The organism is Acinetobacter sp. CAU_H_S170_2, assembly GCF_058890445.1.
On the sequence record NZ_JBZYAE010000001.1, the window covers coordinates 3048844 to 3279529 of the forward strand.

207 protein-coding genes, 15 tRNA genes, 3 rRNA genes, 2 pseudogenes and 1 riboswitch (2 of these 228 running past the window's edge) are annotated in these 230686 nt (G+C 43.1%); of the genes and pseudogenes, 70 read left to right on the forward strand and 157 right to left on the reverse strand.

The annotated features are described in order from the left end of the window. From AC5EUN_RS14940 to tpiA, 11 genes are all read right to left on the reverse strand, one after another. A protein-coding gene (locus AC5EUN_RS14940) for a ribosome-binding factor A (RefSeq protein WP_108675601.1) crosses the window boundary here: on the reverse strand, positions 1-26 show its beginning. The gene continues 379 nt to the left of window position 1, outside the view; 26 of the gene's 405 nt are visible here — the first part of the coding sequence; its start codon is at positions 24-26; its stop codon lies off the left edge, out of view. Then, positions 26-2725, reverse strand: coding sequence for a translation initiation factor IF-2 (gene infB, locus AC5EUN_RS14945; RefSeq protein WP_010325772.1), 2700 nt, complete (start codon positions 2723-2725; stop codon positions 26-28). Before infB ends, AC5EUN_RS14940 begins: the two co-directional genes overlap by 1 nt. 9 nt (positions 2726-2734) lie before the next feature. Then, positions 2735-4219, reverse strand: a complete 1485-nt coding sequence (nusA, locus tag AC5EUN_RS14950) for a transcription termination factor NusA (RefSeq protein WP_062035165.1) — start codon at positions 4217-4219, stop codon at positions 2735-2737. Positions 4220-4258: 39 nt separating this feature from the next. Beyond that, the gene (rimP, locus tag AC5EUN_RS14955) at positions 4259-4783 is read right to left on the reverse strand and encodes a ribosome maturation factor RimP (RefSeq protein ID WP_004692708.1); all 525 of its coding nucleotides are present in this window, start codon (positions 4781-4783) and stop codon (positions 4259-4261) included. A 228-nt stretch (positions 4784-5011) separates the two neighbouring features. Continuing rightward, positions 5012-5088: transfer RNA gene (locus tag AC5EUN_RS14960), tRNA-Met, on the reverse strand. 89 nt (positions 5089-5177) lie between these two features. Next, positions 5178-5254: transfer RNA gene (locus AC5EUN_RS14965), tRNA-Met, on the reverse strand. Between the two features lie 68 nt (positions 5255-5322). Next, a tRNA-Met gene (locus tag AC5EUN_RS14970) sits at positions 5323-5399 on the reverse strand. A 76-nt stretch (positions 5400-5475) separates the two neighbouring features. Continuing rightward, positions 5476-5552: transfer RNA gene (locus AC5EUN_RS14975), tRNA-Met, on the reverse strand. A 49-nt stretch (positions 5553-5601) separates the two neighbouring features. After that, positions 5602-5686, reverse strand: a tRNA-Leu gene (locus AC5EUN_RS14980). A gap of 53 nt (positions 5687-5739) precedes the next feature. Further along, the gene (gene secG / locus AC5EUN_RS14985; protein WP_004692710.1) at positions 5740-6069 is read right to left on the reverse strand and encodes a preprotein translocase subunit SecG; all 330 of its coding nucleotides are present in this window, start codon (positions 6067-6069) and stop codon (positions 5740-5742) included. Between the two features lie 13 nt (positions 6070-6082). Continuing rightward, a complete protein-coding gene (tpiA, locus tag AC5EUN_RS14990; RefSeq protein ID WP_159152948.1) occupies positions 6083-6874 on the reverse strand; it encodes a triose-phosphate isomerase in 792 nt (263 codons plus the stop codon). 279 nt (positions 6875-7153) lie between these two features. On the opposite strand from tpiA, the gene pilB reads away from it, so the two are divergent. The 4 genes from pilB to coaE are packed head-to-tail and all read left to right on the forward strand — an operon-like array spanning position 7154 to position 11592. After that, complete coding sequence (pilB, locus tag AC5EUN_RS14995; RefSeq protein WP_159152947.1) at positions 7154-8869, forward strand: type IV-A pilus assembly ATPase PilB; 1716 nt, start codon at positions 7154-7156, stop codon at positions 8867-8869. A 30-nt stretch (positions 8870-8899) separates the two neighbouring features. Beyond that, positions 8900-10126 (forward strand): type II secretion system F family protein, encoded by a 1227-nt coding sequence (locus AC5EUN_RS15000; protein ID WP_159152946.1) that lies wholly within the window; start codon positions 8900-8902, stop codon positions 10124-10126. Beyond that, positions 10126-10986 carry a prepilin peptidase gene (locus AC5EUN_RS15005; protein WP_159152945.1) on the forward strand — a complete coding sequence of 287 codons (861 nt, stop codon included), beginning with the start codon at positions 10126-10128 and terminating at the stop codon, positions 10984-10986. Before AC5EUN_RS15000 ends, AC5EUN_RS15005 begins: the two co-directional genes overlap by 1 nt. Positions 10987-10992: 6 nt before the next feature. Next, a complete protein-coding gene (gene coaE / locus AC5EUN_RS15010) occupies positions 10993-11592 on the forward strand; it encodes a dephospho-CoA kinase (protein ID WP_159152944.1) in 600 nt (199 codons plus the stop codon). A gap of 14 nt (positions 11593-11606) precedes the next feature. On the opposite strand, the gene AC5EUN_RS15015 is transcribed toward coaE, so the two are convergent. The 3 genes from AC5EUN_RS15015 to ppnP form a co-directional block, all read right to left on the reverse strand. Further along, positions 11607-12524 carry a DMT family transporter gene (locus AC5EUN_RS15015; protein ID WP_159152943.1) on the reverse strand — a complete coding sequence of 306 codons (918 nt, stop codon included), beginning with the start codon at positions 12522-12524 and terminating at the stop codon, positions 11607-11609. A 32-nt stretch (positions 12525-12556) separates the two neighbouring features. Further along, the gene (gene rlmB / locus AC5EUN_RS15020; protein ID WP_004692717.1) at positions 12557-13306 is read right to left on the reverse strand and encodes a 23S rRNA (guanosine(2251)-2'-O)-methyltransferase RlmB; all 750 of its coding nucleotides are present in this window, start codon (positions 13304-13306) and stop codon (positions 12557-12559) included. A 143-nt stretch (positions 13307-13449) separates the two neighbouring features. Further along, on the reverse strand, positions 13450-13773 hold the full coding sequence (gene ppnP, locus AC5EUN_RS15025; RefSeq protein ID WP_004692718.1) for a pyrimidine/purine nucleoside phosphorylase: 324 nt from the start codon (positions 13771-13773) through the stop codon (positions 13450-13452). 391 nt (positions 13774-14164) lie between these two features. Between ppnP and recN the strand changes: the two genes are divergently transcribed. The 3 genes from recN to ruvX all read left to right on the forward strand — a co-directional run bounded on the left by recN (position 14165) and on the right by ruvX (position 16929). Then, complete coding sequence (gene recN, locus AC5EUN_RS15030) at positions 14165-15826, forward strand: DNA repair protein RecN (protein WP_159152942.1); 1662 nt, start codon at positions 14165-14167, stop codon at positions 15824-15826. Positions 15827-15938: 112 nt separating this feature from the next. After that, positions 15939-16493: a YqgE/AlgH family protein gene (locus AC5EUN_RS15035; protein ID WP_004692720.1), complete on the forward strand. Its 555-nt coding sequence runs from the start codon at positions 15939-15941 to the stop codon at positions 16491-16493. Continuing rightward, positions 16486-16929 carry a Holliday junction resolvase RuvX gene (gene ruvX, locus AC5EUN_RS15040; protein ID WP_159152941.1) on the forward strand — a complete coding sequence of 148 codons (444 nt, stop codon included), beginning with the start codon at positions 16486-16488 and terminating at the stop codon, positions 16927-16929. The genes AC5EUN_RS15035 and ruvX overlap by 8 nt, the downstream gene beginning before the upstream one ends. Positions 16930-17051: 122 nt before the next feature. Here ruvX and AC5EUN_RS15045 read toward each other — a convergent pair whose 3' ends face one another. From AC5EUN_RS15045 to AC5EUN_RS15055, 3 genes are read right to left on the reverse strand one after another with little or no spacing between them, the layout of a single operon-like run. Beyond that, positions 17052-18059, reverse strand: a complete 1008-nt coding sequence (locus AC5EUN_RS15045; RefSeq protein WP_004692722.1) for an HlyD family secretion protein — start codon at positions 18057-18059, stop codon at positions 17052-17054. A gap of 35 nt (positions 18060-18094) precedes the next feature. Next, positions 18095-18301 (reverse strand): DUF1656 domain-containing protein, encoded by a 207-nt coding sequence (locus tag AC5EUN_RS15050; protein ID WP_159152940.1) that lies wholly within the window; start codon positions 18299-18301, stop codon positions 18095-18097. A 2-nt stretch (positions 18302-18303) separates the two neighbouring features. Continuing rightward, on the reverse strand, positions 18304-20385 hold the full coding sequence (locus AC5EUN_RS15055; protein WP_178895942.1) for an FUSC family protein: 2082 nt from the start codon (positions 20383-20385) through the stop codon (positions 18304-18306). A gap of 447 nt (positions 20386-20832) precedes the next feature. Here AC5EUN_RS15055 and AC5EUN_RS15060 point away from each other — a divergent pair, with 447 nt between their 5' ends. Next, entirely contained in the window at positions 20833-21603 is a 771-nt protein-coding gene (locus tag AC5EUN_RS15060; RefSeq protein ID WP_004692725.1) for an IclR family transcriptional regulator, read from the forward strand. A 6-nt stretch (positions 21604-21609) separates the two neighbouring features. Here AC5EUN_RS15060 and AC5EUN_RS15065 read toward each other — a convergent pair whose 3' ends face one another. After that, positions 21610-22242, reverse strand: coding sequence for an alpha-ketoglutarate-dependent dioxygenase AlkB family protein (locus AC5EUN_RS15065; protein WP_159152939.1), 633 nt, complete (start codon positions 22240-22242; stop codon positions 21610-21612). A 128-nt stretch (positions 22243-22370) separates the two neighbouring features. Between AC5EUN_RS15065 and AC5EUN_RS15070 the strand changes: the two genes are divergently transcribed. Beyond that, positions 22371-24173, forward strand: coding sequence for an ABC transporter ATP-binding protein (locus AC5EUN_RS15070; RefSeq protein WP_159152938.1), 1803 nt, complete (start codon positions 22371-22373; stop codon positions 24171-24173). 53 nt (positions 24174-24226) lie between these two features. Here the strand turns inward: AC5EUN_RS15070 and pgsA are convergent, their stop codons facing one another. The 6 genes from pgsA to lpxO form a co-directional block, all read right to left on the reverse strand. After that, the gene (gene pgsA / locus AC5EUN_RS15075; RefSeq protein ID WP_004692729.1) at positions 24227-24814 is read right to left on the reverse strand and encodes a CDP-diacylglycerol--glycerol-3-phosphate 3-phosphatidyltransferase; all 588 of its coding nucleotides are present in this window, start codon (positions 24812-24814) and stop codon (positions 24227-24229) included. A gap of 106 nt (positions 24815-24920) precedes the next feature. Then, positions 24921-25715, reverse strand: a complete 795-nt coding sequence (locus tag AC5EUN_RS15080) for a thioesterase family protein (RefSeq protein WP_159152937.1) — start codon at positions 25713-25715, stop codon at positions 24921-24923. Positions 25716-25828: 113 nt separating this feature from the next. Then, positions 25829-27628, reverse strand: a complete 1800-nt coding sequence (uvrC, locus tag AC5EUN_RS15085) for an excinuclease ABC subunit UvrC (RefSeq protein WP_159152936.1) — start codon at positions 27626-27628, stop codon at positions 25829-25831. Positions 27629-27788: 160 nt separating this feature from the next. Further along, a complete protein-coding gene (locus AC5EUN_RS15090; RefSeq protein WP_159152935.1) occupies positions 27789-28133 on the reverse strand; it encodes a DUF2185 domain-containing protein in 345 nt (114 codons plus the stop codon). Positions 28134-28289: 156 nt separating this feature from the next. Then, the gene (locus AC5EUN_RS15095) at positions 28290-28697 is read right to left on the reverse strand and encodes a PH domain-containing protein (protein ID WP_159152934.1); all 408 of its coding nucleotides are present in this window, start codon (positions 28695-28697) and stop codon (positions 28290-28292) included. 218 nt (positions 28698-28915) lie between these two features. Then, on the reverse strand, positions 28916-29830 hold the full coding sequence (gene lpxO / locus AC5EUN_RS15100; RefSeq protein ID WP_125273387.1) for a lipid A hydroxylase LpxO: 915 nt from the start codon (positions 29828-29830) through the stop codon (positions 28916-28918). 478 nt (positions 29831-30308) lie between these two features. Between lpxO and fadB the strand changes: the two genes are divergently transcribed. The 3 genes from fadB (at position 30309) to AC5EUN_RS15115 (ending at position 34732) form a co-directional block, all read left to right on the forward strand. Then, positions 30309-32462, forward strand: a complete 2154-nt coding sequence (fadB, locus tag AC5EUN_RS15105) for a fatty acid oxidation complex subunit alpha FadB (RefSeq protein ID WP_159152933.1) — start codon at positions 30309-30311, stop codon at positions 32460-32462. Positions 32463-32474: 12 nt separating this feature from the next. Next, positions 32475-33647, forward strand: coding sequence for an acetyl-CoA C-acyltransferase FadA (gene fadA, locus AC5EUN_RS15110; RefSeq protein WP_159152932.1), 1173 nt, complete (start codon positions 32475-32477; stop codon positions 33645-33647). A gap of 365 nt (positions 33648-34012) precedes the next feature. Continuing rightward, complete coding sequence (locus tag AC5EUN_RS15115; protein ID WP_178895937.1) at positions 34013-34732, forward strand: YidX family protein; 720 nt, start codon at positions 34013-34015, stop codon at positions 34730-34732. A 143-nt stretch (positions 34733-34875) separates the two neighbouring features. Here AC5EUN_RS15115 and tehB read toward each other — a convergent pair whose 3' ends face one another. Beyond that, positions 34876-35745 carry an SAM-dependent methyltransferase TehB gene (tehB, locus tag AC5EUN_RS15120; protein ID WP_159152930.1) on the reverse strand — a complete coding sequence of 290 codons (870 nt, stop codon included), beginning with the start codon at positions 35743-35745 and terminating at the stop codon, positions 34876-34878. Positions 35746-36026: 281 nt separating this feature from the next. On the opposite strand from tehB, the gene AC5EUN_RS15125 reads away from it, so the two are divergent. Continuing rightward, a complete protein-coding gene (locus AC5EUN_RS15125) occupies positions 36027-36725 on the forward strand; it encodes a YidX family protein (RefSeq protein WP_159152929.1) in 699 nt (232 codons plus the stop codon). 57 nt (positions 36726-36782) lie between these two features. Here AC5EUN_RS15125 and AC5EUN_RS15130 read toward each other — a convergent pair whose 3' ends face one another. The 3 genes from AC5EUN_RS15130 to AC5EUN_RS15140 form a co-directional block, all read right to left on the reverse strand. After that, a complete protein-coding gene (locus tag AC5EUN_RS15130) occupies positions 36783-37055 on the reverse strand; it encodes a hypothetical protein (protein WP_005400961.1) in 273 nt (90 codons plus the stop codon). 112 nt (positions 37056-37167) lie between these two features. Next, positions 37168-37917, reverse strand: a complete 750-nt coding sequence (locus AC5EUN_RS15135; RefSeq protein ID WP_159152928.1) for a hypothetical protein — start codon at positions 37915-37917, stop codon at positions 37168-37170. A 147-nt stretch (positions 37918-38064) separates the two neighbouring features. Then, complete coding sequence (locus tag AC5EUN_RS15140) at positions 38065-38580, reverse strand: hypothetical protein (RefSeq protein WP_159152927.1); 516 nt, start codon at positions 38578-38580, stop codon at positions 38065-38067. A 235-nt stretch (positions 38581-38815) separates the two neighbouring features. On the opposite strand from AC5EUN_RS15140, the gene AC5EUN_RS15145 reads away from it, so the two are divergent. After that, on the forward strand, positions 38816-39505 hold the full coding sequence (locus tag AC5EUN_RS15145) for a DsbA family oxidoreductase (RefSeq protein ID WP_010325744.1): 690 nt from the start codon (positions 38816-38818) through the stop codon (positions 39503-39505). A gap of 98 nt (positions 39506-39603) precedes the next feature. Here the strand turns inward: AC5EUN_RS15145 and AC5EUN_RS15150 are convergent, their stop codons facing one another. Next, a complete protein-coding gene (locus tag AC5EUN_RS15150) occupies positions 39604-39804 on the reverse strand; it encodes a dodecin family protein (RefSeq protein ID WP_004978694.1) in 201 nt (66 codons plus the stop codon). Positions 39805-40263: 459 nt separating this feature from the next. Between AC5EUN_RS15150 and AC5EUN_RS15155 the strand changes: the two genes are divergently transcribed. The 4 genes from AC5EUN_RS15155 to AC5EUN_RS15170 all read left to right on the forward strand — a co-directional run bounded on the left by AC5EUN_RS15155 (position 40264) and on the right by AC5EUN_RS15170 (position 44207). After that, complete coding sequence (locus AC5EUN_RS15155) at positions 40264-40425, forward strand: hypothetical protein (RefSeq protein WP_004692748.1); 162 nt, start codon at positions 40264-40266, stop codon at positions 40423-40425. A gap of 275 nt (positions 40426-40700) precedes the next feature. Continuing rightward, the gene (locus AC5EUN_RS15160; RefSeq protein ID WP_159152926.1) at positions 40701-40880 is read left to right on the forward strand and encodes a hypothetical protein; all 180 of its coding nucleotides are present in this window, start codon (positions 40701-40703) and stop codon (positions 40878-40880) included. A gap of 10 nt (positions 40881-40890) precedes the next feature. After that, complete coding sequence (locus tag AC5EUN_RS15165) at positions 40891-42978, forward strand: hypothetical protein (protein WP_493352411.1); 2088 nt, start codon at positions 40891-40893, stop codon at positions 42976-42978. A gap of 77 nt (positions 42979-43055) precedes the next feature. Next, the gene (locus AC5EUN_RS15170) at positions 43056-44207 is read left to right on the forward strand and encodes a hypothetical protein (protein WP_159152924.1); all 1152 of its coding nucleotides are present in this window, start codon (positions 43056-43058) and stop codon (positions 44205-44207) included. Positions 44208-44388: 181 nt separating this feature from the next. On the opposite strand, the gene htpG is transcribed toward AC5EUN_RS15170, so the two are convergent. The 5 genes from htpG to AC5EUN_RS15195 form a co-directional block, all read right to left on the reverse strand. Beyond that, the gene (gene htpG, locus AC5EUN_RS15175; protein WP_159152923.1) at positions 44389-46308 is read right to left on the reverse strand and encodes a molecular chaperone HtpG; all 1920 of its coding nucleotides are present in this window, start codon (positions 46306-46308) and stop codon (positions 44389-44391) included. 98 nt (positions 46309-46406) lie between these two features. Further along, complete coding sequence (locus AC5EUN_RS15180; RefSeq protein WP_159152922.1) at positions 46407-46751, reverse strand: lysozyme inhibitor LprI family protein; 345 nt, start codon at positions 46749-46751, stop codon at positions 46407-46409. 161 nt (positions 46752-46912) lie between these two features. Beyond that, positions 46913-47497 (reverse strand): OmpW/AlkL family protein, encoded by a 585-nt coding sequence (locus AC5EUN_RS15185; RefSeq protein ID WP_159152921.1) that lies wholly within the window; start codon positions 47495-47497, stop codon positions 46913-46915. 315 nt (positions 47498-47812) lie between these two features. Further along, entirely contained in the window at positions 47813-49183 is a 1371-nt protein-coding gene (locus AC5EUN_RS15190; RefSeq protein ID WP_004978663.1) for a Na+/H+ antiporter family protein, read from the reverse strand. 101 nt (positions 49184-49284) lie between these two features. Next, positions 49285-50169 carry an alpha/beta fold hydrolase gene (locus tag AC5EUN_RS15195; RefSeq protein ID WP_493352412.1) on the reverse strand — a complete coding sequence of 295 codons (885 nt, stop codon included), beginning with the start codon at positions 50167-50169 and terminating at the stop codon, positions 49285-49287. Positions 50170-50285: 116 nt separating this feature from the next. Here AC5EUN_RS15195 and AC5EUN_RS15200 point away from each other — a divergent pair, with 116 nt between their 5' ends. Next, a complete protein-coding gene (locus AC5EUN_RS15200) occupies positions 50286-50771 on the forward strand; it encodes a DUF4442 domain-containing protein (RefSeq protein WP_004978660.1) in 486 nt (161 codons plus the stop codon). 48 nt (positions 50772-50819) lie between these two features. Here AC5EUN_RS15200 and AC5EUN_RS15205 read toward each other — a convergent pair whose 3' ends face one another. The 30 genes from AC5EUN_RS15205 to AC5EUN_RS15350 all read right to left on the reverse strand — a co-directional run bounded on the left by AC5EUN_RS15205 (position 50820) and on the right by AC5EUN_RS15350 (position 80331). Continuing rightward, positions 50820-51176, reverse strand: coding sequence for a DNA transfer protein p32 (locus AC5EUN_RS15205; RefSeq protein WP_058868762.1), 357 nt, complete (start codon positions 51174-51176; stop codon positions 50820-50822). A 148-nt stretch (positions 51177-51324) separates the two neighbouring features. Continuing rightward, positions 51325-51864, reverse strand: a complete 540-nt coding sequence (locus AC5EUN_RS15210) for a hypothetical protein (protein ID WP_058868761.1) — start codon at positions 51862-51864, stop codon at positions 51325-51327. A gap of 168 nt (positions 51865-52032) precedes the next feature. Beyond that, a complete protein-coding gene (gene rpoC / locus AC5EUN_RS15215; RefSeq protein WP_493352413.1) occupies positions 52033-56232 on the reverse strand; it encodes a DNA-directed RNA polymerase subunit beta' in 4200 nt (1399 codons plus the stop codon). 154 nt (positions 56233-56386) lie between these two features. Next, positions 56387-60475 (reverse strand): DNA-directed RNA polymerase subunit beta, encoded by a 4089-nt coding sequence (gene rpoB / locus AC5EUN_RS15220; protein WP_010325733.1) that lies wholly within the window; start codon positions 60473-60475, stop codon positions 56387-56389. A 301-nt stretch (positions 60476-60776) separates the two neighbouring features. Further along, on the reverse strand, positions 60777-61142 hold the full coding sequence (rplL, locus tag AC5EUN_RS15225; RefSeq protein WP_004692767.1) for a 50S ribosomal protein L7/L12: 366 nt from the start codon (positions 61140-61142) through the stop codon (positions 60777-60779). A gap of 48 nt (positions 61143-61190) precedes the next feature. Next, a complete protein-coding gene (gene rplJ / locus AC5EUN_RS15230) occupies positions 61191-61697 on the reverse strand; it encodes a 50S ribosomal protein L10 (protein WP_010325732.1) in 507 nt (168 codons plus the stop codon). Between the two features lie 301 nt (positions 61698-61998). Then, positions 61999-62694 carry a 50S ribosomal protein L1 gene (gene rplA / locus AC5EUN_RS15235; protein WP_010325731.1) on the reverse strand — a complete coding sequence of 232 codons (696 nt, stop codon included), beginning with the start codon at positions 62692-62694 and terminating at the stop codon, positions 61999-62001. A gap of 3 nt (positions 62695-62697) precedes the next feature. Beyond that, positions 62698-63126 carry a 50S ribosomal protein L11 gene (rplK, locus tag AC5EUN_RS15240; RefSeq protein ID WP_004668262.1) on the reverse strand — a complete coding sequence of 143 codons (429 nt, stop codon included), beginning with the start codon at positions 63124-63126 and terminating at the stop codon, positions 62698-62700. A gap of 118 nt (positions 63127-63244) precedes the next feature. Beyond that, a complete protein-coding gene (nusG, locus tag AC5EUN_RS15245) occupies positions 63245-63778 on the reverse strand; it encodes a transcription termination/antitermination protein NusG (RefSeq protein WP_004692772.1) in 534 nt (177 codons plus the stop codon). A 7-nt stretch (positions 63779-63785) separates the two neighbouring features. Beyond that, a complete protein-coding gene (secE, locus tag AC5EUN_RS15250) occupies positions 63786-64226 on the reverse strand; it encodes a preprotein translocase subunit SecE (RefSeq protein WP_004692774.1) in 441 nt (146 codons plus the stop codon). 76 nt (positions 64227-64302) lie between these two features. Then, positions 64303-64378, reverse strand: a tRNA-Trp gene (locus AC5EUN_RS15255). 48 nt (positions 64379-64426) lie between these two features. Continuing rightward, entirely contained in the window at positions 64427-65617 is a 1191-nt protein-coding gene (gene tuf, locus AC5EUN_RS15260) for an elongation factor Tu (protein ID WP_010325730.1), read from the reverse strand. A 146-nt stretch (positions 65618-65763) separates the two neighbouring features. Then, positions 65764-65838 (reverse strand) — tRNA-Thr (locus AC5EUN_RS15265). Positions 65839-65855: 17 nt separating this feature from the next. Then, a tRNA-Gly gene (locus AC5EUN_RS15270) sits at positions 65856-65931 on the reverse strand. Between the two features lie 41 nt (positions 65932-65972). Continuing rightward, a tRNA-Tyr gene (locus AC5EUN_RS15275) sits at positions 65973-66056 on the reverse strand. A 54-nt stretch (positions 66057-66110) separates the two neighbouring features. Further along, positions 66111-66186, reverse strand: a tRNA-Thr gene (locus AC5EUN_RS15280). Between the two features lie 98 nt (positions 66187-66284). After that, entirely contained in the window at positions 66285-67778 is a 1494-nt protein-coding gene (gene trpE / locus AC5EUN_RS15285; protein ID WP_062033221.1) for an anthranilate synthase component I, read from the reverse strand. Positions 67779-67889: 111 nt separating this feature from the next. Continuing rightward, positions 67890-68558 (reverse strand): HAD-IA family hydrolase, encoded by a 669-nt coding sequence (locus tag AC5EUN_RS15290; protein ID WP_160361881.1) that lies wholly within the window; start codon positions 68556-68558, stop codon positions 67890-67892. A gap of 85 nt (positions 68559-68643) precedes the next feature. Continuing rightward, the gene (locus AC5EUN_RS15295; protein ID WP_160361882.1) at positions 68644-69387 is read right to left on the reverse strand and encodes an FHA domain-containing protein; all 744 of its coding nucleotides are present in this window, start codon (positions 69385-69387) and stop codon (positions 68644-68646) included. Positions 69388-69474: 87 nt separating this feature from the next. After that, positions 69475-71832, reverse strand: a complete 2358-nt coding sequence (gene gspD / locus AC5EUN_RS15300) for a type II secretion system secretin GspD (protein ID WP_160361883.1) — start codon at positions 71830-71832, stop codon at positions 69475-69477. A gap of 39 nt (positions 71833-71871) precedes the next feature. Beyond that, positions 71872-72696, reverse strand: a complete 825-nt coding sequence (locus tag AC5EUN_RS15305) for a type II secretion system protein N (RefSeq protein WP_159153591.1) — start codon at positions 72694-72696, stop codon at positions 71872-71874. After that, positions 72696-73406, reverse strand: a complete 711-nt coding sequence (gspN, locus tag AC5EUN_RS15310; protein WP_171518793.1) for a type II secretion system protein N — start codon at positions 73404-73406, stop codon at positions 72696-72698. The genes AC5EUN_RS15305 and gspN overlap by 1 nt, the downstream gene beginning before the upstream one ends. 197 nt (positions 73407-73603) lie before the next feature. After that, positions 73604-73927, reverse strand: coding sequence for an H-NS histone family protein (locus AC5EUN_RS15315; protein WP_004692786.1), 324 nt, complete (start codon positions 73925-73927; stop codon positions 73604-73606). Between the two features lie 151 nt (positions 73928-74078). Further along, positions 74079-74507, reverse strand: a complete 429-nt coding sequence (locus tag AC5EUN_RS15320) for an acyl-CoA thioesterase (RefSeq protein WP_159153593.1) — start codon at positions 74505-74507, stop codon at positions 74079-74081. A gap of 7 nt (positions 74508-74514) precedes the next feature. After that, complete coding sequence (locus AC5EUN_RS15325; RefSeq protein ID WP_159153594.1) at positions 74515-75708, reverse strand: heme biosynthesis protein HemY; 1194 nt, start codon at positions 75706-75708, stop codon at positions 74515-74517. Between the two features lie 4 nt (positions 75709-75712). Beyond that, the gene (locus AC5EUN_RS15330; RefSeq protein WP_148826894.1) at positions 75713-76555 is read right to left on the reverse strand and encodes a hypothetical protein; all 843 of its coding nucleotides are present in this window, start codon (positions 76553-76555) and stop codon (positions 75713-75715) included. Further along, a complete protein-coding gene (locus AC5EUN_RS15335; protein ID WP_159153595.1) occupies positions 76552-77331 on the reverse strand; it encodes a uroporphyrinogen-III synthase in 780 nt (259 codons plus the stop codon). Before AC5EUN_RS15335 ends, AC5EUN_RS15330 begins: the two co-directional genes overlap by 4 nt. Before the next feature lie 12 nt (positions 77332-77343). Then, complete coding sequence (hemC, locus tag AC5EUN_RS15340; RefSeq protein WP_062033245.1) at positions 77344-78264, reverse strand: hydroxymethylbilane synthase; 921 nt, start codon at positions 78262-78264, stop codon at positions 77344-77346. Between the two features lie 120 nt (positions 78265-78384). Further along, the gene (locus tag AC5EUN_RS15345; protein WP_114837602.1) at positions 78385-79125 is read right to left on the reverse strand and encodes a LytR/AlgR family response regulator transcription factor; all 741 of its coding nucleotides are present in this window, start codon (positions 79123-79125) and stop codon (positions 78385-78387) included. 51 nt (positions 79126-79176) lie between these two features. Beyond that, on the reverse strand, positions 79177-80331 hold the full coding sequence (locus AC5EUN_RS15350; protein ID WP_171518781.1) for a sensor histidine kinase: 1155 nt from the start codon (positions 80329-80331) through the stop codon (positions 79177-79179). Here AC5EUN_RS15350 and argH point away from each other — a divergent pair. Together argH and AC5EUN_RS15360 are read left to right on the forward strand one after the other, a co-directional pair. After that, the gene (argH, locus tag AC5EUN_RS15355; RefSeq protein WP_004692796.1) at positions 80322-81755 is read left to right on the forward strand and encodes an argininosuccinate lyase; all 1434 of its coding nucleotides are present in this window, start codon (positions 80322-80324) and stop codon (positions 81753-81755) included. The genes AC5EUN_RS15350 and argH overlap by 10 nt on opposite strands. Positions 81756-81767: 12 nt before the next feature. Further along, a complete protein-coding gene (locus tag AC5EUN_RS15360) occupies positions 81768-82040 on the forward strand; it encodes an oxidative damage protection protein (protein WP_131229861.1) in 273 nt (90 codons plus the stop codon). Positions 82041-82539: 499 nt separating this feature from the next. Here the strand turns inward: AC5EUN_RS15360 and phoU are convergent, their stop codons facing one another. Both phoU and abuO read right to left on the reverse strand, forming a co-directional pair. Next, positions 82540-83256, reverse strand: a complete 717-nt coding sequence (phoU, locus tag AC5EUN_RS15365) for a phosphate signaling complex protein PhoU (protein ID WP_004692799.1) — start codon at positions 83254-83256, stop codon at positions 82540-82542. An 89-nt stretch (positions 83257-83345) separates the two neighbouring features. Then, complete coding sequence (gene abuO / locus AC5EUN_RS15370) at positions 83346-84674, reverse strand: multidrug efflux outer membrane protein AbuO (protein WP_159153597.1); 1329 nt, start codon at positions 84672-84674, stop codon at positions 83346-83348. Between the two features lie 279 nt (positions 84675-84953). On the opposite strand from abuO, the gene AC5EUN_RS15375 reads away from it, so the two are divergent. From AC5EUN_RS15375 to gluQRS, 6 genes are all read left to right on the forward strand, one after another. Next, a complete protein-coding gene (locus tag AC5EUN_RS15375; RefSeq protein ID WP_201707069.1) occupies positions 84954-86006 on the forward strand; it encodes a hypothetical protein in 1053 nt (350 codons plus the stop codon). A gap of 68 nt (positions 86007-86074) precedes the next feature. Then, a riboswitch (TPP riboswitch) is annotated at positions 86075-86202 on the forward strand. 144 nt (positions 86203-86346) lie between these two features. After that, the gene (thiC, locus tag AC5EUN_RS15380; protein WP_159153598.1) at positions 86347-88239 is read left to right on the forward strand and encodes a phosphomethylpyrimidine synthase ThiC; all 1893 of its coding nucleotides are present in this window, start codon (positions 86347-86349) and stop codon (positions 88237-88239) included. Positions 88240-88314: 75 nt separating this feature from the next. Further along, on the forward strand, positions 88315-88935 hold the full coding sequence (locus tag AC5EUN_RS15385; protein ID WP_159153599.1) for an NUDIX domain-containing protein: 621 nt from the start codon (positions 88315-88317) through the stop codon (positions 88933-88935). 10 nt (positions 88936-88945) lie between these two features. Continuing rightward, positions 88946-89743 (forward strand): 3',5'-cyclic-AMP phosphodiesterase, encoded by a 798-nt coding sequence (gene cpdA / locus AC5EUN_RS15390; RefSeq protein ID WP_159153600.1) that lies wholly within the window; start codon positions 88946-88948, stop codon positions 89741-89743. Between the two features lie 209 nt (positions 89744-89952). Next, positions 89953-90480 (forward strand): RNA polymerase-binding protein DksA, encoded by a 528-nt coding sequence (gene dksA, locus AC5EUN_RS15395; protein WP_004692816.1) that lies wholly within the window; start codon positions 89953-89955, stop codon positions 90478-90480. A gap of 2 nt (positions 90481-90482) precedes the next feature. After that, positions 90483-91403, forward strand: coding sequence for a tRNA glutamyl-Q(34) synthetase GluQRS (gluQRS, locus tag AC5EUN_RS15400; RefSeq protein ID WP_228276924.1), 921 nt, complete (start codon positions 90483-90485; stop codon positions 91401-91403). 216 nt (positions 91404-91619) lie between these two features. Here the strand turns inward: gluQRS and ftsW are convergent, their stop codons facing one another. The 5 genes from ftsW to AC5EUN_RS15425 form a co-directional block, all read right to left on the reverse strand. Beyond that, positions 91620-92816, reverse strand: a complete 1197-nt coding sequence (ftsW, locus tag AC5EUN_RS15405; RefSeq protein WP_114837823.1) for a putative lipid II flippase FtsW — start codon at positions 92814-92816, stop codon at positions 91620-91622. A 19-nt stretch (positions 92817-92835) separates the two neighbouring features. After that, a complete protein-coding gene (gene murD, locus AC5EUN_RS15410) occupies positions 92836-94182 on the reverse strand; it encodes a UDP-N-acetylmuramoyl-L-alanine--D-glutamate ligase (RefSeq protein WP_010325706.1) in 1347 nt (448 codons plus the stop codon). A gap of 159 nt (positions 94183-94341) precedes the next feature. Then, complete coding sequence (locus AC5EUN_RS15415; protein ID WP_148826902.1) at positions 94342-94593, reverse strand: DUF6587 family protein; 252 nt, start codon at positions 94591-94593, stop codon at positions 94342-94344. 27 nt (positions 94594-94620) lie between these two features. After that, complete coding sequence (gene feoB, locus AC5EUN_RS15420) at positions 94621-96480, reverse strand: ferrous iron transporter B (RefSeq protein WP_159153603.1); 1860 nt, start codon at positions 96478-96480, stop codon at positions 94621-94623. Next, complete coding sequence (locus tag AC5EUN_RS15425) at positions 96477-96737, reverse strand: FeoA family protein (protein WP_010325703.1); 261 nt, start codon at positions 96735-96737, stop codon at positions 96477-96479. Before AC5EUN_RS15425 ends, feoB begins: the two co-directional genes overlap by 4 nt. Positions 96738-96917: 180 nt before the next feature. Between AC5EUN_RS15425 and xerD the strand changes: the two genes are divergently transcribed. From xerD to thrC, 4 genes are all read left to right on the forward strand, one after another. Then, entirely contained in the window at positions 96918-97835 is a 918-nt protein-coding gene (xerD, locus tag AC5EUN_RS15430; protein WP_159153604.1) for a site-specific tyrosine recombinase XerD, read from the forward strand. Between the two features lie 126 nt (positions 97836-97961). Beyond that, positions 97962-98771: a DsbC family protein gene (locus AC5EUN_RS15435; protein ID WP_159153605.1), complete on the forward strand. Its 810-nt coding sequence runs from the start codon at positions 97962-97964 to the stop codon at positions 98769-98771. Positions 98772-98900: 129 nt separating this feature from the next. Then, positions 98901-100205 (forward strand): homoserine dehydrogenase, encoded by a 1305-nt coding sequence (locus AC5EUN_RS15440; protein ID WP_010325700.1) that lies wholly within the window; start codon positions 98901-98903, stop codon positions 100203-100205. 65 nt (positions 100206-100270) lie between these two features. Beyond that, positions 100271-101410: a threonine synthase gene (gene thrC, locus AC5EUN_RS15445; RefSeq protein WP_125273422.1), complete on the forward strand. Its 1140-nt coding sequence runs from the start codon at positions 100271-100273 to the stop codon at positions 101408-101410. Positions 101411-101496: 86 nt separating this feature from the next. Here the strand turns inward: thrC and AC5EUN_RS15450 are convergent, their stop codons facing one another. Further along, positions 101497-102552 carry a serine hydrolase family protein gene (locus AC5EUN_RS15450; RefSeq protein WP_159153606.1) on the reverse strand — a complete coding sequence of 352 codons (1056 nt, stop codon included), beginning with the start codon at positions 102550-102552 and terminating at the stop codon, positions 101497-101499. 215 nt (positions 102553-102767) lie between these two features. Here AC5EUN_RS15450 and gacA point away from each other — a divergent pair, with 215 nt between their 5' ends. The 3 genes from gacA to AC5EUN_RS15465 are packed head-to-tail and all read left to right on the forward strand — an operon-like array spanning position 102768 to position 106430. Beyond that, positions 102768-103403: a response regulator transcription factor GacA gene (gacA, locus tag AC5EUN_RS15455; RefSeq protein WP_004692836.1), complete on the forward strand. Its 636-nt coding sequence runs from the start codon at positions 102768-102770 to the stop codon at positions 103401-103403. A 21-nt stretch (positions 103404-103424) separates the two neighbouring features. After that, on the forward strand, positions 103425-104993 hold the full coding sequence (locus tag AC5EUN_RS15460) for a sensor histidine kinase (protein ID WP_159153607.1): 1569 nt from the start codon (positions 103425-103427) through the stop codon (positions 104991-104993). 12 nt (positions 104994-105005) lie between these two features. Further along, positions 105006-106430, forward strand: a complete 1425-nt coding sequence (locus AC5EUN_RS15465) for a sigma-54-dependent transcriptional regulator (protein ID WP_372239162.1) — start codon at positions 105006-105008, stop codon at positions 106428-106430. Between the two features lie 4 nt (positions 106431-106434). Here the strand turns inward: AC5EUN_RS15465 and AC5EUN_RS15470 are convergent, their stop codons facing one another. The 4 genes from AC5EUN_RS15470 to lptF all read right to left on the reverse strand — a co-directional run bounded on the left by AC5EUN_RS15470 (position 106435) and on the right by lptF (position 111473). Next, entirely contained in the window at positions 106435-107610 is a 1176-nt protein-coding gene (locus AC5EUN_RS15470) for a S41 family peptidase (RefSeq protein WP_159153609.1), read from the reverse strand. A gap of 18 nt (positions 107611-107628) precedes the next feature. Beyond that, a complete protein-coding gene (gene gpmI, locus AC5EUN_RS15475; protein ID WP_159153610.1) occupies positions 107629-109176 on the reverse strand; it encodes a 2,3-bisphosphoglycerate-independent phosphoglycerate mutase in 1548 nt (515 codons plus the stop codon). A 123-nt stretch (positions 109177-109299) separates the two neighbouring features. Beyond that, positions 109300-110370, reverse strand: a complete 1071-nt coding sequence (lptG, locus tag AC5EUN_RS15480; RefSeq protein WP_159153611.1) for an LPS export ABC transporter permease LptG — start codon at positions 110368-110370, stop codon at positions 109300-109302. 2 nt (positions 110371-110372) lie between these two features. Continuing rightward, the gene (gene lptF, locus AC5EUN_RS15485; RefSeq protein WP_004978580.1) at positions 110373-111473 is read right to left on the reverse strand and encodes an LPS export ABC transporter permease LptF; all 1101 of its coding nucleotides are present in this window, start codon (positions 111471-111473) and stop codon (positions 110373-110375) included. Between the two features lie 158 nt (positions 111474-111631). Here lptF and AC5EUN_RS15490 point away from each other — a divergent pair, with 158 nt between their 5' ends. The 3 genes from AC5EUN_RS15490 to blhA are packed head-to-tail and all read left to right on the forward strand — an operon-like array spanning position 111632 to position 114147. Further along, on the forward strand, positions 111632-113080 hold the full coding sequence (locus tag AC5EUN_RS15490) for a leucyl aminopeptidase (protein ID WP_159153612.1): 1449 nt from the start codon (positions 111632-111634) through the stop codon (positions 113078-113080). Continuing rightward, positions 113073-113480 (forward strand): DNA polymerase III subunit chi, encoded by a 408-nt coding sequence (locus tag AC5EUN_RS15495; RefSeq protein WP_078425943.1) that lies wholly within the window; start codon positions 113073-113075, stop codon positions 113478-113480. The genes AC5EUN_RS15490 and AC5EUN_RS15495 overlap by 8 nt, the downstream gene beginning before the upstream one ends. A 31-nt stretch (positions 113481-113511) precedes the next feature. Further along, positions 113512-114147, forward strand: coding sequence for a cell division protein BlhA (blhA, locus tag AC5EUN_RS15500; RefSeq protein WP_159153614.1), 636 nt, complete (start codon positions 113512-113514; stop codon positions 114145-114147). An 85-nt stretch (positions 114148-114232) separates the two neighbouring features. Here the strand turns inward: blhA and AC5EUN_RS15505 are convergent, their stop codons facing one another. The 7 genes from AC5EUN_RS15505 to glnK form a co-directional block, all read right to left on the reverse strand. Next, positions 114233-114781, reverse strand: coding sequence for a VTT domain-containing protein (locus AC5EUN_RS15505; RefSeq protein ID WP_004692848.1), 549 nt, complete (start codon positions 114779-114781; stop codon positions 114233-114235). Positions 114782-114926: 145 nt separating this feature from the next. Continuing rightward, positions 114927-115586 (reverse strand): riboflavin synthase, encoded by a 660-nt coding sequence (locus tag AC5EUN_RS15510; RefSeq protein WP_004978564.1) that lies wholly within the window; start codon positions 115584-115586, stop codon positions 114927-114929. Between the two features lie 23 nt (positions 115587-115609). Beyond that, positions 115610-116908 (reverse strand): DNA adenine methylase, encoded by a 1299-nt coding sequence (locus tag AC5EUN_RS15515; protein ID WP_004692850.1) that lies wholly within the window; start codon positions 116906-116908, stop codon positions 115610-115612. Next, positions 116905-118008: a bifunctional diaminohydroxyphosphoribosylaminopyrimidine deaminase/5-amino-6-(5-phosphoribosylamino)uracil reductase RibD gene (gene ribD, locus AC5EUN_RS15520; protein ID WP_160361884.1), complete on the reverse strand. Its 1104-nt coding sequence runs from the start codon at positions 118006-118008 to the stop codon at positions 116905-116907. The genes AC5EUN_RS15515 and ribD overlap by 4 nt, the downstream gene beginning before the upstream one ends. 14 nt (positions 118009-118022) lie before the next feature. Next, positions 118023-118481 carry a transcriptional regulator NrdR gene (gene nrdR, locus AC5EUN_RS15525; RefSeq protein ID WP_004692852.1) on the reverse strand — a complete coding sequence of 153 codons (459 nt, stop codon included), beginning with the start codon at positions 118479-118481 and terminating at the stop codon, positions 118023-118025. Positions 118482-118632: 151 nt separating this feature from the next. Continuing rightward, positions 118633-120036, reverse strand: coding sequence for an ammonium transporter (locus AC5EUN_RS15530; RefSeq protein WP_087014496.1), 1404 nt, complete (start codon positions 120034-120036; stop codon positions 118633-118635). Between the two features lie 59 nt (positions 120037-120095). Beyond that, positions 120096-120434, reverse strand: a complete 339-nt coding sequence (gene glnK / locus AC5EUN_RS15535) for a P-II family nitrogen regulator (protein WP_004281042.1) — start codon at positions 120432-120434, stop codon at positions 120096-120098. A gap of 275 nt (positions 120435-120709) precedes the next feature. On the opposite strand from glnK, the gene AC5EUN_RS15540 reads away from it, so the two are divergent. Together AC5EUN_RS15540 and AC5EUN_RS15545 are read left to right on the forward strand one after the other, a co-directional pair. Next, entirely contained in the window at positions 120710-120937 is a 228-nt protein-coding gene (locus tag AC5EUN_RS15540) for an accessory factor UbiK family protein (RefSeq protein ID WP_004692854.1), read from the forward strand. Positions 120938-121002: 65 nt separating this feature from the next. Continuing rightward, on the forward strand, positions 121003-122490 hold the full coding sequence (locus AC5EUN_RS15545) for a YifB family Mg chelatase-like AAA ATPase (RefSeq protein WP_493352414.1): 1488 nt from the start codon (positions 121003-121005) through the stop codon (positions 122488-122490). A gap of 71 nt (positions 122491-122561) precedes the next feature. Here the strand turns inward: AC5EUN_RS15545 and AC5EUN_RS15550 are convergent, their stop codons facing one another. Both AC5EUN_RS15550 and AC5EUN_RS15555 read right to left on the reverse strand, forming a co-directional pair. After that, positions 122562-123332 carry a TorF family putative porin gene (locus AC5EUN_RS15550; RefSeq protein WP_159153616.1) on the reverse strand — a complete coding sequence of 257 codons (771 nt, stop codon included), beginning with the start codon at positions 123330-123332 and terminating at the stop codon, positions 122562-122564. Between the two features lie 346 nt (positions 123333-123678). Continuing rightward, entirely contained in the window at positions 123679-124449 is a 771-nt protein-coding gene (locus tag AC5EUN_RS15555; RefSeq protein ID WP_159153617.1) for a TorF family putative porin, read from the reverse strand. Between the two features lie 460 nt (positions 124450-124909). Here AC5EUN_RS15555 and AC5EUN_RS15560 point away from each other — a divergent pair, with 460 nt between their 5' ends. Then, positions 124910-126235 (forward strand): OprD family outer membrane porin, encoded by a 1326-nt coding sequence (locus AC5EUN_RS15560; RefSeq protein WP_493352415.1) that lies wholly within the window; start codon positions 124910-124912, stop codon positions 126233-126235. Positions 126236-126337: 102 nt separating this feature from the next. On the opposite strand, the gene ppa is transcribed toward AC5EUN_RS15560, so the two are convergent. Together ppa and AC5EUN_RS15570 are read right to left on the reverse strand one after the other, a co-directional pair. Then, on the reverse strand, positions 126338-126865 hold the full coding sequence (ppa, locus tag AC5EUN_RS15565) for an inorganic diphosphatase (protein ID WP_126038676.1): 528 nt from the start codon (positions 126863-126865) through the stop codon (positions 126338-126340). A 118-nt stretch (positions 126866-126983) separates the two neighbouring features. Further along, positions 126984-127388 carry an MAPEG family protein gene (locus AC5EUN_RS15570; RefSeq protein ID WP_005401007.1) on the reverse strand — a complete coding sequence of 135 codons (405 nt, stop codon included), beginning with the start codon at positions 127386-127388 and terminating at the stop codon, positions 126984-126986. Between the two features lie 107 nt (positions 127389-127495). Here AC5EUN_RS15570 and AC5EUN_RS15575 point away from each other — a divergent pair, with 107 nt between their 5' ends. Beyond that, complete coding sequence (locus AC5EUN_RS15575) at positions 127496-127876, forward strand: hypothetical protein (protein WP_005401008.1); 381 nt, start codon at positions 127496-127498, stop codon at positions 127874-127876. Positions 127877-127925: 49 nt separating this feature from the next. Here AC5EUN_RS15575 and AC5EUN_RS15580 read toward each other — a convergent pair whose 3' ends face one another. Continuing rightward, positions 127926-129605: an AMP-binding protein gene (locus tag AC5EUN_RS15580; protein ID WP_004692881.1), complete on the reverse strand. Its 1680-nt coding sequence runs from the start codon at positions 129603-129605 to the stop codon at positions 127926-127928. A gap of 148 nt (positions 129606-129753) precedes the next feature. Next, complete coding sequence (gene parC / locus AC5EUN_RS15585) at positions 129754-131973, reverse strand: DNA topoisomerase IV subunit A (protein ID WP_078425948.1); 2220 nt, start codon at positions 131971-131973, stop codon at positions 129754-129756. Between the two features lie 201 nt (positions 131974-132174). On the opposite strand from parC, the gene AC5EUN_RS15590 reads away from it, so the two are divergent. After that, on the forward strand, positions 132175-132483 hold the full coding sequence (locus tag AC5EUN_RS15590; RefSeq protein WP_493352416.1) for a hypothetical protein: 309 nt from the start codon (positions 132175-132177) through the stop codon (positions 132481-132483). Positions 132484-132508: 25 nt separating this feature from the next. On the opposite strand, the gene niaP is transcribed toward AC5EUN_RS15590, so the two are convergent. The 4 genes from niaP to AC5EUN_RS15610 all read right to left on the reverse strand — a co-directional run bounded on the left by niaP (position 132509) and on the right by AC5EUN_RS15610 (position 136754). After that, a complete protein-coding gene (niaP, locus tag AC5EUN_RS15595; RefSeq protein ID WP_159153620.1) occupies positions 132509-133828 on the reverse strand; it encodes a niacin transporter NiaP in 1320 nt (439 codons plus the stop codon). Positions 133829-133931: 103 nt separating this feature from the next. Next, positions 133932-134576 (reverse strand): trimeric intracellular cation channel family protein, encoded by a 645-nt coding sequence (locus AC5EUN_RS15600; RefSeq protein ID WP_004692884.1) that lies wholly within the window; start codon positions 134574-134576, stop codon positions 133932-133934. Between the two features lie 59 nt (positions 134577-134635). Further along, positions 134636-135103, reverse strand: coding sequence for a YchJ family protein (locus AC5EUN_RS15605; protein ID WP_005401011.1), 468 nt, complete (start codon positions 135101-135103; stop codon positions 134636-134638). Between the two features lie 70 nt (positions 135104-135173). Continuing rightward, positions 135174-136754: a TerC family protein gene (locus AC5EUN_RS15610; RefSeq protein ID WP_005401012.1), complete on the reverse strand. Its 1581-nt coding sequence runs from the start codon at positions 136752-136754 to the stop codon at positions 135174-135176. A 332-nt stretch (positions 136755-137086) separates the two neighbouring features. On the opposite strand from AC5EUN_RS15610, the gene AC5EUN_RS15615 reads away from it, so the two are divergent. Next, a complete protein-coding gene (locus tag AC5EUN_RS15615; RefSeq protein ID WP_159153621.1) occupies positions 137087-137707 on the forward strand; it encodes an LOG family protein in 621 nt (206 codons plus the stop codon). Between the two features lie 58 nt (positions 137708-137765). Here AC5EUN_RS15615 and AC5EUN_RS15620 read toward each other — a convergent pair whose 3' ends face one another. Together AC5EUN_RS15620 and AC5EUN_RS15625 are read right to left on the reverse strand one after the other, a co-directional pair. After that, positions 137766-138740, reverse strand: coding sequence for a hypothetical protein (locus AC5EUN_RS15620; RefSeq protein ID WP_004692891.1), 975 nt, complete (start codon positions 138738-138740; stop codon positions 137766-137768). Positions 138741-138906: 166 nt separating this feature from the next. Further along, positions 138907-140814: a choice-of-anchor I family protein gene (locus tag AC5EUN_RS15625; RefSeq protein ID WP_159153622.1), complete on the reverse strand. Its 1908-nt coding sequence runs from the start codon at positions 140812-140814 to the stop codon at positions 138907-138909. Between the two features lie 160 nt (positions 140815-140974). On the opposite strand from AC5EUN_RS15625, the gene mdtD reads away from it, so the two are divergent. The 4 genes from mdtD to AC5EUN_RS15645 all read left to right on the forward strand — a co-directional run bounded on the left by mdtD (position 140975) and on the right by AC5EUN_RS15645 (position 145347). After that, positions 140975-142369 carry a multidrug transporter subunit MdtD gene (gene mdtD / locus AC5EUN_RS15630; protein WP_062033339.1) on the forward strand — a complete coding sequence of 465 codons (1395 nt, stop codon included), beginning with the start codon at positions 140975-140977 and terminating at the stop codon, positions 142367-142369. Between the two features lie 98 nt (positions 142370-142467). Then, a complete protein-coding gene (locus tag AC5EUN_RS15635; protein WP_493352493.1) occupies positions 142468-143253 on the forward strand; it encodes a glycoside hydrolase family 25 protein in 786 nt (261 codons plus the stop codon). A 134-nt stretch (positions 143254-143387) separates the two neighbouring features. Then, complete coding sequence (gene dinB, locus AC5EUN_RS15640; RefSeq protein ID WP_159153623.1) at positions 143388-144449, forward strand: DNA polymerase IV; 1062 nt, start codon at positions 143388-143390, stop codon at positions 144447-144449. Between the two features lie 541 nt (positions 144450-144990). Next, the gene (locus AC5EUN_RS15645; RefSeq protein WP_125273446.1) at positions 144991-145347 is read left to right on the forward strand and encodes a RidA family protein; all 357 of its coding nucleotides are present in this window, start codon (positions 144991-144993) and stop codon (positions 145345-145347) included. A gap of 62 nt (positions 145348-145409) precedes the next feature. On the opposite strand, the gene AC5EUN_RS15650 is transcribed toward AC5EUN_RS15645, so the two are convergent. Both AC5EUN_RS15650 and AC5EUN_RS15655 read right to left on the reverse strand, forming a co-directional pair. Beyond that, positions 145410-145952, reverse strand: coding sequence for a DUF2726 domain-containing protein (locus AC5EUN_RS15650; RefSeq protein ID WP_159153624.1), 543 nt, complete (start codon positions 145950-145952; stop codon positions 145410-145412). Positions 145953-146333: 381 nt separating this feature from the next. After that, positions 146334-148739, reverse strand: a complete 2406-nt coding sequence (locus tag AC5EUN_RS15655; RefSeq protein ID WP_159153625.1) for a YgiQ family radical SAM protein — start codon at positions 148737-148739, stop codon at positions 146334-146336. Here AC5EUN_RS15655 and AC5EUN_RS15660 point away from each other — a divergent pair. Next, positions 148738-148959, forward strand: a complete 222-nt coding sequence (locus tag AC5EUN_RS15660; RefSeq protein WP_279742512.1) for a hypothetical protein — start codon at positions 148738-148740, stop codon at positions 148957-148959. The two genes, AC5EUN_RS15655 and AC5EUN_RS15660, sit on opposite strands and share 2 nt — an antisense overlap. 279 nt (positions 148960-149238) lie before the next feature. Here the strand turns inward: AC5EUN_RS15660 and AC5EUN_RS15665 are convergent, their stop codons facing one another. The 9 genes from AC5EUN_RS15665 to def form a co-directional block, all read right to left on the reverse strand. Continuing rightward, complete coding sequence (locus AC5EUN_RS15665; RefSeq protein ID WP_159153626.1) at positions 149239-150531, reverse strand: glutamate carboxypeptidase; 1293 nt, start codon at positions 150529-150531, stop codon at positions 149239-149241. 252 nt (positions 150532-150783) lie between these two features. Next, positions 150784-150898: ribosomal RNA gene (gene rrf, locus AC5EUN_RS15670) — 5S ribosomal RNA — on the reverse strand. 170 nt (positions 150899-151068) lie between these two features. Beyond that, positions 151069-153962 (reverse strand): 23S ribosomal RNA (locus AC5EUN_RS15675). 338 nt (positions 153963-154300) lie between these two features. Then, positions 154301-154376, reverse strand: a tRNA-Ala gene (locus AC5EUN_RS15680). 67 nt (positions 154377-154443) lie between these two features. Continuing rightward, positions 154444-154520, reverse strand: a tRNA-Ile gene (locus AC5EUN_RS15685). A gap of 61 nt (positions 154521-154581) precedes the next feature. Beyond that, positions 154582-156119 (reverse strand): 16S ribosomal RNA (locus AC5EUN_RS15690). The 16S, 23S and 5S rRNA genes sit together here with 2 tRNA genes alongside, the layout of an rRNA operon. Before the next feature lie 712 nt (positions 156120-156831). Further along, positions 156832-158853: a TonB-dependent copper receptor gene (locus AC5EUN_RS15695; RefSeq protein ID WP_159153406.1), complete on the reverse strand. Its 2022-nt coding sequence runs from the start codon at positions 158851-158853 to the stop codon at positions 156832-156834. Positions 158854-158925: 72 nt separating this feature from the next. Further along, entirely contained in the window at positions 158926-159363 is a 438-nt protein-coding gene (locus AC5EUN_RS15700) for a DUF2946 family protein (protein ID WP_159153407.1), read from the reverse strand. An 89-nt stretch (positions 159364-159452) separates the two neighbouring features. After that, complete coding sequence (gene def, locus AC5EUN_RS15705; protein WP_004684452.1) at positions 159453-159986, reverse strand: peptide deformylase; 534 nt, start codon at positions 159984-159986, stop codon at positions 159453-159455. Positions 159987-160106: 120 nt separating this feature from the next. Between def and AC5EUN_RS15710 the strand changes: the two genes are divergently transcribed. Genes AC5EUN_RS15710 through tsaC form a run of 3 tightly spaced genes read left to right on the forward strand, consistent with a single transcriptional unit; the run spans position 160107 to position 163032 of the window. Continuing rightward, positions 160107-161261, forward strand: coding sequence for a LysM peptidoglycan-binding domain-containing protein (locus AC5EUN_RS15710; RefSeq protein ID WP_201707057.1), 1155 nt, complete (start codon positions 160107-160109; stop codon positions 161259-161261). A 22-nt stretch (positions 161262-161283) separates the two neighbouring features. Continuing rightward, complete coding sequence (gene dprA / locus AC5EUN_RS15715; protein ID WP_159153409.1) at positions 161284-162417, forward strand: DNA-processing protein DprA; 1134 nt, start codon at positions 161284-161286, stop codon at positions 162415-162417. 45 nt (positions 162418-162462) lie between these two features. Then, the gene (tsaC, locus tag AC5EUN_RS15720) at positions 162463-163032 is read left to right on the forward strand and encodes an L-threonylcarbamoyladenylate synthase type 1 TsaC (protein WP_159153410.1); all 570 of its coding nucleotides are present in this window, start codon (positions 162463-162465) and stop codon (positions 163030-163032) included. Between the two features lie 399 nt (positions 163033-163431). Here tsaC and AC5EUN_RS15725 read toward each other — a convergent pair whose 3' ends face one another. Further along, positions 163432-164352 (reverse strand): DMT family transporter, encoded by a 921-nt coding sequence (locus AC5EUN_RS15725; RefSeq protein WP_004684446.1) that lies wholly within the window; start codon positions 164350-164352, stop codon positions 163432-163434. Positions 164353-164687: 335 nt separating this feature from the next. Between AC5EUN_RS15725 and AC5EUN_RS15730 the strand changes: the two genes are divergently transcribed. The 6 genes from AC5EUN_RS15730 to AC5EUN_RS15755 all read left to right on the forward strand — a co-directional run bounded on the left by AC5EUN_RS15730 (position 164688) and on the right by AC5EUN_RS15755 (position 168761). Beyond that, positions 164688-165242 (forward strand): PM1805 family lipoprotein, encoded by a 555-nt coding sequence (locus AC5EUN_RS15730; RefSeq protein WP_005401885.1) that lies wholly within the window; start codon positions 164688-164690, stop codon positions 165240-165242. Positions 165243-165365: 123 nt separating this feature from the next. Further along, positions 165366-165911, forward strand: a complete 546-nt coding sequence (locus AC5EUN_RS15735; RefSeq protein WP_058868685.1) for a glutathione peroxidase — start codon at positions 165366-165368, stop codon at positions 165909-165911. 198 nt (positions 165912-166109) lie between these two features. Further along, complete coding sequence (locus tag AC5EUN_RS15740; RefSeq protein WP_062031766.1) at positions 166110-166484, forward strand: RcnB family protein; 375 nt, start codon at positions 166110-166112, stop codon at positions 166482-166484. A gap of 135 nt (positions 166485-166619) precedes the next feature. After that, positions 166620-167210 (forward strand): PM1805 family lipoprotein, encoded by a 591-nt coding sequence (locus AC5EUN_RS15745; protein ID WP_017396937.1) that lies wholly within the window; start codon positions 166620-166622, stop codon positions 167208-167210. 90 nt (positions 167211-167300) lie between these two features. Continuing rightward, positions 167301-167744, forward strand: a complete 444-nt coding sequence (locus AC5EUN_RS15750) for an AAA family ATPase (RefSeq protein WP_159153411.1) — start codon at positions 167301-167303, stop codon at positions 167742-167744. 81 nt (positions 167745-167825) lie between these two features. Next, on the forward strand, positions 167826-168761 hold the full coding sequence (locus AC5EUN_RS15755) for a hypothetical protein (protein WP_159153412.1): 936 nt from the start codon (positions 167826-167828) through the stop codon (positions 168759-168761). A 43-nt stretch (positions 168762-168804) separates the two neighbouring features. Here AC5EUN_RS15755 and AC5EUN_RS15760 read toward each other — a convergent pair whose 3' ends face one another. The 11 genes from AC5EUN_RS15760 to AC5EUN_RS15810 form a co-directional block, all read right to left on the reverse strand. Next, positions 168805-169113 (reverse strand): hypothetical protein, encoded by a 309-nt coding sequence (locus tag AC5EUN_RS15760; protein WP_058868680.1) that lies wholly within the window; start codon positions 169111-169113, stop codon positions 168805-168807. A 357-nt stretch (positions 169114-169470) separates the two neighbouring features. After that, positions 169471-169890: a F0F1 ATP synthase subunit epsilon gene (locus AC5EUN_RS15765; protein WP_010325652.1), complete on the reverse strand. Its 420-nt coding sequence runs from the start codon at positions 169888-169890 to the stop codon at positions 169471-169473. A 26-nt stretch (positions 169891-169916) separates the two neighbouring features. After that, the gene (gene atpD, locus AC5EUN_RS15770; RefSeq protein WP_004684425.1) at positions 169917-171311 is read right to left on the reverse strand and encodes a F0F1 ATP synthase subunit beta; all 1395 of its coding nucleotides are present in this window, start codon (positions 171309-171311) and stop codon (positions 169917-169919) included. A 26-nt stretch (positions 171312-171337) separates the two neighbouring features. Beyond that, the gene (gene atpG / locus AC5EUN_RS15775) at positions 171338-172207 is read right to left on the reverse strand and encodes a F0F1 ATP synthase subunit gamma (RefSeq protein WP_004984038.1); all 870 of its coding nucleotides are present in this window, start codon (positions 172205-172207) and stop codon (positions 171338-171340) included. Positions 172208-172295: 88 nt separating this feature from the next. Continuing rightward, complete coding sequence (gene atpA / locus AC5EUN_RS15780; protein ID WP_004684423.1) at positions 172296-173840, reverse strand: F0F1 ATP synthase subunit alpha; 1545 nt, start codon at positions 173838-173840, stop codon at positions 172296-172298. Between the two features lie 44 nt (positions 173841-173884). Next, complete coding sequence (locus AC5EUN_RS15785; protein ID WP_004984037.1) at positions 173885-174421, reverse strand: F0F1 ATP synthase subunit delta; 537 nt, start codon at positions 174419-174421, stop codon at positions 173885-173887. 12 nt (positions 174422-174433) lie between these two features. Continuing rightward, a complete protein-coding gene (locus AC5EUN_RS15790; protein WP_004684420.1) occupies positions 174434-174904 on the reverse strand; it encodes a F0F1 ATP synthase subunit B in 471 nt (156 codons plus the stop codon). 38 nt (positions 174905-174942) lie between these two features. Next, positions 174943-175188, reverse strand: a complete 246-nt coding sequence (atpE, locus tag AC5EUN_RS15795; protein ID WP_000424060.1) for a F0F1 ATP synthase subunit C — start codon at positions 175186-175188, stop codon at positions 174943-174945. 84 nt (positions 175189-175272) lie between these two features. After that, on the reverse strand, positions 175273-176148 hold the full coding sequence (atpB, locus tag AC5EUN_RS15800; protein WP_004684418.1) for a F0F1 ATP synthase subunit A: 876 nt from the start codon (positions 176146-176148) through the stop codon (positions 175273-175275). A 107-nt stretch (positions 176149-176255) separates the two neighbouring features. Next, positions 176256-176654 (reverse strand): ATP synthase subunit I, encoded by a 399-nt coding sequence (locus tag AC5EUN_RS15805; protein WP_004684416.1) that lies wholly within the window; start codon positions 176652-176654, stop codon positions 176256-176258. A gap of 171 nt (positions 176655-176825) precedes the next feature. After that, entirely contained in the window at positions 176826-177665 is an 840-nt protein-coding gene (locus tag AC5EUN_RS15810) for a metal ABC transporter solute-binding protein, Zn/Mn family (RefSeq protein WP_058868678.1), read from the reverse strand. 141 nt (positions 177666-177806) lie between these two features. Between AC5EUN_RS15810 and AC5EUN_RS15815 the strand changes: the two genes are divergently transcribed. Genes AC5EUN_RS15815 through AC5EUN_RS15830 form a run of 4 tightly spaced genes read left to right on the forward strand, consistent with a single transcriptional unit; the run spans position 177807 to position 180374 of the window. After that, the gene (locus AC5EUN_RS15815) at positions 177807-178301 is read left to right on the forward strand and encodes a transcriptional repressor (RefSeq protein WP_058868677.1); all 495 of its coding nucleotides are present in this window, start codon (positions 177807-177809) and stop codon (positions 178299-178301) included. Next, on the forward strand, positions 178286-179068 hold the full coding sequence (gene znuC / locus AC5EUN_RS15820; protein ID WP_159153413.1) for a zinc ABC transporter ATP-binding protein ZnuC: 783 nt from the start codon (positions 178286-178288) through the stop codon (positions 179066-179068). The genes AC5EUN_RS15815 and znuC overlap by 16 nt, the downstream gene beginning before the upstream one ends. Positions 179069-179071: 3 nt before the next feature. Beyond that, positions 179072-179872 carry a zinc ABC transporter permease subunit ZnuB gene (gene znuB, locus AC5EUN_RS15825; RefSeq protein WP_159153414.1) on the forward strand — a complete coding sequence of 267 codons (801 nt, stop codon included), beginning with the start codon at positions 179072-179074 and terminating at the stop codon, positions 179870-179872. A 4-nt stretch (positions 179873-179876) separates the two neighbouring features. Next, on the forward strand, positions 179877-180374 hold the full coding sequence (locus AC5EUN_RS15830; RefSeq protein WP_159153415.1) for a 2-thiouracil desulfurase family protein: 498 nt from the start codon (positions 179877-179879) through the stop codon (positions 180372-180374). On the opposite strand, the gene AC5EUN_RS15835 is transcribed toward AC5EUN_RS15830, so the two are convergent. After that, positions 180355-180975 (reverse strand): LysE family transporter, encoded by a 621-nt coding sequence (locus tag AC5EUN_RS15835; RefSeq protein ID WP_159153416.1) that lies wholly within the window; start codon positions 180973-180975, stop codon positions 180355-180357. The two genes, AC5EUN_RS15830 and AC5EUN_RS15835, sit on opposite strands and share 20 nt — an antisense overlap. Positions 180976-181136: 161 nt before the next feature. On the opposite strand from AC5EUN_RS15835, the gene AC5EUN_RS15840 reads away from it, so the two are divergent. Next, entirely contained in the window at positions 181137-182057 is a 921-nt protein-coding gene (locus tag AC5EUN_RS15840) for a Dyp-type peroxidase (protein WP_493352417.1), read from the forward strand. Between the two features lie 97 nt (positions 182058-182154). On the opposite strand, the gene AC5EUN_RS15845 is transcribed toward AC5EUN_RS15840, so the two are convergent. The 5 genes from AC5EUN_RS15845 to AC5EUN_RS15865 form a co-directional block, all read right to left on the reverse strand. Then, positions 182155-182823, reverse strand: a complete 669-nt coding sequence (locus AC5EUN_RS15845) for a hypothetical protein (RefSeq protein WP_171519365.1) — start codon at positions 182821-182823, stop codon at positions 182155-182157. Positions 182824-182825: 2 nt separating this feature from the next. Continuing rightward, positions 182826-185180 carry a hypothetical protein gene (locus tag AC5EUN_RS15850; RefSeq protein WP_159153418.1) on the reverse strand — a complete coding sequence of 785 codons (2355 nt, stop codon included), beginning with the start codon at positions 185178-185180 and terminating at the stop codon, positions 182826-182828. After that, positions 185177-185740 (reverse strand): hypothetical protein, encoded by a 564-nt coding sequence (locus tag AC5EUN_RS15855; RefSeq protein WP_160362247.1) that lies wholly within the window; start codon positions 185738-185740, stop codon positions 185177-185179. Before AC5EUN_RS15855 ends, AC5EUN_RS15850 begins: the two co-directional genes overlap by 4 nt. Beyond that, positions 185740-189072, reverse strand: a complete 3333-nt coding sequence (locus tag AC5EUN_RS15860; protein ID WP_159153420.1) for a type VI secretion system Vgr family protein — start codon at positions 189070-189072, stop codon at positions 185740-185742. The genes AC5EUN_RS15855 and AC5EUN_RS15860 overlap by 1 nt, the downstream gene beginning before the upstream one ends. A 151-nt stretch (positions 189073-189223) precedes the next feature. Further along, positions 189224-190924, reverse strand: a complete 1701-nt coding sequence (locus AC5EUN_RS15865; protein ID WP_087013913.1) for an NAD-dependent malic enzyme — start codon at positions 190922-190924, stop codon at positions 189224-189226. A 304-nt stretch (positions 190925-191228) separates the two neighbouring features. On the opposite strand from AC5EUN_RS15865, the gene AC5EUN_RS15870 reads away from it, so the two are divergent. After that, entirely contained in the window at positions 191229-191774 is a 546-nt protein-coding gene (locus AC5EUN_RS15870) for a YfjT/YkfB family phage-associated protein (protein WP_493352418.1), read from the forward strand. Positions 191775-191782: 8 nt separating this feature from the next. Here AC5EUN_RS15870 and AC5EUN_RS15875 read toward each other — a convergent pair whose 3' ends face one another. Beyond that, complete coding sequence (locus AC5EUN_RS15875) at positions 191783-192067, reverse strand: DUF2798 domain-containing protein (RefSeq protein WP_159153422.1); 285 nt, start codon at positions 192065-192067, stop codon at positions 191783-191785. A gap of 177 nt (positions 192068-192244) precedes the next feature. Between AC5EUN_RS15875 and argS the strand changes: the two genes are divergently transcribed. Both argS and AC5EUN_RS15885 read left to right on the forward strand, forming a co-directional pair. Further along, positions 192245-194050 carry an arginine--tRNA ligase gene (gene argS, locus AC5EUN_RS15880; RefSeq protein ID WP_159153423.1) on the forward strand — a complete coding sequence of 602 codons (1806 nt, stop codon included), beginning with the start codon at positions 192245-192247 and terminating at the stop codon, positions 194048-194050. Positions 194051-194328: 278 nt separating this feature from the next. Then, a complete protein-coding gene (locus AC5EUN_RS15885; protein ID WP_004684390.1) occupies positions 194329-194931 on the forward strand; it encodes an SPOR domain-containing protein in 603 nt (200 codons plus the stop codon). A 29-nt stretch (positions 194932-194960) separates the two neighbouring features. On the opposite strand, the gene AC5EUN_RS15890 is transcribed toward AC5EUN_RS15885, so the two are convergent. The 8 genes and pseudogenes from AC5EUN_RS15890 to AC5EUN_RS15925 all read right to left on the reverse strand — a co-directional run bounded on the left by AC5EUN_RS15890 (position 194961) and on the right by AC5EUN_RS15925 (position 201649). Further along, a complete protein-coding gene (locus AC5EUN_RS15890) occupies positions 194961-195563 on the reverse strand; it encodes an alpha/beta fold hydrolase (protein ID WP_159153472.1) in 603 nt (200 codons plus the stop codon). A 14-nt stretch (positions 195564-195577) separates the two neighbouring features. Continuing rightward, on the reverse strand, positions 195578-196219 hold the full coding sequence (locus AC5EUN_RS15895; RefSeq protein ID WP_159153424.1) for a glutathione S-transferase family protein: 642 nt from the start codon (positions 196217-196219) through the stop codon (positions 195578-195580). A gap of 131 nt (positions 196220-196350) precedes the next feature. Beyond that, positions 196351-196749 (reverse strand): OsmC family protein, encoded by a 399-nt coding sequence (locus AC5EUN_RS15900; RefSeq protein WP_159153425.1) that lies wholly within the window; start codon positions 196747-196749, stop codon positions 196351-196353. Positions 196750-196851: 102 nt separating this feature from the next. Next, on the reverse strand, positions 196852-197799 hold the full coding sequence (locus tag AC5EUN_RS15905; RefSeq protein ID WP_159153426.1) for a pirin family protein: 948 nt from the start codon (positions 197797-197799) through the stop codon (positions 196852-196854). A 230-nt stretch (positions 197800-198029) separates the two neighbouring features. Further along, positions 198030-198950 carry a restriction endonuclease gene (locus tag AC5EUN_RS15910; RefSeq protein ID WP_062031713.1) on the reverse strand — a complete coding sequence of 307 codons (921 nt, stop codon included), beginning with the start codon at positions 198948-198950 and terminating at the stop codon, positions 198030-198032. A 92-nt stretch (positions 198951-199042) separates the two neighbouring features. After that, positions 199043-200611, reverse strand: a complete 1569-nt coding sequence (gene guaA / locus AC5EUN_RS15915) for a glutamine-hydrolyzing GMP synthase (RefSeq protein WP_493352419.1) — start codon at positions 200609-200611, stop codon at positions 199043-199045. 147 nt (positions 200612-200758) lie between these two features. After that, complete coding sequence (locus AC5EUN_RS15920) at positions 200759-201124, reverse strand: NirD/YgiW/YdeI family stress tolerance protein (RefSeq protein WP_087013891.1); 366 nt, start codon at positions 201122-201124, stop codon at positions 200759-200761. A 110-nt stretch (positions 201125-201234) separates the two neighbouring features. Next, positions 201235-201649 (reverse strand): annotated as a pseudogene (locus AC5EUN_RS15925) (DoxX family protein). A 194-nt stretch (positions 201650-201843) separates the two neighbouring features. Here AC5EUN_RS15925 and AC5EUN_RS15930 point away from each other — a divergent pair. Beyond that, entirely contained in the window at positions 201844-202488 is a 645-nt protein-coding gene (locus AC5EUN_RS15930; protein ID WP_004684377.1) for a DedA family protein, read from the forward strand. On the opposite strand, the gene AC5EUN_RS15935 is transcribed toward AC5EUN_RS15930, so the two are convergent. The 5 genes from AC5EUN_RS15935 to AC5EUN_RS15955 all read right to left on the reverse strand — a co-directional run bounded on the left by AC5EUN_RS15935 (position 202485) and on the right by AC5EUN_RS15955 (position 205334). Beyond that, positions 202485-203078 (reverse strand): LysE family translocator, encoded by a 594-nt coding sequence (locus tag AC5EUN_RS15935; RefSeq protein WP_062031706.1) that lies wholly within the window; start codon positions 203076-203078, stop codon positions 202485-202487. The two genes, AC5EUN_RS15930 and AC5EUN_RS15935, sit on opposite strands and share 4 nt — an antisense overlap. A 214-nt stretch (positions 203079-203292) precedes the next feature. Beyond that, positions 203293-203682 (reverse strand): hypothetical protein, encoded by a 390-nt coding sequence (locus AC5EUN_RS15940; RefSeq protein WP_159153427.1) that lies wholly within the window; start codon positions 203680-203682, stop codon positions 203293-203295. Beyond that, the gene (locus tag AC5EUN_RS15945) at positions 203679-204533 is read right to left on the reverse strand and encodes a ParA family protein (RefSeq protein WP_004684373.1); all 855 of its coding nucleotides are present in this window, start codon (positions 204531-204533) and stop codon (positions 203679-203681) included. The genes AC5EUN_RS15940 and AC5EUN_RS15945 overlap by 4 nt, the downstream gene beginning before the upstream one ends. Before the next feature lie 85 nt (positions 204534-204618). After that, on the reverse strand, positions 204619-205011 hold the full coding sequence (locus AC5EUN_RS15950; protein ID WP_005401912.1) for a SirB2 family protein: 393 nt from the start codon (positions 205009-205011) through the stop codon (positions 204619-204621). Between the two features lie 14 nt (positions 205012-205025). Continuing rightward, positions 205026-205334: a BolA family protein gene (locus AC5EUN_RS15955; protein ID WP_005401913.1), complete on the reverse strand. Its 309-nt coding sequence runs from the start codon at positions 205332-205334 to the stop codon at positions 205026-205028. Between the two features lie 220 nt (positions 205335-205554). On the opposite strand from AC5EUN_RS15955, the gene AC5EUN_RS15960 reads away from it, so the two are divergent. The 3 genes from AC5EUN_RS15960 to AC5EUN_RS15970 all read left to right on the forward strand — a co-directional run bounded on the left by AC5EUN_RS15960 (position 205555) and on the right by AC5EUN_RS15970 (position 205860). Then, positions 205555-205630, forward strand: a tRNA-Gly gene (locus AC5EUN_RS15960). 41 nt (positions 205631-205671) lie between these two features. Beyond that, a tRNA-Gly gene (locus AC5EUN_RS15965) sits at positions 205672-205747 on the forward strand. A gap of 37 nt (positions 205748-205784) precedes the next feature. Continuing rightward, positions 205785-205860 (forward strand) — tRNA-Gly (locus AC5EUN_RS15970). Positions 205861-206119: 259 nt separating this feature from the next. On the opposite strand, the gene AC5EUN_RS15975 is transcribed toward AC5EUN_RS15970, so the two are convergent. Next, positions 206120-209467 carry a DEAD/DEAH box helicase gene (locus AC5EUN_RS15975; protein ID WP_159153428.1) on the reverse strand — a complete coding sequence of 1116 codons (3348 nt, stop codon included), beginning with the start codon at positions 209465-209467 and terminating at the stop codon, positions 206120-206122. 247 nt (positions 209468-209714) lie between these two features. Here AC5EUN_RS15975 and AC5EUN_RS15980 point away from each other — a divergent pair. Then, positions 209715-209951, forward strand: a pseudogene (locus AC5EUN_RS15980) (hypothetical protein); the annotation flags it as partial. 25 nt (positions 209952-209976) lie between these two features. On the opposite strand, the gene AC5EUN_RS15985 reads toward AC5EUN_RS15980, so the two are convergent. The 18 genes from AC5EUN_RS15985 to AC5EUN_RS16070 form a co-directional block, all read right to left on the reverse strand. Beyond that, a complete protein-coding gene (locus tag AC5EUN_RS15985) occupies positions 209977-211659 on the reverse strand; it encodes a fructose-specific PTS transporter subunit EIIC (RefSeq protein WP_159153430.1) in 1683 nt (560 codons plus the stop codon). Positions 211660-211663: 4 nt separating this feature from the next. Continuing rightward, on the reverse strand, positions 211664-212596 hold the full coding sequence (gene pfkB, locus AC5EUN_RS15990) for a 1-phosphofructokinase (RefSeq protein WP_159153431.1): 933 nt from the start codon (positions 212594-212596) through the stop codon (positions 211664-211666). A 7-nt stretch (positions 212597-212603) separates the two neighbouring features. Continuing rightward, positions 212604-215468: a phosphoenolpyruvate--protein phosphotransferase gene (gene ptsP / locus AC5EUN_RS15995; protein WP_159153432.1), complete on the reverse strand. Its 2865-nt coding sequence runs from the start codon at positions 215466-215468 to the stop codon at positions 212604-212606. Between the two features lie 724 nt (positions 215469-216192). Then, a complete protein-coding gene (locus AC5EUN_RS16000; protein ID WP_159153433.1) occupies positions 216193-216627 on the reverse strand; it encodes an excinuclease in 435 nt (144 codons plus the stop codon). Between the two features lie 18 nt (positions 216628-216645). Beyond that, positions 216646-217866, reverse strand: a complete 1221-nt coding sequence (locus AC5EUN_RS16005; RefSeq protein WP_159153434.1) for a beta-ketoacyl-ACP synthase — start codon at positions 217864-217866, stop codon at positions 216646-216648. Further along, entirely contained in the window at positions 217866-218591 is a 726-nt protein-coding gene (locus tag AC5EUN_RS16010) for a 3-ketoacyl-ACP reductase FabG2 (protein WP_159153435.1), read from the reverse strand. The genes AC5EUN_RS16005 and AC5EUN_RS16010 overlap by 1 nt, the downstream gene beginning before the upstream one ends. Continuing rightward, positions 218588-219025 carry a hotdog family protein gene (locus AC5EUN_RS16015; protein WP_159153436.1) on the reverse strand — a complete coding sequence of 146 codons (438 nt, stop codon included), beginning with the start codon at positions 219023-219025 and terminating at the stop codon, positions 218588-218590. Before AC5EUN_RS16015 ends, AC5EUN_RS16010 begins: the two co-directional genes overlap by 4 nt. Further along, positions 219022-220218, reverse strand: coding sequence for a beta-ketoacyl-[acyl-carrier-protein] synthase family protein (locus tag AC5EUN_RS16020; protein WP_159153437.1), 1197 nt, complete (start codon positions 220216-220218; stop codon positions 219022-219024). The genes AC5EUN_RS16015 and AC5EUN_RS16020 overlap by 4 nt, the downstream gene beginning before the upstream one ends. Next, positions 220211-220768 (reverse strand): DUF3261 domain-containing protein, encoded by a 558-nt coding sequence (locus tag AC5EUN_RS16025; protein ID WP_159153438.1) that lies wholly within the window; start codon positions 220766-220768, stop codon positions 220211-220213. Before AC5EUN_RS16025 ends, AC5EUN_RS16020 begins: the two co-directional genes overlap by 8 nt. After that, complete coding sequence (locus AC5EUN_RS16030) at positions 220758-222059, reverse strand: NAD(P)/FAD-dependent oxidoreductase (RefSeq protein ID WP_159153439.1); 1302 nt, start codon at positions 222057-222059, stop codon at positions 220758-220760. The genes AC5EUN_RS16025 and AC5EUN_RS16030 overlap by 11 nt, the downstream gene beginning before the upstream one ends. Before the next feature lie 18 nt (positions 222060-222077). After that, positions 222078-224402, reverse strand: a complete 2325-nt coding sequence (locus tag AC5EUN_RS16035) for an MMPL family transporter (protein ID WP_159153440.1) — start codon at positions 224400-224402, stop codon at positions 222078-222080. Next, entirely contained in the window at positions 224377-224976 is a 600-nt protein-coding gene (locus AC5EUN_RS16040) for a LolA family protein (RefSeq protein WP_252716352.1), read from the reverse strand. Before AC5EUN_RS16040 ends, AC5EUN_RS16035 begins: the two co-directional genes overlap by 26 nt. 49 nt (positions 224977-225025) lie before the next feature. After that, the gene (locus AC5EUN_RS16045) at positions 225026-225445 is read right to left on the reverse strand and encodes an acyl-CoA thioesterase (RefSeq protein WP_131321894.1); all 420 of its coding nucleotides are present in this window, start codon (positions 225443-225445) and stop codon (positions 225026-225028) included. A 9-nt stretch (positions 225446-225454) separates the two neighbouring features. Then, on the reverse strand, positions 225455-226987 hold the full coding sequence (locus AC5EUN_RS16050) for an HAL/PAL/TAL family ammonia-lyase (RefSeq protein ID WP_159153442.1): 1533 nt from the start codon (positions 226985-226987) through the stop codon (positions 225455-225457). Positions 226988-226992: 5 nt separating this feature from the next. Further along, positions 226993-227907 carry a lysophospholipid acyltransferase family protein gene (locus AC5EUN_RS16055; protein WP_159153443.1) on the reverse strand — a complete coding sequence of 305 codons (915 nt, stop codon included), beginning with the start codon at positions 227905-227907 and terminating at the stop codon, positions 226993-226995. A gap of 17 nt (positions 227908-227924) precedes the next feature. After that, entirely contained in the window at positions 227925-228659 is a 735-nt protein-coding gene (locus tag AC5EUN_RS16060) for a glycosyltransferase family 2 protein (RefSeq protein WP_159153444.1), read from the reverse strand. 13 nt (positions 228660-228672) lie between these two features. Further along, positions 228673-230334, reverse strand: a complete 1662-nt coding sequence (locus AC5EUN_RS16065; protein ID WP_159153445.1) for an ApeI family dehydratase — start codon at positions 230332-230334, stop codon at positions 228673-228675. A gap of 77 nt (positions 230335-230411) precedes the next feature. Then, positions 230412-230686, reverse strand: partial view of a COG4648 family protein gene (locus AC5EUN_RS16070; protein WP_159153446.1) — the 3' portion only. Its footprint extends 280 nt past the window's final position; 275 of the gene's 555 nt are visible here — the last part of the coding sequence; its start codon lies beyond the right edge, outside the window — the gene reads right to left on this strand; its stop codon occupies positions 230412-230414.

Below are 230686 nucleotides of genomic sequence, written 5' to 3' on the forward strand. Positions count from 1 at the left end.
CGCTTAAGACGTTGACTACCCGCCATTAAAGACTCCGTTTGATCAATTGAACATCATAGACTTCGATCTTGTCTTTTTCTTTGATGTCTTTATAACCTTTCACCGCAAGACCACATTCCATACCTGCGCGAACTTCCTCAACCACTTCTTTATAGCGACGAAGTGACTCAAGCTCACCTTGGAACACCACCACATCATCACGAAGGACACGAATTGGTTTATTACGGTGTAACATACCCTCAAGCACCATACAGCCTGCTGCTGCACCAAACTTACTTGAGTGGAACACTTCACGTACTTCAGCCACACCCAGAATTGTTTCACGGTGTTCAGGCGCAAGCTTACCACTCATCGCTGCTTTCACATCATCAATCAATTGATAAATGATTGAGTAGTAACGAATGTCGATGCCATCAGCATCCGCTTTTTGACGCGCTGCATTATCCGCACGTACGTTAAAGCCAAGAAGTACCGCTTCAGAAGATTCAGCTAGTGTTACGTCAGATTCAGTGATCGCACCAACACCTGAGCCAATAACACGGACTTTAACTTCGTCTGTTGCAAGGTCAGCAAGAGCAACGTGTAATGCTTCCAATGTACCACGTACATCAGTTTTCAATACCACATTGACGATAGGCACATCTTTCTTGCCCATAGACGCCATGATATTTTCAAGACGCATTGCGCTTTGACGCTCAAGACGTTTTTGACGTTCACGATCCATACGCGCATCGGCAACTTCACGTGCTTTCTTCTCGTCATTCACAACAAGAACTTCATCACCCGCCATTGGCGCTTCAGGTAGACCTAAAATTTCAACCGGAATTGAAGGACCTGCAGATTGAATACGTTTACCGTTTTCATCTGTCATGGCACGTACGCGACCATAAGATGCACCCGCAAGAACAAGGTCACCTACTTTCAATGTACCGTTTTGAACCAGGATAGACGTTACCGCACCACGGCTGTTGTCTACACGTGCTTCAATCACGACACCTTGAGCAGCACCTTCTTCAGATGCTTTCAACTCAAGTAATTCAGCTTGGATTGAAATAATATCTAGAAGCTCATCAATACCTTGACCTGTATGTGCTGAAACCATTGCAACAGGAACGTCACCGCCCCATTGTTCAGGCACGATTTCTTTCACAGTCAATTCATTCAATACGCGATCTGGATCAGCAGATTCTTTATCCATCTTGTTGATTGCAACAATAATTGGCGTACCTGCAGCACGTGCGTGATCAATCGCTTCAGCTGTTTGTGGCATTACACCATCATCTGCTGCAACCACCAATACCACGATGTCTGTCGATTTCGCACCACGTGAACGCATTGCAGTAAATGCTGCGTGTCCCGGAGTATCTAAGAATGTGATAATGCCTTTATCCGTCGTAACATGGTACGCACCGATATGCTGAGTGATACCACCCGCTTCACCAGCTGCCACTTTTGAACGACGAATGCGGTCAAGTAACGATGTCTTACCATGGTCAACGTGGCCCATGATGGTCACAACAGGAGGACGAGTCGTTTGAGCGCCACGTGCTTCTTCTGCTGCTTCAAGTAAGTTATCTTCAGCTTGCGTATCCGATACAAGAACTGGGTTATGGCCCATCTCTTCTACGATTAATGCTGCAATTTCTTGGTCAATCGCTTGGTTCTGAGTCACAAGCTCACCCATTTTCATGAGTGACTTAATTACTTCACGTACCTTAACTGCCATTTTGGCAGCCAAGTCAGCAACCACAATGGTTGAACCAATTTCAACATCATAAACTTGTTTTTTAACCGGTTTTTCAAAGCCATGCTTGTTTGCAGAGCTTGTTTTCAAACCACGTTTATGCGAATTATCACGGAAAGATTGCTCTTCACCACGACGACCACCTTTCTTCGGTGCGCGTGTAGCTGGCGTATTGGTACCACGTTTGATTTCGCGGTCCTCTTTCGCAAATGAGTCTTCATATGCTTGACCAACCAGACCCGCAGCAAGTGGAGAATCATCCACTACACGAATGGTCGCAGTTGCATCTTCGTTTGAATACTTAGATGCCATTTGACGCATTTGTTCAAGTGTACGTTGCTGCGCTTCTTCAGCTGCCTTACGACGTGCTGCTTCTTCAGTCGCTTTTAATTGAGCAGCTTGAGCTTCACGTGCTTTTTTCTGTTCAGGTGTTTCAACAACTTTAACTTGTGCTTTAACCACAGGCTTATTGTTTGATTTACGCTTCACAACTACCGCAGCTTTTGCTACTTCTTGCTTCGTCGTTTCTTGCTTTGCAGCAGCACGCATCGCTTCAAAGTTTGCAGCCGCTTTATTTACTACTGGAGTTTCAGCTTTTGGTTCAACCATAGCTTGAACGTTCGCACGAGCCTGTTGCTCAGCTTGCGCTTTTGCCAAAGCTTCCGCTTTAATTTGTTCTGGATCTGGCTTGGTAAATGTATGTTTCTTGCGAACTTCTACATTAATCGTTTTTGCCTTACCTGAAGTACTCGCTACTTTAGCGGTACTGGTCGTTTTACGTTTCAACGTGATTTTTCCTGCCTGACCATCGTCTTGACCATGAATTTTCTTCAAATGGTGCACGAGGGCATCTTGTTGTTCAGTAGAGATTATATCGTCCGATTTACGCTGTGGTAAACCAGCATCACGAACCTGCTCTAGGAGCTTCTCAACAGGGCGGTTCACACTGAGAGCTAACTCTTGTATCGTCTTATCCGTCATGTAGATCTCCTAGTTAAACCATGATTCGCGCGCTTTCATAATAAGTTGACCCGCTTTCTCTGTACCCAGACCTTCAATATCAGCAATATCGTCAGTCGCTTGGTCAGCCAAGTCATCAATTGTGATGACACCACGTGCTGCAAGTGCATAAGCAATCTCTTGCGTCATCCCTTCCATTGCAACGAGTTCCGCGCTTGGATCTTGGATGTTTTCTTGCTGCTGTAATGCATCAGCCAATGTAACTTCTTTGGCACGACTTTGAAGTAATTCAACAACTTCAGCATCTAGCTCGATTTCGTCAAATGTTTCAGCTGGAACATAAGCAATCTCTTCTAAAGAAGTAAAGCCCATTTCAACCAATGCCATTGCCAAATCTTCTTCAATATCTAGACGCGATACAAATAGGTCTAAGTATTGTTGTGCTTCATTTTGCTGACGAGCATGATACTCATCTTCAAGCATCATGTTGAGTTTGTAGCCTGTCAGTTCAGAAGCTAAACGTACGTTTTGACCTTGTGAACCAATCGCACGCGCTAATTGATCGCTGGTTGCGAAAATAATATCCGCTGTACGTTCTTCTTCATCAATCACAATACCCGATACATCTGCTGGCTCTAAAGCACTTGCAATGTACTGTGCAGGATCATCAGACCATACAACAACATCAATACGCTCACCGTTCAATTCTTGCTGAACTGCTTGGATACGTGTACCACGCATACCAATACATGCACCCACTGGATCAATACGATGATCATTGGTTTTCACAGCAATTTTAGCACGAACACCGGGTTGACGTGCTGCCGCTTTAATCTCAATGATTTCTTCAGAAATTTCAGGAATTTCTTTCTTCATCAAAGCGATAAGCATTTCAGGCTTGGCACGTGACAATTGTAGTTGAGCACCACGGCCTTCACGGTTCACATTAAACAAAATCGCATTTACACGTTGCTTTGGACGCAAAATTTCTTTTGCAATCATTTCTTCACGTGCAAGATACGCTTCAGCATTGTCACCTAAGTCAATGATAAAGCCATCTTTGGTTTGCTTTTTCACTTCACCGTAGATCAACTCACCCACTTTAGACTCGTAGGCATCTGCAATCAGCGCACGTTCCGCTTCGCGAATCTTTTGAACAATCACTTGTTTTGCAATTTGCGCCGCAATACGACCGAAGTCAATTGAAGGCACTTCAAGCTCACGAATATCACCAATCGACCATTGTGCAGGATCAACATCTGAAATCGCATCTTGACATGCTGGCATCTCATGATCTTCATCCGCAACCACTTCCCATTGACGGAAAGTGCTGTATTCACCCGTTTTACGATCAATCTCTACACGAAGCTGAGCTTCTTCAGAGTTTGTTCCTTCGTAAAATTTCTTTTTAGTCGCAGCAACAAGCGCTTGTTCTAAGGCTTCGAAAATCGCTTCACGAGGTACACCTTTTTCATTACTAACCGTTTCAACTACGGTAAGAATTTCACGTGCCATAAGCCACCTATTCGTTCAGATTCTTATTTATTAAATGAATTAATCTTGATAGACCAAATTGGCTTTATCAATATTATTACTATCGATTTCAAGCACCTGTTGCTTTTCCACTTCGACTTGAATCATTTCAGCTTCAAGATCTACAGCAACCAATTTAGCTTGGAATTTACGACGGTTATCGACTGCACTGATCAAACGGAAAGCGATCTGTTGACCGATATATGCAGGTAATTGTTCAAGTTGGAAAAATGGACGATCCCAACCCGGAGATGACACTTCAAGTGCATATTCACCTGAAATTGGATCATGGACATCCATCATTGCGCCGACTTGCTGAGTCACGCGTACACAGTCTTGTACGCCGATGCCACGGCCCTGCTCTTCCTCACCATCTTCATTGATGATTGGTTCTGCATTTTCGTCGACAGCTTTGTCGATATAAATGCGCAATAAAGAACGTTTTCCTTGAGGAAGGAATTCAATTCCCCAAAGATCAACACCACAGGCTTGCACTGCAGGAGCAATTAAGTCTTGGAGTGCTTGAGTTTTATTTGATAGCTTCATTTACTCTCGTCATTTTTGTGCGATTCAATGGCCGAAACAGACCACTACAAGCCGATACAAACTATAGTAGTAGTGGAACATGACACTTTGACTTTCACCGTATCCGGCTCACATCGACACTACACGATAGCCAATAAAAAAGGGCGTAATCGCCCCAATTATTGCACAGAAAATTAATATCCACTGTGCAAAAAGGCCCACCTTGTTGTGAGCCTCTTTTTAGAAACTTGGTAGCGGGAGCTGGATTTGAACCAACGACCTTCGGGTTATGAGCCCGACGAGCTACCAGACTGCTCCATCCCGCATCAACGTGCAAAAATTATATACAAATATGAACTATTTTTCAATCTAAATACTTCGTACCTGCTCTGATTTAGTTGCACCTAAATCAAATTGGTAGCGGGAGCTGGATTTGAACCAACGACCTTCGGGTTATGAGCCCGACGAGCTACCAGACTGCTCCATCCCGCAACAAAACGCAAAAATTATTCAATTTAATCACTTAAATTGCTTATTTTAGTTTGCATCTAAAATAAGATTGGTAGCGGGAGCTGGATTTGAACCAACGACCTTCGGGTTATGAGCCCGACGAGCTACCAGACTGCTCCATCCCGCAACAAAACACAAAAAATATTCCTAACTTAATGATTATTAAGTTACTCACTTTAGTTTGCATCTAAAATAAGATTGATTGGTAGCGGGAGCTGGATTTGAACCAACGACCTTCGGGTTATGAGCCCGACGAGCTACCAGACTGCTCCATCCCGCATCAACAGAATTTGCTGCATACACCAACTTAATCTTCTGGATTCATAAGTTGGTGCGGAAGGGGGGACTTGAACCCCCACGCCCGAAAGCACTACCACCTCAAGGTAGCGTGTCTACCAATTCCACCACCACCGCAGCTGTGACGCATTCTAGTAGCATCGTCGCAAAAAAGAAAGGACTAATTCCAATTATTCGCTTGTTTTAGGTGCAGCTGGCGAAGTTTCAGTCGATTGTGCAGGTGCAGAACTTGTCGTTTGCACTGACTTTAAGCTATAAGCATCTGTGGTTTGCTTTTTGGCGAACACAGCCAACGACAAACTGGTGATAAAAAACAAGGCCGTCAAAACCGCAGTCAATCGGGTCAAGAAATTACCTGAACCTGATGCACCAAATACAGTTGCAGCACCGCCACCACCAAACGAAGCACCAGCATCTGCACCTTTACCATGCTGGACTAAAATCAGCACGATCATCAACACAGCTAAGATAATATGTACTACCAGCACAAAAGTTTGCATGCTGAACTCCTAATTATTTTGTATTTGCAAATGCTTCGACAATTTTATAAAACGACGTTGCATTTAAAGATGCCCCACCGACGAGTGCACCATTGATATCTGGACAGGCCGCTAACTCTACTGCATTTTCAGCTTTTACACTACCACCATATAAAATGGCCATGTTCGCGCCATGACTGGTAATTTGCGTGAGGCCTTCACGGATTTTAGCATGCATGGTTTGCGCGTCTTCTGGTGAAGCAGTTTTTCCTGTACCAATGGCCCAAATTGGCTCATAGGCAATCACAATATGAGGCCACTGCTCTGCCGTTACCACACTGGCCAAGTCGCAAATTTGTTGTAAAACCACTACTTCTGCCTGACCAGATTCGCGCTGTTCTAAGCTTTCACCGACACAGTAAATGACGTTTAAACCCGCATTTAAGGCATTTTGAGCTTTCGCATTTAAAATTGCTGCGCTTTCAGCAAAATATTCGCGACGTTCTGAGTGACCAATTAAAACATATTCAATTTGACTATCTTTAAGCAACTCTGCACTCACCTCACCAGTATATGCACCCATGTTACCAAAACGCGAAACATCCTGCGCCACAGTAAAAACTGCACGTGCAGCATTCGCCAATTCAGTCTGCATTGAAGTCAAAGCCAGCGTCACAGGCGCAAGCCCAATATTACATTTTTCTTCTGCTATTTCATTCTCTTGCAAGAGCTGTTTAAATTCTTGAAGCAATTGCTTGGCATCTGCCTGCATTGGGTTCATCTTCCAATTGCCGACCACCCATGGCTTAATCGTCGAACCCGACATACAGCACCCTATTCAAAACAGTTCATTAAAACGGCCTCATTCTACACGGTATTTATTTTTCAAAGATAGTTTTCTTCTAGAATTTCTTCGGCAATCAAAATAATACGAATGAAAATAAAGACATCTTTTTGTAAAAAAATCGCCTGCTATCACGACCAGTTCATGCTTTTAATCGATATTAAGGTGGTGACAACACTTTCAGATATGGTATTTTTGTGCAACAAAAGTATAATTTTACGATACCAATTATAAACAATTGAGAAGTTAAGGATCTGGGGAATGTCAGTATCAAATGGTTTGCCTAAGTTCACAGGCTTCATTCGACGCTTAGTCGAAGACGGACGCATGACTGCTGAAAATATGCAGCAGGCAATGCTCTCTGCAAAAAAGGCTCAGCAAGACATCGTTCCTTATCTGATTGAAAATCATAAACTCTCCCCACAAATGATCGCTGAGACGATTTCTTTGGAGTTTGGAGAGCCTGTTTTTGACTTAAGTGTCTATGATTCTGTACAAATTCTACGGGATCTGGTCGAAGACAAACTTATCACCAAGCATCGTGTGTTGCCGATTTACCGTCGTGGCAATATCCTCTATATCGCCACCAGCAATCCAACCAACATGGATGCGATGGACGCGATTCGTTTCAATTCTAAAATGAACATTGAAGCGATTATTGTTGAACATCCCCAGCTTGAAAAACTAATCGAACAAAATTTCGCGCAAGCCGATAGCTTTGAATTTTCTGATGAAGATATTGATTTAGACTTAGAGCAAGACCATCAGAACTCAAATGATAAAGAGGACGATGACTCACCTCAAGGCGATGAAGCACCGATCGTCAAATACATCAATAAATTACTGATCGATGCGATTCGTATGGGCGCATCAGACTTGCACTTTGAACCTTATGAAAAATCTTACCGTGTCCGTTATCGAGTAGATGGGGTTCTGCGTCATATTGCCAGTCCGCCATTACAACTGGCGACTCGCCTCGCCTCTCGTTTGAAAGTCATGTCACAAATGGACATTTCTGAAAAGCGCGTGCCACAAGATGGCCGGATTAAATTAAAGCTGTCGAAAAGTAAAGCCATTGACTTTCGTGTCAACTCACTTCCAACTTTGTTTGGTGAAAAACTGGTTCTGCGTATTCTCGATCCATCCAGTGCTATGCTGGGGATTGATGCTTTAGGTTATGAGCCAGACCAAAAAGACCTGTTTATGCAGGCTTTAGACAAACCTCAAGGCATGTTGCTAATTACTGGCCCGACAGGTTCAGGTAAAACGGTATCGCTATATACAGGTCTGAATATTCTAAATAAAGAAGACACCAATATCTCAACTGCGGAAGATCCTGTTGAGATTAACTTAGAAGGCATTAATCAGGTTAACGTGAACAATAAAGTCGGCCTTACCTTCTCTGCTGCGCTGAAGTCCTTCTTACGTCAGGATCCTGATATTGTGATGGTGGGTGAGATTCGTGACCTTGAAACAGCTGAAATCGCGATTAAAGCCGCGCAGACAGGCCACATGGTCATGTCGACACTCCACACCAATAGTGCACCTGAAACCCTGACACGCTTACGCAATATGGGGGTTCCCTCTTTTAACATTGCGACCTCGGTCAATTTGGTCATTGCACAACGTTTAGCACGCCGCTTATGTAGCCAATGCAAAGCTGCTGTCGATATTCCTGAACAAAGCTTGCTCGAAATGGGCTTTACTTCCACAGATATCAAAGATCCAGACTTCAAAGTTTATCAACCGGTGGGGTGTGCTGAGTGCCGTGAAGGCTATAAAGGACGTGTTGGTATTTATGAAGTCATGAAAGTCACACCAGAAATTTCAAAAATTATTATGGAAGATGGCAATGCCTTACAGATTGCGGAAGCATCTGCAAAATTAGGATTTAACAATTTACGTCGTTCAGGTTTACTCAAGGTTATGCAGGGGGTCACTTCCTTACAAGAAGTGAATCGTGTAACCAGCGAATAGTTGAAATATTGAAAGAATAAGGATAAATGCATGGCTGTCAAAAAAGCACAGATGATGCCAACCTTCAATTATGAAGGGATTGATCGTAAAGGGGCAAAAATTAAAGGGGAATTGCCTGCACGTAATCTTGCCCTCGCCAAAGTTACTTTGCGCAAACAAGGGATTACCATCAAGAGTATTCGAGAAAAGAAAAAGAATATTCTTGAAGGTATCATGAAGAAAAAAGTGACGACACTGGACATCACGATTTTCACTCGACAGCTCGCAACCATGATGAAAGCCGGTGTACCACTAGTACAAGGCTTTGAAATTGTAGCTGAAGGTTTAGAAAACCCGTCAATGCGTGAAGTCGTCCTTGGTATCAAAGGCGAAGTTGAAGGCGGTAATACGTTTGCGGGAGCACTCAGAAAATATCCGCAATATTTCGACAACTTATTCTGTTCATTGGTTGAATCAGGCGAACAATCGGGTGCACTTGAGACCATGCTGGATCGTGTGGCGGTCTATAAAGAAAAAAGTGAATTACTAAAACAAAAAATTAAAAAAGCCATGAAATACCCAGCAACCGTAGTTGTGGTTGCGGTGATTGTGACTATTATTTTGATGGTCAAAGTCGTCCCTGTTTTCCAAGATTTATTCAGTTCCTTTGGTGCGGATTTACCTGCATTCACCCAAATGGTGGTGAATATGTCTGAATGGATGCAGAAATACTGGTTCATTTTGATTATTGTTGTTGGTGTGGTGATTACCGCTTTACTCGAAACCAAGAAGCGGAGTAAAAAGTTTCGTGACATGCTGGATAAAGCCGCACTGAAAGCCCCGATTTTTGGTGATTTAGTCTATAAAGCGATTATCGCGCGCTATAGCCGCACCCTATCTACAACTTTTGCAGCAGGTGTACCCTTAATTGATGCCCTCGAGTCTACAGCAGGCGCAACCAACAATGTTGTGTACGAAGAAGCTGTGATGAAGATTCGTGAAGATGTCGCAACAGGCCAACAGCTTCAATTCGCGATGCGTGCTACCAATAAATTTCCATCGATGGCCGTACAGATGGTGGCAATTGGTGAGGAATCTGGTGCCCTCGATGCCATGCTGGATAAAGTTGCAACTCACTATGAAAACGAAGTCGATAATGCGGTGGATGGTTTAACTGCAATGATGGAGCCTCTCATCATGGCGGTCTTGGGTGTACTTGTCGGTGGCCTAGTAATTGCCATGTATCTACCAATCTTCCAAATGGGTTCTGTGGTTTAATGCAAGAAATAATTTCCTATCTTATCAATACTCCAATGGCGCTTTATTTCGCCGTTGGAGTTTTTAGTTTGTGCATCGGTAGTTTTCTGAATGTGGTGATCTATCGCACGCCAAAAATGATGGAACAAGAATGGCGCACAGACTGCCAATTTCTACTTCATCCTGAGCAGCCGATTATTGATGAAACGAAGCTCACGTTGAGTAAGCCTGCATCGACCTGCCCCAAATGCCAAAGTGCCATACATTGGTATCAAAATATCCCTGTGATGAGTTGGTTACTGCTACGAGGAAAGTGTGGCACTTGTCATAACCCAATCAGCATTCGCTACCCTGCGATTGAGCTTCTGACCGCCATTTGTGCTTTGGTCATGGTTGCTGTCTTTGGCCCAACAATCCAAATGTTGTTTGGTCTCGTACTCACTTATATTTTAATCGCCTTAACCTTTATTGATTTTGACACTCAACTTTTACCTGATCGCTATACCCTCACCCTTGCAGGTCTGGGTTTAGGGGTCAATAGTTATGCGATTTACACCACACCGACAGCGGCCATTTGGGGTTATATCATTGGCTTTTTATGCTTATGGATCGTGTACTATCTGTTTAAGCTCATCACAGGCAAGGAAGGTATGGGTTATGGTGACTTTAAGCTACTTGCAGCTTTAGGCGCATGGATGGGCCCTTTGCTACTGCCGCTGATTGTGCTACTTTCCTCTTTTGTAGGTGCCATTATCGGCATCATCCTGCTCAAAGTGCGCAAAGAAAATCAGCCTTTTGCTTTTGGTCCGTATATTGCCATCGCAGGATGGATTGCCTTTTTGTGGGGTGAGCAAATTATGAAAATATACTTAGGCAATTAAAATAATATGTCATTTATTTTAGGTCTGACAGGCGGGATTGGCAGTGGAAAATCTGCTGCAAGCCACTGGTTTGAACAACAAGGCATACAGGTAGTTGATGCTGACGTGGTTGCTCGAGAGATTGTTGCTGTAGGGCAACCCGCACTTCAGCAAATTCGAAGCAGCTTCGGCGAGTGGGTCTTACTGGACAATGGCGAACTGAATCGACGCGCTTTACGTGAACACATTTTTCAGGACCCGTCTGCCCGTAAGCAATTGGAAAAGATCACCCACCCTGCAATTCGTCAGTCCATCATGCAACAATTACAAGCTGCGACCAGCCCTTATGCGATTTTGGTTTCACCGCTACTTTTTGAAACTAATCAGCATGAACTGACGCAACATACGCTTTTGATCGATGCTTCAACTGATATCCAAATTCTCCGCGCTTCACAGCGCGACCATCAAACCATTGAGCAAATTCAAACCATCATTAAAGCGCAAATGTCCCGTGAACAAAAACAAGCGTTGGCCGATGATATTGTGGTAAATGATGGACACTTGGAACACTTATACGCACAGCTCAGACCGTTGCATTTAAAGTATTTGGCCCATTCAGAAGTCTAAAAAAAAGCAGTCAATTATGACTGCTTTTTTTGTTGTGCGAGTTGGGCTTTCAAACTGTCCTGCCGTATCCAACGCCATGGCTGCAAGGCCCCGATCCCCATTCCCAGAAGACCACATAAAATCGCAACACTCAAAGGCTCATTGAGCAAAGGAACCGCAATAATCGCAGCAATAAAAGGCGCCAAAGTCACAATACTGCCTGTTTTAAATGCCCCCAAACGCTTAATGGCTTCCACATAAGTGAGGGTCGCCACGATGACTACGAACACGCCATGAAATACAACCTGAGCAATCAATTGCACAGGTTGCACATGCGCTAGGGTTTTGGGTAGAAATAAAATATAAATCGGCACAAAAATAATCGCAGCCCAAATCGCAACACCTGCCATGGAGTGCCATGCCGACAGTTTCCATTGTCTTAATAAAACGGTAAATGTTCCCCACAGCACAGCACTGAGTAAAAACAAGCCATCACCTAAACTAAAAGCAACACCTGTTTCTTGATACATCAGCCCACTCATGGCCGTCAGTGCGAGCAACATAATACTGAGACTGAGCCAAGTATGCCGGTCAAATGGTTGTCGAAATAGCAGATACCCTGCAACAGCTGTACAAAGTGGAATGCAGCCATTCAGAAAGATCGCAGCATGTGCCGCAGGCACATAATGAAAAGCGCTATAAGCGGTGATGCAGTAACACACCCCACCAATCATCGCCAAAATAAAAGGCTCTTTCTTCCACAAAAAGGCGGTATCTTTTTTATAGATCAAGATTGGCATTAAGATGCAAAACGCCAAGAGAAAGCGTAAGGCGGTAATATCCCACGCACCAATACCCCAATTGGCACTGAGCCGCGCCGTTAAGGTAAATCCCCCCCAAATACACATGGTGATGGCAATAAATACATAGCCTTGTTTTTGAGGGGTCATCATTGTGCTTAAATTAAATTGGGAATTAAAAAATCTTAGACATTACGTTGACGGCATGCTTCATACAAAGCCATACCCGTTGCTACACTGACATTCAAACTTTGTAGATTTCCTGCCATCGGAATATAAACCGTTTGATCGCATTGAGACTGGGTAATTGGACGCAGACCAGTATCTTCAGCACCCATCACCACACATACAGCCGTTCCAGTAAAATCGAACTGTTGTAGCGGCAAGGCTTTTTCATCCAACATGGTACCGACCACACGCACATTAAACTCATCTTTAATTTGCGCTAAAGTCCGAGCCAAATTGGTCACTTGGATAAATTTAACTTTTTCAGCACCACCTGCCGCGACTTTGCGCGCGGTCGGGGTCAAACTTGCAGAACGATCACGAGGCACAATCACGGCCTCAACGCCCATTGCAGCCGCGGTACGGATACATGCGCCTAGGTTATGCGGATCGGTGACTTGATCTAAACCCAGCAATAAACAATTTGGCGATTGCTTCAGTAAGGCTTCTAAATCTTTTTCATTGAAAACTGGATTAGGACGGACCGCTGCCACAACGCCTTGGTGGAACGGTAAGCCCGCCATTTTTTCTAATCGATCACGACCGGTTTGTTGTACGCTAATACCAAACGGTTCAGCCAACTCAAGTACACGCTTTAAACGTTGGTCATCACGCCCTTTTAAAGTAAAAAGCGTTAGTACGCGTTCAGGTTCAAGTTCCAACAATGACTCCACCGAATGAACGCCATAGAAATATTCAGGTTTAGCCATGTAGGACCTCTAAAAAGATAAATGACCATCGACACGATGTGCCAAAAATAAAAATCCTGTAAAGCTGACTTTACAGGATTGCTGTGCAACGGATAGTTTAACCGATTTCGCTTGAAATTACTTGGCGAGTATCAGTTGAAAGCTTAGCCTTCTAAATGGCACACGTAGTCCAACACTTCGTCGGTTTCAATTTTAAAACGACTATTGCCAGGCACATAAAAAGACTGACCTGCGCGGAACAATTCGCTCTCTTCGCTGTCTGCAATTTGTACACGGCATTCGCCTGAAATAATTTCCATACGCTCTGCTACATGTGTTTCAAACGTCAAAGCTTGCTCTGTCGGAAGAATGACCCCTAACGTTTTTTTGGTACCATCTTCAAATTGCACAGTATGACTGATGCATAAACCGCCAAAATAAACATTGGATTTTTTAATGACAGAGACATGGTCGAACTGAGTTGACATGCGTACACTCCAGATAATGCGCATTTATATTCGTATTGATTCGCTAGTTTAAAGATGTGCGATTAACTAATCAATCGATGTTTTATTCCCCTCAATCAATATTTTGTTAAAGTCCGACCATCGTACAATTGCCTCAATTTCCAGCCCATTTTGGCGTGTTTTTTGCCAATGCGATCCGTTCACTGAGTCGTGCTCTTTCTGTATACACCGCATACCCACAAGTTTGTGCTGTGTTTGCTATAACAGTCGGATTTAAAAAATCTGCTAGGTCGACTTTCAGATTCACGCTAAAATAAGCCGACTTTGCACAAAACGAATAGCGTTGCCGTCTTGTCGGCTGAATAAAACTTCACTATCTTAAACTAAAACTTTTCGCAGCTCGGATGCGTTTATGCTGACACATTTAACTTTAATTAATTTTGCTTTAGCCGATCACTTAGCACTTGATATCGATCAAGGTTTTAATGTCCTGACTGGGGAAACAGGTGCAGGCAAATCATTATTGCTAGATGCACTGTCCGCCTGTCTGGGAGAACGTACCGACACCAACTATGTCCGTTTCGGTTCAGACAAAGCTGATGTCACGGCTATTTTCAGCTATCAAGAGCACAGCCCTGAAGCCATATGGCTAAAGGCACATGAGTTAGATGATGAGTCAGGAGAAATTCATCTAAGACGGGTTATTTTTGCCACTGGCCGCAGTAAAGCATGGATTAATGGTCGTCCGAGCAGCTTAGCTGAATTAAAAGAAATCGGGCGTTTGCTGGTACAACTGTATAGCCAACACAGTCAACAACAGCTATTAGAACCGCCTTATCCAAGACGCTGGTTAGACCTCTATCATAACTTCTACCCAGAAGCGCAAGCTGTGCGTGAAGCCTATAGCACATGGCAAAAAGACATTCGTCAGCACCAAGCCGCATTGGATGCTCAAGCCACGCGTAAACAACGTATGGATACTTTGAGTTTACAATTAGAAGAACTCGAAGATGTGGTGCAAATCGACTATAAAGAGATTGAACAAGAATTCGACCGCCTGTCTCATCATGAAAATATCATGCAGGACTGTAGTTATGCCGTTACGGCCTTAGATGATGCTGAACAAAATATTAATCAAGAAATTTCCAGTATTATTCGCCGCTTAGAGTCACATGCAGGACGCAGTGAACAATTAGCCGAGATTCATACGTCTTTGCTGAATGCACAAAGTGAGCTTGACGATGCCACGGCCAATCTACGTCAGTTTATTGACCGTCAAAGTTATGACCCTGAACGCATGGAAGAGTTGAACACCCAACTTGAGATGTTCCACCGTTTTGCGCGTAAGTACCGCACGCAGCCAGAACACTTAAAACAAGAACATGAACAATGGCAATCTGAACTGGCACAACTCCATTTATTAGAAGACCCAGAAACACTAGCTGAGCAAGTTGAAGTCTCGCATCAGGACCTGTTAAGTAAAGCCCAGCACCTCGACCAAATTCGTCGCGATGCAGCCGCACCATTGGCAAAATATTTAACCGAACAAGTCAAACAGTTGGCTCTGCCTGAAGCGCACTTTGAGTTTAAGTTTGAACCAATGGAGCAGGTTTCTAGTGAAGGCCTAAGTTTTATCCAATTACTGTTCACCGCCAACAAAGGTATCCCACCGCAACCTTTGGCCAAAGTTGCCTCAGGGGGTGAGTTGTCACGTATCGCGTTGGTAATGCAAGTGATGAATGCTGAAAAAACCGAAGCTGAAGTTTTAGTCTTCGATGAAATTGACGTCGGTATTAGTGGAGGCACAGCCGAAATTGTCGGTCGTCTCTTGGCCGACTTGGGTTCGCATGTGCAAATTCTGTGTATTACCCACCAAGCTCAAGTTGCAGCACAGTCTGACCAGCACTTGTTGGTGAAAAAACGTCAGACCGACCCTGCCAGCAGTACCATTCTAGACTTAGAAGAAAATGAGCGTATCGATGAGCTCGCACGCATGACAGGTGGCGTTGAAATCAATGACACCACGCTGCAACATGCCAAGCAATTACGTCAGTTGAAGTTTCAATCTGCCTAATTTATGTAGACTGGATCACAAAAAAAGATTTGGAGAAAGTGCATTAGTCTAGTAACGTGGTAGATAACAACATTTGACTAGAAGCATTTTAATTTCAAGGAGAAGCCTTTAGGTGAGCAAACAATATCTGACGCATCGATGTCTCATTGCCCCACCCGATATGGCAGATGAAGTCTTTGCCCATACCGTGATTTATTTGGCCCGACACGATGAGGAAGGTGCTCAAGGCATCATCATCAACCGCCCTTCAGGACTTTCAGTCAAAGAACTGCTCAATGATCTTGAAATTGAAGCCGATCACGTACGACCACACGATGTTCTCCAAGGCGGGCCTTTGCGTCCAGAAGCTGGCTTTGTCTTACATACGGGCCAGCCGACATGGCACTCTTCCATTGCGGTGGGCGAAAATATCTGTATCACCACATCTAAAGATATTTTAGATGCGATTGCACATAATGAAGGTGTAGGTCGCTATCAAATTGCTTTGGGCTATACCAGTTGGACCAAAAACCAATTGGAAGATGAGCTATCTCGTGGTGATTGGTTAGTCTGCGATGCTGATATGGATTTGATTTTTAATATTCCTTATGACGACCGTTGGGACGCAGCCTATAAAAAGCTCGGGCTGGACCGAACCTGGTTGTCTTCTGAGATTGGACATGCCTGATTTAAACACGCCCCAAATGATTATGGCATTTGACTTCGGTACACAAAAAATGGGCATGGCAGTCGGTCAAGCATTGATTGAAAGTGCAACACCTTTGGCTTTATTTCCAATGAAAGATGGCATCCCCAACTGGGATGAACTGCATAAAATTATTAACCAATATCAGCCCAATGTATTTTTAGTCGGTTTACCGCTGAATATGGATGATAGTGAGTCAGAATTATCTGCTCGAGCACGTAAGTTCGCACGTCGTTTACGTCATCAAACCAATATTGAAACATGGATGGTAGATGAACGCTTAAGTACTCGTGCAGCCCGTGATGAGCTGAGCCATTACCATGCGCAAGGCCGAGGTAAAAAACTTTCTGCTGATAGCCTTGCCGCAACATTGTTTATTGAAAGCTGGTATCGCGATCCTGAAGGTCTTACGCCTTAAGTAAGACTTTCTTAAAATAGATGACATGGGTTTTATGACTGGAGTCGTATCTCAACATTAAATAGCGTTCAAAAAAAAGCATCCTCATTGGATGCTTTTTTTTGAAATGAACAGAGGTCAATTTAGTGCTGTGACTCGGTAATATGTACTGTCACGGTTCGCCCCGCGACAAATGCCAATTCATTTTTCGGAATATCATCCAGTGCAATTTTCACAGGAACGCGCTGCGCTAAACGCACCCAACTAAAGGTTGGGTTTACATTGGCCAACAAACCTGTACTTGTAGTTCGTTCACGATCTTCAATGCCTGAAGCAATCCCCTGCACATGTCCTTTCAATATGTTTGAGTCCCCCATCAACTGTACAGTAGCGGGCGCACCCAAATATATTTTATTTAACTTGGTTTCTTCAAAATAACCGACCACATAAAGCTGTGAGCGATCTAATAATGCCGCTACCGCCTGCCCCACTTTGACATAATTTCCTGCTTTCATCTCAAAATTAGACAGTGTGCCATCGGCTGGTGCCACCACTTCGGAACGGTTCAAGTTTAATTCAGCCAAATGTAAATTACTGGTAGCTACATCGATTAACGCCTGTTGCTGCGCAATATTGGCTTTGGCCTGCTGAATCGCCGCTTGCATTTGTTCATGTTCGGCATGCGATTGATCTCGTACGGCAAACATCTGATCTTGTTCTTGCTTTGAAATAGCACCATCCATCAAATTTGCATAGCGTTCTGCATTTTTATCGGCCAAGTGACTATTGGCTTGTGATTTGGTCAAATTGGCTTTGCTTTGAAACAGCTCAGCTTCGGCAGCAGCCAAACTGGCTTTAGCTTTAGCCAAGTCTGATTTGGCTTGTTCCACATCAAGTGCCTGACGCGCCACATCAATTTTAAACAGCACCTGACCTTGTTTAACACTTTGATTATCATGCACTAAAACTTCTGTGACTAAGCCCGATACATCGGAAGACACTTGAATCACATCGCCACGAACCCGCCCATCACGTGTCCACGGTTCAGCATTATAATAATGCCAAAGATGCACGAGCACCGCGATCGCAATACCCGCAATCAGTACTAAAGTGATGGGACGGCTCAGTTTACGCCAATCAAAGGATGCCATTTCTTTTACCTCATTCATTTCAATCAGATGTGCGCTTAGGCAAAGCTCACGATAAAACCCCAATGGACCATGCCAAGCACTGTAATGTAGAGGCATAAATAAAAAATACTGGGTAAAAAAATCCAGCCTTTGTCGACCCAAGGATCGGTCACCCGCATGAGTAACTTTAATACGATGTAGGCCAATACCGCCTGAATGGCCAAAACTGGCACATACACACCATAGATATTAAGTTCACCCATCGTTATGCTCCCATCAAACTGACTTGAGACATTTCGTCCCATGTCGCATGACAGAGACTGCTTTGAATATTATTCAGTGAAACTTGTAAACGCCGAGCAATGCTTAGGTCTTGCAGCTGTATAAGCTCGGCCTGAATGATCTGAATTTTGTCCAAAATATGTTTTCTGACCTGTAGGTCGCTATGGTCTAATTCTTTCGCGTGAAAATAAGCATCCATTTGGCTTTGTAGTTCTTGTAGATGTAGCGTGATCAAGGCCTGCACAGGCATTTTTTCAATCAGTTCTTGCACCCGAGTTAAATCAATCACCGCACTGGATTCAATCAGGGCCAAATTAATTTTTTGCTTCAAACGATCGGACTGTACCAACTTGGTATTCAGTACGCCTATCCGATCCAACATACTGCGCAAATGCACTCTAAATTCCACCCCATAAGGTAGATAAAGCGCTTGTCGTATCGCTTTATAATGTAAAGACAGGATTCGCTTGGCTGTAATGTCCGGCGACATCGCACGCACCAAGTGAATCACATAGACAGAAATGATGGGGCCAAGCACCGTCCCAATCGATGCATCAAAAAACATCACTTGGTCAAGGTGATAACGGTTTTGCAGATTTAAGCCCATGACCACACCCATTATCAAAGGTAGCGCCAAACCTGTGAGCGGCGGATGTAAAAACAGCATCAGACAGTACATACAAAAAGGGGCCAACACCACAGCCAACATCCAAAAAGCGCTGATGTGTGGGAAGATGCCATAAGCATAAATAAAGACAATAATCGCCGCATACAGACTGGCACGGATAAAGATTTTTAAGGCAGGAACAGGATTGTCCATACTGGTCAGAATACAGGCACAAATAGCGGCCATCTCTGCCATCATAAAACCGGCTTTCCAACCACTGATAATCCAAAAACCAGTCGCCACAAGCACCACAATAAAAGCTGAAATGCCGCCACGCACGGCTACGCCATGATCTCGATGTAAGTTGGGATAGTTTGTACTAATTGGGGTCACTATTGCGGGTAAGCTGTCATCCCCCTGTTGGATACGCTGCCAAATCAACCTAATGGCGCGTATATTTTGGGTGAAATGACGCACATCCATTTTTAAACTGACCAACATGACTTGCTGCTGTGGCAAGGCACTGTCAAACACGGCTTGAAAACTCGACTCAAACTGCTCAGGTAGCTGGTTTAAGTCCTGCTCTAAAATGACCTGATCACTTTGTAAAAATTTTACAATCTGTACATGCGCCTTTTCTAAAGCTGGTCGGTAGCGTGAGTCAATGTGATCTAACTGCTGAATTCGCTCGGCCATGGCCACCAAGTTTGTCACCAACATACTGAGTTGATGCAGCATTTCTTGGAGCGGTTTGGTCATGCCCTGCAAGGTTGATTTTTCATAGCTCAAGTGCACGGCCATCACATGAATATCGGCAATATCCCGCGTGATATGACTAAGCGTAGTGCTGTAATTAATGGCCTTAACATCATCTGTCAGGATCTGATCAAAAACCGCTCGAGTGTCTTGAAAAGTCTGTGAAACACGGGTTTTGACTACGGGACCAATATGCATGGGAAACAGTACCGCATTCACCACTGCACTACACAGCACTCCCACCGTGATTTCAATGCAGCGACCAATCGCCATATCAAACATGGAAGTGGTTTCAATGTTATAGACAATGTTGTAGCAAATAATGACCGTGGTATAGCCCGCCAACATAAAAATATAGCTACGCGGCGTCCGATCCAACAATGAAAAATAGAGACAAAACCCGACCCATGTGGCTAAAAATAATGTGAACAATTCAGGCGTGTTGATAAGGTTTGGCGTGACTGCAATCGAAACAATCGCTCCCAGCAACGTTCCCAACACTCGATAAAGACTTTTTGAGGAAGTCATTCCTGCATATGGGTTTGCGATAACGAAGACCGTTCCAATCGCCCAAATGGGATAAGCCAAATCTAATGAAAATGCGACATAAAGTGAAAGCATGCCTGCCAAAAAGGTTTTCGTCGCAAAAATCCAGTCCAATTTATTTGGGCGGAATGCGAGTAACTGTTTGGTGAGGAACATAAATTCATCTCTAAATGCGCTGAATGACAACATTTAAACAACTCTTCAACACAGCATTGCTCAGACAAACAGCATCACTTCGTCCTCACCTCATGCGAAGACGGATGAAAAAATAATTCAATAAATGAAGTCTTTTACAGACATGGTCAAAGACAGCGCCATGTTGAAAGGAAAGAAAATAGCTCAATAAATAACAAAATCATTATTCATTAAAAGACATTTATAATGATAATTTTTCCAAAAATATGGATTTTTGTCAATTAAAATATCTTAATATGATAATTTACATGTTTTTAAGATCATATTTCACCCCTTTTATTGCGTTACAAATGCTGATAAAAGTCCACGAAAGCCATGCGCTCAGAACGAAAGCCATGTCGAGTCTAGGGTTTTTGTTATATAGTAACTGTCGTTCAAATGGCTTTTATTTTGACTAAGTAGGTTCTTATGGCACTTTCAAGTTTCGGTAAAATTCTCACTGTCTTAGACCTCTTTTCTGTGTCACGCCCGATTATCAATGTCGATATCATCAGTGCCGAACTGGGGCTATCACAGCCCACCAGTTATCGTTATTTAAAGGAATTGGTATCCGCAGGACTTTTACAGCGCTTAAGTGGAACCAGTGGTGACTATACTTTAGGCTCTCAAATTGCTGTTTTGGACTATATCTCTCGAACGACAGACCCACTCTTACAAATCAGCATTCCTTTTATGCAAGACATCGTTGAGCGAACGGAGTTTTGCTGTATCCTCACCCAGCTCAACGCAGAGCACTGTATTGACCTATATGGTGAAGTCTTTAAAGACCTTGAGTTATTTTCTTATGGGCGTGGTTGCCCACGTCCCGTATATTTAGGTTCATCGCCTAAAGTGGTGATTTCACAGCTCAGCAAAGCTAAAATTATTGAATATTATCAAAAATTTTCGGCTCAGCTGGCCGAAGTCAATTTTGCTGCGAGCCAAGATGAATTTTTACAGAAAATGAAAGCCATTAAGAAACAGGGCTATTATTTTTCCAATGGCGAGTTTGACCCCAACCTAGCCAGTCTGTCTGTACCAGTCAAATTTTCACCCAAAGATACACCGTTGGCACTGACCTTATTGGCTTCGAAAAACCGGTTTGAATTTGTGGATCTGAAAAAAATGGTTGAAATATTAAGACATAGCGCCTTACAGATCGAACAGAAATGCCATCTATTGCATAATATTGAAGCTTAATTTTACTTAGCGTTGAAGCATTGGATAGAAATAGCGAAAGGTTAAATTCAGACGCGGCTCAGTGATTTTGCTGGATTTCATCAAAGCATGTTTCCAGTAGCGCTGGGTCTGTCCACGCATCACGATCAATTGCCCGCTGTGCAACATCAGCCCGACTTTTTCCTGTTTAAACTTGTGCTTAAAGCAAAACTTACGGGTTGCGCCAAAACTGAGTGAGGCAATCACCACATTTTCTTGCTGCGGTGAACGTAGTGAAGGCTCATCATCACTATGCCAGCCGACGGCTTGGCTGCCATTTTCATATAAATTAGCTAGGCATGAGTTAAATGGATGTCCCACCAATTGCTCAATATGTTGTTTTAAACGAAACAAAGCTGGATTCCATAACCGTGCTTGCTTGGCACTGCCCGAATAGTGATATTCATACTCGGCATCGCCATACCACACCACTTTTCGCTCCGTGACATAACGTTTGCCATACAGTACGACCTCGTCAGGTTGCCATGCCAAATGTGCTAAAAAATAATCCAAATATTTCGCACTTTGCTCTGCCGTTAAAATCAAGCCCAAGTCCTGCACCTGCCCATCGAATGGGAGCAAGTTTGCTTGCGGTTCAGGACTAAACAGATCTAAGGTCATGACTTTTCCTCCTCTGCAAACAGTTTAACTGAATTTAGAACGACACAAATCAAAACAAAGTCACAGCTTGTCGCCTAGCTTCCTTATGCATACACTCATGTGAACTTTCACAATAAAAAGAAGCATGTATGAACCTTTGGCAGTTGTTTCAAAAGCTTCGCCCCTTTGTCCGCCCCTATCGGATATTGGTAGTTGCGACCTTGATCCTGACGCTGATAGGTTCCTTCACTGCTCAGGTCAATGCTCTGACTTTGCAATATGCCGTCGACAGTATCAACCGTCTGGTCGAACAAGGCCAAGGACTGACCGAAGGCCTACACATTTTGATCACCATTTCTGTGATTTTACTCAGTAAAGAAATCATCAGTGCCTTGGTGCAGTTTGGTCAAAAGTTTTATGGGGAAAAGCTCCGCATTCTAGTATCACAAGACTTGGCGCAAAGTATTATCGAAAAATTCCTCAACTACCGTTTGGCTTTTTTTAATGCCGATCAAAACCAAGCGGGTAAGCTACAAACGCGAATTGACCGTGGCATTGGTTCACTGACCCGTCTGGTACAAATCTTTTTTATCGATATTTTGCCACTTTTTAGCAGTGCCATTGTGGCACTGGGGCTGATGTACTATGCCAACTTCTACGTCGGTTTGGTGGCGACCAGTATTATCCCTATTTACTTTTGGCTGACATTCCAACAAGCTAAGAAACTCGGCGGATGGCGGCGCAACCTGCGTGATGGCCGTGAAAAAAAGAGCCAAGGCATTCTCAGTATTATCCAGTCGATTAGCGTGATTAAGTCCTTTAACCGAGAGTCTATTGAGTCGACCAAACAACTGAAACTGCAAAAAGCACTGACCGATAATCAGATGCAAACGCGCCAACTCAGCTTTTTATTTGATGGCTTAAAGACCTTTATTGAACAAATCGGGATTGTGCTGATTATCATCCTCACAGCGTACTTTGTACTCGATGGAGAAATGAGCATTGGCATGATCATGTTTCATATTTTGCTGTTCAATAATGTCTCCGCACCCATTCGTTCATTGCACCGTATTTATGATGAAGTGAATGATGCGATGATTTACGCGGAAAGTTTTTTTAAAATTTTAGAAGCAGATGATGAAATCGAGCAAAGTGGTGCACTCAAACCCCAAATTCAGGGAAAATTCAGCCTAAAGAGTGTCGATTTTTTATACCCCAATGGTCATCATGCGCTTAAGCAAGTCAACATGGAAATTCGACCCAACAAAATCACGGCCTTGGTCGGTTTATCCGGTGCAGGAAAATCCACTTTAATTAGCCTATTAGATAAATTTTATCAGCCAGATACAGGAAAAATTGAGCTTGATGGAATTGATTTACAAGACATCGACACCGCCTATTTACGCGAGCACATTGGCCTCGTCTTACAGAAAAATCACATTTTCCAAGGCAGTATTTTAGACAATATTCGCTATGGAAAAATCAATGCCACAGATGATGAAGTCTATGCTGCCGCAGAAAAAGCCTCTATTCATGAACAAATTTTGCAGCTCCCCGCAGCTTACCAATCCGATGCACTGATGCTCTCAGGCGGGCAACAACAGCGTATTGCACTGGCACGCATGTTCCTCAAAAATCCACCAATTATTTTTCTCGATGAACCAACCGCCAGCCTCGATGCCATTGCTAGCGAGCAAATTAAACAGAGCCTCGATGAGATCAAACAAGGGCGAACGGTGATTATTATTTCACATAGTTTGTCACAAATTATCGATGCCGATTATACCTATGTCATGAAGGAAGGCTGTATTGCTGAACATGGAGAACATGAAGCGCTGTACCGTCAGGATGGGGTCTATAAGGAAATTTTCGATGCCATGGCCAAGAGTCTAAATATTGAAAAAATTGCCAAGACTTTTGAAGATGATACTGAGGAAGAAACGCATAGCTAATGAATCTCAGGTACAAAAAAAGCTCCCGCAGGAGCTTCTTAAAAATCTAACAATCAAGGCTGTTTTAAGTATGGCCAAGCCGCTTTGAGGTAAATAAACATCGACCATAAAGTCAAAATTACTGCGGTATACAACAATGCATAAGCCAACATTTCAAGCGGCTGCCAATTCAGTAAGAACACGGTAATTGCAATCATTTGAAAAGCAGTTTTATATTTCCCGACCGTAGACACGGCTACATTAGTACGTGCACCCAATTCTGCCATCCATTCACGCAGTGCTGACACCGTAATTTCACGGGAAATAATCACAATCGCCGCAAATGCCATCGAAATTTCTGGTTTCCACTGCACCAACACGATCAGTGCTGCTGCCACCATCAATTTATCCGCAACAGGGTCTAAGAAACGCCCAAATGCAGAGGTCTGATTTAAAGTCCGCGCCAAATAACCATCGAACCAATCTGTCACCGCTGCAACGACAAAAATAGACGTCAACAAAATATGACGAGACATACTTACCGCTTGTTCAGCGATACCCATTACAGGGGGCCAATAGGCCACCAACAAAAAGACCGGAATTAAGGCAATACGCGCCAAGGTCAAGATATTAGGAATATTCAGGATGCGACCTGTAGTCATAAACACCGCCCGTTGTTTCCCTCATGTACGATGAAAATGCACACTTTTTTGAGGTTTAATCCATCGTTAATAGCGCCCACTTTATACGAATTGACCTAAGGTGTCACTAGGCAAACACGGTAACTGTTTGACGCGAAATTGCAATTAAACGATTCTGATCATCCCACAAATAGGCGGCTTCGGTGGAATATCCATCCGCAGCATATTGCGTTTCAACGTGGTATTTCATCCAATCGTGTAACTGATTTTTCAGCGGATGCACATAGGTCAAATGCCATGTTAGCGAACTGGCAGGTGCCATACTTTTAAACATCGGTAGCACCCCTGGTGGCCAAATGTCCATCGACACCATGAGGTCGGCTACGGTCATGTCTCGATTTTCATGTAAGTCTGGATTAAAGCGATACCAGCCAGAAAAGTCAGGCTTTGGGCTGGCTGTACATGGATACTGCCCTGTCACCCAAACCATATCCAGCTGCTTAAAACACTCAGGTGCAAGCGGGTGATGCGGCGCTGTTGTAAGACCATCAACCGATGGAAACGCGGGTGCTACAGGTTCTTGATGCACATGGATACTCGATTCACGCTGTGTCCCGAAGCTTGCCACCAAAATACTTTGAACTGCATCATCCTGCCATAAACGTACTTCCAAGGTGGTAACCGATTTGCCTTGACGGAGAATCTCGCTGGTTAAACGAACTTTGGCTTGTTGTACTGGGCCAACAAAAGTCACGCTACAACTGAGTAAATGCTTCGTGTCATCGGCAAGAGTCAACAATGCTTTTTGCATCATTAAACCTGCGACCAGTCCCCCATAAATCGTGCGTCCTTGTAACCAACCTGTAGGAATATCAATCCATTCTTGTTCTGATAAAGCCTGATAACTGTGTTGAAGTGACATGTGGCATCCTTGTTTTAAATTCCGTCCATATCTTTACAACACAATTCAACCAATGTGAATGATCAATGACCCATGCGTCAATGAGCACTTTTGCAATCGCAGTAGATGCGGTTCTACTCATGCAAAACTTTATAAATGGTGCGGGCCATCACTTCACCCAAACCGGGGACTAGGGTTAAGTCTTTTTCGGAGGCTTTCAACACCCCTTGAATCCCGCCAAAGTGCGTCAACAAATCGCGGCGGCGTTTCGGACCCAAACCTGGAATCACTTCCAAAATCGATGAACCACGTTTTTTATCACGTTTAGCTCGGTGTTTAGTAATCGCAAACCGGTGTGCCTCATCACGCACCTGTTGTATCAAATGCAACGCTTTATGATCTTCAGGCAACTGAATTTTAGTTCCATCGGTAAAGTGTAGGGTTTCAAGACCCGGTTTACGCCCCTCGCCTTTTGACACCCCAACCATAAAGGCCTCTAAACCCAGCTCTTGCATGACGTCCATCGCCATATGCAACTGCCCTTTGCCACCATCAATCAAGAGTAAATCAGGCAACATGGCTTTTTTATAACGACGAGTCAGGGCTTGGCGCATTGCGGCATAGTCATCACCCGCGGTAATGTCTTGAATTGAAAACTGACGATAATCGCGCTTACGAATGCCGCCACTGTCGAATACCACACACGAAGCCACGGTTTCTTCACCCATGGTATGTGAGATGTCAAAACATTCGATCCGATCAATCGGACGTCCCACCACTTGTTCAAGTTGATGGAAACGCTCATTCAGCTCAAAGTGATTAGCCAATTGCCCTTTGATCGCATGCTGCACATTCATCTGTGCCAGCTCTAACCATTCTGCACGTGTCTCACGCACGCTATGTTTAATCTGTACTTTCTTATCAAACTGTTGCTGTAGTGCTTGTTCCAGTTCTTTTTGATCGGGCAATTCGACATTTACAATCACCTCACTGGGTACTTCATCCGCCACTTGGAAATAAAAGTTCGCTATGAAGTCGGCCAGCATTTGCCCCAAACCCTCTCCGAGCATATCTGGAAAATAACTTTTTCCTCCGAGCATTTTCCCGTTACGCACATGCATAATCTGCACACAGGTCACCCCTGCCTGATAGGCAATCGCTAAAATATCGGCCTCACCTTTGAGCTTATAAATAGCTTGTTGAGACTGGACATCCCGTAACAGTGCCATACGGTCACGGTAAAACACCGCTTTTTCAAATTCTAGGGCTTCGGCCGCTTGCTCCATTTTCGCAATCAGTTCTTGATTCAGCTCTTTGGTGTCCCCTTGTAAAAAACGAATCGAGTTATCGACATCATTTTTATACTCTTCAGGGCTAATGAGTCCTACACACGGCGCTGAACAACGTTTGATTTGATACTGCAAACAAGGACGCTTACGCTGTGAAAAATAGCTATTTTCACACTGGCGAACATTAAACAGCTTTTGCAAAACCAACAAAGTATCCCGTGCATTATAAGCACTCGGATACGGTCCAAAAAACTTCCCAACTTGGTGTTTGCCTTTGCCCCGACCCGATGCAATCCGTGGATAAGGTTTGTCGGCAGAGACAAAGATATACACATAGGACTTATCGTCCCTGAGCATGATGTTATAGGGTGGACGGTGCAGCTTAATCAGGTTTTGTTCAAGCAGCAGCGCTTCAGTTTCGGAACGAACGACTAAGGTTTCGATGTCATAAATACGCGCCACCAAAGCCTGCGTCTTCGGGTGCTCAATAGTTTTGACAAAATAACTGGAAACACGATTTTTTAAATTTTTCGCTTTGCCCACATACAGCAGTTCACCGTCTTTGCCGAGCATGCGATAAACGCCTGGCAGTGTGGTCATATTGGCTAAAATTTTTTCGATATGTTCTCGTGCGTTTTCGTTCACAGGGTTCCCTAATTTTCTCGGCTCGCCGTCAACTGTTCTGCTTAGGCTTAGCCTTGGATCTGTCTTTTAGATTGGGCAGGTCTGACGCATTTCAAGCACATGAAAGTTCATTTCAAAACCAGTCTGGCTGGCAAAAGACATTGATACTGAGATTGAAGGCTTATTCCAGATCCATCGCTTCAAAATCGATCCGTTCAAACACACCTTGCTCATTGCGGGCAAAGTGACTTCCCGCAGGCGCATTTAAGTGAGCAATGATGTCCCTATCATAGTTGGCAATCACATTGACCTCATAAAGACCCAAGTTTTCAGGGTCTTCAATATAGTCATCTCCTTCTTCACCCGATAAAAAAACCCAGCCACTTTCATCGCTAGATTGTGCTTCTTCACGGTACATGTAGGCCACTTTTAGGCCATGCACCGTAATCATATCTGATGCGATACAACTTCCCATATGAGGCACTAAAGTTTGAATTTGTGTCGGACTCAATTGATACGACTTCATAAGCATATCCTTCAACGGCAAGTAGACGTTTTGCAAGTGGAGGTTTGTGAGAGTGAATAGGACTCAAGTTTATTTTACTTTAGTCCTCACGGCATATTTGAGCAAGGCTTTCACTCGCTTAGGCCCTTAAAGCATAGAACCTGCCTAAGACTATATTTATGACAATTTTAACGCAGCTTTAAACGCGACTTTGTCTTTCGGTGACACCAAAATGGTTTTGGTTTGGCCCTCTTTTAAGTATTCAATCTTTAGACGGTCTAGAGACAAAGCAGGTGAACTGATTGAATTATCTGTTTCAGAAACCGACTGTATCGCAGTCAAGGGAATGATCCATTTAAAACAGAGACTGCGAACTGTCAGTTGCCCCTGATCGACCACATAGCGAGTACTCCACAGCGGCCACCACAGCAAAACAATAGTCAAAGCATAGACCACAACGAACAAAAAATTTTGCATCAAAATGCCTTTGCCATAGGTGGTCAAAATCAATTGGGCTAACAGGCCTGACATCGCAATAATAAACCCCAAAAACCACCAGTCCATCTTAGAACGAAACTTTTGCACCTTGAAACCTCATGCTTTATCTAAGTTATAAGTTGCGATCTTAAAAATGACACAGATACGCGCTCATGTTGTTTTTAGTTTTAACTGGATAAAGCATAAAGCCATGCGTGGTTCAAATCCACTGTAAGCTTTGAAATAAATAGAAAAATCAAAAGGGCAGATAGGCTTCCCCTTTTCTGCCCAAATAAAAAAACGCCACTCAGGGCGTTTAATGTACTTTAAAACACATAAGGTCGAACAAAGATCAGGAAGAAAATTCCGAGCATTAAGAACCACTTTAAGAAGTAGTACAGTTGACGGTTGGTTTTCTTCAAGGCTTTAGCTTTGATCCGCACTTGATAGACATAACCAAAGACTTTATTCAGTCCACCCGTTTGATCCCCTGCTTCATTTGGAGAGCTGGCAGCGGTCATAACTTTTTTACCAAACCAGTGATTGAAACGTTCCATAAAGCGTGTCTTTAATGGACGCTCGACATCGGCAAAGAAAATAATGCGGTTTTGATCAGTGGTGTTTTCGGCATAATGAATATAAGTTTCATCAAAGACCACGCTTTCACCATCGCGCCATGAATAGCGCTCACCATCCACATCAATAAAGCAGCGATCATCATTCGGTGTGATCAACCCCAAGTGATAACGCAATGAACCCGCATAAGGGTCACGGTGACGAACCAAACGGCTGTCTGGTGCCAGTTCAGTAAACATCGCGGCTTTAATGGTCGGCAAGGTTTTCAGCAACGCAGTCGTTTTTGGACAAAGTTCAGCGGCTGATGGATGTGCAGAGTCATACCATTTCAGATAAAAACGCTTCCAGCCTGTTTTGAAAAAGGAGTTAAACCCCAAGTCATCATAACTGCTCGATGCTTTAATTCCGCCTTTTTCATATAAAGCTTTTGCTTCATCACGAATCATTTCCCAGTTTTCATCCAACACTTTTAAGTCTTGAAAATGCTGTGTATCGATATATGGCTGATTCGGTACCTTTGAAAACATGTACATGAGGTAGTTTATCGGCGCAAGAATCGTTGAATGATCGAAAAATTGACGATAAAACGAGTGACGAACCTTCCCACGTTGCTGAATATAAAGTGCAGAAAGAATAAAAATCGCCAGAATGATCCACTTAATCATATGAAAACCTGGAAACCAAAGAAAACGAAATAAAAGAAAAAGACCGGTATTCGGTCTAGACTGCGAATTGTAACATAGGCTGCAAAGTACGTCCTATTTCCAGCTTTTCATCACAAGTTTTCATTCTGTTTGGGTTTACCTGCAAGTGCAGCATTGACTAAATTGCCAAAATCGGCGCAAAGATTGACTTGAAATATAAGGACGCCGCCTAATCGTTTTTTGATCACTCATCCATAAAAAATCTTAAATGAAACAAAAACTTCACTCTATTTAGACCACATCACTCAAAAATTCATCACGCAAGCACACGAAATAATTGAATAAAAATAGATGACCCTTGCGTCACGGCTTGATACAACTTGTTATGTTCTTTTTCGATATAGTTATCGTAAGATTGGCGGAGCATAGATGTACGTAGGAATGACGTACTCGCTTCACAACATCAACTTAGAAGTCCTCCAAAATAAGGAGATCAGGCATGATCCACGCTGGCAATGCCATTACCGTCCAAATGCTTTCGGACGGAATTGCAGAATTCCGCTTTGACTTACAAGGTGAGTCGGTCAACAAATTTAACCGTGCAACGATTGAAGATTTTAAAGCTGCAATTGACGCTGTTAAAGCAAACGGTGACATCAAAGGCTTAATCGTTACTTCGGCTAAATCTACATTTATCGTTGGCGCAGATATTACTGAATTTGGTGCAAACTTCGCTCAAGGCGAACAAGCGATTGTGGATTGGGCATTGCCTGTTCACGACATCTTCAACGCGTTTGAAGATTTAGAGATTCCTAAAGTTGCAGCGATCAATGGTATGGCATTGGGCGGTGGCTTTGAAATGTGTCTCGTGTGTGACTATCGTGTGATGTCAGACGCGGCTCAAGTCGGTCTTCCTGAAATCAAACTGGGCATCTTCCCTGGTTTCGGTGGTACGGTTCGTTTAAGCCGTGTGATCGGTATCGACAATGCAGTTGAATGGATGGCCATGGCTAATCCTAAAAAACCAGCTGCTGCACTGAAAGACGGTGCGGTTGATGCAGTTGTTGCTGCAGACAAACTACAAGACGCTGCGATTGACTTGGTTAAACAAGCACTTGCTGGCCGTGTAGACTGGAAAGCAAAACGTCAGGAAAAACTTGACCCAGTTAAATTGAACCCAATCGAACAAATGATGGCGTTCAACTCGGCGAAAGGTGCAGTTCTTGCAAAAGCAAATCCTGCTCAATACCCTGCGCCTAAACTTCTTCTTGACTCATTACAAGCAGGTGCAAGCCTTCCACGTAATGAAGCACTTCAAGCTGAAGCGGCTGGTTTTGCAAAAGCAGCAATTACACCACAAGCAAATGCATTAATTGGTCTATTCATCAATGACCAAGTGGTGAAGAAAACTTCGAAGAAATATGAAAAAGGTGCACACCCTGTCAACCAAGCGGCTGTATTAGGCGCGGGTATCATGGGTGGCGGTATTGCTTACCAAGCGGCAAGCAAAGGCACACCAATCATCATGAAAGACATTGGTAACCCTCAACTTGCTTTGGGTATGAAAGAAGCCAATGGCTTACTGACCAAACAAGTTGAACGTAAGAAGATGAAACCTGCTCAAATGGGTGAAACTCTTGCGCGCATCCGTCCAACTTTAAGCTATGACGAGTTTAAAGAAGTGGACATCGTGATTGAAGCGGTGACTGAAAATCCAAAAGTAAAAGGCATTGTACTTGCTGAAACTGAGAAGAACGTTCGTGACAACACGATCATTGCTTCAAATACTTCAACCATTTCAATCACACGTTTGGCTGAAAACCTACAACGTCCTGAAAACTTTGTCGGTATGCACTTCTTTAACCCAGTACACATGATGCCATTGGTAGAAGTGATCCGTGGTGAGAAGACTTCGGCTGAAGCGATTGCGACCACTGTAGTTCTTGCTCAGAAAATGGGTAAAACACCAATCGTTGTAAACGACTGCCCAGGTTTCCTTGTCAACCGCGTATTGTTCCCTTACTTCGGTGCATTTGACCTGCTATTGAAAGACGGTGCTGACTTCCAACAAGTCGACAAAGTGATGGAAAAATTCGGTTGGCCTATGGGTCCTGCTTACCTAATCGACGTTGTTGGTATCGACACGGGCGTTCACGGTGCAGAAGTCATGGCGGAAGGTTTCCCTGACCGTATGAAGCCAGATTTCAAAGGCGCGACTTTAACCATGTACGAAAACAAACGTTTGGGGCAAAAGAACGACGTTGGTTTCTACAAATACGAACTTGACCGTAAAGGCAAAAAAGCCAAAGTGGTTGATCCAACTGCGTATGAGCTTGTTGCTACTGTGGCAACTGCGGAAAAACGTGAGTTTGATGCTCAAGAAATCATTGACCGTATGATGCTTGCTTTCTGTAACGAAACTGTTCGTTGCCTAGAAGACAACATCGTCGCGACTGCTTCTGAAGCAGACATGGCGATGATTATGGGTGTAGGTTTCCCTCCATTCCGTGGTGGTCCATGCCGTTACATCGACCAAACTGGTGTTGCTGAATACGTTGCACTTTGCGACAAATACGCACACTTAGGTAAGGCTTATGAAGCGCCACAAATGTTGCGTGACATGGCTGCTAACAACAAAAAATTCTACGGTTAAGGAGCAACGTGAATGGCTACTTTAAATCCACGTGACGTTGTCATCGTTGATGGCGTACGTTCAGCAATGGGTAAAACCAAAAACGGTATGTTCCGCAATGTACGTGCTGACAGCTTATCGGCTGAATTGGTTCGTGCTTTAGTTGCTCGTAACCAGTTTGACACCAATGAAGTTGAAGACCTGATCTGGGGCTGTGTAAACCAGACTCTAGAGCAAGGGATGAACATTGGCCGTAACATTGGTTTATTGGCTGACCTTCCAAAAACTGTGGCAGGCCAAACAGTTAACCGTCTTTGTGGTTCTTCTATGCAAGCGCTTCACACGGCCGCTGCACAGATTGCAACCAACCAAGGTGATATCTTCATCATCGGTGGTGTAGAGCACATGGGTCACGTCGGGATGATGCACGGCATCGACCTGAACCCAGAAGCGTCTAAGCACTATGCAAAAGCATCGAACATGATGGGCTTAACGGCTGAAATGTTAGGTCGTATGAACGGCATTACGCGTGAAGAACAAGATGCGTTCGGTGTTGAATCTCACCGCCGCGCTTGGGCTGCAACGCAAGAAGGTCGTTTCAAAAACGAAATCGTAGGTGTTGAAGGTCATGATGCCAATGGCTTCAAAATCCTTTGCGATATCGACGAAGTGATTCGTCCAGATGCAAACCTTGAAGCATTCAAAGGTTTACGTCCTGTATTTGACCCGAAAGGCGGTACAGTAACAGCTGCGACTTCTTCAGCTTTGTCTGATGGTGCATCTGCAATGCTACTGATGTCTGCTGAACGTGCTCAAGCTTTAGGTCTTAAGCCACGTGCTGTGATTCGCTCTATGGCGGTTGCAGGCTGTGATGCTGCGATCATGGGTTATGGTCCTGTACCTGCAACTCAAAAAGCACTTAAACGTGCTGGCTTAAGCATGGCAGATATCCAAACCATCGAGTTAAATGAAGCATTTGCTGCTCAAGGCTTATCAGTAATGAAAGGCTTAGGCGTATATGACAAGCAAGACATCATTAACTTAAATGGTGGTGCGATTGCATTGGGTCACCCATTGGGTTGTTCTGGTGCACGTATCACAACCACATTATTGAATGTGATGGAACAACAAGATACGCAAATTGGTCTTGCGACGATGTGTATCGGTTTGGGCCAAGGTATCGCGACAATTATCGAACGTGTTTAATATTTAGTTAAATACTGAGATAAAAGAAACCCCGCTTATTGCGGGGTTTCTTTATTAAGCAAAGAGTAAATACTATTTACTTAAACTTAAAGCGGTTAACTAAAATAAACTAACAGATAGAAAGTTCAAGTTTCAAAACTGAATCATAAGTTGAATAAACATCTTATTTACTATTTTACAAAGCCAAAACATTCATTAAACCTCTTACTCCTATTCGACCTTTTCTCATAAAATTTGATCTTTATACAGTCTTAGGACCATTCCTAACGAAGCGTATCAATTCAATAATGGGGACTAAAACCCTAGAGTTTCAGAAGTTTTTGCTTTATGGTATGACCTAAAATATAACAGTCTTTTACATAACAATGAAAATTAAACCATTTTATTCCCTTTTGACGATCGGCTACCTATGTACATCACTTTTCCTCACAGGTTGCATTGCTAATAAAGAAATTGGGCATCATTCCCGTAGCTTATTTCAAAAATACGAGGCTAAATACGGATGGGTAACCTTACTTGAAGACGATGTGATTGCATTTGGAAAATTGTCTAAAGCACTTCCGAACGAGCCAACTGATAGCATTGTAGTTGCAGGAAATAAATACAGTTACCTCATCAATAAAGGCGGTGCTGATTTTATTCAACTCATTAGCCAACTCAATCCGCAATATATCCGTATCAATCGTGAACTTGATTTCTATTCTTCTGGGCTCAACAGCAATAAATTTAGCGGTACTTTTAAATTTTCTTATGTACCACCCAATGGAACATTAAGTCCAGAAGAACGTTCATTATTCAAAAAATATGGTGTTGCGCCATGTGATTGCTCTAAGGCAGAGCAGCAAGATCATCTATTTAGTTTAGAAATTTCAGGTACGGTTTACCCCAAAATTGAGAATGCCACGGATCTAAAGCCATTAAGTCATCCTTATAAAGTACGTATCATGTATTACGACAATCAAAGTGGCTATATTAAAATGTCTCGTCGTGAAAAACTATCTGCAATACCGCTATTGCCTTTAACAATCGCCATCGACATTATTCAATTGCCTCTGAAAGCTTTAGACATTACTTATCAACCTTAATTACTCACATCATCACATTAAATAGACTGTCTTTTTCTGAATATAAGAACAGTCCATCTAACTTAAGGAAGTGACCGAAGACTTTCGAGTATTTAATTAATGAGTTGAATACAAAACCTATTCAACTCAAACCATTAAAAAGCTCATACTTCAATTTTCTGCGCTAACAACGTCGCAAAATGCTGTTTAATCCGTTTTCCCTCTGCATCCACCCGATGTAACTCACCGACATTTTCATTGTATTTCACAATGTTCCAGCCATCGTATAGCGCACTTAGCTCTCCTGCTTTAAAGGCAAAAGGAAAGTCAGGCTGTGCAGGAATATCATCGGTATCCATCGCACACACGATCAAGTTAAACCCGTTCACTTTGGTAGCTTGCTGCATCTGCGCAATCAATGGTTTCACCGTTGGCGCTTGCAAGAACATCATCACCACCGTACAGCAAATAAAGTCGTATGTACCTGTAATGCTTGGGTCAGCATTTAAATCACGCTGTTGCAGATGAATCTTTTGAATACCTTCGGCATCTATTATTTGCTGTAATTTTTGCAAACTTTGCGGATTCACATCCCAAGCATCCACCTCAAAGCCCTGCCGATTTAAATACAGACTGTTACGCCCTTGTCCACAGCCGACATCCAAAGCCTGACCACCGTGTAAATACGGCGTAGCCGCCAAAATTTCTGAGTGGGTAGGTGAAAGCTGATATTTCTTATAAAAATAATCTTGCGGAGTGCAGTAAAACTGTAGTTGACACTCTATGTCATCACTCGCCGAAACAATCTTGTGCCATGCTTGAGGCTGAATAAATGGTGGCTGTTGCTCAGCTGTAAACAGATGTTCAGATTGCACTTGACCTGCCTCATCTAGAAAAGCAAAACTCAGCTCTCCTTGATAAATCTTTAGCTTTGCCCACGTACCCGCTTTGGTATTGTGTTGATTTTTAAACCCTTGCGGAATGGACTGCGCAGTCCACACAGGAAGTTTTTTATAACAAATCAAGTCTTGCATCAGCCTAGTCTCCACCTTGTTATGACGTATTCGCCAGTCCATCGTTTTTATCAAGCGCCTGCATGATCATAGCCAGTTCAGGCCCAAATTAACATTCATTCAGTATCTAAAACCAGTAGATGGATAAGAAATAAAATCTGTTGCCACGGCATTGAGCAACTCATCGAACTTTCATGACTTTAAACTTTTGAGCTTTGACGACTTTTTGAACATTTTAATGATAGGCTTAAAGACAATAAAAATTCAGCTTAACTATATTTCAAATGAGTCGGAGTCTATCGATGTTTGCATCACCTTTAAAAACCATCATTTGCTTAGGCGTCATGGCAACATTATTCACAGGCTGTGCCACCAAAACCCTGATGACCAAAGACAATAAAACCTATACCCGTACCAACAAAGTGACCTTGATTGAAGACCAAGTGGTGGCTTTTGGCAAACCCGCTCAGCCTCTGCCAAATGTACCTGCGCATAGTTTAGTGATTGCAGGCCAACAAAAAAGTTATGTATTGACCCAAGGTGGGCCTCAATTTGTCAGCTTGATTGGGAAACTGGACCCGAAAAATATTCAAGTGACCCGAGAACTAAGTTTCTATTCAGAAGAGAATGATGGTCATTTCACAGGGACACTACCACTGTCTTATGTGAAACTCAAAGAAGACATCAGTAAGAAAGATCTGGAGTTTTTTATTGAAAATGGCGCGAAGGAATGTTCAAGTTCCAGTGATGAACGCATGTTTGCACAACGTTTCTGTTTCGAGATCAAACTGGCAGGTGTGGTTTACCCTGCGGCGAACAATTTAGCGTCCTTAAAAGCCTTGAGTAAACCTTATCAGGTGAGCATTTATACCCATCAAGAGGAAAGTTATAAATCGAAGTCGGGCATGAATCCTTTTGAAAAATTAGTGTTACTGCCTTTTGCCGTCGCAATTGATGTGGTCAGTCTACCCTTCCAAGCGGCCGATAAAATTTTTGATTAATTCAATACAAGCACAGCGCCTAGAACGAATCAGGCGCTGTGCTGTTTTGTAAAGGATTTAAATTAAGAGCTCGCCCATCAACCAAGCCATATACTTTTCTTTGTCCATAAAGTCAGGCGCACTGCCCGTATCTAGACTGAAGTACTGTTGGTTAAACTGAATCACGATTTGTTCGGTGTGGTGCCAGTCTTCGATCATTTTGAAATATTGGTTGAAGAAAAATCGATTCTTCCCCCAGTTGCTTAAACGTTCTAATTTTGGATAGTTTTTATTTTCTACAAACTCACTATACACATGCTGAATATCATCAAAAACGTGTATGGTTCTCATGACTCACCTGCCTGCACTGAAAAGTCGTCATCGTTGTGATGCTTTTACTCTAGCAGCCAATTTTGAACAACAGATGACAGTCCGCTTACACAACTGTCATCTTTGCACGGTGTTATAACTTCTGTTCCACCTCTTTTTGGGTCTGTTTTTCGACCTGCTGCATTTGGCTATTCAATGCCAAAATCTCTTTATACAGCGCATTAAACTGCTGTAGTGGGGCATCTTCATAAAACATAAAGGTGTTATTTTTCTTTTCCCATTGGTTATTTTTCAGCACCAAGAAAATTTGATCCGCTTTGGCTAAATTCTGTTGTTCAAGACTAAACAGGCGGGTAGCTTCATGGCTTTTTTCACTGGCTTTCATACTGTCGGTCAGTTGATGGCGGAACCGCGAAGATATTGCTAAATCTTTGGCCTGAGCGATGGCCTCTTTTTGACGTTGTTCAACCTGCTGTGCATAGCTCTCGACAACAGTATGTACGTCTTTCAGCATTTGCTCCGTTTCAGCATAATTGTTCTTTTTGTCTTTGCTTAATCGGTCAATATTTAAAAATTGATCCCAATTTAAGGCTTTTAAATCTCGCAGATATTGATTACGCGCTTCGGCATTTTGCAGCATATGACTAAGCACAAACTCCGCCATAATTTGATAGTCACCTGTCAGACGTGGGTCTTTCACATCGACTTGAATCGGTGTGGTCCAATCTTGAGCTTGTTTGTAAATTTGTTCGGTCTTTTCATACAGCACCGTTTCATAGCGTTGTAGCTGCTGCTGCTCTTTTTGTTGTTGAGAATACTGATAAAACATCCAACCAAAAACGGCACTGGTCGCAAGAACTAAAATCAACACGATACGTCGCATGTTCAGCTTCCTCTTCATTTCTTTTCATCATAGCAAATAAAGGCACATGATCAATATTTCAACATGTTATCGATATTTTAAGACCCTAAGGCCGTACCTTCTCCAAGTGGATGAGGAATGTACTGGTGATAAACGAATAAGGACGTGTTACTTCGCTGGAGCTGTTCTCGGTTGTTGACTATTCTGTTGAATCCCTTGCATAAAATTCCGATCAATCTGCCCAATCGAAATTTGTTCACGGGCAATTTGTACATTGGTCGCATTACGGTCAATGCCAAACGGCTGCAACATGATATACAAACCTTCAGTTGGATTAGACGACTGTAAACCAGCGGCGATGTTTAAGACATGTTCACGTAACAAAGGCGGCACAGAATTTAGATCTGCGGTGACCGCAGGTGGCAAAATATCGATATTTTGAGTGATAGTCGGATCGACCACAAAAGACTGTGCATCATCCTGTAACTGAACGATACGGTGCTGCAAGGCTTTACGAATGTTTTCATCCTGTTGATAAGGAATCACGCCCGTTTCAGCACGTAGCTCTGATTCCGCCATGGTTTTAAAAGTCGGTAGACTCACGATCTCACCATTGGCTTGCAGCAAAGTCGGCATAATAAGAAGAACACAATAAAAAACTGGAAGAGAATTTAAAAATTTCATAAAACAATCCCAAACGCTAAGAGATATAAAAAGGCGTGTTCAAACTGAGCGCCTTAACCCTATTGTATATTTTTCGATCTTTGTGTTGCGTAGTTGTCAGATAAGCGGTCAAGCCCAGAGGGTTCAACTGATTGAATCCATAGCGAAACAGCTTTTTTTAATGGACCTGCTTTAAATTTTATAACTCATCCCCATCATTTCCTTAATTGCTCTTTTTACTATTTTGAGAAATCCCATGCGTGTAGATATTTGGTCAGATGTTGTTTGTCCTTTTTGTTATATTGGCAAAAAACGTTTAGAAGCGGCGGCTGAACAAGCTGGTGTGGAATTGGAAGTGCATTGGCACAGTTTTGAACTGGATCCAGATGCACCAGTACGCCAAGAAATTTCGAACTCAGAACGTCTCGCACTAAAATATGGTCGCACAGTGGCTGAAGTTGAAGAGATGCAACGTAATATTGCCAAAATGGCTGCGGAAGAAGGCATTGAATTTAACTGGGAAAATGCCAACTCAGGCAACAGTTTCAATGCACACCGTGTTATCCACCTTGCTCAAAGCCACGGTTTAGGCAATGAAGCCGAAGAAGCCTTTTTCTTTAGCTATATGACGCAAGGCTTACCGATTGGTGAACGTGAAACCATTGAAGATGTGGCCTCTCGTATTGGCTTAAACCCAGTTGAAGTAGATGATGTGCTGGATTCTGACGAATATGCAGATTTCGTGAAGTTTGACCAAGAAGTAGCGCGTGAACAACTGAAAGTAACAGGTGTGCCGTTCTTTGTTTTCGATCAACGTGTGGCTTTAGCGGGTGCGCAGCCGCGTGAAGTCTTTTTACAAGTCATTGAAAAAGCACAAATGCCAGCAGAAGAAAATAATGCGGCACAGTGTTCAGATGAGTCTTGTGAAACACCAAAACAATCATAAGGATACTGGATTCAGAGCTTAACTGAGCCCTATCCATAGATAAGAAAATCCCCGATCTGCGGGGATTTTTTATAGGTTATAAAAAAATGGACTTGTGTTTAATCGACCAAGAAACTAATTTTAAGATTGACCCGATATTCTACAATTTGGTTGTCCTTAATCACCACTTTTTGTTCATTGATCCAAGCACCTTGAACATTCTTCACCGTCTCGGTGACTTTTGCGATCCCTGTCTGAATCGCATCTTCAAAACTTTTCGCACTGCTTGAATTGACTTCTACCACTTTTGCAATGGCCATCTGTTTGTCCTCAGCTATTGTTGTTTTTGCCTGTTCATCTTAGGTGAATTTTTAATCAAAAATAGATAACTTAAACATTCCACAGCAAAAACTTACACAGTGTGCACAATCAAAAGACTTCAAAATGGTGAATATTTAAACAACTAATCATTTAACTCTACGTCCTTTTTCAGGTCTCATTTCAGACAAAAAGTCCTACTTTCAAGCTTCATTTCAAACTTGAAAAATCTAAATTTTCACTTTAAATTCAAATAGCTTAGCACTGGAGTAAAAACTCTATACCAAACTAGAGTATTTATTCTAATCTATTGTTTTTTAACAATAAATGAACTCATCATTCATCTTTTAATGGCCTAAACCAGCGCTTAAATCGATCATTTTTTGATATTATTCATGCGAAATTTATCTTTTTAAAACTCCCAGTCTCCTAAGTGAGACCTCTTTTTTAGAGGAAAAATCATGAACGCTGTTAAATATGCTTTGGCTGTCGCTGTAATGGCTCTTTCTGCAACTGTTTCTGCACAAGTTGTTTTTGTTCCAGATTTTCCTGTAAAAAAACCAGCAGACACTCAAACGGCAACGGCTGATGCTCCTGCGGCTGCACCACATCAAGAAGCGTAATTTGCGCTGACTTGGTCAAAAATAGGCAATGTTGATTGCCTATTTTTTTGCCCAAAATTGCAAAGAACTGACAAAAAATTTCAGCTATGAACCCTCTAGGGCAAAAATATTTAATTCAATCTGTGCTGAAATCGAAATTATCTACATTTTTCACTACCCTTTTCTCGTATCACGTGCAGAATAATTTTTGCCTATTTATTCTTTTCTAATTATGATCAAACAAGAAGACCCAATTCCAAAACCAATAAATTAAATGCACTCAATAGCACATACCTATGCAAAATTTACAAGCCCTCATTCAAGGCCGCATTCCCCCCCAAGCCATTGACCTTGATCAATTGATAGCTTTTGCACAACAATATACGCAGCCGACTTCAGCCGAATATAAATTACTTGAACTGGCCATCAATATGGTTTTGGCAAGCTACTTGGAACAAGCACAAAAACAACTTTAGAGTTCAGCGTATGAAAGCAATCGAAAAAGCACTGCTGATCAAAGAACTACATCAATTGATTGATGGTTTGGAGCATCAACCTCTGTCTTTTTTTGAAATTGCGCGCTCGAAAAAACGCATCCGTGAAATTTTTGCACTCTGTGATGAACCCATTTTTCAAAAACAACTCGAAGCGTATAAGGCGCTGACTCAGCCTCAAGCTGCAGCTGAACGCTGGATAAAGCAAAGCCCCTACCAGCATGCCTACATTGGACTGTTTCAATATGAATCTTCTTTAACCGATGCCTTAAAACAGCAGGCGGCTTTCGCATGGGGTTTTTTATATAAATCAGGTTTAGGTTGGCAAATTGTTTTTCAAAACACCCCAGCTACAGTGCATAGCAGCCCATGGCACATAAAGTTTGAGCATGCTTACCAATGGTTTTTGAGCCATGCACAAAGTGCTCAACAACCCGAGAACGTACCTTTTATTACGACACCAGAAATATCCGAAGAAGTTGCAGAAGTTGCAGAAGTTGCAGAAGTTGCAGAAGTTGCAGAAGTTGCAGAAGTTGCAGAAGTTGCAGAAGTTGCAGAAGTTGCAGAAGTTGCAGAAGTTGCAGAAGTTGCAGAAGTTGCAGAAGTTGCAGAAGTTGCACGAGACCAGTTTATCGTCCCTGTTGCAATAACATTCGAGGAAAAAACTGACATAGGGCAGGCACAGGACAATGTGGTTACTGACGCTTTTGTTTTCACGGGTATTGAGCTTTTAAGCATTGCTACAAATGATGATACATTGGCTGAACGAACCCAAGAGTCTGAGTCAGACTTCCCCGAAGTCAGCCCAGATTCTGGTCTGGTTTTATCTAAGGCTGAAGCAATGCTTTATTTCAATACGGAAATTCAACCTCCATTTAACAGCAACCCAAATGCAACTCAAATTGAAGAATCCGAACTCAGGTCTTTTAACCAAAACACTGTAGAAGATATCGTCTCAATCAATACTATTGAGCTAAGTATCAAACAAGATAAGGAACCTGAAAATCAGGTCGATATCGTACAAACAGATTTAGATCTTCAATCTGAGGTATTAGCAGAAAATCATTTGATTCTCAGCAATCTGTCACTTTTAAGTGATGGGCTATGTCCGCCTCAGGAAGAATTTATCATTGAGACCGCTGCAGCCATTCGATTTGACCTTAAGCCAAGTGCATCTATTTCAACGCTCACCATTCAGGACTTTATCCAAAGGCGATCGATCTTGGCTGAACCACCAGATACAGACATTTCATCTGTATCTCATCAGCATAATCTACTTGAAAGCGAAGTGGCAACACCACACCCTGTTGTGCAGGATAGCCATACAGACAATTCAAAAACAACAGCCCCTGCTGCGCAACTCATACTGCCCACACAGATCAATCTGGGGCAATATCAAGCGCAATTGCGCACGCTGCATCAACCAAACTTAGATCCTAAGCTGTATGGTATCGACATTTCAGGGCACATCGAGATCAGTCAAAATATCGATTTTCTGATCCACAGCGACCAACTCGATCACTGCTTGGATTATCCCATCTATTTGGCAGAACAGACCCATCAGCACGGAGGGTTTATTAAGTATTTGGCTCTATTCGGTGCTGACAGTCCCACGGAAGCCATTCGCCTGAGCCAACAATTTGCCCAGAGTTGTCAACATCAAGTCGCAGCCATCCGTGAAATTGAATGGGATCAGCTACAGACTCACATACATGATGTGTTTTCGATTTTTCAGCTGTATACCCAACAGGCCAAACTGGTATGGCATATTGAAGGCTATCATCCATTTATTCTGGCCGATCTCCTCAATAGCCGTAAATTTATTCATTTTGAAGAAAGCCCCGCGGACGTAAATACACCCATTTTAGTGTTAAAAGAACGACAAAAAATTCGAGTAATTCATGGTCAAAAGCGGGTTGAACTCTCACGTACTGAGATCGCGTATCCGTGCTTAGTCTTAGACCGACAGCACGGCATCAGTTGGCAACTGATTCAAAATACGATTTCTACTTTGCCTGAACCTATCACTGTGTTTCAATTATTTGATTCTATTCAAAAACAACTGGGCAGCGAGTTGTAGAGTTTTGTATTTTCTACTTGTGTTCTTATGTGAAATTTACAACACTAAAACATCGAAGAACAATAAAGTACGAAAGCATGCTAAGAACTCAACATGTGGGATCCATCTCTTTATTTTTCTGCCTAAGTTTAGGTACATACGTCAACGTGGCTTGGGCGGAAAGCAATACCAACAGCACACAACATTTTGTGCCACCTCACGACGTGGCTGAAATTGACAAAATCGCATCGCCCCCCAAAGGTAGTGGACTTTTATATCAAATTCCACAGTGGATTGACTCACTTCCAACCGTTCTACCTGAAGAATCGGACGAGCTGATTGTGCCCACGACAGACCTCACTGAAGAACGCACGTGGGTCGACCGCCAGCAAAAAGAAGTTCGAAACTGGGCAGATCGAACCGCCATGAAAATGGACAACTGGTTTGGTGAAACCGATCCTAAAAAACCGGCCACAGCCACCTTACGGGTCTTGGTCGATAACCGTTGGAATAAACATGATGAATACGATGTAAAACCGCGGATTCGGGGCCGGGTTAAGCTTCCAACCTTAGAACATAAACTCAGTGTGGTGTTTGGTGATGACTCTTTAGATAACGAGCTGCAAAACAATGTTGCAATTAGCAATGAAAATCCACCCAGTGTGAATAACGATAAATCATTTGACCGTCGTCAAACCCGTGATGCCAATAGCTCACTGGCCTTAAGATGGTCACAACTGTCAGATCGCCTGCCATTTGAAACAGATTTCGACTTGGGGGTACGTTCAGGAGATGATATCTATGCACGTATCGAGTTATCGAAAGAATGGAAACTCGACAATGATTTCCGCGCTTATGCTGAACAGATTTATCGTTATGGTATCGACAGTGAAAATTATTTACGTACCAACCTAGAGCTGACTCATGCACGACTCAATCAACCATTTTTATCCAATCAGTTCAGTCTGACCTATGCAGACGATCAGGATGATGATCTGCTCTGGGATAACTATAGTTTTAGACAACACCAATTCTTTCATGGCAATCGTTTTAACTACGGCATTTATACCGGCGGTTTCTACAACAACGACGACCTGCGTTTGAACCGTTGGGGACCTTTTGTCTCGTGGCGTCAACCGTTCTTAAGGGAGTGGTTTTATATCCAAGGTGACTTAAATTATTTTAACGATCACCGTGAAGACCGCAGCCATTACGTCAGTGCTTTGGTGCGTTTTGAAGCTTTATTTTAATGGCATGGTGAATCTTTAGGCTGAACTGTGGATAAGTTCTCACTTATCCACGAATATCCACATCAGCTTCTTTTCCGCCAATTTAATCGATGCGTTCAACAGATATTAAGGTGCTTGATCCAACTCATTGACATAAAAAAAGCCTATCTTAACGATAGGCTTTCTTTAAACATATAATGGTTTATTGAAGCAATAAGCTGTTAATCCGTTTGATATATTCGGCAGGATCATCAGGTAAGCCGCCTTCAGCAATCACCGCTTGGTCAAAAATTACATTAGCCAAGTCATCAAACTGTGCCGAATTTTCTAATTTTCTCACCAATGGATGCTCTGGGTTAATTTCCAAAATTGGCTTGCTTTCAGGTACGGCCTGACCCGCTTGTTGCAGCATACGAATCAGTTGTGGAGAAAGCTCTCCCTCACCTGTCACCAAGCATGCAGGTGAATCCACCAAACGTGTGGTCACACGCACTTCTTTGGTCTTGGCTTTCAATGAGTCAGATAGTTTTTCAACCACAGGTTTAAACTGCTTTGCAGCTGCCTCAAGTGCCTTCTTCTCTTCGGCATCTTGTAAATCACCTAAATCGACTGCACCTTTCGCCACGTTTTGCATTGGTGTGCCATCAAACTCATGCACAAATTCCATTGCCCATTCATCGACACGGTCTGCCATGAGTAAGACTTCAATGCCTTTTTTCTTAAACAGCTCAAGTTGTGGCGAGTTCTTCGCAGCATTGAGACTGTCTGCAGTCACATAGTAAATCGCTTTTTGCCCCTCAGGCATACGCGCTTTATAGTCCTGCAAAGAAGTGCTCACCGCATCATTGTTTGAAGTTGAGAAGCGTAAAAGTTTTAAAATACGCTCACGGTTACCCAAGTCTTCGCCCAAACCTTCTTTCAATACTGAACCAAATTCACGGTAGAAGGTTTTGAACTTCTCTTGATCTTTTTTATCTTCCGATTTGGCTAAAGCATCCAGCATGGTCAATACACGGCGTGCATTCCCTTCACGAATGGTTTTCACATCACGGCTTTCTTGTAACAACTCGCGACTAACGTTCAATGGTAAATCGGCACTGTCGACCACCCCTTGAACAAAGCGTAAATAGTTTGGAATCAAGTTATCCGCGTCATCCATAATGAAGACCCGTTTTACATAGAGCTTAATCCCCGCTTTGGCTTCACGGGTAAAGATATTCGCTGCAGCTTTGCTCGGTACATACAACAGCTGTGTATATTCGGTACTGCCTTCGACGCGGTTATGCGCCCATGCCAGTGGCGCTTCAAAATCATGGCTGAGATTCTTATAAAACTCGACGTACTGCTCTTCAGTCACTTCATTTTTATTACGTGTCCACAGGGCGCTGGCTGAGTTAATCGCTTCCCACTCACCCGTTTTCACATACTGACCCGGTTTTGGTTCTTCACCTTCGACCGCTTCTTCTTGCTGCCAAACCTCTTTTTGCATCTCAATCGGCAGGCTAATGTGATCCGAGTATTTATTGATAATTTGCTTCACTTTATGCGACTGTAAATAATCCAACGCATCTTCACGCAAATGTAAAATAATATCGGTACCACGGCTGTCTTTGTGGATCTGTTCGACTTCGAACTCACCTGTGCCCGCACTGGTCCAACGTACCGCCTGATCGGCATGCACACCTGCACGGCGTGATTCTACGGCAATTTTGTCAGCCACAATAAAACCTGAGTAGAAACCGACACCAAACTGACCAATCAGTTGTGCATCTGATTTCTGGTCACCGGTGAGCTTAGACATAAAGTCCTTGGTTCCAGACTTAGCAATCGTACCTAAGTGGTCAATCGCTTCTTGTTCAGTTAAACCAATCCCATTATCTGAAATGGTCAGTGTTTGATTGGCTTCATCAAAGCTGACGCGCACATGTAAGTCCGGGTCATTTTCATAATATTCAGGATGATTAATGCCTTCAAAACGCAATTTATCGCAGGCATCGGATGCATTTGAGATCAATTCACGTAGGAAAATGTCAGGATTTGAATACAGTGAATGCGTCACTAAATGTAATAGCTGAGCCACTTCAGCTTGGAAACTATGTTTATGTACGTTTTGCTCGCTCATCAATCGCTCCTTAATGTATTAAGTCTTATAGAGAATGCTTAATGAATTGGAGTGAGCGATACGTTTTTCAATAGCAATCGCAAGTTTTTTTGCTTTTTTTAAAATGGGCCCTGACGGTAAATACGATCTAGCTGTAGTTCTAACTGCTGCTGGCGCATTTTATACACATCCATGAGGCAACGTTGTGAAGCACCACAGCGGTCACGGAGACTCAACCACTTCACTTGCTCATCCTGAATCAAGCCACGTGTCCCCATCGGAACAAGACGTTTTAAGATGGTATAGGTGGTGGTCATTTTCACATCGGCGTCATTGATTTGGCGATGTTCACAGATTGCGTGCTCTGTCGTGGTTTTCGCTTTCTCACAATTAAAACTGGCCGCTTGAGCATGCATGCTCCACGCCAAACCACAGACTAAACCAATTCCGAGCATAGATTTCATTTTTATCACTCTCTTATTCTGTTTCTATCCATTCTATAGACGATTTTCTTTTAATACTGAATCATCGTGATTTATTTCAACGTTGACCACTATTCAACTTTAGTCTTTGCATAAAAAAAACCCCATCATTGATGAGGTTCTTAAAAAGCTACTTTTGATTATTAAAATTTGTAGCTATAACCGAGTGTATAAATCACTGGATCGATATCTAATTTAAACTTCGTTGTACCATTTACATTTACTTCTGGATTTAAGTCTGCATAACGGACATCTGCAAACACGCCCCAGTTTTTCGCATCGGCAGGTTGGAAGTTAAAACCAAGTTGAGCAGCATAACCAAAATCTTCTTTTACGCTCTTCACACCCTCCTCATCCCATGCAATAAAAGCTGTTGCACCGACACCAATATAAGGCGTGAAACCTGTTGAGTTTTTAAAGTTATATTTTGCAGTTAATGTTGGCGGTAAATGTTTAATTTTTACTGCTTCTGCACCATTAATGAGTATATCGTGGCTAATTGGCGTTGCTAGCAGTAACTCTGCAGAAATATTGTCATTAAAGAAATATTCAACCGATGGCGTAAACGCGAGTTCGCTATCTGCTTCAACCGTTAATGTACCATTCGCAATTTTCGTGTCCTGCGTTGGCGCAATTGCAGATCCACCGACTTTGATTTGCCATTGACCTGCCATTGCAGCAGATGCAGAAAGACCCATTAATGTAATTAGAGCAATTTGCTTCAACATTTCAAACAACCTCTGTTTGTAAAATAATTAATATAAAAATTAACATTAACTCATCATAAACAAGAGTGTAATTAATATGCAATTATAATAATAATGTATTTTAAATACTATTTTTAAGTAATTGTTTTTAATTGACTTAAATATTAAATATACTGTTTTTGTTGGTTTTAAATTAATAACGAAGAATCAAAATAAATATATTTTAATTCCAACCTTTTTAATCCGAATTAACATTATAAACCCGATTATTTTAATCTGAATAAATAATAAAAAAGGCGATTTAAAATCGCCTTTTTATAATCATTGGATTTTTAATTACAACACCATGGCCGCAATCCAACCGAAAATCATGAGTGGAATATTAAAGTGAATAAAGGTCGGGATCACACTGTCTTTCATGTGATCATGCTGACCATCCATATTCAAACCCGAAGTCGGTCCCAAAGTGGAGTCAGAAGCCGGAGAACCCGCATCACCGAGTGCCGCAGCCGTACCAATAATCGCAATGGTTGCCGCTGGACTGAAACCAAACTGGATACACAACGGCACATAAATAATTGCTAAAATTGGAATGGTAGAGAACGAAGAACCGATTCCTAAAGTAATCAGTAAGCCAATCAATAGCATCCAAAATGCAGCGAGTCCTTGGCTAGAACCAATCCACTGCACTGATGCTTCTACCAATGCTGGCACTTGATTGGTCGCAGAAATAACAGATGCAAAACCTTGTGCTGCAATCATAATGAAACCAACTAATGCCATCATTCGCATACCGCTAATAATCACATCATCTGCTTCTTTCCATTTAAAAATTCCCGCACAGCTCAAAATCGCAACACCAACCAGACCAGCTAAAATCATAGAATCTGATGCAATTTGTACCCAAAGCGTAGCAACTACCGCAATGAGAGCCATAGATAACGTAAACTTTGAAATTTCGGGCTTAGACTTCTCACCCGTGATATCAAGTTCAGAAGAAATACTTTGCTGCACTGGTTCCACATGTACTTCTTCGTATACACGTTTCTTACGGTAACTAAAGAATACAGCAACCAATAAACCAACAAACATGCCAAAAACAGGAATGGCCATTGCTGAAGGGATATCGGCATAATTGATTTTAAAGCCGTAGGGTTGCCCGAAAGTATTAATATTTTGACCTAAGATGTCATTCAGGAAAATCGCACCAAATCCAAATGGTACCAACATATAAGTGGCAACCAAACCAAAGGTTAGAACACAAGCAATTAGTCGACGGTCTAACTGAAGATGGTTAAACACACTTAATAAAGGAGGAATCAGGACTGGAATAAACGCAATATGCACAGGAATGACGTTTTGTGAACAAATGGCTGCTAACGCGACGGTTATAAAAATCAGATATTTAACCCGATTTTGTGCCTTTTCATTGCTCGAACCTTTCAATGTTTTAATAAGCTTATAGGCCAACAAGTCAGGTAAACCTGAGCGTGCCAAAGCCAAAGCAAATGCACCTAAGACCCCGTAAGCCAACGCAATTTTTGCGCCGCCCCCAAGTCCATTGTTAAATGCTTCGAGGGTACCGTGTAGCCCTAAACCAGCCAATAAACCACCTGTGACAGCACCAATAATTAATGCAAATACTACAGGCACACGAGCTAATGAAAGTCCAAACATGACCCCAATAGCGGCAAGAATTGCGAACATAGTGAAAAGAGTGACTTGGAAGAAAGGCGCATTTTATCAGAAAATAACCAAAAAATTCTGCCCTGACAGGTCGCCTGCGCCTTTCTCTTTTACAGATCATTTCAACTGGCTTCAACACAACGCCAGTTTTGAACAAATTTTTTGATTTCTTTAGCAATTATCTCAGGCTGGCTCAAGATTGCCCAGTGGTTGGCATTTACATTCACCCGTTGAAAATCCTCGACCCACTTCGGCATTTCATCGATCAAGGCTGGGCTCACGAATTGATCTTGCTCCAACACAATCGCCTGTACGGGGCAAATTGCAAAGCGTTCCCGAGGTTTGGTCAGACGTGGAATAAAGTTAGCTCGGTAGAGTGCAACCCCGTGTTTACCATCGGCAGCAATGTGATGATTCAGCGGTAAGTCTGAGCGTCCTTCTAAACGCGATAAAACTTTGCCCCAATGATCGGGACTAAAAAACTGCCATACGGTTGGTGCTAAAAAAGGCAACTGAAAGGCCGCAATGTACCAAGACTTCGTTAACTGCTTAAAAAATTGAGACTTGTGTTGTGTGAACTGTTCACGCATCCAAAATGCGGCATGGTCTAAGCATGGGCCTGAAATGGTGGTAAATGACAGCATACGCTCTCTAAATTTTGGCTCAGTCGCGGACTCCCATGACTGAATCGAACCCCAGTCATGCGCAACCAGATGAAAGCTACGCTGTGGGATCACACTATTCACCACACTTTCCAAATCTAGCGATAGCTGAGGCAAGGCATAGGCCCGTGTACGACGCGGCACACTCGACATCCCTGCACCGCGAACGTCATAGGTCACAATATAATAATCTTGCACCAAATGCCCAATCACAGGCTCCCAGACCTCTTGATTATCTGGATAGCCATGCACCAAGACCAGCACAGGATTGTTCGCATTGCCCCATGTTTTCACATAGAGTCTTTGCTGATCTGTAGTTTGTACCCAGTAACTTTGCTGCTCCATATTCAGCTCCTTATTGTTATTGACTGTTTTTTATACTTTAGTGGCAAAACGATCAATGCCAATTGATTTGATCTTCTCTAGTATGGATAGAAGTTCATCAGATACCATTGACCGAAATGAGCATTTTAAAAAAACTTGTGACACAGCCGATTGTCGCGAAATACTTTCTCAATCATTTTGCCCCCTTTAAAGGTGCAGGGATTCAAATTGAAAAATTTGACCTTAAACACTACCACATTCGCGTCAAAATGCCCCTCACTCGACAAAATCGAAATATTGTCGGCGTACATTTTGGCGGGAGTTTATATGCAATGGTCGACCCTTTTTATATGACCCTGCTGATGCACCACTTAGGCAATAAATATATTGTTTGGGACAAAGCAGCCTCTATCCAATTTCTCAGCCCAGGTCGCAGTACAGTCTATGCAGACTTTCATCTTGATGCCCAAGAAATCGCGACCGTGAAACAACTGGCCGACAACTATGCCCCCGTACATCGTATTTATACCTTAAATATTTATGATGAAGCTGGCATTCGAATTGCAGAAGTGGAAAAGACTTTATATATCCGTCGTAAAAAACCTAAACCGGCACAGCTATAAAAAAAGCACTTCCATGAAGTGCTTTTTTGAAAATCTGAACTTAAAACATTATTTACGTTCTTCAATTGCAGCGCCTGCGCCACCGCCGATGGCACCACCAATGGCAGCGCCGGTATTACCACCAAACACGCTTTTACCCACTGCTGAACCAATCGCACCGCCAACACCACTGTAGGTTGCATTACGGTTTGATCCACCTTGAGCTTTACTGCCCACAGCCGCACCAGCACCACCACCAACGGCTGCACCTACACCGCCACCGAGGCTATTCCCCGCAGCACCACCTACTGCACCGCCTAAAGCCGCTGTCCCAATACGTTGCTCAGAAGCGCTCATATTTTCACAACCTGCCAACAGCATCGTCGAAAGAGATGCCACTGCAATAATGCTCATATATTTTTTCATGAGATTTGTCCTTATTGGCTATTTCTTACAGCATAAAAGATCAGTATGAACTTAAAACCCGTGAAATGTTACGGTTACAGGTGCTATTGCTGAAAATTTGTAAGCAAGAAGCCCTCCTTAGAGGGCCTCATCCGCATTCAACTCAAGATTATTCAGGCTCTTTCACCACAACCACATCTTTGGTGGTGGTGCCATTTTCTTGGAGCACCGCACGCGTCACACTTTCTTGACTGTTCGGGTCTTTCACTTGATCCAGTTTCAGCTCCTTACGTACAGGTTCCTGCCCTTTCTTAAACTCAACCCCTTGTGCATCAACTTGCTTACCTTCTGCAAGGACAACACCACCTTGACTCAAGGTCGATTTCACTTCAACTTTGGATGTCGGAACAATCACGCTACCTTTTTGCACAATTGGTGCAGACATTTTTTTATCTGAAAATTGGCTGGCATTTTCTTCGAGAACCACTTCACGCGCCACAATATCTTTACCACCATTTTTCACTTCAAAAATAGTCGCTTCGGTCGTCCGCACTGGGTCTTGACCCGCGACACTGCGAATAATCTGTGTTTTGACAATCGGTACAACCGCCTTATCCTCCACGGTGATGGTATTCGGCATCGGCGCTGCCATCGTTTGGCTCACAAATGCGAAGATGCTTAAGCCCAATAGTTTTGATGTCAATTTCATGTCGAACCACCTCTATTTTTTAATCGTTAATGAAGTAAGGAGATTTGTGTACTTATATTTTTAATATAGGAAAAATGTGAAATTTATAAAAGCTTAAATCAGCTTCTGTAACAAAAGGACAAAAAAAAGCCACCCGAAGGTGGCTTTTTCACGCGTTTAAAGGGCTAATTATAGACCGTTAAACTCATCGCTAAATGCTTGGCTTAATGCTTGATCCACATCAGAGAAGTCATTTACAAGCTCATGCTCTGCAGCTTCAGCTTCTTGACGACGACGCTCTAAGTGATACGCAAGACCAGTACCTGCAGGAATCAAACGACCTACAACTACGTTCTCTTTCAAGCCACGTAAATCATCTTCTTTACCTGTTACAGCCGCTTCAGTTAACACACGTGTAGTTTCCTGGAACGATGCAGCAGAGATGAACGAGTCAGTAGACAACGATGCTTTGGTAATACCCATCAATTGACGTTCAAACTTCGCAGGGAACTTGTTTTGCGCAAGAACAGCTTGGTTCTCTTGCATCACGCGGATGTAATCCACTTGCTCGCCTTTGATGAAGCTTGTATCACCGCCATCAGTGATATCAACTTTACGCAACATTTGACGTACGATCACTTCAATGTGCTTGTCGTTGATTTTTACACCTTGCAGACGGTATACGTCTTGAACTTCGTTCACGATGTAGTTGGTCAGCGCAACTTCGCCTTTCAAGCGTAGGATGTCATGTGGGTTTTGTGGACCATCAGAAACAGTCTCACCACGGTTCACATGTTCGCCTTCGAACACGTTCATGGTACGCCATTTTGGAATCAGTTCTTCGTAAATCTCAGAACCATCATCTGGAGTAATCACTAAACGGTTCTTACCTTTAGTCTCTTTACCAAAGCTTACAACACCTGAAATTTCAGCAAGAATCGCATGCTCTTTCGGTTTACGTGCTTCGAACAAGTCAGCTACACGCGGTAGACCACCGGTAATGTCACGCGTACGTGAAGTTTCTTGTGGTACACGACCAATAACGTCACCCACACCAATTGTTTCGCCATCACGGACAGAAAGAATCGTGTTTTGTGGTAGGAAGTAGAACTGCTCACCACCATCAGTCGTATCAAGAACAACCGCAGGACGTAAATCTTTACCAGACGCAGGACGTGCAGTCACAGGTAAGATTTCAATCGTCGTCATACCCGTTGTATCATCAGTTTTAGAGGTAACAGTTACGCCATCAGCGATTTGGCTGAAACGTACTTTACCTGCAACTTCTGTTACAAGCGGGTGTGTGTGCGGATCCCAAGTCGCCACAATACCGCCAGCTTCTACAGCTTCGCCATCTTTCAACAAGATAGACGCACCGTATGGCAGTTTATAACGCTCACGCTCACGACCTAAATCATCCGCAATACCGATTTCGCCTGAACGAGAAGTCGATACCAAGTGTCCTTTGGCATGTTGTACTGTTTTCACATTGTGGAAACGTACAGTACCTTTGTTACGTACTTGTACGCTGTTTGCAGCAGACGTTCGGCTTGCAGCACCACCTACGTGGAAGGTACGCATTGTTAACTGTGTACCCGGCTCACCAATCGATTGTGCAGCCATAACCCCCACAGACTCACCAGGGTTCACCTGATGACCACGTGCAAGGTCACGACCATAACATTTCGCACATACGCCGAATGTAGATTCACACGCAACCACTGAACGTACTTTAACTTCATCGACACCTTGCTCTTCTAGGAAGTTTGCAAGTTTCTCATCAATCAAAGTGTTACGTGGCAGGATAATGTCATCAGAACCTGCTTTCTTCACATCTTCAGCAACAACACGGCCCAGTACTCGAGTACCTAAGTTCTCGATCACGTCACCGCCTTGAATGAACGGAGTCATTACAAGACCGCCCAAAGTACCACAGTCAGGCTCAGTAATAACCAAGTCTTGCGCTACGTCTACAAGACGACGTGTCAAGTAACCAGAGTTCGCTGTTTTCAGTGCTGTATCGGCCAAACCTTTACGTGCACCGTGTGTTGAAATGAAGTACTGAAGTACTGTCAAACCTTCACGGAAGTTCGCTTTAATTGGGGTTTCAATGATCGAACCATCTGGTTTCGCCATCAAACCACGCATACCCGCTAACTGACGAATCTGAGCTGCCGAACCACGGGCACCTGAGTCAGACATCATATAGATCGAGTTGAATGATTTTTGCTTCTCATCTTCACCCTGTTTGTTTTTAACAGTGGTAAAAGACAAGTTGTCCATCATCGCTTTCGCTACTTGGTCGTTCGTACGTGCCCAAATATCGACAACTTTGTTGTAACGTTCGCCCGCAGTTACGAAACCTTGTTCGAACTGTTGCTCAATTTCACGAACTTCAACTTCCGCTTTTTCAATAATTGAGTACTTCGCAGGTGGAATCACCATGTCTTCCATACCTACCGATACGCCTGAACGTGTCGCTTGACGGAAACCTAAGTACATCAATTGGTCCGCAAAGATCACTGTATCTTTAAGACCCAATTTACGGTAGCAAGAGTTAATCAATTTAGAGATGTTTTTCTTGGTCATCTCAACGTTGATTTGTTGGAAATCCATACCTTCTGGCACAACTTCCCAAAGTAAGCAGCGACCTGGTGTGGTATCCACAACAATTGTTTGTTGTTCACGGTTACCATTTTCATCAATCACAGTCTGGTGTACACGTGCTTTTACGCGAGCGTGTAAATTTACCTGACCTGTTGCAAGTGCACGGTTAACTTCGTGAGTATCTGCAAACACCATGCCTTCACCTTTGGCATTGATCGCATCACGAGTAATGTAATACAAGCCTAAGACAACGTCCTGAGACGGTACGATGATTGGCTCACCGTTCGCTGGAGACAAGATGTTGTTGGTCGACATCATTAACGCACGCGCTTCTAACTGCGCTTCAAGCGTTAATGGTACGTGTACCGCCATTTGGTCACCGTCGAAGTCGGCGTTAAACGCAGCACAAACGAGTGGGTGAAGACGGATCGCTTTACCTTCAATCAGGATCGGTTCAAATGCTTGAAGACCCAAACGGTGAAGTGTAGGCGCACGGTTCAACATCACTGGGTGTTGACGAATCACGTGAGCAAGAACGTCCCAAACTTCTGGAGTTTCGCGCTCAACCATTTTCTTCGCAGCTTTAATGGTTGTTGCTTGGCCAGATGCTTGTAGTTTCGCGAAAATGAATGGCTTGAATAATTCAAGTGCCATTTTCTTCGGAAGACCACATTGGTGCAGACGTAAAGTAGGACCTACAGTAATTACCGAACGACCCGAATAGTCAACACGCTTACCAAGTAAGTTTTGACGGAAACGACCTTGCTTACCTTTGATCATGTCAGCCAAAGATTTCAATGGACGCTTGTTCGAACCCGTGATTGCACGACCACGACGACCGTTGTCTAACAATGCATCTACAGACTCTTGTAACATACGTTTTTCGTTACGTACGATAATGTCTGGCGCTGCAAGGTCAAGAAGACGCTTTAAACGGTTGTTACGGTTGATCACACGACGGTAAAGGTCGTTCAAATCAGAAGTCGCGAAACGACCACCTTCAAGTGGTACTAACGGACGAAGATCTGGTGGAAGTACTGGAAGTACATTCATCACCATCCATTCTGGCTTGTTGTTCGACTCTTTAAACGCTTCCATCAACTTCAAACGCTTAGACGCTTTTTTAAGCTTCGTCTCAGACGTTGTGTTTGGAATTTCTTCACGTAAACGTGAAATTTCGTTTTCAAGATCGATGTCTTTTAACAAGTCTTGAACAGCTTCTGCACCCATTTTCGCAGTGAATTCATCACCGTGTTCTTCTAAAGCGTTGAAGTATTCTTCATCATTAAGAAGTTGGTATTTCTCAAATGGAGTCATACCTGGGTCAGTTACTACGTAAGATTCGAAATACAATACGCGTTCGATATCACGTAAAGTCATGTCTAATAATAGACCGATACGGCTCGGAAGTGATTTTAAGAACCAAATATGTGCAACTGGAGACGCCAGCTCGATGTGACCCATACGCTCACGACGAACTTTCGCAGTTGTTACTTCAACGCCACATTTTTCACAAATGACGCCTTTGTATTTCATACGCTTGTATTTACCACACAAGCATTCGTAATCTTTGACTGGACCAAAAATTTTGGCACAGAATAAACCATCACGTTCTGGTTTGAACGTACGATAGTTAATGGTTTCAGGCTTTTTAACTTCACCATGAGACCATGACTTAATCATTTCTGGTGACGCAAGACCAATACGGATGCGATCAAACTCAACTGGAGCATGACCGTCTGAATCCGTCTTTTTGCGCATGATATCGAGCAAGTCTTTCAATTTTTTTCTCCGTGTGTTGTGGAGACTTTCACTACACAACTGGGTCACAAATATTGTTTTTACTGAAATTTGGGAATATCTAATCCCCCTAAATCCCCCTTTGTAAAGGGGGATTTGCTCCCCTCTTTAATAAAGAGGGGCTGGGGGAGATTTCTTAGTCACCATTTTTCAGTTCAATGTTGATACCTAAAGAACGGATCTCTTTGGTCAATACGTTGAACGATTCAGGCATACCTGGGTCCATATAATGGTTACCATCTACAATGTTCTTATAGATACGGGTACGACCTTCAACGTCATCCGACTTAACAGTAAGCATTTCTTGAAGCGTGTAAGCTGCGCCATATGCTTCAAGCGCCCAGACTTCCATCTCACCGAAACGCTGACCACCGAATTGTGCTTTACCACCAAGCGGCTGTTGAGTTACTAATGAGTAAGAACCAGTAGAACGCGCGTGCATCTTGTCGTCTACCAAGTGGTTCAGTTTCAACATGTACATGTAACCTACAGTTACAGGACGGTCAAACTGCTCACCTGTACGACCATCATACAATACTGTTTGACCAGTACGTGAAATGTTCGCAAGCTCTAACAAGTCTTTAATTTGTGATTCTTCAGCACCATCGAATACTGGCGTTGCAAGTGGAACACCCGCACGCAAGTTACCTGAAAGCACCAAAATTTCATCATCAGTTAAGCTATCAAGATCTTCTTGCTCGCCACCAACTTTGTTATAAATTTTGTCTAAGAAGCCACGAAGCTCAAGTACAGTACGTTGTGCTTTTAACATCTTGTCGATTTCTTCGCCAAGACCTTTCGCTGCCATACCTAAGTGAGTCTCTAGAATCTGACCCACATTCATACGTGACGGTACACCCAGTGGGTTCAATACGATGTCGACTGGAACACCATTAGCATCGTGCGGCATGTCTTCAACAGGTAAGATGTTAGAAACAACACCCTTGTTACCGTGACGACCCGCCATCTTATCACCCGGTTGGATGCGACGTTTAACAGCCAAGTAAACCTTAACAACTTTCAATACACCTGTTGTTAATTCATCACCTGTAGAAAGTTTGCGTTTTTTCTCTGCAAACTTCTCATCAATTTCAAAGCTCTTCTCTTTCAAGAACACTTGAATTTGCGTTAAACGCTCTGCAATGGCTTCATCAGTCGGTTGGATTTCAAGTAAATCAACCAATTCTAAACCAGACAATACGTCTGCAGAAAGCTTATCTCCACGCTTGGTTGTACCACCACCGTTAGACTCTTGACCTGTCAACAAACGAACAATACGTTCACGTGCTGCTTCTTCGAAGATTTTGTATTCTTCTTTCAAGTCTTTACGGTATGAATCTAGCTGAGCTTTTTCAATTGCTTGCGCACGTTCGTCTTTTTCAAGACCGTCACGTGTAAACACTTGAACGTCAATCACTGTACCTTTGGTACCTGATGGAACACGTAAAGATGAGTCTTTTACGTCAGCTGCTTTTTCACCGAAGATTGCACGAAGCAATTTTTCTTCTGGTGTTAACTGCGTTTCACCTTTAGGCGTTACTTTACCTACAAGGATATCGCCCGCAGTCACTTCAGCACCGATATATACGATACCTGATTCATCAAGCTTAGACAGTGCAGCTTCACCCACATTCGGGATATCCGCTGTAATCTCTTCAGCACCCAATTTCGTATCACGTGCAACACACGACAATTCTTGAATGTGAATCGAGGTTAAACGGTCTTCTTGAAGTACGCGCTCTGAAAGTAAGATCGAGTCTTCATAGTTGTAACCATTCCACGTCATGAACGCAACGCGCATGTTTTGACCGAGTGCAAGCTCACCGCCATCTGTTGATGGACCGTCAGCCAATACATCACCACGACCAACTTTATCACCAAGTTTCACAAGAACTTTTTGGTTAATACAAGTGTTTTGGTTCGAACGTGTATATTTGATCAGGTTATAGATATCTACACCTGCCTCGCCTGCAACCATTTCGTCTTCGTTGACACGAATCACGACACGTGAAGCATCGACGAATTCGATACGACCACCACGACCCGCAATCACACACACACCAGAGTCATGCGCTACATTTGCTTCCATGCCTGTACCTACAAGCGGTTTGTCAGCAATCAATGTAGGCACAGCTTGACGCTGCATGTTTGAACCCATCAATGCACGGTTGGCGTCATCGTGTTCAAGGAATGGAATCAGTGATGCAGCAACAGAAACTACCTGCTGTGCAGAAACGTCCATATGCGTCACTTTTTCAGGCGGCATACGTACGAAATCACCTTGGTGACGTACAGAAACAAATTCTTCTGTTAAGTTACCGTCTTTATCTACGCCAGAATCGGCCTGTGCAATCACAGTACCTACTTCTTCAATTGCAGATAAATACTCAACTTCATCGGTTACACGACCATCAACCACTTTACGGTATGGAGTTTCTAAGAAACCGAAATTGTTACATTTCGCATAAACAGAAAGCGAGTTGATCAAACCAATGTTTGGACCTTCAGGCGTTTCGATTGGACATACACGACCATAGTGAGTTTGGTGTACGTCACGTACCTCAAAGCCCGCACGTTCACGTGTCAAACCACCAGGACCAAGCGCCGATACACGACGTTTGTGCGTAATCTCAGACAATGGGTTGTTTTGGTCCATGAACTGAGATAATTGGCTTGAACCAAAGAATTCTTTGATTGCAGCAGCCACTGGTTTCGCATTGATCAAATCTTGCGGAGACAAGTTATCTGTTTCAGCTTGGCTTAAACGTTCTTTAACAGCACGTTCTACACGAACTAGACCAACACGGAATTGGTTTTCAGTCATTTCACCTACTGAACGCACACGACGGTTACCCAAGTGGTCGATATCATCGACTTCACCTTTACCGTTACGGATTTCAACCAATGTTTTTAATACATCAGTGATATCTTCGTTCGACAAAATGCCTTCAACTTCACGAGACTTCTGATCCGTACCCACTTCGTAAGGACGACCCAAACGACGGTTGAACTTCATACGACCGACTGGAGAGAGGTCATAACGTTCTGAAGAGAAGAACAAGTTATTGAATAAGTTTTCAGCCGCTTCTTTCGTTGGTGGCTCGCCTGGACGCATTACTTTGTAGATTTCTACCAATGCTTCTTCACGACCTGTCGTGGTGTCTGCACGTAAAGTATCTGCAACGAATGAACCACGGTCGATGTCATTGGTGAATAGAATGTTAAATTGTTTAACACCACCTTCAGCCAATTTCACCATCACTTCATGGCTTAACAAGGTATTTGCTGCAATCACATCACCATCTTTAAGTGGGATGTCTTCTGCAGTAATACGCTCGTACAAGTACTCATCAGGCACAGAAAGTTTTTCTAGGCCAGCAGCTTCCATTTGACGCACATGACGCGCGTTGATACGCTTGCCTTGCTCAACAATGGTTTTGCCATCATTATCTACGATGTCAAATTGTGCCATTTCGCCACGCAAGCGTTCTGGAACAAGGTCAATCTGGTAGCTACCCATGTCTAGGTATACAGGCACTTTTTCATAGAACAAGTCTAAGATTTGCGCATTGTTATAACCCAAAGCACGAAGAACCACAGTCGCGAGTAATTTACGACGACGGTCAATACGCACAAATACAAGGTCTTTTGCATCAAATTCGAAGTCTAACCATGAACCACGGTAAGGAATAATACGCGCAGAATAAAGCACTTTACCACTAGAGTGAGTCTTGCCTTTATCGTGGTCAAAGAACACGCCTGGTGAACGGTGTAATTGAGATACGATTACACGCTCAGTACCATTAATAACGAATGTACCGTTATCGGTCATGAGTGGCATTTCACCCATGTACACTTCTTGCTCGCGCACGTCTTTAATTGATTTAGTTTCGCGATCTTTTAAGATCAAACGAATTTTTACGCGCATTGGTGCTGCATAAGTTGAGCCACGAAGAATACATTCGCGTACATCAAACTCAGGCTTACCAAGACTATACTCAACAAATTCTAAAGCAGCATTGCCAGAATAACTTTCTATAGGAAAAACTGAACGAAACGCGGCTTGCAGACCGATATCTTCGCGGTTTTTTGGTGATTTGCCATCTTGTAAAAATGTTCTGTACGAGTCGACTTGAATCGCGAGCAAGTACGGAGCATCCATAACACTAGGCAATTTACCAAAATTCTTACGGATCCGTTTCTTTTCGGTATATGAGTATGCCATCTGGAGTCCTCGGAAAGTAAACTGAGCCCGCCTGCAGAACGGGCTCAGAAGGAATTACGCAGGCCGATATGGCCACCACTTTTTACAAATGCTGCAATTTTCAGTGGTATTGAAACGCTTACCAATATTTTTAAATTTGAAAAATATTGGTAAGCGTTTGATTCTTTTCTTTATTTTAATTTGATGGATTTTCCACCAAGCAAACAAAAATCGAGCCGATTATTGTAACGCAAAAAGGCTGATGACCCAAGAGCCATCAGCCAATTTTTGGGGTGAAATTAATATTCCCCCCCTGGTAACATTACTTAATAGTAATAGTAGCACCAGTTTCTTCAAGTTTTTTCTTAAGTTCTTCAGCTTCTTCTTTAGAAACTGCTTCTTTAAGAACTGAAGGAGCGCCTTCAACCATGTCTTTAGCTTCTTTCAAGCCAAGACCAGTGATTTCACGAACTGCTTTAATCACAGCTACTTTGTTCGCGCCGAAAGAAGTCAACTCAACGTTGAATTCTGATTGCTCTTCAGCAGCAGCAGCAGCAGGACCTGCAGCTACAGCTACAGCAGCAGCAGATACGTTGAATTTTTCTTCGAAAGCAGAAATAAGTTCAACAAGTTCAAGAACAGTTTTTTCAGCAACTGCGTTTAAGATTTCTTCGTTTGTTAAAGCCATGAGAGTAACTCCAAATGGGTATTGAATGATGTGTGTTTAAGTTTGAGCTTATGCAGCTTCTGACTCGTTTTTCTCTTGAAGCGCTGTAAGTAAGCGACCCAATTTCGAAATAGGAGCTTGAAGAACGTTTGCAAGCATAGTAAGCGCTTTCTCTTGGTTTGGAAGATTCGCGATAACGCTAACTTCTGCGCCTTGATAAAGTTTGCCTTCAAATGCAGCAGCTTTAAGTTCAAATGCTTTGTTAGTTTTCGCAAATTCTTCGAATAAGCGTGCCGCAGCACCCATATCATCTGCAGAAGTTGAGAAAGCTAAAATTGTTGGGCCAACAAGGTTGTCGTTCAAGATATTGAATGGAGTATCTTGAAGAGCGCGTTTAGCCAAAGTATTACGTACAACACGTGTAGCAACACCTAACTTACGAGCTTCAACACGAAGAGCAGTTAATTGCTCAACAGTTAAACCTTGGTAGTCAGCAACAACAGCAGCAAACGCAGTAGAAGCAACTTCAGTTACTTCAGCAACGATCTGTTTTTTGCCTTCGATAAGAAGAGCCATTGTAAAACCTCCTAACGGTGATTTATGTACTTACGCGAAGTACACTCCCAATTCGCAAGTTCATCACTGAACTTACACGCGGAGGATGAACAAATCACACCACCGCGTCTACTCAGGCTGGGAAATTAAGAAAGTAATCGAAATTACTCTCGCCTGAGGTCTTTGACGCTGATAAATCTACATTTACCAATTCAAAGTTTGCCTAAGTTTGCAAGTAGTCCGAAACCGGTTTCTCTTGCGTAATATTTGAAGCAGTGCTTCAAATATTACTCAGGGCTTTAAAATTCTGTCTAAGTTAAACTTAGTTAGAAACGTTGTTTACATCAACAACAAGACCTGGACCCATAGTTGAGCTCAAAGTGATCTTTTTGATGTATACACCTTTAGATGTCGCAGGCTTTAACTTTTTCAAGTCTGCAATCAAAGTTTCAACGTTTTGACGAACAGCTTCAGCAGAGAAATCTACTTGACCGATCGCAGCGTGGATAATACCCGCTTTGTCTACACGGTAACGTGCTTGACCAGCTTTTGCATTTTTAACTGCACCAGCTACGTCAGGAGTTACAGTACCCACTTTAGGGTTTGGCATTAAGCCACGTGGACCAAGAATCGTACCCAACTTACCCACAACGCGCATTGCATCAGGAGCAGCAATCACTACATCAAAGTCAAGGTTACCCGCTTGGATGCTTTCAGCAAGGTCATCAAAACCAACCACGTCCGCGCCTTCAGCTTTAGCAGCTTCAGCAGCAGCGCCTTGAGCAAACACAGCTACACGTACAGTTTTACCAGTACCTGCAGGAAGTGTAGTCGCGCCACGAACAACTTGGTCAGATTTACGAGGGTCAACACCTAGGTTTACCGCAACATCCAAAGATTCTTTGAATTTCGCAGCAGGAAGACCAGCAAGAACAGCTACGGCTTCTTCTAAAGTGTAAACTTTGTTTGCTTCAATAGCAGCAGCAATGGCTTTTTGACGTTTAGTTAACTTTGCCATGTCTTATAGCTCCACTTCCAAGCCCATAGAACGTGCAGAACCAGCGATGGTACGAACACGTGCGTCTAAATCAGCACCAGTTAAATCTGGTTCTTTAGTAGTCGCGATTTCTTCCAATTGAGCACGAGTCAACTTACCAACTTTAGTTTTGTTAGGTACAGCAGAACCCTTTTGGATACCAGCAGCTTTCTTAAGAAGAATAGATGCAGGAGGAGTTTTCATGATGAATGTGAACGACTTGTCGTTGTACACAGTGATCACGACTGGAATTGGTAAACCAACTTCAAGTTTTTGTGTCGCAGCATTGAATTCTTTACAGAATGCCATGATGTTAACACCACGTTGACCCAATGCAGGACCAATCGGTGGAGATGGATTCGCTTTACCAGCTGGAACTTGCAGCTTGATATAGCCGTCAATCTTCTTAGCCATTTCAAATTACCTCTGGGTACAAACGCCGATGAAGGCTCCCCAATTTCTAAGTAACGATACCGTTACAACAACAATGCCTGACTTATCAATAAGCCAGGCGTTTTTCAACCACATCCAATTAAACTGATTTTTCGACTTGGCGAAATTCCAGCTCAACCTGAGTTGGTCGATTAAATACATTAATGGTCAACGTTAAACGTGACTTTTCGTATAGAACTTCTTCCACCACACCTTTAAAGTCTGTGAATGGACCGTCAATTACGAGTAATTCTTCGCCTGGTTCAAACATCGTCTTCGGACGTGGTGCTTCACCAGTATTGCGTACACGAGCAAGAATCGCATCTGCTTCACGTTGGGTAATTGGCGCCGGTTTCTCAGCCGTACCACCAATAAAACCTAAAACTTTTGGACATTCTTTAACAATGTGCCAAGTTTCATCATTCATTTCCATTTCGACCAATACATAGCCTGGAAAGAACTTACGCTCAGATTTACGTTTCTTACCATCCTTCATTTCTACCACTTCTTCGGTAGGAACAAGGACTTCACCAAAGCTATCGGCTACAGCGCTACGCTGGATTCGATCATTAAGTGAACGCATCACTTGTTTTTCATAACCTGAATAGGCATGAATAATGTACCAACGTTTCATAGCTCTCTTACCCGATAATAAACTTCATTAACCAGCCCAAAATGTAGTCAAAACACCATAATAAAATGGATGCAACAACTACAACCGCAAGCACCTGCCAAGATGTGGTCATGGTCTCTTGCTTCGTTGGCCAAGTCACTCGACGCAGCTCAATTCGTGAGTCTTTCAACAAACGAGCAAAGCCTTTGCCTTGATGGGTGGCGTATAATAAACCGAATGCCACGATGATACAAGCCAAAATTACCCCAACGCGCACCCAGATATCGTTGGCTGGTGCCCAATACGCTGGTAGGTGTTGATTCACCATGGTCGCACCAATTAATAAAATCAATGCGATAATCCATAAGACGACGTCTAGGGGAGAACCAGATTTAACTACTTCAGCAGAATTATTTCTTTGAGGGATTGCCGCGTCGCTTTGTGCGTCGCGTAATTTTTCATTCGACATTTTTGTACTCGTCGTAGGTTTCGCGACTTATTATATGACCAGTTTTGCCGACATCAAGCGTCTTTTATAAAAAAGTTGGCAGGCCAGGAGGGACTCGAACCCCCAACATTCGGTTTTGGAGACCGACGCTCTACCAATTGAACTACTGACCTGCAAAACAAATTGGAGTCGAAACCCCAATTTGTAATTTTATTTTATAATTATGCAGTTACTTTAGCAACTACACCAGCACCAACTGTACGGCCACCTTCACGGATCGCAAAACGTAGACCTGGGTCCATTGCGATTGGGTGGATTAATTCTACTGACATTTCTACGTTGTCACCAGGCATAACCATTTCAACGCCATCTTGTAATTTGATCGCGCCAGTTACGTCAGTTGTACGGAAGTAGAACTGTGGACGGTAACCGTTAAGGAATGGAGTGTGACGACCACCTTCTTCTTTAGAAAGTACGTATACTTCTGCATCGAATTTAGTGTGCGGCTTGATTGCACCTGGTTTAGCAAGTACTTGACCACGTTGTACGTCTTCACGTTTAGTACCACGTAGAAGAACACCACAGTTCTCGCCCGCACGACCTTCGTCTAGAAGTTTACGGAACATTTCTACGCCAGTTACAGTTGTTTTAACTGTATCTTTGATACCAACGATTTCAACTTCTTCGCCTACTTTCACAATACCAGTTTCTACACGGCCAGTTACTACTGTACCACGACCAGAAATAGAGAATACGTCTTCGATTGGCATTAAGAATGCTTGGTCGATTGCACGTACTGGCTCTGGAATGTAAGTATCAAGTGCGTCAACAAGCGCAACAACTGCTTCTTCGCCATACTGACCAGCGTCACCGTTAAGTGCAAGAAGAGCTGAACCACGGATAACTGGAGTGTCATCACCTGGGAAGTCATAAGTAGAAAGAAGTTCACGAACTTCCATTTCTACTAATTCAAGAAGTTCTTCATCATCAACAAGGTCACACTTGTTAAGGAATACAAGAATGTAAGGTACACCAACCTGACGAGAAAGAAGGATGTGTTCACGAGTCTGTGGCATTGGACCATCAGTCGCTGCACATACAAGGATCGCGCCGTCCATCTGAGCAGCACCAGTAATCATGTTTTTAACATAATCGGCGTGGCCCGGGCAGTCTACGTGTGCGTAGTGACGAGTTGGAGAATCGTATTCTACGTGTGAAGTATTAATTGTAATACCACGTGCTTTTTCTTCTGGTGCAGAGTCAATTGCAGCGTAGTCTTTCGCTTCGCCACCGAATTTCTTCGCACATACAGTTGCAATTGCAGCTGTTAAAGTTGTTTTACCATGGTCAACGTGACCGATTGTGCCCACGTTAACGTGTGGCTTATTACGTTCAAACTTAGCCTTAGCCATGTTCATCTTCCTCGTTTACGTCGAACACAGGTATAAACAACTCAGTATCGACACATCGCCTAAAAAATCAAACACCAAATACTTGAAAAGCAGACTAATAAGCCTGCTTCTTTAAAAATTTGTAGAATTTCTACTAAACTGTAATCTGGAGCTCTTATCGAGATTTGAACTCGAGACCTCTCCCTTACCAAGGGAGTGCTCTACCACTGAGCTATAAGAGCAAATATAAAACTTCAAATGGAGCGGGAGACGAGGGTCGAACTCGCGACATGTAGCTTGGAAGGCTACCGCTCTACCAACTGAGCTACTCCCGCACGATGTTGGTACAAAGACCACTTTCTTGAAGTCTTAAAATTGGTGGTGAGGGAAGGATTCGAACCTTCGAAACTTTCGTAGCGGAGTTACAGTCCGCCCCCTTTGACCGCTCGGGAACCTCACCATTTTACACTTACTTCAGTGTCGCTCTTTACTTAACTCACTCAACCCCCTAAGATGGTGCCGGCACACGGATTCGAACTGTGGACCTACTGATTACAAGTCAGTTGCTCTACCAACTGAGCTATGCCGGCGTTTCTTAGTGTTTCGTACGTTTCGTATCGGAACGGTGTGCAGTTTAGCAAAACTCAAAATCCTTGCAAGTGTTTTTTTCAAAAAAAACGTCAAAAACTCACAAAATCAATCCGTTTGACGATAATTCAACCGCTTTGATCACTGCGCGAGCTTTTATTTGGGTTTCATTCCACTCAGATTCAGGATTTGAGTCATAAACAAGCCCCGCTCCTGCCTGAACATAGACCTTATTTTCACGAATAACGCAGGTACGAATCGCAATCGACATGTCCATTTCGCCATGCCAGCCTAAATAACCAACAGCACCACCAAAAATTCCACGTTTTACGGGCTCAACTTGATCAATAATTTCCATCGCACGGATTTTTGGCGCACCTGAAAGTGTGCCTGCAGGGAAAGTTGCTTTAAAAACATCCAATGCATCCACATCATCACGAACTTCACCTTGCACATTGGAAACAATATGCATGACATGCGAATAACGTTCGATCACCATTTGATCAGTCACTTGCACTTTGCCAATTTTCGAGACACGACCGACATCATTTCGACCCAAGTCAATCAGCATTAAATGTTCAGCAATCTCTTTTTCATCCGACAGCAAGTCTTGTTCAAGCGCTAAATCTTCTTCTTTGGTTTTACCACGTGGACGTGTTCCTGCCAGCGGACGTACGGTTGCAATCCCATTTTCAAGGCGAGATAAAATTTCAGGGGAAGAACCGACAATATGAAAAGGCTGATTATTTTCCAAAGTTTGCCCTTGTACCAAGAACAAATAAGGCGATGGGTTCAAATGACGTAGCGCACGATAGACTTGTAAAGGCTCACCATCAAAGTCAGAGACCATGCGATGCCCTGGTACCACCTGCATCACATCGCCCGCACGGATGTATTCTTTCACCGTTTCAATCGATTCTAAGAATTTTGCTTTGCCCGTGAGTGACTCAAAATGCGGTGCAGTATGCGGCGTGGCTTTTAGACTAATTGGCGTTGCGAGTAAATCTTCCAATGCATCCAGTTGCTGCTGGGCTTGGCTATACGCATCCGCGTCAACCACATCGGCATGCACGATCAGGAATAGCGTATCTTTTAAGTTATCAAACACAATCACTGTTTTAGACAGCATCATCCAAATATCAGGTAAACCCACTGGATCTGCTTCTGGCGCGTTGTTTAAACGCGGTTCAATATAACGTACCGCATCATAACCAAAGTAGCCCACCAAGCCCCCTGTAAAGCTTGGCAGAGCAGGTAAATCAGCTTGAGTAGGTACTTTATACCGCGACTGAAAATCCCGGATGAATTGAAACGGATCTGTACAAGGTTGTTTTTCTATGGTGCCGTCGGCTTGTTGAATGGTTAGCTCACCCGCGTTGCATGAGAACACGGTAGATTCACCTAAACCAATAATAGAATAGCGTGCCCAATTCTCCCCACCTTCCACAGATTCAAACAAATAGGCTTGCTTATGCTCTTTTAGGCGCGCAAAGACGGACAATGGTGTCTCAGTATCGGCTAAGCGCTGACGATAGACAGGAATCAGGTTATAACCCGCTGTTTTGAGTTGATCGAATTGAGTTTGCGTTGTCATGAGTGTTCTCTATTTTTTCAATATGGCGTGATCAGTTTTTAAAATTAGTGCTTGGAGTTTCGCCATCGAAAAGTCATATGTTTACTCATGTTCATTCCTTCGTTTGCAAAGTTACCCGATCAGTTCACACAGATTATCCACCACTTGCTGTGGCTGACAGTCTAAAATATTTTCACCATGATTATAGCCATAGCTGACCACAACACAATCAATACCCGCACGGCGTGCAGCCTCAACATCATTGGATGAGTCCCCAATCATTAAGACCTGATCTTTGCTTTGCGCATATTGCTCAACACAATGTAACAATTGGCGCGGATGCGGTTTGCGCTCTTCGAAACGATCGCCGCCGATGACATCCGCAAAATAATGGGCCATGCCTAAATGATCGACAATGGCGCGTGCAGGCAATTCAGGTTTATTGGTCACGCAAATCATGGTTTTCTTTTGTGCCAAGCCCCATTCTAAAAACTCCAGAATGCCATCAAAAGGCTGAGTTTCCACACATGGGTCGGCATTATAAATTTTTAAAAACGTCTCCAACAATTGTTGTTGCTGAGCAGGATCGACTTTACCCGTTAAATGTTGCAAGGTACTTTGACAAAATAGCGCCGTTCCCTTACCAACCCAGACCCGCACCTGCGCTTCAGTAACGGTAGGCAGTTGCAAAGCATTCAGGCTCATATTCATGGCACGATGCAAATCTGTTGCTGAATCCACCAAGGTTCCATCTAGATCGAAAAGTAAAACCTCTCGCTGTGCCACATTTGCAATATTCATTCATCCTCACCCATTTTTATCGTGTACTGCCCAAAAACAATCAAGGCATGCTTGTGCATGCCTTGATTGTAGTGTGATCTGCGTTTTATTTGAACATCAGCCAAGCAATAATCGCTAAAATAATCAAGACAATAATCGAGATTAACCCGAGCGAGGCATTTTTCTGAGTTTCCACCTCTTGCTCAACCTGTACTTTTGAAGCCTCGTTGTTCTCAACCTGAGGTACGCTAGGCGCATTCAAATCCACCCCTGCAGGAATAGGAGCGGGTTTCGGAATACCGACATTTTGCGGCATCCCGTCACGCGTTAAACTCACATTACCATCGCGTTCTTTTAGCTCAGGCATGCCCTGATCGCTCATATGCTGAGCTGCCGTTTTCGGCAGTTCTGGCTCAACAACAGGCGCATCAGCACTCACTTCCGCTTGAGCCGTTTCTGAAGCAGCTACTGCTTCAGATGGCTGGCTAATCGATGTTTCAACCACAGCCGCGCCCAAAGTTGCAGCCTCTACCGATTCCACCACATCTTCTAACGCTTTAGCAGGCTCAAAGACCGAAAACTTTAAGCTTGCAAACTGGACGATATCACCCTGCTTCAACAACGTTTCTGCCGCAATTTGCACATCATTTACATACGTGCCGTTTGAAGAACCCAAGTCTTGTAGCCACAAAGCCTGTTCTTTCAGTAAAAAGGCCGCATGTTTACGCGAAATTTCAGATTGTTGTAATAAAATATCCGCTGCTTGATGACGACCGACCAACATATCACGATCAATGCTTATTTCCTGACCAGTTAATTCGCCAGTAATTGCTTGTATTTTCCAAGTCATGACTTATCTCTCTATGTGCTGATTTATGATAACACAGAGAATATTCTTTACCATTTCACCTTCCCTCACAGATGAATAGTAGGACAGCTAGGCTGAACCTATCGAGACATTCTCAGTATATCGCTCAGGGATGGAATAGCTTGTCGATACCGCCTGTGCCATGTGTGCCACGCGAGCACCTTGAACATTTTCCATTAGGTTCAAGCCAATATAAGGGTGACCCGTTGGGTATAACTGACGCGAGGTGGTATTTTTAGGAACATTAGCAATCGGCTGTTTACGAATCGCAGGTTCAATAGCCACAGGCGTTGTTTCAACCATCGGTTGCGTTGTGGTTGGACTGCTTGGCACCTGTTGATACGATTGTGGCAAGGTCGGTTTGGTTGATGTCACAGGCAAGCGCTGTTGGAAGACATCATCGACATTTTCAGGCAACTTGGCAAAGCTACCATCTTTATCCATGGCCAACTGCAAGCTATAAAGCTGACTGTAGCGCTGCTGAGAAAGGCGACGTGCAGACTCTCCATCCCCCACAATCGTCGGATGAATGAAAACCAGCAAATTGCGTTTCTGATCCGACTTACCATCTGAGCGGAATAAACGCCCCAACCCCGGTATTGCACCAAGACCTGGGATCGATTGGCGTGAATAAGACGTATTATCCGAAATCAAGCCACCTAAAACGATGGTATTGCCATGTTCCGCCAAGACCGAGGTTTTAATCGCACGCTTACTGGTGACCAAATCCTGCGCTTCACCTTTATTGGTTTTGACATCCGAGACTTCTTGTTCAATCTCTAAGCGGATGGTGCCACCTTCACCAATATGCGGCACCACCTTAAGCGTCACCCCTACATCTTTACGTTCAATGGTGGTGTAAGGGTTGGCTGTACCTGAAGAGGTCGTAGAAACTGAGCCTGTTACAAAGGGCACATTTTCACCCACGACGATATAGGCCTCTTCATTGTCCATGGTGACAATCGATGGTGTAGACAGCAAATTCGACTTGGTATTACTTTTTAATGCTTGGATCATCGCGCCATATAACTGACGCGAGCCATCACTGCCTTCTTTATAATCCCCAAGGATTAACGAACCACCCGCGCCAATTGCACTTGCAGCCCCCGCACCGCCACCCGTTAAATAGTTTGCAGCAATACTTTTGAGACTCGAACCAATATTGTCAAAATTGATAATCCCAACACCACTACTTAAATCACCCATCGCCCATTGCACGCCCAACTGGTCGGCATCATTGCCTTCCACCTCGAGAATAGTCGCCTCAATCAGGACTTGCTGGCGACGGGTATCCAACTGCTGAATAGCAGACTCGATTTCACGCATCAATTGAGGGTCAGCCTTGACCACCAACGCATTTTGCGAACTATCGGCAATAATACTGACCCCATTACTGTTAAAGCTGGTGATGTTGTTCTGATTGCGATTGGACTGGCTGTTTAAGTTAATACTTGGGGTGGAAATCTGTGAAGATGAACCTTCACTCACGCTATTATTTTGGTTATAGCTGGAATTACTATTGTTATTGCTGTCGTTAGACTCGCTAGAATTAACAGCCTGCCCTGAGACCAAACCTTGTAAAATTTCGGATAAGCTTTTAGCGCTGGCATATTTTAAGCGGAACACTTTCAATCCGCCTAGACGCTCCGCAGCAGGTACATCCAGCATCTCGATCATTTGGCGAATACGTTTACGCGTCGCGGTATCCCCTTTTAGAATAATCCGATTGGTACGGTTATCTGCAATGATTCGTATTCTGGAACCCTTTAAATCTTTGATCGAGCCTGTTCCGCTCATACTTTCCAACAACCCAATCATTTCCTCAGCCTGACTCGACTGCAACGACACCGCTTCGATGTCATTTTGTCCCGTCCCATCCAAGTTACGGATGATGGTCTCAAGCTGATAAATATTGCTGGCGCGATCTGACACAATCAGTGCATTGGTGCCATTCACTGCAGATAAATGCGCAAACTGCGGCATCAATGGACGCAGTGCAGGAATCAAGTCATTGGCATTGGTGTTTTCCAGCCAAATCACCCGCGTCACAACCTGATCGCCTGTGGCACGGTGACGAACATCATAGGGAATGCCTGAACTTTTAACATTACTGTCAGGCACAATTTTAATGGTCCGCCCAGAAGGAATCGCAACCACACCATTGACATTCAAGACCCCTAAGAACAAGTCGTAGACTTCTTGCTTATTCAACGCTTTGTTTGAAATCACCGTGACATTGCCGCGTACCCGTGGATCAACTGCAAAGTTTTTCCCCGTAATATCGGCAACTTCATTAATAAATGCAGTTAAGTCCGCATCGCGCAGATTAATTTTCCACGTTTGTGCATAGCTGGCTGTACTCACCATGGCAAGCAAAGGCGCTGCGATTGTCAGTGCCCAAGCAGGGCGGTGATTCAATAAAGCCATAAATCCAAGTCATTCCTAACTAATATTGGTGATGTTCGATCACTGAAAATTCTGTTGTACCGTAATGATACGATCACCACGTTTCACTTCTATTTTTACTTGTCCTTCACGGCGCGCACGTTCTAACAACTGCGCGTCGTTTTGCCCCTGTCCGATCGTTTGACCATTTAAAGACATAATCTGATCCCCTGCCTGTAAGCCTAAACGGCTTCGCAGTGCAGCTGGTGTTTGCTCAGTGACTTGATAACCTTGCCCTGTATTACTGGTATTTACACCCAAATCTTTTAAATATTGCTCACGATCTTGTTGTAAGTTCTGTACTGCTTGGCCTAATGCTTGCTGCTCTTGACTCACAGCAGGCGCTGCAACGGGTGCTGTTGCTGGGGGCACAATTTGCTGATCTAAATTATCAATCCCTTGAAAAAACAATTCTCGGGTTTGCCCACTGTTATTTTTGAGAATCACGCGATCCCAATACACCTCTGACAAATAATAAGCGCTGCCTTCGATGTTTTCCCCCACCCGATAGCGCTCTGCTACATTATTTGCCTTAATCACAGCAGATGAGAACTGACTGGGTTGTCCAACCACCACCCCTTGTAGCTGTAAATTGAGCTGATCATCTGCGGGATTCTTACTTTGCTCTGCAAATAACGCAAAATTGGTAATATTCGGAACTTGAGGTTGCTGCGAACCCAATTCAACGCGTGGCATTTGCATGACTTGTGGTGGCGCCACCCAAAGCCAAAATAAGCCAGCCAACTTCCAGCATAGTGCTAAGATCAAAAGCATTAAGCACAGTGGTGCTATACGTTCAAACTGTTTGAGATTTAGCTCTGGTAATTTTTGCAGATCAAAACCCATTAAAAGCCCCCACTAAGCAAAGGCTGACGTGAACTCACCACATAACTATCTAGGCCTGCTTTGCCTTGATATGACGGGACATTCAACATGAGACGCTGGGTTAATTGCACATCTAACATCAGACTTGGGTCGATGGTCAGGTTCATCAGTTTTTGTTGTCGTTGATCGCGTAAATCGACTATCAGCTTATTTTGCTCCTGCGACAAACGACCCGCCAACGATGGAATCTGCATTTGTTGTGGGCGCTGCGCAAAGATATACATGAGTTCGCCGCCTGCCCATTGTACCCCCCCATCCACTTGGTCAAATCCCTGCTCTTTTTTATAATTAAAATCAATTTCTTGTAACTGAACCGCATTACTCGGCCATTGCCAATTGGCCAACGACTTTAACGTTTCTGGTGCAATTTGTCCGTTTAAATCACGCACCATTATTTTTTTTCCAAACCCATAGGCCAAAACGCCTTCAAGCTTGGTATTGCCACTATAAATTTCGAGATTGGCACCTGCACGAAGGAGCAGTAAATCTAAAGGTCGGGTGGTCCAAAGCACCGTCCCGCGCAATTTTCCAGTTTGCCAATCAGCCTGTCCATGCCAAATATTACCGCTGACGTTATGTAAAACTTGGTTGTTTTTATAAAATTTTGCAATGAGCCATGCCGCAGGAATTTGCAGCAAAACAAAAATTAAAAACGCAACGACTGCAAACATCCACCACGTGATGTATTTAGGTTTTGTGATTCTCCCACCACGAACTTTCAATTATTCTTCCTTGCTTCATTTCTTGTCTTTCTTTGATAGACATTATGCATAATTTTACAACAACACCAAACTTTAACTATAAAAAAAACCAAGCAGATAATGCTTGGTTTTTTGAGCTTATGTCACATCTGTGACAAGGTGATGACTTAGATTAAAAAATCTTCAAGCTTCGCACCTTTTTCTAACTGAGCCACCAACCAACGTGGTTGCTTACCACGGCCAGTCCATGTCTCAGCAGCATTGCCTTTGTTACGGTAACGCGGTTCAACCGACTTACGTGTACCTTTTTTACGCTTAGTCGCGCCAAACTCTAAAATTTGTTCAATGCTTAAGCCTACATTTTCCGCAATCGCGTTAATTTGGGTATAGGCATCTTCAATTGCTTGATCTTTTTTAGATGCAATTAAAGCTTCCGCTTCGATTTGTAGACGCTTTAACTCTTCTACGGATAAATTACTAATATCTGGCATTACATTAACTCCATTAACCAACATTTTATTTACTGAGTCTATTTAATAATATTTTGATTAGACCAAAGACTCAACTCATCCATGACTTAAACAACAATACTTAGACAGTATTTATATAGTCTAGCGACTTTTAAAATAAATAAAAAGATATTTATATTTGATGACCGACCGTTAACTCAAATTCTTTGAGTTTTTGACGCACCAGTTCAGGAATTAATGTTTTCTGCATATTGGTTTTATCGACACAAACAATGACCGCTTCTGCTTCTGCAACTAATGCTTGTTGCTGTTCACTCCATAATAAATAGTGCATACGAAATGCACTATTTCTGAGTTCTTCAATACGTGCACTAATTTTTAATTGGTCTGGATAAAATACTGGTTTTAAATATTTGCACTGATTTGATGCAACAACAGTTAGTACATCCGCAGATAAAATACCCGTATGTTCAATATACGCCAAACGCGCACTTTCAACATAACGATAATACATGACATTATTAACATGACCAAAGGCATCCATATCTCCCCAAGCCACGTGTTGAGTATAAACCAATGGGTAATCTAAAACGCTCTGCATTATGCACCTATATTTTCATTTCTACAAAATTTGCATTATTTTCAAAAATTAAATTTAACTGTTTAATTAAATCTTCATCACCATTTAAGGTCGATTTGACTCTTAAATAGTTCATTAATACATTATCTGGATATAAACTTAATAACGCATCTGCCTGCTCTTGCATGCCTAAAGCAGTATAAATATGCCACTTGGCAAAACTCAAAACCGGCACACTCGTATACTTCGCTTCCCATGCTTCAATGTGTTGCTGCAAGTCCACATAATCGGGTTGCTGTTTCAAAAGTTGCTGCTGGAACCACAAATAAAATACTTCGGAATTAAACTGCTGATTGAGCAAATAAATCGACAAGTGTTCGTGCTGTTCACTCATGTCTGGCATACGTGCTAATAACTTAAGCCACAGCAGTTGAACATCATAACTGCGGCTGAAAATCTGATCAGACAAGTCTAAATAACGTTGTTTTAAATCCTCTAAATTTTCATAATTGGCTTGATCAAATTTTATCAACAAACGCTTCAGCCATGCTTTTTTCACATCTTGATCTAAATGACCATATTGAGTTGAGCGTAAATAAAGCCATGGAAACTGAATCGCAAAACGCCCCCATAGCTCTTTTAAACACGCTTCATAAGCGGTTTGCACATCTTTAAGCCAAGGTGAAAGTTCATGTTGATTGAGAAACTCTAGATGGGTTAAAGCCTGTTCTGCATCTTCTTGTGCTAAAAACAGTTCAATACGCTGCAGTTCCGCCAACTCAAAAGCCATGGCATTGCTTTGGCTCAAGGCGCTTAAGGCTTCAGGGAACTGCTCCTGCATCAAATATAAACGTGCATCGATAATACTTTTGAGCAAGCCCGACTGCGCGAAGGCATTTTGAATAAAGGCTTGTTGATCTCGGCCTGCATCCAACAACCAAATCACAGCCAGTTGTTCATAAGGATGCAAACTTTTAAAATCAAAAACAGTTTCCGCTTTGCGTTTTTCTCGACTGAGATACCGTTTTAGCCCCAACCAAACCAAATGCAAGCTAAAACTAAGCAGTGCTAGCGCAATAAATACGATCCAGAGATTGGTTTGTAACTGCCAGTCATGCCAAAACACGTAGACATAACCCGCACCATGCCCATAACTCAAGACACTCAACACAGCAATTGCAATTAAACTCACCAAACCATAAGCAATCAGTATTTGTTTCATTCCATTACCCCAACAACGCACGCGTACTTAAAATAGGCGTTGGGACAACCACCAATGTTTTCAGCTTATTCAGCTGTTTCAGCAGCTCTTTGGCTTTAGGGTCTGGAAGTTGCTGGATCAACAGCATTACTTCGGTTAAGTCTTTTTGGTATTCGGTATATTGCCCTGCAGCTAAGGCTTGGCGTGCCAACAATAAGCGTAACTGGGCTTCTTTAAGCACGATTTGTCGTTGCATTAGCGCTGTTGCAGGTGCTTGCGCAGGTTCGAGCCTCAACCATTGCTTCCAAAAGGATTCGGACGTATCGCGCGTGGTGTTTAACTGAGGTTGTTGTATTTCTCGACTTAAAGCCTGATCAATCTGTTGCAGCTGGCGGTTAATCAGCGCTTGCTGCTCATTGCGCTCAGCCACAAACTTATGAATGGTTTGCATATCTCGCGCTATGACCTGATGCAAACTTTGCTTCAACGCCACAGCCAAGTTATATTTTTCCAGCTGCATATCTAAAAAAGCCAACTTATCGGTGGCCACCACATACTGCTGTTGCTTTAAGGCAAACTCAACCAAGTCCAACTGTTGCTTAATAAACAAAATTGGATCAATACCCTCAATCACCAATTCGGCAGGTTGGCTACTCATCGTATTCACTGTTGCAGGGTTTTGTTTCAAAGTTTCTTTTTGACGCTGCATAGCCACGACTTGATCGTTCAAATTGGCGCTGCGCTGTTCGATTTGGTGCATTTCATTGAGCAAAGTAGCTTGTTGTGTACTCAGCCCCCACACGTCATAACTTAGCTTCGCAATCCACGCCAATGCAGCCATCAATACAATTATAAGAATCTTCTTCATGCGTTCCCTTGCTCACTTTGTAACAACTGTACAATCGTGGCTGTCTTTAAATCTTTCAGTACACTCATTTTAAACGGCACATGCATTTGCTGTTGATACTGCTTCAAGATCTGTGCCAAACGCTCACCCAACACCAAAAAGTGTCCTTGTTGCAGAAGCTGAATATTTGAGTCCAGCAGAACCAACCAATTCAGCCAACTGGCCTCACTGCTGATCAGTGCGACGTAGTGATTATGTTCTGATAAACATTGAATTAATTCAGCCTGTTGCTGCATCGTTTCATTTGGACAGCGACGCTCATACAAAACAAAGTTCAGTATAAGACGCCCGTGTTGCATTAAGGTGTCCATCATAAACTGACGCCCACCTTCTCCTCGCCAAAATGCAATACTCGCATCACTGGCCAAGTTCTGCAAAACAGGCAGTTGTAACATCCCTTCAGAGGTTTCTACCTCAGGCACCACACTGCCCAAACCATATTCGGCCAAAGCCTGTGCTGTTTTTTGTCCGACTGCAATCCATTGAATATGCTGTAAATCAGACACCGTTAAACCGCTTTGCAGCAAATGTGCCATACCAAACTGCACAGCACTAGGGCTGACCACCACAATCACTTGGGTCTGCGCTAACTGTCGATACAAGCGTGCCAGATCATGATCCCATGCTCTAGGCAACAACTCCAGTAACGGCAATGGATAGACCTCAACAGCCTGTTGCTCTAGTGCCATCGTGAGGCTTGCCGCGCGATCAACAGGGCGCGTATTAATAAACAGCATCGTTAAGACATATTAGTGATAAAAGGCTTTGAGTAAGTCACCTGCACCTTGAGCCAATAACTCTTGTGCAAGGACAACACCCAAATGCTCGGCTTCAGCGGCATCACCCGCCACTTGTGCTTTGAGGAGCGTTTGCCCATCGACACTCCCCACACGCCCTTCGAGCTGAATACGGTTGTCTGCTAAAGTGGCATAGCCTGCAATGGGTACCTGACATCCACCTTCAAGATAAGCATTGAAAGCACGTTCAGCGCGAACACAGGTATCGGTTTCTACATGTAATAAAGGATGAATCAAATCCAATACCGCTTGATCATTTGCACGGCACTCTAGCCCTAAAGCGCCCTGACCCACGGCAGGTAAACTCAACTCAGGTCGAATGGTATGACGAATACGTTCTGCCAACCCCAAGCGTTTTAATCCCGCACTGGCCAAAATAATGGCATCGTACTGACCCGCATCTAATTTAGATAAACGCGTTCCTACGTTGCCACGTAAATCGATAATCTCTAAGTCAGGTCGTAGTTTTAAAATTTGGCATTTACGGCGTAAACTCGAAGTGCCGACCTTCGCCCCTTGTGGCAATGCATCAAAATTCGCATAACTATTCGACACAAAAGCATCTAAAGGATCTTCACGCTCACAAATCACGGCCAGTGATAACCCCTCTGGCAGAGCCATCGGAACATCTTTCATTGAATGCACTGCCAAATCGGCACGACCATCCAACAAAGCCGCTTCAAGCTCTTTGACAAATAAACCTTTGCCACCAATTTTTGCCAATGGTGTATCTAAAATTTTGTCCCCTTGGGTAACAAAAGTCACCAACTCTACTGTGAGCCCCGCATGCAATGCTTCTAAACGAGCACGGATATGTTCAGCTTGCCAAAGAGCAAGCGGGCTTTGTCGAGTAGCGATCTTTAGGGTTTTCATAAATTTTAGTATGTGCCAATAAGAATGAAACTATCTTAAACTGAATTTCCCCCATTGGAAATGTATTCAGCCCAAAGCGTCCCATCTCATCATCAGCAGCAGAATAATTACATTAGCCTGCTAAAGCCTATGTAAGCGCTCACGCAAGCCCGGCAAATGTCGTCGACTCACCGCTAGACGCTCATCTAACTCACGGCAACGCACTTGATACTGCCCAGAGTTGACCACTTCAAGTCCTTCTAAAAAATGAACAGAAACCAAAGCATTACGGTGGATACGAATAAAGGCATCCCCAAACTCATGCTCTAAGTCTTTTAAGGTTTCATCAATTAAGACACTGCCATTTTTATGGCGTACCGTGACATATTTTTGATCCGCCAAAAAATAATAAATATTTTCAATGGGCACCAATTCCACACCACGATAGGTTTTCGCTGCGATTTGATGTCGCTTTACGTTAAATTCATCCATATTTTCTTTTTGTTTTATCTCGCTCATTTGAGCTTGGGTTAATTTAGTGAGGTGACCAAGCACCTGTTGCAATTCCTGTTGCATCACTGGTTTTAATAAATAACCTTCAGCATGTGACTTAAATGCATCGAGCGCATGTTCATCATAAGCCGTACAAAACACCAAAGCAGGCATCGGCTCAAGCTGACGCAAATAATGCGCACAAGTCAAACCATCCATTTCTGGCATTTGAATATCTAAAAGTACCACATCTGGTTCATATTGTTGAGTTAATTCAATTGCTTGTTGACCATGTGAGGCTGTTGCCACCACTTGATGTCCGAGCTGACTCACCAATCTAGACAAACGTTCGATTGCTAAAGGCTCATCATCACAAATTAGGATGTCCATTTATCTCCTCCCCAACAGTCACCTTGTTTATTTTTATAGGTTCACTGCGGCTTATTTATATTGATACTGCACAACAGTGGTATACATTCCCTCCCCTGCATAGGTTTGAAAACTCACAGTTCGCCCAAAATATGCTTCTAGACGCTGCTTCACATTTTCAATAGCAATACCATGTCCTTGTCGTTTATGAATTGTTTCCTTTGTAAATGGGTTGGTTATGACGATATTAACTTGATTTTGCAATATTTCAATCAGTACACTTATCGTACTCTTAGTTAAAAATTTTTCAACACCATGAAAAATACTATTTTCAAGTAAAGGTTGTAAAGTTAAGAGTGGAATTTGTACCTGCTTACACAATTCGGCATGCTCGATTTTCCATTCAACCTGTAAACGATCTCCCAAGCGAATTTGCTCAATCGCCAAATAACGCTGACACAACTCAATTTCATCACTGAGCTTGACCAGTTTGAGTTCTTGGAAACTGGCTCTAAACAGACGCGATAGATTGAGCAACATCTGTTCGGCTTTATCTGGATCAATCGCGATCAAGCTAATCACATTATTTAAACTATTAAACAAAAAATGCGGGTGGATACGGGCTTGCATGGCTTGCACCCGTGCATTCAGCTCACTATTTTGCTGCCTAAACCACTGTTCTCTTAGGTACAAATAACGAAAACAAAAGCTGCCTAACAACAAGCCATAACCCAAATGCAAAGCCACATCATTCCATAAGATGGCTGAAGTCAAACCTTTGAAACTAAAATTAGCTCCAAAGAAGATCAGTATATTAAGGCTGAGCGTGGTCACCAACACAATGATCTGCAATAGAAAAAAGCCTGACAATAAAGTCATACCCAGACCCAAATTCTGCAACTTTTTTTGTCCATATTGCATCAGCGCAGCAAAAGACAGTAAAACCCAATTAATGTAAAGCATATAGCCCAGCACATGCTCAAACACCAAGTTTGACCAAGACTGTGCCTCGGCCAAAGCCAACAGCATGGCCAACAAATTTCCACCAACAAATAATTCCAACAAATGCGGCCATTGCACGATTTTGCTAAATAAATAAGAGATATTTGGCTTAGCCATACTGGAAGTTAAACTTTGCGCATCTTGAACTTCGGCAAGTTGTCTTGAATTTGTTATACTCATGCGAGTTCTACCGCTTTTTATCTTATTGAGCCGACATGACCACATCTTCTAATTCCTCAAATCCGTCACAAGCCCAAACTTCGGGTATGTGGGGCGGTCGTTTCTCTGAAGCTACTGATGCCTTTGTTGCTGAATTTACAGCATCTGTACAATTTGACCAACGCTTTTATAAACAAGATATTGCAGGTTCTATTGCTCATGCGACCATGCTTGCAAAAGTTGGCGTTCTGACTGAACAAGAACGCGATGACATCATCAATGGCTTAAACACCATTCAAGCTGAAATCGAAGCGGGTCAGTTCGAATGGCGTATTGACCTAGAAGATGTGCACATGAACATTGAGTCGCGTTTGACTCAACGGATTGGCATCACAGGTAAAAAGCTCCACACAGGTCGTAGCCGTAATGACCAAGTGGCAACCGATATTCGCCTCTATGTCCGCGATGAAATCGATGCCATTTTAGAATTACTAAAAAAATTACAAAAAGGTATTTTGAGTATTGCTGCTCAAAACACGCATACCATTATGCCAGGCTTCACCCACTTACAAACAGCACAGCCTGTGACTTTTGGTCACCACCTACTAGCATGGTTTGAAATGTTAGTGCGTGACTCTGAGCGTCTCATTGACTGCCGTAAACGTACTAACCGTATGCCTCTAGGTTCAGCAGCACTTGCGGGTACCACTTACCCAATCGACCGCGCATTTACAGCAGAGTTACTGGGTTTTGAAGCCGTTTCTGAAAACTCGCTCGATGCAGTATCTGACCGTGACTTCGGTATTGAATTCAATGCTGCGGCTTCTTTGATCATGATGCACTTATCACGCATGTCAGAAGAACTCATTCTATGGACGTCTGCGCAGTTTAAGTTCGTAAACATTCCGGACCGTTTCTGTACTGGCTCTTCAATCATGCCACAAAAGAAAAATCCAGATGTTCCAGAGTTAGTGCGCGGTAAAACAGGTCGTGTCTATGGCGACTTGATGAGCTTGTTAACACTGATGAAAGGTCAACCGTTGGCGTATAACAAAGACAACCAAGAAGACAAAGAACCTTTGTTTGATGCGATTGATACCGTGCGTGGCTCGCTCATGGCTTTTGCAGACATGATTCCTGCTTTGGTTCCAAACATCGACATCATGCGTGAAGCAGCGCTGCGTGGTTTCTCAACGGCAACTGACTTGGCTGATTACCTTGTAAAAAATGGCGTAGCTTTCCGTGATGCACATGAAATTGTGGGTAAAGCCGTTGCTTTAGGTGTTCAAGAGTCAAAAGATCTTTCTGAATTGACTCTTGAACAACTTCAACAGTTCTCTGACTTAATTCAAGCGGATGTATTTGAAAAAGCACTAACCCTTGAAGCGTCAGTCAATGCACGTAACCACATTGGTGGAACTGCACCTGCGCAAGTAGAAGCTGCCATTGAACGTGCCCATGCGCGTTTAGAAAAACTTTATGCTCAATAAGGACGTCTAGATATGACTCGACAAGTTTTTTGCCGTAAATATCAAATAGAAATGGAAGGTTTAGACTTTGCACCGTTTCCTGGTGCAAAAGGCCAAGAACTTTTTGAAAGCATCTCCAAGCAAGCTTGGGGAGAATGGTTAAAGCACCAAACCACTTTAATCAATGAAAAACGCCTAAATGTGTTTGAACCTGATGCGAAAAAGTTTCTTGAAGAACAACGTGAGAAGTTCTTTAATAATGATGAAAGCTTAGAAAAAGCAGAAGGCTTAAAGCCTGAGGCGTGATAAAGCGGAGCACTGCTCCGCCACGCTGCAAGATGAAAAGCTATGCTTGGCGTGACCAATAGAGTATTGCTCTGAAAATTATCTAAAGTAAGCAAAGCACACAGTTTCACATTTGAAAAGCCCCAACATCGGGGCTTTTCTTTTTATTCATACAATGTTCTATCTAAGCACAGGTCTAACTAAACCCAAGATAGATGACATATTGATGACTCAATCAGAATATAGAACAGCTATTTGTATCTAAATAATTAAGTGTAAACATAGCGCTACATAACCATTGCAAAACTCAACATTACACTACAAGAACCTACATGACGCAGAAAAACATCTTTCCTATAATGGCATTCAAGGATAGAGGGAAACCTCTTATCTATAACGATAAATATCCCCGATTTTAGTCTCAGATTTCCCCCAAAGTCTGAGATTTTTTTTATCCGAAAATTAAGCAACCATTAAAAAGCACAACCGAAGTTGTGCTTGAAAAATAAGATACGCTTTTTTATTTTTGGATATGTTTTTCAACTTCTTCAAAACTGGTATGACGTACATCCAAACCTTTCACCATGTAAATCACTTGCTCAGAAATGTTACGCGCATGATCGCCAATACGCTCCAATGAACGTAATACCCACATCACATTAATCACACGGGCAATATGACGCGGGTCTTCAATCATATAAGTCATCAAAGTACGCGTTGCAGACTGATATTCACGGTCAATGTCAGCATCGGCCATCATCACACGTAGCGCTTGTTCTGCATCTAAGCGTGCAAAAGCGTCTAGGGCATCATGAATCATGACACGGACTTGGTTACCAATATGACGCGTTTCCATATAACCGCGAGGGGATTCACCGTCTTCACATAAGCTTTGCGCAATACGAGCAATTTTCGCCGCTTCATCACCAATACGCTCTAGGTCGGTATTGGCTTTCGACATCGCAATTACCATACGCAAATCAATCGCAGCAGGATGACGACGCGCCAAAATCAAGGTCAAGGCTTCATCAATTTCACGTTCGAGCTGATTCACCGCATTGTCTTTAAACTGAACATCGACCGCTAAGTTGGCATCGGTGTCGAGTAGCGCATGAATTGCATTTGCCACTTGTTGTTCTACCAAACCACCCATGGTCATAAATTTGGTGTTCACATCCTGCAAATCTTCATTGAACTGCGAAGAAATGTGATGGTTTAAAACAGGACTATTTGGCAAAGGACGTACTCCACAGCAACATCATGAGGGACTAAAGATTGAGCGATATTAAAGCATAGCAATTGTGAAGATTTGATGACAAGACCCTTTTATAAGCGTGCTTTGTCCACCAACCATGCATTCATTTCTTGAATATCTTGTTCAGTCAACTTACCCACAGATGCCTTTAAATGCAAGACATTGATCAGATAGTCATACTTAGCATTGACATAATCCTGCTTGGCCGAAAAGGCATTGCGTTGTGCCAGTAAAACATCAACCATGGTTTTTAAGCCTTCTTGATACTGCGCTTGTGAGGCACGAGAGACGAGGCTGGATGATTCCATGGCAGCTTTACGTGCTTGCAACTTGGCTTGGTCTGTTTCCACTTGTAAATAGGACTTTTTCACCTCTGTATTGGCTTTACGGATAACGGCATCCAATTCGGCTTCAGATTTTTTGACGTTGACGGCAGCTTTTTGAATCGACTTCTTGGTTCGTCCCCCCGTATAGACATTCCAATTCATCTCAATACCAATCTGATCAAAGTTGCCTTTGGCCGACATAATATTCTCAGGCGTCTGCTCACTATAACCATAGCTTCCCACAGCTTCAATTTGAGGATACAACGCAGCTTGTTCAACCCGTTTTTGATCTTCAGCATAGCGCTGTTGCAAGCGTGCCTGCTGAATGCCTAGGTTCTGTGCGAGAGCTAAATTAGTCCATGCTGAAAGTTCTGCAGGATAAGGCTTTTGAAACTGAAAGTCTTCACGCAACACTGCCAAGTTTTCTTGATAAGGCCCAATAATTTGCGCCAGTTGTTCCTGCGCCAAGACCAGTTGTACATGCGTCGCAATGCGGTTAGCCTGTGCGCTTTGGTACTGTGCATTAGCTTCACTCACATCACTTTTTGCCACCAAACCCTCTCTGAGTTTGGCATTCATCATATTCAGTTGTTCAAGTAAGGCTTGTTCTTCTTGTAAATTGGCTGCGGTTAAACTTTGTTGGCGCAGTACATTAAAATAGGCTTCCGTCACGTCTAAAATGTGTTGCTGTCGCTGTAGCTGTAAATTGACTTCACTTAAACTGAGGGAGGTCTTGACTTGTTTTAATCCTTCCCACGCATCCCAACGAAAAAGGGGTTGGCGCGCCGTAATCGCCACTTGTTTGGTGGTGGTCGCATCGGGCATGGAAAGAACCGAACTCACTTGCCCAATGGGTTGATTTTTTCGAGTCACATTGCCAGACAGACTAATGGTAGGTAGTAAGTTGCCTTGAGCAATGCCTAAATTGAGTTGATCTGCTTCATATTGGAGTAAATTGGCTTGCCAGTTGGGATCATTGACTTTGGCGCGTTGTAAAGCGTCGACCAAATCCAAGGCATGACTCCACGGCGCGAAAAACAAAACACAGCTGGCTAGGACACATTTAATCTTCATTTTTTTTGGTCCACCTTTTCACCTCACTGGCCTCGTTCTGAGCAACGATATACTAAAACGAGTTGTCATTATTTTCGTATATTTTTTATTGCACTGGTTACAATAGCACCCAATAATTTGTTCATTATGAAGTAAATATTGAACAGTGTCACAGCCGGTTCAACAAAATCATTCACAATACTACACATTAAAAACTCCATCCCCCCTATAAAATGAGGTACGGAGAAAAGGAGTTTCTCTACTGTGTAGTCGCTGAACTGAGTTTTTGATCGAGTCGCTGTGAATCATTCTTCTTTATTTTCGCTTAAACCTTACGTACTGATTTTCATGTGCGCGCTGTTGGCTGCCTGTCAAAAACCTGAACCTGTCAGCTTTCAAGAGCCCGCACAAATTGAAGCGTCTTCAACTCAAACCTTAGACTTAACCGACTTGTGCCAAAAAATTGACAAAAACATGTCAGAAATAGGTGCGCAGCGTACGACTTTTGCTTTAGAGCAAATCAATCAAGATCTTAAGCTGTGTTTGCCTTTACTCGGTTTTCCACAACAAAAGCATTTATTGGGTTTATCCAATAAAATGTATCATGACTTTTTATCGGTCGAACGTACGCCGCAACAGCAGCGCGCTTTTGAAAGTTATGCTCTAGAAATGGCGCAACATCCGACCATTCAACAAAGTCTTTTTGAGCAACTGACCATTCGTGACCAATACCTCATCAAACACCAAGGGCAGTCTTATGTCGAGTTGTTTGATGCAGGCGAAGGACAAGTGCATTACCGCCGTAGCCCTGAGTATTTAGCCAAAATTTTTGCGCCTTATCTCCCTGTCGCGGAGCAAGAGTTTATTGAACATCTGGCAACACAGAATCAATACCCTGCCGTGATTGGAAGTCAGGTCAAAATTGATGCCAAAGAAATTGTGGATCGTGCGCTGTATTGGGAAAGTTATTTACAGCAATACCCAAAAAGTAGCTACCACCAAGATGCACGTCATCTGTTGAACCTATATAGCACCCTCTTGTTTATCGGACTGGATGCTCAACGCATTTACGACGGCTATACCGTGCAAAGCAATTATTTGGAAGAAATTGAGCGCCTAGCCGAATTAAAAAATTCAAGTGTGACGGATCAAGCGCGCTTATTTTTAAAGTTCGTGAAACTCAGCCCTGAACAAAGAGCGGCTCAAATCATCTTGCCTGCTTCCGCCCATGCGCAGCGCCTAGGTGCAGATCAACTCTTACAAAGACAATTGGCGCATTTTATCCAATTGCGCATGGTCCAACCCGATCAAGGCAAAGACTGCTTAAGCGATGCCATTTGCTTAGAACGTTGAACATATCTCCTTTCACACTTTGAATAAAAAGGTCGCTGTTTTTAACAACATTGCATGTTAAGATGATGCATCGCTTGACGGAGCGCGAGTAATTGCTCGCTGAGATCAGCTAAGACTTTTCAATAAAGTTTTGAAGCTGAGTACCGTTGAACCTGATCAGGTTAAGACCTGCGTAGGAATCAAGCCATCTAAAAACTGAACGCCTTTCATTGAACTATTTCCAGTAGAAATACATCCGTTGCATTTGTATCATCAAATTAACAACACACAGAAATAGCTTCAATTGCCATCGTTTTTGGTCGTGCTTGATTCGTTGATGTCATTCATAAGGATCATTGCAATGAACCAGTTAACGAATCTTTCCGCTGAAATTTCAGCACAACATGAACAAGATGCCAAAGATCTGACCCGTATCTTGCCTGCCTCTAAAAAAGTTTATATCCAAGGTTCACGCCCAGACATTCAAGTCCCCATGCGTGAGATTGAACTGACCGAAACCCCAACAGGCTTAGGCGGTGAGTATAATCCACCAGTGATGGTGTATGACACCTCTGGTGTGTATACCGATACCAATGTCAGTATTGATCTGAACAAAGGTCTACCGAATGTTCGCGAAAATTGGATTGAAGAGCGCAACGATACCGAAATGTTAGATAGCCTGAGCTCAAGCTTTGGTCAAGAACGTTTACGAGATATACGTACCGCTGATATTCGTTTTGCTCACATCCAGAAACCACGTCGCGCCAAAGCAGGTCACAATGTCACGCAGATGCATTATGCCAAACAAGGCATCATTACTCCTGAAATGGAGTACATCGCTATTCGTGAAAATCAGCGTCAACGTGAAGGGGTCGATGCACGTCAACACGCGGGGCAAAACTTTGGTGCGCATAACCTGATGGAAATCACGCCTGAATTTGTGCGCAAAGAAGTGGCTGAAGGGCGTGCCATTATTCCTGCCAATATTAACCACCCTGAAATCGAACCCATGATCATTGGCCGAAACTTCTTGGTGAAAATCAATGCCAATATTGGTAACTCAGCTCTCGGCTCTTCAATTGATGAAGAAGTCGCAAAAATGACCTGGGCAACCCGTTGGGGTGCAGACACCATCATGGACCTATCCACAGGGAAGAACATCCATGAAACCCGTGAATGGATTATCCGTAACTCACCTGTTCCGATTGGTACCGTACCGATCTATCAAGCTTTAGAAAAAGTTGATGGGGTGGCGGAAGACCTGACGTGGGAAATCTTCAAAGACACGCTGATCGAGCAAGCTGAGCAAGGCGTAGATTACTTCACCATCCATGCAGGCGTCTTATTACGTTATGTTCCAATGACGGCGAATCGCCTCACTGGTATCGTGTCTCGTGGCGGTTCGATCATGGCACAGTGGTGTTTGGCCCATCATCAAGAGAACTTCCTCTATACACATTTTGATGAAATCTGCGAAATCATGAAAGCCTATGACGTGTCATTCAGCCTCGGCGATGGCCTACGTCCGGGGTGTATCCAAGATGCCAATGATGAAGCACAGTTCTCTGAATTACGCACTTTAGGCGAACTCACCCATCGCGCATGGAAACATGATGTGCAAGTGATGATTGAAGGTCCGGGGCATGTGCCTATGCATATGATTAAAGAAAATATGGATCTACAACTTGAAGTCTGCCAAGAAGCGCCCTTCTACACGTTAGGGCCATTGACCACCGATATTGCCCCAGGTTATGACCATATTACTTCCGCGATTGGTGCGGCGATGATTGGTTGGTATGGAACTGCCATGCTGTGTTATGTGACGCCAAAAGAACACTTGGGCCTACCGAACAAGAAAGACGTCAAAGATGGCATCATCACCTATAAAATTGCAGCACATGCGGCAGATTTGGCCAAAGGTCATCCGGGTGCGCAAGTCCGTGACAATGCCCTGTCTAAAGCACGTTTTGAATTCCGCTGGGAAGATCAGTTTAATCTCAGCCTTGATCCAGACACGGCACGCAGCATGCATGATGAAACCATGCCGAAGGAAGCACACAAATCTGCGCACTTCTGTTCAATGTGTGGTCCCAAGTTTTGCTCGATGAAAATCACCCAAAACGTGCGTGATTATGCACAAAACCAGCAAAACGCTACGCTGAATAAAATTCAGCAAGAAGAGGTCGAAAACGGTCTCGATAGCATGAAAAAACAATTCCATGCAAGCGGACAAAACTTGTACCAAAAAGTGTAAGTTGATAAAAAACCTTTTGTAATCATGTGATTCTCAGTTAGGATGAAATGATAAATTTCATCCTGATTGCGCTTTATGAACATAATTAAGCAAGCTACATATCACAGTGAAGATGTCCAAATTGTAGACAGAGCCTTTGTTTTTCAGGGTTTTGTTCAAGTAGAAAAAGTAAATTTACGTCATCGCCTGTTTAATCAAACTGAGTACACCGCTGTGATTTCACGTGAGCTCATTCAGCGTCCTGAAGCTGCGGGTGTCTTGATTTATGATAATGCACAACAAAAATTTGCCTTGATTGAACAATTTCGTATTGGTGCTATGGATGATCAAGATTCAGCTTGGCAGCTGGAGATTATTGCGGGAGTACTCGATGGTGATGAATCACCTGAAAGCTGTATTCGCCGTGAAGCCTTAGAAGAATCAGGCTGTCAGATTGAACACTTACAACATCTGTTTAGCTTTTATCCTTCTGCAGGTGCCTGTGCGGAACTGTTTCATCTGTATAGTGCTGCGGCCGATTTACCCGAACAAGGTGGTGTATTTGGTATGCCCGATGAAGGTGAAAATATTTTATTACACCTGATTGATTATGCGCAGATCGATACATTACTTTCCAATGGTCGGCTCAGAAATGCGCCTGTCATAATGGCCTTGCAATGGCTACAACAACAGATTAAAACGACAAGGAATGTCTAAGGGGTCAGGCATGACTTTAAATAATGAGAAAAATTGGACCATTATCCAAATTTCAGATACGCACTTGATGGATCAAGATCATCTGGAGTTTGTACGTATAAATCCAGAGCAAAGCTTTCATCATGTAATACAACACATTGTGGAACGTCATCCACAAATTGATGCCTTCGTCCATACGGGCGACTTGGCACAAGTACCTGTGCCTCGAACCTATCAACGCTATTTAGACTTTATGCAGAGTTTAAAGACGCCGTTTTATCAGGTTCCAGGCAATCATGACAATGCCGAACACTTCCCTTTTCATCAGCAACAAAACAAAGTTCATGTGATTCACTTTGGCCCTTGGAGCGTGGTTTTACTCAATAGTGCTGTCAAAGGTAAAATCGATGGCTGGGTCGATGAAGCACAATTGAACCAACTGGAACAGATCCTACAAGAATTTGCCCAGCAACACATTGTGATTGCCTGTCATCATCATCCTTTTGAAATGCAGTCAAAATGGATTGATCAACATAAACTCAAGAACACCCAAGACCTCACTGCGGTTCTTGCGAAATACCACAATGTCAAAATTGTGCTGTCGGGACATGTCCATCAAGAATCATGGCGTGAGTGGCATGGTATTCAGTTTTACTCGACGCCGTCTACCAGTGTCCAATTTAAACCTTTAAGCGATCATTTCGCCTTAGATGAGCAAGCACCAGGTTATCGTATTTTACAATTAAACGCAGATGGCAGCCATGAAACCCACGTAGAACGTGTCTTACACGCACAGCAAAAAATAAATGTTGAAATTTCAGGTTATTAACTTTTCATTTTTATCGTTTTCAATTACCTTAGTTGCTCTTACGAAAAAGTGATCAATTTAATCCAAACATCAAAGACTATCAAAATACTTAAAAAGTCTATATGATGACGACCCCCGAGGGTGAATCTCCTCGAGGGTGGATAAAAACACTTGCATATCACCATATTTTTTGCGTATTAAAGATACGTATATGATGAGGATTGCCCTAAATGGCGAATGACAACCAAAATACTGTCTTAGACGAACAAACTGATGTTGTAGATGAAAAATCTACAAAACGTGTGCGCAAAACTAAGCCTAAAGCGACTGACGGTGGTTCTACTGCAAGCTTATTTGGTATTGAACCTTATCAGCCGAAAAAAAATGAAGAATACATGTCTGAAGGTCAGCTTGAGCACTTCCGCCAAATTTTGTTGGCATGGAAAGCAGAGCTGATGTCAGAAGTTGACCGCACACTCAACACCATGCAAGACGAAAACACCGCTTTGCCTGATGTGAATGACCGCGCGACACAAGAAGAAGAGTTTGCAATTGAATTACGTACACGTGACCGTGAACGTAAACTCATCCGCAAAATCGAGCAATCAATTGAAGCGATTAAAAACGATGACTATGGTTTCTGTGAAACCTGTGGTATCGAAATTGGTCTGCGCCGTTTAGAGGCCCGTCCAACAGCAACTTTATGTATTGACTGCAAAACACTGGCAGAAATCAAAGAGAAGCAAAATAACGGTTAATCATGTTATTCAATAATCCTCCCCCAACCCCTCCTTTACATAAGGAGGGGGACAACAGGATGGCTTATGTGGGTCGGTTTGCGCCATCGCCAACCGGCCCTTTGCATTTTGGTTCACTCATCACAGCCGTTGCCAGTTATTGCGAAGCTAAAGCACATCAAGGCACATGGTTGGTTCGTATTGAAGATACCGATATCCCGCGTATTTACCCCGGCAGTGAAAGCCATATCTTGCATTGTATCGAGGCTTTCGGCTTTCAGCCCGATGCGGAGATCATATTCCAAAAAGATCGTCTCGACCTATATGAAGACGTGATTCAGCAACTGCATCAACTCAAACTGGTCTATGCCTGTCAGTGCACCCGCAAAATGCTCGGTTCTAACCACATTTATGCAGGCACCTGCCGTGACCTTGCTCTGCCTTTTGAGCAACAAGCCATTCGCGTCAAAGTAGAAGATGTCGAGATTTGTTTTGATGATGCTCTGCAAGGCCGACACTGCTCACAACTGGCACATGAGCTCGGTGACTTTGTACTGAAACGCCGCGATGGCATTATCAACTATCAATTAGCGGTAGTGGTAGATGACTACCTACAAGGCATCACCCATGTGGTTCGTGGTGCAGATCTATTGGATAATACCGAGCGCCAAATTTATTTAGGTCAGCTCCTAGATTACCCGCGCCTTAGCTATATGCATCTGCCTTTAGCTATGAATGATCAAGGGCAAAAGTTGTCTAAACAAAACATGGCGCAGGCGCTGGATCTTAACCAAGCATCTACACTACTCGCTCAAGCGATACATGCTCTAAATCAGCCAACTGTTGAGCTAGACACCCCTGAACAAATGTTACAACAAGCCATTGCACAATGGGATGTTTCGCTGATTCCACACCGTACTACCCTGCATGGTACCTATTTATAGCAAAACCATCGCGGCAGAAATTCAACGCGAGGTATAGCGCTCAACGTTTCAATTGAAGCAAATTCAAAAAATTTAGACCATTACAGTCACATTCATCATAAAAGAATGACAGATAGATACGCTGATGAGAAACACAATTTAGGAAGGGCTCAAACGCTATCCGCATAACGAAAAGTACGTTTCGTCTGCGGAAAACGTGATGAAAGAACAACCTGCTTAGAAGCTGGATTCTTCTTTGGTTGGATTGGCACTTTGTGTTGTTGCATCAATTTTCAAAATCAAACTGATCATCACTGCACACATAATCAGTGATGAACCGCCATAACTAATAAAAGGTAGCGTCAAACCTTTGGTTGGCAGCATACCCATGTTCATACCTGCGTTTACCAAAATTTGCAGTAAGAAAATAATCGATACCCCATATGCCAAATAACCCGCACGCAGGTACTGATTCTTCAAGGCACGATGACCCACTTTGATACAGCACAGCAACATGGTAAAGGACAGAATCAAGACCGTAGTGATCCCGAAAAAGCCAAACTCTTCGCCTAAAATGGCCAACATGAAGTCGGTATGCGCTTCAGGCAAGTAGGCCATTTTCTGTACACTGTGGCCAAGTCCTACACCAAACCATTCACCACGCCCAAAAGCCATTAAGGCATTGGAAAGCTGGTAACCAGTACCTAGCGGATCTTCCCAAGGGTTTGAGAAAGACATTAGACGTTCAAAACGGTAAGGCTCAAATACAATCAGAAAGACAAAGGCCGCAAAAATTGCACCAAAAGCCATACCAAACTGAATCAACGGCGCGCCAGCAAGGAAGAAGATACCGAGCATCATCAAACTAATGACCACGGTTGCACCCAAGTCGGGCTCCGCGATAATCAAACCCACCGTCAACAGCATAATAATACCGAGACGGATCAAGCCTTTGATGTTATTTCTTACTTCTTCGGCACGGCGTACCACATAGTCCGCTGTGAAAATCGCCATCATTACTTTGGCGACCTCAGAAGCCTGCAAGGTGAAGCCCGCAACACGAATCCAACGGGTCGAACCATTAACCTCGGTACCAACAACCAATACGGCAGCCAGCAGTAAGATGGTCAAGATCCACAGTGGGAAGGTGTTATTGAACCAAACATTGAGCGGAACTCGGTATACCGCATAGGCCAAAACGCCCGCCACCGCGATTGAAATCCCGTGACGAAGGACATAGTGAAATGAATTCTCATGAAGGCGTTCAGCATAAGGCATCGACGCAGATGCAACCATGATCGAGCCTAAACACAACAAAGCAATGACGCAAAAGATCAACACATTACGCGGTGTCACTTCGCTGGGTACACGCGGCGCCCAACGGCTATAAAACTGATTCATTTTATTGATCGTTGTCTGAGCAAACTCAGCCATCTCAATTTCCTTATTATTTTTAGTGGAGTTCTTGCACACAAGCGACAAACTGATGTCCGCGCTGTGGGTAACCACTGAACATATCAAAACTTGCACATGCAGGTGACAATAACACGACATCATGGGCTTGGGTATGGGCTTGGCAAAGTGCAATTGCCTGCTCTAAAGTCTCAGCATGCAGTAAGGTGGTTGTTCCTACCACAGCTTGTTCAACTAACGCCGCATCTTCACCAATCAACACAGCCACTTTCACGTATTTGCTCAAAGCCTCACGTAAAGCACTAAAATCTTGTCCTTTGCCTTGACCACCTAAAATGATCGCGACCTTACCACCTTTGGCTTCAATCGCAGCACCTAGACCATCAATCGCAGCCAGTGTTGCGCCTACATTGGTGCCCTTTGAGTCATTATAGTAACGAACACCCTCAACTTCTTTCACAAACTCACAGCGATGCTCTAAGCCTTTAAAGCTTTTCAGTGTTTCCAACATCGACTCCAGTGGCAAGTTGATTGCCTCACCCAAAGCCAAACAGGCCAAAGCATTGGCAACATTGTGTGTACCTTGAATATACATCTCTGCACTGTTCAATAAACGTGTGCGGCCACGGGCCAACCAGATCGTACCGTCGTCATCTCTTAACACACCGTATTGATTCATATCAGGTGCATTTAAACCAAAGCTTTGCATTGGCGTAGCATCAGGGACCAAAGGACGAGTAAGTGAGTCATCACGGTTATGAACGACTTTTTTCACGCCTTGGAAAATGCGATGCTTCGCGGTGTGATAACCCATCATGTCGCCATGACGGTCAAGATGGTCTTCACTCATATTCAGCACTACCGCAACTTCAGCTTGTAAATTTGAAGTGGTTTCTAACTGAAAGCTGGATAGTTCTAAAATGTATAAATCTGGCTCATCTTTGGTTAAATCCAACGCTGGGCGACCAAGGTTACCGCCTACCGCGACTTTCACGCCTGCATGTTCAGCCATCAGACCAATTAAGGTCGTCACGGTACTTTTTGCATTCGACCCAGTAATGGCCATGATCGGCTTGTCGGTTGCACGGCGTAAAATCTGAATTTCACTCACCACGGGGATGCCTTTGGCAATCGCAGCTTGAATTTCAGGTAATTTCGGATCGAGCCCAGGGCTAATAACGATTTCTTCAGCAGACAACAACAGTTCTGCGTCAAACTGACCAAAACTGGTTTGTACCTCTGCTGGAATTTGGTCATGACCGGGCGGGGTTGATCGAGAGTCCGTTACTGCAACGCGGTAGCCTTGGTTATGTAAAAAATTGACCGCTGCAACACCAGAAATGCCGAGCCCTGCAACGACCTTAAGTCCACCACGTTGTATTAACATTTTCGCCCCATGCTTGGTCTGAGATTTATCTGCGGAAATGTTAGCACTTTGCTGTTTTGAATGCTTTTTCTGTTTTGACTTTCCTGCACTTTTTTTGTGTCAGTGCGTAAAAAAGCCGTCCCTCTTGGACGGCTTTTTTATTTGTGAACAAAAATTGTTTTATTTCCACTTCACCGCTTGAACTTCAGGCTTTTTCGCATTGCTGTCTTCTGTTGCTGGACAAGCACAGTTTCCGCCACAGCCACCCGCCATTGACGGTTTTAACCACGTTGCTAAACGCGTCCAACCGCGTCCCTCACATAGGTCAGCCAAGGACATGAAAACTGAACCCGATGTCTTAGGAAATACTTTCTTAAATACCACCACTGCACTCCAGATCACTAGAGCAGCAACAATTAGAATTTCAATCATCTCAATCTCCTCGCCTATTTACGCCGATTAGCCCAAATAGTGCGTTGCAATTTGATAAGTCAGGAATGACATGAAATAAGCCAAACCAAACAAGTAAATGGTCATAAAACTCACGGTTTTCCATGAACCTGTTTCACGTTTGACCGTCGCTAAAGTCGCCAAACAGTGCGGTGCATAAATAAACCACACCAATAAAGACAGACCAGTCGCTACCGACCAGCCGAGCTCACCGCCACTACTGATGAGTGAAGCCAAACCTTGTGACATGGCATCTTCATCAACAGCGGATAAGGCATATACCGTACCTAAAGCTGCCACCACGACTTCACGAGCAGCCATGGCTGGAATCAAGGCAATACAAATCTGCCAGTTGAAGCCCAGCGGTGCAAAAATTGGTTGCAGTAAATGACCGAGCATACCGGCAAATGAATAATCAATTTCAGGTAAAGTCGCGCCTTCAGGAGCTTGCGGGAAGGTACACAAGAACCACAGCAAAATAGACAACGCGAAAATGATGCCACCCACGCGACGTAAGAAGATCTTGGCACGGTCAAGTAAACCAATCCAAATATTCTTTAAGTCAGGGAAACGATAGCTTGGTAACTCCATCATCAACATATGTTGTGACTTGTCTTTCTGGAAGAATTTCAGAACGAAAGATACACACAGTGCACTGACAATCCCGGCCATATATAAAGCAAACAACACTAAACCTTGCAGATTAAAAATCCCCCAAACAGTTTGTTCAGGAATAAAAGCAGCAATTAACAAGGCATATACAGGTAAACGTGCAGAACACGTCATTAACGGTGCCACAAAAATCGTAGTCAAACGGTCACGCGGATCACTAATGGTACGCGATGCCATGATGCCCGGAATTGCGCAGGCAAAGCTAGACAAGAGCGGAATAAAGGCACGCCCAGAAAGACCTGCTTTAAACATCAGCTTATCTAGCAAAAACGCGGCACGCGGTAAATAACCCGACTCTTCCAATACCAAGATAAAGAAGAACAAAATTAAAATCTGTGGTAAGAACACCACGACACCACCCGCACCCGCAATAATCCCGTCCACCACCAAACTGTTAAGTAAAGGGTGGCTAATGGATGCACCAATGGTTTCACCTAGCCAACCAAAGAAGGTTTCAATCCCATCCATAAACGGCGCTGCCCAAGCAAAAACGGCTTGGAAGACAATAAACATCATCACTGCAAGGCTAACTAAACCCAAAACTGGATGTAGGAAAATCTTATCTAGAAAATCAGTTCGCTTGTCTTCTTCATCGACGTACTGCACAGCGTCATGTAATAAATTTTCTACTTTCTCATGTGCAGTGTCGCCTTTTAAACCCGTCAGCTCGGTATAAGGCACGGCATATTTGCCCTGCTCTAAAGCGCTAAGCAGGCTTTCAATACCCGAGTTACGCACCGCAACGGTTTCAACGATCGGCACACCCAAGCGCTCAGAAAGCTTTTGGGTATTGATTTGCATGCCACGGCGACGTGCTTCATCCATCATGTTTAAAACGATTAACATTGGACGGCCCAATGCAATCAGTTCAATCACTAAACCGAGGTGAAGTTTGAGGTTAGTTGCATCAACGATACATAAGAAAGCATCTTGCTGACCTTCGTCTGCAATTTTCCCCATCACCACGTCACGGGTAATCATTTCATCAGGACTAGTCGCATCTAAGCTATACGTCCCTGGCAAATCCAGAACGCGAACTGCTTGACCCGAAGGAAGACTAAATTGACCAACTTTACGCTCAACCGTTACACCCGCATAGTTACCTACTTTTTGGCGTGTTCCAGTGAGATGGTTAAATAACGAAGTTTTACCGCAGTTTGGATTACCTACAAGGGCAACACGCAAGGCATCACTCATCTAGGTGCTCCTTCGACTTGAATTTCAATTTTTTCAGCTTCAACTTTTCTTAAGGCGAAACGTGTAAAACCCACTTGGATTAAAATTGGATCGCCACCAAAAACACCTTTGGTAATCACCTGTACTTTTGTACCTGCGACAAAGCCTAATGTTTCAAGACGACTAGCCACCAAATCAGTCTGAGCTTCGCCATCCAAAGTATGATTCACTTTGTTAATGATGGCAGTTTGTTTGACTTTTAAATCAGATAAACGCACCGCATCCAACCCTTTAATATTTTGAACAGTATACAAACAAATGAGAATAATTACCAAATCAGATTCGATAATGATTCGCATCTGTTATAACACATCGACAAGCGAGAATGATTACACTACATTGAATAAAACCCCTATTCCTTGTTTTTATCTTTCCGTGATGATGTGCTTGAGAGCTTTATGTTAAATAAAAAACCGCGTGTGCCTGCGCCTGTTCAAATCCCAACTCAGCTCAGTTTTTTACACGGCTTTAAAGATTATCTCATTGCACAAACCGTGAGCCCACACACCCGAAATGCTTATCTCTCTGACTTATTGCAGTGCAGCGAGTGTAGTCGGGTGAGCATGCCTGAATGGAGCAGTGACGATGTCGCCGATGTTCTGCTGACTCTCACCAAGCAAGGTAAAAGCCCGCGCTCCATTGCGCGCTGTCTGTCTGCTCTGCGTTCTTTTTTTAAGTTTCTACGGGAACAAAAACTGCGCTCAGACAACCCTGTCGCGCTACATAAAACACCCAAAATTGGCCGCGCACTGCCTAAAGATTTGTCTGAGCAAGACGTAGATGCCTTAATTCAAGCTCCAGATATTGAAACCGCTCTTGGACTTCGTGATCGTGCCATGTTTGAAGTCTTATATGCCTGTGGACTGCGTGTATCTGAACTACTAAACTTACGCCTAGACTTAATCAATTTAAAACAAGGCTACTTAAGAATTACGGGTAAAGGCAATAAAGAAAGACTGGTACCTTTGGGGCAAATCGCAGTGGAATGGGTCGAAAAATACTTAATTGAATCCCGTCCGCAATTATATAAATCTGCAACTGACTATCTGTTTTTAACTCAACATGGCGGCATTATGAGTCGGCAAAACTTTTGGTACGCCATTAAACGCTATGCCTTACAAGCAGCGATTCAGGCTGAACTGTCTCCCCACACCTTACGACATGCTTTTGCAACGCATTTACTCAATCACGGTGCCGACTTGCGTGTGGTACAAATGCTATTGGGACATAGTGATCTGTCCACGACACAAATTTACACCCATGTCGCACAAGTGCGTATGCAACAACTACACGCCAGCCATCACCCAAGGGCTTAAGGTCTTGATCATCCATAACTTAAGGCTGTTTTTAGCACGAAGACTACGAAGTATTACCGAGTCCTGTACTTTTTTTGCTATGCTTGGCGCTCTGTTTTTATAAAGTCAAAAGAAAAAGGGTTATCTATGTTATTTACCCGTAAACCAGTGTTCATTGCCTGTGCCATTGCTTCAAGTGTTCTATTTACAGCATGTTCAAATAACACTGAAGAAAAAAAACAAGACTCTTTAACGGCAAGTGCACCAGCCACAGGCGAAGCGTCAACTTTGACGGAACGTAATGCAAAGCAACGTTTAATTGACACTCTTCAAAAGCATTTCAAAACAGCCAATATCAATGCCAAAATCATCGATATCAAAACCACTGAAGTGCCAAATTTATTTTGGGTCAATCTTGAAGGGATGAGCTCGGTTTATACCACAGCAGATGGTAAATATATTATCCAAGGTGATGTGATTCGCTTGGGCGATAAAACCCTCCACAACGTCAGCGACAACCTGCAAGCTGAAGCCAACAAAAAGCTTCTAGCAGAGCTCAAAACTGAAGACCTACTGGTTTATAAAGCCAAAGGCAAGACCAAACATGTGGTTTATGTCTTTACCGATGCTAGCTGCCCTTACTGCCATAAACTGCACGAACACATCCCTGAAATCACAGGTCAAGGCATTGAAGTACGTTACATTGCATGGCCGCGTGGCGAACAGTTCATGCCAGCCATGGAAAGTGTGTGGTGTAGCGCAGACCGTCAAGCTGCCTTTGATCAAGCGATTTCAGGTGCTCAACTTCCACCAGCGACCTGTAAAAACCCAGTGCGAGATCAATACCAGTTGGGTCTGAACATGGGCGTAAATGGGACACCTGCGATCTACAATGAAGATGGTGAATATCTCGGTGGTTATTTGGCCCCAAGTGAATTATTAAATCGCCTTAAATAACTAATTTTTATTTGTTATTTAACTAATATTTATAGTTGAACATAAAATGATTTCTTTCCTAGAGTCTCACAGTTTTTTTAGCTATGATCTAGACTTCGTTCAATATATATAAGTAAATTGGAGTGTGACGTGAAACCAGTTCGTCTGGCAATCCTCGGTCTTGGTACTGTGGGTGGTGGTGCCCTTAAACTACTAAAAGAAAATGCTGCTGAGATTAAACGTCGCACCGGTCGTGAAATTCAAATTACCTATGTCGGCACACGCCGCCCTCGCCCAGACTTAGATTTAGGCGACGAGGTCAAGCAAAGTGCTGACTTACTCGACATTGTGCGTCAGCCTGATGTCGATGTTGTGGTTGAAGTCATGGGTGGCATCCACCCTGCATATGAAGTGATTAAAGAAGCCATTTTACATGGTAAACAAGTGGTCACCGCGAATAAAGCTTTACTTGCTGAACATGGTAATGAGCTGTTCAAACTGGCGGATGACAATGCCGTGCAAATCGCCTATGAAGCTGCGGTTGCAGGAGGCATTCCCATCATTAAAGTGATGCGCGAAGGTCTAGCTGCAAACAAGATTAATTGGTTAGCGGGTATCATCAATGGTACAGGCAACTTTATTCTGACTGAAATGCGTGAAAAAGGTCGTGCCTTTGCCGATGTGCTCAAAGAAGCCCAAGAGCTGGGTTATGCCGAAGCTGATCCAACTTTTGATGTCGAAGGCATTGATGCTGCACATAAACTCACGATTTTAGCATCGTGTGCTTTTGGTATTCCGCTACAGTTTGACAAAGTCTATACCGAAGGCATCAGTAAAATCACAGCGCAAGACGTGAAGTATGCTGAAGAGCTGGGTTTCCGTATTAAACATTTGGGGATTGCGCGTCGCGCCGCGAATGGCATCGAACTTCGTGTTCACCCAACCTTGATCCCTGCTGAAGAACTAATTGCCAATGTCAACGGTGTTAAAAATGCTGTCTTGGTACAAGCACATGCTGTCGGCCCAACCTTGTACTATGGAGCAGGAGCAGGCGCAGGCCCAACGGCTTCTGCAGTCGTTGCAGATGTCATTGATATCGTCCGTGATATCTCGTATACCGAAGATGGCGCTGGAACGATTCCACAACTGGCCTTCGAAGCACTGACCAATGTGCCCATTTTAAGCCGTGAAGAAATGACTACAGGTTATTACATCCGGATTAATGCAGAAGATCAAACTGGCGTCTTGGCCGATGTGACCACGATTCTCAGTCGTGCAGGCATCAGTATCGATGCCATCATGCAGCAACCGCGTTTAAAAGACCTTATTCCAATCGTGATTTTGACTGATCCTGTCGTTGAATCAAAAATGGACGAGGCACTTGCCCAAATTCAAGCCTTACCCGTCATTCATGGCGAAATCGTGCGAATTCGTTTAGAATCGCTTGATAATTAATCGGGTGGAGGAAAAGAACGCTCTTCTCTTCCTCACCAAGCTCTACACACAATTGGAACATCATCATGTCGAATGCCAATCGTTATACTGGTTTAGTTGACCGTTATCGCGACCGTTTACCAGTGTCTGCAACTACTCGCGCTATTTCTTTAGGTGAAGGTAATACGCCACTGATTAAACTCGAGAACATTCCACGTTTAATTGGCAAAAATGTTGAAATTTATGTGAAGTACGAGGGCTTAAACCCGACTGGTTCATTTAAAGACCGTGGTATGACCATGGCAGTCACTAAAGCCGTTGAAGAAGGCTCAAAAGCCATTATCTGTGCCTCTACAGGTAATACCTCAGCTGCGGCTGCGGCTTATGCAGCACGTGCAGGCATTAAAGCGTTTGTGTTAATCCCAGAAGGCAAAATTGCCATGGGTAAAATGGCACAAGCGATGATGTATGGTGCCATCACCATGCAAATCCGCGGTAACTTCGATGACGGTATGCGTCTGGTCAAAGAAATTGCAGATAAAGCCCCTGTAACCATCGTAAACTCAATCAACCCGTACCGTTTGCAGGGTCAAAAAACCATTGCTTACGAAATCGTAGATGAGTTAGGCCGTGCACCAGATTACCACTGCTTACCCGTGGGTAACGCAGGGAACATTACTGCACACTGGATGGGTTATACCGAAGCAGTTGCCAACCAACCTGCAGATCAATTTGAGCAAGTGATTTACGACGCTCAAACAGATCAATTCACAGGTCCTAAACCTGAAGGCTTACCAACCATGGTTGGTTACCAAGCAGCAGGTGCTGCGCCATTCTTACGTGGTGCACCCGTTGAGAACCCTGAAACAGTTGCAACGGCAATCCGTATTGGTAATCCACAAAGCTGGAACCATGCTAAAGCAGTGGTTCGTGACTCTCAAGGTTGGTTCGATGAACTGACTGATGCTGAAATACTAGAAGCACAGCGTTTACTTTCAATGTATGAAGGTGTCTTTGTAGAACCTGCTTCTGCAGCGTCGATTGGCGGTGCAATCCGTGACATCAAAGCAGGTAAAATTGCGGAAGGTTCTGTGATTGTCTGTACCGTGACAGGTAATGGTCTAAAAGACCCAGATACTGCGATCAAACAGTGTTCTGATGCGGTCATGCTTTCAATCGATGCAACTTTAGAACAAGTTCGCGATTCCATTCTTTCAAACATGTAATTAAGAGAAGACAAAAAAAGCCCTGCATATGCAGGGCTTTTTTATGACTCAATTTTTGTTGTTGAGTGAACAAAAACAAAGTCGGGTTAAATACGTTTTGGTAATTGGCTTGCCCAGTTCATTAGGCGCGTTGCATCATTGGTACGTGCTGCAGATGAGTCCGCGCCCAATAACACCACCACTGCTGGACGGTTATTTAAAGTGGTATGCATCACCACACAGCGACCGGCTTCATTAATGAAACCTGTTTTTGAAATATTAATATTCCAACCACCATTACGAACCAAGGCATTGGTATTGTTTGATTTCAATACACGATAGCCCAAGTTAAAGTCATAGCTTGCTGTGGTTGAGAACTGACGAATCAGACCATACTGAGACGCAGCATTGACCAAAATACCCAAGTCACGTGCTGAAGCGACATTGCCTGGATGCAGACCAGTCGATTCCATATAATGGGTTGAATTCATACCCAAAGATTTTGCTTTGGCATTCATCGCCGAAACAAAGGCTGAGCGACCACCCGGATACGTCCGTGCAAGCGCTGATGCTGCTGGGTTTTCTGACTTCATTAATGCAAATAACAATGCCTCTGCACGGTTCATACTATCCCCTGCACGCAGTGACGAGCTTGAACTTTTACAACCCGAACACGAAAAGTCCGCTTGCTGTAAAGTAATGTTTTCAGACATATTTAAACGCGCATCTGAAATCACCACCGCCGTCATCAGTTTAGTAATCGAGGCAATCGGCAGCGCGGTATTACTGTTTTTACTGTACAGTACTTCACCTGTATTGCCATCCATCACCAGTGCTGCACGAGCATTGACACTAGGTTGGTTGGAATATTTCGAGGTATCGAAAATTTGTACTGTTTTCGAGGTACTGTTGTTCGTCACCACACCGTTGGAACTGCGAATACTGGTGGTGACTTTTGTTGAACCCTGAGGAGCGTACTCTTCAGGATCTTCCATGAGATCATCATTCAGAAGCTGTTCTGCATCTGCCGCAGACCAGCTCATGCTTGCTTGGCTAGGCCCCGAGCCCGGGTTCATCACCAAGTCTGCAAAGCTATGGGTACTGGCCGTCATTGCAATCGACCATCCCAATAGATGCATTAAAAATTTATTTGATTTTTTCACTTTTCTTCACTCAACTTCATAACCCATAAGATACATTTGCGTATTCACGCCAATATGCCTTACATTTGTACACAATGCGAACAGCATTGCCGTCGACAGCGTGCATATCTTTTCAAATAAGCCTAAGAATAGGATTGCTAATTTTGTCGTTTCATTGCAAGCTTATTTTGCTTTATGTAACAAAAAATATGGTTTTTATAGTGAGGAAGAGCTAGGTGATCACAGTTTTAGTGGTAGATGACCATGAGTTAGTACGTACAGGGATTTGTCGAATGCTCGAGGACCATGCCGATGTTCAAGTTATTGGCCAAGCTGAATCTGGTGAAGAAGCAATTAATCTCGTCCGTCAACATCACCCAAATGTGGTTCTGTTAGATGTCAACATGCCAGGAATTGGTGGTGTTGAAACCACACGCCGCTTACTACAAACTGCACCCGAGACCAAAGTACTGGCGGTCAGTGGTCTAGCTGAAGAACCTTATCCGTCCCTGTTACTCAAAGCTGGCGCCAAAGGCTACATTACCAAAGGTGCACCTGTGACCGAAATGGTACGTGCGATTAATAAAGTGATGCAAGGCGGCAAATATTTCAGCGCTGATATTGCTGAACAACTGGCCAGTTCTTATCTGTCTGATACACAAACCTCACCTTTTGATGCTCTGTCTGAACGTGAAATGCAGGTGGCGATGATGGTCGTGAATTGCATTAGTGCACAGGAAATTTCTGACAAGCTTTTTGTCAGCGTAAAAACGGTCAATACTTATCGTTACCGAATTTTTGAAAAGCTCAACATCGACAGTGATGTGAAGCTGACTCACCTTGCTATTCGCTATGGTTTAATTAAACCCTGATGCAAGCTGACTAACACCCGCATGCTGCAATACTCAACCAATATTCAGTTAAATCAATACCGTCTAGGTGTTTGGTATGCGTCTTATCGACTGTTTATTGGCTGTTGTTTGTTGTTGGTTTATCTACTGACCTATGAGCAGCTGTTTTCAAATTATCAATATCCAGTATTGTATCGTTCCGTCCTGATTGGCTTTATTTTTATCAGTGCCTTTCAGCTATTGAGCCTCAAGCATGTGCGCAAGCGCATACCACTTCAGCTCACCTTGTTGTTTATCGTCGATGTCATTAGCCTCAGTTTACTCACTTTTGCCACCGATGGTCCAAACTTACAGTTAAGCTTATTGTTTGTGATCACGATCTTTGCCGCTTGTGTATTGGTCGATAAACAAAAAGCGCTCATCATTACCTTGATTGCAGTGATTACACTGGTTTATCAACACTTTATTGGAACGCTCTTTTCAATCAGTTCACTGAATACCATTGGCAACAGTGCCGTGCTCGCCTTTTTGTTCTTTGTGGTTTATGGGTCTGGACAAATTGCGGTACGACGTTTTCAAGTCCTTGAAAATTTAAACTTCTATCAGTCCCAAGAACTGGACCAACTGCAAAACATTAACCGTTATATTTTAGAGCAAACCGAGCTCGGCTATTTGGTGCTCGATGAAAACTGCCACATGGTGCTGAGTAATCCTGCCGCATGTACATTATTGGGCATCTCTCCAATTTATGCCTATGACAAATATCCTTTATATAAGGCACAGCCTGATTTATTTGAACTACTCAAATTCGACCAACTGAAGAATGGGGAAAAATTCCAATTTACATCGCAACTGAGTCGCTTTCAGATTCAGATCGAAATTCAAAAACTTCAAGTCCCGAATCAGACACTGACCTTATTCGTGCTGCAAGATGCACAAAAAATTAATCAACGTGTACAACAACTCAAGCTGGCTGCACTGGGTCAACTTTCTGCCAGCATTGCACATGAAATTCGCAACCCACTGGCAGCCATCACACAAGCTAATGAACTAATGCAAACCAATGATCCACAACAAGAACTGTTGCAGAACATGATTGCCAAACAAGCCTCAAGGATTGATAAAATTATTGGTGATACACTGAGCATGGCACGCAGTAAAGAAACCTATCCGACCTTAATTGATGTCGCCGCTTTTTTAGAACGTTTTATCGTTGAAGATTTGCCCGATGTCAAAGATCAAATTGATTACCGCATTTCCGATCAAGCTCAGATTCAGTTTGATGAACAACAACTGAGACAAGTGCTGATCAACCTGATTCGAAATGCCATTCGTCATAATGCAGCTGAAGCCGAGCACATTCAAATTCGTATCTATAGCTACAAAAACCTCGTCCATATTGAGGTCTGCGATTTTGGTGAAGGGGTCGCCACTCAGGATCAAAGCACCCTGTTTCAACCGTTTTTTAGTACCTCCATCAATGGAACTGGGTTAGGATTATATTTATCCCATAGTTTCTGCGAAGCCAACCAAGCTAAGCTATACTATGTAGAACAAAAAATAGGGGCATGCTTTAGGATTGAATGCCCCCGTATAAACAATGACGTGTAATTTTTGGGGTTAATCGTGGAAAAAAAACCACTTGTTTTATTGGTGGATGACGAACAAGACTTATGTACACTGATGCAAATGTCTTTAAGTCGGATGGGGATTGATACACATATTGCCTATCGCTTACAAGAGGCGGTTCAAGCCCTGAAAACGCATCAATATGATGCCTGTCTAACCGATCTTAATTTACCCGATGGTAATGGTCTGAGCTTGGTCGATTTTATTGCTCAAAATTATCCTAATTTGCCTGTTGCAGTGCTGACTGCTTACGGCAATATGGATATTGCGATTGCAGCACTTAAAGCTGGTGCTTTTGATTTTGTCAGTAAACCAATCAACCAAAAACATTTAGAGCAACTTTTACAAAAAGCCTTTAATCAGCCCATCAGTCAACTGCATATCCAAGAAGATACGCTTGAACATCGCCTGCTGATTGGTCAATCCCTTCCTATTCAGCAGCTACGCATCACCTTAAAGAAAATTGCACGTTCGCAAGCCCCTGTCTTTATTACGGGTGAATCGGGGACCGGCAAAGAAGTGGTGGCTAATCTGGTACATCGCCTGAGCAACCGCAATGAAGGGCCATTTATTGCCATTAACTGCGGTGCCATACCGACTGAACTGATGGAAAGTGAATTGTTTGGACACCGTAAGGGTAGCTTTACAGGGGCGACTCAAGACAAACAAGGGCTGATTCTGTCTGCGCATGGCGGCAGTTTATTTTTAGATGAAATTGCTGAGTTACCACTCACTATGCAGGTGAAACTGCTGCGCGCGGTACAAGAAAAACGCATTCGTCCAATTGGGAGTGACACCGAAATTGATGTCGATTTCCGTGTGATTAGTGCCAGCCATCAAGACTTAGAAGCACTGGTGCAACAAGGCAAGTTCCGTCAGGATTTATACTTCCGCATCCATGTCATGGACATTGTGCTGCCTGCCCTACGTGAGCGTGGCAATGACATTATTCTTTTGGCACAACATTTCATTCAAAAAATCTGCCAAGAATGGGACATCCCAGTCAAACCACTGAGTGAACGTGCACGTGAGTTTTTATTGGCCCAATATTATCCAGGCAATGTGCGTGAATTACGCAATATGATGGAACGTGCCATCACTTTAAGCGATGAAAGCAGTATCGACTTACCGCACTTGCAAACAGCCCCACTGCGACCCATTGCTCAGACCAACTATGCCAATGCCACCCAACAAGGTACTGTTGGCAATGATCAACTCAGTCATATGCCTTCGCGTAAATTACCCGAAGAGGGTTTAGAGCTGTATCTAGAAAAAATTGAAAAAGAAATTTTGATGAATGCGCTCAATCTCACCCACTGGAACCGAACACTAGCGGCTAAAAAGCTCGGCATGTCTTTCCGTTCTTTACGTTATCGCTTGAAGAAATTCGGACTAGATGGCGAAGACGATCCCGTTTAAAGACTTAACGACGGTTAATTAGAATCTCTGCCACATGTTCAACATAGCTTTCGTCTTTGAGTTCATGTGGCATTGGATACACCTGATTTGGCGCAATCCCTACCCCTTCAATCATCCGACCACTTGGGGTGTAATAATGCGATACGGTCATTTGCAAAGATGCACCATTCGATAACGGAAATAGTTTTTGTACCACGCCCTTACCATAACTTTTTTCCCCAATCACCCACGCCCGTCCATGCTCCTTCAGCGCAGCGGTAAACACCTCCGCGGCCGATGCAGAGCGGTCATTAATCAGAATCCCCACTTTTAAATTTTGAAACTCGAGGCTAGGTAAGGCCTGAAACTGCTGATCGCCCTCGGAACGACTTTTAGTCGAAACAATCACCCCTTGGTTTAAGAATAAATCGGCAGATTCAACTGCGGCAGACAACAGTCCTCCGGGATTATTTCTAAGGTCAATCAAGACCGCTTTTAAACGCGAAGACTGATGCTCTTCAATCAGTTGCTGAATTTCATTGGCCGTATCCTGCTGGAATACCCGCACCTTGAGCACCAAAACTTGGTTATTCAACAGTTGCGCCTGGATATCGGTTTCAACTTTTTTGGTTCGGACTAAATTGATCGGCGTTGAGTTGGCTTTCAACTGCAAGCTGACGGTACTACCAATCGCCCCACTGAGTAATTCATTGACTTGAGCATGGTTGAGCTTGCGTAGCTCTTGATCATCTACTTTAAAAACGGAGATCCCATTTTTTAAGCCCAGTTTGCTGGAATCTGAGTCAGGTTTTAATCCACGAATCAGCCATTGTTGTAAGCGAGAATCAAACTCTAAGCTGAAGTCAACTGAAGCCAAATCCCCTTCGGTATATTGCACCAGTTGTTTATATTCTTGAGGAGATAAATAGCGAGAATAACGGTCTAAGCCACTGACTAAACCTTTAATGGCCTGTTGAAATAGTGCTTCATCACTACGTTCAGCCACATAATTGGCTTTGACTAAACCGTAGATTTGCACAAATTGTTGAATTGATTCAATCGGAACCTCAACATAACCTTGTTCTAATTCATCATCAAAAGCGGGTGCTGCCGCAGTTTTTGCAACAGCCCCCATCGGGTGGATCAGACTCAGACCTAAAGCAATCACTACACCTATTGAAGTCCACGATGCTTTTGCCATTTACCCACCCAAATTGATTTATACGTCTAATGTAATTAAGTTACGACCTTGCATGTCTGCTGGAACAGGAAGATGCATCAAGCTTAACAAGGTTGGTGCGACATCGGCCAATACGCCACCCTCAGCAATGGTTGCTTGAGTTGGACCGACATAGATAAAAGGCACCAATTCTGTCGTATGCTGGGTATGCACCTGACCACTGTGATAATCCTGCATTTGTTCAACATTACCATGGTCAGCCGTAATTAACATATGGCCTTTTTGTGCCATCACCGCTTCATAGACACGGCCTAAGCATAAATCAACGGCTTCAACAGCTTTCACTGCAGCATTAAACACGCCCGTATGACCAACCATATCGCCGTTGGCATAATTCACCACCAATAGATCAAACTCGCCTGAGTTAATCGCAGCCACCAATTCATCGGTTACTTCATATGCGCTCATTTCTGGCTTGAGGTCATAAGTAGCCACATTCGGTGACGGAATCAAAATACGTTTTTCACCTGGATATTCATCTTCACGACCACCACTGAAGAAGAATGTCACATGTGCATATTTCTCAGTTTCAGCAATACGCAATTGAGTTTTACCAAGGTCTGAAAGATATTCACCTATCGAGTTATTTAATGCTTCAGGCATATATGCCACAGGTGCATCAATACTGGCTTGGTAGCGTGTCAACATCACAAACTTAGATAAGTTTGGTACAACTTTACGCTCAAAGCCTGCAAAATCTTTTTCAACAAACGCTTTGGTAATTTCACGCGCACGATCCGCACGGAAATTCATAAAGACAATGCTGTCACCATCTTGAACTTTTACGGCATCGCCAATGCGTGTTGCTTTGACAAACTCATCAGATTCATCTGCTGCATACGCCAAGGCTAAACCTTCAACTGCTGTAGCTGCAGTACGTGTTGCTTCAGACTCAGTGAGTAAACGATAGGCTTGTTCCACACGGTCCCAACGGTTATCTCGATCCATCGCAAAATAACGACCAATCAGACTCACAATACGACCTTGATTTGGATATTGAGCAAACAATGCATCTAATTTTTCTAAAGAGTGCTGTGCGCTGCGCGGCGGGGTATCACGACCATCTAAGAAAGCATGGAGATAAACGGTTGCACCGCGTTTTAACGCAAGTTCAGCCATGGCAACAATATGATCTTCGTGTGAATGCACCCCACCTTCAGACAACAGCCCCATAATGTGCAACGCACCACCCGCTGCTTTGGCTTTTTCAACAGCATCAACCAAAACTTCATGCTCGAAAAAAGCACCCGTACGAATGTCTTTGGTGATTCGGGTAAAGTCTTGATAGAGCACACGCCCTGCACCCAAGTTCATGTGGCCCACTTCAGAGTTGCCCATTTGGCCATCTGGCAGACCCACGTCTTCACCAGAACCTGAAATTAAGCTATGCGGATGCTTTGCTTCAATCGCTGTTAAATTCGGTCGATTCGCTGCTAAAAAAGCATTGTCTTCAATCGCTTCACGGTGTCCCACACCATCCATAATGACCAGTACGTGAGGGATTTTGCCAGCAGTTGCATCCGCCATAATAAGCACTCTTTTTTTGTCTACAAATTCATCGCCCTATCTTACCGAATTTTCGGTCAAGACTCTATGCAGGCATGATGGTTTAACACCATCATGCGCATTGTTTTCTTCAATATCGTACAGTTATCGTGCACGTTGTAACAAATAACCACCTGCGACAAACATCAGTAAAATCGGCACAAAAACAAACCATGCGGGTGAAGGTGAATACACCAAACTTGCATAACCCAAGAAGTCTTGTAGGTAAAAGAAACCTAGGCCTGTAAACAGTGCAATCACCAAACGAAAGCCCATCGATTGTTGGCGCAGTGGGCCAAAAATAAAGGAACAAGCAATCAACACCAAAGCAATCAAGGCAAATGGAGACGCCACTTTCTGCCAAAAAGCCAACTGATAAGTTTTTGGTACTTGGCTGTATTCATGCATATAGCTCATGAAACTGACCAATTGACTCGGTGAAAGGTCTTCAGGATCAATCGTCACCATGTGCACATATTTCGGCTGCAGTGCCAATGCCAAAGGCGTTTCAGCGGCCTTTTGTGCCGTAGCATTGCCTGTCGGCAGCAAATCAACTTGGGCCGTATTTTCTAAAATCCAATGACCATCTTGCACAAACTGACCTTGCTCAGCATTTAAAACGCCTTTCAAACGAGCATTATTATCAAAGTCGACCACTTGCACATTTTTCAGCTGACCTTGAGAGTTGGCATAATCGACATAAATAAAACGCTGCCCTTCTCGTGTCCAGTAACCACGTACTTCACCAAGTTCAGCCGCAGTTCGATGGCTTTTCACACCTTTGGCTTGCTCATTGGTATAAGGAATCACCCATTCACTTAAAGCGAATGACAGTACCACCAAAATTAAAGCCGAACGAATCACCCAACCAACAATCCGCCAAAGACTCACCCCCACCGAGCGCATCACAATCAGCTCACTGTTTGAAGCCAAAGTGCCGAGGCCCAATACCGAGCCAATTAACGCGGCAATCGGTAGAATCTCATAGAGATATTGCGGTGCTCCCCACAGTACATAACGTAAAGCATCCCAAGCACCATAATCTTCTTTAAGGGAGCCTAGCTCACCCAAATAGGTAAACAGAATTTGCAAGACCGATAAAATAGCGGTAGCACCCAGCATCGCCATCGCGGTGGTTTTGGTCACATGTTTTGCGACTATACGACGTGCGAACATGATTAAGACCCCGCTCGTTGTAATGTTTTCTTAATTTTCGGGGCCAGCTTTTGTTTACGCGAAAACAAAGCCGCTGCTATCGCATAGATCACCAAGATCATTGGATAAGCCCAAATCCCCATTTCTTCTTTACTGACTCGGGTTTTAATGGCCATCAGCGCCACGATTAAACTGGCAAAAATAAGCAATGCAGGGAACAGCTTTAAGTAACGGCCTTGGCGCGGACTCACTTCAGATAAAGCCACAGCGAGGAGTAAGGCCACCACAATGGCAAACGGCACAAAAATACGCCAGCCCAATTCACTCGCCACGACAGGATCATGACGATTATCCCAAAGTTTCATGGTGGACAGTGCTTCAACATCGGCACTTTCAAACTTCGCTTCTTTATCATTTTCTAAACGTAGGCGATAAGACTGAAACTCGGCTTGGCTATAACGCGGCTGTCCCGGATAAATTTCATAACGGCGACCTTGCACCAAATCCACCACATTGGCGGGATCATTTTCAATTTCAACCCGCGTGGCTTCTTTGGCCAAAATCATCACATCAGGCTTACCTTCTGCTTCAGCGCGTTGATAGAAGAAGATATCTTTGAGGTTCTTACGGTCTTCGGATAAGTCACCCGCATAAATGGTATAAGGCCCCGATGAAATAAACTCTTTGGGTCGAACCAAATCAAAACCAGTACGCACCGCCTGACTGGTGGTGAGCTGCTCAAACTGACGAACACCCCACGGCGCCATCCAAAGCATCAGCACGGCTTGAACAGCAAGAAACACCACGGTCATAGGAATCAGCAGTCGCCCCAATTGGTTACGACTGACGCCACTGCCATTGAGTACTGCCATTTCATGATCGACATACAGACGACCAAAAACCAGCATCAGCCCAATAAAAAAGCCTAGAGGAAGAATCAGCGTTAAAAATTCAGGCAAACGATAGCCAATAATGCTAAATAAAATACCTGCATCTAAGCGACCCTGCGCGGCTACGCCAAAATACTTGATCAAACGACCGCCCATCATGATCAAGGTCAATAAGGCGATCACAACCAAGGATGTCGACACCACTTGTTTGACCAGATAACGCCGAATAATCAAATTAATTCTTCCAAAAATAGGTGAATAAAAACTAGCGCTAGTTTACCCGAATAGTGAAAATATAAAACCTGTACTCTTGTTGCACTTTGCAACTCTATTCATGTTAATGTTTCAGTGGTTTAATCATTTTCAAACTTTATAAGGCTTAAATAAAACTTATGAAACTCTCTATTAATACGTCATTCACAGAGAATACGTCTAGCCAATTTTTGTTGATATTAGTAGATTCTGAAAACACGCAACACCTTGCAAATGCTTATCAAATTAATGATTTAAACAACTTAATTGAAGCGACTCAGTTTAAAGCCGCATTTAATGAAACTTTGAGCCTAATTGGTCAAATTCCAGCAAGCCCCAATGCAGCCTTGATCGGGGTGGGTAAAGCCGCTGAATTACAAGCAGCAAAGCTGGTGAAAATTGCTCAAACCATTATCAAAGCTTCACAAAAAAAATTCAAACACATCAGTCTTGACCTTTCAGCTCTTCCAGCTGAACTCCATTATTTATTTGCCCTCAGTTTGACGCAAGCGGCATATGCTTTTGATGAATTCAAATCGAAAAAAGCCGACAACGCGCTTGAACAGATCAGCCTGATTGCCGCTGAGTCGCCGCTGAATGCTGCGCAACTTAAATTGATTGAAGCCGTGCAATCAGGTCAGAGCTTTGCACGTGACTTAGGCAACCGTCCGGGCAATATCTGCTTCCCAGAATATTTGGCAGAGCAAGCCTTAGAACTGGCAGCCCAATACCCTGACCTGCTCCGTGTTAATGTCCTTGATGAGCAGCAAATGGCGGATCTGGGCATGCATTCCTTCCTTGCAGTGAGCAAAGGTTCAGACCGCCCAGGCCGTATTATTACCCTTGAGTATCAAGCTGAACGTTCTGAAGCCCCAGTGGTCTTGGTCGGTAAAGGGATCACTTTTGATACAGGTGGCATTTCATTGAAACCGGGCGCTGGTATGGATGAAATGAAATATGACATGTGTGGTGCAGCATCGGTTCTAGGGACGCTCCGTGCTCTATGTGAATCGCGTTTAGCCATTCATGTCGTAGGTACGATTGCGGCAGCTGAAAATATGCCGTCAGGCAAAGCTACACGTCCGGGTGACATCGTAAGCACCATGAGCGGTCAAACCGTTGAAATTTTAAATACCGATGCAGAAGGTCGTTTGGTGCTGTGTGACACATTAACCTATGTAAAACGCTTTAACCCTGAACTGGTCATTGATATTGCAACCTTAACAGGTGCCTGTGTCGTGGCACTTGGTTCAGTCTTAACGGGTATGTTTACCCCAGACGACAAACTGGCGGCCGAACTATCGGAAGCAGGTCAAAATAGCTTTGACCGCGTCTGGCGCATGCCTGTGATTGATGACTATCAAGAACAGTTAGACTCCCCATTTGCCGATATTGCCAACATTGGCGGGCCTAAAGCTGGTGCTGTAACTGCAGCGTGCTTCTTGCAACGTTTCACCCGTGATTACCGCTGGGCACATTTGGACATCGCAGGTACAGCATGGAACTCAGGTGCCAATAAAGGCGCAACCGGTCGCCCAGTACCCTTATTGATGCAATTCTTAGCTCATCGTGCGCAGTCTAATGGCTAATATTAGCTTTTATCTGTTTGAACAAAGTCCTGAACGACAAGTCGAAAGTGCTTGTCGTTTGTGTCGTAAAATTTTGCGTCAGCCAGAGCGAATCTGGCTGTATGCAAGCGACACTGAACTACAACAGCAACTGGATGAGCGTTTGTGGAGTTTTGATGATACGAGCTTTATTCCACATGGCATTGATCAAATCGATGCCCGCATTTGTATCTCAGCGCAACTGCCTGAACAATCCGACTGGATTGTGTTCAATTTTAACGATCAAGCTCTTGAACAGTTCGAAAAATTTAGCCACATTATAGAAATTATTGAAAATAACGAATCGGCCAAACAACAAGGTCGTGAAAAATTTAAACAATATAGACGTCTCGGGGTTGAAGCTCGAACCTTCAAGCTTTAATTGATTCCCCGTCTAAATAAGGAGATGCGTAGTGGCATTGAATGTTGGTCCAGATTTTAAACAGCGCTGGTTAAATGTACCTGATGCTGTTCGTCAGGCCTTTATTGATGACCTGAGTCGCGTCTGCGATGTACTCAAACCTGAAACAGGTTTACACAGTTGGATTGAACAAGACCAACGCGCTCAAGCCGTCTCTACCCAAAGAATTGAACAAGCGTATGCCGATCTGAAAGCACAGCTGATTGAAGAAGCGCGAATTCGCAAACAACAAGCGTTGGAAAAATCACTGGCAGACAAACGCGCAGCGCAGGAAGCTTATGCGGAAAGCCTCAAAAAAGACGAAATCCGTCAGTTCAATGAGCAAACCCAAGCTTTAAATGTGATGCGTCAAAGTGTCGATCAGGAAATTTTGAGCTACACCGCACGCTATGAAAAAACGCCTGAACAAGCTCTGGACTATGCCAAAGGTAAATTTGGCATTGATGATTCACAAATTTTGTCTGAGTTAGAAAGTGTGCGTTTACGTTTAGAGCTTGAAGCGGAAACCTTAATTGAAGAGTCCGTCGCCAGCTATCGCAGTAAGCTACAAGCCGCGGCTCAAGAAGAAATTGACTATATTTTGAAAAATTCAGACTTTTCTAATGAAGTGGTATCCAACTCTGCCTAACAGGCCTTGGCTTCCACTTAAACTCACTTCGGTGAGTTTTTTTATGCACCCTTGTTTTGCTCGGCTGATGTGGTCTGTCTCAATCTCAAACCAACACATCAACCATAAATGATAAGGTATTGCCCACACCATAACCAATCGCCAACAAACTACCAATCCAAATCAGGCCACCAGTCACGTTGTACCACATAAAAGTCGCCAAACTCATATGCCCTGCGCCCGCAGCAAAAGGCGCGAAAGAACGTACAAAAGGAATAAAACGTGCTACTAAAATGGTTTTACCGCCATGCTTTAAGAAATATTGATTGGTCTTCATCATATATTCGGGTTTCAGCCAACGCGAATGCTGATGGGCAAATTTAAAGCCCAGCTTCTGACCAGTATAATAATTGACGATATAGCCCAATACGGCAGCAATCATCATCAAAATACCCATGGTATGGATATGGATTAAATCCGAGCTGGAACATAAGGCACCAATGGCAATCAGTAAACTGTCACCCGGCAAAAAGAACATAAAAACGAAGCCCGTTTCTGCAAAAATAATCAGAAAAAGAATCGCATAAATCCAAAGGCCGTATTCTGCAAGCAGTACGGGCAATAATTGTTCTAGATGGAGAAAAAAATCAATCATTGTCACCTATCCGTGCAATGAACTGCGTACTATCTTTCATCACACTCAATTGCTTACCTATTCATTTCAAAAGAAAAACTCCCTCATTTTGGGCAAATAGGGAGCTCATCTTTTGTCTATTCTTGCTGCAATCTAAACGATTTTTCTATTTCAAGAAACCATTTTGTGCCAAAAAGTCTAAACTAATTTTAGATTGTGGGGTAGTTTCCGCAGCTTTGTCACCCATCATCAGACGTTCAATGTAGCGTGCTAACACATCCACTTCAAGGTTCACTTGACTGCCTGCCTTCCACGTTCCAATGTTGGTTCGTTCAGCCGTATGCGGAATTAAATTGAGGCTTAAAATACGGCCACGCAAATGATTAATGGTTAAACTGATCCCATCAACCGTGATCGAGCCTTTTTCTGCCAAGTAACGTGCAATCTCAGCTGGCGCAGTCACTTCAAAATAAAGCGAACGTGCATCTTCACGCACAACGGTGATTTCACCCACAGCATCGACATGACCTGACACAATGTGTCCACCAAAACGTGTGGTGGGCAACATCGCCTTTTCCACATTTACACGTTGGCCAACTTTCCAGTGGGTCAGTGTGGTTCGGTTCAAACTCTCACGTGAGACATCGGCAGCATACCAGTGCTCACCCCAGTCAATCACCGTGAGGCAAATGCCATTGGTGGCAATCGAGTCACCCAAATGTACATCTGACATATCAAGATCCGTACCAATGCGCAAACGCACATCGCCACCGACATTTTGTACGCTTTCAACTGTGCCCAGACTTTCGATGATCCCTGTAAACATTTCTGATTTCTACCTCTATATTTTTACCACAGCGCCAACTGTGTCGTGACCCCAGATGTATCGACCCCACCCAATTCGGCATAATGGTACAACTGCCCAAGCAACTGACGAATTGGCGGACCTGACTTGGCATGGGTATCAGTGATCACAATAAACTCTAGCACACGCGCACGCTCAGACTGACGCTGTTTACTCACGCGATAACGCGGTACATCCTGCGTTAATAAAGTCACGCGACCTCGCTCCAAATTGGCTTTGAGCAAGTCCCCCGCTTCAATATTACCATCGGTTGAATAACTGGTCAGAATGTAACGTGCATTGATGGTGGAAAGTAATTTTTCATATGCCTCTTTGGCATACTTTGACGAGTTATAAGGACTCGGACGCTCTTTGCGCCACGCACGGTCAATTCCGCTTTTAAAACCTTTGGTGTCTGGTGTCGGTAAATCTACCTGATCCCATAAGGTTAAAGCATTTAAGACATGATAATTACTACTGTAAGCATGCTGGTTATAGGGTGGATCTAGATAGGCTACATCGACCTCAAAACTACTCATTTGGTTTGCCAAATGCTGCGCATCGACACACCACATTTCAGCCATCGGGTTCTTTTGTTTATTATCACCCACTTCACTAAAACGACTTGGGGTCAACCACAACAAGGATTCAATCCGCTCTAACGCTGTTTGGGTTTTACCGCCCCAACCGTGGTGGAAGCTTTTAAAGACGCCGGAAGTATTGCTGACAAAACTTGCAGAATACAGCAGCGGTGCCAGTAAAGCAGACATCTCCACATCATCGATTGCCCCTTGTGCCTGCCATGTGGCAATTTGCTGACGAATCGCATCAATGCGCATGCCGTTGCGACGTTTGAAGAACAAACGATCTCGGCTTGGATCATAAATCTCATCATTTCGCGGACACAGATTATGCGTTACCCAGCCCTTAACTTCAGGCAAGCGGTTTAAATAATCAATGGCTTTTTGATAACCACCCAACTCTTTAAATGCAGGCGCTTCGGTACAAGCCAAAATGGCATGGTTCAGCGCATGGCTATACGGTTCCCAGTCGTTGGCAATCACGCGATAACCATTTTGACGCGCCAAACGCGAGACCACGCCCGAACCCGCAAAGAAGTCGGCAAAAATAGGCGCACGACCATCTGCACGGTTTAAAGTCCCTGTACTCTCAAGCGCCTCTAAAATCAGATGCAACAGACGGCGCTTATTCCCCAAATAAGGAACAAGTTGATGAAAGAGATATTCATCGGTGGTACGTGCCGCGTGACGACGTTTATGATAAACCGTAGACTCTGAACTCATAATGACTCTTGAGAAGGGATAAGCGTTAAGCGCACATCATCACCCAATTGTGTGACATCCATGAGCTTAAAGCGGAGTTGCTCTGCCATCTGAGAAAACTCAGCATTGAACATTGCACGTGCAGACTGACCCAATAAGGTCGGTGCCACATAACTAATCATTTCATCGACCAACTTTTCTTGTAAAAAAGCCGTCGATAACGTTGCACCCGCTTCAACCATGACATCGTAAATTTGATGTGATTGAACCAACTGCTTTAATAACTGATCTAAAGGTTGTACAGCAAGCTGTAGCACACCTAAATCGGCCAATGCTTGACGATAAGGCCCCATTACCATCACGGTATCTGGTTGCTGTAAAATTTGGGCCGTCAAAGGCAAGCGGCCTTGACGGTCTAACACCAGACGTTTCGGTTGTACAACCGTTGTCAGATCCGCAACACCCTGCAGCTGTCTAACATTGAGCTGAGGATCATCGGCCAATACGGTTTCAATGCCCGTGATCACGACACCAGAAATGGCACGAAAATGCTGAACATCCAACCGTGCAGCTGGGCCTGTAATCCATTTTGACTCACCTGAAGCCATCGCCGTTCGACCATCTAAACTAGAGGCAACTTTTAAACGCACATAAGGTCTACCTGTAGCCATGGCTTTTAAAAAGCCCGCATTCAACTGATGTGCTTCGGCTTGACAAATACCGACATCAACCTCAATGCCTGCTTCTTTTAAAATTTGTACCCCTTTACCGGCCACCAAGGGATTGGGATCTGGACAGGCAATCACAACACGCGCCACACCTGCCTCGACCAAACCTTTGGCACACGGCGGTGTACGCCCATAATGCGCACACGGTTCTAAAGTGACATAAGCCGTTGCACCCCGGGTCTGTTCGCCCGCTGCACGCATGGCAAAAACTTCTGCATGGGGCTGACCCGCTTGAGGGTGATAACCTGTCCCCAGCAACTGCCCATCTTTGACAATGACACAGCCTACATTTGGATTTGGCTTGGTGCTGTATTGACCTTGCAGTGCTAAAGCAATCGCTTGTTTCATCCAAGCTTGGTCAGCTTGTAAAGCACTAGACTGTAATTCAGACATGGATGCCAACTCGCTTAATGTTCACGTTGTTGCATTTGTTCAATTTGGTGACGAAAGGCATCGACATCTTGAAAGTCTTGATAGACCGATGCAAAACGCACATACGCAACATGATCCAAAGAAAATAAAGATTGCATGACAATTTCACCAATGGTGCGTGATTTCACATCACGCTCACCTAAACGGCGGATTTGCAGCTGAATATCGCTTAAGACGGTTTCAATTTGCTCTTGTGTCACGGGACGTTTTTGTAAAGCATGCATCAAGGAACGACGCAATTTTGCTTCATCAAAAGGTTCACTTTTGCCATCCGACTTAATCACACGCGGCATGACCACTTCATAACTTTCAAAGGTTGTGAATCGCTCACCACAGCTAATACATTCACGACGTCGACGAATTTGACAACCTTCAGCGGCCAAACGTGAGTCGATCACCTTACTGTCTTCAGCGTTGCAAAATGGACAATGCATAGGGCTTAAATTGAACAAATTTGAATGGTTTTAGAGTGTAGCAAAAATTCGGTGTTTTGTAGAGTTTTACGCTAGATATAGAAAAAAAACAGCCCTTTCGGGCTGTTTCACACAATATATTGATTATACTGTTGATTTATTATTCTCTTGATTAGTCTACACGTTCACCATGTTGACTTAAGTCCAGACCCATACGTTCATCATCCGATTCAACACGAATGCCAATCACAAGGTCAATCACTTTTAAAATGATGAAGGTTAATACTGCTGAGTAGGCAATTGTTGCCAACACACCTTCAACTTGCACCCAAAGCTGATGCATTACATCACTTGGCGCATTGTCACCCATGATGAAATCACTGGCAAAGAATGCGGTTAAGATCGCACCGACAATACCACCAACACCATGTAAACCAAACGCATCTAAAGAGTCATCGGCTTTTAAAGCACGTTTCAATGCGGTAATACCCCAGAAACAAACCACACCACCAATGAGACCCATCGCCAATGCACCACCGACCGTCACAAATCCTGCTGCTGGTGTAATCACTACAAGACCAGCAACCGCACCAGATGCAGCACCGAGTACTGAACCTTTACCACGTGCAACTTTTTCAGTAATTAACCAAGAGATTGCCGCTGCTGCTGCTGCTACTTGAGTCACGAGCAATGCATAACCTGCTGAACCGTTGGCACCCAATGCAGAGCCACCATTGAAACCGAACCAACCGACCCAAAGTAAGCTTGCACCTACGACAGTTAAAGCCAAGTTGTGCGGTGCCATAGATTCACGGCCCAAGCCCATACGTTTACCCAGCATATATGCAGCCACCAAACCTGCAACACCTGAGTTAATGTGAACCACAGTACCACCCGCAAAGTCGAGGGCACCGTCGTTACCTAACCAACCACCGCCCCAAACCCAGTGGGTAATTGGTGCGTAGACCACGACCACCCAAATCGCGACGAATGCGACAAATGCGCCGAATTTCATACGTTCTGCAATGGAACCACTAATAATAGCAACGGTGATGATGGCAAAAGTCATTTGGAAAATGACGAATAAAATTTCAGGAATAGTCCCTGTCAGCGCATCCGTGGTAATCCCTGTCAGCATGAACTTATCTAAACCACCGATAAAGGCATTGCCCTCACCAAAGGCCAATGTATAACCAATGATAACCCATGCAATACTCACCACTGCCGCAGCAACAAAGCTATGTGCCATAGTGCTTAAGACGTTTTTCTTACGAACCATACCGCCGTAGAATAACGCTAAACCTGGAATGGTCATCAATAAAACCAGTGCTGTGGAGACTAAAATCCACGCCGTATCACCTGTATCTAATGTTGGTTCTTCTTCTGCAGGTGCGGGTGCTTCTACTGGAGCAGCAACGGCTTCAACCGCTTGTACTGCTGGAGCAGCCACATCCGTTGTTTCAACCATTGTGACTTGTTCTGATGGAGTTGGCGCTGTTGCTGCTTCTTCAGCCCAAGCAACAGAACCACCTAAAAGTGCGCCAGATAAGCTCAGCGCGAATAGCATCTTTTTCATTCGTATCCCCCAACCTAATTTGTGCGAGTTATGTGTTACTCAGCAAACTTCATGCCAAATTAAACGGCATCGGCACCTGTTTCACCTGTACGGATACGGATGACTTGCTCTAAATTTGTGACGAAAATTTTACCGTCGCCAATTTTTCCTGTGCTAGCCACACGTGTGATTGACTCAATCACCGCGTCGACCATTTCATCACTGATCGCGATTTCGATTTTTACTTTTGGTAAGAAATCAACAACATATTCAGCGCCACGATAAAGTTCAGTATGACCTTTTTGACGACCAAAGCCTTTGACTTCGGTTACCGTGATCCCTTGAACACCAATTTCAGACAGTGCTTCACGCACATCATCCAATTTAAACGGTTTTACAATTGCAGTTACGAGCTTCATGTTTGTTTTCCTTCGGCTTATTTCACCAGTAAGGTTTTATGTTCAAATTTCATGCCAAAAATTCTTAGGTTGGGGGGAAAAGAAAGTCTGACATGAGTTTTCTTTATACCCTATTCTATACATTTAAATGCGTTTTGAGCTTCAAAATTCAGGTTTTTTAGTCGAAGATTTATGATTTTTTTACAATCGATGAAATCATATTTCATCTGAAAGGCTATAGAGTCAGAAGCAGCAATGGTACACTGCTGTCACGTCTCCAACTGTTGGATATAGAAATGATTGAAACTTTATTACAAGCCATACTGGAACAAGTCGAACAACCTAAACAAGACTTAGAACATAATTTACGCGCACTGCTGAATGAAGCGGTGACCAAGATGGATTTGGTTTCCAAAGATGAAATTGAGCGTCAACGTACTGCACTGAATAATGCCAATTTGCGTTTAAATGACTTATTGAAACAAGTGGAAGCTTTAGAGTTACGCATTCAGAACAAAAAATGAGCACCTGTTTGGTGCAACAAAAGACGCATAACGAATTAAAATAATGCACTATAATGGAACAAAAGATGTCTTTTGCCAAAATTTACACTCGAGCTTTGCTCGGTTTACACGCACCTTCGGTTGAAGTTGAAGTTCATCTGAGCCAAGGACTACCCTCTTTAACCATTGTGGGGCTTCCTGAAGCAGCCGTTCGGGAAAGCAAAGATCGGGTGCGCTCCGCCATTATCAATAGTGGTTTTCAGTTTCCGACCAAACGCCTCACCATCAACCTTGCACCCGCAGACCTGCCCAAAGACAGCTCACGACTGGATTTGCCGATTGCACTGGGTATTTTAATTGCCTCTGGTCAGCTCCCTGAGCAAGGAACTGAAAATTTTGAATTTATAGGTGAGTTGGCACTTGATGGGCAACTGCGACCAATTTCAGGTACTTTAAGTATTGCGATTGCCTGCCAGCAAGCTGGGCATCAACTGATTTTACCTGAGGCCAATGCGCAAGAAGCCTCTCAACTGCCTAACTTCCAAGTGTTTGCAGCGCAACATTTAAAACAAGTCTGTGACCATCTGTCGCAAAACCATCTCATCCAACAGTTTCAACCCACGGCGCTAAAAGCCTCCCAACATTACAAATTTGATTTGGCCGATGTTAAAGGTCAACTACGTCCGAGACGTGCCTTAGAGATTGCGGCAGCAGGTGGTCATTCTTTGCTATTTAAAGGACCGCCAGGAACAGGGAAAACCCTATTGGCTTCACGTTTAGCCAGTATTTTACCGCCCTTGAACACGCAAGAGAATTTGGAAGTGGCGAGTATTTACTCGTTGGCCAATCATCAACATCCTTTTGGGCAGCGGCCATTTCGTGCACCGCACCATACAGCTTCTGCTGTTGCCTTAGTCGGTGGCGGGTCACAACCCAAACCCGGTGAAATTACTTTGGCACATAAAGGCGTGCTGTTTTTAGATGAACTACCAGAGTTTGACCGCAAGGTTTTAGAGGTTTTAAGACAGCCGATTGAAGCCAAAGAGATTGTGATTTCGCGTGCTTCACGGCAGATCACCTTTCCAGCCAATTTCCAACTGATTGCTGCAATGAATCCGTGTCCCTGTGGTTATGCTTTTAATCAAGATAGCCGTTGCCAGTGCTCAGCCGAGGCGATTAAACGCTACCAAAACCGAATTTCGGGGCCTTTACTAGATCGCATTGATTTACATATAGATGTGCCTCCCCTGCACGCCTCGGAGTTGCAAGACACACAAGCCGTTGAAGATTCTGCGACTGTGCGGAAGCGAGTGATTGAGGCCTATCAATGGCAACTACAGCGCCAAAGCTGTCTGAATATGGCCTTATCACCCAAACAACTGGAACAGTTTGCGCCACTCAATGAACAAGCCGCGCTGATCTTTGAAAAGGCACAACAGCGCTTAAACTTATCTGCTCGGGGGTATCACCGTATTTTAAGAGTGGCCAGAACCATTGCGGATTTGGCCCAGTCAGAGCATATTCAAACGGGACATTTGACTGAAGCTCTCTCCTACCGACAGCAAAATGCCTAAAAATCGCTAAATTCCACATAGAAAAACCCCTCTAGTCCTTAGGACTAGAGGGGTTTTAAAGATGCTAAAACTTAGAAAGTTTTAGTTAAGGTAAACACGGCACCTGTTTCTACACCACGTGCTGTCACATGATCCAGATTATCAGTATCGATATTGGTTCCTACCGCTGCTAACTCTGCTGTTGCACCAGGAATAGACTGGAATGCATAGGTCACACCTACTTTCCAATCGACATAATTGTCATCATCACCAAATGAATATTTATCTTCATCACTGACCACGGTATAACCCACATTCGCAACGCCACCAAAGCCCGTTGAACCAAATGGAATTGCATAACCCGCATTAATGTTCCAGCTGTCTGTATCTGCTGCAACATAGTCATTGGTATAGTTCACATTGGTCAGTAGGCTATCCCCTTCAGTGAAGACACTCGCAAAGGTTAATTTGCCATAAAACTCTAACCAGTTCAGATCATCTGCGCTTGGATAGTTGTAGTACACCATACCCACATCAAGCACTGGCTTGCTGGCAAAGCTTTCTAATGTTGTTGCAAAACCAATCGATGGATCGAGCTCTAAACTCGGTGAACCTTCACCAAAATCAACATTTGAACCCCAAAGACCCAAATACAAGCCTGAGTCATGCGCCAAAGTAAAGCCCGCTTGTACCGCTGGATCATTTTGGGTTTGAGTTAAACCACGGAAACGATAGTCGGTTGTTATAGCAGCACTTCCGCTAAAAGATAAACCAAACGGTAATGCTGGCTCGTCATCTGCGAAAGTGAATGTAGAAGCTGAAGCCACCACAGCTAAAGATAATGCTTTAAGTGCAAATTTCATTGTTTGATTCCCCCACATCGTATCCGACGTTTTTTGGTTATTTCGATAAACTCATGTAGGTAGTAGCAATAGCTATGCCACATTCAATTCAACATCAGATACACCTTTTACAAAATAATTATAAATTATTGTTTTTGTTAAAATTTTATAAAATATAAAAAATTGAGCTCACCCTCAGCTTGATCGTTAAACATCTTCGCGGTGAATTGAAGCCAAGCCCATCAAGCAAACATAATTGTTTACAATATGCGCTATTTTGAGACTCATCTTTGGAAGGTACGTTTTTAAGTGCATAAAAAAAGTGCATCCCCAACCGATCTGGATGCACTTTTCATATCTACAGAATTTAGAAGTTGTAAGTTAAACCCAGTACCAGATGGTCTTCTAAATCCTCTCCCATACGATTATGTACACCATAAATATAATCCGCAGACATCTCGATCCCTGTTTCTGCAAAGGGTCTACTCAGCCCTAAGCGAACTTCATTAACAGTAAAGTTCTTCTCTGTAGTGAGTATGGCATCATCATGCTGACGATAAATCGATGCACCAATTGAACTATTGAGTTGAAAGTTTTGTGGAAGGGCATAATGATGTGCAAGGCTTAAATAGGTATCACCCGCATTGGCATAGCTCACATCCACTAAAGCCACCGTGACGCCTACATCAAAGTCTTTATAGCTCAAACTATTTACAAATTCCGCTCCAGTCGTACTTCGGCGTTCTGTGCGATCTTCACTATAGACCGAGCCGCCATCATTATATAAATAAGTCACAATATGCGAACGATAGCTGAAATCTGGACTGAGTGTGCCTGCATAACCCATATAAAAGTCATGCTCAACACCGTGATCTTTGCTGATATCCGCTGCATCATAATTCAGTGTGGAAGCCCAATAACCGGCATATAAACCCGATGCATGTTCATATTCAAGCCCCGCTTGCAAGGTAGGCTGATCATTTTCAATACCGCCACGATAGATATACTGACTGAGCACAGCAATGCTTCCACTAAGTCCGCCTTCTGAGCTTTGTTGCTGGGGCTCACTTGCGTTGACCGACATACTGCCAGTGAAAAAAATTAAAAATAGTGCAATTTTATGTGAATTCTTATGCATTTAAGCTCTCAAAATCTCTTTAGACATGAATCATTTACTGATTCCATACCCATAAATTTTAAAGCTATTTTTTAACAATAGGTCAATTTTACTTAGGCAACTGCTGTGTAATTCATCGTTCGCCAATCTGGCTATGGGTGATTCTGAACCGATTCCAGACGACTAGAAATGACTGAACACTTTGATTCATAAGCTAAAATGACCTCACAGTCTATATATTATTTTCTGCAATGCATAGCACAAAACAGAATTAAGAGGAGAAAAATAAATTCGATGTTTTATAAAGGTTTATTTTAGTAAACCGAATATTTTAACCAAAATTAAAATATTTCAAACATATCACTTACAAAAAAATGCATTACTTTAGTTGAATATGTTAAATAAAAATGACAATTTTTCAGCAATTACTTATACAATTGCTGCTCTCTTTCCATCCAATTTGTATAAGGTTCGCTCCCCAATGCAAAACACAAAAAAATTAGCATTAGCAGTTTTAGTACAAACCGCACTTATATCAACAGCTTTTGCGAGTGAGCAAAGTGAATCTAAAGGTTTCGTTGAGGACGCTGAAGGATCAGTGCTATTCCGCACAGGCTTTTTAAATCGTGATAAAAAAGACGGTTTAACAAATGATACAAGCTCAACTGCTCAAACTGCCATTTTTGATCTTCAATCAGGCTTTACAAAGGGTATTGTTGGCTTTGGTGTTGGCGTAGTAGGTGATGCATCTTTCAAGCTTGGTGCGAATAATAATACGGGTAATCAAATGATTCCTGTAGATGATCGTGGATTTGCTTATGATCATTGGGCTCGTGGTGGTGCCAATGTGAAAGCACGTATTTCCAACACAACCGTGACTTATGGTACACAGGTGTCAACACTTCCTGTCATGGCAAGTAATCAAGCCCGTTTAGTGCCTGAGTATTACACAGGTGTTTTCATTGAAAGTAATGAAATTCCAAATCTAAATGTGGTTGCAGGTAAATTCACAAAAAACCAAATGTCAAACCAAATTAGTACCGATAAAGATGTGACAGGTCAAGGACTTGATCGTGCAGTAGTTTGGGGTGCTAAATATAAATTTAATGATCAACTCAATTCATCGTATTATGGCTTAGATGTTCAAGATAAGCTAGAACGTCATTATGCCAATGTAAACTTTACCCAAAGCTTAAAAGACAAGAGTACCTTAACACTTGATGCCATGGGTTATCATACAAAATGGGATAAAGATGCGCTCACTGATTCACATACCACAGATGATCTAGCAAACCGCAAAAACTCGATTTGGGCTGTTTCAGTGGGCTATGGCAAAGATGTACATAATGTCATGCTTTCTTATCAAGATAACACAGGTAATACTGGGTATGACTATGGCTATAATGCTGATGGTTTACAAAGTATCTATGTCCCTAATTCCTATTTAGGTGACTTTAATGGTAATGATGAAAAATCTGTCGGGCTACAATATAACTACAACTTCAAAAATCACGGTTTACCTGGTCTAAACTGGACAACTGCATTTGTTTATGGTTGGGATATTGATATCGCTAAAATAACAGATCGCTCAAAAATCATTGACCAAGCCGAAGAACATGAGTTCTTTAACCAAGTCAAATATACAGTTCAAACAGGTGCATTGAAAGATGCAAGCCTACGTGTTCGCTATTCTTACTTACGTTCAAGTGATACCTATAATAATGTTTCTGGTCAATATGTCAGCAATGTCATTGGCTCAACCAATGAATGGCGTTTATTCCTTGATATTCCTGTGAAACTGTTCTAATTCACTTTAGATCAATTCATAAAAAACCGCCATTCAATTGAATGGCGGTTTTTTTATGAGCCTGATTTTAGGGTAATAAAATCAGGCTTTATTTTTTCAAAATTATTTTTTAGCAGCTTCGATTGCTTTCAACACTTCTTCTTTGGCAACAGCAGCATTTTCCCAACCACTGATTTTTACCCATTTGCCAGGCTCTAAATCTTTATAGTGGGCAAAGAAGTGTTCAACTTGTTGAATCAGTAAAGGTGGAAGATCGGTATATTCTTTCACGTCTTTATAAATTGGCGTTAACTTGTCGTGTGGGACTGCGATCAATTTCGCATCGATACCACCATCATCTTCCATGTTCAATTTACCCACAGGGCGGCAACGAATCACTGAACCTGGTTCAACTGGATGCGGCGTTACAACAAGTACATCTAATGGATCACCATCTTCAGACAAGGTGTTTGGTACATAACCATAGTTCGCTGGGTAGAACATTGCTGTACCCATGAAACGATCTACAAAAAGTGCATCCGAATCTTTATCAATTTCATATTTGATTGGTGCTGCATTTGCAGGAATTTCGATGATCACGTAGATATCGTTCGGTGCATCTTTACCCGCAGGGATATTGCTATAGCTCATAACATCACTCTTTAACAAGTTAAATCTTTTAAAAAACCGCATCGATTATAACGGTTTTTGAGAAAAAAATATTTCTGCGATTATACATCCACTGGGTGAAAATATGTATGTTTCGCACTTAGCCCATCGTCAGTCGAATGACCAACAATAATAAACAAATAGGACAAAGCAGTGACAACAGCCAAACGATCGATCGAAGCGTCGACCAGTTGGCCAAATAGCAAATACCATACACCACACGAAAGACAAGATAGGCAATACCAAACGTCATGGTGACCACTTGCGGAATCACCATATATTCAGCCATTAAGATAGCGGCAATAAATAAGGGTAAACTCTCAAAGCTATTTTGCTGTGCCGCATTGGCACGTGCTGCCAGACCAGTCGTCTTGGCGAGAAATTCACGCGGATGCTGATTATCTTTGGCGCGAAATCCTGCTGTTTTTTTAGCAATGATTGTAAATACGTAAGGCAGTAAACAAGCAATTAAAATGAGATAAATAATCCCGCTAATGCTTTGCATTGGTTTTTTCTCATCAAGATCATTTCGACGGCTATCATAGCATGGCATTCCGAGGATAAATTTGGTTAAATTATAGTGTTTTTATAATTTCCCGATGAGACTCCAGCATGGCTAGCCCTGATCAAAAAGAAATGTTCGACGTGCTCGAAATTCAGCGTCAACATCAACGCCAAGTGGATCGTGTTTTAAAGATTGTGCTTCCCGTTACTGCATTTTTATTGGCGGTCATTTGTGCCAATATGAATATTGGTTCGACTCTTGGCACACTGGTCATGCTGATCATTGCATTTTGGATGGTCGGGATTAAACGTCAGAACCTATGGTCTTGGTTGCTTGCAGTGACCGTCTATTGTCTGATCGATAATGTCCTGAGTTTTGGTAGTTTTGCTTTCCCAGCCTTCAGTCGTCAGTGTGGTACGATGCTGACCTTTGTTGGCATTTTGGGCATTGGCCGTCCCTATATCGACCGCTGGTTAATGAAGAATTAAAATGCGAACATGAAAAAAAAGCGCCTGATGGCGCTTTTTTTATTTGAACTTAAGCTGTTTTACGTAAATCTTTACGTAGGATTTTACCTACGTTTGATTTCGGTAACTCATCCAAGAATTCAACATAACGCGGACGTTTGTAACCCGTTAAGTTCTCTTTCGCAAATGCCAAGACTTCTTCTGTGGTTAAAGATGGATCTTTCTTCACCACAAACAGTTTTGGTACTTCACCTGATTTTTCATCAGGTACACCAATGGCAGCCACTTCCAATACTTTAGGATGCTTTGAAACCACTTCTTCAATTTCTGAAGGGTAAACGTTAAAGCCTGACACCAAAATCATGTCTTTCTTACGGTCTACAATTTTCACATAGCCGCGAGGGTCCATGACACCAATATCACCTGTACGGAAGAAACCATCTTCAGTCATCACTTTAGCCGTTTCATCTGGACGGTTCCAATAGCCACGCATCACTTGTGGACCACGGATTGAAATCTCACCTTGTTCACCCAGTGCAACTTCCTTCCCATCATCATCCAAAATTGCAACTTCAGTTAATGGCAATGGAATACCAATTGTGCCGCTAAATTCTTCTGACGCTGGCGGATTTGCCGTTGCCACAGGTGAAGTTTCAGATAGACCATAACCTTCAATGATGTTGGTTCCAGTAATTCGCTTCCACGCTTCTGCTGTAGAAGGAAGGACAGCCATACCACCACCCATCGCCATTTTCAATTTGCTGTGGTCGAGTTGCTTAAACTCTTCATTGTTCACTAAAGCATTGAATAGTGTATTCACTGCTGGGAAGAATGACGGTTGGTATTTACGTAATTCTTTCATCACCGCAGGTAAATCACGCGGGTTTGGAATCAAAACGTTGGCTTGGCCTTTGTACATGCCGTACATCGCACAAACCATGAACGCAAAAATATGATATAGCGGTAAGGCACAGAAAATGCGGTCATCAGGTTGACCATCTTGTGCACCAAATTTACTTTGGAAAATACCGTCACACTGCAACATGTTCGCCACAAGGTTGCGATGCGTCAATTCTGCACCTTTAGATACCCCTGTAGTGCCGCCAGTGTACTGAAGCACTGCCGTGTCACTTAACGTTAAGTTCGGGCGCTTATAGTTACTCGCACTAACTTTCGACATTGCAGCGTTAAAGCGAATATGGCCAGGAATATTCCATGCTGGAATTTGCTTACGAACTGAACGTAATACAAAGTTCACCAATGTGCCTTTTAATGCACCCAACATGTCACCTACAGAGGCAATCACAACATGTTTAACTGGCGTTTTACCATTAATCGCTTGGTAAACAGAGGCAAAGTTTTCGATGATCACCAAAACTTCTGAACCCGAGTCATTTAACTGATGTTCAAGTTCACGCGCGGTATACAGTGGATTGACGTTAACCAATACTAAACCTGCACGGAATACACCCAAAGCAACGATAGGATACTGAAGAACGTTCGGCATCATCACAGCGACACGTGAGCCTTTTGCTAGACCCAAACTTTGTAAATATGTTGCAAATTTACGGCTTGCTTCCTCTAACTCACTAAAAGTGAGCACTTTATCCATAAAGATAAAAGCATCACGAGAGCCAAATTTTTGGAAATTTCGTTCAAAAACATCTACTAATGACGTGTTTTCTGGTGGCAATTCTACAGTCTCTGGAATCCCCGTTTTTTGGTATTCTGCGAACCAAATTTTTTCCATATCGCCCGATTCTCCTATCAGTAATCCTTAAATTTCAACTATTGTTCTCAATATTAAGCGCTCTTTATTTAACTTCTGTTGCTTAATACTGCATCCATTTCCCGCATACATACCATATATAACGTATTTTGATCAATGGATGCTAGTTTTATCTCTGAACTAACAGTTTATTTGCTTTTTGATAACCACGTGGTAATAACTGCCCTTTTGATGCTCTTTTGCCTATGTATTTTTGCAAGTCATCACCCTTCAATTTTAATTGCTGCTGTCCTGCAACGACTTGCAGTATTTCATCTAGCGTTAATCTTGTCATGAATACAATTTGATCTTTCTCTTCAAGTTGTATCAATTTATTACCTTTACCTTTATTCAAAACAGGCAACTCTGACAACTCTAAAATCAACAAACGACCCGTTGAGGTCAATAACGCCAAATGGGTGGCCTGATCAACACTGGTTAACGGCATAACTGTGGCTTTTTCAGGTAAAGTAAGGAAGGCTTTCCCTGCTTTTGCATTGGTATCTAACTGTTTTGCCTGTGTTTTAAAACCATACCCCTTGCTACTTAGCGCTATGACTTCGGCTTCATCATCAGCAATAAAGACTTGTTTAAAACCAATACCACTGGCTGGGGACAATTTTGAACTCAACGGTTCTCCCAAACCACGTGCGGACGGTAGGCTATTAATGGCTAGTGCATAACTACGCCCTGACTCATCCAGCACATACACGCGCTGATTAGATTTGCCTTGCGCATGACTAAGGTATTGATCGCCTGCACGGAAGTTCAGGTTTTCGGCATCAACTTCATGACCTTTAGCTGAGCGAATCCACCCCGCTTCAGACAAGACCACGGTCACAGGATCAGCAGGCATGAAATCTTGCTCACTCATCGCCGTCGCTTCTGCACGATGCACGATTGGTGAACGACGGTCATCGCCGTATTTTTTCGCATCATCTTTGAGTTCATTGATGATCAACGCTTTTAAAGACTCAGGATTGGCCAACTGTTCACGAATCAGTGCAGCTTTAGCTTCTAACTCTTCTTGCTCACGGCGCATTTCCATTTCTTCAAGTCGGGCCAAATGACGTAACTTGAGTTCTAAAATGGCTTCGGCCTGAATATCATCAATATTAAAACGTGACATCAACTCCGCTTTGGGCTGTTCTTCTTCACGAATAATACGAATCACTTCATCAATATTTAAATAGGCAATAATCAAACCGCCCAAAATATGTAAGCGTTTTTCAATTTTATTCAGGTGATATTGCAGACGACGGGTGACGGTTTCCTTTCGAATTTCAATCCACTCCAGCAAAATACGACGAATCGATTTCACTTGTGGACGGCCATCCGCACCAATCATGTTCATATTGACCCGATAGCTCGACTCAAGATCAGTGGTGGCAAAAAGGTGACTCATCACCGCTTCAGCATCAATCCGATTTGAGCGCAGTACAATTACCAAACGGGTTGGGTTTTGATGATCCGATTCATCTCGTACATCGCTCACCAAAGGCAGTTTTTTCGCCTGCATTTGATCTGCAATTTGCGAAATAACTTTCGAACCTGAAACTTGATAAGGCAAGTCCGTGATCACAATTTCATTTTTTTCGATGCGATACACCGAACGCATACGATAACTGCCCCGCCCTGTGCTTTGAATTTTTAACAGCTCTTCAGGTGGCGTAATAATTTCTGCTTTGGTCGGCAAATCGGGTGCAGGAATATATTCTGCAACTTTTTCATCGCTTAAATTTGGATTGCGAATTAAGGCAATGGTGCCTTTCACGACTTCACGCAGGTTGTGTGGTGGAATGTCCGTAGCCATACCAACCGCAATGCCTGTGGTGCCATTTAACAAAATATTCGGAATACGTGCAGGTAAAGTCACAGGCTCTTTCATCGAACCATCAAAGTTGTCCTGCCAGTCACAAGTCCCCTGTCCCAGTTCAGACAAAAGCACTTCACTATACTGAGATAATTTGGCTTCGGTATAACGCATCGCCGCGAACGATTTCGGATCATCGGGAGAACCCCAGTTACCTTGACCTTCAATAAATGGATAACGATAACTAAAAGGCTGCGCCATCAGCACCATCGCTTCATAGCAGGCCGAATCACCATGCGGGTGATACTTACCGAGCACATCGCCAACGGTACGCGCAGATTTTTTGGGTTTACCGCTGTGTTTCAGGCCCAACTCACTCATGGCATATACAATACGGCGTTGTACAGGTTTTAAACCATCGCTGATATGCGGTAAGGCACGATCCATGATCACGTACATGGCGTAGTTGAGATATGCTTGTTCAGTAAATTCTGCTACGGAACGGTTTTCTGTCGCTTGATGCGCAAGGTTCGTCATAACAACCTGTCATCCTAATTAATCGTTTTTTGTTTAAGTTCTTATGCTATGTCGCAGGCTCTGCCTATACAAGTGAAAGCGTACACCACTACGACAAATTGCGTCTTTAGATGTTCCTAGTGTCGTAAAATTATCCATTTTTTTTAAAATGAGCAACTAATTATTTTGAAGTTCAATTCCTGTGTTCATCTCTGCTCATCAATGAAAATGGTTAAGCAACTTCAATCTTCTCAACTTGATCGATACGATCAACAAAAATCCGGTCATCCTCGTCCAAAATGCGACACAACCAATTGGATAGATCACATCAATCAAGTCGCAGCTATTTTAAATAGCCTTATCATGCACGAGGCTAACTTTTATCAAAATGCAACATTGATAGGCCACATTTCAGTCGAGCAGATTGCATTTTTTATTGCTGAGTTGGATCTTGTTATCGGCTATTTTCAAATCCATCATCTAGATTTTATGTTGAAGTGTATTGAAGACTGGGAGTCTCAGCACATCTGACGCTCAATCTTCAGCACGGACTAAATTACAGTCCAATTTCTTCCAATGTTTTGCCTTTGGTCTCTTCACCCAAAATCAAAATCACCGCTGCCACCGCAAGCAACACTGCGGTAAACATCATGAAAATCGCACTAAATCCATTGCTCATGACCATCATATGCGTCACCACCATCGGTGCGACAATGCCGCCCATACGACCAATGGCTGATGCCCAGCCCGAACCAAAAGCCCGGATATTGGTTGGATATTGCTCTGGGGTATAGGTATACAACACCCCCCATGCACCGAGGTTAAAGAATGACATCAAACAACCCCAGAACATGATCATGCTCACAGTATCAGCTTGACCAAAGAAATACGCGGAAACTGCACACATGCCAATAAAACCAGCCAAGGTTACTTTACGTCCCAGCTTTTCGACCAGCCATGCTGCGGCCACATAGCCTGGCAGCTGTGCCAAAATCATCACCAAGACATATTCAAAAGACTGAACAATGCTATACCCCTGCTTCACCAGCAAACTTGGTAACCATGTAAAAATGCCATAATATGAGTAGACAATACCAAACCAAATCAGCCATAACATCAAGGTTCTACGTGCAAATGCCCCCGACCAGAGCTGGGTAAAAGACACGGTCTTTTTCTCTGCCACCGGTTTAACAACGATATGCTCGATCACTTCCACACCGCATTGACGTTCAATCTGCTGCACCAAAGCATGCGCTTCCACAATGCGACCACGGTTGATGAGATAAGGAATTGACTCAGGCACTTTGAACCAAATCACAATGGCATACAGTGCAGGAATCCCACCGATTAAGAAGGCCATATGCCAGTCAAATTTTGGAATCACAAAATACGCCACCAATGCAGCGCAAAGCCAACCAAGGCCCCAAAAACTTTCTAGCAGCACGATAAAACGCCCACGCACCTGCGCAGGAATGTATTCACTGACCAAGGTCACCGCTACTGGCAACTGTCCACCCAAACCGAGACCCACAATAAAACGAAACACCAACAACCACGTTAAGTTAGGGGCAAAGGCACAGGCCGCCGTCGCTAAACTGTAAATCACTAGGGTCGCGGCAAAAACTGTTTTACGCCCAATACGATCGGCTAGACCACCTGAGCACACCGCACCAATCGCCATTCCGACAAAGCCAATGGAGACCACCCAACCTTTCTCGGTTGGGCTCATGTGCCAGTCTTCGGCCATTTTTGCCAAAATAAAAGAAATCAGCCCCGTGTCCATGGCATCGAACATCCAGCCCAAGCCAATGACCCACAACAAGGTGTAGTGAAATTTACCGATCGGTAAGCGTTGTATGCGAGAAACTAAATCCATAGCTCGGCCTCTAAAGCGGGAAAAGATAGCAGGCTGCTTTCTCAACAGGCTTTATCATTATGTGCTTTTTTTATACAAATAAGGCAGTCAAATCACTGCTATTTTAGCTCGCATCTTTCGAGGAAGCAGATTGCTCATCATCGTCTTGATAAATGAATTTTGGCATTTCTAAGCCAAAGTAAATCGCGATTAGACGTAAGCTAAAACCAAAGATCAAAGTCGAAATCACGGTCAGCTCAAGTGATAAACCGAGCTGAATGCAGCCCCAATAGAAAATCACCGCGACAAAAGAAATACTGGCATACAGTTCACGGCGGAAGACCAAAGGGACGTCATTACACAAAATATCACGTAAGATACCGCCCGATACCCCTGTCAGAACTCCTGCGACCGCAGACACCACAAAACCATGTCCCATTTCTAAGGCAATTTGACAGCCGATGATGGTAAAACCGATCAGGCCCAGAGCATCGAGCACCAAGAAGATATTACGTAAATGGCGCATCCACTTGGCAATCAAAATCGTCATAAAAGCGGCAAAACAGGTCAGCATCAAATATTCAGGATGCTTGACCCAAGTCAGCGGATAATGTCCCAATAACACATCGCGGACAGAACCGCCGCCCAGCGCTGTGACACAAGCAATAATCACCACACCAAACCAATCCATACTACGCCGACCCGCCGACAGTGCACCTGTCATTGCCTCTGCTGTGATCGCTATAATATAAATAATAGTGAGTAACATCGCCTGGATTCCATATAGGCTAATTGATGCGCGCTATTCTAAGCCAAATTTGCTTAAAATTATAAAAATTGTGCACAACATTGTTTAAATTTTTTCCCTGAACCGCAGATGCACGCTTGTTTCATGGTGATATGCATTTCAGTGGTTGGATCTAAAAAATACCATGCTTCTGCATGTTTCACAAAATGTGAAATTTCATGATGTATCTGTGGCGATGTGCCATCATGATAATAGGCTTTGAATTCGACCATGGCATGGTTTTTATCGAGTTTTTCATTGGCCTGTACGACGTCTAACTTCAACCATTGGTTGCTTCGACTCCACTCCGCTATTGCTGCAACATCTAGAGCCTGTTGCTGCCCCAACGCTGTGGTTTGCACAATGTAATCGATTTGCTGTTTGGCAAAAGCACTATAACGTGAGCGCATAAGTTGAGTAGCACTCTGCGCACGGCTTTGTCCCAAGTGTAATGGCTGACAGCACTGCTTATATTCGCCCTGTCCACACGGACACTCAACATTACTCATGATTTTTCCATAAAAAATAGCTCGACATTGCGAGCTATTTTAACCTGTTCAAACCAGATTAAGGTTTGTTTTAAGAGGATTCCTTGTGCAGATCCGACTTGGGAATCACATGCACTTTTTCAATTTTGTGCCCATCCATCGTCACCACTTCAAAAATACAACCATCTGCTTCAAGGCTAGAGCCATTTTCGGGTAAACGACCTAAATGAAAGAGGATATAGCCTGACAAGGTTGAGTACTGATCAGACTCGTCGACCAAATCACGATCCAACAATAACGACACATGGCGAATATCGGTTGAACCATCGAGCATCAAGCTACCATCTTCTAAGCTTTCAGCCACATTATCTTCAGCATCTTCATCGGGGAACTCCCCTGCAATCGCCTCTAATACGTCAATCGGCGTGGCAATCCCTTCAATCGAGCCGTATTCGTTCAAGACCAAAGCCATTTGCAACGGTGCTTGACGCAATTGTTCCATCACCATCAGGACTTGCGCATTTTCATGCACAATCACAGGTTCACGTAAATGTTTATCAAAATCGAGGACACCGGTTTCGATATATTCATTCAAAACTTTATGGGTCAGCACCACACCTGCGATGTTGTCTAACTCGCCCCGTGCCACGATTAAACGTGAATGCGTAATACTGAGTAGTTGTGATTTGATTGAGGCTTCTTCATCCTCTAAATCAATCCACTCCAACTCTGGACGTGGGGTCATCACGGACTTCACTGGACGTTCAGACAAACCCAGCACCCCTTGTACCAAGACACTATGATAGACCCCATTTTCAGGATCAAATACTTCATCCGCGTAGGCGCGAGTTGCCAATACATCTTCAGGCTCAGAGGCATGATCACTACTTTTACCGCCCAACATTCGCAGCACCGCAGATGCAGTTTTATAGCGAAGGTCTGTGGTGGTGACCATTTTTTCTTGATTACGGCGCATGGTTTGGTTGATGAATTCAACAACCACCGAGAAACCAATCGCGGCATATAAGTAGCCCTTTGGAATATGGAAACCAAAGCCTTCTACAATCAATGAGAAACCGATCATCATCAAGAAGCCGAGACACAAAATCACCACGGTCGGATGTTTGTTGACAAATTCCATCAAGGCTTTCGATGCCCACAACATAATGCCCACGGCAATAATCACCGCAATCATCATTACAGACAGGTGTTTAACCATACCGACTGCGGTAATCACCGAGTCTAAGGAAAACACAGCATCCAAAACTACAATCTGAACGATCACCATCCAAAACACAGCATTGGCTGGACTTTCTTCTTTCTGAACCACTTTGGCGTCAATACGTTCATGCAGTTCCATGGTGCCTTTAAACAACAAGAACACCCCACCAAACAGAAGAATCAAATCCCGTCCTGAGAAAGGATGATCGAAGATATGGAACAGCGGCTCGGTCAGTGTCACCACCCAAGCAATTGAGGCCAACAGCACCAAACGCATTAAGAGTGCAAGGATCAAACCAACAACTCTAGCCGTATTGCGTTGTTCTGGTGGAAGTTTCTCCGCCAAAATCGCAATAAAAACCAAGTTATCAATCCCCAGCACAATTTCCAGCACCACTAAGGTGAGTAAGCCCACCCACGCAGAAGGATCAGACATCCATTCAAATATCATGTGATCTGCTCCTGTCGAGGGAATGTATAACGCGCATAATGATTAGGCGAATAAAAATGAAGATTCAGCACTGCTCGCTGTAAATTATTTTCGGAAAACTGAAGATGTCTTGAGCGACAACTACCACTACCCATGTTCGTTCTTGTGTTGTAAAACAGGAAATAAGTATAGGCAAGATCTAAATGAAATTCATCTTTTTTTCAAAAGCGCACTGTTTTAAAGGATTTAACAAATTATTACCCGATTGTGAGATTAAATACAGCTTGCAGTCACATTTCTTGCTTAAACTATGAAAGAAAAAGTAGATAAAGTAAAAGGTAAAAACATACGCCATGAATAGTGAATTAAAAACATCCTCTCTCAACACTGAAGTAAACGTTCAAACCACGCAACCTCTGATCGCACTTTATTGCGGTTCTCGTTCGGGCAATAAACCGATTTATCAAGAAAAAGCGATTGCACTGGCACAAGGTTTAGCTAAACAGGGTTTTGGTCTGGTTTATGGGGGGGCAAGTATTGGCCTCATGGGACAAGTGGCCGATGCCATGATTAGCCACGGCGGTGAAGCCGTCGGCGTCATTCCAGAATTTATGCTGGATTATGAAATTGCGCATCACCAACTGACCGAATTACATGTTGTACAAACCATGCATGAGCGCAAAGCCTTAATGGCCGAACGTGCAAGTGCCTTTGTCGCACTACCTGGTGGTTTAGGCACTTTTGAAGAAATTTTAGAAGTGGCAACCTGGGGACAACTGAACCAACACCAAAAGCCGATGATGATTTATAACGTCAATGGTTTCTATGACGCACTGATTACCCAGTTGGATCATGCAGTAGAAGAAGGTTTTCTACCGCCACAGCACCGCGCAAAACTGATTGTGTGCAACCATGCTGAACAGATTTATTCAGCCATTGCCAACCTCGGCAGTCCAGCACACTTTGCCATTTAAACCCTGTTCTTAATGCCATAAAAAGCGAGCCTAGAGCTCGCTTTTTTAACATGTGCGGTTATTGTCCATAATGGGTGACAAAGTTATAGAACCACGGCAGTGTGGTCGCCAAAATCACGGACATGGCTAAGCCAAACATCAATTTCATCGCATCTTTACTGACGTTACGCGAAGTGCGGTGTTTGTTCACTTCATCAAAAATCATCGACATTGCAAACTCACGACCTGCAAGTAAACCTAAGAATACCCATGTGGTACTCATTGGAATATTGCTCCACTCTTTGAAGACCAACAAAATGAGGGCATACATAAAGTCAATAATGGTCGCTGCACGAATATCGGTAACACCTGTTTTGGTATCGACAATCTTCTGAATCGCACCACCACGTTGGTACAAAATCACCGCCAACAACACCACAAAGACCGTGATGGCAAACAGTAAAAATGAAAACGGCACTTGACGGGGTACATAGACGAAAATATTGGCCAAATCTTGAATCAGCCACTGACTCCACAGAAAAGCCGTAGAGACCCACTGTAGTCCGATCCAAATATGCGACGGTTCTTGGTTACGAGTTTTCGCAAAATACTTCGCAACTTGGCGCATCACAAAACGATAGACAATAATCGCAACTACAAAGGCCACCGCATAGCCCATCATCGATTTCACCATCATCGAGCCTAAACTTGCAGGCGAGAAAATGGTTAAAACCAAGAAAGTGGTACTGACGGGAATTCCGTATTTGGTTAAAAATAACAGCAAAATCGGTGGCACAATATAGAGCCACGTGACCCCACCCTCAGGAAAAGGGATCGTTTCTAAACGACCATATGATGCATCCCCCACACCGGATGCATACCAACCATAAATCAACACCACCACCAAAATGGTGCTGATAAAGAGCCAAAGCACCCACCATGGACGATGTGCATTGGATGAAATAAACGTACCTAATGTCTGTGGCACATCATTTCCGACGATAGAATAAGCGGCTAAACAGAAGCCTATCACCATCAAAATTTCGATTGTCATAAAACCAACCTTTTGAATAATTTATTCCAAGACAGTGCCCTTGGATGTTTGCCAAAGATTATGACGGTTTTATTTCATTTTCATGACATCCCTGTCATATATTTTTTGTAGCGCCATAAAAAAAGAGCACCGTAGTGCTCTTTTTTCAAATTCAAAACTCAGTTTTTTAATTGAGTTTGACTTCATAAACCGCTGTACTACCACTGACTTCATTTCCCACCACCAACAGCGGGTGACCATTGGGTGAATTCTTCGCCGCGATGAAAATCAAACCTTCTGGGCCTAAGCCACCTTGCTTCGTGACTTCTATTTCATTGGTATTGCGATGGTTCATATACTGAACAAATTTAGCCTGATTCGGGTTGCTAATGTCATACACCATGATGCCACTGGCACGCTCAAGTCCAATAAAAGCAAAGGTCTTTTCACCAATTTTACCCAATGTCACGCCTTCAGGTTCAGGGCCTTTATTATCACTACGGTCATCAAATTTAAATGCTTCATGATTGCTATTAAATTGATGTGGAAACAACTCCGAAATTTTTCGCTCAAACTCACTCCCCGAGTCCCACACAATCTGCTTGGTTTCAGGGTCGACAATACTCACCGAACGGCCACCATAGGCATATAATTTGTCATAAGTTAGACGACCATTTTCATCCAGCTTTGGCAGACCAGTCAGTGGATCTTTTTGATAACCTTGCGTCCAACTAATGGTCAAACGTCCAATTTGTGAATCTTTAATTAAATTATCCGCGCAGACTTCTGTTGCGTCAGCCGTTTGACAAGGTTTAAACACCTCTGGGTTTAATTTCGCCCCTTTTACGCCCGGTGCAAGCTGACGTAAATGCGCGGCATAATCGCCTTTGGCGTCAAAACCTGCTTTTTTAAACAAATGTTTGATGCGTATCTCTTCAGCATAACCAGCATTTAAGTCCCCGCCTTCAAAGTATTTGGCTTCATCCCTTAGCCATTCACGGGCATCCCCCTCATTGGCCGTGACCAAATAGGTTTTGCCGTTGGCTTGATATTGAGCAATGGCATCGGGCATATACATGCCATATAGACCCGGCCAAGAGCGGATATTAATCATGCCGGCATCTTTTGCACATTCTGTAATACTACGCCCCAAAGAGTCTTGACCAATAGCACAGTCACGGTCACTTCCATCCAAGGCATTTTCAGGCAAACTATGGTCCTTGTAGCCCATCGGGAAAAGATCAACAAATTGATTTTTTGCTAGGTCTAAAACCCCAATGGCATTATTTTCCTGCAAACTGACCCATGCTTTTTTACCATCAGCACTGACTGCGATGTACTCAGGCTCTAGGTCTTGTGCAACGGTGGTCGTTTGAATACCTGCGCTCGCTACATTTGGGTATTGACTGATGTCTGGGCCAAAAATACGAATACCTGCATCTAATAAGTCTTGTTTACGGTCATTCCATGCGTGGAAGCCCGCAATGCTTGCTGTTGGTTTTTGAATATCTGAAATATCAATAATGCTGACCGAACCTTCGGGATCGACTTGATAACCTTCATTCGGTTCCGCTTCATTCGCTACCAGTACTTTTCGACCATCAGGCGTGAAGGTCAACATATCTGGCAAAGCTCCCACGTTGACTTGACTGATAAAAGAGAGATCCTGTGCTTTAAAGAAAGCCACAATACCGGTTTGGGTTTTATCCTCAGCCTGAACCGCCAGTGCCACGATGCCATTATGTACCGCGACGCTATTCACTTCGGAATTGGCTAAATAAGTTTTGGCATCCAAAGATTGGATATATGTCGGTTGCGCTGGTTGGGAGAAATCTAAAACATCGACCATACCTTTTTGTGCATTCACCACGAACAGACGCTTACTCGCAGCATCATAGGCGGGGATTTCAGCTGCACTCTGTCCAAATATCCCCGACTCATAACTTGCAAGATGAACCAGTTCAATACTATTCGGCGTGGCTTCCTCTACCACAGGCGGTGATGTGATGGTTTGCGCATCATCACTGTCATTACATCCTACTAAGCCCAACCCCATGCATGCTAAAAAAACGGCACTATAAGTTTTATTCATCATGATCTAAATATCGGTTCAAATTTGACCAATGTATGACGTACGCGTTGCAAACACATGACGTAGAGATGTCAATTTGATGGCATGTGATAAATGCACATTCGCAACAACAGTCCAACTTAAATTAAGCTAAACTGTTTAAAAATTTCACTTTGTTGTATCTATGAACCAAACGCCGACCCATCAAGCACTCGCTCCTGAGTACCGTCTTTTGGTACTTCTGGTTTCGATTGGCTTTTTTATGCAAGGCTTAGATACCACCATTGTGAATACCGCTCTACCGGCTATGGCAGCCAGTTTGAATGAAGACCCGCTGCAAATGCATAGCGTGGTGGTGGCCTATGTGCTTGCCGTTGCTGCCTGTATCCCCTTGAGTGGTTGGCTCGCCGACCGTTTTGGAGTGCGCAATACCTATTTCAGTGCCATTATCATTTTTACTCTTGCCTCACTGGGCTGTGGCTTTTCTGAAAGCTTAAATGAGTTATTGTTCTATCGCGTATTACAAGGCATCGGTGGTGCATTATTGCTCCCTGTTGGCCGTTTAGCTATGCTCAAGGTCATTCCGCGGACGCAGTTCTTATCGGCCATGAGTTTGATGAGTCTCGCGGGACTGATTGGCCCACTGATCGGTCCAACACTCGGGGGCTGGTTGGTCGAAGTCAGTACATGGCATTGGATTTTCCTGATTAACCTCCCCATGGGACTGTTAGGTGTCCTGATTAGCTTTAAAGCCATGCCGAATGTCACCGAGCAGAATGTACCGCGTTTTGACTTTTGGGGTTTTATCCTGTTGGTGATCACCATGGCAGGACTATCTCTAGGGATTGAAAATTTTGCCAGTCCGCACCTGACTTTATGGTGGAGTATGGGGCTGATTGTACTGAGCTTAGTAGCTGCGCTTTGGTATGCCTATCATGCACATACCCATCAAAATGCATTATTCCGCAGTAAACTGTTTCGTAACCGCATTTATGCCGTGGGTATTTTAGGTAACTTCTTTGCTCGCCTCGGTGGCAATGCCATGCCTTTTTTGATGCCACTCATGTTACAAGTGGCTTTCGGTTTTGAACCCTTTGTGACGGGGCTTTTGATGATTCCGACAGTGTTGGGTTCACTGGCCTCCAAACCCATCATTCGTCACTTGATTCAGCGTTTTGGTTATCGCCATGTGCTTTTGGTTAACACCTTGTTGGTCGGCGCATGTATCGCCAGTTTTGCCCTCAATACCGCAGACACCCCAACTTGGCTGCGCGCACTGCATTTCTTTGTTTTTGGCATGCTGAACTCCCTGCAATTTGTGTCTATGAATACCCTCACGCTGAAAGATTTACCGCAACAAGATGCCAGCAGTGGCAACAGTTTCTTGTCGATGATCATGATGGTATCGATGAGTATTGGCGTGGCTTTGGCAGGTACTTTAGTCAATGTCTTTACCGCATATTTGGGTACAGATCACATCGTCATGGCATTCCATAACACTTTAATTGTATTGGGCTGTATTAACCTGATTACCGCAGCTATTTTCTGGCATATCCCCAAAGATACCGTGGATGAATAACAGATACAAAGTGCTGCCATTCACTGACCATAATCATCATGGTCAGTTCCGCAAATTCGAGCTATGATGATGAGCTAAAAACCAATACCTGCAAAAGCATGTCCGCAAGAAAGAAAGTTTCCACGCCGTCAAAAACCTCATATCCCTATTACATACTTGCCTGTGTAGTGATGCTATGTGTCGGACTGGGTATCACCTATTTTTTCTTGCAGAACAATATCGCATCTGCCCAAGAGTATCCGATAAAAGGCTTTGATGTGTCTCATCATCAGGGCGACATCCAATGGCAATCCATTTCTCCCCAAGAGTTTAAATTCGTTTATTTAAAAGCCACCGAAGGGGGAGATTTCAAAGACCGTAAATTTCAGGACAATTGGCTCAAAGCTCGTGAACAAGGCTTTTTGGTCGGGGCTTATCATTTTTATCGCTTATGCCGTGATGGCCAGATTCAGGCGCAGAACTTTATCGAAACTGTACCGAAGAAAACCGATAGTTTACCGCCTGTGATTGATTTGGAATATGACAGCACCTGTATCAACACCTACACCAGAGAACAGCTACTCAAAGAAATTCAGGTCATGCACGACCAACTGTATCAACACTATGGTTTGCAACCCATTTTTTATACCTCTAAAGCATTTTATAATATTGTTTTGGTCGATGAATTTAAAAAAACTCCCCTTTGGATTCGTGAATATCAGGGCAAGCCTGAGCTCAAAGGCAATCCGAAATGGACCTTTTGGCAACACACCAGCCAAGGTCAAATTAAAGGCATACCAACCTTGGTAGATCTCAATGTATTTCAAGGCTCAGAGCAAGATTGGATCAGCTTTTTAGAGCGCCAAGGACTTTATCAACTGCCACAAAACTTACCAATCAACTAAGCAGTTCCAAGCTCAGCATTGAAATTCAAATACTAAAATACCAAGTCAAACTATGTCGCTTATGCCGCATGTAGAACTACGCAATCGATCTGAATAGTGCAATACTGGCTTAGGTTTCAATATTAAAATTCAGCATGCGAAAAATCATTCACATCGACATGGATGCCTTCTATGCCTCGGTGGAGTTACTTGATCGTCCCGACTTAAAGCATTTACCTGTGGTGATTTCTTCACACCATCCCCGTGCTGTCATTGCAGCCGCATCCTACCCTGCACGCAGTTACGGACTCCGCTCTGCCATGTCGATGACTCAAGCCAAAAAACGCTGCCCTCAAGTGGTGGTGATTGAACCTAATTTCTCTAAATATCGTGCGGTCTCAGAGCAAATTCATGCAATTTTTCAGCGTTATACCACACTCATTGAACCGCTTTCCTTAGATGAAGCTTATTTAGATGTAACGGAAAATTTACAACAACTGGCCAGTGCCACAGAAGTTGCTGAACGCATCCGTGCTGATATTTTTCACAGCACAGGACTGACCGCCTCTGCGGGTGTTGCACCCAATAAGTTTCTAGCCAAAGTTGCTTCGGACTGGAATAAACCCAATGGTATCTGCGTGATTAAACCTTCACAAGTTCAGCAGTTTATTCAACACTTGCCGCTTAAAAAAATCCCTGGAGTGGGGAAAGTCATGCAAGAAAAATTACATGCGCTCAAACTTGAAACTTTAGGTGATTTACAGCATGTGGATGAAAATATCCTGATTCATCATTTTGGCAAATATGGCAAACAGCTCTATCTCTATGCGCAAGGGATTGATGAGCGTCCTGTACAAGCGGAACGAGAACGTCAGCAAATTTCAAAAGAAACCACTTTTGATGATGACTTAACCATTGAACAATGTCTCCCATTTTGGCCCAAGTTGATTGCACAAGTCTGGCAAAGCTTAGATAAAAAGCAACTGTATGCCCGCGGTGTCACCGTCAAAATGAAACTGAAAAACTTTCAAACCTTACAGCACAGTAAAAGCTTCAAAACGCCATTAAAGCATCAAACTGAACTACAAATGACCTTAGATATCTTACTCAAAGAAATGCAAATCACACCGGATCAACAATTTCGTCTTATCGGTGTTGGGGTCTATGCACTTTCGACTCAAGAGCCTCTACCCCAGCTCTCTTTATGGTCTGACTGATTGCTCAATCAGTCATTTTTTAACCAAAAGAACAAAAATAATGCAATTTAGCATTCACAAACTGTGTTTTTAGAGTAATCTAATGACGCGCTGCATTTATCCATGTAACCGCTGAGATGCTAAAACTTACCTTTACTTTTAGCATACGTCCTGTGATTGGCGTGACGATCAAATCCGAAGATTACAGGACATCTCTGATATTTATATGGTATTCCCGCCTCTATATTACAGAGCAGTGCTTTAGCATCAGAATAATCCAATATTTTTAAATATACTGTTATAAAGTCCGAATAAGATTGACCTATTAATCGCGTTCCTTCATTTTTTGTAATTCCCACGTCGATATATTGATATCAACTATCCATTTATCTCCCTCTGTTCACTTTACCTACAGAAATAGATTTGATCCTTCACGCTGTAAAATTCTGCACCTGATTGAAAGCCAACATCGTAGCCATCTGTCATACATGAGTTTGTGGTAGGCTATTGAACTACATTTTTATGTTCTATTTTTATACTCATCACACAGGATGCATACATCATGACGGTTCAACGTTTGCATGTCTCAAATCGTTTTTCTGAAGTTGCGATTGCTGGCAATCTCGTTCATTTGGCAGGTCAACTGGCGTCTGACTTTGATCTCGATATTAAAGGTCAAACCCAACAAACATTCGACATGATTGACCAATTTCTTGCTGATGCAGGCACAGATAAAAGCCATATCTTATCGGTAACGATTTATTTGAAGAATATTGAACAAGACTATGCAGCGTTCAATGAAGTTTGGGATGCTTGGGTTGCAGACATTGATGCCTTACCACGTACCTGTGTTGAAGCTAAACTTTATGATCCAAGAGTATTGGTAGAGTTAACCGTTGTTGCAGTGAAACCTGCATAAAAATATACGCATCATGAGAAGCATGAATCTTCATGTTTTTTATGATGCGCGCTGAGATTCAGTTAGCCGATCAGACGTAATTTTCGAGTTTGTGCTGCGTTATAGTAATCATATTTTTTGGCCACATGCGTATCTTTAGTCAAACGCGACGAAGCATAGAGATCGCCATAAAAATCTTCACGTAACTGATGATAGTCAGGCACTTCTTCATAACGAATCACTTTATAGCCAGCCATATCGAGGATCGCATCCTGAAACTGTGCCTTTTGTGGACGTTTCAATGAAAGCGGATCTTCTAAAGCAACCACTGCCAAAACTTGTTGTGCACTATCCATAATCACAAAATCAGCCACCAAATTGCGGTATTTGTTTCGTGTACGTGAAAATTTTGTAGTCAGTAAGGCATCATAAGACACATGTGCCAGAACAGTATGATGCGGTAAAATTTCTTTCAAACGAGTATAAGTCAGTTGCTCATGCATACTAAAAATAGCACGTTGTCTTAATGCACTATCTTGCTGCTTGGTCTTAGGGATCAACGCTTTACTCGCTAAAATCATGACCAGTATCAACAACACGCTACCAATTACCATATAAGTTGTCATATTTGTATCCTTTTCATCTTTATTATAATTTTCGGTATCACAACCATTTTTATTCGATCAGTATAACCTACTGACCATTTACCCAAACCACGCAATAAAAAAACTAAAGCTAAAATCAAACAAAAGCTGATAAAACTAAACAATTTTTTGCAATGTCATTCGTTCTAACACGTTTTGTTTTAATCCGAATGAAATTTTGGCTCTTTAGCCTATCTACACTGTAATAGAGTGATTCATTCACGTGCAATATGATTCTTCGGATTGACCCAATTTTCCCGACGGATGGCAGAAAAGCCAATCTTTGAGCTATTTTTCTAACGCAATAAAAAGATCGATCCTAAAAAAGGATGCCGTAGCATCCTTTTTTATATTCAATTGCGATTAAGCACGTGACTTAGACTTCGGTTTTGATTTTGAATGTCCAAATGGCTTCTTGGCATCACCTGTTTCACGCGGTGGCAAACCTGTATGCTGCGTTAAAATCTGACCGCGCTCAGGACGCTTTTTGGTATTCGATGGACGCGATTGATTTTTCGCTTGTTGGTTACGGCTATCACCATTACGTTTTTGCGAATCACCATCCACGGTTGAGTTTTTCTTCCGAGCAGACTGATACTGACCTTCTGTCCCTTGCGGTTGATAGGTTGGAATCAAATGCTGTTTCGAGTTACCAATCAAGTCTTGGCGGCCCATCTCTTTTAAAGCTTCACGTAATAATGGCCAGTTGTTTGGATCATGATAACGCAAGAAGGCTTTATGCAGACGACGACGCTTCTCACCTTTCACAATATCCACATCTTCAGTATATCGCGCCACTTTGGCTAATGGGTTTTTACCCGTGTGATACATGGTGGTCGCGGTTGCCATTGGCGATGGATAGAAAGTCTGTACCTGATCGGCACGGAAACCATTTTTCTTCAACCAAATCGCCAAATTCATCATGTCATATTCAGTCGTACCTGGATGTGCTGCGATAAAGTACGGAATTAAATACTGCTCTTTACCTGCCTCTTTACTGAAACGATCAAACATTTGCTTGAAACGATCATAGGTCCCGATGCCCGGTTTCATCATCTTCGACAATGGACCTTTTTCGGTATGTTCCGGGGCAATTTTTAAATAACCACCAACGTGATGTTGTACCAACTCTTTGACATATTCAGGGTTTAACACCGCCAAGTCATAACGCAGACCCGAACCAATCAGAATCTTTTTGACGCCTTTAATGGCGCGTGCTTTACGATATAGCTGCGTTAAAGGTGCATGATCGGTATGTAAGTTTTGACACACACCCGGATAAACACAGGATGGTTTACGACAATTCTTTTCAATCTCAGGGTCTTTACAGTGCAAACGATACATGTTTGCTGTAGGCCCACCTAAGTCAGAAATGATGCCGGTAAAGCCCGGTGCGGTATCACGAATCTTTTCCACTTCACGCAAAATTGATTCTTCAGAACGGTTTTGAATGATACGTCCTTCATGTTCTGTAATCGAACAGAAGGTACAGCCACCAAAACAACCCCGCATGATGTTCACAGAGAACTTAATCATGTCAAATGCAGGGAAACGCGCATCCCCATACACAGGATGGGGTAGACGTGCATAAGGTAAATCAAACACATAGTCCATTTCTTCCGTGGTTAGCGGAATCGGTGGAGCATTTAACCAAACATCACGCTCGCCATGCTTTTGTACTAAAGCACGTGCATTTCCTGGATTGGTTTCTAAATGCAAAATACGGTTAGCATGCGCATACAGCACAGGATCATTCACCACTTCCTCAAAAGATGGTAAACGAATCACTGCCAGTTCACGCGGCGGTAATTTATGTTTAATTGCCTTTGAAGACGGCTGTAATTGCACAATTTGTGTATCAGGATCGAGTTTATCCCCTTCACGAACAATTTGATTCGTCACAATTTCTTTTTGGAAATTTTGGTATTGAGTTAAAGAATTACCCTTATCTTTTTCAATTTCACAGCCATCTAAATCTTCAGTCATCACATAAGGATTGATAATCGGATCAACACGGCCAATGGTATCCACATCATTCGATGCGATTTCCACAAACTTGGCTTTAGATGGACGATTTAATTTATTCACAATAAATGCCGTGCCACGAACATCGGTAATTTCGTGAATTTTTTCGCCTTTGGCTAAGCGATGCATCACTTCAGTAATTGAACGCTCACCATTACCATACATCAAAAGATCGGCTTTTGAGTCCATCAACACTGAACGACGTACTTTATCTGACCAATAGTCATAGTGCGCAATACGACGCAAAGACGCTTCTATTCCACCTAACAATACAGGTACATCTGGAAATGCTTCGCGCACACGTTGGCAATATACGGTTGCTGCACGGTCTGGACGTTTATTGGGTAAATTATCTGGTGAATAGGCATCATCAGAACGAATTTTACGATCAGCCGTATAACGGTTGATCATCGAATCCATGTTCCCAGCAGTCACACCCCAAGCGATATTTGGCTTACCCAAAACGCGGAATGCTTCAACATTCGTCCAATCAGGTTGTGCAATAATCCCCACACGGAAACCTTGTGCTTCTAACGTACGGCCAATAATGCCCGAACAAAATGATGGATGGTCGATATACGCATCACCACAGACCAAAATAAAGTCACAACTATCCCAACCGAGTTGGTCCATTTCCTCGCGCGACATCGGCAAAAATGGCGCAGGTTCAAAACATGACGCCCAATATTTGTCGTAATCAAACAACGCTTTAGACGCGGTCTGCATAGTATAAGCAGTAGACATGGCTAGCAATTCTCGGCTGGCAGATGAAAGATCTCAAATAAAGATCAAAGATGAAAGCCGATCATTTTACCATGAATTACATTCAGCTTGCTTGGTTAAAAAAGCATCATTTACAGCACGTTATCATTTATTTTTTTATACAAAAATATTTTTGAGATATTTATTTAAAAAGAAACAATTCGACAGTGAAGACCCAAAAAGCTGGCCCTTCATTTCTTAAAGAATACATACCAATGTCCAGTCAATTGGGACAATAAACACTACACCGAAACCCAACAGATTCCGCTGAATTACGCAGCAAAGAATGAAAAATTAACATCAGCTATAGCTATGCCAATCTCTCAGAATATCCCTCACTTTATGGCGCTTTTATTTAAGATCTCATCCATTTCCTTTTAAGATTCTAATATTTAGATTAATGAAAGATGCTGCTAAAAATAAACACCATCTTTCATCATGTAAAAACTCAAATCAGTTGAATTCTTTCACACCAACTTTATTATTTTTGAGCGGTCGATAAGTCCATAATCAACTTTGTCGCTAAATATAAACGCGGCACAATACTTTCGACCAGAATATATTCAGCATTATTCGAATGTGCACCATCACCAGATAAGCCCATGCCTTCTAAAATCGCTGCTTTCGAATTTAAGCCAGCAAATGCGGCATCTGTACCACCACCTGTTGCTTCAGCTAAGACCTTCATTGGTAAGTTAAAATCAGTTTTGTAAATAAGCTGTGCTTGTTCAGCCAATTTTTTTGCCTGTGGATTTGCCATTAAAGGTGGGCGACGCATTTCAAACTTTAACTTAACTTCACTATCAGCTAACTTTTTACGTTTAATCCTTTCCTGTAATACACGTTCCACTTGCTGAAAATCTTTAACTTGCAAAGCACGAACATCTGCTTGTGCAGTCGCAAGGTCTGGAATCACGTTACGCACTTTACCTGCACTCGCTACAGTCCAGTTTAATTTCAACCCTGTTTTAGGATTGGATAAGTCTTGTAACTGTAAGATTTGATGTGATAATTCTGTCAGTGCATTTATGCCTGCTTCAGGCTTAACCCCTGCATGTGCAGGTTTCCCGTGAACCTCTAAATATGCTGCACCAATCCCACTGGTGGCTAAACGTAAACTGCCGTCTTTACCACCACCTTCAAATGACAAAACCACATCTTGGTCTTGTGCAGTTTCAGTAATCAGTTTGCGTGAACCTGGCGAACTGATCTCCTCATCGGAGTTAAGTAAGATTGTGATCGTGCCATAATCTTGATAATTCAACTTTTTCAAAAGATCAAGCGTATGAATAATCGCAGCAACCCCCTGTTTATCATCTAAAATTCCGAGACCAAAAACTTTATCCCCTTCCATTTTAAAAGGTTGGTCTTTCAACATCCCTGTTAAATACACCGTATCCATATGAGCAATTAGCATAATTTTACTGCTGCCTTTACCCTTTAAAACAGCTTTTACCATTGGACCAGTCTGTTGAGGCGTATCATCCATACGATATATATCTTTGGCTTCTACAATACTGACCTCAGCACCTGTCGTTTTTAATTGTTCGGCGACATATTTAGCGATCTTATTCACGCCGACAAGATCTTTACTCCCCGACTCAATATTGACTAAAGCCTCTAGAGTATTTAAATAATTCTTTTTTTCTGACTCAACCAGATGTTTGACCTGATCATTAGATACAGCATGTACTTGCCCAAAAGCTAAACAGCTCAACAACGCACATGAGATTAAAGGAAGTTTTTTCAGTTGATATTGAATTTTATTAGACATACTCATTATTCCATTTAAAGATATTGCTAACAAACTATGAACATTTGATCGACTATTCAATATTTTTAAAAATCTAAAAATAAAAAATGTTAGATAGATTAAATGTCATGATCGATAAATAAGTAAATCAGTATGTAGAAACCTATCCTAAACCTCAATTAGACGATTGATTCGTTTATTTTATATTATTTAATATATTCAGCATAAAAAAATCCCCCTCAGCGCTTAGCGGAGGGGGATTTAGAATTAATGAGCTGGCGATGACTTACTCTCACATGGATAACTCCACACTACCATCAGCGCTAAGAGGTTTCACTTCTGAGTTCGGGAAGGGATCAGGTGGTTCACTCTTGCTATTGTCGCCAGCACAACTGTTTATGACTATTCGTTGGGTCTTATTTACACATTGTGTATGCCTAACTTTCATCAAATGAGTTATTAACAGGTATATTTGAGTTGGATATTGTATCTAGCTTTATAACTAAATCAAGTTGTTTGCAGTGATTTGAACCACAACACCAACTGTTTGGGTGTTGTATAGTCAAGCCTCACGAGCAATTAGTATTGGTCAGCTTCACATATCACTATGCTTCCACATCCAACCTATCAACGTCGTAGTCTTCAACGGCTCTTTAGAGGACATAAAGTCCTAGGGAAATCTTATCTTGAGGTAGGCTTCCCGCTTAGATGCTTTCAGCGGTTATCCCTTCCGAACATAGCTACCCGGCGATGCGACTGGCGTCACAACCGGTACACCAGAGGTTCGTCCACTCTGGTCCTCTCGTACTAGGAGCAGATCCTCTCAAATTTCCAACGCCCACGGTAGATAGGGACCGAACTGTCTCACGACGTTCTAAACCCAGCTCGCGTACCTCTTTAAATGGCGAACAGCCATACCCTTGGGACCTGCTTCAGCCCCAGGATGAGATGAGCCGACATCGAGGTGCCAAACACCGCCGTCGATATGAACTCTTGGGCGGTATCAGCCTGTTATCCCCAGAGTACCTTTTATCCGTTGAGCGATGGCCCTTCCATACAGAACCACCGGATCACTAAGACCTACTTTCGTACCTGCTCGACTTGTGGGTCTCGCAGTTAAGCGCGCTTTTGCCTTTATACTCTACGCGTGATTTCCGACCACGCTGAGCGCACCTTCGTACTCCTCCGTTACTCTTTAGGAGGAGACCGCCCCAGTCAAACTACCCACCAGACATGGTCCTCGCTCCAGATAATGGAGCAGAGTTAGAACCTCAATATTACCAGGGTGGTATTTCAAGATTGGCTCCACCGAAACTAGCGTCTCGGTTTCAAAGCCTCCCACCTATCCTACACAAGTAAGATCAAAGTTCAATGTCAAGCTGCAGTAAAGGTTCACGGGGTCTTTCCGTCTAGCCGCGGGTACACCGCATCTTCACGGCGAATTCGATTTCACTGAGTCTCTGCTGGAGACAGCGCCCCCATCATTATGCCATTCGTGCAGGTCGGAACTTACCCGACAAGGAATTTCGCTACCTTAGGACCGTTATAGTTACGGCCGCCGTTTACTGGGGCTTCGATCAAGAGCTTCGCTTACGCTAACCCCATCAATTAACCTTCCAGCACCGGGCAGGCATCACACCCTATACGTCCACTTTCGTGTTTGCAGAGTGCTATGTTTTTAATAAACAGTTGCAGGGGCCTGGTTTCTGTGGCTGCCAATAGCTCAAGGAGTAAATCCTATCACCGTCGGCAGCGTACCTTCTCCCGAAGTTACGGTACCATTTTGCCTAGTTCCTTCAGCAGAGTTCTCTCAAGCGCTTTGGTCTACTCGACCTGACCACCTGTGTCGGTTTCGGGTACGATTCCTATGTAACTGAAGCTTAGAGACTTTTCCTGGAAGCATGGTATCAGCCACTTCACTGTACAAGTACAGCTTGCTATCAGTTCTCAGCATAGAGTACCCCGGATTTGCCTAAGATACATGCCTACAACCTTCCACCTGGACAACCAACGCCAGGCTGACTTAACCTTCTCCGTCCTCTCATCGCATTACATAGAAGTATTGGAATATTAACCAATTTCCCATCGACTACGCCTCTCGGCCTCGCCTTAGGGGTCGACTCACCCAGCCCCGATTAACGTTGGACTGGAACCCTTGGTCTTTCAGCGTGCGAGTTTTTCACTCGCATTGTCGTTACTCACGTCAGCATTCGCACTTCTGATACCTCCAGCATACTTCTCAATACACCTTCATCGGCTTACAGAACGCTCCCCTACCACTTACACTTACGTGTAAATCCGCAGCTTCGGCATATAGTTTTAGCCCCGTTACATCTTCCGCGCAGGCCGACTCGACTAGTGAGCTATTACGCTTTCTTTAAAGGGTGGCTGCTTCTAAGCCAACCTCCTAGCTGTCTATGCCTTCCCACATCGTTTCCCACTTAACTATAATTTTGGGGCCTTAGCTGGCGGTCTGGATTGTTTTCCTCTTGACTACGGACGTTAGCACCCGCAGTCTGTCTCCCGGATAGTACTCATTGGTATTCGGAGTTTGCATCGGTTTGGTAAGTCGGGATGACCCCCTAGCCGAAACAGTGCTCTACCCCCAATGGTATTCGTCCGAGGCGCTACCTAAATAGCTTTCGGGGAGAACCAGCTATCACCGAGTTTGATTAGCCTTTCACCCCTATCCACAAGTCATCCCCTGGCTTTTCAACGACAGTGGGTTCGGTCCTCCAGTTAGTGTTACCCAACCTTCAACCTGCTCATGGATAGATCACCCGGTTTCGGGTCTACACCCAGCAACTAAACGCCCTATTAAGACTCGATTTCTCTACGGCTCCCCTATTCGGTTAACCTCGCTACTGAATGTAAGTCGCTGACCCATTATACAAAAGGTACGCAGTCACCGAACAAGTCGGCTCCCACTGCTTGTATGCATGCGGTTTCAGGATCTATTTCACTCCCCTCACAGGGGTTCTTTTCGCCTTTCCCTCACGGTACTGGTTCACTATCGGTCAGTCAGGAGTATTTAGCCTTGGAGGATGGTCCCCCCATATTCAGACAAGGTTTCACGTGCCCCGCCCTACTCGACATCATCATATAAGCCCTTTCGTGTACAGGACTATCACCCACTATGGTTGCACTTCCCAGAGCATTCCACTAGAACTTATATGACTTAATGGGCTTTTCCCCGTTCGCTCGCCGCTACTGAGGGAATCTCAATTGATTTCTTTTCCTAAGGGTACTGAGATGTTTCACTTCCCCTCGTTCGCCTCGTATGACTATGTATTCATCATACGATACCTGCCTTATGACAGGTGGGTTTCCCCATTCAGAAATCTCCGGATCACAGGATATTTGCCGCCTCCCCGGAGCTTATCGCAGGCTATTACGTCTTTCATCGCCTCTGACTGCCAAGGCATCCACCACATGCACTTAATTACTTGACTATACAACCCCAAACAGTCGTAGCACCTACAAGTAGTACTAGGACAGATCGATTGCTCGATCATACAGTTTGTTGCTCTGTGTACTTAAACACCGTACAGCTTCAATTCAATTCACATACCAAAACGCTTGATTCAGTTAATTTCGCTAGTAACTCATTTCTTCAATCTTCATCAATCAGTAATAAATCACTGTTAATGTCGATCTTAAAAACGAGTATGAACAAATTATTTCAACTCAAATATATTCTGTTAATGATTTTTCCAGCCTTCGTCAGGTCAGGAAACTGTGATAAATCACAGAAGTTAATAAGCTTTAACTTACTAAGTTCTATAATCTATGGTGGAGACTAGGAGAGTCGAACTCCTGACCTCCTGCGTGCAAAGCAGGCGCTCTACCAACTAAGCTAAGTCCCCAGCTTATCAATAAGTCAATGTTTCTGTTTTCTGTATTCAGCATTTAACAATGCTTGTTAGTCAGATTTGGTGGGTCTGACAAGACTTGAACTTGTGACCCCACGCTTATCAAGCGTGTGCTCTAACCAACTGAGCTACAGACCCTCAGATACATCGTCATGAAGAACAACTTGTTGTGGATTCTTACCAATCGTCAATCTTTCGTTAAGGAGGTGATCCAGCCGCAGGTTCCCCTACGGCTACCTTGTTACGACTTCACCCCAGTCATCGGCCACACCGTGGTAAGCGTCCTCCTTGCGGTTAGACTACCTACTTCTGGTGCAACAAATTCCCATGGTGTGACGGGCGGTGTGTACAAGGCCCGGGAACGTATTCACCGCGGCATTCTGATCCGCGATTACTAGCGATTCCGACTTCATGGAGTCGAGTTGCAGACTCCAATCCGGACTACGATCGGCTTTTTGAGATTAGCATCCTATCGCTAGGTAGCAACCCTTTGTACCGACCATTGTAGCACGTGTGTAGCCCTGGTCGTAAGGGCCATGATGACTTGACGTCGTCCCCGCCTTCCTCCAGTTTGTCACTGGCAGTATCCTTAAAGTTCCCGGCTTAACCCGCTGGCAAATAAGGAAAAGGGTTGCGCTCGTTGCGGGACTTAACCCAACATCTCACGACACGAGCTGACGACAGCCATGCAGCACCTGTATGTAAGTTCCCGAAGGCACCAATCCATCTCTGGAAAGTTCTTACTATGTCAAGACCAGGTAAGGTTCTTCGCGTTGCATCGAATTAAACCACATGCTCCACCGCTTGTGCGGGCCCCCGTCAATTCATTTGAGTTTTAGTCTTGCGACCGTACTCCCCAGGCGGTCTACTTATCGCGTTAGCTGCGCCACTAAAGCCTCAAAGGCCCCAACGGCTAGTAGACATCGTTTACGGCATGGACTACCAGGGTATCTAATCCTGTTTGCTCCCCATGCTTTCGTACCTCAGCGTCAGTATTAGGCCAGATGGCTGCCTTCGCCATCGGTATTCCTCCAGATCTCTACGCATTTCACCGCTACACCTGGAATTCTACCATCCTCTCCCATACTCTAGCTTCCCAGTATCGAATGCAATTCCTAAGTTAAGCTCAGGGATTTCACATCCGACTTAAAAAGCCGCCTACGCACGCTTTACGCCCAGTAAATCCGATTAACGCTCGCACCCTCTGTATTACCGCGGCTGCTGGCACAGAGTTAGCCGGTGCTTATTCTGCGAGTAACGTCCACTATCCTAGAGTATTAATCCAAGTAGCCTCCTCCTCGCTTAAAGTGCTTTACAACCAAAAGGCCTTCTTCACACACGCGGCATGGCTGGATCAGGCTTTCGCCCATTGTCCAATATTCCCCACTGCTGCCTCCCGTAGGAGTCTGGGCCGTGTCTCAGTCCCAGTGTGGCGGATCATCCTCTCAGACCCGCTACAGATCGTCGCCTTGGTAGGCCTTTACCCCACCAACTAGCTAATCTGACTTAGGCTCATCTATTAGCGCAAGGTCCGAAGATCCCCTGCTTTCCCCCGTAGGGCGTATGCGGTATTAGCATTCCTTTCGGAATGTTGTCCCCCACTAATAGGCAGATTCCTAAGCATTACTCACCCGTCCGCCGCTAGGTCAGGTAGCAAGCTACCCTTCCCCGCTCGACTTGCATGTGTTAAGCCTGCCGCCAGCGTTCAATCTGAGCCATGATCAAACTCTTCAGTTAAAATCATTAGTAGCTTATGGCTACAAATCTTGGCTCATCAATTTTCTGACAAATATTTCTCAAATAAACTTCGAGTAATTTTTACCTTCAATCAATGAAATATTTTCGATCGATCAATCAGTAAAAATCCACACAAGTTGTTCTTCATAATCTCTTAATGATCTTCTTGCTGATTCGTCATCAGCAAGCTAGGTCGGCTATACTACTCTCTTTCAAGAAGAAGTCAACTGGTTTTGTTAATTATTTTTAAACTTATTCAAGACTTCCAGATTCTACCGCTTGGGCTAAATCCTTGTTTCTCAACAAGTTTTAATCAACATCACCGCCGATGGATGTGCATTCTACAGCATTTCTAATCCCTTGCAACACCTTTTCTCAATAAATATTTCTGTATGTTTATTTTTCAAACTCATAAAATTATAAGTTACTGTTATTTATGTAAAATGTTTTTTAATAATTTTATCTACTTCCTAGTTAGCGCCTTAAACCGCACCATCACACTCGCACAAATTAAACTTAATATATTGTTTTAATTCATTTAAATAAAAATATATCGAAATAATATTTAAATATTTTATTTAAATCGCTGTTTCTTTCTACTTTTTATGGTGAATATCCACTCACAATGCTGTTTTCTCAGTCAATTTCTATCTTAGAACCCAAAACAGCCATTCTATTTCTAGAATGGCTGCTTCCGATCTTCTCAATATATTTAGAACTTCATGCTGATTCGAGCCCAATAATTGCGACCTGTATTGTTAAATTGTTCTGTTGCAGCATAACCAAAACCTGAACTTCCAAGTTTATTCAAATGCTCGGCATAGTTTTTATTCAGCACATTATCTATTCCGACTGAAAGGTCTAGATCTTTTTGGATATTATAAGTCCCATTTAAAGACAGCGTTCCAAAACCTTTACTGTCTTCTAAATCGTATCCAATGATATTACCTTCTCGATAGCTGGTACGATCTTGTGCTGCCACCACACGCCATAACAAACCAAGATTATATTTCTCTTGCACATAGCGTAGATTGAAACGTCCTTCTAATGGTGCAATTTGCGGTAAAGCAGTGTGATCCGTTGTATTTTCACCCCATGCATACATGGCACTGATGTCCGCTTGAATTTGATCCGTCAACTGGTAAGCCACACCTGCTTCAGCACCTGCAATGGTTGCATCGACATTTCGGCTTTTGGCTTCCAACCGCCCCATTGAACCTGTCGGAGTATATGCCACCAATATATAGTCTTGAATCAAACCTGCATAAACTGAAGCCCATGATTTAAATGCACCCTGTTCATATTGATAACCTGCATCAAACTGCGCGGTTTTTTCATTCTCTAAATCGGCAAAGGTCGTACCTGTACTTTGATGGTATTTGGTACTAAACAATTCCCAATAATCAGGCACACGCTCTACATAACCTAAACCTGCGTAAGTTTTAAGATGTTCCGCAAGCTCACTTTCAATTCGAATAAAACCACTTGGCAAAGTTTCTTTACGTTCTGTATTAGTGGCTAAATTATCAATCTTCGCTTGATCGACGCGTGCACCTGTCACCAGTTTATGCTGATCATTGAATACATAACTCAGTTCACCGAAAGCCCCATAAGACTCAAAATCCATATCTCCGACACGAGCTTTATTTTGATAAGGAGACATTAAGCTGCCACTACGTTTAGTGTGCTCATTTTTTTGACTATCAATACCTGAAATAAGTTGCAATTGTCCCCAGTCCTGCGTCATAGCAACCCGTACATTTAAAGTCCTACGAGCAACATTTGAAGCCATCGGCATTGACATACCATCTGCGGGATTAAATTTTCGCAAACTAAAATTATCCATGACATGATCGTTATAGCTATAGTCAACTTGCGCTTCGACTTTCTTGATCACCTCGCCAATGTTTTTCTTTTCAACATGTAAACCTAGACTTTCACGAGCAAACTTAGAACCATCCATGCTACGTCCAGCATAGACTGCCTCACCATCACTCTTCCCACCTTTCAGCTCTACCCATGTGTCCTCATTCGGAGTCCAGCCCAGCGCTAGATCTGCATTCCACTTTTCCCAATCGGACGGAACCGTATTGCCAGCGCCATCTTGATAACTATCTGCAATCGAACGGTTGGCATTTAAACGTGCATATTTCGTTTCATCACCAACAGCGGCTTCAACATTCTGATCCAAACGACCGTAAGAGCCAAGCATGACACTGGCTTGCCCGCGATAAGGTTTTTCCGAAGTGAGTTGTTCAGGCTCACGTTCAAAAATAACAGTTGCGGCTGAACCCGTATGCGCATACTGAACAGTTTGTGGTCCTTTTACGACCGTGATTTTGTCGTAGCTTTCAGGAGAAACATAAGAAGCAGGATTATCCATACGGCTTGGGCATGCACCTAAATTTTCCGTACCATCTGTGAGGATTTTAATACGTGAGCCAAACATACCGCGGAAGGTGACGTCACCATTCGCGCCGCCATTTTTGATTTGGTTAAAACCCACAATGCTTTGTAGGTAGGCTGCACCATCAACCGCAGGAATTGGCTGAGTGGGTTGTTTAGGGTCGGCATGTACAATCAGACCATGGGCATCATTGCCCTGCTGAGCCGTCACCACGATAGGCGCTAAAATGTGTGCGCTGTCTGCGTCAGCGGCAAATACTACGCTTGAAAAACAAGCAAGAGAAATCGCAGCCGCAAGAGGCTGTAAAAAGAATGTAGGCTGAGCCATTTTTATTCTCACTGAATCTATAAATACAACTAGGCTAGAGTCCGTTAAGACCCGAAAAATATATGTCTAGGTTTATACAAACAGTGGCGGTGCTCGCCCTTGAGGCAGTAAGAAGAGTTGTTGCAGTGCAAACCAAACATGCACAAAGGCTTTTTGGAATGCAATTAAACGGACTTGAATACGGTCAAGTACCGCTTTTAACTCTAAATCAGGCGGCAACACGAGATTGCCATATACCGTACAGTATTGGCATTGATGACTTGCATCATGATGATTGTGTTCGGCAGGTTGTGAACTGAGTTCATGCTGAGCCTGCATTTCATGATGATGTGTGGAATGCTTTTCAGCATGAGAACTGAGATGTTCAACTGGTTTGAGTAAAAGCGCACGCGAAATAGTTTCACAGACCGGCGCAATTTGATATTGCGTCGGTAGTAAAGGCTGTAAAAAAACAGCAATCTGTAAAAACACGGCTACACAAGACAGTAGCAACGCAGCTCTAAAAAACAATCCATTCCATCCGAATTGAGAACGCGGCCAGTATAACAAAGCCCAATTGAAATTGGGCTCACTTTAAAGATGATTTTTAAGCAAAAAACTTAACCGCGTTTTACAGCCACTTTGTCTTTTTGGCGCTGACGGGTCAATTTTTCCACTTTTTCACGTGCGCGTTGGCGCTTTAGTGGTGACAAATAGTCGACGAACAATTTGCCATTTAAGTGATCCATTTCATGTTGAATGCAAACAGCGAGAAGTTCGTCAGCTTCGATCTCAAATGCTTGACCTTCAAGGTTAATTGCTTCGATCTTTACGCGTGACGGGCGCTCAACTTTGTCGTATATTTGGGGAACTGATAGGCAGCCTTCTTCATAGGGCTGCGTTTCTTCAGTCAATGGGGTAACTTTGGGGTTAATGAATACCAAAGGTTGATCTTTATGTTCAGATAAGTCCATGACAATCAACTGAATATGACGATCAACTTGTGTCGCGGCAAGTCCAATGCCTGGCGCTTCATACATGGTTTCAAACATATCTGCAGCCAGCTGACGAATTTCATCAGTAACTTCTTCGACGGGTTCTGCAATGGTACGAAGACGGGGATCAGGAAAACTTAAAATAGGTAATAAGGCCATACTGCGTCCTCAATTATGCCATTGATCAAAAAACCAAATGAAGGGAATGCTTGATCAAAAAAATGTGTGTAATATCGTTATTATAACGCAACTACATACATAATTTTAGGAATTATGATAATGAAAAAGGTTTTTATGGGCATGCCATCTTTTAGTGCCTTGGGGTTTAAGCAACACATGCTAGCACTTGCGGTTTGCGTAAGTGTTGGCGCAGGCATCATTTCAACAGCTCAAGCTGCGCCTACACGAAATTACAATCCGCCTGCTTTAAAAGCCAATGCACCGAATGTTTATGTGGTGAAAAAAGGCGATACCCTGTGGGATATTTCTAAACGTTTCCTAAACAATCCTGTGCGTTGGCCTGAAATTTGGGCCAGCAATAGACACGTCAAAAATCCGCATTGGATTTTCCCGGGTGACCGCTTACTGATGTGTACTCATGAAGGCCGTCCAATTATTGGTAAAGATGAAGGTGATGGCTGTGAAGGGATCATTCGTCGTTATACAGGCGGCACTAAACTTCAACCTCAAGCACGTGTTGAATCTTTAAACAATGCCATTCCTGTCATTCCACTGGAATACATTAAAAACTGGCTTGAACACAGTACCATTCTTTCCGAGGAATCTTTGGAAGGTACACCGTATATCGTCGGTGCTGCCGATGAGCGTGTGATTGCAGGTAAAGGTCAAACCGTTTATGCACGTGGCCAAGGCATTGAAGTCGGTCAACGCTACGCGATTTACCGTGAAGGCAAACCTTACATTGTGACGGATGCAGAGGGCAAAAAACAAAATCTAGGTCTAGAATTGACTCAGGTTGCTTCAGCCATTGCCATTCGTGGTGAAAATGACATGTCCACTTTAGAAATCACAGATTCGTATAATTCTGAAGTACGTCGTGGTTATCGCGTACTGCCTGAATACGACGCCATGCTTCCAACCTTGTTCTACCCAACACATGCACAAGATGTGACTGGGGGTGGACAAGTGATTCGTGTTCAAGGTTCGATTGGTCTAGCTGCGAAGCATTCAGTTGTAACCATTGACCGTGGCACAGTGGATGGCGTTCAATCGGGTTATGTGTTCTCGGTTAGTCAAAAGGGTCAAGAAATTCGTGATCCGAAAACCAATGAAAAACTGACCCTTCCAACGGAGCGTATCGGCAACATCATGGTATTTAAAACCTTTGACCGTGTCAGCTATGCTTATGTGCTCGACAGCGAACTACCAATGAACTTGGGCGCGAAAATTTCTCCCTCTGTAGTGGATGAATAATCCGTTGCCTTAAGGTGTATATATGCTGAACTCTTTATCACATGAACAGATTGCAACAATCACCCTGTGGTATTTAGTTCAGCATTCTTTATCGAGCTTTCAAAAACTACAGCAGCATTTTGGCACAAGCACAAAAGCTGTTGCTGCCTCCAATCTTCAGATCTGGCCAAATCTCGGCTTACACAAAAGCCATCTACAACGTGTCACAGAAATCCAAACGCCTGCTGGCCAACTCAAATTACAAACTTTACTGCAGGACGTCCAAGCCAGCTGTGATTTTATTTTACTTGATACTGACAGTCATTATCCCTCGCAGCTGCTGCCCTATGCTGACCGACCACCGATTTTATTTGGTCAGGGCAATCCACAAAGTCTACTCCAGCCTCAAGTTGCTATCGTCGGCAGTCGAAAACCCAGTCCGCACGGCAAGCAAGTGGCTTATGACTTTGCCTATTACCTCGCCGAAAAGGGCTTTTATATTTGCAGTGGTTTAGCTGAAGGCATTGATGCAGCGGCACATCAGGGCGGCTTAAAATATCAACGTACCATTGCAGTGATGGGCACGGGCTTAGATCTCACTTATCCTTCCCAACATCAAACACTGCGTACGCAAATATTAGAAAATAATGGCTGTATTATTACTGAATTTTTACCACATACACCGCCTTTACAGCATAATTTTCCACGACGCAACCGCATCGTCAGTGCACTGAGTTTAGGGGTTGTGGTTGCAGAGGCAGCACTCAAAAGTGGCTCTCTAGGAACAGCCCAAAGAGCCGCAGAGCAAGGGAAAACCATTTTTGCGATTCCCGGTCATATTTACAGTGAACACCATCAAGGCTGTCATCAACTGATCCGAGAAGGGGCGATTTTGGTCGATCATCCTGAGCAAATCATTGAAGACTTGGCACTCCCCACTCAATGGCATAGCCAATCCCAGTCACAAGAAACCACCCCAAGCGCTAGTATTGAGATCCCATCTAATTTACTCGAACTTTATAATCAACTGGATTGGGTGGGACAAAATATGGATCAACTTAATTTCAAACTTAACACCGATATTGCCACACTCACCAGCCAGTTAATGGAACTGGAAATTTTGGGGCTTGCACAACAACAAGCTGGCAATTATCTGCGTTGCCGTTCCAGCCAATAAGGTTCACAATAACCCTTTATGAATCAATAAAAGGTACAAAGTGTAATGATTACCACCTCTGTGACTGAAGCGGCGCAATGTTTAAAACAAGGTCAAGTTTTAGCATATCCAACAGAAGCAGTATGGGGTTTAGGCTGTGATCCGTATAACGAACAGGCCTTTCTAGATATTTTGCAGATTAAGCAACGCCCGATTGAAAAAGGGGTAATTTTACTGGCTGGGCAAATTGCTCAAGTTGAACCGCTTTTAGAACATTTAGATCCCCACATCCGTCAACAAGTGATCGACAGCTGGAGCGATAGCAGTCCATCAGAACGCGCAACCACGTGGTTGTTACCTGCAAATGAACACATTCCGAAATGGATTAAAGGCAATCACCCTAAAGTTGCTGTACGGGTAACCACACATCCGATTTGTGTGGCGCTTTGCAATGCTTTTCAAGGCTTTATTGTCTCCACCAGTGCCAACCCCGCTGGATTGCCACCTGCTCGTTCACTACAAGATGCCAATCACTACTTTGCACAACAAGTGAATTATCTGAATGGTGATCTAGGCTTGAGCCAAGAAGCGAGTCGCATACTCGATGCCGAAACTGGCGCAGTGGTTCGTGCTTAAAAGCGTGCTCTTTCTCAGGATTTTTACTGAAAAATAGATAAAAAAAAGCTCAGCCATATAGGGATGGCTGAGCATGAAAAAGGATGTGTAATCACATCCAGAGGGTCTGAAAACTGATGAGCAAACACTTAATGTCCGTTTTTACATTCGCCTAAGTTTGCAGTGGACGTATTATGTAACAAATTACTTTTCTAAACAAATAGATTTTTTATATTAGAAACAGCGTTAAAACGCTGATTAATTGAGATAATTAAATTATAATTCAAATTATCTACCTATTTTTAATCAGCTTTTATATACATTAAATACATTAATCATCTAAAATAGCATTAATAAATTAACTTATTAATGAATTATTCTATTAAAAAAATAATTTAAATGATCGATTTTCAACCAAAATTAATCCATCGAGTTTACTAAAGGTGCCGTTTTTAAAGCTGTTTTACGCTGTGCCAGTAAAATGCCACAGATAATGACCACACCACCGACCGTATGATAAACCGTCCACGCCTCTTTCAACCAGACATAGGCAATCACTGCGGTAAAGACTGGCATCAAGTTCATGAAAATACTGGTTCGATTCGGCCCTAAATGGGTAATGGCCAACATCCACAGTAAAGGCGCAACCAAAGAAGGGAAAATGCTGGCATACATAACACTTGCCGCATTTTGACTATTGATTGAATCGAGACCGAAATAGGCAATAAAAGGTAAATGGTAAAGCAGTGCAAAAAAGATCTGCACATAGAGGCTCAACATCAAGGGAATTTGCAATTGCCACTTTTTCAAAAACACCCCATAAAAGGCATAGAAGAATACCGCAACCACCATCAGGACATCACCCAAATGCCCGCCTGATTGAACTAAGCCCGCAAGATTGCCCTGCCCAATGATATACACCAAACCTGCAAAAGATAAAATACTCCCGATCATCGCAAAACGATTTGGAATATCTTTTAAGATCAGCAGTGAAACAAAAATGGTAAAGATCGGAATAAAGGCATTAATCAGTCCCATATTAGTCGCAGTCGTATAGTGCGCTGCGGTGTAGGCTAAGCCCTGATACAACACCAGACCAAATGCACTTAGCACTGCCAACTGACCCAAATGCGCTCGAATTAATGCCCACTGACGACATAAAGGTCGCACGACAAAAGGCGTTAACAGAATGAATGCAAAGAACCACCGATAAAAACTAATACTGACTGGCGAAATGAAATCAGCTACATAACGCGTAACGACAATATTGATCGACCAAATGAGTACGGCAATGATAGGGAGACTCAAAGCCCAATACATACGTTGTGGTGTGGTACTCATTCTTTTTCCCGTTTAGCTTTTGTTTGCAAAATTTAAATGAATGGTAAAACATTTTTATGATTTATTCGAATATCATTTGGGTATCACACATAATTGATACATTTATCTTAAAATATAAAATTCATAAAAAACATAATATTAAGACAATATAAAACTACACATTTCAATAAATTGATGTATTTCAGCAGCTTCACTCTACAAAAACACCATAGAACAATGTCAACGATCTCTGCATCGTATTGATGCTGTTCTAGCGAACGTATTTTTTAATTGATTGGTCATTGCTCTTAGACTCTGGCCTACAAAAACATATTTCCCGATAGAAGGATGTCGTTATGAAAAAGTTACTTTTAACCACAGTTTGTATGGCTACTCTTACTTTGGCTGCGTGCGAAAAAAAAGGAACTGAGCCAGCCGTTGAACAAACGACGTCTGCATCTGAAGCGACCTCAACCGAAGCAACCACTATCGTTGCTAATCATAGCAATAATAATATTGCCGATATTCAAGCCGATTTGTTAGCCGTACAAACGCTATCGAATGCCAAAGCTCAAGAAGCCGCCGCGTTTCAAAAAGAAGTGAGTGCAACCTTAGAGAAAAAGGATCCCGCTCAAATTAAAGCCATGGTTGAAAAAACAGAAACCTATGTGAAGCAATTTAATGATGAATTAGATGCCTTAACCTTAAAAAGTGCTGAAGTAGATGCTTTACGTGAAAAAATGCAAGACGCCAATGATCTAGGTGTAGAGCTCACCAAAGAAAGTACAAAAACAACGCCAGATAGCGCGAAAATCACCGAACTCCAAAACAAAGCGACTGAATTGCAGAAATCGATCATTGCTGACGTAACGGCTTTAGAAGCAAAAGTCAAAGCAGCTCCAGCGTCTTAATGACCTCCCTACCCTTTAAAGCAAGCCTTGGCTTGCTTTTTTGTTGCGATCAATCCACAAATGGGCGTGACTTTGTCGAACGCTTCCAACACAATAAAATGCACATCGTATAAGGACACGTAAATGAGCACTTCAATTTATAATATTCCTGTCAAAACCATTCAGGGCGAAGACATCAACTTAAACCAATACCAAGGTAAAGTTCTCTTGGTGGTGAATGTGGCATCTAAATGCGGTCTCACACCGCAGTACGAAGGCTTAGAAAAACTCTATCAAGACAAAAAATCACAGGGTTTAGAGATTCTAGGTTTTCCTGCGAACAATTTCTTGGCACAAGAACCGGGTTCAGACGCTGAAATTCAAGAATTCTGCTCTTTAAACTATCAAGTGGATTTCCCGCTTTTTTCAAAAATCTCGGTTGCTGGGGATGATAAGCATCCGTTATATGAAACGCTCACCCAAGCGGTGCCTGAACGCATTGGTGAAGGCCCTTGGTGGAAAGACTTGGTGGACTATGGTTTAACACCGAACGAACCACCTGAAGTGCTGTGGAACTTTGAGAAATTCTTAATCAATAAAAATGGCGAAGTGGTTGCGCGTTTTGCACCGGACATTACGGCCAATGATCCGCGTATTGTCGATGCCATCAATGCCGAATTGGCCAAATAAGCCTGAAGCTGTTTATAAGCAGTCGAATTTAACGGCTGCTTATATTTTTATTTTTTAAATGAGTAATGACACTCGAATCGATTCGATCTTCATGATTTCTTCTTTATTTTGATAATTTTACAACACTTCATTCACGATCAATCAAACACTTCACTCTATGATGCATCTATCCGCTCAAGACAACCCGAAGTGAAGCTCATGAATACATTTATAAAAGCAGCAGTTTTATCTATCTCAACCGCATTGATTGCCCTGCCTGCACTAGCAGCACCACAAGAACAACATCAGCAACATCAAACCGCTCAGTCACATGGACATGCGCAAAAGCACACATCAAATGGACATCAACAACCAACCCATGCCACTGTCAAAAAAGCCAACCGTCCATCTCAAGACTGGAAAGCAGGTCAAAAACTCCCAAGCGCTTACCATAGCAATGCCTATAAAGTAGATCACCAAAAATACAAAAAACTCAGCAAACCCGGTAAAAACCAACAGTGGATTAAAGTGAATGGCGACTATGTACTGACAGACATTCGCAATCATTCCATTATTAAAATCATTGCTGGTTAAACTACTGTAAATGAAGAGTGCTCAAGCACTCTTTTTTTTATTTTAAAAAGTTTTGTTATGACTTTGAAACCCAGCATTTTATCTACACATTTTGCCCTTATATTAAAAAACACATAGCCCAATATTGATTTGATGATGAAAAAGCTTTTACAAAACTTAGTTCTTCCTTTTGCACTGTTTAGTTCAGGCATTCTACTCATTGGCTGTGAGCAAGCAACAGAGCCGAATCAGCAAGACATCCAGACTGAGACCTCTGAGCAAAACCAATCTGCGAATACACAAAGCCCTGAAAAAGCTGAACTGAAAAGTGGCAACATGCTCTATATCGTGCGTGATGTGGCAGATATGCAATTAAAAGCAGGTGAATACGTCACTCAGCTGCAAGAAACCCAAAGTGACTTGCAGGCCGCAATTGAACAGCATGATCAACAACAGTTGCAACACGCCGCGACAGCTTTGCAGCAACAGCTCACAGGTTTCAATAATGCCTTGAATGGCCTGAATCTTAAAACACAAGAAATCAATGATATCCGTGAAAAACTACTGTCTGCCAACCAACAAGTTTTAGCTTCGCCTTTTTTAAATGGACAGGTGGATTTCAGCCAAGTCGACTTTAAAAAGATGCAACAGCAAATGGGTACAATCCAATCTGAAATGTTGAAATTGGCTGCAATGATGATTCCTCAGCAAGCTGAGAATGATAGTTCAAACACAAACCAATCTTAAAACATTTAAATAGTGGTGCTTTCAACAATAGAGTAGGAGAAAATGACTACAACCGTTTTTTCCTACTTTGATTGAGGCACGATTTCACACATGCAGCTGATTATTTTTATGGGCATCCAAGCTTCGGGAAAATCGAGCTATTATCTGTTGAATTTGGCACATAGCCATTTGCGCATCAACCTCGATATGCTGAAAACACGGCATCGTGAAAAAATCATTTTTGAAGCAGGACTGGCCTCAAAAACCAAAATGGTGATTGATAATACCAACCCTACGTTAGCCGATCGGGCGCGTTATATTGCCAATGCTCAGGCCGCAGGCTTTGAAATTGTTGGCTATTTCTTTGAGACTGAGCTTAAAGGTGCACTGGAACGCAACCACTTACGTGAAGGCAAAGCCTGCATTCCCGAAGTCGGGATCAGAGCCACCGCTCAAAAATTTGAACTACCACACTATGCTGAAGGCTTTGATGCACTGTATAAAGTTCGTATTCTTGGGCAAGGTGAATTTTCAATTTTACCCATACAGATTTGAAGCTTTAATGAAAAAACATTAACTATTTCTCATTTTTAGGCTACCATGTACAAATAAGAAACACAGAAAAACATTTTTATAATGAAAAAAGTCATTCTTGTGATCGCCTGTTTAGCAATCATCGTCTTTGGCGGGATGCACTTTTTAATGCCTGAAAAAACCACGCCACACTTAACACAGTTTTTTTCTAAAGAGCATAAAGAAGTTCAACGTATTCAGGACTGGCTCAAATACAAACAACAGCAGCAGTTACTTTTGGTCGATGTTGTAAGCCCTGTCAGCCCCAAACAACAAGGCGCTTATGCTGAATACATCAAACAAAAAATTGAGCTCAACCAGCAAAATATTCAACGCCTTCAGCTTACTCGCTATCAAAGCAAAGCGTTTAAAGAGCTACAACAGCTTGAAATTCATGCGCTAGAGCAATGGAATACCTTATTTCAAACGCATATTGTAGATGCCTTCATTGAACAGCAACATTTCACTGAAATTCCAGCCGAAGAATACCAACAATTTGATGCTGAAGCGCGCTATGCCTTACAAAAGCAAGAAGTTTTGGTTCTCGAACACTTACAACAATTGCTGCAACACAACAGCCCATATCTGTCTGACATCGATCATAGCCTGCTCAGCGATTGGCTTTATTACCAACTGATGCAACATGAAATCCATCCGGTTATCTCTGAATGGTTGGAAGTCGAAACAGATATGCCTCGACGAAGCCGTCAAGATGCAATGCAAGACTTAAGAATTTATAAACGGTTTAACCCAAACACTGATGAATATAAGTACATCATGTCACTCGAAACACAGCTTTGGCATGCCGAACATCCATCTTCAAATTTGCTTGCACAACCATCCAATACCATGCCCAATTCGGATATCGAAATCGATTCAGAGATTGTGATTCCTGAAGATGAGCCTCAGGTTGAACAAATTAAAAAATTGATCGCGACGCAGCACGATACCGTTAGCCGCATGATGTTCAGCCAATTGCGTCAGAGCTTTTTAAAATAATTTTAAAACAATGCCTTAAGCTCATACCTCATCAAAATGAAGACTATTCCTGAGTTTTGCTCTGCGCTAACCAATCTCTAAAGGCCTTTTGCATAGCGTGACGCTCATATGGCTTGGCTAAACGTGCTTCCATCATTGAGAAATCACCTTTGTAAGCTGCTTCAATCATGGCTTTGGTCAGCTCCTGAATGCTCGCGCGACCCCTATGTTCATATTGTAATATTTCTTCTGAAGTCAGCACCAAGTCCCAACATGACACCACTGAGCTCATATCGACTGCTATACTCAGATAATAATGCTCAAAATCTTGGTAAAGTTCCCAAAAGTGGGATTCATGCGCAATCAGGTTCATCTTCATCTTCGCTTACAGAGAAGCTTTCAAAATATAACTTCTGTTGAATAAAAGATATGCAACTTTAGATAGCTATGTCCTTGCTTAACGAAATATATCAAGCATAGGAGCATTGATTCAGATGAGTTTTAAAAATTGTGTATTCAAAATATTCTACAAGCAAGCGTACAGTTAAAAGACGAAGCACTATCATGCAAAAAAAAGATTGCTCGTATGCAGCAGACCAATCCAGTCCATTTGAACAATGAGAACTAAGAAACCAACAAACTCATTATGAAATAAGCAATTGACGCATTTTTATCAACAGACATAAAAAAAGCCACCTTTCGGTGGCTTTTTTTAATCTCAAACCGTCTCTTATTGAGCGCGGTTTTTGATTTTGCGGATGGTTTCCAACTGAGCAGCAGTTTCTGCAAGAGCAGCCAAAGCAGCAGCCGAGTCCAAGTCGCTCTTTTGATTTGCAAGCAATTGTTCAGCGTGTTTACGCGCTTCAAGAATTGCTGCTTCATCTAAGTTTTCTGCACGGACTGCAGTATCTGCAAGAACCGTAACAACATGCGGTTGAACTTCTAAAACACCACCAGATACATAGATTAACTCTTCTGTACCGTTTTCAAGCAGAACACGGATTGTACCCGGCTTGAGTAAAGTTACTAGTGGCGTGTGACCAGGCATAATACCTAATTCACCACCAGCACCTTTAGCAATTAGCATCGTTACAGTGCCAGAGTACAAAGACTCTTGAACACTTACAACATCACACTGCATAGTCGACATGAGAATCTCCTAAATTAGGTAACTAATTAAAGTTTCTCAGCTTTAGCAATTACTTCGTCAATACCACCAACCATATAGAACGCTTGTTCTGGAATGTGGTCATATTCACCAGCTAAAAGACCTTTAAAGCCACGAATCGTTTCTTTAAGCGGTACAAGTTTACCAGGAGCACCAGTAAACACTTCAGCTACGTGGAACGGTTGAGAGAAGAAACGTTGAATTTTACGCGCACGGTAAACAGTCAACTTATCTTCTTCTGCAAGTTCGTCCATACCAAGAATCGCGATGATGTCTTTCAATTCTTTATAACGTTGAAGAACGTTTTGAACTGAACGAGCAATCTCGTAATGCTCAGCACCCACTACTAGTGGATCTAACTGACGTGAAGTTGAGTCAAGTGGATCGATCGCTGGATAAATACCAGAAGATGCGATGTCACGGCTCAATACTACAGTTGCGTCTAAGTGAGCAAACGTAGTTGCAGGCGATGGATCTGTTAAGTCATCGGCAGGTACGTATACCGCTTGGATTGACGTAATCGAACCAGACTTAGTCGATGTAATACGTTCTTGAAGAACACCCATCTCTTCTGCAAGTGTCGGTTGGTAACCTACTGCAGATGGCATACGACCTAGAAGTGCTGATACTTCAGTACCTGCTAGTGTATAACGGTAGATGTTGTCTACGAACAATAGTACGTCACGGCCTTTGCCGTTTTCGTCTTTCTCGTCACGGAAGTACTCAGCCATAGTCAAACCAGTCAACGCTACGCGTAAACGGTTACCCGGTGGCTCGTTCATCTGACCGTAGACCATTGCTACTTTGTCTAGAACGTTTGAGTCTTTCATCTCGTGATAGAAGTCGTTACCTTCACGAGTACGCTCACCAACACCAGCGAACACAGATAAACCTGAGTGCGCTTTAGCGATGTTGTTGATCAACTCCATCATGTTTACAGTTTTACCAACACCGGCACCACCGAACAGACCAACTTTACCACCTTTAGCGAACGGGCATAGTAAGTCGATGACTTTAATACCAGTTTCTAAAAGGTCAGTAGAAGCTGCTTGTTCAGCATAAGAAGGTGCTTGACGGTGAATCGGCAAACGCGCTTCAGTCGCAACTGGACCAGCTTCGTCGATTGGGCGACCAAGAACGTCCATGATACGACCCAAAGTCGCTGTACCCACTGGTACAGAGATTGGAGCGTTAGTATTCGTTACGTTCAAACCACGCTTAAGGCCTTCAGTAGAACCCATTGCAATAGTACGAACTACGCCATCACCAAGTTGTTGCTGAACTTCTAATGTAGTTTCAGTGCCATCAACGTGGAGAGCGTCATAGATCTTAGGAACGCTGTTACGTTCAAACTCGACGTCGATAACCGCGCCGATGATCTGAATGATACGACCGCTACTCATTGCTGTCTCCTCAATTCAAAATAATGTTAAACGGCAGCGGCACCACCAACGATCTCAGAAATTTCCTGAGTAATCGCGGCTTGACGCAGCTTGTTATAAATAAGTTGTAGGCTCTTGATCAAATCACCTGCGTTGTCCGTTGCAGCTTTCATTGCAACCATACGAGCTGACTGCTCACACGCGATGTTTTCGATCACGCCTTGATATACCACAGACTCGATATAACGAACCAATAAGCCATTTAAAAGCTCTTCAGCTTCAGGCTCATAGATATAATCCCAACCGTATTGACGGTTAAGGGTCTTGTTTTCTTCAGCAGTTGCTAAAGGAACAAGTTGTTCGATTTTTTGATTTTGAGTCATGGCATTGACAAAGCCGTTTGACACAAGATAAATACGATCTAACTCGCCTTTATCAAATGCGTCTAACATCACCTGTACAGAACCAGATAACTGTTCAAGGCTTGGTGTATCACCGACATTTGTCGTAGCACCCAGTACTTTACCGCCGTAGTTTTTAAAAAACGAAACCGCTTTTTGACCAATTAAAGCAAATTGAACTTCAATTGACTGCTCTTGTTGCTGTTGTACGTGTTTAACCACTTTTTTGAACAAGTTAATGTTCAAACCACCAGCAAGGCCACGATCTGAAGACACAATGATATAGCCAACGCGCTTAACCGGGCGTTCAACCATATAACGGTGTTTGTATTCAGGATTCGCTTGAACCAAGTGAGCAATTACACGGTGCATATTTTCGGCATACGGACGGCCTTGAGCCATGCGCTCTTGCGCACGACGCATCTTAGAAGCTGCTACCATCTGCATCGCGCGAGTAATTTTCTGCGTGCTTTTGATACTAGCTACTTTGGCGCGAATTTCTTTTAAATTTGCCATACGCTTAACCTAGTATTCGAAGGCCCTTTCAAGCCCTCGAAGGTTGATCCGTGAACCAAACCAAAACTAAATCCAACTGAAGTTGAAATTAGTAAGTTTGAGTCGCTTTAAAGCTTTCAATACCTGCTTTGATTGCAGCTTCGATGTCTTTGTTGTAATCACCAGTTTCATCGATATTTTGCATTAACGCAGCATTTTCTGAACGGAAGTAAGAGATTAACGCAGCATCAAAGTCTACGATTTTCTTCACTTCAACGTCAGCCATGTAGCCTTCGTTAGATGCATAAATTGAAACAGCTTGGTCAGCAATTGAATATGGAGCATATTGTTTTTGCTTCATTAATTCAGTTACACGTTGACCATGTTCAAGTTGCTTACGAGTCGCTTCATCAAGGTCAGAAGCGAACTGAGCAAACGCTGCCAATTCACGGTATTGCGCCAAAGCAGTACGGATACCACCAGACAATTTTTTGATGATCTTAGTCTGCGCTGAACCACCAACACGAGATACAGAGATACCCGCGTTCACAGCAGGACGAATACCTGCGTTGAATAATGATGTTTCAAGGAAGATCTGACCGTCAGTGATCGAAATTACGTTCGTTGGTACGAATGCAGATACGTCACCCGCTTGAGTTTCAATGATTGGTAATGCAGTTAATGAACCAGTTTGGCCTTTAACTTCACCATTCGTGAATTTCTCAACGTAGTCAGCAGAAACGCGCGAAGCACGCTCAAGAAGACGTGAGTGAAGATAGAATACGTCACCTGGATACGCTTCACGACCTGGTGGACGACGTAACAATAATGAAATTTGACGGTAAGCAACAGCTTGCTTAGACAAATCATCATAAATGATTAGTGCATCTTCACCGCGGTCACGGAAGTATTCACCCATTGTACAGCCAGAGTATGGAGCCAAGTACAACATTGCTGCTGGATCGGCTGCAGCTGCTGCTACAACAGTGGTATACGCCATAGCGCCAGTTTCTTCTAGCTTGCGCACAACGTTAGCAATAGTCGATTGTTTTTGACCAATAGCTACGTATACACATTTAATGCCAGAGTTTTTCTGAGCGATGATCGCATCGATCGCCATCGCTGTTTTACCAGTTTGACGGTCACCAATGATCAACTCACGCTGACCACGACCTACAGGGATCATTGTATCTACTGATTTATAACCAGTTTGTACAGGTTGATCCACTGATTGACGCCAAATTACGCCTGGTGCTACTTTTTCAACAGCATCAGTTAATTTTGCATCAATTGGGCCTTTACCATCAATTGGGTTACCCAAAGCATCTACTACACGGCCTAAAAGTTCTGGACCAACCGGAACTTCTAATACACGACCTGTGCAACGCGCTTTTTGACCTTCTTGAAGGCTTAAGTAGTTACCTAAAACAACGACGCCCACTGAATCCTGTTCTAGGTTCAGTGCCATACCGTATAAGCCGCCGTCGAATTCGATCATTTCACCGTACATTGCATCAGCAAGGCCGTGAATACGCACAATACCGTCGGAAACCATAACAATGGTCCCTTCGTTTTTAGCGGTCGCGCTGGTGTCCAGATCGCCGATACGCTGTTTAATGAGCGCACTGATCTCGGATGGATTCAGTTGTTGCATTGCGCTATACCTCAATCTTTTTAAAGTTCAGTCTTCATATGCAATTAAGCAAGAAGACGAGTCCGCATTTTTTCTAGCTTGTTAAGCGCAGAATCATCTATCACTTGGTCGCCTGCACGAATAACAACACCAGCAATAAGCTCTGGTTTAACTTCTACAGAAACATTTACCGCAGCTTCGAATTTTTTCTCTAAAGCATGTGCAAGTAATTGTTCTTGTACAGAAGTCAATGGGAATGCAGATTCAATCACTACATCCACAGTATTGTTATTCTGTGATTTGAGCTGCTCGTATTCAGCAGAAATTTCAGGAAGAAGCGCCAAACGGTTGTTTTCAGCAAGCAATGTCAAAAAGTTTGACACTGCTGCAGTTTGGTCTTCGCCTAATACTTTTGCAAAAAGACTTACCTGCTCAGCAGGAGTAAGCTCAGGGCGAGTTAAGAAAGCTGAAAATGCTTCGTCTTGCACCGCAGCACTGAGCAAGTTCAATGCAGATGACCAAGAGTCAGTTGCATTTTGCTCAGAAGCGTAAGCAAATGCTGCTTTAGCGTACGGGCGTGCCAACGTCAAGAGTTCAGCCATAATCCGCCTCTCTTAAAGTTTAGCAGCCAGCTGAGTCAGCATGGCATTGTGAGCTTCAGCATCAACTTTTTGGCTAAGAATTTTCTCAGCACCTGTTACTGCAAGATCAGCAACTTGTTGACGTAATTCTTCACGAGCAGAATTGATTTCTGTATCAACAGCTTCTTTTGCTTGTTGACGAATACGCTCACCTTCAGCTGACGCTTGAGTACGAGCTTCTTCTACCAATTGTGCACCGCGACGGTTCGCTTGTTCGATCAATTGAGCCGCTTGCGCTTTCGCTGCATCTAATTCAGCTTTCACTTGAGCTTGCGCATCCGCAAGATCAGCTTTTGCTTTTTCAGCAGCGTTTAAGCCATCAGCGATTTTACGCTGACGCTCACTAATCGCATTGATTAGTGGTGGCCATACAAATTTCATGCAGAATGCGACAAACATCGCAAATGCAATCGCTTGGCCAATCAATGTGAGGTTGATATTCATTGCTATTCCTCAATAGTTTAATTTAGGAATTAAGCCGATTAACCTACAAATGGATTAGCAAAGATGAAGAACAAGCCAATACCAACACCGATCATAGGCACAGCATCAAGAAGACCCGCGATTAAGAACATACGAGTTTGAAGTTGTGGAGCCAATTCTGGTTGACGTGCAACAGCTTCAAGGAAGCGACCGCCTAAAAGACCAAAACCAATCGCAGTACCTAAAGCACCAAAAGCGATCAAGATAGCAGATGCAATTGCAACTAGACCTAAAGTGAGTTCCATGATAATTCCTCAGAGGTTAGGTTTATACCAAATTAAATTAAAAAATTGTGCGCCCAACCATCCAGTGATAGTTGGGCATTACCATTAATGCTTTTCGCTTGCCATGCTCAAGTATACGATAGTCAGCATCATAAAGATGAATGCTTGTAGCGTGATAACAAGAATGTGGAAGATCGCCCAAGGCACAGACAACGCCCATTGGATCCAGAACGGTAATAATGCGATAAGGATGAAGATTAACTCACCTGCATACATGTTACCGAAAAGTCGCAGAGCCAATGAAACTGGACGTGCAAGGAATGTTACTAATTCAAGAATTAAGTTCACTGGAATCAATAACGCTTTTGCAACTGGGTTACTTGGGTTAAATGGGTTAAGTGCTAATTCGCCAACGAAACCACCAATCCCCTTTTCGCGAATACTGTAGAACAAGATCAATACAAATACAGACAAAGACATACCTAGGGTAATGTTTGGATCTGTAGAAGGTACAACCTTGAAGTAAACGTGATGAGGATCCATACCAAATACACTTGCACCAATCAGTTGAGCTGTATACGGAATAAAGTCAACTGGGATTAAGTCCATTGCGTTCATGAGGAAAATCCACACGAAAATGGTCAATGCAAGTGGCGCAATTAAGCGTGATTTGCCATGGAAAGTGTCGCGAACACTTGAGTCCACAAACTCAATGATCATTTCAATTGCAGACTGGAACTTGGTTGGAACACCAGAGTTTGCAGCTTTCGCTACGCACCAGAACAACAAACAGAAAATCACACCAAGAGTGATAGACCAACCCATTGAATCCAAGTGAATAGCAGTGAACCCCATCTGTTGAGCTTCTTCAGCAGTCTCAGCCAACTTCCATGAACCGTCTGGCATTTTGCCATAAGTCATATTCGTCAAGTGATGCTTGATATACTCGGTCGAAGTAAGGGCATGTTCTTCAGCAGCCATAAATCACACCTGGTCAATGTCAAATACAAATAGAGAGAACGAACATCGCGTGCTGCTTGATATCTCGTTCATCTCCTAAAAAACTTTTCAATTTTTTGTAGTGCTTATTAAACTCGTTTTTGTTGACGCGACACCCAAAATGGAGCAACCCACGTCATGGTTTGAACGAGCATAAAACCACAAAACAACGCCACCGCTGACAACGGTTTGACATTGCTTAAAATTAAAATGAAACCAACAATCACAATTGCAAACTTACCCATCATGCCTTTATACATGTTCGCAAGAACTTGTTTAGAAGCGCGAGCTCCTGCTGCTCGAAACGACTGCCATGAAAAATAGCAAGTCGCAAGCCAACACACGAGCGCACCTAATGCTGCACTCAGGGCTGCGGTTGAGTCTTTCACGACCCAGCCGATCAAGGCTGAAACAGGAATCATACATGCTTGTAAGAGGACTAAAGCTTTCGCTAATCGTCGGTCAATCAAGCGACTAGTTCGGCTCATTATTTATTCACTCACAACAATCATGCTTGACAAGTTTAGCTGATGATTATTTTTAATCGCAGGCATTATAGAGTTACACCCCTGAACATGCAATCTTTTCCCGACCTAAGTCGAGTTTTTTTCTATGTTTAAATTGCTTTTAAACTAATCAATTATTGTTTATTTTTTGCGTTACTTTCGCGCATTTAGCACACATTTATGCACATGATCGGCCAATTGCTTCCATGCGCTGACAAAATCCCCTGCCCCAGTCATGCTTTCGTCAACGGCTTGGAAAACCAATGGGTTCAACTTTTGATATTGCGCTTGACTCGCATGCACTTCGGCCAAAAGGCACATCTTTGAATAAGGGCGGCTGTCATTTAAGTATTTGATTTGCGCAACCGTAGGTGCAATATGTGGGTCATCTGTCAAAGCACCTGCAAAGCGTAAGTTTAAAGGTCGCTCCAAGTATTGATAGGCATCATGAAAAGACCAATATGAGCGCGCTTGGGTACTTTGACTATATATAGCTGAAGCTTGCAACATTTTCTGAGCAAAGATTCTGGCATTGTTCCAGTAGCGCTCCTTATACTCAGGCATCTGCTGTGAACGCAGGCCTGCAATAAAGAAACCAATACGTACCGCATTGTTTGGGTCAAGCCAAACATGGGTATCGATGGTATTTTTTAAGGCATCACCACGGGTATTTCGTAGTGGTAAGGCATTGATAATGCCTGAATCTAAAATAGAAACTGCTTTATCATTGGGGGTCAGGAGTTTATCCAGCGGTGCTTCATGTGCTCGTCCCAACCAAATAACCAAGCCTGCATCCTGAATGATTTTACGATGCATTGGGGTCAAACTCACATCATGTCCAGATTGATCGGCCAACAATAAGGTTGGTTTTTCAATGCCTTTTGTCACTTCCTGTGCAATCAAGTAAATCGGCTGTGTAGAAACAACCAAGTCTTGCGTCCAAGCAACACTACTAAACAGCGCAAACGCAAAAAAAGCCAAGAAACGGGACATGGGGAGCAATCACTAGAAATACAATTAGTGTTATAATATAACAAATCGACAAAAATACCTATGCCTAATCGAAACTCTCTGCGCTTCATGTTAAGATTTAATGTCGTTTTTCTTTTATAAATTTTGCACTTGAGGTTTGTTATGAGCGCTTGTTCTCACGAACACCACCATGCTTTACATGATGTGCATGGTCATCACAACGTTGAGACGCGTTTGGCTGAAGCAGAAGTCTTATGCGCAGCAACTGGTGCGCGCCTAACCCCCTTAAGAAAAGAAGTCTTGGCATTGATCCTGAATGCGACAGGCCCAATGGGTGCGTATGACTTATTGGCTAAAATTAAAAGCAATGCCGACCGCCCTGCTGCCCCACCGACGGTGTACCGCACCTTAGACTTTTTATTAGAAAAGGGCCTCATTCACCGACTCACCTCGATTAATGCCTATATTCCGTGTTGCCATCCCCGTGAAGGCCATCAAGCCGCCTTTCTCATTTGCACTGATTGCAAATCAGTGACAGAGGCCTCTGCTCAAGGATTATTACAACAACTCGATGCACTTTCCGCAGCCGATGGTTTTACGGCACAACATAGCATTATTGAAATTTCAGGAATTTGTCAGCAGTGTCGCCACAAATAAACCTCGATCCTGTTCTGGTCGAACTCTCCCAAATTAGTGTTCGTATCGATGAACGCGACATTTTAAAGCATGTCGATTTTGTCTTACATGAACGGGAAATTGTGACCCTGATCGGCCCAAATGGTGCGGGAAAATCCACGCTCATTAAAGTGTTATTGGGTATTGTGCACCCTAATGCTGGCGACATTAAAACAACAAAGCCACTCAAGTTTTCTTATGTACCACAAAAATTTAATCCCTCACATAGCCTACCGCTTAGGGTGAAAGACCTTTTGGCTTTGGAAAAATGCGATCCTGTAATCAAGCAAGAAATTATCCACGATACGGGGATCAGCAAACTTGAAAATTCTAAAGTACAGCAGCTTTCAGGTGGAGAACGACAACGCGTTTTACTGGCTCGTGCGCTGTTACGTCAACCCGATATTTTGGTTCTCGATGAACCGATGCAGGGCTTAGACATTCAGTCTGAGGCTGAGCTGTACGACTATGTGCGCAGTTTACCTGCCAAATATGGTTGTGCTGTGCTCATGGTTTCACATGATTTGCAGTGGGTCATGCAAGGAACTCATCGTGTGGTGTGTTTGAATAAACACATTTGTTGTAGTGGCCTGCCTGAAAACGTGCAACAACACCCTGAGTATCAAGCTATTTTTGGTACCAACCGCGTGTTCTATCAACATCATCATGATCACTGCGCACATGGTGATAGTGCAATGCCTTGTCAGCATGACGCTCGCCCACACATTCACCCTGAACCGGAAGCTTAAGTCATGATGGAATGGTTACAACTGCTGTTGCCTGCATGGATTATGGGTACGCTTCTGGTCTTTTTAACTGCGCCACTAGGCTGTTTGATGCTATGGCGCCGCATGTCTTTCTTTGCCGACACCATGGCACATGGCACGTTACTGGGTGTCGCGATTGCAGGAGCAATGGCGTTGCCCCTGTGGATGGGTGTGGCTTTTATTGCGGGCTTGTTGGTGGCGATCCTTTGGGTTTTGCATGATCCACGGTTACCGAATGACGCATTACTCGCACTCTGTTCTGCGACCTTGCTCTGCTCGGGTCTGATGTTTATTCAACATATTCCAAGCTTAAGACCTGAGCTACTCAGCTATTTATTTGGTGATTTGCTCACGATCACATGGGCAGACCTGCCCGTTTTTGCCACTATTATTGTTGTTGCATTGGCAGTGCTTTATAAGAGTTGGCAGGCTCAAATTCAAATCGCGATCGATCCTGATATGGCCGTCAGTGAAGGTGTCAGTGCGAAATGGCAACGTTTGATTTTTATGTTGCTACTGGCTTTATTTACCATTTTAGCGCTTCGTGCAGTGGGTTCTTTACTGATGGGTGCCTTGCTTGTCATTCCAGCACTTACCGCTCGACTGCTTGCCCACTCTCCAAAACAAATGGTGATTTGGGCCTTTGTGATTGCGCAAACTGGGGTGACGGTTGGTTTATGGTCCAGTGCAGGGCTGAATACCTCTACAGGACTCAGCATTGTTTTAACCATGTCGATTTTGTTTGCGTTGATTTTTATCGCGCAGAAGTTTAAAAAACTGACATAAATAAATGAGCCATAAACGTTATTTTATCAGCGCATGTCTACTCGGACAAAAAGTCCGTTATGACGGCAAAGACTGCTTAGTCTCTCAGTTAGTTCAAGCTTTGCTCGATAAAAATTATGTCAGCTTATGTCCTGAAGTCAGTGCAGGACTTCCAACCCCGCGTCCCGCAGCAGAAATTCGCCACGGGTCAGGTGCTGATGTTTTATTAGGCCGCGCACAGATTTTTTCATCAGATGGTCATCAGATTAGCGAGGTCTTTATTCAAGGTGCTTACAAAGCTTTAGCGTTAGCGCAAGCCAATCACGTTACCCATGCTGTGCTCAAAGCCAATAGCCCATCTTGTGGCAGTGATGGCATCTATGATGGCTCATTTACTGGGCAAAAAATTGTAGGGGAAGGAATCACTGCCGCCCTATTTCGTCAGCACGGTATACATGTGGTTACCGAACAACAGTTTTTAGTAGAATTGACGCAGACTAAACTTACTGATGAACCAAACTAAGCAGTCCCACCGCACAACTGAACAATACTGCGAAAGTACGATTGAGATATTTTTGCTGTCGCGGTGATGTTAAGAGTTTTAAAACTTTCGCTGCTAACCCCGTATATCCTGCCATCACAATCAAATCAATCGTGACCATCGTGACGGCCATCACCGCATATTGACTCCACTGCGGTTTAGACAAATCCAAAAATTGCGGTAAAACTGCCAATAAAAATACGATTGCTTTGGGATTGCTCATATTGATCAAAAAGCCATACATCACCAATTTGGAGCGCGACTTAGTCGGTTGTTCTTGTTGAATGTCAATCGATTGGATGGGTGCCATCCATTGTAAATAAGCCAAATACAATAAATAAGCCACACCAAACCACTTCACAGCCCAAAATGCCCAAGGCGTTGTGGCAAAGAGCACCCCTACCCCAGCCGCCACAATACCGATTTGTACCAACAAGGCGAGTTGTAAACCCAGCACATTCCAATAACCATGCCGAAAACCATAGTTAAGGCCACTCGACATTGACGCAATGGCCCCTGCCCCTGGAGAAATACTAATGATCCAACATGCGAGTACAAAGCCAAGCCAAATTTGAAATGACATAGTGGTATTGAGAAAAAAATGACCTTTAGATTATATGATCTTTCATGCTTTTAGGGTTTATTATTCATCAATGAATTTATCACTTAAGGCTATGAAGCAGAAACTGCATAAGGCACAATAAGTACAGCCAATAGAAATAACAATTTTTTTAGGAGCCATGAATGACCGCCCAATCTGTAATTCTACCATTACCTTCAGATCATGCCCGTTTTATTGTTTTACGTTTAAAAGATTTAAGTATTGAAGAACTTAAAGAAAAATTAGAAGATTTATTTTCAACTCGTGATCGCCTTATTACCCAACATCCACATGCGCAGATTAAAACAGCTGTTGCTTTTGGCCCTGAACTTTGGGCACAACTTCATCCTACAGCGCCTGCAGGGTTTAAACAGCTAGTGCCCATTTATGGCTCTTTCAATATGCCTGTTTCACCTGCGGATGTTTTAATTCATATTGCGTCTCAGCGTACCGATATTTGTTTTGCCCTTAGCCAATCCTTCTTTGAAGGCATCCAAGATAAAGTTGATGTTTTAGATGAACGAGTCTGTTTCCGCAATTTTGATGGTCGAGATTTGACTGGTTTTATTGATGGTACTGAAAACCCGCAGTTCCCCGATGATCGTGCTGCAACGACTTTATTAAGTGAAGATGCAGGAGTATTCGCAGATGGCTCTTTTATCTTTGCACAGCGCTATTGTCATGATTTGGAAAAGTGGAAAAAATTAAAAGTTGATGCTCAAGAGCAAGTCTTTGGAAGGACAAAACTTGAAAGTATTGAACTAGATGATGACGTTAAGCCTGAAAATTCTCACGTTGCACGTGTCGTGGTTGAAGATGATGAAGGCGAAGAAATGGAAATCCTACGTCACTCGCTTCCTTATGGCGATGGTAAAGGTGAGCAAGGTTTATTTTTTATTGCCTATACGAAAGACTTAAGCATTATTGATGCGATGTTATTACGTATGTTTGGCACCAGTGGTGATGGAATTCATGACCGTATGCTTCATTTTGTGACTCCTGTGGACGGTGCTTATTATTTTGCGCCGAGCGAGGAGTTGCTGGAAGAAGTTTTGGAAGGGTGATAAAAATCCATATCTCTATACTTTAAAAGTTGAATATAAATTTTCTTTACTAAAAAATATTAAAAAGAAAGGTATATAATTACCTTTCTTTTTATTCTTATTTTTTTAAATCCAACAAGCCTGAGCTAACTATTTTATCATTTTCAGTACATGATGGCTGTATATCCATATCTAAAAAAGTATAACGGTGCAATAGTTTTTCCTCATTATTGTGCCCTCCCCAAATATTAAAATGTGAACCTTCCTGTGAAAAACATTCAGTTATAATATTTGGAATACTATTTCCAATTAGATCTACTCCTCTAATCTTTCCATTATTATACATAATTTGGCTTTGACTTAACTGAAAACCATAACCTCGAATAGAGGTTCGAGTTCTTTTATCAATATTATAAAAATAGTTAGGTTCATCAGTTACAAACGTTAAGTTTGAAACACAATCAGTATCATCCTTTTTAGTTGCTGGTTTCACCATATCATATTTAAATTTTTCATCTTCCTTATATATAATAATAACATCATTATTAATTGGTTTTTCACTTACAATACATCCTTCTTTAGAGTTTAATAATACATAAATTTTATTATCTAAGGCTTTCTTTACATCTTTACTACTGTGCAAAATCTTCCCAGGTGATAAATCTGATTGTGGCGTCTCTATTTTCTGTTGTTCAATCGATTTAGCATGAGCAGTCTCACCTAAATATTTAGTTTCGCAAGCATTTAAGCTTAATAAGCACATAATAATCAATGTTTTATAAATCACTTTTACCTACCTGTGTGTGACCAATGAGGTGCATCTTTACTACCATACCAAATTACACTATGTTTTTTCCCTAATTGCGTTAATGTAGACCAACTGGTAATTTTTGTGCTTTCACCATCAATAGTCACAACTTTTCCAATATAATTAGATATTTTCATATCTACTGCCATTTTTCTATTATGGTTTGAGGATCCTGGTTTACCCACTGGGTTATCCCCTATACCATATTTTTGATGCATTGCTTTAGCAGCTTTTACTGCTTCAGCTTTCTTTCCGTTATGTGTCCAATCAATACTTACTCCTGGGAAAGGAGGTACTTTATCTACAGCTATTTTCCCTCTTGCTATTGCTGTAGAATAGTACATTAAATAACTTCTTTTATCAGGGCGCCAAGTTGTGTTAATTACAACATTAATACCGGCATTTTTCATACCATTAATAAATTTTGTTGCGTTCGTTTTAAAAGGTTCAGCCAAGTCATTTAGACTACTACTTTGTAGAAATAAACCACACCAATCAGCACCACTAACTCTTAGTTGTGAGAAATCTGGTTTAGTAACATGAATAGATATAGGTTGCATATCTTTTTGCAATACAATCTGAGTCAACAAGTTATTATTTTCAAAAATTTTAATTGTTTGCCCAGATTGTCCCTTATGATTTTTTGCCCCTATACCACTAACGCCACTTATATGAGATTTTTTATTTCCTTTATACTCAAGTACATATTCACAATCACTAGCCAATTGATGAGATACTTTGTCATAAGTTAAGACTTTAAATTCTATATCACTATTATCTGTAACAATTGTTTTAGGATGTCCTTCAGTGCTGGTTTTTACTTTTTCATCTCTCTTAGGAGTAGAATCCTGAGATTCAACAGGCTTTTGAATTGGTTGTTTACGTTTTGATTCGGAAGGAATAGCAATCGGTTGTTGCGTTTCATAAACTTTGCTACCCACCTTGATATTTTTTGATGCTTGTTCTATTGCAGAAGAATCAACATCTATAATACGAAGTGCTTTATTTTTATCAACTTTGATTGTAAGTAAGTTCCGTTCATCTCTCAATTTATAATTAAGTTCAAATCCTGGCATCGCACTAACCGTTATTTTTCCACTACTATTGGTTTTTTTTGGCTTTGAGATATTTCTATATTTTTGAATTAAATTTAAATTTGTTATAGGTTTTTTAGTACTTCCATGCCTAAAAAGTATATCAAAAGTATGTAAGTTAAGTTTTACAGTTTTTAATCCCATACCATCTTGTACTGTAAAACGATTAATCTCTTGCTTTGTGTCTCGTCCACTAATTAAAACTACAATTTCCTCACCACTTAATCCTATTAAGCCATTTTCAATACCATCAGCACCTGCACGGTGTTTCTTTTCAATATTTTTATATTTTAAAAAGTAAGAAAAATTGGGAATCGTCTTATTTTCACTATCTATAACCTTAATACTGAAATTAATATTTTTTTGCTGAACATCATTTTCATCTACTTTCGACGTTTGCTCAATGCTCGCGTTTTCATCCTCTTTCGCAGGCTCTTTCTTCTGTGAAGACCTCGGTTGTTGGATATGAATATCCGTTTGAGATTTTATTCCACTACTACCATTTTCAACCACTAACACTGATGAATGATTTTTTCCATCTGCAATTAGCATTATTTCTTTTTTATTCTTATCAAGAAGTTGAACACCATCAACAGTAAATCTTGCCCCCCAACCATCTTTTACTAAAAATGATCTGATTTTACCCTGATTATTGGTTATTAAGTTAGTAAGTGATGGAACCTCTTTCGTTTTTTTGTACCCAATGCTTACTTTAGATTTAACAAGGACATTAGCACTTCTATCCACAAATTGAACATAGAAACGAGATGTACCTTTATATTTGTACCATTGCATATCATCATTTTCTGTTCCTTTTATTTTCACTTCTTCAGTTAAAGAGCTTTTAGCAAAATCTGGGATTAAAGAAGTATATTTACTAGGGTTTTTGCTATGTAAAGCGGCTTGAGCTTTAGGACTAAAATATAAAACAACTCCGTTTGTTATATCCTCTTCTAATCCTTGATAAATTGGAGATATCGCATCAATAATATCTTGTGTATGATCCGATATATTTCCTAAACGCATTTCTGTCACAGCTTTTTTAAAAGGTCCATTTTTATCAGTAATTGCATCAAAATTCTTTTTTAAAATATCACTAACATCTCTCGCATTGACCCACTCTGCAAAACCTATTCTATTCTTTATACAATGGGCAACAGCTTTCCAGGTATTTACACTACATCCTCCTGCTTCACCCGCTACAGTTCCAACATATTTAATAAACTCTTCTGAATAGCTCATTTTTCATAATTTCCACATGGGTTTTTTATTTTCTTTTTAAATAAAATTTCACCAAAATCATTTGCAATCAAATTTAGATTACCAAATTTATCAAAATACGACATCTCATTAAAATCACTATAATAATTAAATTTTGATGGAAGAATATCAAATTTTTTTTCATTTAAATTTATTAAAGTTTTTCTAGTATTAGAAAATATTTTTTTTGCATATATTTTCTTTTCATTACTATCACTCTCTATAATGCATTTTGATTTAAAATCAACCTTAATCAACTCCTCAGTATAATCTTTTGCATGCTTACCAATAAAATAATTCCCTACACAAGGCGAACCACATGAACTCACCACATGGAAAACATCTTTACCAATTTCTTCAATACTTGGTGATTTTATATTACGTAAGAAAATATTTTTTTCACTACCATTTATCAATACTAAATCACAACTTGTTTCAAATTCATCAGTACATTGCGAAATAACATTAAAATCATCTTCTGCATAAATTTTTAGTGATAAAAAAACAAAAATTAAACAAGCAATATTTTTTTTATTAAGCATTATTCAACCTCCCTTGCATTATTACGTATATGTTCATGCTCCTCTCCACAACCACATCCTGTAACTTCATCCTCATCCAAAGACTCTGTCTCTTGTTCAGGGGGTAAGTCTTTAATTTCTGTCAAATATGCGCCTGGTACTAATGAGAGTTCTACATTATCAACAGAGTCACTATAAACACGTGCACTGCTTTGCTGCTCAAACTCATATTCAGCTTCAATTTTTTTAGAATGATTTATTAATTTATATTTCATATTTTTCAATATATTCGGATCAAAAATTTGGCTCAGATCAAACCTCATACTATACATTCCACTTTCAGGCATTTTAGGTAATTCAGCATTTACTGTAGCCCCACCCACAAAACTATGCTGACCCGCCTTACTTTCAAACTTTCCACCTGTTGTCGTAAAAATCCCATCCCCATTAATTTTGAGCTGTGAACCACCAGCAGTCAGTACAATTTCCTTCGGACTGGTTATTTCTATTTTATCTTCTGTTGAAATTAACTTAATCACCTTACGCGCAATCGCCTCTATCGCATCATCTTGTGCCTGTAATTCAACTTTTCCTTTTGCAGCAAATGCCTTTAGCCCTTTTTGTGCAGCAAATAAGCTCACTTTATCCTGTGCATGCGCAATAATATTCTTCTGAGCACTTAAGTTGATGGACCCCTGTGCACTTTCAGCGATGTCTTGAGAAGCCTGTAAAACAATATCTTCAGGCGTCGTTAAGGCAATACCATTGGGGGAAGCCAACAACATTAAAGCCTGACGAAAAATCTTCGCTTGAGCTTGATTCTGAGTATCCTGCGTTTGCTCTGCCTCTTGAGCATATGTCTCCATAAAACCTTGCATGGAGCCCAATGCCTGCATGGGATTAACATTCAGTTTGCTGCCTTTATTAAAGCTTCCGCAAGCACTGGTCAGGTCAAAGTCTTTCATATCAACATTGGCAATCACTTTGCCTACATCTTTTAAAGCAGCGAATGGATCCGCATTCAATTTTTCTTTAACGCCTTGCAACTGACTTTTCAAAGCATCTGAACCATGTTCTTCGAGGTTATCGATAAAGGCTTTTAAATTGCCTATTGAAGCCTCTGTATCCTGAAAATAATCTTTAAACTCATTGATCAAATTGTCCGTATCTTGACCAAATTTTTGAATATCCTCAAGAAAACCACCGCACGTTTTTAATGCCGAAATCGGATCCTGACTAACTGCCGTTTTAAATAAACCAACGGTTGCTTGGAGTGCTTGATTGGCCCCTTTTAACTCTACAGACTGAATCAATTTAGGCAGACGATTAACCACATTCAGTGCATCAGTCTGTTGTTTAACAGCCAAAGTACTCAACATATGCATACTGTCATGACCTTGCTGTAAGATGGACTGGGCTTCGGATGCAGCCAAATGATCTGCGACCGCTTGATCCTGTGCATAGGTACTAATCAAGAGACCCTTGCCTGCACGCATGGCTCCCCATTGATCCGTTCTTAACTCAAAACCCTCACCACGCCCATCACTGTTTTCAGTTGCTTTCGGATGACTGAGGTTACCTAGATTAAGCTGACTCGCTCCATGACTGCTATGTAGCTGCACACTAATTTGTCCTGTCGTATCATCAAAACGCAGTTGGTTAAAGCCTGGCCCTGCAACCTCTTGTGAACGGATCCCGCTGAGTTTCTTCGTCGCAGGCAATGTCCCTTTCACATCAAACATGGTTTGGTGGCGCTCGGCCTCATGAATACGCCCTACGACAAAGGGTCGATCGACATCCCCCTCAAAGAAGTCAATGACCACAATTTCTCCGACACGCGGATGAAAACGTGCGCCATATCCCTCACCCGCCCATGGAGTCAATACATCGACCCATGCCGAGTCCGTGTCATTGTCATTTGCACCTGCACCACCATCATGAGCATGGTCATCACTACGTGTAAACATGAAGCGAACTTTAATCCGTCCCCATGCATCCACATAAATTTCTTCCCCTTCAGGCCCGACGACTTTGGCCCGTAAAGGATGGGCTGCTGGACGGTGTATCCACGCTTGATATTCAGGAACAATTTTGACTTCACGGCGTACGACAAAGAGTTCATTGGCTTGTCGTTCCTCACTCAGACCTTGCCAGCGACTTCCTTTTAGTAATAAATTGATTTGCTGTAATAACTCTTTGGGTAAATTATTTTGGTTATAAAAAACTTTGCCTAAAATGAGAAATTCACGCTCTGCGGACACATGCTGTTCTATTTCAGGATGATCCACCATTTCAAACCAATAGCCCACTTGCGCATCTCGAACGCTACTTTTTGCTGTGAAATATTTGGCCTGAAGCTCATGATATTGGTTCAGTTGTTGGTTGAGACGATCTAGTTGACTGCTATTAGCAGACGTGGCCTGATCCTCACCTTGTAGATCAGCCGTCCATGCTGGACTGACACACCAGACTTGTTCCAGCCCCAAACTTTCATTGTCTTGTTGATCACTATGCTGATGTGCACTCAATACAGCCTGACTCTGATCTTGAGCTAAATGTTGCGCTTGCCAACGCTGCGTCTGTACCATGGTGGATTGTAAGTGACGTTCAGCAATAAAACTGGTGATGCTATCAAAAGGCTCAGTGGCATGGCTGCGGTGGAAACGAATCTTTCGGCGGCCCAGTGCTGTAAAAGCTTGATTATCATCCATCAAACGAAGTTGCTGTGCCTGAATCGGTTCCGACGAACTGAGCACCATCGGAGCTTGTTCATCGATCAACCAATTAATACCTTCACTCCGCCATAATCGAGTGAGAAACTCAGCGTCGGTTTCATTAGATTGCATGACAAAAGGTCGTACATCATAATCACGACTCAAACCGTCTAAGTTCAGGCTTAAGCTGGCTGCAAATAATGTACTGTGACTTTGCCATTCGCTAAACAGAATTTCAGTGATTTCACGAACACTTTTACTCATAAACACGCGACTGTTTCTGCGCTTATGCCACAGCGCAGTTGCATCTTCAACGGTAAGTTTATAAACAGTTAGCGCGCCATCGCTTTGCCCCTGACTGGCACTGGTAATCACCCCCGTCAGACGGGAAAGTTGCCCCACATCCGTGACCTGATCAACTGCGACACGGCCACCGATGAACTGTTTTAAAGGCAGATAAGCATTAGTCGATAGACATAAAATTTCAGCTTTTAAGCCTTGATTGATTCTGTGCTCACCCTCAATGCGCTGAATAAACACCTGTGTGTTCAAAGCCAGATTGGAAAAATGAATATGCAGAGCACGTTTTTGTGAGCCGAATCCAAAGGATTCCAGCATTTTATAAATAGAATTGAACATGATCATTGTTAAGTTATTGGTTTTTATACTTGTGCGCGGAGTGTACAAAATGTCTTTTTTTTAATCTAGTAAAATAATGTTAATGAAGACGCAGCTCTCAAAAAACAAAAAGGAGCATTACGCTCCTTTTTGTTCAATCTCATTTTCAGCTTTAGAAGGCAACACGTTTATAGTGACGATACTCTGGCTTCCAGAAGTTTTTCTCAATCGCGTGTTGCAATTGCTCATCACTAATAATCGGGGCTACACCTGCATCCATTGCTGCTTTGGCCACTTTAAAGGCTATCAGCTTAGAGACTTTCTGAATTTCATCAATCTCAGGCAATAAATCTGCTGTAGGGTTGGTCAACATCGGGGAACAATCTGCCAAAGCATTGCTCGATGCAATTAACATCGAATCGGTCACACGGGTTGCATTAGCGGCAATCACGCCTAACCCAATGCCCGGGAAGATATATGAGTTATTGCACTGCGAAATATTATAAATTTTGCCTTGATAATTGACAGGGGCAAAAGGACTGCCTGTCGCAATCAAAGCTTTGCCATCCGTCCAGTGAATAATATCTGCTGGCACGGCTTCAACACGCGACGTTGGATTAGACAGTGGCAGCACAATCGGACGATCACAGTTCGAAGCCAAAGTACGAATCACTTCTTCAGTGAATAAGCCCGGCTGACCCGATACGCCAATCAACACGGTAGGTTTGGCATTTTTCACGACATCGAGCAGTGAAATCACCTCTTCAGCATTGCCCCATTGCGCTATCACGTCTGGCTTTTGCGCCAATTTACGTTGGAAATCGAGTAGATTCGGCTGATTTTCAGTGATTAAACCAAAACGATCGACCATATACACGCGTGCACGCGCTTCGGCATCAGTTAAACCTTCAACTTTCATCTGCGCAACAATTTGCTCAGCAATCCCACAGCCTGCTGAACCCGCACCTAAGAAGGCAACGGTTTGATCTTTGAGCTGTTTACCTGCCGCACGTGATGCAGCAATCAAACTGCCCACAGAAACGGCTGCCGTACCTTGAATATCATCATTAAAACAACAGATTTCATCACGGTACTTATTCAATAACGGCATGGCATTATTTTGCGCGAAGTCTTCAAATTGAATCAACGCTTTCGGCCAACGACGCTTGATTGCAGCAATCACTTCATCAACAAAAGCATAGTACTCATCACCACTGATACGCGGTTGATTCCAGCCCATATAAATCGGGTCATTCAGTAACTGCTGATTATTGGTCCCGACATCGAGGGTAATTGGTAAAGTATAAGCTGGGCTAATACCCCCACACGCGGTATATAGCGACAATTTTCCAATCGGAATACCCATTCCGCCAATGCCTTGGTCGCCCAAGCCTAAAATACGCTCGCCATCGGTAATCACAATGACTTTGACATTTTTCTTGTTGATGTTATGCAAGATGTCATCAATATGCGCACGGTCTGGATAGGAAATAAATGTGCCACGATGGCGGCGATAAATATCCGAGAAACGCTGACAAGCCTCACCCACCGTTGGAGTATAGATGATCGGCATCATCTCACTTAAATGGTTTTCAATGAGGTGATAGAACAAGGTTTCGTTGGTGTCTTGAATGTTACGCAAGTAAATGTGCTTATTGATCGCATCATTAAAAGCACAATACTGTTGATAAGAACGCTGACTTTGCTCTTCAATGCTTTCTTCAACATGTGGAATTAAACCATGTAAGTTGAAGCGAGTGCGCTCTTCTTCCGTAAACGCCGATCCTTTATTTAACAGCGGCAACTCAAGTAAGGTATTGCCCGCATAAGGGATGTATAAGGGTTGTTTTGTCTTTAAATATTCTGTCGTCATTACCTATCTCGTTATACATAGATTTAGATGAACCTATGGGGAGAATCTATGCATCTAATTCGGCTACTAGCTTAGCGCCATTTACTCGTCTTTTGATATTTATAAGCGTGATGCAATTATCAAAGCGATTTAGTCTGAAAATAAAAATCAAGTTTGCGGCAATCTTTCAGCCAAATAGCGCATGGATAAAATTTGAACTTGAATAAAGCTCAAGCTAAGCTAGCGCTTTTATTTCTTCTTTATATGAAAAATGATCATCAAAAAACTGATGTTGTTAAGCCTTACATGTCTTTGCCTCACGCAAATGACAGCATGCCAATCCATTTCTACAACGCAAAATACGCTGAGTGATAAAATTACAGGGGTATTTAGTCATAAAGAAAAATTACCTGAAATCGATCCCAAAGGCATTGTCGATATCAGTAAAGCCACCATCGAGCAATATGAGCAACTCAGTGCAAATTTACCCTTGAACCAATGGGTCTATTTGGAGAATGAAAAACAAGGGATTTATCAGCTACAAAACAAATCGACCGAAGGCTTTGTGCTCTCACTGCGTCTGAATTGTAAAATCAGCAGTCATCCGCCTACGTTTGAGCTTCAAGATGCGCAAGGCAAACGTATCTTATACGGCTATGCTAAAGAAGCAGGACAGATTCAGTTTTTACTCGACAACAAAAACTACGGCAATCCCTTTGATCCATTTCAACGCCAAACCCTGAGTCGTTTTCAACAACAGCTTGCCAGTGCCCAAGTGATTAAGCTCTTTCACGCAGGCAAACTGTATCGTTTTCAAAACCAAAATGCGGAACTCCTGAGCAAACCTGTTTCATGCCGTGAAAATAGCTAAAATGGGGCTTATTTGGGTGGGTTCAAATGTGACATATCGACAAATACACCAGTCAAACGGCACACAATCGGCAGTACAATGAGCACGACAGGATAAGCCACCACCCAAGACATCATCCATGCGGACAGCCAAACCTGTAGGAAATTGTCCACCCAGCCCAAATTGCGCCAAAGATTGATCATCGAGATAATGCCACTCATAAAAAATGAGATAAAAAACGGCAAAATAAACATGGCATATTTTGCTGGTAACTTGGGAATATTGCCAATGATCATCGGTCGCTGTTCAGACACGTTTTATCCTTAAAAGTATGCGTTTTGGTTTTCATCATACTGCGCTTTTCATGTTTATTGCAGCGCAATCGTTAGCAGTTAGTGAACATTTTTTACTCTATAAAAATGGATTCACCTAAAGACGCGGAAATTTGCTATATTTAGCGTTTTTCTGCGACATTAAATTTTCGACTGAATATGAACACGGCAATCCAAGCAGCTCTCGAGCACGCAGTACAAAACCTTCAAGCTGAAGGTATCCTTCCAGCAGACTGGAACAACAGCAGTACTTTGACGCGTACCAAAGACCGAAGCCACGGGGATTTCGCGTCCAATATCGCGATGATTGCCTCTAAAGCTGCGGGTATGAAGCCACGTGATTTAGCCGAAAAAATTCTTGCTGCACTGCCTGAAGTGGCGGACATCAGCAAAGCAGAAATCGCAGGTCCTGGCTTTATTAACTTCTTTTTAAATGCTGACCAACGTTTTGCTGTACTTGATCAAATTCAAGCGCAAGGCAAACAATTTGGTCGCACTCAAGCCAATGCTGCGAAGAAAATCCAAGTAGAATTCGTTTCTGCCAACCCAACGTCTAGCTTGCACGTTGGTCATGGTCGTGGCGCAGCCTATGGGATGACCGTTGCAACCTTGCTTGAGGCAACAGGTGCAACAGTAGACCGTGAATATTATGTGAATGATGCAGGTCGTCAAATGGACATCCTTGCAACATCTACCTATTTACGCTACCTCGAATTAACAGGCCAAGAACTGGTTTTCCCTAAAAATGCCTATCAAGGCGATTATGTTAAAGAAATCGCGCAAAGTATTATCGATGCTGATGGCGATGCTTACGTTCGCCCTGTAGCAGACGTGTATAAAGATGTTCCTGAAGATGTGCAATATGCAGAAAAACTCGATGCTGAAGGCAATAAAGTTGTCCTTTCAGGCGACAAAGAAAAGCACATCGATGGTTTAATCCATAATTCACAAAGCTTAATCGGTGAAGCTTACCGCGTATTCCACCAAGCAGCGCTGAATGCGATCTTAGATGACATCAAAGATGACTTGGGCGAGTTTGGTGTAACCTTTAACCAATGGTTCAGTGAAGCTTCATTGACAGACAAAATTGATGAAGCTTTAGAAACTTTAGAACAACGTGGTTTCTTATATGAAAAAGACGGCAACATTTGGTTCAAATCGACTGAGTTTGGCGATGAAAAAGACCGTGTTGTGAAGCGCCGTAATGGACAAACCACTTACTTTGCTTCTGACATTGCTTATCACCTGAACAAATTACAACGTGGCTATACCGATATCATTGATATCTGGGGCTCAGACCACCATGGCTATATTTCACGGGTCAAAGCCGCAATTGATGCCTTGGGTTATGACTCGAAAAAACTCACCGTTCTATTGGTTCAGTTCGTCAGCCTATGGCGTGGTGGTGAGATGGTACAAATGTCATCTCGTTCTGGTCAGTTCGTGACTTTACGCGACCTGCGTAAAGAAGTGGGCAACGACGCTGCGCGTTTCTACTACGTGATGCGTAAGTCTGAGCAACACATTGACTTTGACTTAGACCTTGCAGTTTCACAAAGCAAAGACAATGCGGTGTACTACATCCAGTATGCGCATGCACGTGTCAATCGTATGGTCGATGTGAAAGCACCTGAAAAAGGCATTAGTTTTGATCGTAGCAAAGCAGCCAATTACGATGCGACCTTATTAACTCTTGATGCTGAAACTGAAATTCTTGCCAAACTTGCGGCCTATCCTGAAATTGTGCTTCGTGCTGCAAATAGCTATGAACCACACCAAGTGGGTAACTATTTGAAAGAACTCGCAGCGTTATTCCATGGTTGGTATAACTTGGATAATACAAGAATTATCGACGAACAGAATATTGCCCTTTCGCAAGCCCGTTTATTACTTTCAATAAACGTACAACAAGTTTTGCGTAATGGTTTAGAGTTACTAGGTGTGTCTGCACCTGAGACGATGTAACCAGCAAAGCAAAGCTTCACACATGGCTGTAAGACCGAAAGCTATGCTTGAGGTACCGATGTAAAAAGCAACGCTTTGCACATCGTCGCAAGACACAGGGCTATGCCCGAAGTAACCATATCAACCCTGATGTATTGCTCGCTTTGCGAAACTTGAATTTTGTAAAGCGATTCTTTATTTTACGATGATGCCTCTTTGAATCCATTGAGGCCAAGTATTAAAATAAAGAAAAGAATGGGCCAGTCCCTCATATTGATTAAAAGAAAAGAGGTTTCCACGTGTTTGGAAAAACGCAGCGCGGTGTATCTGAAAGACCGAACAAACCCAAAAAGCCACTGATTCCAGCTTGGCTCGGTACACTTGTGGTCATTTTAATCGTGCTCTGTTTTGCTGTAGCACTGTTACTGTGGAAGCCTTGGGCACCAGTGAAGCCGAAAGGTCAAATCACTTCGGAACATTATCAAGAAGAAACCAATAAAGACTACCGTTTCTATGACCTACTGCCACAGCAGCAAGTGACGCCAATTCCTGATCAAGCCATTCCTGAAACCAAAGACAATCCAAGCACCGTCGTGATTGTTGAAGCACCTGCTGCCGAAGAAAGCACCCCTGCTGAACCAGGTTTAACCGAAGCAGCACCGACACCGCAAGCGCCAAGTTTTATATTGCAAGTGCGTAGCTACCCCGACCCTGACAGTGCCGATGCACGTCGTGCAGAAATTATCTTAAATGGTCTCTCTGCCGATGTCGTCAAAACCGTTGAAGGCGGCCAAACATGGTATCGCGTGATTTCAGGGCCATATGACTCGCAAGAAGCCGCGGTGATTGCACAGCAAACCCTACAACATAGCGGGATTGATTCGATTGTGGTCAAGCGCTAAAAAATAAAAGGATGCCGAGGCATCCTTTTTTATACTCTGAGTTTGACGAGAAAATTTTGAATCAATTGCGCAACATGCTCCGCATGCACATAAGCCAAATCATGTTGACCCTGTGACACGATGTGCAATTTAGCATGTGGTATTTGACGGTGTAAGGCCTGCCCCACCGCAACAGGACTAATCGGATCTACATCGCCCCAAATCAACAAAACTGGACACTGGATACGCTCCAGACTGCTCGTCAAATCAGACTGATGCTGAACAAACCAATCAGGAACCGTAAAGCTCTGTTGATAATCCTCTCTCCAATCCGCCACCTGAAAAGAACTTAAATCAATGCCACCTGAGGTTGCCACGAGTACCAAAGCCTGCACCTGCTCAGGCTTTTGTAAGGCAGCTTGTACTGCAAAAATGCCGCCCATCGATTGTGCAACGACCACAGAAGGCTGTTGGATTTGATTCAATACATCGTCTTGTAAGCCCTCAAAACTCTGTATATCCACATCATCAGGATAGCCACCAAAGCTCGGATAAGCGACGACCATGGTTGAATAGTCCTGAGGAAGACACTGTATGACAGGTTGCCAAAATGCCGTATTGCCCGATGCACCGGGTAAGAAAATCAAGTTCAAACCATCACCACCCATTAGAACCCACTGAGCTCTTTGGCTTTTTTAAATGCTGGGCGCTGCTGAATACGCTGTGCATAAGCCACCATTTGAGGGTTATGGGCTTTTACCCGCTCTTGCATCGCCACCACAGGAAAGCTCATTTGAATATCAGCAAAGGAAAAATCACCTGCAAAATAGTCATGTTGAGATAAATAATTTTCCAAATATGCACTGTGCTCTTTCAAGCGTGGATTAATAAAGCCACCTTTAACTCCATCACAAATTTTATTGGCAAGCGGTTTAATTAGAAAGGGAACATGCTTGGGTACATTACTCATCACCAAGGTCATAACCAAATATGGCATCAACGAGCCTTCGGCATAATGCATCCAGTAGTTGTATTGCATTAAGTCCTTTGGATTTTTCGGTTTAAACTTGTGCTCCGTATCGTAGGTGGCTTGCAAGTATTCTAAAATCACCGCAGATTCTGCAATGACCAAATCACCATCGGTCAAAACAGGAGCTTTGCCTAAGGGATGAATGTTTTTTAACTCAGGTGGCGCAGCATAGGTCGGTAGGCGTTTATAAAACTTCACCTCATACTCCAGCCCTAACTCTTCCAAAGCCCATAAAATACGTAAAGAACGTGAATGTTCCAAATGGTGCAGGGTGATCATTGTTTTACCTTTTGTTTTAATTGAAATCTAGCACTCACTTTACGCTAAAATTTGGATTTTGCACCTGTCGATACACATGAATATCCAGTCGCACAAAATCCTTTACCGCCTATAAAAAACCGTCAAACGAGTTAAACAATTAAGGTTTCAATCTCGACGGAACGTAATAAAGTTTTAGTGACTGGTGTTTTTTGACAGATATCTAAGATTTTTTGGCGTGCTTCTTCTGTCAATGTTTGCTCAAACGACAAACGACGGCTGATCCATTCTCGGCCTTCTTTATTGGCATTAAAATCTGCTTCGACACTGAAAGCCCCCCACTCAATACCTTTGTGCTGCGCATACATCCGTAGGGTAATCATGGTGCAGGAAATCAAACCTGTACAAATAAAGTCATAAGGTGCTGGGCCTTTGTCCTGACCGCCAAAAGACTCTGGTTTATCGGTAATGAATTGATGTCGTCCAGTACTTACTTCACCAGACCATGCTTCGACACATGTTTTGACTTCCGCATTCGCAATGATTGCCATTTTTTTATTATCCTATTTTTCGTTGATATTATTTTGAATAGGTTTCAAGTATTGAAACTGTCCACCTATTCTATTTTTAAACAACTTTTCGCAGTATTGCCTTTATTTTGAAGCGCGCATTTGGTCTGGAAATGCCGGTGCTTCCAGTCGTGGCCCTTCATAGTCAGGAATTGAACCAAAACGTTCATCTTGCGCAATCCACTGATCACGCGCAATTTTCAATTCTTCTTGAGTACGACCCACAAAATTCCACCACAGTAAAATTGGACTTTCAAACGGTTCACCACCTAACAGTAACAAGCGGCTGCCAGCATGAATTTCAATTTCAATCGCACTAACACCCTGCTCGAGTACCACCATATTGTCTTCTGTCAGTTCATGCCCATTGACCGTAGCCGTTCCTTCTAAAGCCATAAAGCCATATTCAAAGTTTGGATTGAGTGTTAAACGGGTTTTTGTGCTTTCTGCTGCGCTTAAGTCCACTCCTAATAGCTCGGTATAAACGCTCACAGGTGAAGTGGTATTTAAAAACTCTCCAACCAAAACAGTAAACTCCACCCCATCTTTTTCCACCACTGGCAGTTCTGGATAGTGATCGAAACGTGGTTCAACAGCAATTTCTGCATCGGGCAATGCAATCCACAATTGTGCTGCATGCATTTTGGTTTCTGTATCTGGTGCGACTTCCGTATGGGAAATCCCGTGTCCTGCGGTCATTAAATTGACCTGTTTTGGACGAATCAGCTGTTTGCTACCCAAACTATCAGTATGCATCATGGTGCCTTCAATCATCCATGTAAAGGTTTGCAAACCGATATGTGGATGTGGGCCAACATCTAAACCTTCGCCTTGAGGAAAGGTTACAGGGCCCGCGTGATCTAAGAAACACCATGCACCAATCATTCGTTTATGGCGACTTGGCAGCGCGCGTTTGATGACCGTCCCTTGGCCGATTTCAGCACTTCTCAGTGGAAACTCTTGAATGAATTGATTTACGTATTTTTCACAGTCATCCGAATGTGAAAGTTCAGTATAGTTATTATTCGTCATGTGCTTACTCATTACAGATCCATATGTCCTAGATCATAACAAGCAGATTCCCAACTGCACATCCCTAAAAATAGAATGCTGATTCTTAAACTTGGGACAATATCTTGTGTTTTCAAAACCTAACTACAAGGCAATGCATGGATGTAAAAATGTTGTTACATCTTTCTAAGGTATGTTTTAGCTCTGCTAAAGTGTTTTAGAGGCGATGGAAAGCAATGACTTAGGAAAAATCAGAAGTTTTCTTCATCAAAACGATCTTGATCAATTTTATAGATATGGAAACTACGCTCCACTTGAACACCTAAACCAAATTCAATCATGAGGGCTGTTAATTTATTACCATCAATTAAAACAATGCCTGATTTTTTAGCCGATTCCATCGCCTCTTTACTAAAATTGGAAGTTGTAATAAAGACACCTTTCTTAGCTACTTGATCTGCTAGTGCGCCTTTAAATTGCTGTATCTCAGGCCGACCCACTGTATTTTCCCAGCGTTTAGCCTGAATATAAATTTTGTCTAAACCTAAACGGTCTTCACTAATAATTCCATCGATACCACCATCACTAGTTTTGCCAATCGCTTGAGCGGCATCTTGATGCGATCCTCCATACCCCATAGCAACGAGTAAATCGACAACCAGTCTTTCAAAAAATGATGAGGAATTGTTTTTAATTAAAGTTAATAGCTCATCTTTCAAATCATTATTTAATATTTTTGATTGCTGGTAAATAATCTCAGGAGGTGTTAATTCCTCAGAATCTGAACTATCTTTTTGTGTATTTTCAATTTTTTGCACTTTTTCATTTTTTGAATTTATTTTTCTAAACTCATTAAAACTATCAAATCTGGATAAATATTTCTTATCTATTTTTTCAACTTTTCTTAAATCTAAATCTTTTCCCACATTCGATAAATTAAAATGTGCTCTTTTAGAATAATCTATTAATCCTGCTTTCTTTAGATAAGTTTTCGCCCATTGTAAACGATAAAAGATGATGTTTCTCCCATCTTCCATCGTTTCATTACGTTCTTCTTCTGGACATTTTAACTCTTGCAGTAATGCTTCATAAGCCTCTTTTAAACTATATGTCACATCATGTGATTGCATAATACGTAGTAAAGGCAACATTAAATCATAATGCGTATACATAAAAACTCAAATTTGAATCCTAATTTTCATTCAGTATAAAATAAAAAAGAGCGCCTAAGCGCTCTTTTTTTAACATAATTTTCGTTAGAAAATTATTCCCATTCAATCGTTGCTGGTGGCTTAGACGATACGTCATAAACAACACGAGAAACATCTTTAATTTCGTTCATGATGCGTGTAGAGATTTTATCTACAAGATCATAAGGAAGATGTGCGAAGCGTGCTGTCATAAAGTCAACCGTTTCAACGGCACGAAGTGCAATCACCCATGCATAACGACGACCATCACCTACGACGCCAACAGATTTCACCGGTTGGAATACAGCAAAGGCTTGTGCAGTTTTATCATACCAACCGCTAGCACGAAGCTCTTGCATGAAGATGTCATCTGCAAGACGTAAAATGTCTGCATATTCTTTCTTCACTTCACCCAAAATACGCACGCCCAAACCTGGACCTGGGAATGGATGACGATATAGCATTTCAAACGGTAAACCTAAAGTTGTACCTAAACGACGTACTTCATCTTTAAACAAATCACGGATTGGTTCAACTAATTCAAAAGCTAAGTCATCTGGTAAACCGCCCACATTGTGGTGAGATTTAATCACATGTGCTTTACCATTTTTAGTTGCCGCAGATTCGATCACGTCTGGGTAAATCGTCCCTTGAGCAAGGAAGTTTACGCCATCAAGCTTACGCGCTTCTTCAGCAAAAACTTCGATGAACTCACGACCAATGATTTTACGTTTTTTCTCAGGATCAACTTCACCCGCAAGTGCAGTCAAGAAACGCTCTTCAGCATCGGCACGAATCACACGGATACCCATGTTTTTCGCAAACATGTCCATCACTTGCTCACCTTCGTTCAAACGAAGCAGACCATTGTCTACAAATACGCAAGTCAATTGATCACCAATCGCACGGTGTAAAAGCGCAGCAACAACCGAAGAATCCACACCACCCGACAGACCTAAAAGAACTTTTTGATCGCCAATTTGCTCACGTAATTGTTCAACGCGTAAGTCAATGATGTTTTCAGAATTCCACAGGCTACGACAGCCACAAATGCTGTGTACAAAGTTAGATAATAACTCTGCACCTTTTGCAGTGTGCGTTACTTCTGGGTGGAACTGAATACCGTAGAAACGACGAGTTTCATCAGAAACCATCGCAACTGGACAGCTTGGTGTGCTTGCAGTGATTTGGAAACCTTCAGGAATCGCTGTCACTTTATCGCCATGGCTCATCCAAACTTTAAGTTGGTCTTTGGTGTCTTCAAGATCACCAATCAACTTGTCACGAACTTGGATGTTTACTTCGGCATAACCGAATTCATGTACAGTACCCGGCTCAACGTTACCGCCAAGCTGTGCAGACATGGTTTGTAAGCCATAGCAAATACCCAAAACTGGTACACCTAAGTTGAACACAACTTCTGGCGCACGTGGGCTGCCTTCTTCGTGTACGCTCTCAGGACCACCTGATAAGATGATACCGTTTGGATTAAATGCACGAATGTCTTCTTCAGACATGTCATAGGCATACATTTCAGAATATACACCAGCTTCACGTACGCGGCGTGCAATAAGCTGGCTATATTGAGAACCGAAATCCAAAATAAGGATACGATCTTCAGTAATTTGAGTATTGGTAGTCATGACAAACAACTATGAAAGGCAAACGAATATAAGCGCCGTATTCTAGCATTTTTCCGCGCATAACGCACATAATTCGGACAAGCTTTATACAACGCTTAAAACCCAATGGTTTTTATATCAAAAAGCACGCTTTCGCGTGCCTGATGTTTATTTCAAAACTTTTTCTATTTTAACGACTTCAATATCGGTCGGTTTATAACGATGTGTATCCACCTCTCCCACAACCTGCACTTTATCACCTGCTTTAATATTGGATGCTTTCCATAAATCGTCATCAATATCCAACAAAATAACCCCTGTACCATCGCTGAACTCATAGTGGTCTTCATTGAGATGTTTCAGCAGTGTCCCTTTTAAAGTGACCGCCGTTTCATCTTTGAGCTTTGCAATGGCTGACACAGAGACATGGTTCTTTGCAGCTTCTTGTAAAATGATATGGTCATCCTTGGCCCATGCACCAACGGCAAGACTTAAACTTGTAATACATAACCCTATTTTAAAAAGATTTTTCATCTTATTTTCCTCATGTTTTATTGATCTTGATCAAAAAAAAAAAGAACGTCCACACCGTACTTTTTTGTAAATAAAAAAGCAGCATCCTGCATGCTGCTTTTCATTTTGAATTATTTTTCAATCAAATGATCTAGACTCATTTTTCCTGCACCATGCAGCATTAGAAAAAATAGACCACCTGCCATGGCAAAGTTTTTCATAAAGTTAATGCTGGCTTGTGCGCCATCGTGAAAAATAAACGCCGTAATAACACTAAATAGGTCTAAGCCAAACGCAGCAAAGCGGGCTTGAAAACCAAATAACAGCGCTAAGCCACCACCAAACTCAACTAAAATGGTTAAAGGTAATAGCGCTCCAGGTCCTCATCGACTCCATATACCCTAAAGTTACGCTATAAGCTGAAATTTCTCCCTAGCCTGCAACAAGGAAAATATAAGCCATCAGTACACGGGGAATTAAAGCTAAAACTACATCGGTATTGGGTTGATTGACAATATTTTTGGCCACAACATTTGGATTAAATATTTTTACACCTTTAAATACGTTTTATTTGAAGTTGTAGCTATCTTAATGTTCTCTATTTTTAGAATAAATATCCATTTTCATCACACATCGTTTTAAGATAAGAACACTGATAGCTAAATTTATTTACGTTTTAATACTGACTTCTGATAACGAGACTGCTAGGATTTCCGCACTCTTTTGCTTATTTGTGCCCCATGGAACTGATTGATTTTATATTACATGTCGATGACCATCTGCTTGAGTTTATCACCAACTATGGGGTTTGGATTTATGCAATTTTGTTTCTCATCATCTTTGTGGAAACAGGTTTGGTGGTCATGCCGTTCCTACCCGGCGACAGCTTATTGTTTGCCGCAGGTGCCTTAGCAGCATCTACAGGTGCAATGAATCCGTGGACTCTTGGTGTTTTACTTTTTATCGCGGCCGTACTGGGCGATACGCTGAATTATCACATTGGTCGTTATATTGGACCGCGCGTTTTTGAAATCGAATCACGTTTCATCAATAAACAACATCTAATTAATACACAAAAATTCTTTGAAAAACATGGTGGTAAAACTATTATTTTTGCGCGTTTTATTCCTTTTGCGCGGACTTTTGCACCTTTTGTAGCAGGTGCAGGAAAAATGGATTACAAATTTTTCCTATCTTATAACCTAATTGGCGCATTCTGCTGGATTGGTTCATTCATTACTTTAGGCTATATTTTTGGTAATGTGCCTGTGGTCAAAGACAATTTCACGCATCTGATTTTCGGCATTATTATTATTAGTGTCTTGCCGGGAATCATTGGTTTTATTCGTGCCAAATTAAAGAAAAAATCAACCACTGAAGCTTAAGCAAAAAAACGTAGAATCACGGGGAACATACACACCAACAACAACATGGCCGATCCTTTATATAAGAGATCGGCTTTTATTTGTTTGGACTCACCCGATAAAATGGCACGGCCAAAAGACATCCAGAACAGTGCCGTTGGCAATAACACCAGACTAAACACCGCAAACACCAAAAAGAAATTGGTGGGATTATCCCAAGCTTCATAGGGAAAAATACCTGCAGCAAATAAGACCGCTTTCGGATTTTTCAAAGTAGAAAAAAATAATTGTTTAGGTCGAATCGAGGTAAAACGTTGATTATGTTTTTCTAAGTGCGAGCTTTTCCACAAATGAAAAGCCAACCAAAATACATAAACTGCACTGAGTGCATGTAAAAGATCAATCAAATAAGGCCAAGTCGGTGTACTGAGATGAATCAGGAGTGCCCATAAATTGATGGCATAGAAATACCCAAACAGTTCTGCGGGTACAAGTAAGCTGGTCTTCGCCAGACCTTGCTGATGTGCAGAGCTTGCGAGTAAAGCATTGGTCGGTCCCGGAATCATCAAGACAGCAATCATTGCCAATACAAACAGCCAACTCTCAATCATAGACATCCAACAACAGGATTAAAGATGCGCAATTTAGCCGAAAAAGAGTGGCTTCCTCAAGTCAAAGCGGAAAAAACACAGAACCCATGAGGTAAAAAAGTGCGTGTTAAAACGATAATTCATTGTTTTATTGAAATTATTTTCGAAACATTTTGCTAAGATTTTAATGACTGCTGAAAGATTAAACCCTTCAGCAGGATGAATAAATGCGACATTAATTCGTCTTATTTTGCACGGTAATCGCACAACCTTTGAATTTTGCAGCCTGTACAATCGCCTCTTGCTGACCCAAAAGTCGTGAAATTTCAGTTTTTTTGGTATTCGATGATTGTCCCATATTGACTGAAACGCTTGGACCAAAGCCCCAACCGCCACCATGACTCCATCCACCACCCAGACCTAGACCTACGCCAACACCCGTGCGTTTCGCAGTAGGTACACCTTCATCTAAATGTTGCTGAATCCGATTATATTCTGCTTGTAACTGTTGGCAGTTCAAAGCTTGATACTGTGTAGGAGAGACATAAGTCGGTTTAACCGTTGTGGCACAGGCGCTCAATAACAGCGTACTGCCCATTAAAAAAGTAATTGTGATCTTTTTCATGCTGAATCTCGCAATTTATTATTCTCAATCTCATTGAACAATGATTGATAGGCCTGCGTCAATTTATGATCGTGTGCCAAATGAATTAAGGGTAAATTTTTGTGATGCGATTCTTTCATCAGCACCGATGGGGGCAACATACTTTCTAGTACAGGAAGACCTTCATCCTTCAGCTGTTGCACCACTTCACGCGGAAGTTTGGCCTGCGCTTGGAACTGATTCACCACAATGCCTTCAATTTCCAAATGATCATTATGATCGTCTTGGGTTTCGAGCACATTTTCGATCAAAGTTTGTAATGCACGTTTAGAAAAGACATCACAATCAAACGGAATCAGGACTTTATTGGCTGCAATCAGTGCCGACAAGGTAAAGAAGTTAAAGGCTGGCGGTGTATCGATATAGACACGATCATATTTTCCGGCAAGCTGTTGTAACGCATCACGCAGTTTATAAATTTTATGTTTTGACTCTAAAGCATAAGCCAATGCCCCGAGGCTTGGGCTGGCTGGAATCACATCCAAATTTTTAAAAGGGGATTGGTGTACATAACTTTCTAAGCCTTTAGCTCGTCCTTTGAGGATCGAACCAATGGCACTGCCCAATAGACTTTTATTTTGAGTCGTTCCAAGCACTTCTTCAAAATAGTTTTCAATATTGGGTTCTAAAGCTGGTTTGTCTGCCGAATACGTTGCGTCATCGCCCAGCACATACTGACTCGAATTCGCTTGCGGATCGAGATCAATCAATAAGGTTTTTAAGCCTTGATGTGCACTAATTGCTGCCAAATTCACTGCAATACTGGATTTGCCGACACCACCTTTTTGATTAAATACCACACGTGTATGCATGAAATCCCCTCCCTCTTGTTATTTTTCCGCTATAGATAGCAGTGTAGCGCAGAACAACCGCCGTGCCGATGATTATGTCTAACAATTAGCCAAAGTTTGGTTTAATCATGACTAAACCTAAAATGGAAATCATCGCAACCACCGCTAAGAATAACCCCGCTCGGCGCTGTGTAAGTAAAATGCTGTCTTCTTTTTTATAAGCTTTCGACAAAGAGGACAACATCACTAAAAATAAAACCACTTTGGCATAAAACCATGTTTGCACATCAAAGTTTTTCATGACCAAAAGGGCAATGCCAGTCAGTACAATCACCAGCATACTTAAGTGCTGAAGGGCTACAAAAGCTGTTCGACCTGCTGGATTGGGCTGATTGCCTTGGACGCCTTTAAATAGCGTCATGGCACGCGCCAAAATCACGACACATGCCAAGCTGACAGCACTCATATGCACGATCTTAATCAATAATTGTGTTTCCATGACTGAATCTCTGCTTAGCTTTTCGGGGCATGTGCGCAATTTGGACTAGAAGTGTCTTGTCCTTGCCATTCTTCAGGTAGAAAGGCATGAATAGCCAAAGCATGAATTTTACCTGGACTGAGTAAGTCTCCTGCTACCGCATAAATTTTTTGATGGCGCTGAACTAAACGTAATCCCGCAAAAATATCACTCACTACAATCACTTTAAAATGTGATTCTTTCCCTGGGAAATAGCCGCCATGACCAGAAGATTCATTCACGACTTCTAAATGTGATGGGGAAAGCTGTTGTAAGCGTTCAATCAGTTGCTGCTCCAAGCTCATACCTGTCTCCAAAAATGATGATTCGTTCAAAGTATACCTGTTCCTTCGGGATGTTGAATGCGTAAAACTCTTTTCACTAGTATGAGGCACAACGTTTCGCGAGTAAAAGTTAAAAAAGCTCAAGGCATCGTCTAAAACTGGCTTTATTTTATGCAATTAAACTCAGCTTTTTCATAAAGCTATTGACCCTGAACTTGCTTGCTGTATCATACAGCGCTATGCGGGAATAGCTCAGTTGGTAGAGCACAACCTTGCCAAGGTTGGGGTCGCGAGTTCGAGTCTCGTTTCCCGCTCCAAATTTTTTTCAGTGTAAGTTTTAGCAAAAACTGCTCAATACGCGGGAATAGCTCAGTTGGTAGAGCACAACCTTGCCAAGGTTGGGGTCGCGAGTTCGAGTCTCGTTTCCCGCTCCATTTTTTAGTGTAAGTTTTTATAAAAACTGCTCAATACGCGGGAATAGCTCAGTTGGTAGAGCACAACCTTGCCAAGGTTGGGGTCGCGAGTTCGAGTCTCGTTTCCCGCTCCAGATTCAAAAAGCCCTGATCAAAAGATTGGGGCTTTTTTTGTTATTGATTTTACTATATTTTTTGAAAGCTCTTCTTCTTTCGCTATTCGATTCAATTAAAAATGGGGGGTATTGCCGGACAAAGCACAGTTAGTATGGCCAGTGCTATTACTAGACTTAGCTATGATTCCTGCTCATAAATAAAAATTGAGAGCACATTGGAAAAAATTGCATCTAACTTTCAAATACTTATAGATGATGAGGCTAATCTGAAACCAAACTAAAATTTCTCAAACAAGTTCATCACGTCATTTTCCGTCAATTTCGCTTCGCCCTCATGATCTGTGCTTAGAATAGACTGTGCCAGTTCTGCTTTATTTTGCTGTAAGGCAAGAATTTTTTCTTCTATGCTTTTATTAGTAATCAGCTTATACACAAATACCGGCTTGTCCTGTCCAATCCGCCATGCACGATCTGAAGCTTGATCTTCAGCAGCAGGGTTCCACCATGGATCATAGTGAATGACCGTATCTGCGGCAGTTAGATTCAGACCGACCCCTCCTGCTTTCAGACTGATTAAAAATACCGGCACTTGTCCAGACTGAAACGCTGTAATGACTTCATCTCGCTTTTTGGTCTTTCCAGTCAGCTTCACATAGCCAATTTCTGCGTGATGGAGCTGTTGTTCAATCAGTTCCAACATTGAGGTAAACTGAGAGAAGATAAGAATTTTTCGCCCCTCTTCCACCATTGGAACGACCATATCCATCAACTGTTCAAGTTTGGCAGAATGCGCCTGCCCGGTTTTCACTGAATCCAGCTTTAGTAAGCTAGGATGGCAGCACACCTGACGTAGCTTCAGTAAGGCATCTAAAATTTGAATTTGACTACGTTTAAAGCCTTTTTCTGCCACAATTTTCTGAATGCTTGCCTGCATCGTGGCACGAACAGCCTCATATAACTTGGATTGCTGGTCATTCATATCAATATTGACTTCAATCGTAGTTTTTTCTGGCAACTCTTTGGCTACTTCAGTTTTCAAGCGACGTAAAATGAAGGGCTTAATCCGGTTGACCAACTTTTGCCTTAACTGCTGATCACCGCGTTTTTCAATCGGATGACGGTACTTTTTATTAAAAATTTCTTGTGAATATAAAAATCCTGGCATCAGGAAATAAAATAGTGCCCACAGCTCACCCAAATGATTTTCCATAGGTGTACCGGTTAGACATAGACGATGTCGCGCTGTTAATTGCCGTACTACCTGTGCAGCTTTGGCACGCGGATTTTTGATATTCTGCGCCTCATCCAAAATGAGTTGATGATATTCATATTGCTTTAGTTGCTCTTCATCTCTCGCCAGAAGCGGATAGGTGGTTAACACAATATCATAGTGCGGAATCTGCTCAAAATACTGATGGCGATCGGGCCCCTGTAGCAGCAATACCTTGAGCTCAGGGGTAAATTTCTCCGCTTCTTTGAACCAGTTATGCATCAGCGATGTGGGTGCAACAATTAAGGCGGGACTGTCCTGCAAATATCCAGCCTGCTTTTCCATGAGTAAATGGGCTAAAGTTTGTGCTGTTTTCCCCAAGCCCATATCATCTGCCAGAATCCCGCCATGCTGGGTTTCCCTTAAAAACTGCAACCAGCCTAAGCCCTGCTGCTGGTATGGACGCAACTCTCCCTGAAAACCTTGTGGTGTCGGCAGTTGTTGCTGATAGCCTTGTTTGAATTTCTGTACAAATTGCTGCAGGCGATCACTGACCTGCCATGTCATCCCAAGATTATGCTGCAATTCTAATAATTGACTCGCATCATAGCGATCAATACTGCGCTCTTCTTGCTGTAAAATGCTCTGCAGATGCAACAATACCGGCTTAATATCCCTAGCGGATAGAGCCAAATCAGGTTGATCAACTGCAGTTTTCACGGTGAAAATTTGACTGTCATGCAGATGAATAAAAGTCCGCGGATCAAGTAAATCAGGATTTACTCGCACCAAAGCTACGAGCGCATCAAGCAAATTATAAGAATTGCCTGCACTGTCTTGAACCGTCGCCCCGATATTGAACCAGTCCTGCTGACCTTCAGATTCAGTGATAGAAATATTTAAATTTTCAACATATTGCAGATTAAAGGGGCTGTTTTCCAGATGCTCTATCTGCCAGCCCATCAACTCAATTTGATTGATGGGCATCAGCTGTTTGATCCAATCTCCATAGAAAGCAAAAACCATAGAATCAAGACGTTGTTTATTCAGTTTTAATTGATGGTCATAACTAAGATCTTTCACCCACTTCAGTGATTCGACCAATAGCTGTAAACGTTGGATTGACTGTTGTTCCTGAACTAAGTCCCGAAGCTGTCGTACCATTTTGTCATGCTGCTCACCAATAAAACTGTCGCCTGATGTACCTGCTTTTATTCTTCCGCCTGCATAGGAGAATTCAATTTCAGCACAAACAGACTCTTCCCATTTCCAATCAAATTTATCTAAAACACCGAAGCGTAAAATTGGCTGGGGACTACCCTCAAGGACATCAATATGCTGAATAGACTCGGGCTGAGGCAGATTTTTCACGTCTGAATATTGATGAGTCAGTTTCTCAAACTCTGGCAAGAGCATAGATGGAAGATCAGGCATCTGTAAAAAATGGTACAGAAGATTTGCCGTATATTCACCATATAACTGGCCCACCGTGTTCTGTTGAATATCCACATAACATGGTGGATGACTCGCGAGAATCTGAATATGTGGATTTGATTTCAAATCGAGTCGAATATCACCATTGACCAATTCAATGTTTAAATGCTCTGTCTGTTTGTTTACACCTTGTTGCCAGATCAGTTCGATGTGATAGCCTTGTTCTGACCATTGAAGTGCAGTATGGCTCTTTTTTTGCCAGTACACATCGCCACTTTGAATAAAAGATTTGAAATGCTCCAATAAAATTCCGGAGATATCAAGATTGCTTTGATAAAATCGTTCGTCACTGTTTATTTTGGCATAATAATAAATCTGGTTAAATAATTGTCGTTTTTGTTCAGGTAAAGTCAGATGCTTTCTGGTGATATTTTCATATTGGGTATAATAACTTTCCCCCGCAATTGAGCCGTTTTTATTGCGTCTGGCCTTCTGAACATCAACTGTCAATTTCTTTAAGCTGACAGACTGATCTAGCAGGTAAATTAAATAATTGTTTGTTTTGACAGATTGCTCTGGTTCAGTCTGTTGTAAATACCGTTTAAAATCATTCAACCAGCGCTGTGCCTGATCATCCCCCCGTAGGCGTTTTGCGATTCCCTGCGGGGATTGAGAGTCAGCATAACGCTGCTGAAATTCTTGGCGATATTCCTGAAAGAATAACCGCGCTAAAGCAGCAGCATGTTTACAGTTATATCCAACCGGACAAGTGCAGTCGTCATCGATTAAACGGTCTTTTTTAAGATTATAGGTAATCGCGGTATCGTAATAATCTGTCCCTTCAATTTGAGCATACATCGTGACATCTTCATTTTCCTCAAAGAACTCAATTGTTTCCCTATCAATGTGTTTAGCATAGCTCAGACTGCGCTGAAGAGTTGCAGTACTAAAGCGAGATAGAAAATTGATCAATGAGGACATAATTACCAGAAACCAAAAATGTTTATACAATTATAACGGACAAAGCTGTCATTTCAGAACAGTAGTGCTCGCCAACGTATCAAAAGGAAATAAATCCATGCTCAAAAACTTAATGTTTACTACAATGGATGGGGTGAATATTGGCTTTGGGGTACATTGGTCTCCTCAACCGCAATCACAGGTCGGCCATTAATCGCCTTTGAATACAGTGCAGAAGCGATCAGTAAAGGTTTAGAACTTTCCTGCACATCAAATGGATATCATGGGTGAGGCACTGAATATTCCTCGACAAGCTCTTGTGAAACTTGGTACTCAGGAAGCGGAACTTTGTGTCCAAGAAGTTGATGAAATTATTGGCTCGATTTGTAAGGTTGCAATCCGATTTAGCAATATCGCTCATGACCTATTACCTGGACAAATTCAAGCAGAGACTCTCCAACTGATCCAAAATAGGATTGAGCATAATATTTATTGCACTAAATAGCTTTCACAAAGCCTCTATAGAGGGCTTATTCTAACCGTTGTTTTATCACGGCATAAGCTACACCAGTCACCACACTTCCAATCGCAATCGCCAATAAATATTTTAATGGATAATTCATCGCATTCGGAATGATCAGTACCATTACACCGCCATGAGGAGTGACTAGTTCACATTTAAATAATGCAACCAAAGCCCCAGTTACAGCACCACCTGCGATCGCGCATGGAAGCACTCGAATCGGGTCTTTGGCAGCAAACGGAATAGCCCCTTCCGAAATGAAACATAGACCCAGAACTACAGCAGCCTTCCCCGCATCTTGCTCAGGTTTGGCAAATTTATGCTTTGCCAGAAAAGTTGCAATTGCCATACCCAACGGTGGTACCATACCCGCAGCCATGGTAATCGCCATCGGTCCGTATGTTTGTGACGTAAGTAAGCCCACCGTAAAGGCATAAGCCGCTTTATTTATTGGCCCCCCAACATCAATACACATCATACTTCCAAGGATAACCCCCATGATCATGGCATTGGTCGTCCCCATATTGGCAAGGAAGTGTGTGAGTAATTCAAACAATTGTGCAACAGGCTGTCCAACCACATAAATCATGATTAAACCAACAGCTAAACTGGCCAATAGTGGAATAATCAAAATTGGTTTTAATGCTTCTAGGCTACTTGGGAGTTTAAGCTGTTTCGATAAAAATAACGCAATATAACCTGCAATAAAACCTGCAACTAATCCACCGAGAAAGCCTGCCTCTAATTGTGTTGCAAGTAAACCGCCAATCAAACCTGGAGTTAAACCCGGACGATCCGCAATAGAATAAGCAATGTAACCTGCCAGCATAGGTACCATAAGAGTAAATGCTGCAGCACCTATTTGCTTTAAGGATGCGGCAAAGCTTCCTTCAACAGGATTGAGGCCAAACATAAACGAGATGGCAATGATCAAACCGCCCGCCACCACCATCGGCAGCATGAAAGACACGCCTGTTAAAAGGTGTTTATAAATTCCAGTTTTTTCTTTGTTTTCATTTTCAGTCTTAGTGGCTGTTTGCTTACCCGTTTCAAGCACTTTGGCTTCAGCAATTGCATTTGCAAAAGTCTTATCCGTTTGCTTAAGGGCAAATCCTGTACTACAGCGATATACACGTTTGCCTACAAAGCGATCTGTATTGACCTCAATATCCGTTGCTAAGATCACGACATCTGCTTTGACAATACTTTCTGCCGATAAAACATTTTTAGCCCCGACCGATCCTTGGGTTTCAACATCAATCTGATAACCGTGCTTTACTGCACCTTGTTGTAAGGCTTCGGCCGCCATAAACGTATGCGCAACACCAGTTGGACATGCTGTAATGGCGACAAACCGTGTAACCCCTACATTGGCTGCAATAGTTTCATCTAAAGCATCTGAATGCTCAAGAACTTGTTGCAAAAGCATGATCGCATCGTGTTGTGCGTTATTCAAACCAATGACTTTCACAACCTTGTCACGCAGTTGATCTGCATCTGCCGACTTCTGTCCAACAAAAACAACCGTATCAATAACATTTGATAAATCAAGATGCTCGACTGATGTCGCCACATGATTGGAAATACCAAGTGCTGTTGCTGCTTTGGAGAGTTTTTTGGCCAAAATCACTGCATTAATCGGCTGCTCGGGACTATGTGGCACAAATAAAATATGTTTTATCTCTTGCATCGTATTAACTCAATGATTGGACTGAGATTTGCGATTTCAAATCTTCAATAACAGTAAAGTCTGGAAGAGCAAACCCAATTTGGGTCACAGCATTGCTCGCAATTGCGGTTGCTGTTTTCAATGTTTCTTCTGGGGAAGTTGAACTCAACAAGCCATGAATCATACCTGCCAGCAAGGAATCTCCCGCACCCACCGTACTTTGGACGGTGACCTTCGGTGTAGTAGCATGCAGGGGTTGCGTGCGGTGAAGCCAGTTCACCCCGTTTTCACCCATCGAGACCACAATATGTTCGATCTGACTATTTAAACTGGCAAAAAGATGCTGCTGTTCTGCAAACGTTTCTGCTGGCAAATGGTAGGTTTCAGTCAACTCATCTGTATTAGGCTTAATCAACCAAGGATGGGCAGCAATTGCTGCTTTCAACGCAACACCACTAGTATCTACTGCGACTTTTTTTCCAGCAGACTGTAACCATAGAATCAGTGTTGAAAGCTCTTCTGCAGAAAAACCTTGTGGCAAACTGCCTGCAATCACAATCACATCAACCTCTAAAATCAGTTGAGATAGGCGTTCACGTAATTGTTGTTTTGCTGAGGTATCTAAAAAAAAGCCCTTGCCATTGATGTCAGTCATCCGACCAGAAGCTTCTGCAACTTTAATGTTTTGTCGTGTTTCACCTGCAACATAAATAAATTGGTTATCAAATTGCTCTTGTTGGATATGATGGTCAAAAATTTGACGGTTTTCTTGCCCCAAAAAGCCACTCACAATCAGTTCATGTCCCAAATCCTTAAGGACCTGAGCCACGTTTAAGCCTTTACCGGCTGCATGACTTTGGGCCGTTAACTGACGATTGACCTCGCCAACTTTTAGTTGATCCAATTGCACGGTGAGGTCAATTGCAGGATTCAGAGTAATGCTTAATATCTTAGCCATTCGGTAATTACTCCACCAATGCACGTACGGCAGACGCACTGTCACAACTTAAGGCTTGCTGTGCGACCTGTTGGCAATTTATATAGTTCAAACCACGAATTTGCGCCTTCACCAATGGAATACTGGTACTCGACATACTCAACTCATCCACGCCCAAGCCTATCAATACAGGCACAGCTTTTGGATCAGCAGCCAATTCACCACAAATGCCCACCCATTTACCATGCTGATGCGCTGCCCGAACCGTTTGATCAATCAATAGCAAAATACTCGGATGTAAGCCATCAGCTTCAGCAGACAACAGTGGATGACCACGGTCAATCGCCAGAGTATATTGAGTCAAGTCATTGGTTCCAATACTAAAAAAATCAACTTCTTGAGCAAGAATTGGAGCCAACAATGCTGCCGCAGGAACCTCAATCATAATACCGACTTGTAAGTTTGCACATGGATGCTGTATGCGAACCTCATCCAAAATTGCTTTTGCTGCTCGCCATTCTTCAACCCGCCCAATCATCGGAAACATAATTCTTAATGGGCGATTATCTGCTGCTTTAAGTAAAGCAACCAATTGCTGACGTAACAATTCTGGCTTACGTAAAGTCAGACGAATACCACGTAAGCCCAAGAATGGATTTTCTTCCTTTTCAATAGGCAAATACGGCAAAGGTTTGTCCCCGCCCACATCAAGTGTACGTACCACCAATGGACGACCCGCCAAAGCATCTAACACCACCCGATAATCGGCTTCCTGTGTAGCCTCATCAGGCGCAATGCTGTGTGACATAAAGACCAATTCTGTGCGTAGCAAACCAATTGCTTCTGCCCCATCAGCCACAGCCTGTATCGTAGCGTCCACTTTGCCAATATTAGCTGCGATTTCAACTTGATGTTGATCCAGTGTGATGGCAGGTTCAAAACAATGCTGTTCTGCTTGTTCTCGCAACTCGCGCTGGTGTTGGCGCTCTGCAATGGCATGATCAATCTGATTTTGCTCGGGTGAGACCACATACTCACCACTATCCCCATTAATTAGCACTGTGGCATGGTTCTCAATATTTAAAACAGCTACACCCGCACCTACGACTGCTGGAATAGCCAGAGCACGTGCCACAATAGCACTATGGGCACTCGCTCCACCAACCGCGGTCAAAATGCCTGCAACACGATCTTTATTCAGACGCGCTACATCACTCGGACCAACATCATGCATAATTAAGATATAAGGTTGCTCGGGTTCTGTGACATCGGCCACACCACACAAAGCAGCCAAAACACGCTCACCAATATCCCTTAAATCAGCCGCACGCTCTGCCAGTAAACGATCGCTAAGTGCAGCCTGTGCGGTAGCAGACACTTCAATATGATCATGCCAAGCTGCAGCAGCAGACAACCCTTGCTTTAAACCGCGTTGTACACTTTGGAGGAGGTCTGGATCATCCAGCATTTCCAAATGTGCCATGAATATCTGCTTAATGGCAGTAGATTCAGTATGTGCAATGAATTGACGTAAGCTATTTTTCACCTGATGAAGCGCAATTTCAAGCTTTTCATTCTCAGCTTTAAAACTCTGTCCGCGACGTTCATAACTAAATTCACGTGGCTTCACCACATGAGCAGGACCAAAAGCAAGGCCAGTTGATGCCGCAATACCGCAGCTACCCGTATCGCCATGTGATTCAAAAGGCATTAATTCCAAAGTATTTACGACTGGGTCACTACTGCTGTGCTGATGAGATACAAGATCAATAGGTTCAACATCTTCTCCTAAGCCCTGTTGAACTGCATCAATAATCTGTTCTAAGCCTGCTACAGCATCGGTATCAGGTTGTGCAATAAAAGTCAGAGTTTGACCACGACGGCATCCCATGGCTAATAATTTGGTTAAACTTTTTGCCGAAACGTATGCCCCATCATCTACAGCAATGAGAATATCCCCTGCAAATTTCTTGGTCATATTGACCAAGTATGTCGCAGGACGCGCATGTAGACCATGAGCATTAGCTAAGACAATACGACGAGATGGCCAATCAGGAATCAGTTCAGCACCAATTAACTGCGCCAACTGGTGACTATCTTGCTCTTGGTTGAGGGTAAGAACTTGTTCAGTATCAAACAAAATATCCATTAACCGTTGAAACCGTTGCATATCCAGTTGCTCATTACTGGCAATACACACCAAAGTCTTGAGCATTTCCTGCTGATGGCTTAAAACCTGTTCCGCTTTTACCAAACTTACAGCTGGGCTCAAAACATGCTGGTTAGAAGTGATCGACCAGACCCCCTCCCCTAAATGAATCATGCTGTTTAGGTTTAAACCCGACAGAAAACCACACTCCACCATTTTTTGCTTTTTCAGCAGCTGTGTTGCCTGCCAAATTAAATCTTCTACATCAAGTGCGGGAACTTGGGTGGCGATTAAATTTTCATGCAATGCCAAAGATGCGGGTTGGGCTTGTAATAATGCAATAATTTGCTCTGCAGATTGAGCCTGTTTCACTTGATCAGCGACATCATTAATTAAAGCTCGCGTCAAAATTTGTAAGACTTGCAAATGCTCATCTGATTTCGCAGCAATCACCACTGCTAAATAAATTTTATTTTCACCGTCCCAAACAACTCCTTCAGGAAAGTGTGCCAGACGAATACCAGTTTTTAAAATACATTGGCGAGACTGAGGCGTCCCATGCGGAATGGCAATTCCTTGCCCTAAATACGTTGCACTTTGTTGTTCGCGCACGGTCAACCCATGAATATAATCAGGTGTAACCAATTGGTCTTCAACCAAGATATCGACTAGACATTGCAACGCTTGTGCCTTATCAGTGGCCTGTTGTTTCATTCGAACATGTTGTATATCTAGCGCGAGCATAAAACGTCCTTGCAAAGCAGCATAGTGAGAAGATGCTTTTTTACTGCAGAAAAAATAAGTCGAATTTTACTCAGGATTTACACAAAAATCTGTATTTTTTGATTTTATCTTCATGATCATCATTACAACGTAATTAAGAAACGACGAGATTCTTCAGAATTCAGCGTTGCGATAGTTGGATTTAATCCTAATTGAACCGTAGCCTCAGGCAACACCCCTCTCATCATAAAATTATACCAGTCAGTAAAATATCCTTAGATTAAGCATATGTATGTTGGTTATTATTGTTGATTATCACAATAAATTAGTGACCAAAAATCAAAGTACCCCATCCCACCTTAAATTACGTCATACAAAATAAAAACTCTATATAACTGTTATATATAGAGTTTATTAACATACAAATTATGTTATTTAGTGTATTTTATGTCGGTGACTCTTGCCAAGGTTGGGGTCGCGAGTTCGAGTCTCGTTTCCCGCTCCAAATTCAAAAAAGCCCTCATCGAAAGATGGGGGCTTTTTTTATGCATTTCTGAATCTTACTCAAATTACCAATACTAACTCCGACAATCAAAAATGCTGAATTGAGACATCGAACCAACGAGGGATGTCTAAAAAATAGAGCATCCCTCGTTGTAAGAATCCATCCTAATACTGCTGCTATACAATGAACTCGGAATTAGATTGTTCTTATTTGGGAACTCATCTCACGCATTCAAACACATTAAAACTTCACCAAATCCCCTTTCAATGCCACGCCAGCCATCGCAGTGCCTTTCGCGCATTGGTAAGTCGTTGTACTCCGTGTTTCATTCGACTTATAGAAACTCACCAGATTGGTCACAGCGTTTGCACCATTGGCTTTGGCTGTATTTTGAAATTGAATCAATGCCGAACGAAGTACATGATCACATGAACTTTCCGCAGATTTGGCAAAACCATTGGTCTTTTTATTGGTCACTAGGCCCTTTTCAATCACCTTTCCGCCCGACTTGGTGCCCGCCAAATAAAATTTCACTGAGCCATCTAGCACGCCATCTGCAACAGCACGGTTTACCGCTTCTTGAAATTTAAAATCATACATTTTATCGGCAGCCTGAGCTGATGCAATCGCACCTAAAGACAACACAGCGACTGCACAGATTTTTTTGAATAACATGGTTCTACCCTTATTTTATTAGACACGTTTAAAAATCAAGGAGGTATTAATCCCCCCAAAAGCAAAATTGTTGCTCATCATAATTTGCGTTTCTGCTGAACGCATGTCTGAAACAATATAATCCAGATCGCCACAAGCACTATCAATCTGATCTAAATTCAGCGTAGGCACCAACTGATTACGTCGCATCATTTCGATACTCAACCATGCCTCAATAGCGCCGCACGCCCCGAGCGTATGCCCAAAATAACTTTTTAATGAGCTGATCGGCTTTTTACCCAAGATGCGCGCGGTGGCTTGTGATTCGGCAATATCCCCCTGATCGGTCGAGGTGCCATGTGCATTGACATAATCAATATCCGCAGCAGCAAGCTGTGCATCTTTCAGTGCCAACTGCATACAACGGCCCATCATTTCAGAATCAGGTCGAGTCACATGCTGACCATCGGTATTGCTGCCATAACCGACAATCTCAGCATAAATGGTCGCGCCACGCGTTAGTGCATGTTCATATTCTTCTAAAATCAAACAGCCTGCGCCTTCACCCACCACCAAACCATCCCGACCTGCATCAAACGGGCGTGGCGTTGTCTCTGGATGGTCATTTTTCACACTAGTCGCCAACAGGACATCAAACACGGCTGAACCCGCTGCACTGAGCTCTTCTGCTCCGCCTGCGATCATTACGGTTTGTTTACCATATTTGATCGCTTCATAAGCTTGACCAATAGCCATAGAACCTGAAGTACAGGCACTTGAGGTCGGCAGCGTTAAACCTTTTAGGCCGAAATACACGGTCATATTGACTGCACTGGTATGCGACATCATACGAATGTAGGTCGTGGCATTGAGTTGGCTCATATTGTGCTCAATCAGCATGGCGCCAAACTCACGTACGGCATCGACACTACCTGCAGAGGAACCAAAAGCCACGCCTGCATCGCCACTTTTTAAGATATCCGCATGTAGTAAACCTGCATCTTCCAATGCTTTTTCAGCACATACAGCAGACATTAAAGCAACACGCCCCATGCCACGGGTCACCTTACGGTTAAAGTGCTTCGGTACAGTAAATGACTCTACTGGACCAGCCAATTTACTGCGTAAATCAGGATAAATTTCCCAGTCAGGCATATAGCGAATACCGCTTTTCCCTTGTGCAAACTGCTCAAAAATTTGCTCTGCGGTTTCCCCCAAAGAGGTAATCCCAGACATGCCTGTCACAACAACACGTTTCATTAGATCAAGCCTCCATTGACTGAAATTACTTGGCGGGTGATATAACTGGCATCATCACTGCATAAAAACTTCACCGCTTTGGCGACTTCTTCCACCTGCCCCATGCGTTGCATCGGGATCATTTTCAAGGCGTGTTCTTTCACTTCTTCGGTGACCATTTCTGTTTCAATCAAGCCCGGAGCCACACAATTCACCGTGATTTTGCGTTTGGCCAATTCCAGTGCCAATGCTTTGGTCGCACCAATCAAGCCTGCTTTGGCAGCACTATAGTTCACCTGACCACGATTACCCATGATTCCAGACACTGAAGACAAGGTCACAATACGTCCGCCCTTTTTCAAGCGAATCATCGGCATCATCAAGGGTTTCAGCACATTATAAAAACCGTTCAGAGAGGTCGAGACCACGTCATCCCAGTCTTCATCAGTCAGTGCGGGGAAAGCACCATCACGGGTTAATCCTGCATTCAACACAGCGCCGTAATAAGCACCATGCTGTGCTATATCTTGCTCTAAAATAGCGGCAATATTTTCACGCTCATTCACATCGAACATCAGTACATGGCTGGCCTGTCCAAGCGCTTGAATTTCCTGAGTCACCGCTTCGGCCTCAGACTGTCTTGAACGAGCATGGACCGTGACATCAAAGCCTGCCTTTGCCAACTCCAAAGCAATCGCTTTACCTATTCCACGACTCGAACCCGTGACTAAAACTCTTCTGTTCACACTAATTTTCCAATGATTTCATTCATATTTTCAGGCTCAAATACGCTCAACATGGCGCTGAACCGATGTTCTTGATATTCAATTTCACAATTAAACTGCCCCAGACCTTCGTGCAGATAACTTTGTTCTACTCGAATACGTACGGTTGTGCCCAAACTAAAATAAGCACAAGGCAACTGCATTTTACGCGTTCCCAATAAAAAGCCAATTTTCGGTGGCAAGCCCTGAGTTTGTCCTTTATAACCGGCATAGGCACTAATGGTCTGCGCCATCAACTCAATGCTGCTCCATGTGGGCAAGCCTTCTGGCTCACAAAACATCAAATCAGGTGTGATGTGAAGTTCTGCAATAGCAAATTCATCATTGGCTTCAATCAAATGGCTCACGAAAACCATTGGTTTTTCATGTGGAATAAACTGTACTGCATCCATCATGGCAAAGCCGTCCCGAAAATTAAACTGATATTGCTGCCACCGAAAGCAAAAGAATTACTCATCGCATAGCGAATCGGTGTATTCAAATGCGGTGTAAGCACATAATTTTGCTTAGCCAAAGTTTCATCCAATTCACCTGCATGATGCAGCGGCAACCAGGATTGATCTAATAAAACCTGCTGGCAAATAAAGGCTTCGATTGCACCCGCTGCCCCTAGACAATGTCCCGTTTTATGTTTGGTGCTGCTCAAGGCCACAGCTGCATCTGAGAAAACGGTCTGTACCGCCTTAATTTCCATCGCATCATTTTGCGGTGTAGAAGTTCCATGTAAGTTCAAATATCCAATATCGCTTGCTTGCAGCTGTGCAGCGTCTAAAGCTTTTTGCATCGCCTCCGCAGCCCCTTTCCCTTCTGGATGTGGTGCTGAAATATGCCATGCATCCATTGACTCGCCGCTCGACAGTAACATCACAGGGGCAGGCGCTTTAGAGAGTAAAAACAGTCCTGCGGCTTCACCAATATTGATACCGTCACGGTTGGCACCACAGGGCTGACAAATTCCGCTCGATAAGCTTTCTAAACTATCAAAACCATTTAAGGTCAGCTTGCAGAGGGTATCGACTCCACCCACTAAGACAGCATCGGCCAAATCGGCATTGAGCAGACGTTGCCCCGCCGCCAGCGCTTTAGCTGCCGAGGAACAAGCGGTAGAAATGGTATAGGCAGGCCCTTCCCAGCCCAAATACTGTTGTAAGGCTTTCGCTAAACTGCCCATTTCTTGCTTTTGGTGCTGTACAAACTGCGGTACAGACTGTTGAAACTGGACTTTTAAAACAGGCTCATTATCCGCGATGCCTGAGGTTGACGTGCCGATAATCACAGCAAGACGTTGTTTAGCAAACTGTGCTGTATAAGCATGAATTTCAGTTTCAATGTGCGCCAAAGCCGTCAGGGCAAAGCGTAGATTCCGTGAATCTGCACCACTCAAGCTTTCAGGCACTGCTTGAAGCAAGGCTTGATCCGATGCACCGACCCATACTGTACGCCCCGCGATCAGATCCTCTCGTTGGGATAAGGTATTTTTGGTGTTGGTTAAGGCATGTTGAAGCTCAGCAGTATTGTGTCCCAAAGCCGACAGCGCCGCACTGAACTGAATACCAACGGCTGAAACATGCTGTAGATTTTTAGTCATGATGGTCACCTTGATCATCTTCCAACGTATTGCTCACCGCGCTGATCACCATCTGATAAGGCACTTGCAGATTATCTAGCTCAATTGCCCCCTCATTTTGCTGAATTTTCAACACGGGCTGCTGCTGCATATAAATGGTATCGTCTTTCTGTACGACAGCATTTTGAGCAGCATGTAATGCAGCAAAATTTGGATAAGTTGCATACAGAATATCGCGCACCACATAATCAAAAGGCAACCGTTTCATTGGATCAATCCGCTGTTCAACGTCTACCTTTTGGCCATCAAAACTGAGCTTAAACAACTGCTGCCCTGTAAGGCTGAGCGCCAGCATGTCAAGCGACTGTCCCCGCTGCTGCTGGTACAGTAAAAAGCTGAAACTCTGGTTTTTCCACTGCACTTCGATTTGATCTTGGCGCTGGTAATTCTGCGCAGCCCACTCTGGGGTCACGAGTCCTTGCGCTTTAGGGATCCAACTTTGACAGGCACTACAGAGCAGAGCACTGGCTAAAACCCAACTGACGGTCTTTAAACGCAGCTTAAGTTTCATCAGTCAGCGGCTCTTTCTGTTGTTGTGCTTCTCGGCAATATTCTGCCAAAGTACTCAAGCGTTGCTTGGCATTACGATGAATCGGGTTGCTCGCATCCCACGCATAACCTGCCAGTAAAGATGCAATCATGCGGCGGATTTTCTCATCTTGATTCTTTGAAAACACCACATCCTGAAACTCACCCGAATACCATGATTCGACATAGGCACGGAACACTTGAATACCTTTACGCAACGGCTTTTCATATTGCTCCATCCAGTCGATCGCCTGACCTTGCAGCACTTGTTCGACCAATGGCACCGCTAGACTGGACGATTTTAAGGCAATGGTGACCCCTGAAGAAAAGACAGGATCGAGGAACTCACCAGCATTGCCCAGCAGTGCATAGTTTTCAGATGCCAAGTGTTTCACATCGGCAGAGTAGCCCACCAAAGTACGCACAGGCGTGTCATGTTTGGCGTGACGTAGCACATGCGACAAACTGGCATCATCCGCCAAAATACGTTTCTGCAAGGCTTCTAAGTCATAGTCCGCACTGCCGTCATAACCATATTTTTCAAAGAAATCTTGCTCCGCCACAATACCAAATGAAGAGCGTCCATCAGCAAAGGGAATCAGCCAATACCATGCACGATGGTCTTTTTCATGTACGGTAATTAAAATTTTCTCACGGTCAAACTCAGGCTCATTCAATAGGCCGTCTTCAATATGGGTAAAGACTGCACGGCGCACAGGAAAGTCCGATGGACTTTCTAAGTCGAGAAACTTTGGCAAAATGCGCCCAAAACCGCTGGCATCCAATAAAAATTCACCCTGAATTTGATAGCTGTCACCTTGCGCATCTTTGACCGTCAAAATCGGCTGTGTGGTTGCGACATCGACCGCCAAAACTTCATGGCCAAAACGGATATCCGCGCCCATTTTTTCGGCTTGCTGTGCCAAAAGCTGGTCAAAGTTGGCACGTCGTACCTGCCATGTAGTGCCTGGGCCTTCACTAAATTTTTGGGTAAAGTCATAAAAACTACGCTGTGTGCCTCTTAAAAAAGCTGCGCCATTTTTAAACTGAAAGGCATATTCATCAGCATGGGTACGCACTGTCTCCAACAAACCCGCTTCTTCTAAAAACACCATACACTGTGGCAATAAAGACTCACCGATGGAAAAACGCGGAAAAAATTGCTTTTCGATGACCGTGACTTGGTAACCTTTTTGGCGCAGCAAAGCTGCGGCCGAGCTACCTGATGGCCCCGCCCCAATAATTAAAACATCTGTCTGTTGCATGGTGCTCATTGCACTGTACCCTTTGACTCAGCTCTTTGGCTGATATTGTTGAACCACCACATGTTTTGCATCGGAGGATGTAAAAAGTGTGGCATAAATAAATGAAAAAATAACGCCCAACAACACCGTTAAGCCAAAACTGTGAATGGCATAGGTATGACTAAAAGACAGCAAACCAAAACTAAAAAACGTCGACATCATGCACAGGAACAAAGCCATACCCACCACCTGCGGGTGATCATATCCGTGGCGGTAGAAAATCGCATAATCCACCCCAATCCCAATAATCAGGAAGGTGCCCATAATGCTGAATAAATTAATCTCGACACCGAGCCAGGCTTGAATCGCAAACGTGGTCATTAGAGCCATACTGACAGGCAACACCAAAGGCAGAATTGATTTTTTGCCATAAAGTGCGCCTAAGCCAACAGCTAACATCAGCAAAGCGCTGAGTAATAGCCACTGTGCCTGCACACGATGCTGTTTGAATAACTCAGATAATTGATGAACGGGACGTAACAGTTGTACATCCGCATCTTCAAGCTGCTGTATGGCTTTAACATCATGCACATTTTGCAGCATCACCAAACGCTGTGTCGGGCTCATCTGCAAAAAATGCAGGGGATGATCTTTAAAGACTGCTTCGGTCAGCAACGGTTGGTCTTTTAAATGCGCTTGCCAGTTTAAAACATCGCTGGTATTGAGCTGTAACGCCTGTGCATATTCCACTAAAGCGGGCTGAGGAATCGCCTGCAACATCGCGATATTGTGTTTTTGCTGCTCAAGCGAGGGAACCCACTGCCCTAAAGCCTGCACAGCATCTAACTTGCCAGCCTGCTGCAAGGGCGTAAGCTCTGCCAACAGTTGCTGTTCATGCTGTTCTAACTCTGCTAGGGTTCTGCCCTGTACCACAAAATATTCGCTGCTTTGCTGTTGCATAAAACGCGAACGAATATATTGATCTTCCTGCTTTAAGGTAGCATCCATACTTTGCAAATTGCGGATGTCATCATTGCTTTTCAGGAGGACGAGGCTGCTGCCTGTCAGCAGTAGAATTAGTGCAATCATGCCATAACGCAGTGTATTTCGACTCTGCACATAACTGCGTGCTTTGCCAATAAAGCCCAAAGCACGTATCGCAGGTTCCGCATTCAGCGCAGGCAAACGTGGTAGCAGTAAAATACTGGTCACCCATGCAGCACTCAATCCAACCATGGAAAAGACTGCAATTTGTTTAAAGCCCGGGAATGGGGTAAAACTCAGCACCACATAGGCCAACAGCGTGGTCATTAGCCCCACAAATAAACTCGGCAATAATGGCTTTAGAACAGCAAATCCATCCACCTGTCGGTGCTGAGATTGCATGGCCATAAAGTAAAATGAAAAATCGACACAGACCCCAATCAGACTGGCGCCAAAGACCAATGTCATCAGATGAATTTCGCCGAAAATCCAATAGGTCACCGCAAAGGCCACCAAGCTGCCTGTGCCGACCGCGACCATTTCCGTCAGCATCGGTCGTATCGAACGGAAGCCAAACCAGACTAGAAGCAAAATCCCGATGGTCGAACCCACGCCAATGGTGGAAATTTCCTCTTTGGCAGAGTTAGTGCCGAACTGTGCAAACAGCAGCGTACCTGTCCAGTGCGGTTTAACTTGCAACTGTTTGAGCTGCTGATTGATATTTTGGATAAACGCAGCGGTCTGCTCTTGGTAGGCAATATTATAAGGGCTGTTATTAAGCTGAAGTACCATCAGGCGTGAGATGCCTTGCGTATCACGAATCGTGGCAAAGCCCTGCTCTAAATTGATATCAGCATTGCTATGTAAAGCGCTTAAACCCACTGCATAACGCGGGAACAGCAGCAAGGGATCTTGCTTGAGCATTTCAGCCGTGATCGGCATGCCGGGACTCATCAGTTGCAATAAGCCCTGCTCTGTCAGTGCGGCATCATCCTGCTCCTGCACCATCTGTTGATCAGTCTTGGATAATAACCCCGCCTTGTGTTGATACAGCGCTTGGGCAAATTGATCAGGATGAAGCTGCGGACGGACAGGTAAAAATAGCTGACTTTGGTCGGCTTGGGTTTTGAGTGCTTGCGTTGCCTGTTCTAATTGCTGATCCGTTTTGGCATCCAACACCACAAAAACTTTGTCATTTAACTGCTGACTCACGTATTGCTGTGCTTGTTCCAGATGCGCATCTTGATGTGCCTCAGGCAGCAAAGCAAAAATATTAGTCTCAATCTTAATGCCTTTATTCAGCCAAGCCACGCCCAGTGCCAAAGCAATGACACACAGCACCAACAGCCACAGGGCGCTAAATTTATTTTGCCAATTGGAAAAGCGCATTTTCCGCAGCCGTTAAAGTTTGAGGTTGAGCCGTTTGCTGGCTAAAACGAATGATGGTGCGGTTATTGGCTTGTTCCAAAATCGTGATACGGTCCACATAACGCTGGCCTTGCGCATCAACTTGGACAAAAAGCTTTTTAAATAGACTGCTTTTCGGCGTCAAGCTGACAATCCACTGCGTCGGGCTGTAGTTGGCAGATACCACATTAAAGTTTTTAGCGAGCGCCGCTTCATTGCCCGACATCAACTGTAAAAACATCGTCGCGACTGAGCCATAGGGCGTCTTATCGACTTCAATTTGACTGGACGTACGCTGTGTCTTTTGTACCAGCTTACGTGGTGTCACCACCAAATCGGCTTTGACTGGACTTTGAATCTGCCACAGCACGCCTTGGTTTTTGCTGAACAGCACCGTGCCTTTGGACACATAGGTTTTATTCAAAGAGGCCAGTTTTTTCTGCTGCTCAAATTGGGCACGCACCACAGGCGTTGCACCGAGTTGAGCAAACACCTGCTTCAATTCAGTATTTTGTGCATTCGCTGCGGGAGCAAGCAAAGTCATCGCACTTGCCATACACGCAACGGAAATCGTCTTAGAAAATTTGTATCGAATCATACTTGCATTACTCCGCCTTAAACTCAGGCCATGCATTTAAACAGTCCAACAACACCTGTGGTGACTGGAAGCACATTTCACGTTTTTCAATGTGTACCGCCACTTGCGAAGTAAAGCCCTTGGTCAACTTTCTGCCTGAAACCGCATCGAAAATAAGATATTCAATTTTCAAACGATTTTCCCATTCTTTCAAAACAGCACGCACACGAATTTTTTGCTCAAACTCAATGCCTTGCACATAACGTACATAGCTTTCAATCACAGGCCATGCATAACCCGAGTCGCGCATTTGGTTATAGTTATAGTGAAATTGATCCAGCAGTTTGCATCGTGCAATTTCAAAATATTTTAAATAATGCCCGTGCCATACCACATGCATGGTATCGACATCATGAAATGGCACTTCAATAATTACATCTGCATGCATAATAATTTCCTATGCGGATTCAACAGCAACACGATTTAACAGCTCTAAACTCTCAAAACGATTAACCAAGATCTGGAGTTCCTGTTGCAAAGGACGATCTTCCTCCACATAAGTGAAACTCTGAAGTACCCAATGTTGAAATGCGGTTAAAACAGGACTGAGTTCTGTATCTACGCCTTTGAGTTTAACAGCCTGAACCGCTGCACAGCTGAGTGCCGCAATCACTTGTTCGGTCAGGGTAATCACACGGCTGGCATCACGCGCAGCAATAGTGCCCATGCTAACTTTGTCTTGATTATGACATTCGGTTGAACGTGAGAAAATCGATGCAGCGAGTGTTTGTTTCAAGGCTTCTGCCGTCCATGCCGAAACCCCGATTTGCACCGCTTTAAAGCCATGATTCAGCGGCAAGCGCTCAGCACTTGAACCGGTTAAATTACGCGGTAAACCATTGTTCATTTTATAGTCCACCAACTGTGCCAACTGACGATCCATCAAGTCAGCAATATTCGCGATCATAATTTTCAGGCTGTCCATGGCTTGGGCAATATGTCCGCCATAGAAATGTCCACCATGCAGTACCCGCAGGTTCACCGGGTCAATCAATGGATTATCATTGCTTGAGTTCAGCTCATTTTCAATAAACTGACGCAGCCACAGTTTAGAGTCTTCAAACACCCCAATCACATGCGGTGCACAGCGCAGTGAATAACGGTCTTGCAGGCGTGAACTTTGGTGTTCGGTTTGTACTTCACTATTCAACCAGTCACGTAACTGAGCTGCAATATGTTGCTGTCCTGGATGTGGTTTTTGCGCAAACAGCACTTCATCAAAATGGCTTGGATTCCCTTCTAAAGCCAAAACATTTAGTGCTGTAATCAAAGTACTGGCAAAAGAAATCTGTTCGGCTTTTTTATAATTCAGGCAGGCAATCGCGGTCATGACCGCTGTACCATTCATCAGCGCCAAGCCTTCTTTAGGACGCATCACCAAAGGCTGCACACCCTTTTCGGCATACACTTGTGCAATCGGCACGATCTGACCTTGATAGTACACATCACGTTCACCGACCAAGGCCCCAGCGATATAAGACAAAGGCGTCAAATCCCCACTGGCACCCACCGAACCTTCCGAGGGAATCACAGGAATCACATCTTCATTCAGCATCCAGACCAAACGCTGTAACAAGGCATGGGAGACACCCGAATAGCCACGCGCTAAAGAACATAAACGCACCACCACAACAGCACGTGCGGTAATTAAGTCTAAGTTTTGTCCCATGCCGCAGCCATGAAAACGCGACAAATGCAGCGGCAGCTCATGCACTTGGTGGGTTGGAATTTCAACCAAACACGAGTCGCCATAACCCGTGGTCACACCATAAATAACGCCTTCGTCTTGCAACAGCTGATCGAGGAAATCTGCACCGCGTTGAATCAATGCCGTCCATTCAGCAGAGGTAGGCAATGCCACCTGTTTTTCTTTACGCGCTACAGCCACAACATTTTCAATACTGAGCGGAGTTTCCCCAACAATTAACACAAGACTTATCCTTTATTCCAAAAATTATAAAAATTAAACCATTGATAGGGCGCGCGTATGCAATGCTGTTCCAACAGTTCCACATACTGTCGTGTGGTCTGTTGCATGGCCTGTAAACGCTCTTTACGTGGCCAATTTAACTGCTCCGCTACTTGGTGAATATGCACTTCAAAATGTGTATTAACTCGATAGCAAAACACCGCCAGCACAGGAGCTTTTAATAAACTGGCCAAAATCCATGCACCCTGAGGCCACAGCGCTTGCTCACCTAGAAAAGCAACCGATTGTACCCGATCCGACTGCACGGGTACGCGGTCTGCTGCCACAATCACCCATTCACCCTGATCCAATTTATCCTGCAAAATCAGTGCTGTTTCGATTCCTAGCTCATCCACCGAAACCAAATTAACATCGGCATGTTCATTCAGTTTTTTTAAAAATTCATTGAATTTGGTGGCATGTTTTTGATAGACCAACACATTAATTTTCTGCGGATGCTCTGCTTTGATGGCGCGAAGCAATTCAATATTGCCAAAATGCGACACCACAATTACCGCACCTTTTTGATAGTGCGAACGAAAGTGCGCATGACCATGCAGCTTTAAGTTTTGCTCAGGAATATGCCCGAGCCAGCCTTCAATTTTATCTAAAATACATTCGCCAAATTGCATTAAATGCGTATAGCTGTGCCACAGCTGTGGCTCAGCCTGAAACGGCGACTGCGCACCTGCAAAATGATGCAGTTTTTTTAAGTACAACAGTGAAGCCTGACGCGCGGTATTGGAAAAGAGCCAGTACCATAAAATCACAAAGTATAAGATGACGCGGCACAGCCAGCGCCCACCCAAACGGTAGAAACCCAGCATCAGCATCAGCGGCAACATCCCGCCCCGCTCTTTCACGGCGCTCCATTTCTGCATATGCTTCTCTGACCGCCTTAGCCTTTGACTTTCTGATAAATCAGTTTGGGGAACCGCAGCAGCATGCCACCCAATAAGCGGCTATGCGCGCGCGCCATGCCCAAATTGTCACGCCAAACATCAAAATGTGAAATGCCGCCTTCAGGGTAAATCACATGCGTGGGCAGATTGATAAACGGCACATTGTCCCATTTCAAACGCACTAAAATTTCCGAGTCAAAGCCCATCCGCGGTTGAAACTTGGCTGTATTTAAAATGTTCACCGTCTGCGCCAGAGGATAAACGCGAAAGCCACACATGCTGTCTTTAATGTCAAAAGATAGGCTGTTAATCCACACCCAAATATGTGTTGCATAACGGCCATAGAGACGTTTTTTCGGAACAGTCGCATCAAAGATTGGCTGGCCAATAATCATGGCTTCAGGATGCTGGATAGAGGTGTCTAAAAAGCGTTGTACGTCCTGCCAGTCATGTTGACCATCGGCATCCAGTTGCAAAGCATGGCTATAACCACATTCAAAGGCATGTTTAAGACCCGTGATCACTGCCTGTCCTTTGCCCTGATTATGGGTATGTTCAACCAAATCGACCATTCGATAATCCTGCGCGAGCTGATGTAATACCGCCGTACAATCGGCATCACTGCCATCATTCACCATAATGATAGGCAACTCAAAAGCGCTTAAATGTGACAATAACGCGTCCAAATAATGCGGATGGTTATACACAGGAATCACAAAGCAGTGTTTCATTTTGTCTCTCGGCTTAAACGTCTGAAGGGACAGCAAACAGCAAACGTCCTGATGCCAATATTTTGTCATGATTTTTCAGCTCAAAACTGACCTTATGCGCTTTACGGCTAAGCACCAGTTCCACCGTTTGATAGGGTTGAATCAGTCCTTGAAATTTTAACTGCTCAAAACCATTGCACCACAGTAAATCCGCCCAGTTATGTTTGGCAAAATGTTGAATAAATCCTATTTGCCCTACGCCCGGATAAATCGGGAAGTTCGGAAAATGTCCTTTAAAGCATTCCAATTCAGGAATAAATTCCAAAGCATAACTGATCTGCGTATCCTGAGATTGCTGCATCAAAACCACAGGCAAGCTCATCGGTTGAAACAGCGATTTTAAATACTGTTGATTCAGCTTAGATTGTGCATTTTGTGGCATTTGCGTTAAGAACCGCCACTGTCGCGGAATCGCAATACTTTCCAGTTTTTGTTGTAATTGTTTTTTCAGCTCTGCGGTAAAGGAAGCTTTGCCCTTTTCAATGAGTAGCGCCCGAGCATCTTCTGTCAGCACAGCCACCACCGCCAAAATCTGACGCTGTTCTTTTTCGTGAATTAGGACATGACATTGTTGTATTTCGACCAATTCAGCGATTTTCGCTTCAATCGCATCGAGACTTAAACGCTTTTCTTCAAGTTTAACAATGCGGTCCAAACGTCCCAATAACTGAAACGGACTTTTGGAATTCTGTGCATCCACGACCTGCACTTTATCCCCAGTTAAAATCCAATCCGCGCTAAAGGCATGGTTGGTTTTAACGGCTAACTCTTGCTGCTTGGCGCACTGAATTTCGACATTGGCAAAGGGTGTCCATAGCGCATCATCTGCCTGACGGTGGGCGATCCCGCCTGTTTCAGAACTGCCAAACACTTCAGTAATCGGACGGTTCAGCAAAGGACGCACGCCAGCATCCAACTTTCCACCAGAGGAATAGACCATCTGACAGTCTTGCAATACCACATCTGTAGTCCAGCGCTTCAACAAAGCGGGGCTGGAAATCAGATAATTGGGCAGCTGCACATGGGCAATTTTCTTTTGAAGATCGACCACATCTTCAGGAAAAGCCAGTTGTTTTTGATAGAAACTGCGCCCACTGGCTAAGGGCCACAACAACTTAAACAACAAACCATAAATATGTTGATGGCTCACCGTAGCAATCGCGACCGCCTGCTCAGGCAAGTCAAAACTGGCCTCTAAACCGCAGACTTCATTGAAAAGCTGTTGCAAGGTGCGCGGAATCTTTTTCGGCTGCCCAGTTGAACCCGAAGTATAAAAATACAGCTGGGCCTGATTGAAAAAGGCAGCATCAAATTGAAGCTCGAAGGTTGACGCTACTGTCGATGGCAAACGTTTTAAAAAATAAATCTGCTGCCCAGCCAATTCTTTTTCTAAGTCGCTGACCCGATGCGGTGGCAACAACACTTGCTTACCTGCTTGCAAGGCCGCAAACAACAATACTAAAAACTCATAACTGTCTTCTTGCCAAAGCGCCCATACAGGCTGTTCCAACGGCTGAATTTGCGCAGCCTGTTCAGCCACATCCAACCAAAAAGTGTGAAAGGAAACGAAACTTGAGTCCGCCTGAATACACAGGGGACGCAATGAATGGAGATGGTGTTGAAAATGACAAGACATAAAATTTGTTTTTAAAACCGTATTTCTAATCGCTATAGTTCGAGGTCGCTGTTTCAGCTGCCCTGACGGAAACGCTGTTATTTCTGTGCCTGATGCAATCGCTGCTGGCGTTTGCGCAAGATGAACTCACCCAGTAACAGTCCACCCATCAAGACATAAGAGATCAAGCCGTTATACATCACCCAAATCTTCATCGGTGCAAAGAAAACAGTAATCAGGGCAATGACCGCATTGATGCAGAAAAACCCACACCAAACTTTGGTCACTTGACGGGTCCATTCTACCCCTTCTTCGGGCAAATTAGGCTCTGCCAAACGTGCAAAACGTTCAATCATTGAAGGCGGTCTAATCA

What these genes read in the sequence shown, in the direction of transcription:
- infB (WP_010325772.1), bottom strand. Translation starts at nt 2,725, where the DNA reads ATGACGGATAAGACGATACAAGAGTTAGCTCTCAGTGTGAACCGCCCT.
- nusA (WP_062035165.1), bottom strand. Translation starts at nt 4,219, where the DNA reads ATGGCACGTGAAATTCTTACCGTAGTTGAAACGGTTAGTAATGAAAAA.
- rimP (WP_004692708.1), bottom strand. Translation starts at nt 4,783, where the DNA reads ATGAAGCTATCAAATAAAACTCAAGCACTCCAAGACTTAATTGCTCCT.
- secG (WP_004692710.1), bottom strand. Translation starts at nt 6,069, where the DNA reads ATGCAAACTTTTGTGCTGGTAGTACATATTATCTTAGCTGTGTTGATG.
- tpiA (WP_159152948.1), bottom strand. Translation starts at nt 6,874, where the DNA reads ATGTCGGGTTCGACGATTAAGCCATGGGTGGTCGGCAATTGGAAGATG.
- pilB (WP_159152947.1), top strand. Translation starts at nt 7,154, where the DNA reads ATGTCAGTATCAAATGGTTTGCCTAAGTTCACAGGCTTCATTCGACGC.
- AC5EUN_RS15000 (WP_159152946.1), top strand. Translation starts at nt 8,900, where the DNA reads ATGGCTGTCAAAAAAGCACAGATGATGCCAACCTTCAATTATGAAGGG.
- AC5EUN_RS15005 (WP_159152945.1), top strand. Translation starts at nt 10,126, where the DNA reads ATGCAAGAAATAATTTCCTATCTTATCAATACTCCAATGGCGCTTTAT.
- coaE (WP_159152944.1), top strand. Translation starts at nt 10,993, where the DNA reads ATGTCATTTATTTTAGGTCTGACAGGCGGGATTGGCAGTGGAAAATCT.
- AC5EUN_RS15015 (WP_159152943.1), bottom strand. Translation starts at nt 12,524, where the DNA reads ATGATGACCCCTCAAAAACAAGGCTATGTATTTATTGCCATCACCATG.
- rlmB (WP_004692717.1), bottom strand. Translation starts at nt 13,306, where the DNA reads ATGGCTAAACCTGAATATTTCTATGGCGTTCATTCGGTGGAGTCATTG.
- ppnP (WP_004692718.1), bottom strand. Translation starts at nt 13,773, where the DNA reads ATGTCAACTCAGTTCGACCATGTCTCTGTCATTAAAAAATCCAATGTT.
- recN (WP_159152942.1), top strand. Translation starts at nt 14,165, where the DNA reads ATGCTGACACATTTAACTTTAATTAATTTTGCTTTAGCCGATCACTTA.
- ruvX (WP_159152941.1), top strand. Translation starts at nt 16,486, where the DNA reads ATGCCTGATTTAAACACGCCCCAAATGATTATGGCATTTGACTTCGGT.
- AC5EUN_RS15045 (WP_004692722.1), bottom strand. Translation starts at nt 18,059, where the DNA reads ATGGCATCCTTTGATTGGCGTAAACTGAGCCGTCCCATCACTTTAGTA.
- AC5EUN_RS15050 (WP_159152940.1), bottom strand. Translation starts at nt 18,301, where the DNA reads ATGGGTGAACTTAATATCTATGGTGTGTATGTGCCAGTTTTGGCCATT.
- AC5EUN_RS15055 (WP_178895942.1), bottom strand. Translation starts at nt 20,385, where the DNA reads ATGTTCCTCACCAAACAGTTACTCGCATTCCGCCCAAATAAATTGGAC.
- AC5EUN_RS15060 (WP_004692725.1), top strand. Translation starts at nt 20,833, where the DNA reads ATGGCACTTTCAAGTTTCGGTAAAATTCTCACTGTCTTAGACCTCTTT.
- AC5EUN_RS15065 (WP_159152939.1), bottom strand. Translation starts at nt 22,242, where the DNA reads ATGACCTTAGATCTGTTTAGTCCTGAACCGCAAGCAAACTTGCTCCCA.
- AC5EUN_RS15070 (WP_159152938.1), top strand. Translation starts at nt 22,371, where the DNA reads ATGAACCTTTGGCAGTTGTTTCAAAAGCTTCGCCCCTTTGTCCGCCCC.
- pgsA (WP_004692729.1), bottom strand. Translation starts at nt 24,814, where the DNA reads ATGACTACAGGTCGCATCCTGAATATTCCTAATATCTTGACCTTGGCG.
- AC5EUN_RS15080 (WP_159152937.1), bottom strand. Translation starts at nt 25,715, where the DNA reads ATGTCACTTCAACACAGTTATCAGGCTTTATCAGAACAAGAATGGATT.
- AC5EUN_RS15090 (WP_159152935.1), bottom strand. Translation starts at nt 28,133, where the DNA reads ATGAAGTCGTATCAATTGAGTCCGACACAAATTCAAACTTTAGTGCCT.
- lpxO (WP_125273387.1), bottom strand. Translation starts at nt 29,830, where the DNA reads ATGATTAAGTGGATCATTCTGGCGATTTTTATTCTTTCTGCACTTTAT.
- fadB (WP_159152933.1), top strand. Translation starts at nt 30,309, where the DNA reads ATGATCCACGCTGGCAATGCCATTACCGTCCAAATGCTTTCGGACGGA.
- fadA (WP_159152932.1), top strand. Translation starts at nt 32,475, where the DNA reads ATGGCTACTTTAAATCCACGTGACGTTGTCATCGTTGATGGCGTACGT.
- AC5EUN_RS15115 (WP_178895937.1), top strand. Translation starts at nt 34,013, where the DNA reads ATGAAAATTAAACCATTTTATTCCCTTTTGACGATCGGCTACCTATGT.
- tehB (WP_159152930.1), bottom strand. Translation starts at nt 35,745, where the DNA reads ATGCAAGACTTGATTTGTTATAAAAAACTTCCTGTGTGGACTGCGCAG.
- AC5EUN_RS15125 (WP_159152929.1), top strand. Translation starts at nt 36,027, where the DNA reads ATGTTTGCATCACCTTTAAAAACCATCATTTGCTTAGGCGTCATGGCA.
- AC5EUN_RS15130 (WP_005400961.1), bottom strand. Translation starts at nt 37,055, where the DNA reads ATGAGAACCATACACGTTTTTGATGATATTCAGCATGTGTATAGTGAG.
- AC5EUN_RS15135 (WP_159152928.1), bottom strand. Translation starts at nt 37,917, where the DNA reads ATGCGACGTATCGTGTTGATTTTAGTTCTTGCGACCAGTGCCGTTTTT.
- AC5EUN_RS15140 (WP_159152927.1), bottom strand. Translation starts at nt 38,580, where the DNA reads ATGAAATTTTTAAATTCTCTTCCAGTTTTTTATTGTGTTCTTCTTATT.
- AC5EUN_RS15145 (WP_010325744.1), top strand. Translation starts at nt 38,816, where the DNA reads ATGCGTGTAGATATTTGGTCAGATGTTGTTTGTCCTTTTTGTTATATT.
- AC5EUN_RS15150 (WP_004978694.1), bottom strand. Translation starts at nt 39,804, where the DNA reads ATGGCCATTGCAAAAGTGGTAGAAGTCAATTCAAGCAGTGCGAAAAGT.
- AC5EUN_RS15155 (WP_004692748.1), top strand. Translation starts at nt 40,264, where the DNA reads ATGAACGCTGTTAAATATGCTTTGGCTGTCGCTGTAATGGCTCTTTCT.
- AC5EUN_RS15160 (WP_159152926.1), top strand. Translation starts at nt 40,701, where the DNA reads ATGCAAAATTTACAAGCCCTCATTCAAGGCCGCATTCCCCCCCAAGCC.
- AC5EUN_RS15165 (WP_493352411.1), top strand. Translation starts at nt 40,891, where the DNA reads ATGAAAGCAATCGAAAAAGCACTGCTGATCAAAGAACTACATCAATTG.
- AC5EUN_RS15170 (WP_159152924.1), top strand. Translation starts at nt 43,056, where the DNA reads ATGCTAAGAACTCAACATGTGGGATCCATCTCTTTATTTTTCTGCCTA.
- htpG (WP_159152923.1), bottom strand. Translation starts at nt 46,308, where the DNA reads ATGAGCGAGCAAAACGTACATAAACATAGTTTCCAAGCTGAAGTGGCT.
- AC5EUN_RS15180 (WP_159152922.1), bottom strand. Translation starts at nt 46,751, where the DNA reads ATGAAATCTATGCTCGGAATTGGTTTAGTCTGTGGTTTGGCGTGGAGC.
- AC5EUN_RS15185 (WP_159152921.1), bottom strand. Translation starts at nt 47,497, where the DNA reads ATGTTGAAGCAAATTGCTCTAATTACATTAATGGGTCTTTCTGCATCT.
- AC5EUN_RS15190 (WP_004978663.1), bottom strand. Translation starts at nt 49,183, where the DNA reads ATGTTCGCAATTCTTGCCGCTATTGGGGTCATGTTTGGACTTTCATTA.
- AC5EUN_RS15195 (WP_493352412.1), bottom strand. Translation starts at nt 50,169, where the DNA reads ATGGAGCAGCAAAGTTACTGGGTACAAACTACAGATCAGCAAAGACTC.
- AC5EUN_RS15200 (WP_004978660.1), top strand. Translation starts at nt 50,286, where the DNA reads ATGAGCATTTTAAAAAAACTTGTGACACAGCCGATTGTCGCGAAATAC.
- AC5EUN_RS15205 (WP_058868762.1), bottom strand. Translation starts at nt 51,176, where the DNA reads ATGAAAAAATATATGAGCATTATTGCAGTGGCATCTCTTTCGACGATG.
- AC5EUN_RS15210 (WP_058868761.1), bottom strand. Translation starts at nt 51,864, where the DNA reads ATGAAATTGACATCAAAACTATTGGGCTTAAGCATCTTCGCATTTGTG.
- rpoB (WP_010325733.1), bottom strand. Translation starts at nt 60,475, where the DNA reads ATGGCATACTCATATACCGAAAAGAAACGGATCCGTAAGAATTTTGGT.
- rplL (WP_004692767.1), bottom strand. Translation starts at nt 61,142, where the DNA reads ATGGCTTTAACAAACGAAGAAATCTTAAACGCAGTTGCTGAAAAAACT.
- rplJ (WP_010325732.1), bottom strand. Translation starts at nt 61,697, where the DNA reads ATGGCTCTTCTTATCGAAGGCAAAAAACAGATCGTTGCTGAAGTAACT.
- rplA (WP_010325731.1), bottom strand. Translation starts at nt 62,694, where the DNA reads ATGGCAAAGTTAACTAAACGTCAAAAAGCCATTGCTGCTGCTATTGAA.
- rplK (WP_004668262.1), bottom strand. Translation starts at nt 63,126, where the DNA reads ATGGCTAAGAAGATTGACGGCTATATCAAGCTGCAAGTTCCAGCTGGT.
- nusG (WP_004692772.1), bottom strand. Translation starts at nt 63,778, where the DNA reads ATGAAACGTTGGTACATTATTCATGCCTATTCAGGTTATGAAAAACAA.
- secE (WP_004692774.1), bottom strand. Translation starts at nt 64,226, where the DNA reads ATGTCGAATGAAAAATTACGCGACGCACAAAGCGACGCGGCAATCCCT.
- tuf (WP_010325730.1), bottom strand. Translation starts at nt 65,617, where the DNA reads ATGGCTAAGGCTAAGTTTGAACGTAATAAGCCACACGTTAACGTGGGC.
- trpE (WP_062033221.1), bottom strand. Translation starts at nt 67,778, where the DNA reads ATGACAACGCAAACTCAATTCGATCAACTCAAAACAGCGGGTTATAAC.
- AC5EUN_RS15290 (WP_160361881.1), bottom strand. Translation starts at nt 68,558, where the DNA reads ATGAATATTGCAAATGTGGCACAGCGAGAGGTTTTACTTTTCGATCTA.
- AC5EUN_RS15295 (WP_160361882.1), bottom strand. Translation starts at nt 69,387, where the DNA reads ATGACTTGGAAAATACAAGCAATTACTGGCGAATTAACTGGTCAGGAA.
- gspD (WP_160361883.1), bottom strand. Translation starts at nt 71,832, where the DNA reads ATGGCTTTATTGAATCACCGCCCTGCTTGGGCACTGACAATCGCAGCG.
- AC5EUN_RS15305 (WP_159153591.1), bottom strand. Translation starts at nt 72,696, where the DNA reads ATGGGTTTTGATCTGCAAAAATTACCAGAGCTAAATCTCAAACAGTTT.
- gspN (WP_171518793.1), bottom strand. Translation starts at nt 73,406, where the DNA reads ATGTTTGCAGTCGTTGCGTTTTTAATTTTTGTTTTGCTGCAAATTCCT.
- AC5EUN_RS15315 (WP_004692786.1), bottom strand. Translation starts at nt 73,927, where the DNA reads ATGCCAGATATTAGTAATTTATCCGTAGAAGAGTTAAAGCGTCTACAA.
- AC5EUN_RS15320 (WP_159153593.1), bottom strand. Translation starts at nt 74,507, where the DNA reads ATGCAGAGCGTTTTAGATTACCCATTGGTTTATACTCAACACGTGGCT.
- AC5EUN_RS15325 (WP_159153594.1), bottom strand. Translation starts at nt 75,708, where the DNA reads ATGAAACAAATACTGATTGCTTATGGTTTGGTGAGTTTAATTGCAATT.
- AC5EUN_RS15330 (WP_148826894.1), bottom strand. Translation starts at nt 76,555, where the DNA reads ATGAAGAAGATTCTTATAATTGTATTGATGGCTGCATTGGCGTGGATT.
- AC5EUN_RS15335 (WP_159153595.1), bottom strand. Translation starts at nt 77,331, where the DNA reads ATGCTGTTTATTAATACGCGCCCTGTTGATCGCGCGGCAAGCCTCACG.
- hemC (WP_062033245.1), bottom strand. Translation starts at nt 78,264, where the DNA reads ATGAAAACCCTAAAGATCGCTACTCGACAAAGCCCGCTTGCTCTTTGG.
- AC5EUN_RS15345 (WP_114837602.1), bottom strand. Translation starts at nt 79,125, where the DNA reads ATGGACATCCTAATTTGTGATGATGAGCCTTTAGCAATCGAACGTTTG.
- argH (WP_004692796.1), top strand. Translation starts at nt 80,322, where the DNA reads ATGACCACATCTTCTAATTCCTCAAATCCGTCACAAGCCCAAACTTCG.
- AC5EUN_RS15350 (WP_171518781.1), bottom strand. Translation starts at nt 80,331, where the DNA reads ATGTGGTCATGTCGGCTCAATAAGATAAAAAGCGGTAGAACTCGCATG.
- AC5EUN_RS15360 (WP_131229861.1), top strand. Translation starts at nt 81,768, where the DNA reads ATGACTCGACAAGTTTTTTGCCGTAAATATCAAATAGAAATGGAAGGT.
- abuO (WP_159153597.1), bottom strand. Translation starts at nt 84,674, where the DNA reads ATGAAGATTAAATGTGTCCTAGCCAGCTGTGTTTTGTTTTTCGCGCCG.
- thiC (WP_159153598.1), top strand. Translation starts at nt 86,347, where the DNA reads ATGAACCAGTTAACGAATCTTTCCGCTGAAATTTCAGCACAACATGAA.
- AC5EUN_RS15385 (WP_159153599.1), top strand. Translation starts at nt 88,315, where the DNA reads ATGAACATAATTAAGCAAGCTACATATCACAGTGAAGATGTCCAAATT.
- cpdA (WP_159153600.1), top strand. Translation starts at nt 88,946, where the DNA reads ATGACTTTAAATAATGAGAAAAATTGGACCATTATCCAAATTTCAGAT.
- dksA (WP_004692816.1), top strand. Translation starts at nt 89,953, where the DNA reads ATGGCGAATGACAACCAAAATACTGTCTTAGACGAACAAACTGATGTT.
- gluQRS (WP_228276924.1), top strand. Translation starts at nt 90,483, where the DNA reads ATGTTATTCAATAATCCTCCCCCAACCCCTCCTTTACATAAGGAGGGG.
- ftsW (WP_114837823.1), bottom strand. Translation starts at nt 92,816, where the DNA reads ATGGCTGAGTTTGCTCAGACAACGATCAATAAAATGAATCAGTTTTAT.
- murD (WP_010325706.1), bottom strand. Translation starts at nt 94,182, where the DNA reads ATGTTAATACAACGTGGTGGACTTAAGGTCGTTGCAGGGCTCGGCATT.
- AC5EUN_RS15415 (WP_148826902.1), bottom strand. Translation starts at nt 94,593, where the DNA reads ATGATTGAAATTCTAATTGTTGCTGCTCTAGTGATCTGGAGTGCAGTG.
- feoB (WP_159153603.1), bottom strand. Translation starts at nt 96,480, where the DNA reads ATGAGTGATGCCTTGCGTGTTGCCCTTGTAGGTAATCCAAACTGCGGT.
- xerD (WP_159153604.1), top strand. Translation starts at nt 96,918, where the DNA reads ATGTTAAATAAAAAACCGCGTGTGCCTGCGCCTGTTCAAATCCCAACT.
- AC5EUN_RS15435 (WP_159153605.1), top strand. Translation starts at nt 97,962, where the DNA reads ATGTTATTTACCCGTAAACCAGTGTTCATTGCCTGTGCCATTGCTTCA.
- thrC (WP_125273422.1), top strand. Translation starts at nt 100,271, where the DNA reads ATGTCGAATGCCAATCGTTATACTGGTTTAGTTGACCGTTATCGCGAC.
- AC5EUN_RS15460 (WP_159153607.1), top strand. Translation starts at nt 103,425, where the DNA reads ATGCTGCAATACTCAACCAATATTCAGTTAAATCAATACCGTCTAGGT.
- AC5EUN_RS15470 (WP_159153609.1), bottom strand. Translation starts at nt 107,610, where the DNA reads ATGGCAAAAGCATCGTGGACTTCAATAGGTGTAGTGATTGCTTTAGGT.
- gpmI (WP_159153610.1), bottom strand. Translation starts at nt 109,176, where the DNA reads ATGGCGGATGCAACTGCTGGCAAAATCCCTCACGTACTGGTCATTATG.
- lptG (WP_159153611.1), bottom strand. Translation starts at nt 110,370, where the DNA reads ATGTTCGCACGTCGTATAGTCGCAAAACATGTGACCAAAACCACCGCG.
- AC5EUN_RS15490 (WP_159153612.1), top strand. Translation starts at nt 111,632, where the DNA reads ATGAAACTCTCTATTAATACGTCATTCACAGAGAATACGTCTAGCCAA.
- AC5EUN_RS15495 (WP_078425943.1), top strand. Translation starts at nt 113,073, where the DNA reads ATGGCTAATATTAGCTTTTATCTGTTTGAACAAAGTCCTGAACGACAA.
- AC5EUN_RS15505 (WP_004692848.1), bottom strand. Translation starts at nt 114,781, where the DNA reads ATGATTGATTTTTTTCTCCATCTAGAACAATTATTGCCCGTACTGCTT.
- AC5EUN_RS15510 (WP_004978564.1), bottom strand. Translation starts at nt 115,586, where the DNA reads ATGTTTACAGGGATCATCGAAAGTCTGGGCACAGTTGAAAGCGTACAA.
- AC5EUN_RS15515 (WP_004692850.1), bottom strand. Translation starts at nt 116,908, where the DNA reads ATGAGTTCAGAGTCTACGGTTTATCATAAACGTCGTCACGCGGCACGT.
- ribD (WP_160361884.1), bottom strand. Translation starts at nt 118,008, where the DNA reads ATGTCTGAATTACAGTCTAGTGCTTTACAAGCTGACCAAGCTTGGATG.
- nrdR (WP_004692852.1), bottom strand. Translation starts at nt 118,481, where the DNA reads ATGCATTGTCCATTTTGCAACGCTGAAGACAGTAAGGTGATCGACTCA.
- AC5EUN_RS15530 (WP_087014496.1), bottom strand. Translation starts at nt 120,036, where the DNA reads ATGAAAAAGATGCTATTCGCGCTGAGCTTATCTGGCGCACTTTTAGGT.
- glnK (WP_004281042.1), bottom strand. Translation starts at nt 120,434, where the DNA reads ATGAAGCTCGTAACTGCAATTGTAAAACCGTTTAAATTGGATGATGTG.
- AC5EUN_RS15540 (WP_004692854.1), top strand. Translation starts at nt 120,710, where the DNA reads ATGATTGAAACTTTATTACAAGCCATACTGGAACAAGTCGAACAACCT.
- AC5EUN_RS15545 (WP_493352414.1), top strand. Translation starts at nt 121,003, where the DNA reads ATGTCTTTTGCCAAAATTTACACTCGAGCTTTGCTCGGTTTACACGCA.
- AC5EUN_RS15550 (WP_159153616.1), bottom strand. Translation starts at nt 123,332, where the DNA reads ATGAAATTTGCACTTAAAGCATTATCTTTAGCTGTGGTGGCTTCAGCT.
- AC5EUN_RS15555 (WP_159153617.1), bottom strand. Translation starts at nt 124,449, where the DNA reads ATGCATAAGAATTCACATAAAATTGCACTATTTTTAATTTTTTTCACT.
- AC5EUN_RS15560 (WP_493352415.1), top strand. Translation starts at nt 124,910, where the DNA reads ATGCAAAACACAAAAAAATTAGCATTAGCAGTTTTAGTACAAACCGCA.
- ppa (WP_126038676.1), bottom strand. Translation starts at nt 126,865, where the DNA reads ATGAGCTATAGCAATATCCCTGCGGGTAAAGATGCACCGAACGATATC.
- AC5EUN_RS15570 (WP_005401007.1), bottom strand. Translation starts at nt 127,388, where the DNA reads ATGCAAAGCATTAGCGGGATTATTTATCTCATTTTAATTGCTTGTTTA.
- AC5EUN_RS15575 (WP_005401008.1), top strand. Translation starts at nt 127,496, where the DNA reads ATGGCTAGCCCTGATCAAAAAGAAATGTTCGACGTGCTCGAAATTCAG.
- AC5EUN_RS15580 (WP_004692881.1), bottom strand. Translation starts at nt 129,605, where the DNA reads ATGGAAAAAATTTGGTTCGCAGAATACCAAAAAACGGGGATTCCAGAG.
- parC (WP_078425948.1), bottom strand. Translation starts at nt 131,973, where the DNA reads ATGACGAACCTTGCGCATCAAGCGACAGAAAACCGTTCCGTAGCAGAA.
- AC5EUN_RS15590 (WP_493352416.1), top strand. Translation starts at nt 132,175, where the DNA reads ATGAAAATGGTTAAGCAACTTCAATCTTCTCAACTTGATCGATACGAT.
- niaP (WP_159153620.1), bottom strand. Translation starts at nt 133,828, where the DNA reads ATGGATTTAGTTTCTCGCATACAACGCTTACCGATCGGTAAATTTCAC.
- AC5EUN_RS15600 (WP_004692884.1), bottom strand. Translation starts at nt 134,576, where the DNA reads ATGTTACTCACTATTATTTATATTATAGCGATCACAGCAGAGGCAATG.
- AC5EUN_RS15605 (WP_005401011.1), bottom strand. Translation starts at nt 135,103, where the DNA reads ATGAGTAATGTTGAGTGTCCGTGTGGACAGGGCGAATATAAGCAGTGC.
- AC5EUN_RS15610 (WP_005401012.1), bottom strand. Translation starts at nt 136,754, where the DNA reads ATGATATTTGAATGGATGTCTGATCCTTCTGCGTGGGTGGGCTTACTC.
- AC5EUN_RS15615 (WP_159153621.1), top strand. Translation starts at nt 137,087, where the DNA reads ATGAATAGTGAATTAAAAACATCCTCTCTCAACACTGAAGTAAACGTT.
- AC5EUN_RS15620 (WP_004692891.1), bottom strand. Translation starts at nt 138,740, where the DNA reads ATGACAATCGAAATTTTGATGGTGATAGGCTTCTGTTTAGCCGCTTAT.
- AC5EUN_RS15625 (WP_159153622.1), bottom strand. Translation starts at nt 140,814, where the DNA reads ATGATGAATAAAACTTATAGTGCCGTTTTTTTAGCATGCATGGGGTTG.
- mdtD (WP_062033339.1), top strand. Translation starts at nt 140,975, where the DNA reads ATGAACCAAACGCCGACCCATCAAGCACTCGCTCCTGAGTACCGTCTT.
- AC5EUN_RS15635 (WP_493352493.1), top strand. Translation starts at nt 142,468, where the DNA reads ATGTCCGCAAGAAAGAAAGTTTCCACGCCGTCAAAAACCTCATATCCC.
- dinB (WP_159153623.1), top strand. Translation starts at nt 143,388, where the DNA reads ATGCGAAAAATCATTCACATCGACATGGATGCCTTCTATGCCTCGGTG.
- AC5EUN_RS15645 (WP_125273446.1), top strand. Translation starts at nt 144,991, where the DNA reads ATGACGGTTCAACGTTTGCATGTCTCAAATCGTTTTTCTGAAGTTGCG.
- AC5EUN_RS15650 (WP_159153624.1), bottom strand. Translation starts at nt 145,952, where the DNA reads ATGACAACTTATATGGTAATTGGTAGCGTGTTGTTGATACTGGTCATG.
- AC5EUN_RS15660 (WP_279742512.1), top strand. Translation starts at nt 148,738, where the DNA reads ATGGCTAGCAATTCTCGGCTGGCAGATGAAAGATCTCAAATAAAGATC.
- AC5EUN_RS15655 (WP_159153625.1), bottom strand. Translation starts at nt 148,739, where the DNA reads ATGTCTACTGCTTATACTATGCAGACCGCGTCTAAAGCGTTGTTTGAT.
- AC5EUN_RS15665 (WP_159153626.1), bottom strand. Translation starts at nt 150,531, where the DNA reads ATGTCTAATAAAATTCAATATCAACTGAAAAAACTTCCTTTAATCTCA.
- AC5EUN_RS15695 (WP_159153406.1), bottom strand. Translation starts at nt 158,853, where the DNA reads ATGGCTCAGCCTACATTCTTTTTACAGCCTCTTGCGGCTGCGATTTCT.
- def (WP_004684452.1), bottom strand. Translation starts at nt 159,986, where the DNA reads ATGGCCTTATTACCTATTTTAAGTTTTCCTGATCCCCGTCTTCGTACC.
- AC5EUN_RS15710 (WP_201707057.1), top strand. Translation starts at nt 160,107, where the DNA reads ATGAAAAAGGTTTTTATGGGCATGCCATCTTTTAGTGCCTTGGGGTTT.
- dprA (WP_159153409.1), top strand. Translation starts at nt 161,284, where the DNA reads ATGCTGAACTCTTTATCACATGAACAGATTGCAACAATCACCCTGTGG.
- tsaC (WP_159153410.1), top strand. Translation starts at nt 162,463, where the DNA reads ATGATTACCACCTCTGTGACTGAAGCGGCGCAATGTTTAAAACAAGGT.
- AC5EUN_RS15725 (WP_004684446.1), bottom strand. Translation starts at nt 164,352, where the DNA reads ATGAGTACCACACCACAACGTATGTATTGGGCTTTGAGTCTCCCTATC.
- AC5EUN_RS15730 (WP_005401885.1), top strand. Translation starts at nt 164,688, where the DNA reads ATGAAAAAGTTACTTTTAACCACAGTTTGTATGGCTACTCTTACTTTG.
- AC5EUN_RS15735 (WP_058868685.1), top strand. Translation starts at nt 165,366, where the DNA reads ATGAGCACTTCAATTTATAATATTCCTGTCAAAACCATTCAGGGCGAA.
- AC5EUN_RS15740 (WP_062031766.1), top strand. Translation starts at nt 166,110, where the DNA reads ATGAATACATTTATAAAAGCAGCAGTTTTATCTATCTCAACCGCATTG.
- AC5EUN_RS15745 (WP_017396937.1), top strand. Translation starts at nt 166,620, where the DNA reads ATGAAAAAGCTTTTACAAAACTTAGTTCTTCCTTTTGCACTGTTTAGT.
- AC5EUN_RS15750 (WP_159153411.1), top strand. Translation starts at nt 167,301, where the DNA reads ATGCAGCTGATTATTTTTATGGGCATCCAAGCTTCGGGAAAATCGAGC.
- AC5EUN_RS15755 (WP_159153412.1), top strand. Translation starts at nt 167,826, where the DNA reads ATGAAAAAAGTCATTCTTGTGATCGCCTGTTTAGCAATCATCGTCTTT.
- AC5EUN_RS15760 (WP_058868680.1), bottom strand. Translation starts at nt 169,113, where the DNA reads ATGAACCTGATTGCGCATGAATCCCACTTTTGGGAACTTTACCAAGAT.
- AC5EUN_RS15765 (WP_010325652.1), bottom strand. Translation starts at nt 169,890, where the DNA reads ATGTCGACTATGCAGTGTGATGTTGTAAGTGTTCAAGAGTCTTTGTAC.
- atpD (WP_004684425.1), bottom strand. Translation starts at nt 171,311, where the DNA reads ATGAGTAGCGGTCGTATCATTCAGATCATCGGCGCGGTTATCGACGTC.
- atpG (WP_004984038.1), bottom strand. Translation starts at nt 172,207, where the DNA reads ATGGCAAATTTAAAAGAAATTCGCGCCAAAGTAGCTAGTATCAAAAGC.
- atpA (WP_004684423.1), bottom strand. Translation starts at nt 173,840, where the DNA reads ATGCAACAACTGAATCCATCCGAGATCAGTGCGCTCATTAAACAGCGT.
- AC5EUN_RS15785 (WP_004984037.1), bottom strand. Translation starts at nt 174,421, where the DNA reads ATGGCTGAACTCTTGACGTTGGCACGCCCGTACGCTAAAGCAGCATTT.
- AC5EUN_RS15790 (WP_004684420.1), bottom strand. Translation starts at nt 174,904, where the DNA reads ATGAATATCAACCTCACATTGATTGGCCAAGCGATTGCATTTGCGATG.
- atpE (WP_000424060.1), bottom strand. Translation starts at nt 175,188, where the DNA reads ATGGAACTCACTTTAGGTCTAGTTGCAATTGCATCTGCTATCTTGATC.
- atpB (WP_004684418.1), bottom strand. Translation starts at nt 176,148, where the DNA reads ATGGCTGCTGAAGAACATGCCCTTACTTCGACCGAGTATATCAAGCAT.
- AC5EUN_RS15805 (WP_004684416.1), bottom strand. Translation starts at nt 176,654, where the DNA reads ATGAGCCGAACTAGTCGCTTGATTGACCGACGATTAGCGAAAGCTTTA.
- AC5EUN_RS15810 (WP_058868678.1), bottom strand. Translation starts at nt 177,665, where the DNA reads ATGTCCCGTTTCTTGGCTTTTTTTGCGTTTGCGCTGTTTAGTAGTGTT.
- AC5EUN_RS15815 (WP_058868677.1), top strand. Translation starts at nt 177,807, where the DNA reads ATGAGCGCTTGTTCTCACGAACACCACCATGCTTTACATGATGTGCAT.
- znuB (WP_159153414.1), top strand. Translation starts at nt 179,072, where the DNA reads ATGATGGAATGGTTACAACTGCTGTTGCCTGCATGGATTATGGGTACG.
- AC5EUN_RS15830 (WP_159153415.1), top strand. Translation starts at nt 179,877, where the DNA reads ATGAGCCATAAACGTTATTTTATCAGCGCATGTCTACTCGGACAAAAA.
- AC5EUN_RS15835 (WP_159153416.1), bottom strand. Translation starts at nt 180,975, where the DNA reads ATGTCATTTCAAATTTGGCTTGGCTTTGTACTCGCATGTTGGATCATT.
- AC5EUN_RS15840 (WP_493352417.1), top strand. Translation starts at nt 181,137, where the DNA reads ATGACCGCCCAATCTGTAATTCTACCATTACCTTCAGATCATGCCCGT.
- AC5EUN_RS15850 (WP_159153418.1), bottom strand. Translation starts at nt 185,180, where the DNA reads ATGAGCTATTCAGAAGAGTTTATTAAATATGTTGGAACTGTAGCGGGT.
- AC5EUN_RS15855 (WP_160362247.1), bottom strand. Translation starts at nt 185,740, where the DNA reads ATGCTTAATAAAAAAAATATTGCTTGTTTAATTTTTGTTTTTTTATCA.
- AC5EUN_RS15860 (WP_159153420.1), bottom strand. Translation starts at nt 189,072, where the DNA reads ATGTTCAATTCTATTTATAAAATGCTGGAATCCTTTGGATTCGGCTCA.
- AC5EUN_RS15865 (WP_087013913.1), bottom strand. Translation starts at nt 190,924, where the DNA reads ATGACGACAGAATATTTAAAGACAAAACAACCCTTATACATCCCTTAT.
- AC5EUN_RS15870 (WP_493352418.1), top strand. Translation starts at nt 191,229, where the DNA reads ATGACAGCATGCCAATCCATTTCTACAACGCAAAATACGCTGAGTGAT.
- argS (WP_159153423.1), top strand. Translation starts at nt 192,245, where the DNA reads ATGAACACGGCAATCCAAGCAGCTCTCGAGCACGCAGTACAAAACCTT.
- AC5EUN_RS15895 (WP_159153424.1), bottom strand. Translation starts at nt 196,219, where the DNA reads ATGATCACCCTGCACCATTTGGAACATTCACGTTCTTTACGTATTTTA.
- AC5EUN_RS15900 (WP_159153425.1), bottom strand. Translation starts at nt 196,749, where the DNA reads ATGGCAATCATTGCGAATGCGGAAGTCAAAACATGTGTCGAAGCATGG.
- AC5EUN_RS15905 (WP_159153426.1), bottom strand. Translation starts at nt 197,799, where the DNA reads ATGACGAATAATAACTATACTGAACTTTCACATTCGGATGACTGTGAA.
- AC5EUN_RS15910 (WP_062031713.1), bottom strand. Translation starts at nt 198,950, where the DNA reads ATGTATACGCATTATGATTTAATGTTGCCTTTACTACGTATTATGCAA.
- guaA (WP_493352419.1), bottom strand. Translation starts at nt 200,611, where the DNA reads ATGACTACCAATACTCAAATTACTGAAGATCGTATCCTTATTTTGGAT.
- AC5EUN_RS15920 (WP_087013891.1), bottom strand. Translation starts at nt 201,124, where the DNA reads ATGAAAAATCTTTTTAAAATAGGGTTATGTATTACAAGTTTAAGTCTT.
- AC5EUN_RS15930 (WP_004684377.1), top strand. Translation starts at nt 201,844, where the DNA reads ATGGAACTGATTGATTTTATATTACATGTCGATGACCATCTGCTTGAG.
- AC5EUN_RS15935 (WP_062031706.1), bottom strand. Translation starts at nt 203,078, where the DNA reads ATGATTGAGAGTTGGCTGTTTGTATTGGCAATGATTGCTGTCTTGATG.
- AC5EUN_RS15940 (WP_159153427.1), bottom strand. Translation starts at nt 203,682, where the DNA reads ATGAAAAAGATCACAATTACTTTTTTAATGGGCAGTACGCTGTTATTG.
- AC5EUN_RS15945 (WP_004684373.1), bottom strand. Translation starts at nt 204,533, where the DNA reads ATGCATACACGTGTGGTATTTAATCAAAAAGGTGGTGTCGGCAAATCC.
- AC5EUN_RS15950 (WP_005401912.1), bottom strand. Translation starts at nt 205,011, where the DNA reads ATGGAAACACAATTATTGATTAAGATCGTGCATATGAGTGCTGTCAGC.
- AC5EUN_RS15955 (WP_005401913.1), bottom strand. Translation starts at nt 205,334, where the DNA reads ATGAGCTTGGAGCAGCAACTGATTGAACGCTTACAACAGCTTTCCCCA.
- AC5EUN_RS15975 (WP_159153428.1), bottom strand. Translation starts at nt 209,467, where the DNA reads ATGTCCTCATTGATCAATTTTCTATCTCGCTTTAGTACTGCAACTCTT.
- AC5EUN_RS15985 (WP_159153430.1), bottom strand. Translation starts at nt 211,659, where the DNA reads ATGCAAGAGATAAAACATATTTTATTTGTGCCACATAGTCCCGAGCAG.
- pfkB (WP_159153431.1), bottom strand. Translation starts at nt 212,596, where the DNA reads ATGGCTAAGATATTAAGCATTACTCTGAATCCTGCAATTGACCTCACC.
- ptsP (WP_159153432.1), bottom strand. Translation starts at nt 215,468, where the DNA reads ATGCTCGCGCTAGATATACAACATGTTCGAATGAAACAACAGGCCACT.
- AC5EUN_RS16000 (WP_159153433.1), bottom strand. Translation starts at nt 216,627, where the DNA reads ATGTTATTCAAAAAAATCTGTGCAGTCGCTGTGTTGTCTTTAGGTGCG.
- AC5EUN_RS16005 (WP_159153434.1), bottom strand. Translation starts at nt 217,866, where the DNA reads ATGAAACGTGTTGTTGTGACAGGCATGTCTGGGATTACCTCTTTGGGG.
- AC5EUN_RS16015 (WP_159153436.1), bottom strand. Translation starts at nt 219,025, where the DNA reads ATGATGGATGCAGTACAGTTTATTCCACATGAAAAACCAATGGTTTTC.
- AC5EUN_RS16020 (WP_159153437.1), bottom strand. Translation starts at nt 220,218, where the DNA reads ATGACTAAAAATCTACAGCATGTTTCAGCCGTTGGTATTCAGTTCAGT.
- AC5EUN_RS16025 (WP_159153438.1), bottom strand. Translation starts at nt 220,768, where the DNA reads ATGAAACTTAAGCTGCGTTTAAAGACCGTCAGTTGGGTTTTAGCCAGT.
- AC5EUN_RS16030 (WP_159153439.1), bottom strand. Translation starts at nt 222,059, where the DNA reads ATGAGCACCATGCAACAGACAGATGTTTTAATTATTGGGGCGGGGCCA.
- AC5EUN_RS16035 (WP_159153440.1), bottom strand. Translation starts at nt 224,402, where the DNA reads ATGCGCTTTTCCAATTGGCAAAATAAATTTAGCGCCCTGTGGCTGTTG.
- AC5EUN_RS16040 (WP_252716352.1), bottom strand. Translation starts at nt 224,976, where the DNA reads ATGGCAAGTGCGATGACTTTGCTTGCTCCCGCAGCGAATGCACAAAAT.
- AC5EUN_RS16045 (WP_131321894.1), bottom strand. Translation starts at nt 225,445, where the DNA reads ATGCATGCAGATGTAATTATTGAAGTGCCATTTCATGATGTCGATACC.
- AC5EUN_RS16055 (WP_159153443.1), bottom strand. Translation starts at nt 227,907, where the DNA reads ATGCAGAAATGGAGCGCCGTGAAAGAGCGGGGCGGGATGTTGCCGCTG.
- AC5EUN_RS16060 (WP_159153444.1), bottom strand. Translation starts at nt 228,659, where the DNA reads ATGAAACACTGCTTTGTGATTCCTGTGTATAACCATCCGCATTATTTG.
- AC5EUN_RS16065 (WP_159153445.1), bottom strand. Translation starts at nt 230,334, where the DNA reads ATGTCTTGTCATTTTCAACACCATCTCCATTCATTGCGTCCCCTGTGT.